The organism is Streptomyces aquilus, assembly GCF_003955715.1.
Classification (GTDB): domain Bacteria; phylum Actinomycetota; class Actinomycetes; order Streptomycetales; family Streptomycetaceae; genus Streptomyces; species Streptomyces aquilus.
In genome coordinates this window covers 9168075-9392473 of record NZ_CP034463.1, presented here as the reverse complement: position 1 = coordinate 9392473, position 224399 = coordinate 9168075, and the positions used below count along the sequence as shown (strand labels likewise).

208 protein-coding genes and 1 pseudogene (1 of these 209 only partly in view) are annotated in these 224399 nt (G+C 72.4%); 104 read left to right on the top strand and 105 right to left on the bottom strand.

Going from position 1 to position 224399, the window contains the following annotated elements:
• From EJC51_RS43025 to EJC51_RS42990, 8 genes are all read right to left on the bottom strand, one after another.
• On the bottom strand, window positions 1-167 hold the beginning of the coding sequence (locus EJC51_RS43025) for an inositol-3-phosphate synthase (protein WP_126276079.1). 985 nt of this gene lie to the left of the window's left edge; the window shows 167 of its 1152 coding nt (coding positions 1-167); the start codon lies at window positions 165-167; its stop codon lies off the left edge, out of view.
• 275 nt (window positions 168-442) lie between these two features.
• Window positions 443-1690, bottom strand: a complete 1248-nt coding sequence (locus EJC51_RS43020) for a Gfo/Idh/MocA family protein (RefSeq protein WP_126276078.1) — start codon at window positions 1688-1690, stop codon at window positions 443-445.
• 83 nt (window positions 1691-1773) lie between these two features.
• Window positions 1774-2820: a substrate-binding domain-containing protein gene (locus tag EJC51_RS43015; protein WP_126276077.1), complete on the bottom strand. Its 1047-nt coding sequence runs from the start codon at window positions 2818-2820 to the stop codon at window positions 1774-1776.
• 302 nt (window positions 2821-3122) lie between these two features.
• On the bottom strand, window positions 3123-4151 hold the full coding sequence (locus EJC51_RS43010) for an ABC transporter permease (RefSeq protein ID WP_126276076.1): 1029 nt from the start codon (window positions 4149-4151) through the stop codon (window positions 3123-3125).
• Entirely contained in the window at window positions 4148-5671 is a 1524-nt protein-coding gene (locus EJC51_RS43005) for a sugar ABC transporter ATP-binding protein (RefSeq protein WP_126276075.1), read from the bottom strand. The genes EJC51_RS43010 and EJC51_RS43005 overlap by 4 nt, the downstream gene beginning before the upstream one ends.
• Window positions 5672-5840: 169 nt before the next feature.
• Window positions 5841-7022, bottom strand: coding sequence for an ROK family transcriptional regulator (locus EJC51_RS43000; protein WP_126276074.1), 1182 nt, complete (start codon window positions 7020-7022; stop codon window positions 5841-5843).
• Between the two features lie 259 nt (window positions 7023-7281).
• Window positions 7282-7953 (bottom strand): DUF1707 SHOCT-like domain-containing protein, encoded by a 672-nt coding sequence (locus EJC51_RS42995; protein WP_126276073.1) that lies wholly within the window; start codon window positions 7951-7953, stop codon window positions 7282-7284.
• Between the two features lie 144 nt (window positions 7954-8097).
• Window positions 8098-8487 carry a VOC family protein gene (locus EJC51_RS42990; protein ID WP_126276072.1) on the bottom strand — a complete coding sequence of 130 codons (390 nt, stop codon included), beginning with the start codon at window positions 8485-8487 and terminating at the stop codon, window positions 8098-8100.
• Window positions 8488-8883: 396 nt separating this feature from the next.
• On the opposite strand from EJC51_RS42990, the gene EJC51_RS42985 reads away from it, so the two are divergent.
• Both EJC51_RS42985 and EJC51_RS42980 read left to right on the top strand, forming a co-directional pair.
• Entirely contained in the window at window positions 8884-9270 is a 387-nt protein-coding gene (locus EJC51_RS42985) for a YrdB family protein (RefSeq protein ID WP_126276071.1), read from the top strand.
• A 74-nt stretch (window positions 9271-9344) separates the two neighbouring features.
• Window positions 9345-10163: a hypothetical protein gene (locus EJC51_RS42980; RefSeq protein ID WP_126276070.1), complete on the top strand. Its 819-nt coding sequence runs from the start codon at window positions 9345-9347 to the stop codon at window positions 10161-10163.
• A 136-nt stretch (window positions 10164-10299) separates the two neighbouring features.
• On the opposite strand, the gene EJC51_RS42975 is transcribed toward EJC51_RS42980, so the two are convergent.
• Window positions 10300-10503 carry a cold-shock protein gene (locus tag EJC51_RS42975; protein ID WP_059190954.1) on the bottom strand — a complete coding sequence of 68 codons (204 nt, stop codon included), beginning with the start codon at window positions 10501-10503 and terminating at the stop codon, window positions 10300-10302.
• Between the two features lie 242 nt (window positions 10504-10745).
• Complete coding sequence (locus EJC51_RS42970; RefSeq protein ID WP_126276069.1) at window positions 10746-11369, bottom strand: histidine phosphatase family protein; 624 nt, start codon at window positions 11367-11369, stop codon at window positions 10746-10748.
• Between the two features lie 121 nt (window positions 11370-11490).
• Here EJC51_RS42970 and EJC51_RS42965 point away from each other — a divergent pair, with 121 nt between their 5' ends.
• Both EJC51_RS42965 and EJC51_RS42960 read left to right on the top strand, forming a co-directional pair.
• A complete protein-coding gene (locus tag EJC51_RS42965) occupies window positions 11491-11979 on the top strand; it encodes a P-loop nucleotide/nucleoside kinase family protein (RefSeq protein WP_126276068.1) in 489 nt (162 codons plus the stop codon).
• Between the two features lie 12 nt (window positions 11980-11991).
• Window positions 11992-12171 (top strand): hypothetical protein, encoded by a 180-nt coding sequence (locus tag EJC51_RS42960; RefSeq protein ID WP_126276067.1) that lies wholly within the window; start codon window positions 11992-11994, stop codon window positions 12169-12171.
• Window positions 12172-12219: 48 nt separating this feature from the next.
• On the opposite strand, the gene EJC51_RS42955 is transcribed toward EJC51_RS42960, so the two are convergent.
• A complete protein-coding gene (locus EJC51_RS42955) occupies window positions 12220-12894 on the bottom strand; it encodes a TetR/AcrR family transcriptional regulator (protein WP_126276066.1) in 675 nt (224 codons plus the stop codon).
• Between the two features lie 59 nt (window positions 12895-12953).
• On the opposite strand from EJC51_RS42955, the gene EJC51_RS42950 reads away from it, so the two are divergent.
• Entirely contained in the window at window positions 12954-13451 is a 498-nt protein-coding gene (locus EJC51_RS42950) for a quercetin 2,3-dioxygenase (protein WP_126276065.1), read from the top strand.
• A gap of 69 nt (window positions 13452-13520) precedes the next feature.
• Here the strand turns inward: EJC51_RS42950 and EJC51_RS42945 are convergent, their stop codons facing one another.
• Both EJC51_RS42945 and EJC51_RS42940 read right to left on the bottom strand, forming a co-directional pair.
• Window positions 13521-13934: a cytidine/deoxycytidylate deaminase family protein gene (locus EJC51_RS42945; RefSeq protein ID WP_126276064.1), complete on the bottom strand. Its 414-nt coding sequence runs from the start codon at window positions 13932-13934 to the stop codon at window positions 13521-13523.
• Window positions 13935-14017: 83 nt separating this feature from the next.
• On the bottom strand, window positions 14018-14398 hold the full coding sequence (locus tag EJC51_RS42940) for a winged helix-turn-helix transcriptional regulator (protein ID WP_126276063.1): 381 nt from the start codon (window positions 14396-14398) through the stop codon (window positions 14018-14020).
• Window positions 14399-14485: 87 nt separating this feature from the next.
• Between EJC51_RS42940 and EJC51_RS42935 the strand changes: the two genes are divergently transcribed.
• A complete protein-coding gene (locus EJC51_RS42935; RefSeq protein WP_126276062.1) occupies window positions 14486-15466 on the top strand; it encodes a zinc-dependent alcohol dehydrogenase family protein in 981 nt (326 codons plus the stop codon).
• 34 nt (window positions 15467-15500) lie between these two features.
• Here EJC51_RS42935 and EJC51_RS42930 read toward each other — a convergent pair whose 3' ends face one another.
• Entirely contained in the window at window positions 15501-17417 is a 1917-nt protein-coding gene (locus EJC51_RS42930) for an ABC transporter ATP-binding protein (protein WP_126276061.1), read from the bottom strand.
• A 312-nt stretch (window positions 17418-17729) separates the two neighbouring features.
• Between EJC51_RS42930 and EJC51_RS42925 the strand changes: the two genes are divergently transcribed.
• The 5 genes from EJC51_RS42925 to EJC51_RS42905 all read left to right on the top strand — a co-directional run bounded on the left by EJC51_RS42925 (window position 17730) and on the right by EJC51_RS42905 (window position 23233).
• Window positions 17730-18455 carry an SDR family NAD(P)-dependent oxidoreductase gene (locus tag EJC51_RS42925; protein ID WP_126276060.1) on the top strand — a complete coding sequence of 242 codons (726 nt, stop codon included), beginning with the start codon at window positions 17730-17732 and terminating at the stop codon, window positions 18453-18455.
• Between the two features lie 227 nt (window positions 18456-18682).
• Window positions 18683-19894, top strand: a complete 1212-nt coding sequence (locus EJC51_RS42920; RefSeq protein ID WP_126276059.1) for a GNAT family N-acetyltransferase — start codon at window positions 18683-18685, stop codon at window positions 19892-19894.
• A gap of 165 nt (window positions 19895-20059) precedes the next feature.
• Entirely contained in the window at window positions 20060-21205 is a 1146-nt protein-coding gene (locus EJC51_RS42915; protein WP_126276058.1) for an ABC transporter substrate-binding protein, read from the top strand.
• Between the two features lie 121 nt (window positions 21206-21326).
• A complete protein-coding gene (locus EJC51_RS42910) occupies window positions 21327-22589 on the top strand; it encodes a sensor histidine kinase (protein WP_244363118.1) in 1263 nt (420 codons plus the stop codon).
• Window positions 22586-23233 carry a response regulator transcription factor gene (locus tag EJC51_RS42905; RefSeq protein WP_126276057.1) on the top strand — a complete coding sequence of 216 codons (648 nt, stop codon included), beginning with the start codon at window positions 22586-22588 and terminating at the stop codon, window positions 23231-23233. The genes EJC51_RS42910 and EJC51_RS42905 overlap by 4 nt, the downstream gene beginning before the upstream one ends.
• A gap of 20 nt (window positions 23234-23253) precedes the next feature.
• Here the strand turns inward: EJC51_RS42905 and EJC51_RS42900 are convergent, their stop codons facing one another.
• Together EJC51_RS42900 and EJC51_RS42895 are read right to left on the bottom strand one after the other, a co-directional pair.
• Window positions 23254-23943, bottom strand: a complete 690-nt coding sequence (locus EJC51_RS42900; protein WP_126276056.1) for an NADPH-dependent F420 reductase — start codon at window positions 23941-23943, stop codon at window positions 23254-23256.
• A 115-nt stretch (window positions 23944-24058) separates the two neighbouring features.
• The gene (locus tag EJC51_RS42895; protein ID WP_126276055.1) at window positions 24059-24304 is read right to left on the bottom strand and encodes a DUF5133 domain-containing protein; all 246 of its coding nucleotides are present in this window, start codon (window positions 24302-24304) and stop codon (window positions 24059-24061) included.
• A 239-nt stretch (window positions 24305-24543) separates the two neighbouring features.
• Between EJC51_RS42895 and EJC51_RS42890 the strand changes: the two genes are divergently transcribed.
• Complete coding sequence (locus EJC51_RS42890) at window positions 24544-25524, top strand: tetratricopeptide repeat protein (RefSeq protein ID WP_126276054.1); 981 nt, start codon at window positions 24544-24546, stop codon at window positions 25522-25524.
• A 38-nt stretch (window positions 25525-25562) separates the two neighbouring features.
• Here the strand turns inward: EJC51_RS42890 and EJC51_RS42885 are convergent, their stop codons facing one another.
• The 3 genes from EJC51_RS42885 to EJC51_RS42875 form a co-directional block, all read right to left on the bottom strand.
• On the bottom strand, window positions 25563-26264 hold the full coding sequence (locus EJC51_RS42885) for a hypothetical protein (protein WP_126276053.1): 702 nt from the start codon (window positions 26262-26264) through the stop codon (window positions 25563-25565).
• 90 nt (window positions 26265-26354) lie between these two features.
• Window positions 26355-26990, bottom strand: coding sequence for a response regulator (locus tag EJC51_RS42880; RefSeq protein WP_126276052.1), 636 nt, complete (start codon window positions 26988-26990; stop codon window positions 26355-26357).
• Complete coding sequence (locus EJC51_RS42875) at window positions 26987-28324, bottom strand: sensor histidine kinase (RefSeq protein WP_126276051.1); 1338 nt, start codon at window positions 28322-28324, stop codon at window positions 26987-26989. Before EJC51_RS42875 ends, EJC51_RS42880 begins: the two co-directional genes overlap by 4 nt.
• 172 nt (window positions 28325-28496) lie before the next feature.
• On the opposite strand from EJC51_RS42875, the gene EJC51_RS42870 reads away from it, so the two are divergent.
• The 3 genes from EJC51_RS42870 to EJC51_RS42860 all read left to right on the top strand — a co-directional run bounded on the left by EJC51_RS42870 (window position 28497) and on the right by EJC51_RS42860 (window position 31840).
• Window positions 28497-29585, top strand: a complete 1089-nt coding sequence (locus tag EJC51_RS42870; protein WP_126276050.1) for an ABC transporter permease — start codon at window positions 28497-28499, stop codon at window positions 29583-29585.
• Entirely contained in the window at window positions 29582-30253 is a 672-nt protein-coding gene (locus tag EJC51_RS42865; RefSeq protein ID WP_126276049.1) for an ABC transporter ATP-binding protein, read from the top strand. Before EJC51_RS42870 ends, EJC51_RS42865 begins: the two co-directional genes overlap by 4 nt.
• 264 nt (window positions 30254-30517) lie before the next feature.
• Window positions 30518-31840, top strand: coding sequence for a lipase family protein (locus EJC51_RS42860; protein ID WP_126276048.1), 1323 nt, complete (start codon window positions 30518-30520; stop codon window positions 31838-31840).
• Between the two features lie 74 nt (window positions 31841-31914).
• Here EJC51_RS42860 and EJC51_RS42855 read toward each other — a convergent pair whose 3' ends face one another.
• Entirely contained in the window at window positions 31915-32844 is a 930-nt protein-coding gene (locus EJC51_RS42855) for an ornithine cyclodeaminase family protein (protein ID WP_126276047.1), read from the bottom strand.
• Entirely contained in the window at window positions 32841-33611 is a 771-nt protein-coding gene (locus EJC51_RS42850) for an IclR family transcriptional regulator (RefSeq protein ID WP_244363115.1), read from the bottom strand. Before EJC51_RS42850 ends, EJC51_RS42855 begins: the two co-directional genes overlap by 4 nt.
• Before the next feature lie 163 nt (window positions 33612-33774).
• On the opposite strand from EJC51_RS42850, the gene EJC51_RS42845 reads away from it, so the two are divergent.
• Genes EJC51_RS42845 through EJC51_RS42835 form a run of 3 tightly spaced genes read left to right on the top strand, consistent with a single transcriptional unit; the run spans window position 33775 to window position 36720 of the window.
• Complete coding sequence (locus tag EJC51_RS42845; RefSeq protein ID WP_425276826.1) at window positions 33775-35097, top strand: amidohydrolase family protein; 1323 nt, start codon at window positions 33775-33777, stop codon at window positions 35095-35097.
• Complete coding sequence (locus EJC51_RS42840; RefSeq protein ID WP_208870782.1) at window positions 35094-36224, top strand: dipeptidase; 1131 nt, start codon at window positions 35094-35096, stop codon at window positions 36222-36224. Before EJC51_RS42845 ends, EJC51_RS42840 begins: the two co-directional genes overlap by 4 nt.
• Window positions 36217-36720, top strand: coding sequence for a carboxymuconolactone decarboxylase family protein (locus tag EJC51_RS42835; RefSeq protein ID WP_126276044.1), 504 nt, complete (start codon window positions 36217-36219; stop codon window positions 36718-36720). The genes EJC51_RS42840 and EJC51_RS42835 overlap by 8 nt, the downstream gene beginning before the upstream one ends.
• Before the next feature lie 67 nt (window positions 36721-36787).
• Here the strand turns inward: EJC51_RS42835 and EJC51_RS42830 are convergent, their stop codons facing one another.
• The 5 genes from EJC51_RS42830 to EJC51_RS42810 form a co-directional block, all read right to left on the bottom strand.
• Entirely contained in the window at window positions 36788-38230 is a 1443-nt protein-coding gene (locus tag EJC51_RS42830) for a GH1 family beta-glucosidase (protein WP_126276043.1), read from the bottom strand.
• A 110-nt stretch (window positions 38231-38340) separates the two neighbouring features.
• On the bottom strand, window positions 38341-39360 hold the full coding sequence (locus tag EJC51_RS42825) for a LacI family DNA-binding transcriptional regulator (RefSeq protein ID WP_126276042.1): 1020 nt from the start codon (window positions 39358-39360) through the stop codon (window positions 38341-38343).
• Window positions 39361-39463: 103 nt separating this feature from the next.
• On the bottom strand, window positions 39464-40501 hold the full coding sequence (locus tag EJC51_RS42820; protein ID WP_126276041.1) for an alpha/beta fold hydrolase: 1038 nt from the start codon (window positions 40499-40501) through the stop codon (window positions 39464-39466).
• Window positions 40502-40631: 130 nt separating this feature from the next.
• Window positions 40632-41837: a 4-hydroxyphenylpyruvate dioxygenase gene (gene hppD, locus EJC51_RS42815; RefSeq protein ID WP_126276040.1), complete on the bottom strand. Its 1206-nt coding sequence runs from the start codon at window positions 41835-41837 to the stop codon at window positions 40632-40634.
• Between the two features lie 178 nt (window positions 41838-42015).
• The gene (locus EJC51_RS42810) at window positions 42016-42687 is read right to left on the bottom strand and encodes an IclR family transcriptional regulator (RefSeq protein ID WP_126276039.1); all 672 of its coding nucleotides are present in this window, start codon (window positions 42685-42687) and stop codon (window positions 42016-42018) included.
• Window positions 42688-42861: 174 nt separating this feature from the next.
• Here EJC51_RS42810 and EJC51_RS42805 point away from each other — a divergent pair, with 174 nt between their 5' ends.
• From EJC51_RS42805 to EJC51_RS42790, 4 genes are all read left to right on the top strand, one after another.
• Window positions 42862-44043, top strand: a complete 1182-nt coding sequence (locus EJC51_RS42805) for a homogentisate 1,2-dioxygenase (protein ID WP_126276038.1) — start codon at window positions 42862-42864, stop codon at window positions 44041-44043.
• Window positions 44040-44906 (top strand): hypothetical protein, encoded by an 867-nt coding sequence (locus EJC51_RS42800; protein WP_126276037.1) that lies wholly within the window; start codon window positions 44040-44042, stop codon window positions 44904-44906. The genes EJC51_RS42805 and EJC51_RS42800 overlap by 4 nt, the downstream gene beginning before the upstream one ends.
• A complete protein-coding gene (fahA, locus tag EJC51_RS42795) occupies window positions 44903-46099 on the top strand; it encodes a fumarylacetoacetase (protein ID WP_126276036.1) in 1197 nt (398 codons plus the stop codon). Before EJC51_RS42800 ends, fahA begins: the two co-directional genes overlap by 4 nt.
• A gap of 242 nt (window positions 46100-46341) precedes the next feature.
• Complete coding sequence (locus EJC51_RS42790; protein ID WP_126276035.1) at window positions 46342-47610, top strand: cytochrome P450; 1269 nt, start codon at window positions 46342-46344, stop codon at window positions 47608-47610.
• A gap of 39 nt (window positions 47611-47649) precedes the next feature.
• Here EJC51_RS42790 and EJC51_RS42785 read toward each other — a convergent pair whose 3' ends face one another.
• From EJC51_RS42785 to EJC51_RS42775, 3 genes are all read right to left on the bottom strand, one after another.
• Window positions 47650-48675, bottom strand: a complete 1026-nt coding sequence (locus EJC51_RS42785; RefSeq protein ID WP_126276034.1) for a YihY/virulence factor BrkB family protein — start codon at window positions 48673-48675, stop codon at window positions 47650-47652.
• A 78-nt stretch (window positions 48676-48753) separates the two neighbouring features.
• Window positions 48754-49413: a response regulator gene (locus EJC51_RS42780; protein WP_126276033.1), complete on the bottom strand. Its 660-nt coding sequence runs from the start codon at window positions 49411-49413 to the stop codon at window positions 48754-48756.
• Window positions 49410-50549: a sensor histidine kinase gene (locus tag EJC51_RS42775; RefSeq protein WP_126276032.1), complete on the bottom strand. Its 1140-nt coding sequence runs from the start codon at window positions 50547-50549 to the stop codon at window positions 49410-49412. The genes EJC51_RS42780 and EJC51_RS42775 overlap by 4 nt, the downstream gene beginning before the upstream one ends.
• 304 nt (window positions 50550-50853) lie before the next feature.
• Here EJC51_RS42775 and EJC51_RS42770 point away from each other — a divergent pair, with 304 nt between their 5' ends.
• The gene (locus EJC51_RS42770; protein ID WP_208870781.1) at window positions 50854-51498 is read left to right on the top strand and encodes a hypothetical protein; all 645 of its coding nucleotides are present in this window, start codon (window positions 50854-50856) and stop codon (window positions 51496-51498) included.
• Window positions 51499-51771: 273 nt separating this feature from the next.
• Here EJC51_RS42770 and EJC51_RS42765 read toward each other — a convergent pair whose 3' ends face one another.
• Window positions 51772-54711 (bottom strand): glycoside hydrolase family 18 protein, encoded by a 2940-nt coding sequence (locus EJC51_RS42765; protein WP_166682960.1) that lies wholly within the window; start codon window positions 54709-54711, stop codon window positions 51772-51774.
• Between the two features lie 254 nt (window positions 54712-54965).
• Window positions 54966-55430 (bottom strand): winged helix-turn-helix transcriptional regulator, encoded by a 465-nt coding sequence (locus EJC51_RS42760; RefSeq protein WP_126276030.1) that lies wholly within the window; start codon window positions 55428-55430, stop codon window positions 54966-54968.
• 93 nt (window positions 55431-55523) lie between these two features.
• Between EJC51_RS42760 and EJC51_RS42755 the strand changes: the two genes are divergently transcribed.
• Window positions 55524-56027, top strand: a complete 504-nt coding sequence (locus tag EJC51_RS42755) for a PaaI family thioesterase (RefSeq protein WP_126276029.1) — start codon at window positions 55524-55526, stop codon at window positions 56025-56027.
• Between the two features lie 99 nt (window positions 56028-56126).
• Window positions 56127-56594 carry a hypothetical protein gene (locus EJC51_RS42750; protein ID WP_126276028.1) on the top strand — a complete coding sequence of 156 codons (468 nt, stop codon included), beginning with the start codon at window positions 56127-56129 and terminating at the stop codon, window positions 56592-56594.
• On the opposite strand, the gene EJC51_RS42745 is transcribed toward EJC51_RS42750, so the two are convergent.
• Complete coding sequence (locus tag EJC51_RS42745; RefSeq protein ID WP_126276027.1) at window positions 56576-57787, bottom strand: MFS transporter; 1212 nt, start codon at window positions 57785-57787, stop codon at window positions 56576-56578. The two genes, EJC51_RS42750 and EJC51_RS42745, sit on opposite strands and share 19 nt — an antisense overlap.
• Before the next feature lie 352 nt (window positions 57788-58139).
• Between EJC51_RS42745 and EJC51_RS42740 the strand changes: the two genes are divergently transcribed.
• A complete protein-coding gene (locus tag EJC51_RS42740; RefSeq protein WP_126276026.1) occupies window positions 58140-58814 on the top strand; it encodes a hypothetical protein in 675 nt (224 codons plus the stop codon).
• A 30-nt stretch (window positions 58815-58844) separates the two neighbouring features.
• On the opposite strand, the gene EJC51_RS42735 is transcribed toward EJC51_RS42740, so the two are convergent.
• Window positions 58845-59582: a VOC family protein gene (locus EJC51_RS42735; RefSeq protein ID WP_126276025.1), complete on the bottom strand. Its 738-nt coding sequence runs from the start codon at window positions 59580-59582 to the stop codon at window positions 58845-58847.
• 341 nt (window positions 59583-59923) lie between these two features.
• Here EJC51_RS42735 and EJC51_RS42730 point away from each other — a divergent pair, with 341 nt between their 5' ends.
• From EJC51_RS42730 to EJC51_RS42720, 3 genes are read left to right on the top strand one after another with little or no spacing between them, the layout of a single operon-like run.
• Window positions 59924-61024, top strand: a complete 1101-nt coding sequence (locus EJC51_RS42730) for an LLM class flavin-dependent oxidoreductase (protein WP_126276024.1) — start codon at window positions 59924-59926, stop codon at window positions 61022-61024.
• A complete protein-coding gene (locus EJC51_RS42725) occupies window positions 61021-62421 on the top strand; it encodes an NtaA/DmoA family FMN-dependent monooxygenase (protein WP_126276023.1) in 1401 nt (466 codons plus the stop codon). Before EJC51_RS42730 ends, EJC51_RS42725 begins: the two co-directional genes overlap by 4 nt.
• A gap of 30 nt (window positions 62422-62451) precedes the next feature.
• On the top strand, window positions 62452-63276 hold the full coding sequence (locus tag EJC51_RS42720; RefSeq protein WP_126276022.1) for a DUF1684 domain-containing protein: 825 nt from the start codon (window positions 62452-62454) through the stop codon (window positions 63274-63276).
• A 34-nt stretch (window positions 63277-63310) separates the two neighbouring features.
• Here EJC51_RS42720 and EJC51_RS42715 read toward each other — a convergent pair whose 3' ends face one another.
• Window positions 63311-64093, bottom strand: a complete 783-nt coding sequence (locus tag EJC51_RS42715; protein ID WP_126276021.1) for a DUF899 family protein — start codon at window positions 64091-64093, stop codon at window positions 63311-63313.
• 138 nt (window positions 64094-64231) lie between these two features.
• Entirely contained in the window at window positions 64232-65119 is an 888-nt protein-coding gene (locus tag EJC51_RS42710) for an SDR family NAD(P)-dependent oxidoreductase (RefSeq protein WP_126276020.1), read from the bottom strand.
• A 71-nt stretch (window positions 65120-65190) separates the two neighbouring features.
• Here EJC51_RS42710 and EJC51_RS42705 point away from each other — a divergent pair, with 71 nt between their 5' ends.
• Entirely contained in the window at window positions 65191-66120 is a 930-nt protein-coding gene (locus EJC51_RS42705) for a LysR family transcriptional regulator (RefSeq protein WP_126276019.1), read from the top strand.
• Window positions 66121-66258: 138 nt separating this feature from the next.
• Window positions 66259-67107, top strand: a complete 849-nt coding sequence (locus EJC51_RS42700) for a YhjD/YihY/BrkB family envelope integrity protein (RefSeq protein WP_126276018.1) — start codon at window positions 66259-66261, stop codon at window positions 67105-67107.
• A gap of 10 nt (window positions 67108-67117) precedes the next feature.
• Here EJC51_RS42700 and EJC51_RS42695 read toward each other — a convergent pair whose 3' ends face one another.
• The gene (locus EJC51_RS42695; protein WP_126276017.1) at window positions 67118-67552 is read right to left on the bottom strand and encodes a VOC family protein; all 435 of its coding nucleotides are present in this window, start codon (window positions 67550-67552) and stop codon (window positions 67118-67120) included.
• A gap of 40 nt (window positions 67553-67592) precedes the next feature.
• Window positions 67593-68750, bottom strand: a complete 1158-nt coding sequence (locus EJC51_RS42690; protein ID WP_126276016.1) for an FUSC family protein — start codon at window positions 68748-68750, stop codon at window positions 67593-67595.
• 220 nt (window positions 68751-68970) lie between these two features.
• Here EJC51_RS42690 and EJC51_RS42685 point away from each other — a divergent pair, with 220 nt between their 5' ends.
• On the top strand, window positions 68971-69888 hold the full coding sequence (locus EJC51_RS42685) for a glycoside hydrolase family 16 protein (protein WP_126276015.1): 918 nt from the start codon (window positions 68971-68973) through the stop codon (window positions 69886-69888).
• On the opposite strand, the gene EJC51_RS42680 is transcribed toward EJC51_RS42685, so the two are convergent.
• Complete coding sequence (locus EJC51_RS42680) at window positions 69851-70858, bottom strand: helix-turn-helix transcriptional regulator (protein ID WP_126276014.1); 1008 nt, start codon at window positions 70856-70858, stop codon at window positions 69851-69853. The genes EJC51_RS42685 and EJC51_RS42680 overlap by 38 nt on opposite strands.
• Before the next feature lie 106 nt (window positions 70859-70964).
• Here EJC51_RS42680 and EJC51_RS42675 point away from each other — a divergent pair, with 106 nt between their 5' ends.
• Both EJC51_RS42675 and EJC51_RS42670 read left to right on the top strand, forming a co-directional pair.
• Window positions 70965-71387 (top strand): VOC family protein, encoded by a 423-nt coding sequence (locus EJC51_RS42675; protein ID WP_126276013.1) that lies wholly within the window; start codon window positions 70965-70967, stop codon window positions 71385-71387.
• 14 nt (window positions 71388-71401) lie between these two features.
• Window positions 71402-72499 (top strand): winged helix DNA-binding domain-containing protein, encoded by a 1098-nt coding sequence (locus EJC51_RS42670; protein WP_126276012.1) that lies wholly within the window; start codon window positions 71402-71404, stop codon window positions 72497-72499.
• A gap of 7 nt (window positions 72500-72506) precedes the next feature.
• On the opposite strand, the gene EJC51_RS42665 is transcribed toward EJC51_RS42670, so the two are convergent.
• Window positions 72507-72962 carry an Lrp/AsnC family transcriptional regulator gene (locus EJC51_RS42665; RefSeq protein WP_126276011.1) on the bottom strand — a complete coding sequence of 152 codons (456 nt, stop codon included), beginning with the start codon at window positions 72960-72962 and terminating at the stop codon, window positions 72507-72509.
• Window positions 72963-73041: 79 nt separating this feature from the next.
• Here EJC51_RS42665 and EJC51_RS42660 point away from each other — a divergent pair, with 79 nt between their 5' ends.
• On the top strand, window positions 73042-74094 hold the full coding sequence (locus tag EJC51_RS42660; protein ID WP_126276010.1) for a Glu/Leu/Phe/Val dehydrogenase dimerization domain-containing protein: 1053 nt from the start codon (window positions 73042-73044) through the stop codon (window positions 74092-74094).
• 13 nt (window positions 74095-74107) lie between these two features.
• Here the strand turns inward: EJC51_RS42660 and EJC51_RS42655 are convergent, their stop codons facing one another.
• Together EJC51_RS42655 and EJC51_RS42650 are read right to left on the bottom strand one after the other, a co-directional pair.
• A complete protein-coding gene (locus tag EJC51_RS42655) occupies window positions 74108-75361 on the bottom strand; it encodes a sulfite oxidase (protein WP_126276009.1) in 1254 nt (417 codons plus the stop codon).
• A 298-nt stretch (window positions 75362-75659) separates the two neighbouring features.
• Window positions 75660-76130: a DUF5709 domain-containing protein gene (locus EJC51_RS42650; RefSeq protein WP_126276008.1), complete on the bottom strand. Its 471-nt coding sequence runs from the start codon at window positions 76128-76130 to the stop codon at window positions 75660-75662.
• Between the two features lie 314 nt (window positions 76131-76444).
• Here EJC51_RS42650 and EJC51_RS42645 point away from each other — a divergent pair, with 314 nt between their 5' ends.
• The 12 genes from EJC51_RS42645 to EJC51_RS42590 all read left to right on the top strand — a co-directional run bounded on the left by EJC51_RS42645 (window position 76445) and on the right by EJC51_RS42590 (window position 94176).
• The gene (locus EJC51_RS42645; RefSeq protein WP_126277358.1) at window positions 76445-78466 is read left to right on the top strand and encodes a DUF1996 domain-containing protein; all 2022 of its coding nucleotides are present in this window, start codon (window positions 76445-76447) and stop codon (window positions 78464-78466) included.
• A gap of 68 nt (window positions 78467-78534) precedes the next feature.
• On the top strand, window positions 78535-79023 hold the full coding sequence (locus EJC51_RS42640; RefSeq protein ID WP_126276007.1) for a hypothetical protein: 489 nt from the start codon (window positions 78535-78537) through the stop codon (window positions 79021-79023).
• A 170-nt stretch (window positions 79024-79193) separates the two neighbouring features.
• Window positions 79194-80060, top strand: a complete 867-nt coding sequence (locus EJC51_RS42635) for a DUF4132 domain-containing protein (protein ID WP_126276006.1) — start codon at window positions 79194-79196, stop codon at window positions 80058-80060.
• Complete coding sequence (locus EJC51_RS42630; protein ID WP_208870780.1) at window positions 80057-84964, top strand: DNA-binding protein; 4908 nt, start codon at window positions 80057-80059, stop codon at window positions 84962-84964. Before EJC51_RS42635 ends, EJC51_RS42630 begins: the two co-directional genes overlap by 4 nt.
• A gap of 81 nt (window positions 84965-85045) precedes the next feature.
• Window positions 85046-86206 carry an ATP-binding protein gene (locus EJC51_RS42625; protein ID WP_126276005.1) on the top strand — a complete coding sequence of 387 codons (1161 nt, stop codon included), beginning with the start codon at window positions 85046-85048 and terminating at the stop codon, window positions 86204-86206.
• Entirely contained in the window at window positions 86203-89958 is a 3756-nt protein-coding gene (locus EJC51_RS42620) for a vWA domain-containing protein (RefSeq protein ID WP_126276004.1), read from the top strand. The genes EJC51_RS42625 and EJC51_RS42620 overlap by 4 nt, the downstream gene beginning before the upstream one ends.
• A complete protein-coding gene (locus EJC51_RS42615; protein WP_126276003.1) occupies window positions 89955-91808 on the top strand; it encodes a hypothetical protein in 1854 nt (617 codons plus the stop codon). Before EJC51_RS42620 ends, EJC51_RS42615 begins: the two co-directional genes overlap by 4 nt.
• A gap of 101 nt (window positions 91809-91909) precedes the next feature.
• On the top strand, window positions 91910-92086 hold the full coding sequence (locus tag EJC51_RS42610; protein ID WP_166682959.1) for a hypothetical protein: 177 nt from the start codon (window positions 91910-91912) through the stop codon (window positions 92084-92086).
• A complete protein-coding gene (locus EJC51_RS42605) occupies window positions 92083-92310 on the top strand; it encodes a DUF6480 family protein (protein ID WP_126276002.1) in 228 nt (75 codons plus the stop codon). The genes EJC51_RS42610 and EJC51_RS42605 overlap by 4 nt, the downstream gene beginning before the upstream one ends.
• A 143-nt stretch (window positions 92311-92453) precedes the next feature.
• Entirely contained in the window at window positions 92454-93179 is a 726-nt protein-coding gene (locus EJC51_RS42600) for a nucleotidyltransferase family protein (RefSeq protein WP_126276001.1), read from the top strand.
• Complete coding sequence (locus EJC51_RS42595; protein WP_126276000.1) at window positions 93176-93433, top strand: BON domain-containing protein; 258 nt, start codon at window positions 93176-93178, stop codon at window positions 93431-93433. The genes EJC51_RS42600 and EJC51_RS42595 overlap by 4 nt, the downstream gene beginning before the upstream one ends.
• Window positions 93430-94176, top strand: a complete 747-nt coding sequence (locus EJC51_RS42590) for a metallophosphoesterase family protein (protein WP_126275999.1) — start codon at window positions 93430-93432, stop codon at window positions 94174-94176. The genes EJC51_RS42595 and EJC51_RS42590 overlap by 4 nt, the downstream gene beginning before the upstream one ends.
• Window positions 94177-94182: 6 nt before the next feature.
• Here the strand turns inward: EJC51_RS42590 and EJC51_RS42585 are convergent, their stop codons facing one another.
• Window positions 94183-94911 (bottom strand): YoaK family protein, encoded by a 729-nt coding sequence (locus EJC51_RS42585; protein ID WP_126275998.1) that lies wholly within the window; start codon window positions 94909-94911, stop codon window positions 94183-94185.
• Window positions 94912-94989: 78 nt separating this feature from the next.
• On the bottom strand, window positions 94990-96693 hold the full coding sequence (locus tag EJC51_RS42580; RefSeq protein WP_126275997.1) for an NAD-dependent malic enzyme: 1704 nt from the start codon (window positions 96691-96693) through the stop codon (window positions 94990-94992).
• 155 nt (window positions 96694-96848) lie between these two features.
• Here EJC51_RS42580 and EJC51_RS42575 point away from each other — a divergent pair, with 155 nt between their 5' ends.
• The 3 genes from EJC51_RS42575 (at window position 96849) to EJC51_RS42565 (ending at window position 99052) form a co-directional block, all read left to right on the top strand.
• Entirely contained in the window at window positions 96849-97772 is a 924-nt protein-coding gene (locus EJC51_RS42575) for a LysR substrate-binding domain-containing protein (protein ID WP_126275996.1), read from the top strand.
• A 105-nt stretch (window positions 97773-97877) separates the two neighbouring features.
• Window positions 97878-98522: a dihydrofolate reductase family protein gene (locus EJC51_RS42570; protein WP_126275995.1), complete on the top strand. Its 645-nt coding sequence runs from the start codon at window positions 97878-97880 to the stop codon at window positions 98520-98522.
• An 11-nt stretch (window positions 98523-98533) separates the two neighbouring features.
• Window positions 98534-99052 (top strand): mycothiol transferase, encoded by a 519-nt coding sequence (locus EJC51_RS42565; protein ID WP_126275994.1) that lies wholly within the window; start codon window positions 98534-98536, stop codon window positions 99050-99052.
• A gap of 16 nt (window positions 99053-99068) precedes the next feature.
• Here EJC51_RS42565 and EJC51_RS42560 read toward each other — a convergent pair whose 3' ends face one another.
• Both EJC51_RS42560 and EJC51_RS42555 read right to left on the bottom strand, forming a co-directional pair.
• Window positions 99069-100667: a multicopper oxidase family protein gene (locus EJC51_RS42560; protein ID WP_126275993.1), complete on the bottom strand. Its 1599-nt coding sequence runs from the start codon at window positions 100665-100667 to the stop codon at window positions 99069-99071.
• 96 nt (window positions 100668-100763) lie between these two features.
• The gene (locus tag EJC51_RS42555; protein WP_126275992.1) at window positions 100764-101219 is read right to left on the bottom strand and encodes a DUF6153 family protein; all 456 of its coding nucleotides are present in this window, start codon (window positions 101217-101219) and stop codon (window positions 100764-100766) included.
• 267 nt (window positions 101220-101486) lie between these two features.
• Here EJC51_RS42555 and EJC51_RS42550 point away from each other — a divergent pair, with 267 nt between their 5' ends.
• The 6 genes from EJC51_RS42550 (at window position 101487) to EJC51_RS42525 (ending at window position 110089) form a co-directional block, all read left to right on the top strand.
• Window positions 101487-102554 carry a LacI family DNA-binding transcriptional regulator gene (locus EJC51_RS42550; RefSeq protein ID WP_165951086.1) on the top strand — a complete coding sequence of 356 codons (1068 nt, stop codon included), beginning with the start codon at window positions 101487-101489 and terminating at the stop codon, window positions 102552-102554.
• 336 nt (window positions 102555-102890) lie between these two features.
• Window positions 102891-104282 (top strand): ABC transporter substrate-binding protein, encoded by a 1392-nt coding sequence (locus tag EJC51_RS42545; RefSeq protein WP_126275991.1) that lies wholly within the window; start codon window positions 102891-102893, stop codon window positions 104280-104282.
• 1 nt (window position 104283) lies between these two features.
• Window positions 104284-105162, top strand: coding sequence for a carbohydrate ABC transporter permease (locus EJC51_RS42540; RefSeq protein WP_126275990.1), 879 nt, complete (start codon window positions 104284-104286; stop codon window positions 105160-105162).
• Window positions 105159-106088, top strand: a complete 930-nt coding sequence (locus EJC51_RS42535; protein WP_126275989.1) for a carbohydrate ABC transporter permease — start codon at window positions 105159-105161, stop codon at window positions 106086-106088. The genes EJC51_RS42540 and EJC51_RS42535 overlap by 4 nt, the downstream gene beginning before the upstream one ends.
• Before the next feature lie 30 nt (window positions 106089-106118).
• Window positions 106119-108245 (top strand): beta-galactosidase, encoded by a 2127-nt coding sequence (locus EJC51_RS42530; RefSeq protein WP_126275988.1) that lies wholly within the window; start codon window positions 106119-106121, stop codon window positions 108243-108245.
• Window positions 108246-108274: 29 nt separating this feature from the next.
• Window positions 108275-110089 (top strand): RICIN domain-containing protein, encoded by a 1815-nt coding sequence (locus tag EJC51_RS42525; protein ID WP_126275987.1) that lies wholly within the window; start codon window positions 108275-108277, stop codon window positions 110087-110089.
• Window positions 110090-110143: 54 nt separating this feature from the next.
• Here the strand turns inward: EJC51_RS42525 and EJC51_RS42520 are convergent, their stop codons facing one another.
• From EJC51_RS42520 to EJC51_RS42490, 7 genes are all read right to left on the bottom strand, one after another.
• Entirely contained in the window at window positions 110144-110584 is a 441-nt protein-coding gene (locus tag EJC51_RS42520) for an OsmC family protein (RefSeq protein ID WP_059191279.1), read from the bottom strand.
• Between the two features lie 41 nt (window positions 110585-110625).
• Window positions 110626-111354: a hypothetical protein gene (locus EJC51_RS42515; protein WP_126275986.1), complete on the bottom strand. Its 729-nt coding sequence runs from the start codon at window positions 111352-111354 to the stop codon at window positions 110626-110628.
• Between the two features lie 3 nt (window positions 111355-111357).
• Window positions 111358-111876 carry a SigE family RNA polymerase sigma factor gene (locus EJC51_RS42510; RefSeq protein WP_244363523.1) on the bottom strand — a complete coding sequence of 173 codons (519 nt, stop codon included), beginning with the start codon at window positions 111874-111876 and terminating at the stop codon, window positions 111358-111360.
• A 268-nt stretch (window positions 111877-112144) separates the two neighbouring features.
• Window positions 112145-114055 (bottom strand): SMI1/KNR4 family protein, encoded by a 1911-nt coding sequence (locus tag EJC51_RS42505; protein WP_126275984.1) that lies wholly within the window; start codon window positions 114053-114055, stop codon window positions 112145-112147.
• Window positions 114056-114129: 74 nt separating this feature from the next.
• Window positions 114130-115053, bottom strand: coding sequence for a peptidoglycan-binding domain-containing protein (locus tag EJC51_RS42500; RefSeq protein ID WP_126275983.1), 924 nt, complete (start codon window positions 115051-115053; stop codon window positions 114130-114132).
• 116 nt (window positions 115054-115169) lie between these two features.
• Window positions 115170-115820 carry a response regulator transcription factor gene (locus tag EJC51_RS42495; RefSeq protein ID WP_126275982.1) on the bottom strand — a complete coding sequence of 217 codons (651 nt, stop codon included), beginning with the start codon at window positions 115818-115820 and terminating at the stop codon, window positions 115170-115172.
• Window positions 115808-117067 (bottom strand): sensor histidine kinase, encoded by a 1260-nt coding sequence (locus EJC51_RS42490; protein ID WP_126275981.1) that lies wholly within the window; start codon window positions 117065-117067, stop codon window positions 115808-115810. The genes EJC51_RS42495 and EJC51_RS42490 overlap by 13 nt, the downstream gene beginning before the upstream one ends.
• Window positions 117068-117202: 135 nt before the next feature.
• Between EJC51_RS42490 and EJC51_RS42485 the strand changes: the two genes are divergently transcribed.
• From EJC51_RS42485 to EJC51_RS42470, 4 genes are all read left to right on the top strand, one after another.
• Window positions 117203-117700, top strand: a complete 498-nt coding sequence (locus EJC51_RS42485; RefSeq protein WP_126275980.1) for a hypothetical protein — start codon at window positions 117203-117205, stop codon at window positions 117698-117700.
• A 75-nt stretch (window positions 117701-117775) separates the two neighbouring features.
• Window positions 117776-118894, top strand: a complete 1119-nt coding sequence (locus tag EJC51_RS42480) for an ABC transporter substrate-binding protein (RefSeq protein WP_126275979.1) — start codon at window positions 117776-117778, stop codon at window positions 118892-118894.
• Window positions 118895-118914: 20 nt separating this feature from the next.
• Window positions 118915-119298, top strand: a complete 384-nt coding sequence (locus EJC51_RS42475) for a VOC family protein (protein WP_126275978.1) — start codon at window positions 118915-118917, stop codon at window positions 119296-119298.
• A gap of 219 nt (window positions 119299-119517) precedes the next feature.
• Window positions 119518-120450: an RNA polymerase sigma-70 factor gene (locus EJC51_RS42470; protein ID WP_126275977.1), complete on the top strand. Its 933-nt coding sequence runs from the start codon at window positions 119518-119520 to the stop codon at window positions 120448-120450.
• A gap of 150 nt (window positions 120451-120600) precedes the next feature.
• On the opposite strand, the gene EJC51_RS42460 is transcribed toward EJC51_RS42470, so the two are convergent.
• The 4 genes from EJC51_RS42460 to EJC51_RS42445 all read right to left on the bottom strand — a co-directional run bounded on the left by EJC51_RS42460 (window position 120601) and on the right by EJC51_RS42445 (window position 123578).
• Window positions 120601-121089 (bottom strand): NUDIX domain-containing protein, encoded by a 489-nt coding sequence (locus EJC51_RS42460; protein WP_208870779.1) that lies wholly within the window; start codon window positions 121087-121089, stop codon window positions 120601-120603.
• A gap of 55 nt (window positions 121090-121144) precedes the next feature.
• A complete protein-coding gene (locus EJC51_RS42455; protein ID WP_126275975.1) occupies window positions 121145-121879 on the bottom strand; it encodes an NADPH-dependent F420 reductase in 735 nt (244 codons plus the stop codon).
• 104 nt (window positions 121880-121983) lie between these two features.
• Window positions 121984-122580, bottom strand: a complete 597-nt coding sequence (locus tag EJC51_RS42450; protein ID WP_126275974.1) for a TetR/AcrR family transcriptional regulator — start codon at window positions 122578-122580, stop codon at window positions 121984-121986.
• Between the two features lie 128 nt (window positions 122581-122708).
• The gene (locus EJC51_RS42445) at window positions 122709-123578 is read right to left on the bottom strand and encodes an alpha/beta fold hydrolase (protein WP_126275973.1); all 870 of its coding nucleotides are present in this window, start codon (window positions 123576-123578) and stop codon (window positions 122709-122711) included.
• Window positions 123579-123822: 244 nt separating this feature from the next.
• On the opposite strand from EJC51_RS42445, the gene EJC51_RS42440 reads away from it, so the two are divergent.
• Together EJC51_RS42440 and EJC51_RS42435 are read left to right on the top strand one after the other, a co-directional pair.
• Window positions 123823-125322, top strand: a complete 1500-nt coding sequence (locus EJC51_RS42440; protein ID WP_126275972.1) for an MFS transporter — start codon at window positions 123823-123825, stop codon at window positions 125320-125322.
• A 147-nt stretch (window positions 125323-125469) separates the two neighbouring features.
• Window positions 125470-126039: a TetR/AcrR family transcriptional regulator gene (locus EJC51_RS42435; RefSeq protein ID WP_126275971.1), complete on the top strand. Its 570-nt coding sequence runs from the start codon at window positions 125470-125472 to the stop codon at window positions 126037-126039.
• A gap of 87 nt (window positions 126040-126126) precedes the next feature.
• Here EJC51_RS42435 and EJC51_RS42430 read toward each other — a convergent pair whose 3' ends face one another.
• From EJC51_RS42430 to EJC51_RS42415, 4 genes are all read right to left on the bottom strand, one after another.
• On the bottom strand, window positions 126127-126966 hold the full coding sequence (locus EJC51_RS42430) for an RNA polymerase subunit sigma-70 (RefSeq protein WP_244363112.1): 840 nt from the start codon (window positions 126964-126966) through the stop codon (window positions 126127-126129).
• Window positions 126967-127072: 106 nt separating this feature from the next.
• On the bottom strand, window positions 127073-127627 hold the full coding sequence (locus EJC51_RS42425; protein ID WP_126275969.1) for a dihydrofolate reductase family protein: 555 nt from the start codon (window positions 127625-127627) through the stop codon (window positions 127073-127075).
• Window positions 127628-127799: 172 nt separating this feature from the next.
• Window positions 127800-128453, bottom strand: coding sequence for a DUF6461 domain-containing protein (locus tag EJC51_RS42420; protein WP_126275968.1), 654 nt, complete (start codon window positions 128451-128453; stop codon window positions 127800-127802).
• A gap of 125 nt (window positions 128454-128578) precedes the next feature.
• A complete protein-coding gene (locus tag EJC51_RS42415; protein WP_126275967.1) occupies window positions 128579-128914 on the bottom strand; it encodes a hypothetical protein in 336 nt (111 codons plus the stop codon).
• A gap of 227 nt (window positions 128915-129141) precedes the next feature.
• On the opposite strand from EJC51_RS42415, the gene EJC51_RS42410 reads away from it, so the two are divergent.
• Window positions 129142-129966, top strand: a complete 825-nt coding sequence (locus tag EJC51_RS42410; RefSeq protein ID WP_126275966.1) for an NAD(P)H-binding protein — start codon at window positions 129142-129144, stop codon at window positions 129964-129966.
• Between the two features lie 30 nt (window positions 129967-129996).
• Here the strand turns inward: EJC51_RS42410 and EJC51_RS42405 are convergent.
• Window positions 129997-131677 (bottom strand): annotated as a pseudogene (locus EJC51_RS42405) (serine/threonine-protein kinase).
• A 136-nt stretch (window positions 131678-131813) separates the two neighbouring features.
• On the opposite strand from EJC51_RS42405, the gene EJC51_RS42400 reads away from it, so the two are divergent.
• Together EJC51_RS42400 and EJC51_RS42395 are read left to right on the top strand one after the other, a co-directional pair.
• The gene (locus EJC51_RS42400; protein WP_207924682.1) at window positions 131814-133055 is read left to right on the top strand and encodes a MalY/PatB family protein; all 1242 of its coding nucleotides are present in this window, start codon (window positions 131814-131816) and stop codon (window positions 133053-133055) included.
• A gap of 123 nt (window positions 133056-133178) precedes the next feature.
• Complete coding sequence (locus EJC51_RS42395; RefSeq protein WP_126275965.1) at window positions 133179-133901, top strand: hypothetical protein; 723 nt, start codon at window positions 133179-133181, stop codon at window positions 133899-133901.
• Between the two features lie 304 nt (window positions 133902-134205).
• On the opposite strand, the gene EJC51_RS42390 is transcribed toward EJC51_RS42395, so the two are convergent.
• From EJC51_RS42390 to EJC51_RS42380, 3 genes are read right to left on the bottom strand one after another with little or no spacing between them, the layout of a single operon-like run.
• A complete protein-coding gene (locus EJC51_RS42390; RefSeq protein ID WP_126275964.1) occupies window positions 134206-135222 on the bottom strand; it encodes a zinc-dependent alcohol dehydrogenase in 1017 nt (338 codons plus the stop codon).
• An 11-nt stretch (window positions 135223-135233) separates the two neighbouring features.
• A complete protein-coding gene (locus EJC51_RS42385; RefSeq protein WP_126275963.1) occupies window positions 135234-136094 on the bottom strand; it encodes a fumarylacetoacetate hydrolase family protein in 861 nt (286 codons plus the stop codon).
• 43 nt (window positions 136095-136137) lie between these two features.
• Window positions 136138-136995, bottom strand: a complete 858-nt coding sequence (locus EJC51_RS42380; protein ID WP_126275962.1) for an IclR family transcriptional regulator — start codon at window positions 136993-136995, stop codon at window positions 136138-136140.
• A gap of 49 nt (window positions 136996-137044) precedes the next feature.
• On the opposite strand from EJC51_RS42380, the gene EJC51_RS42375 reads away from it, so the two are divergent.
• Entirely contained in the window at window positions 137045-138757 is a 1713-nt protein-coding gene (locus EJC51_RS42375) for an IlvD/Edd family dehydratase (RefSeq protein WP_126275961.1), read from the top strand.
• A gap of 20 nt (window positions 138758-138777) precedes the next feature.
• Here the strand turns inward: EJC51_RS42375 and EJC51_RS42370 are convergent, their stop codons facing one another.
• From EJC51_RS42370 to EJC51_RS42350, 5 genes are all read right to left on the bottom strand, one after another.
• Window positions 138778-139686 carry a GlxA family transcriptional regulator gene (locus EJC51_RS42370; protein WP_126275960.1) on the bottom strand — a complete coding sequence of 303 codons (909 nt, stop codon included), beginning with the start codon at window positions 139684-139686 and terminating at the stop codon, window positions 138778-138780.
• A gap of 10 nt (window positions 139687-139696) precedes the next feature.
• Window positions 139697-140296: a cysteine hydrolase family protein gene (locus EJC51_RS42365; protein WP_126275959.1), complete on the bottom strand. Its 600-nt coding sequence runs from the start codon at window positions 140294-140296 to the stop codon at window positions 139697-139699.
• 99 nt (window positions 140297-140395) lie between these two features.
• Window positions 140396-140995, bottom strand: coding sequence for a dihydrofolate reductase family protein (locus EJC51_RS42360; protein ID WP_126275958.1), 600 nt, complete (start codon window positions 140993-140995; stop codon window positions 140396-140398).
• A 12-nt stretch (window positions 140996-141007) separates the two neighbouring features.
• Window positions 141008-141844, bottom strand: coding sequence for a metalloregulator ArsR/SmtB family transcription factor (locus EJC51_RS42355; RefSeq protein ID WP_126275957.1), 837 nt, complete (start codon window positions 141842-141844; stop codon window positions 141008-141010).
• A gap of 33 nt (window positions 141845-141877) precedes the next feature.
• On the bottom strand, window positions 141878-143149 hold the full coding sequence (locus EJC51_RS42350) for an MFS transporter (RefSeq protein WP_126277353.1): 1272 nt from the start codon (window positions 143147-143149) through the stop codon (window positions 141878-141880).
• Window positions 143150-143414: 265 nt separating this feature from the next.
• Between EJC51_RS42350 and EJC51_RS42345 the strand changes: the two genes are divergently transcribed.
• The gene (locus EJC51_RS42345; RefSeq protein ID WP_126275956.1) at window positions 143415-143813 is read left to right on the top strand and encodes an Imm32 family immunity protein; all 399 of its coding nucleotides are present in this window, start codon (window positions 143415-143417) and stop codon (window positions 143811-143813) included.
• A gap of 4 nt (window positions 143814-143817) precedes the next feature.
• Here the strand turns inward: EJC51_RS42345 and EJC51_RS42340 are convergent, their stop codons facing one another.
• Window positions 143818-144399, bottom strand: a complete 582-nt coding sequence (locus EJC51_RS42340; RefSeq protein WP_126275955.1) for a GlcG/HbpS family heme-binding protein — start codon at window positions 144397-144399, stop codon at window positions 143818-143820.
• Window positions 144400-144631: 232 nt separating this feature from the next.
• Between EJC51_RS42340 and EJC51_RS42335 the strand changes: the two genes are divergently transcribed.
• The 6 genes from EJC51_RS42335 (at window position 144632) to EJC51_RS42305 (ending at window position 150050) form a co-directional block, all read left to right on the top strand.
• On the top strand, window positions 144632-145828 hold the full coding sequence (locus EJC51_RS42335; RefSeq protein ID WP_126275954.1) for a sensor histidine kinase: 1197 nt from the start codon (window positions 144632-144634) through the stop codon (window positions 145826-145828).
• Window positions 145829-145946: 118 nt separating this feature from the next.
• Window positions 145947-146594, top strand: coding sequence for a response regulator (locus EJC51_RS42330; RefSeq protein WP_126275953.1), 648 nt, complete (start codon window positions 145947-145949; stop codon window positions 146592-146594).
• Window positions 146595-146711: 117 nt separating this feature from the next.
• A complete protein-coding gene (locus EJC51_RS42325; RefSeq protein WP_126277352.1) occupies window positions 146712-147341 on the top strand; it encodes a DUF6629 family protein in 630 nt (209 codons plus the stop codon).
• Window positions 147342-147521: 180 nt separating this feature from the next.
• A complete protein-coding gene (locus EJC51_RS48020) occupies window positions 147522-148151 on the top strand; it encodes a hypothetical protein (RefSeq protein ID WP_244363108.1) in 630 nt (209 codons plus the stop codon).
• A 69-nt stretch (window positions 148152-148220) separates the two neighbouring features.
• Window positions 148221-148940, top strand: coding sequence for a DUF1775 domain-containing protein (locus tag EJC51_RS42310; RefSeq protein ID WP_126275950.1), 720 nt, complete (start codon window positions 148221-148223; stop codon window positions 148938-148940).
• Between the two features lie 138 nt (window positions 148941-149078).
• Window positions 149079-150050 carry an NAD(P)-dependent alcohol dehydrogenase gene (locus tag EJC51_RS42305; protein ID WP_126275949.1) on the top strand — a complete coding sequence of 324 codons (972 nt, stop codon included), beginning with the start codon at window positions 149079-149081 and terminating at the stop codon, window positions 150048-150050.
• Window positions 150051-150055: 5 nt separating this feature from the next.
• Here EJC51_RS42305 and EJC51_RS42300 read toward each other — a convergent pair whose 3' ends face one another.
• Window positions 150056-150589, bottom strand: coding sequence for a MarR family winged helix-turn-helix transcriptional regulator (locus tag EJC51_RS42300; protein ID WP_244363105.1), 534 nt, complete (start codon window positions 150587-150589; stop codon window positions 150056-150058).
• A 40-nt stretch (window positions 150590-150629) separates the two neighbouring features.
• Between EJC51_RS42300 and EJC51_RS42295 the strand changes: the two genes are divergently transcribed.
• Both EJC51_RS42295 and EJC51_RS42290 read left to right on the top strand, forming a co-directional pair.
• Window positions 150630-151520: an EamA family transporter gene (locus EJC51_RS42295; protein ID WP_126275948.1), complete on the top strand. Its 891-nt coding sequence runs from the start codon at window positions 150630-150632 to the stop codon at window positions 151518-151520.
• Between the two features lie 19 nt (window positions 151521-151539).
• Window positions 151540-152352 (top strand): class I SAM-dependent methyltransferase, encoded by an 813-nt coding sequence (locus tag EJC51_RS42290; RefSeq protein WP_126275947.1) that lies wholly within the window; start codon window positions 151540-151542, stop codon window positions 152350-152352.
• 133 nt (window positions 152353-152485) lie between these two features.
• On the opposite strand, the gene EJC51_RS42285 is transcribed toward EJC51_RS42290, so the two are convergent.
• Both EJC51_RS42285 and EJC51_RS42280 read right to left on the bottom strand, forming a co-directional pair.
• Entirely contained in the window at window positions 152486-153658 is a 1173-nt protein-coding gene (locus EJC51_RS42285; RefSeq protein WP_126275946.1) for a serine hydrolase domain-containing protein, read from the bottom strand.
• A gap of 96 nt (window positions 153659-153754) precedes the next feature.
• Window positions 153755-154684, bottom strand: a complete 930-nt coding sequence (locus EJC51_RS42280) for a LysR family transcriptional regulator (protein ID WP_126275945.1) — start codon at window positions 154682-154684, stop codon at window positions 153755-153757.
• 116 nt (window positions 154685-154800) lie between these two features.
• Between EJC51_RS42280 and EJC51_RS42275 the strand changes: the two genes are divergently transcribed.
• On the top strand, window positions 154801-156102 hold the full coding sequence (locus EJC51_RS42275; protein WP_126275944.1) for an MFS transporter: 1302 nt from the start codon (window positions 154801-154803) through the stop codon (window positions 156100-156102).
• A gap of 10 nt (window positions 156103-156112) precedes the next feature.
• On the opposite strand, the gene EJC51_RS42270 is transcribed toward EJC51_RS42275, so the two are convergent.
• Window positions 156113-157342 carry a PP2C family protein-serine/threonine phosphatase gene (locus EJC51_RS42270; RefSeq protein ID WP_126275943.1) on the bottom strand — a complete coding sequence of 410 codons (1230 nt, stop codon included), beginning with the start codon at window positions 157340-157342 and terminating at the stop codon, window positions 156113-156115.
• Window positions 157343-157528: 186 nt separating this feature from the next.
• Here EJC51_RS42270 and EJC51_RS42265 point away from each other — a divergent pair, with 186 nt between their 5' ends.
• The 4 genes from EJC51_RS42265 (at window position 157529) to EJC51_RS42250 (ending at window position 165085) form a co-directional block, all read left to right on the top strand.
• Complete coding sequence (locus EJC51_RS42265; protein ID WP_126275942.1) at window positions 157529-158635, top strand: serine hydrolase domain-containing protein; 1107 nt, start codon at window positions 157529-157531, stop codon at window positions 158633-158635.
• Between the two features lie 172 nt (window positions 158636-158807).
• The gene (locus EJC51_RS42260; RefSeq protein WP_126275941.1) at window positions 158808-161288 is read left to right on the top strand and encodes a SpoIIE family protein phosphatase; all 2481 of its coding nucleotides are present in this window, start codon (window positions 158808-158810) and stop codon (window positions 161286-161288) included.
• A gap of 168 nt (window positions 161289-161456) precedes the next feature.
• On the top strand, window positions 161457-164132 hold the full coding sequence (locus EJC51_RS42255; RefSeq protein ID WP_126275940.1) for a SpoIIE family protein phosphatase: 2676 nt from the start codon (window positions 161457-161459) through the stop codon (window positions 164130-164132).
• 134 nt (window positions 164133-164266) lie between these two features.
• A complete protein-coding gene (locus EJC51_RS42250; protein WP_126275939.1) occupies window positions 164267-165085 on the top strand; it encodes a chitosanase in 819 nt (272 codons plus the stop codon).
• Between the two features lie 18 nt (window positions 165086-165103).
• Here the strand turns inward: EJC51_RS42250 and EJC51_RS42245 are convergent, their stop codons facing one another.
• Window positions 165104-166027, bottom strand: a complete 924-nt coding sequence (locus tag EJC51_RS42245; protein ID WP_126275938.1) for a CU044_5270 family protein — start codon at window positions 166025-166027, stop codon at window positions 165104-165106.
• Complete coding sequence (locus EJC51_RS42240; RefSeq protein ID WP_126275937.1) at window positions 166020-166676, bottom strand: RNA polymerase sigma factor; 657 nt, start codon at window positions 166674-166676, stop codon at window positions 166020-166022. The genes EJC51_RS42245 and EJC51_RS42240 overlap by 8 nt, the downstream gene beginning before the upstream one ends.
• A gap of 212 nt (window positions 166677-166888) precedes the next feature.
• On the opposite strand from EJC51_RS42240, the gene EJC51_RS42235 reads away from it, so the two are divergent.
• Window positions 166889-168253, top strand: a complete 1365-nt coding sequence (locus EJC51_RS42235) for an FAD-dependent oxidoreductase (protein ID WP_126275936.1) — start codon at window positions 166889-166891, stop codon at window positions 168251-168253.
• Window positions 168254-168314: 61 nt separating this feature from the next.
• Here EJC51_RS42235 and EJC51_RS42230 read toward each other — a convergent pair whose 3' ends face one another.
• Together EJC51_RS42230 and EJC51_RS42225 are read right to left on the bottom strand one after the other, a co-directional pair.
• A complete protein-coding gene (locus EJC51_RS42230) occupies window positions 168315-169316 on the bottom strand; it encodes a zinc-dependent alcohol dehydrogenase family protein (protein ID WP_126275935.1) in 1002 nt (333 codons plus the stop codon).
• 75 nt (window positions 169317-169391) lie between these two features.
• Window positions 169392-170024: a GNAT family N-acetyltransferase gene (locus EJC51_RS42225; RefSeq protein ID WP_126275934.1), complete on the bottom strand. Its 633-nt coding sequence runs from the start codon at window positions 170022-170024 to the stop codon at window positions 169392-169394.
• A 92-nt stretch (window positions 170025-170116) separates the two neighbouring features.
• Between EJC51_RS42225 and EJC51_RS42220 the strand changes: the two genes are divergently transcribed.
• Window positions 170117-171082, top strand: a complete 966-nt coding sequence (locus tag EJC51_RS42220; protein WP_126275933.1) for a DUF1152 domain-containing protein — start codon at window positions 170117-170119, stop codon at window positions 171080-171082.
• Window positions 171083-171178: 96 nt separating this feature from the next.
• The gene (locus EJC51_RS42215) at window positions 171179-171682 is read left to right on the top strand and encodes a lamin tail domain-containing protein (protein ID WP_126275932.1); all 504 of its coding nucleotides are present in this window, start codon (window positions 171179-171181) and stop codon (window positions 171680-171682) included.
• Window positions 171683-171700: 18 nt separating this feature from the next.
• Here the strand turns inward: EJC51_RS42215 and EJC51_RS42210 are convergent, their stop codons facing one another.
• A complete protein-coding gene (locus tag EJC51_RS42210; RefSeq protein WP_126275931.1) occupies window positions 171701-172702 on the bottom strand; it encodes a hypothetical protein in 1002 nt (333 codons plus the stop codon).
• A complete protein-coding gene (locus EJC51_RS42205; RefSeq protein ID WP_126277350.1) occupies window positions 172699-173061 on the bottom strand; it encodes a PadR family transcriptional regulator in 363 nt (120 codons plus the stop codon). The genes EJC51_RS42210 and EJC51_RS42205 overlap by 4 nt, the downstream gene beginning before the upstream one ends.
• A gap of 164 nt (window positions 173062-173225) precedes the next feature.
• Here EJC51_RS42205 and EJC51_RS42200 point away from each other — a divergent pair, with 164 nt between their 5' ends.
• Both EJC51_RS42200 and EJC51_RS42195 read left to right on the top strand, forming a co-directional pair.
• Complete coding sequence (locus EJC51_RS42200) at window positions 173226-175613, top strand: ATP-binding cassette domain-containing protein (RefSeq protein WP_126275930.1); 2388 nt, start codon at window positions 173226-173228, stop codon at window positions 175611-175613.
• A 72-nt stretch (window positions 175614-175685) separates the two neighbouring features.
• A complete protein-coding gene (locus tag EJC51_RS42195) occupies window positions 175686-176039 on the top strand; it encodes an ArsR/SmtB family transcription factor (protein ID WP_126275929.1) in 354 nt (117 codons plus the stop codon).
• 42 nt (window positions 176040-176081) lie between these two features.
• Here the strand turns inward: EJC51_RS42195 and EJC51_RS42190 are convergent, their stop codons facing one another.
• A complete protein-coding gene (locus tag EJC51_RS42190; RefSeq protein WP_126275928.1) occupies window positions 176082-176747 on the bottom strand; it encodes an SDR family NAD(P)-dependent oxidoreductase in 666 nt (221 codons plus the stop codon).
• Window positions 176748-177021: 274 nt separating this feature from the next.
• On the opposite strand from EJC51_RS42190, the gene EJC51_RS42185 reads away from it, so the two are divergent.
• Window positions 177022-178095 (top strand): hypothetical protein, encoded by a 1074-nt coding sequence (locus tag EJC51_RS42185; protein WP_244363102.1) that lies wholly within the window; start codon window positions 177022-177024, stop codon window positions 178093-178095.
• On the opposite strand, the gene EJC51_RS42180 is transcribed toward EJC51_RS42185, so the two are convergent.
• Both EJC51_RS42180 and EJC51_RS42175 read right to left on the bottom strand, forming a co-directional pair.
• Entirely contained in the window at window positions 178088-178774 is a 687-nt protein-coding gene (locus tag EJC51_RS42180) for a maleylpyruvate isomerase N-terminal domain-containing protein (protein ID WP_126275927.1), read from the bottom strand. The two genes, EJC51_RS42185 and EJC51_RS42180, sit on opposite strands and share 8 nt — an antisense overlap.
• Before the next feature lie 82 nt (window positions 178775-178856).
• Window positions 178857-179894: a hypothetical protein gene (locus EJC51_RS42175; protein WP_244363099.1), complete on the bottom strand. Its 1038-nt coding sequence runs from the start codon at window positions 179892-179894 to the stop codon at window positions 178857-178859.
• A gap of 274 nt (window positions 179895-180168) precedes the next feature.
• On the opposite strand from EJC51_RS42175, the gene EJC51_RS42170 reads away from it, so the two are divergent.
• The 3 genes from EJC51_RS42170 (at window position 180169) to tgmB (ending at window position 181829) form a co-directional block, all read left to right on the top strand.
• A complete protein-coding gene (locus EJC51_RS42170; protein WP_126275926.1) occupies window positions 180169-180453 on the top strand; it encodes a DUF1232 domain-containing protein in 285 nt (94 codons plus the stop codon).
• A gap of 190 nt (window positions 180454-180643) precedes the next feature.
• Complete coding sequence (tgmA, locus tag EJC51_RS42165) at window positions 180644-180835, top strand: putative ATP-grasp-modified RiPP (RefSeq protein WP_126275925.1); 192 nt, start codon at window positions 180644-180646, stop codon at window positions 180833-180835.
• A 16-nt stretch (window positions 180836-180851) separates the two neighbouring features.
• Window positions 180852-181829: an ATP-grasp ribosomal peptide maturase gene (gene tgmB / locus EJC51_RS42160; protein ID WP_126275924.1), complete on the top strand. Its 978-nt coding sequence runs from the start codon at window positions 180852-180854 to the stop codon at window positions 181827-181829.
• A 3-nt stretch (window positions 181830-181832) separates the two neighbouring features.
• Here tgmB and EJC51_RS42155 read toward each other — a convergent pair whose 3' ends face one another.
• Together EJC51_RS42155 and EJC51_RS42150 are read right to left on the bottom strand one after the other, a co-directional pair.
• Window positions 181833-182054 carry a hypothetical protein gene (locus EJC51_RS42155; RefSeq protein WP_126275923.1) on the bottom strand — a complete coding sequence of 74 codons (222 nt, stop codon included), beginning with the start codon at window positions 182052-182054 and terminating at the stop codon, window positions 181833-181835.
• Window positions 182055-182156: 102 nt separating this feature from the next.
• A complete protein-coding gene (locus EJC51_RS42150) occupies window positions 182157-182612 on the bottom strand; it encodes a DUF2269 family protein (protein WP_126275922.1) in 456 nt (151 codons plus the stop codon).
• 178 nt (window positions 182613-182790) lie between these two features.
• On the opposite strand from EJC51_RS42150, the gene EJC51_RS42145 reads away from it, so the two are divergent.
• Window positions 182791-183759 (top strand): GlxA family transcriptional regulator, encoded by a 969-nt coding sequence (locus EJC51_RS42145; protein WP_126275921.1) that lies wholly within the window; start codon window positions 182791-182793, stop codon window positions 183757-183759.
• Window positions 183760-183781: 22 nt separating this feature from the next.
• Here EJC51_RS42145 and EJC51_RS42140 read toward each other — a convergent pair whose 3' ends face one another.
• Window positions 183782-183970, bottom strand: coding sequence for a DUF5133 domain-containing protein (locus EJC51_RS42140; RefSeq protein WP_126275920.1), 189 nt, complete (start codon window positions 183968-183970; stop codon window positions 183782-183784).
• 237 nt (window positions 183971-184207) lie between these two features.
• On the opposite strand from EJC51_RS42140, the gene EJC51_RS42135 reads away from it, so the two are divergent.
• Window positions 184208-184555 carry a hypothetical protein gene (locus tag EJC51_RS42135; protein ID WP_126275919.1) on the top strand — a complete coding sequence of 116 codons (348 nt, stop codon included), beginning with the start codon at window positions 184208-184210 and terminating at the stop codon, window positions 184553-184555.
• Window positions 184556-184611: 56 nt separating this feature from the next.
• On the opposite strand, the gene EJC51_RS42130 is transcribed toward EJC51_RS42135, so the two are convergent.
• Together EJC51_RS42130 and EJC51_RS42125 are read right to left on the bottom strand one after the other, a co-directional pair.
• Window positions 184612-186384, bottom strand: a complete 1773-nt coding sequence (locus EJC51_RS42130; RefSeq protein WP_126275918.1) for an ABC transporter ATP-binding protein — start codon at window positions 186382-186384, stop codon at window positions 184612-184614.
• A gap of 146 nt (window positions 186385-186530) precedes the next feature.
• Entirely contained in the window at window positions 186531-187388 is an 858-nt protein-coding gene (locus EJC51_RS42125) for an aldo/keto reductase (protein WP_126275917.1), read from the bottom strand.
• 265 nt (window positions 187389-187653) lie between these two features.
• On the opposite strand from EJC51_RS42125, the gene EJC51_RS42120 reads away from it, so the two are divergent.
• The gene (locus tag EJC51_RS42120; RefSeq protein WP_126275916.1) at window positions 187654-188541 is read left to right on the top strand and encodes a Gfo/Idh/MocA family protein; all 888 of its coding nucleotides are present in this window, start codon (window positions 187654-187656) and stop codon (window positions 188539-188541) included.
• A gap of 504 nt (window positions 188542-189045) precedes the next feature.
• Here the strand turns inward: EJC51_RS42120 and EJC51_RS42115 are convergent.
• The 3 genes from EJC51_RS42115 to EJC51_RS42105 all read right to left on the bottom strand — a co-directional run bounded on the left by EJC51_RS42115 (window position 189046) and on the right by EJC51_RS42105 (window position 191356).
• Window positions 189046-190008 (bottom strand): phosphotransferase enzyme family protein, encoded by a 963-nt coding sequence (locus EJC51_RS42115; RefSeq protein WP_244363096.1) that lies wholly within the window; start codon window positions 190006-190008, stop codon window positions 189046-189048.
• Window positions 190009-190059: 51 nt separating this feature from the next.
• Window positions 190060-190386 carry a hypothetical protein gene (locus EJC51_RS42110; protein WP_126275915.1) on the bottom strand — a complete coding sequence of 109 codons (327 nt, stop codon included), beginning with the start codon at window positions 190384-190386 and terminating at the stop codon, window positions 190060-190062.
• Between the two features lie 70 nt (window positions 190387-190456).
• Window positions 190457-191356 (bottom strand): GNAT family N-acetyltransferase, encoded by a 900-nt coding sequence (locus EJC51_RS42105; protein WP_126275914.1) that lies wholly within the window; start codon window positions 191354-191356, stop codon window positions 190457-190459.
• Window positions 191357-191635: 279 nt separating this feature from the next.
• Here EJC51_RS42105 and EJC51_RS42100 point away from each other — a divergent pair, with 279 nt between their 5' ends.
• Together EJC51_RS42100 and EJC51_RS42095 are read left to right on the top strand one after the other, a co-directional pair.
• Window positions 191636-192184: a hypothetical protein gene (locus EJC51_RS42100; protein WP_126275913.1), complete on the top strand. Its 549-nt coding sequence runs from the start codon at window positions 191636-191638 to the stop codon at window positions 192182-192184.
• 344 nt (window positions 192185-192528) lie between these two features.
• Window positions 192529-193605: a PP2C family protein-serine/threonine phosphatase gene (locus tag EJC51_RS42095; RefSeq protein WP_244363094.1), complete on the top strand. Its 1077-nt coding sequence runs from the start codon at window positions 192529-192531 to the stop codon at window positions 193603-193605.
• On the opposite strand, the gene EJC51_RS42090 is transcribed toward EJC51_RS42095, so the two are convergent.
• Window positions 193592-195841: an MMPL family transporter gene (locus EJC51_RS42090; RefSeq protein WP_126275912.1), complete on the bottom strand. Its 2250-nt coding sequence runs from the start codon at window positions 195839-195841 to the stop codon at window positions 193592-193594. The two genes, EJC51_RS42095 and EJC51_RS42090, sit on opposite strands and share 14 nt — an antisense overlap.
• A 141-nt stretch (window positions 195842-195982) precedes the next feature.
• Between EJC51_RS42090 and EJC51_RS42085 the strand changes: the two genes are divergently transcribed.
• A complete protein-coding gene (locus tag EJC51_RS42085; protein ID WP_126275911.1) occupies window positions 195983-196189 on the top strand; it encodes a hypothetical protein in 207 nt (68 codons plus the stop codon).
• 37 nt (window positions 196190-196226) lie between these two features.
• Here EJC51_RS42085 and EJC51_RS42080 read toward each other — a convergent pair whose 3' ends face one another.
• Entirely contained in the window at window positions 196227-197357 is a 1131-nt protein-coding gene (locus tag EJC51_RS42080; RefSeq protein ID WP_126275910.1) for a sulfite oxidase, read from the bottom strand.
• 115 nt (window positions 197358-197472) lie between these two features.
• Here EJC51_RS42080 and sthA point away from each other — a divergent pair, with 115 nt between their 5' ends.
• From sthA to EJC51_RS42065, 3 genes are all read left to right on the top strand, one after another.
• Window positions 197473-198882: a Si-specific NAD(P)(+) transhydrogenase gene (gene sthA / locus EJC51_RS42075; RefSeq protein ID WP_126275909.1), complete on the top strand. Its 1410-nt coding sequence runs from the start codon at window positions 197473-197475 to the stop codon at window positions 198880-198882.
• A 290-nt stretch (window positions 198883-199172) separates the two neighbouring features.
• On the top strand, window positions 199173-200645 hold the full coding sequence (locus tag EJC51_RS42070; RefSeq protein WP_126275908.1) for an APC family permease: 1473 nt from the start codon (window positions 199173-199175) through the stop codon (window positions 200643-200645).
• 11 nt (window positions 200646-200656) lie between these two features.
• On the top strand, window positions 200657-201607 hold the full coding sequence (locus EJC51_RS42065) for a hypothetical protein (RefSeq protein WP_126275907.1): 951 nt from the start codon (window positions 200657-200659) through the stop codon (window positions 201605-201607).
• A 6-nt stretch (window positions 201608-201613) separates the two neighbouring features.
• Here the strand turns inward: EJC51_RS42065 and nicT are convergent, their stop codons facing one another.
• From nicT to EJC51_RS42040, 5 genes are all read right to left on the bottom strand, one after another.
• Window positions 201614-202753, bottom strand: a complete 1140-nt coding sequence (gene nicT, locus EJC51_RS42060) for a Nickel transporter NicT (RefSeq protein WP_208870778.1) — start codon at window positions 202751-202753, stop codon at window positions 201614-201616.
• 133 nt (window positions 202754-202886) lie between these two features.
• A complete protein-coding gene (gene prcB, locus EJC51_RS42055) occupies window positions 202887-203741 on the bottom strand; it encodes a proteasome subunit beta (protein WP_126275906.1) in 855 nt (284 codons plus the stop codon).
• A gap of 115 nt (window positions 203742-203856) precedes the next feature.
• Complete coding sequence (locus EJC51_RS42050) at window positions 203857-204792, bottom strand: lysylphosphatidylglycerol synthase domain-containing protein (RefSeq protein WP_208870777.1); 936 nt, start codon at window positions 204790-204792, stop codon at window positions 203857-203859.
• 265 nt (window positions 204793-205057) lie between these two features.
• On the bottom strand, window positions 205058-206530 hold the full coding sequence (locus tag EJC51_RS42045; protein WP_126275905.1) for a hypothetical protein: 1473 nt from the start codon (window positions 206528-206530) through the stop codon (window positions 205058-205060).
• Window positions 206531-206698: 168 nt separating this feature from the next.
• Window positions 206699-207094 carry a YybH family protein gene (locus tag EJC51_RS42040; RefSeq protein WP_126277343.1) on the bottom strand — a complete coding sequence of 132 codons (396 nt, stop codon included), beginning with the start codon at window positions 207092-207094 and terminating at the stop codon, window positions 206699-206701.
• Window positions 207095-207202: 108 nt separating this feature from the next.
• Here EJC51_RS42040 and EJC51_RS42035 point away from each other — a divergent pair, with 108 nt between their 5' ends.
• A complete protein-coding gene (locus EJC51_RS42035) occupies window positions 207203-207874 on the top strand; it encodes a nucleoside/nucleotide kinase family protein (protein ID WP_126275904.1) in 672 nt (223 codons plus the stop codon).
• Here EJC51_RS42035 and EJC51_RS42030 read toward each other — a convergent pair.
• Window positions 207859-208233, bottom strand: a complete 375-nt coding sequence (locus EJC51_RS42030; protein ID WP_387767095.1) for a winged helix-turn-helix transcriptional regulator — start codon at window positions 208231-208233, stop codon at window positions 207859-207861. The genes EJC51_RS42035 and EJC51_RS42030 overlap by 16 nt on opposite strands.
• Before the next feature lie 97 nt (window positions 208234-208330).
• On the opposite strand from EJC51_RS42030, the gene EJC51_RS42025 reads away from it, so the two are divergent.
• Window positions 208331-209176 carry an NAD(P)H-binding protein gene (locus EJC51_RS42025; protein WP_126275903.1) on the top strand — a complete coding sequence of 282 codons (846 nt, stop codon included), beginning with the start codon at window positions 208331-208333 and terminating at the stop codon, window positions 209174-209176.
• Between the two features lie 50 nt (window positions 209177-209226).
• Here the strand turns inward: EJC51_RS42025 and EJC51_RS42020 are convergent, their stop codons facing one another.
• From EJC51_RS42020 to EJC51_RS41995, 6 genes are all read right to left on the bottom strand, one after another.
• Window positions 209227-211056, bottom strand: a complete 1830-nt coding sequence (locus EJC51_RS42020; RefSeq protein WP_126275902.1) for a hypothetical protein — start codon at window positions 211054-211056, stop codon at window positions 209227-209229.
• Window positions 211057-211069: 13 nt separating this feature from the next.
• On the bottom strand, window positions 211070-212761 hold the full coding sequence (locus EJC51_RS42015) for a hypothetical protein (protein WP_126275901.1): 1692 nt from the start codon (window positions 212759-212761) through the stop codon (window positions 211070-211072).
• A gap of 2 nt (window positions 212762-212763) precedes the next feature.
• Entirely contained in the window at window positions 212764-213666 is a 903-nt protein-coding gene (locus EJC51_RS42010; protein ID WP_126275900.1) for a carbohydrate ABC transporter permease, read from the bottom strand.
• Complete coding sequence (locus EJC51_RS42005) at window positions 213663-214583, bottom strand: carbohydrate ABC transporter permease (protein ID WP_126275899.1); 921 nt, start codon at window positions 214581-214583, stop codon at window positions 213663-213665. The genes EJC51_RS42010 and EJC51_RS42005 overlap by 4 nt, the downstream gene beginning before the upstream one ends.
• A 124-nt stretch (window positions 214584-214707) precedes the next feature.
• Window positions 214708-216030: an extracellular solute-binding protein gene (locus tag EJC51_RS42000; RefSeq protein WP_126275898.1), complete on the bottom strand. Its 1323-nt coding sequence runs from the start codon at window positions 216028-216030 to the stop codon at window positions 214708-214710.
• A 276-nt stretch (window positions 216031-216306) separates the two neighbouring features.
• On the bottom strand, window positions 216307-217437 hold the full coding sequence (locus tag EJC51_RS41995; RefSeq protein ID WP_244363091.1) for an ROK family protein: 1131 nt from the start codon (window positions 217435-217437) through the stop codon (window positions 216307-216309).
• A 329-nt stretch (window positions 217438-217766) separates the two neighbouring features.
• Here EJC51_RS41995 and EJC51_RS41990 point away from each other — a divergent pair, with 329 nt between their 5' ends.
• From EJC51_RS41990 to EJC51_RS41970, 4 genes are all read left to right on the top strand, one after another.
• The gene (locus tag EJC51_RS41990; RefSeq protein WP_126275896.1) at window positions 217767-218675 is read left to right on the top strand and encodes a BadF/BadG/BcrA/BcrD ATPase family protein; all 909 of its coding nucleotides are present in this window, start codon (window positions 217767-217769) and stop codon (window positions 218673-218675) included.
• A gap of 180 nt (window positions 218676-218855) precedes the next feature.
• Window positions 218856-220790, top strand: a complete 1935-nt coding sequence (locus EJC51_RS41985) for a phosphatase PAP2 family protein (RefSeq protein ID WP_126275895.1) — start codon at window positions 218856-218858, stop codon at window positions 220788-220790.
• Between the two features lie 92 nt (window positions 220791-220882).
• On the top strand, window positions 220883-222910 hold the full coding sequence (locus EJC51_RS48955) for a phospholipid carrier-dependent glycosyltransferase (protein WP_425276825.1): 2028 nt from the start codon (window positions 220883-220885) through the stop codon (window positions 222908-222910).
• A gap of 124 nt (window positions 222911-223034) precedes the next feature.
• Entirely contained in the window at window positions 223035-223958 is a 924-nt protein-coding gene (locus EJC51_RS41970; protein WP_165951088.1) for a MurR/RpiR family transcriptional regulator, read from the top strand.
• Window positions 223959-224399 lie beyond the last annotated feature (441 nt).

Genomic DNA, 224399 nt, shown 5'->3' with positions numbered 1-224399 from the left:
TGCGTCTCGGTGACCATGCCGGTCGGCGCGTGCAGTCGGGCGGTGACCGCCGCGCATCCGGTGACGGCGGTGGTGGCGACCGATCCGCGGGCTCCGACGAACCAGACGCCGGTGCGCGCGGGACGCTCGCCGGTCCGGGGCTGCGATGCGTTCACGTCGTTGTTCACGAACTGCCTCCCTGCCATGTCGCTGTGCCGAGGTGATGTGGAGGACGGTGGGTGGGGGCTCGGAGGCCTCCCGCCCACCGCCGGCATAGGGGCGGGGGTCTGCCGTACGGCCTGTTGGCGCCGTCAGTGTCGAACCACTGTGTGGTTCCTGTGCACGAAAGGGACCGTAGCCCCGTTCGTCTGTGGCGGGAACCCCTTGTGCATGAAGAAGGCGAACTTCTTCCCGGGCGAGGACAAAGCGAGGTTGGGGGATGGCAACCCCGCTTCGGCGTCGGTCAGTTGTCGCCACCTGCGACGGCGGAGTCGAAGGAGGTCGTCGGGGCCTCGACGGCTTGGACGGGGGTGTACACGGAGTTCTTCTCCGCGCTCTCCTCCACCGCGGCGAGCACCCGCTGCACCTGGAGCCCGTCCGCGAAGGACGGCATCGGGTCCGTGCCGGACGCGATGGCCTCGACGAGGTCGCGGGCCTGGTGGACGAAACTGTGCTCGTAGCCGAGGCCGTGGCCCGGCGGCCACCAGCCCTCCAGATAGGGGTGATCCGGTTCGGTGACGACGATCCTGCGGAACCCCGCGGTCGCGGCGGGCTCCTGGTGGTCGTGGAAGGACAGTTCGTTGAGCCGCTCCAGGTCGAAGGCGAGCGAACCCAGCTCGCCGTTCACCTCCAGCCGCAGGGCGTTCTTGCGGCCCGACGCCATCCGGGTGGCCTCGAACACGGCGAGCGTCCCCGAGGAGAACCGGCCGGTGAAGACGGCCGCGTCATCCACGGTCACCGGCCCGCGCCGGGAGCCGGCGGAAGCGGTCAGGCCCGAGGAGGCACCGTCCAGACGCGGACGTTCCTTGATGAACGTCTCCACCTGGGCGGAGACCCCGACCAGCGGCTCCCCCGTCAGATACTGCGCGAGGTCGACGATGTGGGCGCCGAGGTCGCCGAGCGCCCCCGACCCGGCATGCTCGCGCTGAAGCCGCCACGTGAGCGGGAAGTCGGGGTCGACCAGCCAGTCCTGGAGGTAGCTGACCCGCAGGTGACGCAGCGCTCCGAGCCTGCCGTCGGCGATGAGGCGGCGGGCGAAGGAGAGGGCGGGCACGCGCCGGTAGTTGAAGCCCACCATCGCCAACTGCCCACGGGCCCGGGCCGCTTCGGCGGCCGCGACCATGGCCTCCGCCTCGGCGACCGAGTTGGCCAGCGGCTTCTCGCACAGGACGTGCTTGCCCGCCTCCAGTGCCGCGATGGCGATCTCCGCGTGGCTGTCGCCCGGTGTGCAGACGTCGACGAGCTGTACGTCGTCGCGGGCGATGAGGGCGCGCCAGTCGGTCTCCGCCGCGGCCCAGCCGTGCTGGTCGGCCGCCGCCCGCACGGCGTGCGCGTCGCGGCCGGCGATCGCGGCCAGGACCGGTCGCAGCGGCAGGTCGAACACGTGCCCAACGGTGCGCCAACCTTGTGAGTGGGCGGCGCCCATGAACGCGTAACCGACCATGCCCACGCCGAGCGTCGGCGGTCCGGTCCGGCTGTCCCTCTGTTCCATACGGAGTTCCATACGGATTTCCTCCTCGTCGGAGCGTCACTGACTCATCGCTGTGCTCGCGCTGGGCCCGCGGCCCGGCCCGGTCAGATGAAGCCGGTCGGCAGGTACTGGTCGACGTTGTCCTTGGTGACCACGGCCGAGTAGAGCGTCAGCGAGGACGGGATCTCGAACTCGGCGAGGCCGCCGACACCCTTGCTCTGGCCGAGGGCGCGGGCGAGGTCGATCGCGGAGGCGGCCATCGTCGGCGGGTACAGGACGGTTGCCTTGAGGACGCTGTTGCCGGCCTTGATGGCGTCCATCGCGGACTTGGCGCCCGCGCCGCCGACCATCAGGAAGTCGTCGCGGCCGGCCTGGTCGATGGCGCGCAGCGCGCCGACACCCTGGTCGTCGTCGTGGTTCCAGAGGGCGTCGAAGTTCGACTGGGCCTGGAGGAGTTGGGCCATCTTGGCCTGCCCGGACTCGACCGTGAAGTCGGCCGCCTGGCGGGCGACCTTCCTGATGTTCGGGTAGTTCTTCAGGGCGTCGTCGAAGCCCTTGGTGCGCTGCTGGGTCAGTTCGAGGTTGTCGAGGCCGGCGAGTTCGACGACCTTGGCGTTCTTCTTGCCCTTGAGCTGCTCGCCGATGTAGTGCCCGGCGTTGAGGCCCATGCCGTAGTTGTCGCCGCCGATCCAGCAGCGGTACGCCTGCGGGGAGGCGAAGACGCGGTCCAGGTTGATGACCGGGATGCCGGCCCGCATGGCCTGGAGACCGACCTGGGTGAGGGCCTTGCCGTCGGCCGGCAGGATCACCAGGACGTCGACCTTCTTGTTGATCAGCGTCTGGATCTGGCCGATCTGCGCGGCGGTGTCGTTGGACCCCTCGGTGATCTCCAGCGTCACGTCGGAGTACTTCTTCGCCCGGCTCTTGGCGTTGTCGTTGATGGCGTTGAGCCAGCCGTGGTCGGCCTGCGGGCCGGCGAAGCCGATGGTGACCGGCTTGCCGGGCTTGTCGTCGGCGACCGGGGCGTTGTCGGCGGCCGGTTCCTGGTCCTTGGTCTCGTTGCTGGTGCAGGCCGTCAGCAGCGCCCCGGCGGACACGGCTGCGGTGCCGAACAGCAGTGCTCTGCGGCTGGTGGCGGGGGTTCTTGCCATGGTGGATCGACCCTTCGACTGGGCGGTGTGCGTCAGGACGGGATGGCGGGGGCCGGACGGCGGTGTCAGGGGCCGCCGTCCGGCGGCGTACGGCACGGTCGGCGTCCAGGCGCCGACGTGCGGCGAGTGGCACGGGTGGCTTCAGGCGTCTCCGTGCGGTGAGCGGCACGGGCGGGGCTTCGGGTGTCTCCGTGCGGCGTCGGGCACGGCGGCGTCAGGCGTCTCCGTGCGGCGTACGGCATGGGCGGCGTACGGCATGGGCGGCGTCAAACGTCCCCGTGCGGCGTACGGCACGGTCGGCGTCAGGTGTCCCCGTGCGCTGAGCGGCGCTGGACCAGGACGGCGGCGACGATGATGGCGCCCTTCGCGATCTGCTGGACAGCGGTCTCGAGGTTGTTGAGGGCGAAGATGTTGGTGATCGTGGTGAAGATCAGCACGCCGAGGACGGAGCCGACGATCGTGCCGCGGCCGCCGCTGAGCAGCGTCCCGCCGATGATCGCCGCGGCGATGGCGTCCAGCTCGTAGAGGTTGCCGTTGGTGTTCTGACCCGAGCCGGCGAGCACGATCAGCATGAAGGCGGCGATGCCGCAGCACAGTCCGGACAGCAGGTACAGGTACAGCCGCTGGCGGCGGACGTCGATGCCGGCCAGGCGTGCCGCCTCCGCGTTGCCGCCGACCGCGACGGTGCGCCGGCCGAAGGTGGTGCGGTTGAGCAGCAGCCAGCCGATGACGGTGACCGCGGCGAAGATCAGGACGAGGGGCGGGATGCCGAGGACGTAGGAGTCCCGGCCGCCGAGATCGAGCACCGACTGGACGGTCACGACCTGGGTGCTGCCGTCCGTGATCTGCAGGGCCAGGCCCCGGGCGGAGGCGAGCATGGCCAGGGTCGCGATGAACGGGACCATCCTGCCGTAGGCGATGAGCAGGCCGTTCACCAGTCCGCAGCCCACACCGACGACCACGGCGGTGAAGAGGATGCCCGCGAAGCCGAAGTCCTGTGTGGCCACGGTCGTCGCCCACACCGAGGCGAGCGCGACCATCGCGCCGACCGACAGGTCGATGCCGCCGCTGGTGATGACGAAGGTCATGCCGACGGTGACGACGCCGATCACCGACGCCTGGGTGAGCACGAGTTGGAGATTGCTGGTCGCCAGGAACTCGTCCGGCGCGGTGATCCCGCCGACCGCGACGAGGACGGCGAGGACTCCGAGCAGGGACAGCGTGCGCACGTCCCACCGCAGTCCGGTCAGGCGTGAACTCCCCTTCTCCTCCGCGGATTTCGCGGCGGGGGTCGGCGCGTCCTTCGGCGCCGCGGTGGCCGGCTGCGTCATGACGTCGGGCTCCCTTCCATCACAAGATCGAGTACGCGGTGCTCGTCGAGCTCCCGGGCGTCCGCCGTGTGGACGACGCTGCCTTCGCGGAGCACGAGCACCCGGTCGGCGAGGCCCAGGACCTCGGGCACCTCGCTGGACACGAGGAGTACGGCCAGGCCCTCGTCGGCCAGCCGGCGGATCACGGCGTAGAGCTCGGCCCGGGCGCCGATGTCGACGCCCCTGGTCGGCTCGTCCAGCAGCAGGACCTTGCAGCCGCGCAGCAGCCAGCGGGCGAGCACCGCCTTCTGCTGGTTGCCGCCGGACAGGGTCCTGATCGCGGTGTCGGGGTTGTCCGGCCGCAGGGACAGTTCGCGGACCGCCTGGTGGGTCGCGGCGCGTTCGCCGCGCCGGTCGATCCAGCCCGCGCGGGCGAACCGGGACAGGGTGGAGACCGAGACGTTGCTGCTGACGGACTCCAGCATCAGCAGGGCCTGTGCCTTGCGTTCCTCGGGCGCGAGCCCGATGCCGGCGCGTACGGCGGCACGTACGCTCCCGGGTCGCAGGGGGCTGCCGTCGACGAGCACCCGGCCTGCGTCGGGTTTGCGGGCCCCGTAGATGGTCTCCAGGATCTCGCTGCGCCCCGACCCGACGAGTCCGGCAAGGCCGACGATCTCCCCGGGCCGCAACTCCAGGTCGACGGGCGCGAACTCCCCTCGCCGGGTGAGCCCTTCGACCCTCAGCACCGGTTCCCGCTGCGCGGCGAACCCGGCCGCGGGGCGTTCGGGGAAGACGTACTCGACGTTCCGCCCGGTCATCAGGGCCACGACCTCGTTCGTCGGGGTCGACTCGGCGGGCAGGCCGCCCGCGACCGACCGGCCCTCCTTGAGGACGGTGACCCGGTCGCCGATGCGGCGGATCTCCTCCAGGCGGTGCGAGATGTAGATGACGGCGACGCCTTCGGCGGTGAGATCGGCCACGATCCTGAAGAGGTTGTCGACCTCTTCGGGGTCGAGCGCCGCCGACGGCTCGTCCATGACGATCAACCGCACCTCGTGGGAGAGGGCGCGGGCCATGGAGACGATCTGCTGCTGGGCCGCGGACAACTCGCCGACGAGCCGGGCGGGTTCGATCTCCGAGTGCCCGAGACGTTGCAGCAGCTGCGCGGTCGCGGTGCGGGCGGCGGCGCCGCGCACGACGAATCCGGCGGAGGTGGGTTCGTGTCCGAGGAAGACGTTCTCGGCGACGGACAGGCCCTCGATCAGGTCGAGTTCCTGGTAGATGGTGGCGATTCCGAGGCGCATGGCGGCGATCGGTGACCCCAGGGTGACGGGCTCGCCCCGCCAGGTGATCTCACCGTCGTCGGGCTGGTGGGCTCCGGCGAGCACCTTGATCAGCGTGGACTTGCCGGCGCCGTTCTGGCCGAGGAGGCAGTGGACTTCACCGGCCTCGACTTCGAGGTCCACGCCGTCCAGGGCGCGGACACCCGGGAAGGACTTGGTGATGCCGGACATGGTGAGCAGGGGTGGTTGTGGTGCCATGAGGAATCCCCTCGGCGGATGCGGGCCGTGAGTGGGCAGGGCAGGGCAGGGCGTGGAGGAGCAGTGCAGGGCGGGCAGGCTTGATGGCCGTGTGGTGCCATCGGCAGGTTTGTGACGGCACGTGATCGACGTGCTGTCACATGTGTGGTGCTGCGCCCTCGGGAGCCGGTCAGGCCGGCGAGAAGACGTGGTCGCTGATGAGCCGGGCCGCGCCGATGGCTCCGGCCACCGGCCCCAACTCACCCAGTACGATCGGCAGGTTGCCCGTGGCCAGCGGCAGGGACTGCCGGTACACCTGGGTCCGGACACTGGCCAGCAACGTGTGACCCAGTCCGGTCACACCTCCGCCGATGACCACCAGACCGGGGTTGAAGAAACTGACGAGTCCGGCGACGACCTGTCCCAGACGTTTGCCGCCTTCCCGGATGAGTTCCAGCGCCACGGTGTCTCCCGCCGCGGCGGCGGCCGACACATCCGCGGCGGTCAGGCTTCCCGCGGTCTCCAGCCGGGTGGCGAGATACGCCGACCGGCCCTCGCGGGCGGCCTGTTCCGCGTCCTCGGCCAGCGCGGCCCCGCTGAAGTGGGCTTCCAGGCAGCCCCGGTTGCCGCAGGCGCAGGGCCGTCCGTCCGGGACGGCCTGGATGTGCCCGATGTCCCCGGCGCTGCCGGTGACACCCCGATGGACACCCCCGCCGACCACGATGCCGCAGCCGATACCGGTACCGATCTTCACGCACAGGAAATCACCCACGGAACGGGCGACACCCGCGTGCTGCTCCCCCATCGCCATCAGGTTCACGTCGTTGTCGACCATCACCGGACAGCCCAGCTCCTGACTGAGCGCCTCCCGCACCGGGAAACCGTCCCAGCCCGGCATGATCGGCGGCGCGACCGGCACACCCTCCGGGAAGCGGACCGGCCCCGGCACACCGATACCGGCACCGTCGAAACCCTCCGCCAGCCCGGTCGCCTTCAACTTCGCCGCCATGGACAGGACTTGCTCGAAGACCGCGACCGGGCCCTCACGGACGTCCATGGGCTGGTTGAGATGGCCGAGGATCTCCAGCTCCGCGTTGGTGACGGCGACATCGACCGAGGTCGCACCGATGTCGACACCGAGGAACCGCAGCCCCGGGTTGAGCCGGATGTTGTGCGACCGGCGGCCACCGCGGGACGGGGCCAGCCCGTCCGCGACCACCAGTCCGGTCTCCAGCAGCCGGTCCACCTCGACGGCCAGCTTCGAACGGGACAGGTCCACCAGGTCGCCCAGCTGGGCGCGGGAGTTGGCCCCGTTGTCACGCAGCAGACGCAGCAGCCGCGCCTGATGGGCGTTCTCAGGCCGAGCAGTCATCCGTCGCACGGTCCCTCCTCCCCTCAACCCACGGCCGGGAACCCGGCGCCGTCTCCACCGACCGCGCCACCGGGCTGTCGGAGAGGAACGTAACAACCATTTTCCAGACTGGGAAGTACTTGCGCAGGAGTAGAGGCAATCTTTTTCCACACTCAGGACAAAGTCTGGGATGCCGAGGGACGCGCAGGGCCGCCGCCCCCTGTGGAAGGGGACGGCGGCCCTCGTGTCACGTGTGGTTGAGGTGGCGGCGCCGGCGGAGTCAGTCCCCCGCCGGCCGGGAAGACGACCTGCGCAGCAGCCACTGCCGGAACCCTCGGCGCGGAGGCCGCACCACCACGCTGCCGTGGGCCTTCTGGCCGACCAGTTCCACGCGCAGCCTGACCGGTGTGCCGTCCGGCGCCGTCCGCGTGGGGCGGTGTTTGAGCGGGCAGTGGATCCGGGTCAGTTCGTCGGCGTCGATCTCGACGCCGGGCCCCGTGACGAGCGTCAGGGTCTTCCCCGTCATGGCGACGTCGATCTGCAGGGTGTCCTGAGTGATCACGGCCTCGGTGAAGTCGAGGGTGACGTCACACCAGCTCACCGCGAGCTCCAGCCGCCGCGGCAGCACCCAACGCCCGGTCCGCTTGACCGCCCCGCTGAACACGTGATCGATCCGGACGACGTCCTTGGGCACCACGCCCCCGGCCACGGCACCGCCCGCCGGGGTCGCCGCCACGGGCAGATCCGCGGTGAGCCCGGCCAGTTCGCTCAGCGTCCGCGCCGACAGGGCGGCTTCCAGCCGCTCGTCCAACTCGTCCGCCGTCAGCAGGCCGTCCCCCGCGGCGATCCGCAGTACGTCCACCACCCTGTCCCGGTCGGCATGAGAGGCACGCAGTTCGGGTGACGAACCGGGGCCGGAGCGCTTTCCGTTGGGCGACATCTCTCCCGACATGCTTCCGTCCTGCTCCTGTCCGACGTCTCCGCGCGGCGCGGGCAGCGACGATGCACGGCATACGGCACCCATCATGCCGGGGTCCGCGCGCGACGACAACGGCCTCCCGGGCGCCCGTTGACGGGGGGTGCTTGCGACCCGGCGTTACGGCGCCAGGGTACGAAGGACGCAGAACTCGTTGCCCTCCGGGTCCGCCATGACCACCCAGCTCCGGCCCGCACCCTGACCCACGTCCGTCCGGGTCGCGCCGAGGGCCAGCAGTCGGGCCACCTCGTCCTCGGTACCGCGGTCGATCGGACTGACGTCGAGATGCAGCCGGTTCTTCACGGACTTGCCTTCCGGCACCTGGACGAACAGGACGGTGGGCGGCATCTGGCGCGCCCGGACCTCCTCGACGGTCGGCACCCAGGATCCGATCTCGACCTTGCCCTCGCCCCGCTCGATCACCTTGAAGTCCAGGACCTCGCACCAGAAGGCCGCCTGCCGCTCCGGGTCGTGGCAGTCAACGGCCAGTTCGGTGAACCTACTTGTCATGACGCTCCCCGGTAGTACGGACGGAGACTCAGGGTATGGCCAAAGGATCACCGAGGGGTGAGCCCAGACGGCGTCTCTCTCCCCCGTATGCCTGCCGCGTGAACTCCGCTTCCCAAGCTGCCCGTTGCTCCCGGAGAACAGTGACGCCGACGCTCTGAGCGCACACAGGCAACGCCTCCCGATCGACATCCGGCCGAACTGCACCGCCGGTTGCCGGGGATGGTCGCGGTCGACCGGCTCACCGTCTCGGTGCCGGCCACCGCCTGCCAACCCCGTCGATGACGATCCCGACCCGATGACACCGTTCAGCGGTACCCGTACCCCCGGCTAGGCTGACGGCCGCGCCTGAGACAACAAGGCTCGGTCCGGTAGGACAAGGCGAAAGGCAGGACGCTGATGACCTCCGGTCCCGGACTGGGCTACCACCCCGCCGTGCTCGCGCTGCGGCTCTTGCTGGAGGTCACCGCGTTGGTGTGCTTCGGATACTGGGCCTGGCACGTCTCCCCGCAGGGGCTGCGGTACGTCACGGTGGTGGCCGTACCGGTGCTGGTCGCCGCGGCCTGGGGGGTCTTCGCGACCCCTGGCGACGAGTCCCGCTCCGGAAACACCGTCGTCACTACCCCGGGCCCCGTGCGGCTGCTCCTCGAACTCACCGTCTTCTTCGGCGGCGCGGCAGCCCTCTACGCGGCGGGGGCCCACACCCCCGCCCTGGCGCTCACGGTCGTTCTGGTGGCCTACCACGCCGCCTCCCTCGACCGGATCGCGTGGCTGATGCGGCAGTGACAGGGGCGGCTCGCCCGCGGCGTCCGCGCCCTTCGGGCCGGTCCGCCGACAGCGTCGGACACTACGCTGGACACGTGATCGAGGATGCGAACGTACGTCTCGCCGACCTGCTCGACCGTCGCTCGGAGGGGCACGAGCCCGCGCCGGAGGCGGTGCTCTCCGCGCTGTTCGAGGGCGGGGTGTTCGTCCCCGTCACCGAGACCGGATCGGTGGTGTTCCTCCCCTACGACGACCAGCCGCCCACCCTGCTCGGGTTCACCGATGCGGGCCTCGGCGCGCAGCTGCTGCCCACGGCTGCGGGAATGGTCCACTGCGACGCGACGCGACTGAGGGACATCCTGGAGAAGACCGGCGTCGCGGTGCTCGGGGTGCGCTCCGGGAACGGGCAGGCGATCTTTCCCGAGCAGGCGCTGCGGGACTGGGCGACCCACGGGCCCGGAGCGGAGATGGAGCTCAGCCGGTCCACCGACCCGGTGGCGGTCGCCCTGCGGGACGCACTGGCCCGGCGGATCCGTGAGTTTCCCGCCGTCCGCTCGGTGTGGGTGGCGCACGTCCGGTGGCGGGTCGGCGGCGAGGAACACCTGCTGCTGCACGTCGCCGTCGACGAGGAGCTGCCCTCGGCCGCTGCCGACCGCCTGATGCAGGTGCTGCTGGGCGAAGAGGTGCGGCTCGGCCAGGAGCACCCGAAGGTCGGCATGCTCGCCCTCCACACCACCACCCACGCCGACGCGATCGCCCACCTGGACCGCCTGGGCCTGGACACGGTCCGCCAGGACGCCGCGTCGGGCCAGGTCCGGGTGACATCCCGCGAGTACGACGACCCGTCGGCGCTCCCGGCGAGCGACTCGGCGCAGCAACCGCGGGCGAGGCGCCGCTGGTTCGGCCGCGCCTGACGGAACCGCCTGAGCCCTTCCGGTTCCTGCCCCGCGCCCGTTCGACACGAACGAAAAAGTGCGCCGCCACGCGAACTGGACTGCGTGGCGGCGCACCCGATCACTCTCGCGATCCCGTTGCCCGAGCGGGCCAGGGTCAGGCGGGGGTGATGTTCTCCGCCTGCGGGCCCTTCTGGCCCTGGGTGATGTCGAAGGTCACCGCCTGGCCCTCCTGGAGCTCACGGAAGCCGGAGGCGTTGATGTTGGAGTAGTGCGCGAAGACGTCCGGACCGCCGCCGTCCTGGGCGATGAAGCCGAACCCCTTCTCCGAGTTGAACCACTTCACGGTTCCGCTGGCCATGTTGATGCCTTTCCGTAGACGTACAGGAACCGCGCCGCGCGGCCCTGGAGGTGATCGTCCTGGTCCAGCACTGCACAGCAAAACGCCCACGCCAAAGCGCGGGCAGGTACTGCGAACCACGACAGCCGGGACTGACGCTACACGGCGAAGCGGATCATCTCCAGAGAGCAACAACTATGAAACCGGGCCAATGAACTTCGGCGGCATCACGGCGGGCCCGTACGGCAGTTGCCGCTTCGGCCTCAGCAAGGCGCCCGGAGCGGGGGCGGGAAGCCGGTCCAGCGCAGGTCTTCCGGGAGGTGACTCATGTCGTTGAGGACCAGGACACCAGCCGGCCGGTCCGGGGCATAACGGATGACGGTGAGCGCGGCATTGCCGGCGTTGATCCCCGTCCAACGCCAGGCCGGGGCGTCCATCGCGGCGCGCACCAGCCAGGCGATCAGAAACGCGTGGGTGACGACCAGCTCGTGCCGTGGCGCGTCTCCCTCAGCGACCGGACCGGTGAAGTCCGACACCGCCTGGCGGGCCAGCTCCGCGCCACTCACACGCTCCTCGGCCGTCACCCACGCGAAGCGCGCCACCATCGCGTCTGCGAACGCCGAGGGCAGCTCATCGCGCTGGGGGACGTACGGCACATAGTCGCCGGCCGCCCGGGACTCCCGCAGCGGCATCTCACCCAACTGCTCCCCCACCAGCCGAGCCGTCTGCGCCGCACGGGGCAACGGGCCATGGTGTACGGCGGTCAGCGGTACGCCGTGCAGGCGCTTGCCCAGCAGCTCCGCCTGCCGTCGGCCGGCCGAGGTCAGCTCGTTCTCGTCGGGTGTGGCCTCGCCATGGCGAGCGAGATACAGGTATCGATCTTGCATGCCGGGGTGGACGCCTCCCCACCAGGTCCCGGTTCCCGCCCGCACGGAATCCGTTTCCCACAGACGGCACGTTTGCGCGAGCATGCGGAACGACCTTGGCGCGCCGCTTCGGAGAGGCCTGATGGATACGAGCCCCGAGCCCCGGCTGATCCTGCTGTGCGGACTCCCCGGTTCCGGGAAGACGACGCTGGCCAAGAGGCTGGCCGAAGAGATCCCGGCGGTGCGTCTGTGCCCGGACGAGTGGTTGGCCGCCCTCGGTGTCGACCTGTTCGACGAACCCGCACGCGACCGCCTTGAGCGGCGCTTCTGGCACCACACCCAGGACCTGCTGAGGCTCGGGCAGACGGTGATCCTGGAGTTCGGCTTCTGGGGCCGCGCTGAGCGGGACGAGAAGCGTGTGGCGGCGCGCGCACTCGGCGTTCCCGTCGAGCTCCACTACCTCGCCGTACCGATGGACGAGCTGCACCGCCGCCTCGAAGCCCGCAACCGGAAGGAGGCGCCCGGGACCGTCCCGATCAGCCACGAGCTGCTGGAGAAGTACGTGAACGTCTTCCAAGCACCCGACGCCGACGAGCTCCGCCTCTTCGACGCCCCCACCGGAGCGAAGTAGCGGCCCGCGGCCGTGCTTGTCAGTGCCCTCCCCGGGGACGACCTGGAACGCGCCCCCCCTGAAAGACCGCGAACCCGGGGGCAGAGGAGCCACAACGACGTCTCGCTCTGGTACGTCCTCAGCGCCGCCGCCGACACCATCACCTCCTACGACCAAGGCGAGTTCGAGGCGATCCGGTGGCTGACCGACTAGCAGGTGCTCGCGAAGCTGGAGCAGCGGCTCGCCCCCCCACGCACCGCTTCACTCACAAGCGGCGTCCAGGCCGAGGCCGTGGTGCATCTGGTCGGCGATCCAGGCGGTGTACTCCTGCTCGCTCCAGCCGCACCCTCGCACCAGGGACCGGTAGTGGGAAGGATCGTTGAACACCCATACGACGTCCACGGCGCGCTCGTGATCGAGTCCGGGCGGTCCGGGTGCGAGCCCCTCGATGTGGTCGATCACCATCGTGGCTCCGGCGCGCCGGTTGCGCTGCATCGTCCCCCACAGGTCGGCCAACTCGGGACCTTCGTCGGCCGCCCGACGGACCACCTCGAAGACTTCCGCGGCGCGCCCGCCGATGACGCGGCAGACCCCGGCATAGGCCTCGAGCACCGCGCGCGGCGTCCGCCCCTCCCACACCGGCCGGAACCATGCGCGCTCGGCGACCGGCACGGGCTCGTCGTCGCCCGCCAGCGCCTGGTCCACCACCTCGCGAAGCAACGCGGCCTTGGAGCCGAAGGCGGCGAAGACGGTCGGGCGCGCCACCGTGGCCTCCGTGGCGATGTCGGCGAAGGAGGTGGCCGCGTAGCCACGGGCGACGAAGAGCCGACTCGCCGCCGTGACGATCGCCTGCCGGGTCTGCCGGGCGCGCTCCTCGCGCAGCGGCGAGTCGTACCGACGCCGCCCGCCACCGGCCACACCCCTATTGACGCCCATAAACCGACATACTACCGTCATATTCACTAGACGTTGGTCTATCCAACTGGGAGGCGGCCATGCCCTCCGTCAACCATCCCTACGTCCTCGCGAACGCCGAGGGCGAGGCCCTGTGGTTCCTCGGCAACCTCGTCACCGTCAAGGCCGCGGGAGCGCAGACCCGGGGCCGCCTCACCGTGGCGGAATTCCTCAACCCGGCCGGCTTCGCGCCGCCCCTGCACCGTCACCTGGAGGAGGACGAGATGTTCTACGTCCTGTCGGGCACCGCCCGCTTCCTGTGTGACGGGCAGGAACTCGCCGCCGCCCCGGGGGACTTCGTACTCCTGCCCAGGGGGCTGCCCCACACGTTCGTGGTCGGCTCCGGGGAACCCCTGCGCTGCCTGCAGATCACCACACCGTCCGGGTTCGAGGATTTCGCCGCGGAAGCGGGCGCCCCGGCGCACGAGCGCCGGCTCCCCGACCCGGCCCCGCTCGACCCCGCGGCCCTCGGCCACACCGCGGCCCGCCACCACATCGAGATCCTCGGCCCACCTCCGGGCACCCACCCGGACGCATAGCCTCGTCGAGCGCGTTCGCTGACGAACGCGGTGAAGGTCGTAGAACGACCTGGCAGGTGGATGCCGTGGCTACTCGGTGTCGAGCTGGTGGTCGGACCAGACGTAGGTTTCCGGCAGCAGGTCGGCGACCGGGACGGTTCGGACGTGGTCGCCGTTGCCGACGATCACCTCGAGGGTGGGGAAGTAGTCGAAGAGGACCTGGCGGCAGCGGCCGCACGGGGGAACCACTCCGCGGTCCCGGTCGCCCACGGCGACGATCGTGTCCAGGTCGTAGGCGCCCTGGGCAGCCGCCGTACCGATGACGACCAGTTCGGCGCAGGGTCCGCCGGTGAAGTGGTAGGCGTTGACCGCGGTGACGATCCGGCCGTCCGCGGCGCGGGCCGCGGCTGCCATGGTGTGGTTGTCGCCCCGGCAGCGCGTGCGGGCGATCCGCGCGGCGGCCTCGATGAGTTCGTGGTCGACGGCGTGGGTCTGCGTGGTCATCTTCACTGCCTTCGTCAGGTGTCAGGCGACGTTCGCGCAGGTGACGGCGGTGCGCAAGCCAATATCAGCGTGCGCTCGTACCGTCAGCCGGTTCGTCCCTCGGCCTCGGTGGTGGCTTCGGCCGTCTCCTGGAAGGCGGTGATGGCCTCGCCGTTGTCCCTCGCCCAGACCGTCAGGACCTCGATGGGCTCGACGAGGGTCCGGCCGAGGTCGGTGAGGCGGTACTCGACGTGCCGCGGTGCTTCGGCGTGCCGTTCGAGCAGGCCGTATCGCTGGAGTCGGCGCAGTGTCTGGGTGAGGACCTTGCGGGAGATGCCGCCGATGAGGTCGACGAGCTCGCCGTGTCTGCGGGGCCCGCCGCTGAGTCCGTAGATCACGAGCACGGCCCACTTGTCGGAGATGATCTCGACCGCCAGGCGCGTGGGGCAGTCGGCGAGGAAGGAGGGGCCGGCCACGTTCTGCATGGGAATCGAAGGTACCAGGAGGTAACCGACGGCTTCGTAACGTCGTCCGCGAGCAACGAAACCAGCGCCAGATGCGGAGGATCCACCATGCAACGAGTCGTCGTGTTCGACGAGTTCGGCGGTCCGGAGGTCATGCACATCGTCGAGGAGCCGGTCGTCGAGCCCGCCGCCGGCGAGGTGCGCGTCAGGATCGAGGCGTTCGCCGTCAACCCGCTCGACCAGATGATGCGCTCGGGCACCTCGCCCGCGACCGTCCCCCTGCCCCACGCCCGTCTCGGCGTCGAAGGAACCGGCGTCGTCGACGCGTTGGGCCCCGACACCGCCGGGCTGAAGATCGGCGATCCCGTCATCCTCGCGGCCCTCCCGGACGCGAGTACCCGGGGCAGTTACGCCGGCTACACCACGCTCCCCGCGAGCCAGGTCGTCCCCCGCCCGGCCGGGCTCGGCGTCACGGAGGCGGCGGCTGTGTGGGTCGCGTACTCCACCGCCTACGGCGCGCTCGTCGAGAAGGCGGGCGTACGGCCCGGCGACCACGTCCTCGTCACCGCCGCGTCCGGCGGTGTCGGCCGGGCGGCGATGCAGATCGCCCGCCAGATCGGCGCCGTCCCCCTCGCCCTCACCCGGCACACCGCACGCAAGGACGAACTCCTCGCCGCCGGTGCCGCCGCCGTCATCGCCACCGACCAGGAGGACGTCGCCGAAGCCGTCCACCGCCACACCGACGGGGCCGGCGCCGACATCGTCCTCGACGTGGTCATGGGCCCCGGCCAGCAGGAGCTCCTGAAGGCGGCCCGCCCCGGCGGAACGCTGGTCGCCGCGGGCTTCCTGGACCCTCGGCCCACCCCGTTCCCGACCGGCACACCGCTGAGGATCTTCAGTTACCGGAGCTTCGAGCACACCCTCGACGCCACCGTGGTGAAACGCATGGCGGCCTTCCTGGGCGCCGGTGTGCGACTCGGTGCGCTGCGGCCCGCCGTCGACAAGGTGTTCGCCCTCGACGACGTCGTGGCCGCACACCGCCATCTCGAGACGGGCCCGCGCTCCGGGAAGATCGTCGTCACGGTCTAGCGGACCGGAGACGGAGGGACGGAGGGAGTCGTCTTCAGGAGCCGGTGGTCGTGCGGGCGTGCGGTGGGGTCCTGCGGTCCTCGTCCGGCGGCGGGCCGGCCGGTCCGGGCAGTCCGCCGAGGCCGGCTCCGGGCATCGCGCGCTCGGGATCCGACTCCGCGCTCTCGCCGAGGAAACCGCCCGACTGGTGCTGCCACAGCTTGGCGTAGGCACCGTTCGTCGCGAGCAGTTCCTCGTGGGAGCCCTGCTCGACGACGGTCCCGCGGTCGAGCACGACGAGACGGTCCATGCCGGCGACGGTGCTCAGGCGATGGGCGACGACCAGCGCCGTACGTCCGTCCATCAACCGCCACAGCGCGTCCTGGACGAGGATCTCGCTCTCCGAGTCCAGTGCGCTGGTCGCCTCGTCGAGCAGCAGGATCGGGGCGTCGCGCAGGATGGCCCTGGCGAGGGCGACGCGCTGGCGCTGGCCGCCCGAGAGTTTCACTCCCCGCTCGCCCACCAAGGTGTCGAAGCCGTCGGGGAGTTGCTCGGCGAACTCGGTGACGTGCGCGGCAGCGGCCGCCGCGTGGATCTCCTCGGCGGTGGCGCCGGGCCGGGCGAAGGCGATGTTGTCGCGCAGGCTGCGGTGGAACATGGCGGGTTCCTGCGGGACGTACGCGATCAGTGAGCGCAGGTCGGTCTGGCGGAGCCGGCTGATGTCCTGACCGCCGATGACGATGCGTCCGTCGTTGATGTCCGACATCCGCAGCAGGAGCCGGGTGAGGGTGGTCTTGCCGCCGCCGGACCTGCCGACCAGACCGATCCGGGCGCCCGCGGGCACGTCCAGGTCCAGTCCCCGGAAGATCGGCTTCGCGCCGGCGTGGGCGAAGGTCACCGCCTCGAAGCGGATGCCGGTGCCGCACGGGGCGAGCGGCTCCGGTTCCGCCGGGTCGAGCACGGTCGGCGGGTCCAGCAGCAGTTCCGTGAACTGCGCGGCCTCGGTCATCGAGCTTTCCAGACGCCGGTAGATCTGGTTGAACTCGAACATGATCTGGGTCGCGTTGGAGTAGTACGTGAAGGCGACCACGATCTCCTCCACGCCCTGGCCCGGGCCGCCGAGGGCGATCGCGACCACCAGGCCCAGCACGTTGGTCAGCACGGACATCGGGGCGATCAGGGTGTCGACGCGCAGGTTGCCGTAGTCCCACGACCTCAGTGTCAGACGCCGGGAGTCGGCGACACGGCTGCGGTGTTCGTCGGCCTCCCGGCGCTCGGCGGCGAACGCCCGGATGGTCTCCATGTTCATCAGGCTGTCGGCGACATGGCCGGAGACCCGCGCGAGCGCCGCCTCACGGTCGTTGACGAGCCTCTGCCGCCGCCGGATCAGGGGCGTCGCGGCCACCACGGTCAGCGCGATCATCACGAACAGGCCGACGACGAGCATCGGTTCGTAGCTCCACAGCACCACGGCACCGAACACCAGCGGGACGAGACTGCCCACGATCCGGTACGTCACGGTGTCGACGAAGTCCTCGAAGCGCTTGCCGAAGCTCAGCACCCGCTTGGTCAGGGAGCCGGCGAAGTTGTCGTGGAAGAACGCCGCGTCCTTGGCGAGGAGTTCGTCCATGCCGCTTACGTACAGGTGCTCCATGCCGAGGGCGTCCACCCGGTTCAGGCAGTGCTGCCCGATCCGCCACACGATCTCGGCGAGCAGCAGCGCCGCGCCGAAGCCCAGTACGTACGGCAGCGCCGAGCCGAGGGTGAGACCGCCCTCGCCGGAGGCCTGACCTGCCAGCTTGGCGATCAGCAGAGGGGCGACGTAGCGGGTGCCGATGTTGCCGAGAGCCGGCAGCAGCAGCGCGGGCAGCGCCAGTCGTCGTAGTCGCATCAGTTCCCTGCCGTAGCGGCGCAGCGCCAGAAGGACGGCGCTCCTTCCCGGCGTCGGCCCCTGTGTGTCTGTTGTCCCCATCACGCTCCCGGTGTTTGGAAGTCGGCAGTGTCCCGTCAGGGGAGGCACTCAGTCCAGGCATTTATCCCGGACCGGCGAAAACCGGACACCGCGGTACCTGGGTGGTCGGGTGTGCCGGGGGCGGCGCTCGGTGCGGTGAGGGTCAGGCCGGTCGGCTCGCGGTCGTGCGGGGCCCGTGGTCTTCGTAGCCTGAGCGGACACGGAGCACGCCCGCTGAGCCTGAACGGAAGGAAACACCGCTATGCGAGGAGCAGTCGCCCATCGTCCCTGCGAGGCGCACGCCGACCGGCAGGGCACGGAGGTGGTGGGGTCGTGAGCCGGATTCTGGTGACCGGGTCCGGCGACGGCCTGGGACGCGCCGCGGCGGACGCGCTGTTGTCCGCGGGGCACGACGTGGTGGTGCACGCCCGGAACGAGAAGCGCCTCGCGGGCCTCGCCCCGCTGCTCGACCGCGGTGCGCACCTCGTCGTGGGCGACTTCACCGAACGTGACGCCGTACGGCGGATCGCGGCCGAGCTGAACGACGCGGAGCCGCTCGACGCCGTCATCCACAACGCGGGCGTCTGGAGCGGGCCCGCGGTCATGCCGGTCAACATCATCGCGCCGTACCTGCTCACGGCGTTGCTTCCCAGCCCCCGCCGCCTGGTGTACCTGAGCAGCAACTCGCACTTCGGCGGGCGGCCCTCGCTCGACGGGGTCGACTGGTCGGGGAGGAGGGCGGGGTCGTACTCCGACAGCAAGCTGTTCGTCACCGCGCTCGCCGCCGCGGTCGCCCGGCTGCGCCCGGACGTGGTGAGCAACGCCGTCGACCCCGGATGGGTGCCGACCAGGATGGGCGGGCCCAGCGCGCCGGACGACCTGGAACTCGGCCATCGAACCCAGGAGTGGCTCGCCGCCGGCGACGACCCCGAGGCCCTGACCACGGGCGGGTACTGGTACCACCGCGAACGCGTGCAGCCGCACGCGGCGGTCCACGACGAAGCGTTCCAGGACCGCCTCCTGGAGGCACTGGCCAAGGAGACGGGCGCCGCGCTGTGAACGGCTCCGGACCCCCGGTGTGTCAGGACCCCGCGCGGAAGATGGCGTTCGAGGAGTTCCAGGCCCGGCAGGCGGATCTTGATGATCAGTGACGCGCCGACGGGCCGGAACGGGCCGGATCCGCCGCGACCGGCCGTAATTCGCTTGATCCCGTCACGCGACGTCGCTGCACTGTGCGAGGCACCGCGCATCGTGGTGCCGTGCACTTCGAGGAGGCGGCGGCAGCAATGGAGATACGTTCCACGACCGACGAGGACCTGGAGGTCTTCGTCGACACGGTCCATGCCGCGTTCGGGCGCTTCCCCGAGACCCCGGTCGACGGCGGCGGGCTGTGGTGGTCGGCGCTCGAGACGGACCGCTGTCTGCTCGCCCTGACGGCGGACGGGCGGCCCGTGGGCACCGCCGCCTCGTACCCCTTCGAACTCACCCTGCCCGGTGCGACCTTGGCCTCGGCCCCGGGCGTCACGGCCGTCGGCGTGCTGCCCTCGCACCGGCGCCAGGGCGTGCTCAGCGCGATGATGCGCCATCAGCTCGCCGAGTTCCGGGACCGCGGGGAGTTCCTGTCGGTGCTACTGGCCTCCGAGGCCACGATCTACGGCAGGTTCGGCTACGGGCCGGCCACCTACACGGGGCGGCTGACGGTGCCGCGCCGGCAGGCCCAGCTCAGCGCTCCCCGGGCGGGCCGAGCAGCCGACACCGGCTCGGTCGAGGTGCTGCGGCGCGCCGAGTGCGGCGAGCTCCTGGAAGAGGTCTACGACCGGTATCGCCGCGCCCAGCCCGGCGCACTGTCGCGCCCGCACCGCTGGTGGGCCCTGCGCGCCGGACAGCCGCCGATCGCACCGGCACCCCGCTACATCGCCGTTCACCGCGACGCCGACGGCGTACCGGACGGATACGCCAGCTACTCGCTCGGCGAGCACGAGACTCTGAAGGTCGACGAGACCATCACCGCCGACAGCGCCGTCTTCACCGCCCTGGCCCGGTTCCTGCTCGGCCACGACCTGGTCGGCAAGGTGGTGTTCCAGCACGTCCCGCCCCAGCATCCGCTGCGCTGGCAGCTCGCGGACTTCCGCGCCGGCGAGGCGGGCGGCGACACGGACTGGTTGTGGGTGCGGCTGCTGGACGTCCCGCGTGCGCTGACCGCGCGCGGCTGGTTCACGGACGGCGAGCTCGTCCTCGACGTCGAGGACCCGTTCCTCGCGGAGCGGGGCCGCTGGCTGCTGACCGTCTCCGGGGGCAAGGCCGACTGCGTTCCGACGGACCGGGCGCCCGACCTCTCCCTGGACGTCCGCGATCTGGGCTCGATCTATCTCGGCGGCACCGCCCCGAGCACGCTCGTCCATGCCGGACACATCCGGGCCCACCATGCCGACGCGGCCCCGCTCGCCGACGCCCTGTTCCGCGGCGACCAACTCCCGCACTGCCTGCACTGGTTCTGAGCGGATCCGGTGCCCGCGTTCAACCGATCGGTTGAACGCGGCTTCCACCCCTCGGACTTCTCCTCTCTCCGAACGGACGACGCGGAACCCGGGCCGCCGACAGCAGACTGACCATGGCCCGTGGCGCCCGGGCTCCCACCCCCCGATCAGAGAGGTCCCCTTCGCATGTCCACTCTTCCCAGCAGAAGGCGTGTCCTGTCCGTCGGCGCCGGCGCCGCCCTCGGTGCGGGCGTGTTCGGCGCCTCGGCGGTCCCGGCGGCGGCCACTCCCACGGCGTCCCGGCAGCGGACCGGGCCCGAGGAGACCCGGACGCTGGACGAGTTGTACCAGGCCGCGCTGGCCGAGGGCGGGAAGCTGGTCATCTACGCGGGCGGCGACACCCCGACCCAACAGGACGGCACCAAGGCCGCGTTCAAGGCCCGCTTCCCCGACATCGACCTGACGCTCGTCGTCGACTACAGCAAGTACCACGACGTCCGGGTGGACAACCAGTTCGCCACCGACACCCTCGTACCCGACGTCGTACAGCTGCAGACGGTGCAGGACTTCGTCCGCTGGAAGGAGCAGGGCCGGCTGCTGCACTACAAGCCGTCCGGCTTCTCGAAGGTGTACGACGCCTTCAAGGACCCCCAGGGCGCGTGGGTGGCCGGCGGCGTGATCGCCTTCAGCTTCCTGTACGGCACCGCCGCGGTCGGCTCCGACGCCCCGCGCAGCCCGCTGGACCTGGTCGACCCGAAGTGGAAGGGCCAGATCGCCTCGTCGTACCCGCACGACGACGACGCCGTCCTCTACCTCTACAGCCTCTACGCCCGGCAGTACGGCTGGGAGTGGGTGGCCAGGCTCGCCGCCCAGGACGTGCGGTTCGCCCGCGGCAGCAACTCCCCCGGCGACGCGGTCCGCTTGGGGCAGAAGGCGATCGGCATCGGTACCTCGGGCTCGGCGCTGCCCTCCCCCTCGTCCCCCGTGCAGTCCGTGATCACGGACGGGCACCCCTTCATGGGCTGGGGCCAGCGCGTGGCCATCCTCAAGGAGGCCAGGAACACGACGGCGGCCAAGCTGTTCCTCAACTGGCTGCTGTCGACCGAGCGGCAGAAGGGCTCCTTCAACGGCTGGTCGGTGCGCACCGACATCGCTCCCCCGGCCGGGCTGAAGCCGATCTGGGAGTACCCCGAGGCCCATGTGGACGGCTTCCCCCGCTTCATGGCCGACCGCGCCGCGGTGGAGCGCTGGAAGCAGACCTTCGCCCTGTACTTCGGCGAGGTCAAGGGCGATCCCACCCCCGGCTGGCTCGGCCTTCACCCCGGGGCCTGACACGAGGCGGTGCCGCCCCAGCTCGGTGCAGGGGCGGCACCGCTCTTCACATCAGCCCTACAGGCAGCGGATAAACTCGGCCTCCCTGTCCCGGTGGATCATTCGTCCAGGGGGTAAGCCGTTGTCCGACCTGGACGCCGTGCCCGCTCGCATGTCGGGCCGCCTCACTCGTGTCGCCGCGCGGCAGCTGCCACACCTGGTGTTCTTCCTCGTCGTCGGGGTCGCGCTGATCCGACTGGTCCGGCTGAACATCCCGCTGTGCTGGGAGATCGTGACGATCAGCGGGCTGCTCGCGGTGACGTACGCGGTCGGCCTGGCGTCGTGGACGGTGCTGGGTCCGCGCGGCCGTGCGCTCTGGGTCGCCCTGCTCGTCGGGGAGTGGGCGACCCTCGTCTTTCTCGCCCCGCCGCCGTTCACGGGCTCCTACGTGTGGTGTGCCGTGCCGCTGGCCGTGGTCGCGCTGCGCACGCTCGGTCCCAGGTCCGTCGCGGTCGCCGTGCTGGCGATCACTGTCGTCCTGCTCGGCCAGCTCACCCGCGACGCCGGGGGATTCGACCCGGAGCTGGTACTCGTCCCGGTCGCCGCGGTCTGGGGCACGGTCGCCGTGCACCGGACGTTGCAGCGGACCCTTGCGGAGCGGCAGCGGCTGGTGGAGGAGCTGCGCGGCACACGGGACTCGCTGGCCGAGGAGAGGCACCGCACGGGTGTCCTGGAGGAACGCGCGCGCATCGCCCGGGACCTGCACGACACGCTCGCCCAGGAGCTGTCCGGCAGCCTGATGCTGCTGCGGGCGGCCGAGCGCGACTGGCACGAGCGACCCGACGTGGCGCACACCCGGGTGCGCGCGGTCGTCGAGGGGCTGGACGTCGGCCTCGTGGAGACCCGGCGGATCATCCGGGACCTCACCCCCGCCCCGGTCACGCAGGCCGGACTCGAGGACTCGCTGCGACTGCTGTGCGCCCGCGCCCAGTTGGAGGGAGCCGCGGCCGACGTGGAGTTCCGCACCGTGGGCAGCCGGCGTCCCGAGCTGGACGAGGAGACGGCGACCACCGTGTTCCGCGTGGCGCACAGCATGGTCGCGAACGCCCGTGAGCACGCCCATGCCAGTCGGCTGCTGGTGACACTGCGCCATCATCCGGACCGCGTCGAGCTGGACGTGCGGGACGACGGCGTCGGCTTCGCGCCGGCCGACACCGGTACGCCGTCCGGGTCCGGCCGCGGTCTCGGTCTCCCCTCGGCCCGCGCCCGGCTGCGGGAGCACGGGGGTGACCTCGCCGTCGAGAGCCGGCCCGGCCGCGGCACCCGGGTCCGCGCCACCGTGCCCACCCGCCACCGCCCGGCCGCCGTCACGGCCCAGCCGCTCACCTCGGCGGTCCCCCGATGACACCCGCCCCGCTGCGTCTGCTGATCGCCGACGACCACGCGGTCGTCCGCGCGGGGCTACGGGCCCTGCTGGAGGGCGCCGCGGACCTCGACGTCGTCGCGGAGGCGCACAGTGGGGAACAGGCGGTCCGGCTCGCGCTCGAACTGAGGCCGGACGTCGTCCTGATGGACCTCCGCTTCGCCCACGGCGACGGCGGCATGGACGGCGTGGAAGCGGTACGCCGACTGGCGTCGGCGGCGCCGGGGCTGCCGGTGGTGATGCTCACCAGCTATTCCGGACGCGCCGACGTCGTACGGGCGTTGGAGGCCGGGGCCCGCGGTTACGTCCTCAAGGCCGGTCCGCCCGACGAGCTCTTCCGTGCCGTGCGCAGCGCCGGTGCGGGCGGCATCGGGCTCGCGGCCGAGCTGGTCGGCCATCTGGTCGGCCAAGTCGTCAGCCCCGCGGCGGAACTGACGCGGCGTGAGACGGAGGTCGTCCGGCTGATGGCCGACGGGCACAGCAACCGCTCCATCGCGCTGTCCCTGCATCTGAGCGAGGCGACGATCAAGACCCACCTGATCCGGATCTACCGCAAGCTCGGCGTGGACAACAGAGCGGCCGCGGTGTCCGAAGCCATGCGTCGCGGGCTGCTGGAACTCACCTGAGGACCGGGACGTGGCCCGTGCTAACGGGCGCCCTGGATGTGGAAGTTGAAGTCGGCGTGGCCGAGCGTGCCCATCAGGCGCAGCCAGATCGGCAGCAGCATCTCGGTGCCGCGGGCGGTCTCGATGCCGCCGAGGTCGATGACACTGTGCTCGGGCCAGCCGAAGGACACCAGCAGCTCGGTGACCTGCTTCTTGGCGCCGGTGTCCGCGCCGGAGACGAACACGTTGTGTTCCCCGGCCACACGCGTGGGCTCGACCATGACCGCGCAGGTCATGGTGTTGAGGGTCTTGACGACCTTCGCCTCGGGGAAGGCGCGCTGGATCTGCTCGCCGAGGCTGTCGGTGTTGACGGGGTCGAGCGTGGGCGGCATACCGGCGGAGAAGTCCAGCGGGTTGGCGACGTCGATGACGACCTTGCCCGCCAGGTTCGCGCTGCCCGCCGCGTCCAGGGCCGTCAGGGCGGCGGTACCGGCGGTGGTGTTGACGATCGTCTCGCCGAGGGCGGCGGCCTCCGCGAACGGCTTCAGCAGCACGTCGGCGTGGTCGGCCTGCCAGACGGCGTACGGCGGGTTGCCCATGCCGTCGGGGTCGGTGCGGGCGAGGGTGGCCTGCGGGTCACGGGTTCCGATGACCACCTCATGGCCGAGTGACGCGAGCTTGGCGGCGATCGTACGGCCGACGATGCCGGTGCCGAGAACGGCGTAGCGCATGAGGTTCGGTCCTTCCGCGATGTGGCCGGACGGCGAAGATGCGGCCGGCTCCCGGGATGAACCTAGACCGAGTCGTCCGGTATTCCCACCCACCGGACGACTCGCCCCCGGGCGGTCAGGCCGCCAGTGTCCTGTCCTCGTGCGCGGCGCTCTCGGCGCGCGCGCCGTACCGCAGCAGCAGCGCGTCCGCCGCGGCCAGGGCCTCGTCGGCGGTGCGGGCGCCGGTCAGTACGCAGAGGGTGTACGTGGCGTCCTCCAGCGCGCGGCCGCACCGCCTGCCGCCCGACGCGTCGTACTCGATGCGGGCCTCGGCGAAACGCGCCAGCGCGGTCCGCAGTTCTCTCTCAGCCGGAAGGATCATCGCGAGTCCCCTCTTCACCTGTAGCCCTCTGACACCGCCGCCCGACACCCCGTGCCGCCCGGCAGACACCAAGTGCCCCGCGGTGAAGGATCTACGCCCTCAGGTACAGGTAACGCTCAGGTCACGAATCCGGCGGGCGGGCTTCCGCGCCCTTCTGGGGAGGGCCTGTTCGCCGCGTTCGTCGGCGGCGTCGACGTCCGATGTCCCACCCGTCCCTCGGGCCTGGATATTCTCTGCCGATGTCGAACAAGTCAGTGGCGGTGGGGGTCACGCTCGCCGGCGTGATGGCGCACTGCGGCGGAAGCCCGGCCGGTGCCGTGAGGTTCCTGGTCGGCGCGGTCGCCTCGGCGCCGGACGCCCCGGAGCCGTACGCGGCCCTCGCCGAGCTGTGGCGGGACCGGCGCTCGGAGCTCGAAGAGGATGTCCGGCGGGACTCCTCCCTGAGCGCCGTGGTGGCGCAGGCGTACTTCTTCTTCCTCGACGGGGAGATGGACGACGCGGTGATGGCGCTCGGCTCGGCCACCGGCGCGCGCCCCGACGTCGCGTGGGGCGCCGCCCCGTGGTTCGGCGATGCCCAGCTGCTCGGCGCCGTGCGTGCCGAGGCCATGGCGGAGGCGTGTCTGCGGACCTTGGACTACGGCCACGACCTCGACTCCGACGCCATGCGCGAGCGGTTCACCCCCTGGTTCCGAGCCATCGACGTCGTCTCGGCACGCAGTCCCGTACCGGAGTCCCTGGCCTCCATGGCCCGGCTGCCGCGGGCCTGCGGCCGCTACGACCTGGCCTTCGCCGTGTGCGACCGTGCCCTCGAACCCGCCATGTGGACCGAGGTCGCGCGAGCAGCCACCTGGCGGGTGATGGGCCGTTTGGACCAGGCCGCGACCGCCTTCGAACGGGCGCTGGCCCTGGAACCCGACAACTGGTCGGTCCATCTGGACCTCGCCGACGTACGTGCCGAGCAAGGCGACTTCGCCGGGGCCGCCGCCCAGGCCGAGCAGGGTCTGGCCCACGCGCCCGGCGAAGCCTCCCTGCGCGCCGCGGCTGCCGCCTACCGCACCCGCCGGTCCGGCTCGTCCGACGATCTCCGCGCGCTGATCGCACTCGCGCCGCAGGTCCCGAGCCCCGGCTACCGCGCCCTCCTGATCGACCACGCGTGCGCGGCGGAGGGACTGCCCCGCGAACTGGTGGCGGAGGCGCGGCGCGCAACGCGCCAGGCCTGAACACGGGGACGGGCGAAGATCCCGTCCGGCGTCCCGTCCTACGCCGGGATCATGACGGTGAGCCACTGCGCGTCGCGGGGGCGGTAGCCATGACGTTCCATCAGGCCCGCCACGATCGCCGGGACATGGCCGGCGCCGTACACGACGGCCACCCGGATCGGCTCGTCGCCGCGCTCGGCGTAGATCTCGCCGAGCGCGGCGAGCAGCCGTGCGTCGCGCCGGTCGCTCATGGCGTGTTCGATGGGATCGTCTGCCAGCCATTCCGCCCGCAGCGTGGTCGGCAGGTCGTCGACCGCCATGTCCTCGTCGAGGAAGGCGCGCGGACCGCGCAGCGCGAACACCAGGCCCATCACCGGAGCCGCGATCAGCAGGAGCAGATGCATCCACCGCGGCAGGGTCTTCAGGTCCGCGATCGCCTCCGCCGCGGTCACGTCCGGGTTGATCACCGGTACGGAGTCCGGGATCAGCGTCTCGTAGCGCTGCTCCTCCAGGCCGTTGCGCTTGCGGCGCGGGGCGAACCGGTAGGCGAGGGTGAGGGCGCTCACCCCGGCCGACCTCCCCCTGATGCCCTCCAGCACGATGAGGTCGCACTCTTTCAGCCTGCCGCGCACCTGGGAGTAGAAGGTCGGCGAGGCGACATGCAGCATCGGGAAGACCACGAACTCGAGCGGCTTGTCGCGCCGCCGCATGGTGATCACCGCGGATCTGACGGCATACCCGGTCACTTCGATGATCTGCATCGTCGCCCCCCGTGCCCCTCGGTCGTCCCCCTGACGCCCGTATTCAGGACACGTGCCCGCCCCGGGGCACGGTTCCCTCCGGCGGGTCGGTCAGCGGCGGATGAGGCCGAGGTGGGCGGCGGCCGCGACGGCGGCCGTACGGGAGTCGACGTCGAGCTTGGTGTAGACGCGGGCCAGGTGGGACTTGACCGTTCCCTCGGTGAGGTGCAGGCGCCGGCCGATGGCCTGGTTGGACAGCCCCTCGGCGACCAGCACCAGGACCTCCGTCTCCCGCCGGGTCAGCGTGGTGCCGGGCGTGCGCAGCCGGTTCATGAGCCGCTCCGCGACGGCGGGCGCCAGCGTGGTGCGTCCGGCGGCTGCGGTGCGCACGGCGGCGGCCAGGTCCTCGGGCGGGGCGTCCTTGAGGAGGTAGCCGGTCGCGCCGGCCTCGATGGCGGGCAGGGTGTCCGCGTCGGAGTCGTAGGTGGTGACGATCAGCACGCGTGGGGCGCCGGGCCGTGCGGTGATCCGTGCGGTGGCCTCGGCCCCGTTCATGCCCTTGCCGAACTGGAGGTCCATGAGTACGACGTCGATGTCGCCCGCGCCGGCCCGCTCGACGGCGTCTTCGGCGGTGGCCGCCTCGGCCGCCACCAGCAGGCCGGGTTCGGTCTCGAGTACGGCACGCAGTCCGGCGCGGACCACCGGGTGGTCGTCGGCGAGCAGCAGCCGGATGGGGGCGGCGGTCACGGGCAGGCCCCGGTTTCGGTTACCGCCCCAGACTCGGGCTCGGGCTGCCCCGCCCCAGACTCGGGCTCCGGCCGAGACTCAGGCGCGACCGCGCACTCGACTGCCAGCCCGGCCTCCGTCTCCGTCTCCGTCTCCGTCGCCCCGAGCCCGGTCCGCGGCAACCGAGCAGCCAGCAGCGTGCCCTGGCCGGGGTCCGACTCGACGGTCAGAGTCCCGCCCAGCGCGTGTGTGCGGGTACGCATCGCGGCCAGCCCGAAGCCGCCGCCCTCGGGGTCCGGCCCGGTCGGGCGGGCTGGGTCGAACCCGATGCCGTCGTCGATGACGGTGAGGGTGACCTGGTCACCGCGGTAGGCGAGGGTGATCTCGCTCGTCGTGGCGCGGGCGTGGCGGACGGTGTTCCCGAGGGCGGACTGGGCGATGCGCAGCAGGGCGACCTCGTGCTCGGTCGGCAGGGGGGCCGGGTCGCCGGTGAGGTGGAAGCGGGCGGTCAGCGGGTGGCGGGCATCGGTGGTGGCGCACAGCCGTTCCAGGGCGCCGGCCAGCGTGGTGCCGTCCAGGGCGGGTGGGGTGAGGGCGGCGACGAAGCGGCGGGCCTCGGCGAGGTCGTCCTGCGCGGCCTGCCGGGCCGCCACCACATGACGGGCCGCCAGTTCGGGCCGTCCGGGAAGGGCGCGCTCGGCGGCGTGCAGCAGCAACTGGATGCTGGACAGGCCCTGGGCGAGGGTGTCGTGGATCTCGCGCGCGAGGCGTTCGCGTTCGGCCAGGACACCGGCCGTGTGCTCGGCCCGGGCCAGCTCGGCACGGGTGGTGGTGAGCTCCTCGATCAGCCGTCTGCGCTGCTCGCTCTCCTGGTACAGGGCCTCGTACCCCCACACCACGGCCACCGCGACCGCGGCCCCGAGGCCGGGGCCGATGGCCATGGCCGGGCTGAAGGAACCCTGGTGCGCGGCGAAAGCGACGACCGCGGCGAGCGCCGTCGCGGTCACGGCGAGCAGCGCGGGTCGGCGCGGCAGCAGGTGGAGCTGGAGGAAGTACAGGGGGAACGCCACCCACACGGCATCGCCGGTCAGTACCAGCAGCACCAGCCACGCGCCGCCCACCGCGGCCAGCCACCAGCCGGCCGCCCGCCGGGACAGCCGCACCCGGGGCAGCATCGGCCCGGCCGCGTACAGCAGTGCGCACACCGCCGTCACGGCGACGATCAGGACGGCGTGCGGGCTGCTGTCGGCCACGGCACGGGTGGCGACCAGGGCGAGCAAACCGACGGTCAGCAGGTGCAGGCACCAGGTCAGGGCCCGGGTGGTCGGGGTGAGAGCGGGGGCGGCGGTGTTCACAGTCCTTCCAGACTAAGGAAGCCGGACCGCTGTCGGCCTCCATCGAAAGTTACAACCCGGGTGCCGCCTTGCGATCCGTGGACTGCTCTCCCCCGCCAGAGGTGCGCGCAGGGGGCTGTCGGCGACGGTGGAGGCCTTCCGCTTCCGCCACCGCAAAGGACAGGCCGTAACCGTGTTCGTCGCCTGGAGAGACCTGAGGTTCGCCAAGGGGCGGTTCGCCCTGATGGGAACCGTCGTCGTGCTCATCACCCTGCTGGTCGGGCTGTTGTCGGGGCTGACCGCCGGGCTGAGCCGGCAGAACATCTCCGCGATCACCGGCCTGCCCGCCGACCTGATCGCCTTCGGCGGGTCCGGGGGCGGGCGGGAGCTGTCGTACGCGGGCTCCAGTGTGACCGAGCAGCAGTGGCGGCGGTGGGCCGGGACGCCCGGTGTGACCAGCGCCGAACCGCTCGGCATCACCACCACCCGCGCCACCGCCGGTGACCGCAGCGCCGGTGTCGGCGTCTTCGGTGTCACCCCCGGCTCCCTGCTCGCCCCGGACAGCGACAGGATCGGGCCGCGCACCGCGGTGCTGTCCGTCCCGGCCGCCGACGCCCTCGGTGTGCGGCGGGGGGACGACGTCACGCTGGCGGGGCAGAAGGTGAAGGTGGCCGCCGTACGCGGCGACGCCTCCTTCAGCCACGTCCCGGTCATCTGGACCAGCCTCGACCTGTGGCGTGAAGCGGCGCCCCCGGCCGGCGCCGGCGGCGGTCCGACCGCGACCGTGATCGCGCTGACCACCGGCTCCGGCACCGATGTGCGGGCCACCGACCGGGCCGTCGGCACCACCACGGTCGGCAAGGACGACTCGCTGTCCGCGATCGGCTCCTACGCCTCGGAGAACGGCTCGCTCCAGCTGATGCGCGGCTTCCTGTTCGTCATCTCCACCCTGGTGGTCGGCGCCTTCTTCACCGTCTGGACCATCCAGCGCGGTGCCGACGTCGCCGTGCTCAAGGCCCTCGGCGCCTCCACCGCGCACCTGCTGAAGGACGCTCTCGGGCAGGCCGTCGTGCTCCTGGTGGGCGGCACGCTGGCCGGCACCGGCCTCGCCGCCGGGGTCGGTGCCCTCGTCGCCGGGTCGACGGTGCCGTTCGTCCTGACCCCCGCCACCGTTCTCGTACCGGCCGCGGTGACGGTCCTGCTCGGCGTGCTCGGGTCCGCCCTGTCCATCCGCCGGATCACCTCCGTCGACCCGCTGACCGCTCTGGGGAGCGCCCGATGAGCCTGCGTCTGACCGCCGTCACCCTCACCTACCCGGACGGCGAGGGCCGCCTCACCGCCCTCGACCGCGTCACCCTGGACGTCCCCAGGGCGAGCCTGACCGCCGTGGTCGGCCCTTCCGGGTCCGGCAAGTCCAGTCTGCTGGCCGTCGCCGCCACCCTCGTCACCCCCGACGCCGGGACCGTCACCATCGACGGAACCCCCACCACCGGCATGACCCGCGGCGAACTCACCGACCTGCGCCGGCACAAGGTCGGCATCGTGTTCCAGCAGCCCCACCTCCTGCCCTCCCTCACCGCCGCGGAACAGCTCCAGGTCATGGCCCACCTCGCCGGCCGCTCCCCCGGCAAGGCCCGGGACCGGGCGGAGCACCTGTTGGACGCGGTGGGCCTGGGCGGCCAGGCGCATCGCCGCCCCCACCAGCTCTCGGGCGGTCAGCGTCAGCGCGTCAACATCGCCCGTGCCCTGATGAACGACCCGACCGTCCTGCTGGTCGACGAGCCCACGAGCGCGCTCGACCACGAACGCGGCGCCGCCGTCGTCGACTTGCTCGCCCGCCTCACCCGGCGCCGGAACACATCCACCGTCGTGGTCACCCATGACCGCACCCACCTCGGCGTGGCCGACCGGATCGTCGAGGTCCGCGACGGACGCGTCACGCCCGTCTGAGCGGGTCCCCCGGTGCCTCCACCGAGGGTGCGGCGGCCTCCAGGAGAGAACGGCAGAGCGGCGACGGCATATTACTGAACCGTAACCTTCCTACCGCTACCCGCGGTAACCCTCACGGCGCTACCGTCCTGACACTTCGTCTAAGAGTGGCATCGGAGCAACGGTGGGACGACCGCCTCCGCATGCCCGCGTCCCATCCGACCGGTCCGTCAGGTCACCGAGCCGCACCTGAAGCTCGGCCTCCCTCTTCTCCGGAGGTCTCGCATGCCCGCTCCCGTACGTCTCGCCGCCGTGGCCGTCACGGCCGCCGCCTGCCTCGGCGCCTCGACCGTCCCGGCGCTGGCCGCCGACGGCGGCACCGTGGTCTCCCGCGGCGTCACCATCCCCGCGTTCTACAACCCGCCCGCGACGCTTCCGGCCGCGAACGGAGCGCTGGTCCGCAGCGAGCCGCTGCCGCTCGCGCTGAGCCTGCCCGGCCTCGACGGCCCGCTCCCCGGCAGAGCCACCCGCCTGATGTACAAGTCCACCGACTCCAACGGCCGGCCCGTGGCGGTGACGGGCGCGTACATCGAGCCCTCCGCCGCCTGGCCGGGCACCGGCCCTCGGCCGCTGGTCGCGCTGGCGCCCGGGACCATGGGACAGGGCGACCAGTGCGCCGCCTCCCTCGGTCTCGAACACCCCCTCCAGCTCAACGGGCAGACCATTTCCGTCGGTTACGAGGATCTGGCCGTCTACCGCCTGCTCGCCAAGGGCATCGCCGTCGTCGTCACCGACTACGCCGGCCTCGGCGCGACGGACCGGCTGCACACGTACGTCAACCGGGTGGACGAGGCCCACGCCGTCCTGGACGCCGTCCGCGCCGCCCGTTCGCTCCCCGGCCCCTCGCTCACCCCCGCCTCACGCGTGGCCCTGTTCGGCTACAGCCAGGGCGGCGGCGCCACCGCCGCGGCCGCCGAACTCCAGTCCGCCTACGCTCCCGACGTCCTGATCGCCGGCACCTACGCGGGGGCGCCGCCCGCCGACCTGACCCAGGTCACCAAGGCCATCGACGGCAGCGACCTCGCCGGCGCACTGGGCTGGTCCGTCAACGGCTTCCTCCAGTCCGACCCCGCTCTGCGACCGATCGCCGACGCCCATCTCAACGCGGCCGGCCGCGCGGCGCTCGACGACCTGTCCACCATGTGCGTGGGGGACGCGCTGTTCGCGTACAACTCGGCGCGGAGCACCGCCTGGACGACCGACGGCAGGTCCATCAGCGACGTCATCGCCGCGGAACCCGCCCTCCAGGCCTTCCTCGACGAGCAGCGCATCGGCACCACCCGCCCGAGCGGGCCCGTCCGGCTGGCAACCGGCACGAGCGACGATCTGGTGCCGCACGCGCAGGCCCGCGGCCTCGCCGTGGACTGGTGCCGGTTGGGCGGCAACGTCACCTACAAGCCGGTGATCCTGCCCGACGCGGGCCGCGGGCTGATCAACCATTTTGCTCCCCTGCTCACCGACCAGGGCGACGCCATCTCCTGGCTGACGGATCGCCTCAACGGCAAACCGGTCACGTCCGCCTGCGCCCTGCTGCCGTTCCAGCCCTGACCGCGTGCGGCCGCTCGGGGAAGGCTACGGCGGTGTGTGCCTCGGAGACAGGGCATGGTTTCGGACGGCAGCAGCTACCCGACCGCCCGTCCCGTCACCGCGCTGTGCACGACATACGCGGCCGCCACGTCCAGGACCGCGTGTCCGGTGGACTTGTACACGGTGAGTTCGTCCGGTGTGCGCCGGCCGGGAGCCGAGCCGTCGAGGACCGCGCCCAGGAGGGTGACGGTCCGGTCCGGCGGGAGTCCTTGCAGTTCGTGGGCGCCGGAGGGCGGTGACGTGGCGGCCGCTCCTGGCCACTCGGCGTAGAGCGTCGCGTCCTGGACGGTGGCGGCGTCCAACTCGTGGCCTTGGGAGCCACCGACCGAGCTCACATGGGTGCCAGGGGCCAGCCATGCACGTCGTAGGACTGGGGCGGTCGCTCCGGTGCAGCAGTAGACCGTGGCGGCCTGCCGTACGGCCTTCTCGATGCCGTCGGCCGCGCGGCCCGCGGGGTGCAGGGCCGCCGTCGCGCGAGCAGCCTCGGGGTCGCGGCCGACCACGGTGACGGGCTCGTCGGGCCGGAGCACGGCCAGCAGGCCGACCTGCGCGCGGGCCTGCACGCCGGTGCCGACGACCACGACGGGACCGGGGCGGGCCAGGGCCAGGGCGCTGTGGGTGGCGGACGCCGCGGTGCGCCAGGCGGTGATGGGCTCGGCGTCCAGGACGGCCAGGGGGCGGCCGTCCTCCGGGGCGAAGAGGGCGACGATGCCGCGGTGGGTGCTGCGGCCGGGGTGCCCGGGGTCGGCGAACACCGTCACCAGTTTCGCGGCGAGGCCCTGCCCGGGGACGTATCCCGGCATCGCGCCCAGCAGCCCGTGCGGGGTGAAGGCGGCGGACCGCGGCGGCGCCGAAGCCCGATCCTGCGCCACGGCGACCAGCGCGTCGGCGACGGCGGCCATGAGACGGTGCGGGTCGAGGGCGGCCAGCGTGGCGGCTTCGTCGAGCACGATCAGCTCGGTCATACGCCTACCTCCCCACCCACCCGGCACAACAGACCGGTCAGCGTGTCGACAGCCGAGGCGAGGGCGGCGCCCAGCGTCGGCAGGTGTTCCTCGTCGATCTCGGCGGCGGGCCCGACGAGGGTGATCGCGCAGACGGGCGCCCCGGGGACGGGTACGACCGCTCGGCTGACGGACGCCACGAACTGGTCGTTGCGCCCGTGTTCGACGGCGTGGCCCGCGGCCTCGGCGCGGGCGATGTCGGCCAGCAGGCCGGCGTCTCCGTCGAGGGCGTGCCCCTGTGCGCGGGCCGCGTCGAGATAGGGGCCGCGCGCCTCGGGGGCGAGCGCGGCGACCAGGGCGAGCGGCCCGGCGAAGCGGTGGGCGGGCAGCCGGTCACCGAGCAGGGTGCTGATCATGGCGAGCCGGTCGGGTCGGACGACGTCCACGACGCGTGAGCCGTCGCTCTCCAGGACCTGGAGGTTGGCCATCAGCCCGGTCTGCGCGGAGAGCTTCTCCAGCACCGGACGGGCCACCGAGGTCAGGGAGTTGTGGGCGGCCCGGGCCGAGAGCAGGAGCACGGCCGTGCCGGGCAGATAGCGGTCGTCGGCGCGCAGGACCCAGCCACGCCGGACCAGGTCCACGAGGATCCGGTAGGCGGTCGCCCGATGCAGCCCCACCTCGTCCGCGAGCTCGGTGAGCCGGGGCGGCCGGGGCGCCCGGCCGACGGCCTCGATCAAATCCAACGCTTTGTCGACGGCCGTACGCGGCGCGTGTGGCGCTTCAGGCACGTGTGGCGCTCGTGGCATCGAAACCCTTCCGACAGCTGCGTGCGGAGTCTCCCGGTGGGGCATGTCGCTCGCCGGGGTCCGGGGGTAGGGTACCGGTTGTTTCGTCGACCGAGAGCGTTGTTACCTACAGCGCAACACGTCGCCTACCGAGGGAGTGGTGAGCTTGACGAGCGACAGAGCCGGGGCGGCGACGCCGTTCGCACCGCCTGAGACGGGCGCGGTCGTCGTCTACCGGGGCGCCACCCTGTTCGACGGGACCGGCAGCCCGCCCCGGCCGGGCACGTCGATCGTGGTCGACGGCTCCGTGATCCGGGCCGTCGTGGACGACACCGACCCCGCGGCGGTCGTCGAAGGGGCCGAAGTCGTCGACCTGACGGGGCAGTTCGTCACTCCCGGGCTCGTCGACGCGCACCAGCACCTCGCCACTCCGCCCGACCGTCCGGCCGCCGAGGCCGTCCTGCGCCGTCTGGTGCACAGCGGGGTCACCTCCGTACGGGACATGGCCGACGACCTGCGGCAGATCGGCGACCTCGCCCGGGCGGCACGGGTCGGGGAGATCCCCGCACCCGACATCCACTACGCGGCGCTCATGGCCGGCCCCGGCTTCTTCGACGACCCCCGCACGCACCAGGTCAGCCAGGGCGCGGTGGCCGGTGAGGTCCCCTGGATGCAGGCCGTCACCGACGCGAGCGACCTGCCGCTGGCCGTCGCCCTGGCCCGCGGCACCTCCGCGGCCGCCATCAAGGTGTACGCCGACCTCGACGCCTCCCTCGTCGCCGCCATCACCGCCGAGGCGCACCGGCAGGGCGTCCCGGTGTGGGCGCACGCCGCCGTGTTCCCCGCGTCGCCGGGCGACGTCGTCGCGGCCGGTGTGGACAGCGTCTCGCATGTCACCCTGGTCGCCCACGAGGCGGCGACCGGGCCGCTGACGTCGTACAAGGACAAGCCGCCCGTCGACCACGCGAGCCTGGTCACCGGCGAGGACGAGCGACTGGAGAAGCTCTTCGCCCGGATGCGCGAGCAGGGCGTCGTGCTGGACGCGACCGCCGGGCTGTACACCTCCCACGAGTTCGCGACCGACGACCCGGAGGCGGCCGAACGCGCCGCCCGCAACACGGAGTTGGCGATCGCCCTGACGCGGCAGGCGCACCGCGCGGGAGTCGAGCTGGCCACCGGGACCGACTACGAGACGCCACCCGAGGAGCCGTTCCCCGCCTTGTACGAGGAACTCGCCTTTCTGGTACGGCGATGCGGCCTCCCGGCGGCGGACGTGCTGCGTTCGGCGACCCTCGTGGGCGCCCGCAGCGCCGGCGCCGGACACCTCACCGGCAGTGTGGAACCGGGCAAGCTCGCCGACCTCGCGGTCTTCGCGCGCGACCCGCTGGCCGACATCGACCACCTGCGCACCATCACCCTGACCGTGAAGCGGGGCCGGCGCTTCCCGCGCGCCGCCCACACCACCGACCGACCCGGGGAGAACCGTTGACCGGCACGCCGATGATCATCAACGCGCTCGGCCAGCTCGACAATCCCAACGCCCCGCAGTCGCTGGCCGCCGCGGGCGACCTCAACGCGAGCGGCGAGCAACTCACCGTCGACGCCCGCACGTTGGCCGAGGCGCATGCCTCCGGCCTGACCGCCGTCAACATCACCCTCGGCTATGTGATGGGCGACCTGCCGCCGTACGAGCACACCCTGCACGAGATCGACGTGTGGGACGGCGTCGTCGCCCGGCATCCCGAGGACCTGCTGAAGGTCACCAGCGTCGCCGACATCCACACCGCGCACCGCGACGGGCGGATCGGTGTCATCTACGGCTTCCAGAACGCGGAGGCCGTCGGGGACGACGCCGGCCGGGTCGCCGTCTTCGCCGAACGCGGCGTCCGTGTGGTGCAGTTGACGTACAACCAGGCCAACCAGCTCGGCGGCGGGTCGATGGCGCCCGCCGACACCCCGCTGACCGCCTTCGGGCGCGAGGTGGTCGACGCGCTCAACGACCGGCATCTGATGGTCGACCTCTCGCACAGCGGCGAGCGGACGTGTCTCGACGCCGCCAAGCACTCCTCCGTGCCGGTGTCGATCAACCACACGGGGTGCCGGGCGCTGACCGATCTGCCGCGCAACAAGACCGACGAGGAACTGCGCCTGGTGGCCTCCCGGGGCGGTTTCGTCGGCATCTACTTCATGCCGTTCCTCAACCCCGGCGGCCACGCGAGCGCGGCGGACGTGGTCGAGCACCTCGTGCACGCCGTGAACGTGTGCGGAGAGGACCACGTCGGCATCGGCACCGACGGACCGGTCACCGCCATCGACGACCTCGACGCCTACCGGGCGCGGCTCGCCGAGCATGTGGCGCGCCGCCAGGAGGCCGGGGTGTCGGCGGCCGGGGAGCGCGCGGACACCTTCCCCTTCGTGGTCGACCTGCGCGGCGTCGAGCAGTTCCGTGAGCTGATCCGGCTGCTGGAGCGGCGCGGCTGGTCCACGGCACGGGTCGAGAAGGTCATGGGACGCAACTTCGTCGCGTACGCGGAACGGGTGTGGCGGGACTCCGACGCCGGCCGCGGCACGCCCGACGCACAGACCGGCCTGCCCTGGGAGGCGCGCAGTGAGTGAGCACAGCAACGGATCCGCACCGCGCAGGATCTTCATCGACAAGCAGAGCCCGCAGGCCTTCCAGGCTCTGGTGAAGACCTCGGAGGCGGTGAGCGCGACGGCCGCCGAGGCGGGACTCGACCGGACGACCGTCGAGCTGATCAACCTGCGCGTGTCCCAGGTGAACGGCTGCGCCTACTGCCTCGACCTGCACACCCGGAAGGCCCTGCGCGCGGGTGAGTCGCCGCAGCGGCTGGGCGTGCTGGCGGCCTGGCGGGACGCCGACGTGTTCACCCCCGTGGAGCGTGCGGCACTGGAGCTCGCGGAGGCGACGACCCGCGCGAACGACTCCGCCGCCCAGGAGGCCGCCTACGGTCTCGCCCGTCACGTCCTCACCGAGGACCAGATCTCCGCCGTGATCTGGGTGGCCGTCACCATCGGCGCGTTCAACCGCGTCTCCATCATGAGCAAGCACCCGGTGACGGCACCGCGCCGGGCCGCCGCCACCGTGAACTGACGAGCCGTCGACCGCGCACGTCCGGCGGCTGCAGCCGGACGTGTCGACAGCGGACGCATCAACCACGTCAGAGCGTGAGCGAGGCGTCCACTGCTCCGCTGTGCTCCCGCACCACGTCCCGGTACCACAGCGCGCTGTCCTTGAGCGTGCGGCGCTGGGTCTCGTAGTCGACGTGGACGATGCCGAAGCGCTTGGAGTAGCCGTAGCCCCACTCGAAGTTGTCCATCAGCGACCACACGAAGTACCCCCGCAGGTCCACGCCGGCGGCAAGGGCCCGCTGGGCGGCGGCGAGGTGGCGGTGGATGTAGTCCACGCGCTCGGGGTCGTGCACGGCGTGACTGCCGTCGGGGCCGACGGTGACCTGGTCCTCGAAGGCCGCTCCGTTCTCGGTGATGACCAGCGGCTGCCCGGGGAACTGGGCGTGCAGGTCCAGGAGGAGTTCCTCCAGGCCATCGGGGTCGATGTTCCAGCCCATGGCGGTGTGCGGGCCGTCCGTCGCGTGGAACTCGACCTGGGGTGAGCCGGGCCAGGGCGAGCCGCCCACGTCCTTGTGGCCGTCGTTGTTCTGGCGAGGCGCTCCGCCGTCCCAGAGGCCGACCGTGGTGGTGGCGTAGTAGTTGACGCCGAGCAGGTCCAGGGGCTGGTGGATCCGGGCCAGATCGCCGTCCTCGACGAACGCCCAGTCGGTGATGCCCGCGGTGTCCTCGATGAGGTCCTGCGGGTAGCGGCCGCGCAGCAGGGGCTCGGTGAAGGCCCGGTTGGCGAGGGCGTCGATCCGTCGTACGGCCTCCTCCGCGCCCTCTCCCTTGCCGCGCAGCACATGGAAGTTGAGGGTGATGGAGTACTGCGGGTCGTTGGTGGTGACCGCCCTCAGCTGCTCGACCGCGAGGCCGTGGGCGAGGTTGAGGTGGTGCACCGCGGTCAGTGCCGCGGCGCCGTCGGTGCGGCCGGGGGCGTGCGCGCCGGAGCCGTAGCCGAGGTAGGCGGAGCACCAGGGTTCGTTGAGGGTCGTCCAGATCGCGACGCGGTCGCCGAGGGCTTCGCCGACGATGCGGGCGTAGTCGGCGAAGGCGTGGGCGGTGGCGCGGTTCGTCCAGCCGCCCTCGTCCTCCAGCGCCTGCGGCAGGTCCCAGTGGTAGAGCGTCGCGACCGGGGCGATGTCCCGGGCGAGCAGACCCTCGACCAGCCGGCTGTAGAAGTCCAGGCCCTTGGGGTTGGCCGGGCCGCGGCCCGTGGGCTGTATGCGCGGCCAGGCGATGGAGAAGCGGTAGGCGCGCAGGCCCAGCGACGCCATGAGGTCGAGGTCGGCTTCGAGGCGGTGGTAGTGGTCGGCGGCGATGTCACCGGTGTCGCCGTTCCAGGTCTTGCCCGGGGTGTGGGAGAAGGTGTCCCAGATCGAGGGACCGCGCCCGTCCTCGTCGGCGGCGCCCTCGATCTGGTAGGCGGCGGTCGCGGAGCCGAGGAGGAAGTGCGCGGGGAAGGACAGAGGCGGCTGCTGAGCTGTCGTCATGCGGGTTTCTCTCTGCTGGAGTCGGCCGGGAACCAACGCGATGTTAACGTTAACAAGCTGCCCAGGTCTGCACCCCGACGAACCTCACTTCCCGCCCCGCACCGTCGCGGTCAGGGGCGGGCCGTGCGGGGAGCCGCGGTGCTGTGCCGTACGACGAGGTCCGGGGCGATCCTGTGGCGTTCCGCGGGCTCCCCGCCCAGCATCCGCACCAGCACTTCGATGGCGTTGCGGCCGAGGTGGGCGAAGTCCTGCCGGACCGTGGTCAGGGCCGGGACCAGGTATCCGGCGCCCTTCATGTCGTCGAAGCCGACGACCGACACGTCCTGCGGCACCCGCACGCCCCGCTCGGCGAACGCGGCCAGGGCCCCCATCGCCATCTGGTCGTTCCCGGCGAAGACCGCGGTGGGCAGGGCGGCGCCGGCGGTACAGAGTTCGTGGGCGAGACGGAACCCGCTCTCCGCGCTGAAGTCGCCCTCCAGCAGCGCCCCTTCGGCTCCCGCGGCGGCGAGTTCCGACTGCCAGCCCTCGACGCGGGCCCGGGCGTCGAAGGTGCGCAGCGCGCCCGTGAGGTGGGCGATGTCGCCGTGTCCGAGGTCGAGGAGGTGACGGACGGCGAGACGGGCGCCGAGTTCCTGGTCGACCTCGACGAAGCTCAGATCGGGGCTGGGGACGTTGCCGGACATCACCACCGCGACCGGCACGCCGATGGCGAGGCGGGTGAGGGCCTCGACGGCGACCGGACGGTCGGCGACGACCGCGATCGCCTCGACCGACTGGTCGGTGAGCCGCTGAAGCGTCTCCACGAGGTCACCGGTGGTGCTCTCGCCCTGCCGGCTGGCCAGGCTCACCCAGTAGCCGGCCTCCTTGGCGGCCGTCTCCACGCCGAGGAGGATGCGCGGCAGTTCGAACAGGTCGGAGCCCACGATCACGACACCGATCGTCGAGGAACGGCGGCTCTTGAGGGCCCTGGCGACACTGTTGCGGCGGTATCCCAGCTTCTCGATCGCCGCCTCGACCCGGGTCCGGGTCTCCGGGCGGACCGACGGATGGCCGTTGATGACACGGGAGACGGTGATGTGCGAGACGCCGGCCTCCCGGGCCACGTCCATCATGCCTGGCGGCCGGTCCATGTCACTCGTCCTCTGCCCTCAACCTCAGCAGGCGGCCTCGCGCCCTGCGCCGATACTGTCACAGGCGCCGGACCTCCTCTCTTCGGCCTCGTCGGCCCCGGCCTCAACCAGGCAGAGCCGCCAGCCAGTCGGTGAGGATCCGATTGACCTCGGCGGGGCGTTCCTGCTGGATCCAGTGACCGCAGCCGTCGAGGACGTGGGACGAGATCAGCCCGGGAAGCGTGACGGGGTAGGCGTCGATCGCGCCGGCCAGCCAGGTCGTGGACGCGTCCAGGCTGCCGCCGATGAACAGGGACGGCTGGGTGATCGGGGCACCGTCGAAGGCGGCGAGATCCTCCCAGTCGCGGTCCATGTTCCGGTAACGGTTGAGCGCGCCGGTCAGGCCCGTGCGCTCGAACTCCCCGGCGTAGAAGTCGAGTTCCCGCTCCCCCAGCCACCCGGGCAGCGGGCCGCGCGGGAACCGGTCGCGCAGTGTCCCGCCCTTGCTGACGAAGTGCGGATCGGGAGCGCCGGGTGGGGGCATGGTGTCGGCGGACAGTGCCGCGTAGAAGCCCGCGAGCCAGCCCCGTACATCGGGTTCGATCTCGGCCTCGGCGCGACCTGGCTCCTGGAAGTAGGAGACGTAGAACTCCTCTCCCCCGCCGGACTCCCCTTCTCCGCCGAACTCCCCTTCCCCGCCGGGCTCTTCCGCTCCGCCCATCCGGGCGAAGAGGTCGCTGGGGCGGGGCCCGCCGCGCGGGGCGTACGGGACGCTGAGCAGCCCCACCGCCCGGAAGACGTCCGGCCTGAGCAGGGCGGAGTTCGCGGCGACGGCCGCGCCCCAGTCATGCCCGACGACCACCGCCGACTTCTCGCCCAGGGCGTGCACCACCGCGGCGTTGTCCTCCACCAGGTCGAGCATCCGGTACGCGTCCACGGCGGCGGGCTTGGCCGAGCGCCCGTAACCGCGGACGTCGACGGCGACCGCCCGGTACCCCGCCGCCGCGAGCGCGGGCAGCTGATGGCGCCAGGAGTACCAGGATTCCGGGAAGCCATGAACGAGCAGCACCAGCGGCCCGGTTCCCTGCTCCACCAGGTGGATGCGGCCTCCCGGCGCGTGCACCGATCGGTGGACGACTTCGGCGGCGTACTGCGTCGTCATACGGCTCCTCCCGAACTCCCGGGCTGTCGAACTCCCGGCTCCCGAACCTCCGTACCGCCGATCCTGCGCAACCCCCCGCCCCGACGACCACCCTGTTTGCCGGTTCGGCAAATCAGGCGGCTCGTCACTTCTAGAAGTTGCCGCGCTTCGCCTGCTCCCGCTCGATCGCCTCGAACAGCGCCTGGAAGTTGCCCTTGCCGAAGCCCAGCGAGCCGTGGCGCTCGATGAACTCGAAGAAGACGGTGGGCCGGTCACCGATCGGCTTGGTGAAGATCTGTAGCAGGTAGCCGTCCTCGTCGCGGTCGACGAGGATGCCGCGCGAGGCGAGTTCCTCGATCGGGACGCGGACGTTGCCGATGCGGGCGCGCAGCTCGGGGTCGGTGTAGTAGCTCTCCGGGGTGGCGAGGAACTCGATGCCCTTGGACCGCAGGACGTCGACGGTCCTGATGATGTCGTTGGTGGCGAGGGCGAGGTGCTGGGCGCCGGGGCTGCGGTAGAAGTCGAGGTACTCGTCGATCTGCGAACGCTTCTTGCCGACCGCCGGCTCGTTGAGCGGGAACTTCACGCGGTGGTTGCCGCTGGCGACGACCTTGCTCATCAGCGCCGAGTACTCGGTGGCGATGTCGTCGCCGATGAACTCGGCCATGTTGGTGAAGCCCATGACACGGTTGTAGAAGTCGACCCACTCGTCCATGTTGCCGAGCTCGACGTTGCCCACGACGTGGTCGAGGGCCTGGAAGACCCGCTTGGGCTCGCCCTCGGGCTTGACGTAGCCGGAGGTCCGGGCGACGTAGCCGGGCAGGTAGGGGCCGGTGTAGCGGGAGCGGTCCACCAGGGTGTGACGGGTCTCGCCGTAGGTGGCGATGGCGGCGATCCGGACCGTGCCGTGCTCGTCGGTGACGTCGTGCGGCTCCTCCAGGACGGTCGCGCCCTCCGCGCGGGCGTGCTTGATGCACCGGTCGACGTCCGGCACTTCGAGGGCGATGTCGATGACGCCGTCTCCGTGGCGGCGGTGGTGGTCGAGCAGCGGGCTGTCCGGGTCGACGCCGCCCTTGAGCACGAACCGGATCGCTCCGGAGCGGAGCACGAACGCGTGGTGGTCACGGTTGCCGGTCTCGGGGCCGGAGTAGGCGACCAGCTCCATGCCGAAGACCGTCTGGAAGTAGAGCGAGGCCTGCGTCGCGTTGCCGACGGACCAGACCACCGCGTCCCACCCGGTCACCGGGAACGGGTCACCCGCAGCGTCGTACTCGACGAGCCCGACGAGCTGCTTGAGCTGCTGCAGATCGAGTTCCGCGAGGCGCTCCTGGCTCGTGAGGGTCTGCTCGATGCTCATAGGTCATCCCTTTCGGTGTGCGTGTCACCAACGCGTGGCGGTAGAACACACCGGGACCCCTCGCCTGCACAAGAGTCGCCTCTCAGGCTGTTCAAGCTGCTCAGTTTGCCTCGTTCAGCGCGGCTTCCTATGGGCAATATGACCAGTCGAGAGGCAATGGTCGTGTCGTCGAACACCGTCAGGCCGTGCCGAGCGACGACAGCCGCGCGGCCGCCGTCTTCACCTCTGCGGCCACCGACTCGACGTCGAACTCGTGCATGGCCACCACTCCGACCGAGGCGCCCGCCGCGCCCGGCATCTCGAACCCCGCGGCGATCCCGGTGGCACCCTGCTGGAGCTGTCCCGAGGTGAGGCTGTAGCCCAGCTCCCGGGCCCGCACGATCTCCTCGGGCTCGTCCGGCAGCGGCGGCTGCGCCGCGAGGATGGCGACGCCGTTCGCCCCGCGCTCCAACGGATGCCGCACACCGATGCGGTAGCCCACCTGGACGGGGCCGTGCTGAACCGTCGGCTGCGCGCCCGCCACCGGGACGCACTCGCGCGCGCCGTGCGCCAGCGTCAGGAAGGCGGAGGCACCGGTGGCGTCGGCGAGTTCCTGGAGCACCGGTTGGGCCACCAGCACGAGCTGCTGCTGGAACCGCCCCGCCAGCGTGGCGGCGCCGGCCCCGAGCCGCACCCGCTTGCCCTGCCGCGAGACCAGCAGGTGCTCTTCCAGCGTCTGCACGATCCGGTACGCCACGGCCCGGTCGATCTCCAGCCGCGCCGCCAGGTCCGCCACCGTCAGGCCCTCGGCCGTCACAGAGATCAGGTCCAGCGCCCGAAGCCCACGGTCCAGCCCTTGCAGGGTGGCCATCAACACCTCCGAGAGAACGACACAGCCCCTTCGGGGGCCACGCCAAGCCAGGTCAAACGCATGGACGGCGTCCAGGTTCGGAGGCCGGACCTTGACTGACCTGTCACCCCGAACCTACCGTCGACGTGTCGCTACCATCGCACAAAAATGTGCGCTGAGCGCACAAGGAGATTCGTGCCGTACTACCACCAGGCGGGGGCGGTTCCGCCGAAACGCCACACCCAGCACCGGGACCCGGACGGGAACCTCTACTACGAGGAGCTGATGGGCGAGGAGGGCTTCTCCTCGGACTCCTCGCTGCTCTACCACCGGCACATCCCGTCGGCGGTGCGGGAGTACCGGGTGTGGGAGCTCGGCGACCAGAGCCTGGTCCCCAACCACCCCCTCGTCCCCCGCCATCTCTCCACGCACAAGCTCTTCGCGGACGGCGGGTCCGGCGTCGACGCGGTGACCGGCCGCAGGCTGCTGCTGGCCAACGAGGACGTACGGCTGGCGTACGTCGTGGCCGACACGGTCAGCCCGTACTACCGCAGCGCGATCGGCGACGAGTGTCTGTGCGTCGAGGACGGCCGCGCGCGCGTCGAGACGGTCTTCGGCGACCTGGAGGTCGGCGACGGCGACTATGTGATCGTCCCGCGGGCGACCACGTACCGGATCGTCCCGGACGGGACCGTGCGCGTCTACGCGATCGAGGCCACCTCGCACATCGGCCCCCCGCGGCGCTATCTGTCCCAGCACGGCCAGCTCCTGGAGCACGCGCCGTACTGCGAGCGGGACTTCCGCCTCCCGGTCGGGCCGCGGCTCGCCCAGGGCGAGAACGTCGAGGTGTACATCAAGCACCGCGGCCCTGGCGGGGTCGTGGGCACGGTCCACACACTGCCGAACCACCCCTTCGACGTCGTCGGCTGGGACGGCTGCCTGTACCCGTACGTGCTCAACATCCGTGACTTCGAGCCGATCACGGGCCGGGTCCACCAGCCGCCGCCGGCCCACCAGGTCTTCGCGGGCCACAACTTCGTGATCTGCAACTTCGTGCCGCGCAAGGTGGACTACCACCCGCTGGCCGTGCCGGTGCCGTACTACCACTCCAATGTCGACTCCGACGAGGTCATGTTCTACTGCGGCGGGGACTACGAGGCACGCAAGGGCTCCGGGATCGGACCGGGCTCGATCTCCCTGCACCCGGGCGGCCATCCGCACGGCCCCCAGCCGGGGGCCATGGAAAGGTCGATCGGAGCGGAGTTCTTCGACGAACTCGCCGTCATGGTCGACACGTTCCGTCCTCTCCAACTCGGTGAGGCCGCGCGCGCGACCGACGACGGGACGTACGCCTACTCCTGGGAGCAGAACCGATGAATCCGCGGATCCCGCCGGTGCTCGTCGGCCTGTTCGACGACGCGGCGGTCTTCCCGCCCGGCAGCCTGCCGATCGAGGAGGCCGTGCCCGCGCACGTGGCGCACCGTCGAGGCGCCCACGCGGGGCTGGTCGGCGCGTTCGTGCTCGCCGCCAAGGACATCGACCGGCTCGCCGAGCCGACCGCCGACCTGCCGCAGGGCTCGTTCGGCCTCTCGGTGACCGTCGGGCTGTCAGGTCTCCTGGACGCCCTCGCCGCGGCGCGCCGGATTCCGGCCGTGCGGCTGGTCGGTCTTGAGGTCGCCGTTCCGGACGGCGTCGCCGCCGACACGGTCGTACCCGCCTTGGCCGAGGCGATCGACGGCGACTCCGACCTCACCGTGTACGTCGAAGTGCCGCGCGACGACCGGCGTGAGGCGCTGCTCGCCGCGCTTGCCGGAACGCCGTATCTCGCCAAGTTCCGCACCGGAGGCGTCCGCGCCGAGCTCTACCCGGACGAGCGCGAACTCGCGGCGGCCGTCCTGGCGGCGACGCGGGCCGGGGTGGCGTTCAAGGCGACCGCCGGGCTGCACCACGCACTGCGCAACACCGATCCGGGGACCGGCTTCGAACAGCACGGCTTCCTCAACCTGCTGGTGGCCACCGACGCGGCCCTCAAGGGTGCCGAGGAGGCGGAGCTGGTCGCGCTGCTGGCCGACCGCGACGGGGACCGGGTCGCCCAGCGGGTGCGCGAACTGTCGCCCCAAGTCCGTGAAGCGTTCCGCTCGTTCGGCACGTGCTCCGTCGCCGAACCCGCCATCGAGTCGGCCGGTCTCGGCCTGCTGCCCGCCCCGACCGTCGCCGACCTGACCGAGGTGTCCGCATGACCAGCACCACCCAGCCGACCGTTCCGGCCGACTCCCTCTTCGGCCTGACCAACCTGCCCTACGGTGTCTACTCCACGCCCGGCCAGGAGCCACGCGTCGCGACCCGCTACGGCGATCACGTCATCGACCTGGCCGTCCTGCTGGGCGACGACGTCTTCGCCCGGCCGAGCCTCAACGCCTTCATGGCGCAGGGCCACGCCCGCTGGGTCGAGGTCCGTGCCGAGATCACCGAGCGTCTCCAGGGCCCGATCCCCGCCGGTGCCGTCCACGACCTGGGCGCCGTGGCCCTGCATCTGCCCTTCGAGGTCGCCGACTACGTCGACTTCTACGCCTCCGAGCACCACGCCTCGAACCTGGGCAGGCTGTTCCGGCCCGACAACCCGGACCCGCTGATGCCGAACTGGAAGCATCTGCCGGTGGGTTACCACGGCCGTGCGGCCTCGGTCGTCGTCTCGGGCACGGACGTCATCCGCCCCTCCGGGCAGCGCAAGGGCCCCCAGGACCCGGCACCGGTCTTCGGTCCCTCGACGCGCCTCGACATCGAGGCCGAGCTGGGTTTCGTCCTCGGGACCGGCAACGCCATGGGCGAGTCCATCGGCGCCGAGAACGCGGACCGGCACATCTTCGGGGTGGTGCTCTTCAACGACTGGTCCGCGCGCGACATCCAAGCCTGGGAGTACGTCCCGCTCGGCCCCAACCTGGGCAAGTCGTTCGCCTCCACCATCTCCCCGTGGGTGGTGCCGCTGCTCGCGCTGGACGCGGCCCGGGTCCCGACTCCGGTGCAGGAACCCGCCGTACTGCCGTATCTGCGCATGGAACAGCCGTGGGGTCTCGACGTGGACCTCGCCGTGGAGTGGAACGGCCAGGTCGTCTCCCGGCCGCCGTACGCCGCCATGTACTGGTCCCCCGCCCAGATGCTGGCCCACCAGACCGTCAACGGCGCCCCCTCCCGCACCGGTGACCTGTTCGCGTCCGGCACCGTCTCGGGCCCGGAGAAGGAGCAGCGCGGCGCCTTCATCGAACTGACCTGGGGCGGCAAGGAGCCGATCACGGTCAACGGGCAGAAGCGCACGTTCCTGGAGGACGGCGACGAGATCGTCCTGTCCGCCACGGCTCCGGGCGCCGACGGCACCCGGATCGGCTTCGGCGAGGCCCGCGGCCGGATCGTCAGCGCCAAGCCTCGGGAGGCATGACGAGCAGGACGGGGGCTTAGGCGGCCGGAGGCGGTTCACTGAACCTGGGCGATCACCAACTCCCGGGCGTCGTTGATGCATCAACCACGACGAACAGCGCCCGCACGGCCTCAGATCCTGGAAGCGCCGCCGCCCCTCCGCCAGCGTCCAGACGTAGTGACAGTTCACCAAGTCGACCAGTTCCCTAGTGATGCCGCGCACACCCCGCCTGAGCTGCGCCTCTGCCGTGTTAGCGTCCGGCCGTGATCCCTCCGGCACTGGATGTAACCGACACTCGTGACCCCCTCGGTCTGCTCGACCTGTTCGGCGCCCCGTTCGTCCAGGACCCGTATCCCTGGCTGGACCTCCTGCGGTCGGAGTCTCCCGTGCACCACGACCCCGGCACCGGGTTGTGGCTGGTCAGCCGCTACGCCGACGTGCGCCATGTGTTGATGCATCCGGACGTTTTCCTGCCGGACAACGCCCAGAACGCCGTTACCCCGCTGCCCGTCGCCGTGCTGCGCATTCTCGTCCGGGCCGGCTTCACGCTTCCTCCCGCGCTGGCCAACAACGGCTCCCCCAGCCATCCCGGACTGCGCCGCCTGGTCACCCGGTTCTTCAACGCCCATCGCGTCGCGACCGCTGTGCCGGTGATCGAGCGCATCGCCGACGAACTGCTCCAGCCGGTGGCCGCCACGCTCGACGCGACCGGCGAGGGCGACCTGTTCCCCTCGTTCGCCCAGACCCTCCCCTGCCGCGTGCTGATGGACCTCCTCGGCGTGCGCGGCATCGCCCCGGCCACCCTCATCCGCTGGAGCGACGCCTCGCTGGAGCTGTTCTGGGGCAGGCCCGCACTCGAACGGCAACGGGAGTTGGCCGGGCTCGTCGCGGACTTCCACCGGTGGCTCACCGAGACGGTGCGCGACGGTTCGGCACCCGCCGACTCGTTCATCGGCGCCCTGGCCCGCCATCGGCTGCCCGACGGCACGTTGCTGGACGTGGAGACCGCGGTCGGCATGTGCTTCTTCGTGTTCATCGCCGGCCAGTCCACGACCGGGCAGCTCATCGCCACCGTGCTGAGCCGGGCGCTGGCCGAGCCCGGCATGTGGCCCCGCGTGGCCGGGGAGGAGGGGCTGGCCGAGGCCTGGGTGGAAGAGGTCCTCAGACGTGAGCCGCCGGTGACCAGCTGGCGCAGGATCACCGCGCGGGCCACGGAGCTCTCCGGGGTACGACTGCCGGCGGGCGCCCCCCTGCTGCTGATGCTGATGGGCACCGGGTCCGACCCCGAGGTCTTCCCGGCCCCGGAACGGATGTGCCCGCACCGGGAGAACATCCGCCACCATCTGGCCTTCGGCGTCGGCCGCCACCGGTGCCCGGGGGCGTCCCTGGCGCGCACCGAGGCCGCCGTCGCGCTGCGCGCGGCGGCCCGCCGGCTGCCGCACATAGGGCAGGCCGCGGGGTCGTCGGAGAATCCCGTGCTGGGTCTGCTGTCCTTCCGCGCTCCGCTGCGGGTGGCAGTGGAGCAGCGGTAACGAGACACGTCCACCAAGTCGTGTGAACTCAGGCCCGCTTCAGAGCCCGTCCGCCAGCCGTCGGCGGTCCTCTTCGTCCCACGTCCTGGTGTCCCGCGGCTCGGTGTACGGCTCCGCGTCCGGTGGGAGTCCGCCGGCGACGGCGCGCTGCCGTGCCGTCTCCGCGTCGAACTCCAGGCCCAGCAGGACGGCCAGGTTGCTGATCCACAGCCAGATCAGGAACACGATGACGCCGGCCATGGTGCCGTACGTCTTGTTGTACGAGGCGAAGCCGGCGACGTACAACGCGAAGCCGGCGGACGCCACCAGCCAGATCAGCAGGGCCAGGACGCTGCCCGGGGTGATCCAGCGGAACCCCTTCACACGGGCGTTGGGCGTCGCCCAGTACAGGATCGCGATCATGATCGTGACCAGCAGGACGAGGACGGGCCATTTGGCGATCGCCCACACCGTCAGTGCCGTGTCCCCCAGTCCGAGTGCGGTCCCGGCCTGGCGGGCCAGGCCACCGGTGAAGACCACCATGAGCGCGCTGGCCACCGCCAGCACCATCAGGACGACGGTCACCCCGAGCCGCAGCGGCAGGACCTTCCACACCGGGCGCCCCTCCGGCATGTCGTAGACGGCGTTGGCGGCGCGGATGAAGGCGGCCACATAGCCGGATGCCGACCACACCGCCAGCACGAGGCCGACGATCGCCATGACCGAGCCGGTGCCGGCCCGGTCCTGCAACTGCTCGACGGCCCGGGTGATGATGTCGCGGGCCGAGCCCGGGGTGAGCTGCCTGAGGTTGTCCAGCACACTGTCGGTGGCCGACTTGCCCGCCACACCCAGCAGGGAGACGAGCACCAGCAGGGCCGGGAACAGCGACAGCACTCCGTAGTACGTCAAGGCCGCCGCGCGGTCGGCGAGTTCGTCGTCGCGGAACTCGCGCAGGCTGCCCTTCAGCGCCGCGCCCCACGCCCTGGCGGGCAGCTTCGCCGGTGTGTCCGGTTCCCGCTCCTCCACCTCGGGGGGCGGCCCGAACCGCTCCTCGTCCTCGCGCCCGCTCTTCCGCCGTCCGCTCATGGCCACCGGGTAACCACGACGCCGGGCGCCACACCGCGCCCGCCGGGTCGTATGCGCGCGGTGCCTCGGGGGTGTGGTTCACAGCAGGCCCAGGTCACGGGCGTGCAGTGCGGCCTGGGTGCGGTCGCGCAGGGCGAGGCGGGTGAGGATGCGGGAGATGTGGTTCTTGACGGTGCCCTCGCTGAGATACAGCTGGGCGGCGATCTCCCGGTTGGTCCGGCCGCGTGCCACCAGCCGCAGGATGTCGATCTCCCGTGGGCTGAGACCGGTGGCGACGGCGGACGGGCCGGCGGCGGGCGCGGGTGCGGGCAGGGCCGCGGCGAGCCGGCCGGCCACGGAGGCGTCGAGCTGGGTGATTCCCGCGTGCGCGAGGCGGATCGCGTGCGCGAGTTCCTCGGCCGGCAGGTCCTTGAGCAGATAGCCGCCGGCGCCGGCCCGCAGGGCCCGGACGACGTACTCCTCGTCGTCGAACGTCGTCAGCATCACGACCCGGCACTTCGGTGCCCGGTCGCGCAGCACGGCGACGGCCGCCACACCGTCCAGCTCGGGCATCCGTACGTCCATCAGCACGACGTCGGGCCGCAGCTCGACCGCCTTCGCCACCGCCTCCCGCCCGTTCACCGCCGTCCCCACGACCGTGATACCCGGCCGGATCGAGAGCAGTGCCGCGATGCCGTCGCGGATCAGCTGCTGGTCGTCCACCACCAGCACGCGGACCGTCGCCGGCTCCTGGCTCACCGCTCGTCCCCGCCCCGTGGCACGAGCACCGTGAGCCGTGTGCCGCGGCCCGGCGCGCTGTCGATGTCCACGCTGCCCGCCACCAGGTGCACCCGTTCCCGCATCCCGGTCAGGCCGAAGCCGGTCGTGGTCTCGGCCGGCGTGAAACCGCGGCCGTCGTCGGCCACCGTCAGCCGGGCCCCGTCCTCGGCGAGCCGCAGATCCACCGACACCTGGGACGCGCGCGCGTGGCGCAGCGCGTTGGTCAGCCCCTCCTGCGCGGCCCGGTGCAACGCGGTCAGCGCGGCCGTGCCGTAGCCGTCCTCCTCGCCCGTGACCGCCACGCTGACGCGCGGCCCCGCGCCGCCCTCCCGCGCCCATCCCGTGAGCGCGGTCGTCAGCGCCGGGCGGGCCGCCTCCTCGCGCAGCGCGCGCACCGACTGCCGCACGTCGCCCAGCGCCAGCTTCACCGACTGCCGGGCCTCGGTCATGGCCCGCCCGGCCGCGTGCGGGTCCAGCGCGGCGAACTCCGAGGCGATCTCCAACTGCACGGAGATCGCGGTGAGATGGTGGCCGAGACTGTCGTGGATGTCGCGGGCCAGCCGGTTGCGTTCGGTCGCGGCGGACAGCTCCGCGACGCGTGCCGCGTACTCCTGCACCTCGCGCCGGGCCCGTTGTTCGCCGACGGCGACGGCGGCCATCGAGATCGCCAGCACCAGGCCGACGGTGAGCATCAGCAGGTCGGAGACGTACTCCGTGTCGCGGTACCAGTCAGGGGTCGTCAGAAGGTGACCGGTGAGCGGTCCGGCCAGACACAGCGCGCCGAGCGCCAGCGCCGCCGTGCGGCCGAGCGCGAAGTAGGCGGTGAACGGCAGAAGCACGAACAGCGCCCGGGACAGCTCCGAGGCGTCCAGGACGACCACCGCACCCGTCAGCACGCACTGCGCGAGCAGCGGCGGCACCGGTGGCAGGCTCCTGCGGCGTCCGGCCGCCTCCACGGCGGCCAGGGCCGCGAGCGCGGCGACGAAGCCGGCCGTGCGCCAGGACAGCAGACCCGGGCCGTCGCCCAGATCCGCCGCCAGGTAGTAGAGACCGCCGAGGAGGACCGCGCCGTACAGCAGCGGTGACACCCACGGCACCGGCACGTACGCCGCCATGCACACCCCCCACCCCGATACCACCGCCCAGGCTAGGCCGGACGGGCGCGCACGGCGACAGCCCCGGCGGAACCGACCGCCGCGGGCGGCCGGACGGGGCCGATCGGCACCTGCCGAACGGCACCGCCCCGGCCGGCCGGACAGCGCCGAACGGCACCACGCCCGCCCCGAGCGTCGGTGACCGCCGGCCGCGGACCTCGCCGCCCGGCACCTGCCCCGACCCGCTCCCCGCTTCCTACGGTTTCTCCCTGACCCCCCATCCATCGACCCATCCATCGACGAAGACGAACCGGAGTCGGCCCTCATGTCCTCACCGTTCAGCCCCGCACCCGCCCCCGCCCGCCTGATCCGTCTCGGCGCCCTGTGCGGGACGCTCGCCGGTCTGCTCATCGCCCTGCCCGCGCTGGTCGAGGCGTTCACCGGCGAGAGCACCGCCACCAGCCTCCTCCTCGCGCTCGCCCCCGCCTTCGCGCTGCCCTTCCTCACCGCGCTCCACCAACGGCAGCGCACCGCCTCCGGCCGCTTCGGGGAGACCGCCTACGTCATCAACCTCATCGGCCTCGGCCTCTTCGGCGGGGCGGCGTTCGCCGCGAACGTCGTCCTGTTCCACCTCGACGACGACACCATCGACACGGAACTGACGGGCCCCACCCTCCCGACGCTCGCCGCCTGCGCGGCCGTCTTCGCCCTCGGCTGCGCCCTGTTCGGGGCGGCGACGATCCGCGCCCGCACCCTCCCGAGGGTTCCGGCCTGGGGATACGCCGTCGTACTGCCGTTGTTCGCCTTCGTGACCGCACTGCCCGACTCCGTACTCACCAGCGCCCTGCACATCGCGGTCGGCACCGTCCTGGTGTGGCTGTCGACGGCGTTGCGGCAGTCGCCGCCGACGGTCTCGCCGACCGAGGCGGGGCTCGAGGGTCACGGGGCAGATCAGCGGGCGACGCAATAGGCAGAAGGGCACGGGCAGCGGGGCCGTGTCGTACGGCTCGTCCTCAGCTGACGTCGCCCTCCGCCCGTTGGCGGTACACGCGGTCGTGTGCCTGGCAGAAGTACCAGAACCTCGTGCAGTCGTCGTCATCTCCCGGCTCGCCGTACAACCGGCAGGAACCGAGGGATGGGGCGCGGATCGCACCACAGCAGTCTTGGAGGGAGCACCCGGTCATGGGCCCAAGGGTGAAGCGCCGGAACCGGCGGGACGGTTCCGGCGCTTCGGGTTGTGGGGTCAGTTCAGGCCGGTCGACGCCTTGAGCAGCGTGGTCTGTGCGTCATCTCCTTCGAGGGAGTAGATCATCACTCCGGCCAGGCCCTTGTTCTTGATGTACTGCCGTTTGGCCGTCATCGACTTCGGGGTCTCGACGCCGAAGAACGTGCTCCCGTCGTACATCCAGGTGGACTTGGTGCGGCTGTCCCAGAAGATCGTCGAGTCGGTCAGCTTGTTCGCCGACTTGAGCTCCTTGTAGAAGGCGACGCCCGGCGCCTGCGAGTAGGGGTACGCGGCCGGGGAGCCGGTCGCCGACTGGTAGAGGCCGTGTGTGGCGCCGCTCGCCACCCCGCTCCAGCCTCGGGCGTAGAAGGGCACGCCGAGGGTGATCTTGCCGGCGGGGAAGCCCTTGCCGAGGTACGTCGTGACGGCGTCGTCCGCGGTCATGCCGGTGCCGTCCGCCGGGTCGGCCGTGGAACGGTACAGCGGGGCGTTGAAGTTGGTCGGTCCGGTGCCCTCCCAGGCGCCGTGCATGTCGTAGGTCATGAGGTTGCCGAGATCCAGATACGACGCGATCTTGCCGATCTCGATCTTGCTCATCTTCTTCGGGCCGGCCGGCAGCGCGGCGGTGAGCAGCTTGCCGGAGCCGAGCTGGGCGCGGAACTCGGCGAGCAGGGCGGTGAAGTTGGCCGTGTCCTGGTCGCTGTGGTGGTTGCCGGTGTGGCCGTCGGCGCTGGCCGGGAACTCCCAGTCGATGTCGATGCCGTCGAACACGCCCGCGGCGGCACCGTCGCCACCGGCGGGGTCGTCACCGAGCTTGGGCAGGTTGCCCTTGATGAACATGTCGACGCAGGACTTCACGAACTTCTTGCGGGAGGCGTCGGTGGCGGCGGCGTCGGAGAAGTACTTCGAGTACGTCCAGCCACCGATCGAGACCAGCACCTTGAGGTTCGGGTGCTTCGCCTTGAGCTTCTTGATCTGGTTGAAGTTGCCCTTCAGTGAGTTGCCCCACGAGTCGGCGACGCCGTCGACGCTCTCCTCGGCGGTGAAGCTCTTCTGGTAGTCCGCCCAGGCGTCGCCCGCTCCGTCGTTGGCGGTCCCGTTGCTCTCGTCGCTCGAACCGGCCTTGTTCGCCGCCATGCAGGTCAGGTTGACCGGGTCGATGTTCTGGAAGGCGTAGTTGAGCTTGGTGAGTTTGGCGGCGGTGCCGTTCTGGTCCAGCGTCTTGAGGGTGTAGTTGTTGGCGTAGATCGACCAGGAGTTGAAGTACGCCACCCGCTCGCCGGGTACGCCGCCTTCGGCGCCGGACTCGTTCCACTTGAGGTCCTCGACGGCGCTGTCGCCGGGCTGCGGGACATGCCAGGCGTCGACACCCTTGCTGGTGCTGTTGAACAGCAGGAAGTCGGAGACCTTGTCGACGTCGAGGTCGGAGAAGGCGCCGACGGAACCGGCGAAGGCGTCTCCGGAGCGGACGGTGCCGAGCGACTGCCAGCCGGAGGCGTCGGCCGCGGCGGCCGTACGGACCAGCTGCGTCGACATCGACGACGTGGAACTCCAGGAGCCGTCGCCGGTGTTCTTCCACGCGAGCACGTCGCCGGTCATGTACTGCACGACGACGGTGTCGGCGAGGCCGTCGCCGGTGATGTCGGTGAAGTAGACCTGTCCGACCGGGCCTTCGGCCGGGTGCGTGAAGCCGGTGATCTCGCGCCAGTCGCCGGGCTTCGGGATGCCGTTCGCGGTGTTCCGCCAGGCGGTGACGAAGTTGTTCCGGTCCACCAGGAGGAGGTCGTCGTCCTTGTCGCCGTCGAGGTCGGCGAACTGCGGTGTGCCGACGCCGAGGTCGTTCGCGACGATGACCGGGGCGGCCCACTTGATGTCGGTGCTGGTGGACTCGTTGCGCCACACGCGCATGGCGGCGACGCCGGTGCCCGACTCGGACGCGGACAGGAAGTTGATCAGCTCGTCCCGGCCGTCGCGGTCGAGGTCGCCGAAGTAGGCGTCCTTGGGGGTGGCGAGGGCGGCGGCCGGGGCGGTGTCGCCCATCGGGAACCAGATCCGCTCCCCATCGTCCCCGCATCCGCCGTTCACCCAGGTGTAGAGGCGACCGTCGGAGCCGCTCGTGGTGCGGTCGCCGTCACCGTCGCCGTCGAGATCCGTGAACCTTGTCTGCGCGCTGTCCGCGTTGTCGACGATCTGGCCGAGCGAGGCCCACTCGCCCGCCGCGCCGTCTCCGGCCGGTTCACGGCAGGTACCGGTGGCCGAGGTGCCTTTGCGCAGCCAGTCCGGAAGGGCCCCCTCGACCTTGTTGAGGACGCTCTCGACGGCGTCGGCAGCGCCCGTGCCACCGAAGTAGGCCTCGGCGGTTCGGGCGAACAGGACGGCCTTCCGCTTGAACTCCTGGAACATGGCGAGTGCCTGCGCCGTGCTGGACCAGGTGACGATGAACATCGTCAAGCCCAGGCCGATGGACTTCGACAGGGTGTTCTTCCACTCCTCCGTGTCCTTCAGCTTGCCGTCGGCCCACTGGCTGAGGAAGCCGTTCATGAACTCGCCCATGAACGCACCGAACCCGACACACGCGGAGACCGGCCCGCCCGCCCGCTTGCAGAGGGATGTCATCCAGAGACCGAACAGGGCGGCGGACGACACGATGAGCGCGGCCTGCAACCACGACATGTCGACCTCGGCTTCGGGCGCCTTGACGGTGATGGTCGCGACCGTGCCCTCGACCGTCCACTCGTGTTCGAAGTCGAGGTACTTCAGATCGGGCAGGACATCGTGCAGCCGGCCCTCGGTCTTCTCCTCCAGGACTTCGCTGAGACTCTTGCCCGACTCGTCGATCGCGGTGAGCTCCTGGCGGAGATCGTCAGCCAGCTCCGCGTCCTCGAAGTCGACACTGACGACCTGGTCGCCAACCGTCGTCTGGGCCTGCGCCGACGGCGGGTTGACCAAACCGAACAACAGGGCAACGGCGGTGACGGCCGCTATGAGGGTCAGAACTCGACCGACACGAACATGTCTGTGCTTGTGGGGGGTGGCAGACGCATGCGCTGCCCCTCGATGCAGTAAATACATCGCCAAATCCTAGCCAGGGATGATCCCTTCCGTAGATGAATCCTCAACAACTTTTCGGATACGGCGAGTTCATCGAGAGAGTTCCGGGGCCGGGCGGCCGACGCGGGACCGTCCTCACCGCGCCCGTAGCCGTGCAGGCGTCAGGTGCGCAGCCGCGCTCCCGGACCCGGGTTGACCGTCACGTCCCGGGGCGTCAGCGCGCCGTGCTCCCCGCACGTGACGACGGCGCGGACCGGGCAGCCGCAGTCCGTGTGCCGCATGTCGAGGACCGGTCCTGCCGGGTCCGGGGTGTGTGTCTCGCCCCACTGGCGCAGGGCGACGAGCACCGGCCACAGGTCCCAGCCCTTCCGGGTCAGCCGGTACTCGTTGCGGGAGCGACTGCCGGGTTCGCGGTAGGGGACGGTCGTGAGGATGCCGGCCTCGGTCAGCTTGCGCAGCCGGTCACTGAGGACCGCCTCCGACAGGCCGATGTGTCTGCGGAAGTCGTCGAAGCGGCGCACGCCGTTGGCCGCGTCGCGCACGATCAGCAGCGTCCACTTCTCCCCCACCACGTCGAGGGTGCGCTGCACGGAACAGTTCTCGGTGCTGAATGCGAGCCAGTCCACCGGGCCATGATAGCCAGCTGGCTTCGTCATTGACAGTCAGCTGCGGGCACGGCTAGCTTCGCCGTACAGAGTCAGCCGGGAGGGCGCAGACGCATGGGACGCACACGTACATACACCTGGGACGACCCCATGGTCACGGCCGGTGCCGTGGGCCGCTCGTCCGGCCTGGACTTCCTGCGTGACGTCCTGGACGCGAAGCTTCCGGCGCCGCCGATCTCCGCCACCCTCGACTTCACGCTCGACGAGGTGTCCGAGGGTCGCGCGGTCTTCTCGCTCACCCCGGGCGAGGAGCACTACAACCCGATCGGCAGTGTGCACGGCGGCGTCTACGCCACCCTGCTCGACTCGGCGCTGGGCTGCGCCGTGCAGTCCACGCTGCCCGCGGGCATGGGCTACACCTCGCTCGACCTGAGCGTGAAGTTCCTCAAGCGGGTGTCGGTGGACACCGGCCCGGTGCGGGCCATCGGCACGATCGTGCACCGCGGCCGGCAGACGGCTCTCGCCGAGGCCACGCTGGTCGACACCGAGGACCGGGTGCTGGCGCACGCGACCAGTTCCTGCATGCTCTTCCCGCTGCCGCCGACGGCAGCCCCCTGAGCCGACCGCGCACTGCTCTGTTCGAGTGGTGCGGGCGGGCCCACGGTCGTAGCGTCGAAACCGGGACATCCGTCGGCCAGCGGCAGCGGGGATTCGGCCATGCAGCTACGCGCACTCACCACGACGGTCGCGCTCTTCGCCGTGGCCACCCTCGCCACCGCCGCGGGCACCTCGCCCGCGGCCCGGCCCGCACCGGCGGCCGTGACGCAGACCGTCCAGCCGCGCACCGAGCCGCCGGTCCTCGTCGACTGCCTGTGGCACCCGCAGGTGCGTCCGACGGACTTCATGCTCGCCTGCGGGGACGGCAACAGCCGCCTCGCCTCCCTGCACTGGACCCGCTGGGACGCGGGTAGGGCGCGGGCCGAGGGGGTGAACTGGGTCAACGACTGCAAGCCGTACTGCGCGGCCGGGCACTTCCACGCCTACCCGGTGACCGTACGACTGGACCGTACGCGCCCCTGGAAGAAGCAGCCCCAGGTGTCGCACTACTCCCGGATCACGCTGACGTACCCGGCCGCCCGGCCGGAGCAGTTCGGCCCGACCGTGTCCTATCCGCTCTGGGACTGAGCGGCGGCGACCTGCTCGCGCCGGGCGCCCGTGATCACCTCGGAGCGGCTGCCGCCGCGGTCCATGAAGCCGCCCATGAACGCCAGGCCCAGCCCGGCCACGCCCAGCGCCGCGCCGACCAGCGACGGTGACGCCCAGCCCCAGCCCGCCGAGATCGCGAGGCCGCCGAGCCAGGCGCCGCCCGCGTTGGCCAGGTTGAAGGCGGAGTGGTTGGAGGCCGCCGCCATGGTCGGGGCGTCCTTCGCCTTGGCCATCAGGAGCATCTGGACGGGCGTGGTGATGAGGGCGCCCATCGCGCCGATCAACGTGATCGTGATGAGGGCGGGCACGGTGCTGTGGACGGTGAAGTAGAACGCCACCAGCGCCGAGGACATCAGCGCGAGTCCCGCGTACAGCGTCGGGCGCAGGGCGCGGTCCGTGAGGGGGCCCGCGACGAGCGTGCCGAGGGTCATGCCGACGCCGTAGAGCGCGAGGACCAGCGTGGTCGAGGAGTCGGACAGGCCCGTGAGATGGGTGAGCATGGGCACGAGGTAGCTGTAGACGGCGAAGAATCCACCGAATCCCACGACGGCCGTGGCCAGGCCGATCGCCACCTGCCGGTTGCCCATGGCCCGCAGCTCGTGCCGGACGCCGGTCTGCGGGCCGCGCGGCTGGTGCGGGACGAAGAGGGACAGCGCCACCAGGGCGAGGACGCCGATGACGGCCACCGCGACGTAGGCGGCCCGCCAGCCCAGCTGCTGCCCGAGCGCCGTACCAGCCGGGACGCCCACGATGTTGGCGACGGTCAGCCCGAGGAACATCTTGGAGACCGCGCGGGCGGCCCGGTCGGGGGTGACCAGCCGGGACGCCACCACCGCGCCCACACCGAACAGCGCCCCGTGGGGCAGTCCGGCGAGGAAGCGCGCGGCGAAGAGCAGGCCGAAGCCGGGGGCGAGCGCGGACGCGACGTTGCCGACGACGAACAGCCCGGACAGGAGCAGCAGCAGCCTCTTGTGCGGGATGCGTGCGCCGATGCCCGTCAGCACGGGGGCACCGACGACGACACCCAGCGCGTAGGCGGAGACGATGTTGCCCGCCTGCGGCACGGACACGCCGATTCCGTCAGCGATCTGGGGCAGCAGCCCCATCGTGGCGAATTCCGTCGTACCGATGCCGAAAGCGACAACAGCCAGGGCCAGGAGAGCCAGTGGCATGGCGCAGGAGAACCTTTCGAAGGTGGTGCAGAAGTACGAGGGGGCGGGTCCGAGCCGTGTCGAAGCGGCTTCCCTCACCCGTCATCGTCGCCCGGCGCCCCCCAGGGCATGGTGAGCCCACAACCAGTGCAGCAGCGCGGCGGAGCAGGTCATTCCAAGATCCCGGCCCGCTTTGCATGACTCATGTCACACCCGTGGCGGCGCGGCTCGGCTCATGCGCCCTCCCGTGCCTCCGTGCGCCCGCGCTCCCGGCCGGTTTTCGACCGCCGATCGAGCATTCGTTCGGCGCGCTGGGTATGTGGCCCGGGTCGGCGCAAGCAGGTGCGGGAGGCACGCGCAGGGGGCTGAGACTGTGGCACGCCCGTCATGGACGTCCGATCCGGTCGAGGAACAGCGTCGTCGGAAAAGGGATGTGGTGCGCCGGCTGCGCGCCCAGGGCCGTTACGGGCCGCGGTTCCGCGATGTGCTGCCCTCGTTCACCGTGCTCGCGGTCCTGGTGTGCGCGGCCGTGGCCGGACTCGCCGCCGGTTTCCGGGCCGTCGGTGTCGTGGTCCCGGTCGTCGGCGTGCTGCTCACGGCGGTCGTCCTCACGGTCGGGATCAGGCGACGGCGCCCCGGTGCTCGACGTCGGCGCGGCCACTACACGCCGCAGGAACTGCTCGAACTCGACATTCAGGGGCTGGCCCTGGCCGTGGCACGGATGCTGCGCCGGGACCACTGGAAGGTGCGTCTGTTACCCGCGCCCGACCGGCCGCGGCTGTGCGCCCGGCACCAGGACGGGCGACGGCTCGACGTGGCCTTCCGGCCGGTGGCGGAGCCGTTGCCGGACGAGGCCCTGCCGCACCCCCGAACGCACGGGGAGGACCCGGACGCGTTCCTCCACGTCGTCGTGCACCGGGGCACGTTCCGGGCCCGTGACGTGCGGTGGGCCCGGCGCGAGGGGCGGACCGTCCTGCTGGACGGCCCGGCCCTGGCCCGCTGGGCGGACGGGGTGTCCCTCGACAGGCTGCTCGCCGGGGAACCCTGACCTGGAGGGGGTTCGCGGGATGTCGATGTGTCAGGGGGCGAGGACGCAGAACTCGTGGCCCTCCGGGTCGGTCAGGCAGGTCCACGCGACGTCGCCCTGGCCGACGTCGAGGTCGGCCGCGCCCAGGGCCCGCAGCCGGTCCACCTCCGCCGCCTTGTCGTCACCGGGGTACGGCAGCAGGTCGAGGTGGAGGCGGTCCGGCACGGTCTTGGCGTCGGGTGTGCGCAGGAACTCGAGATACGGGCCGCCGCCCTGGGCGGACCGCAACGACGCGTGGTCGTCGGCCACCTCGTGCACGGTCCAGTCCGTCGCCTCGCCCCAGAACCGGGCCATGGCCCGCGGGTCCGTACAGTCGACGACCACCGCGGCGACGGGCCCGGTGTCCCGGTAGATCTCGCGCGGCTCCAGCACACAGAACTCGTTGCCCTCGGGATCGGCGAGGACCGTCCACGGCACCTCGCCCTGTCCCACGTCGACGCGGGTCGCCCCGATGGACTCCAGGCGCGCGATCAGCTCGGTCCGGTGGTCGGCGGAGGTGGTGGCGAGGTCGAGGTGCACACGGTTCTTCACCGCCGTCTTGGGCTCCGGTACGGGCACGACGTCGATGCCGAGGACGACCGGGTCCGGCCAGACGAGGCCGCCGGGCGGTCCGACGTAGGTGGTGGCGCCGCCGCGGTACGCGGTCCAGCCGAGCGCCTCCGCCCAGAACCGGCCGACCGCCAAGGCGTCGAGGGCCTTCACGTTCACCATCACGGGTCGCAGCGCCATGCCGGTGATCCTATGGCGAGGCCGCCGTTCCAGAGAGGGGGACGCCTGTCGGAGCCGGGCCGCCCTTGACATCCGGCAGGGCAGGCGACGTACGTTGAACTCGCGAAACTCCGACGGGTGGAGGCCCTCGATGCACGTTCCTGGCGCGGCACCGCACGGTGTCTGCTCGGGTGCGTGGCTGATCATCCGGCGGCATGTCGACTACTGCCGCACCTCCTCCGCGGTCTGTCCTTCCGTACACGTCTGACCCCTGCCGGCCCGCCTCGCCGGCCGTCTCGTCGTGGCCCCGCCCTTGTGCGCTGCTCGGCCGCGAGTTCACACGTTCTCGGAAGGAACTCCCCTTGTCCCGCCCTGCCCTGCACCTCGCCGTCGAGCTCGACGGCGACGGCGCTCATCCCGCGGCCTGGCGCCGCGCCGCCCACGCGCCCGACCAGCTGCTCACCCCGCGCCGCGTGGCCCAGGTCGCCGCCGTCGCGGAGAACGCCGGGTTCACCCTCATCACCCTCGACGACGGTGTGCTGCCGCCCGGGACCGCCCCGAACCCGGTGGGCCGGATGGGCGCGGTGGAGCGGGCCGCCTTCGTCGCCGCGTCCACGAGCAGCATCGGTGTCGCGCCCGTCGTACCGCTCACGTACGCCGAACCCTTCCATGTCTCCAGCCAGTTGGCGTCCCTGGACCATGTCTCCGCGGGCCGCGCCGGGTGGGTGGTGAGCGAGGAGGAGCAGCCGGAGGCGGCACGCGCCTGGGGCCGCCCGCTCGTCGACGGCGCCGACGCCCGCGCCCGGGAGTCACGGGACGGGCTGGAGGTCGCCCGGGCGCTGTGGGACTCGTGGGAGGACGACGCGGTCATCCGGTCCGTCGCCACCAGCCGCTACCTCGACCGCGAGCGGCTGCACTACATCGACTTCACCGGCGAGACGTACGCCGTGAAGGGCCCGGCGATCGTGCCGCGCCCGCCGCAGGGACAGGTCGTCGTCCTGGGCCGACCGGACCGCGTGCCCGCCGCACAGCTCGATGTCGGCCTCGTCGGCGGACCTGACCTGACGTCCGTCACCGCGGCCGCCGCTGCCGCCGGTACGGCCCGTGTCTTCGCCGAGGTCGAGGTCGCGCTCGACACCCCGGACGCCACCGCCGCCGCCCGCGTCGCCGACCTGGAGCGGCACGCCCCGTGGCCGGACCGGGGACGGCTGCGGCACATCGGCTCCGCCGGGCAACTGGTCGCACTGCTCGGGGAGTTGAGCCGTCACGTGGACGGTGTACGGCTGCATCCGCTGGTGCTGGACGAGGATCTGGCCGTCCTCTCCCGTCTCGTGCTGCCCGCCCTGTCCGAGCGGCGGCTCGTCGCCCGCCCCCTGCCGGGCACCTCCCTGCGCACGACCCTGGGGCTGGCGCGCCCCGCCAACCGCTTCGCCGCCGTATCCCTCCCGGAGGACGCCCGATGACCCGCACCGACCCCCTCGACGTCCCCCGGCCGCACGCCCAGCTGCACTTCGGGGTCTTCTTCCAGGGCGTCAACCACTGGACCATCTGGTCGGCCCCCGAGAGCGGCTCGCAGATCGACCCCGCCTCCTTCCGCAAGGTCGCCCAGACCGCCGAACGCGGCCTGTTCGACGCGTTCTTCCTCGGCGAGGGACTGCGGCTGCGCGAGGTCGACGGCAAGATCCACGACCTCGACGTGGCCGGACGGCCGGACGCCCTCACCCAACTCGCCGCGCTGGCCGCCGTGACCCGCCGGATCGGCCTGGTCTCCACCTCCAACTCCACCTTCAACGAACCCGCCGACCTCGCCCGCCGCCTCTCCGGCCTCGACCTGCTCTCCGAAGGCCGGGCCGGCTGGAACGTGGTCACCACCGACAACGCCTGGACCGGCGCCAACTTCCGCCGCGGCGGCTACCTCGACCACGCCGACCGCTACCGGCGCGCCGAGGAGTTCCTCACCGTGGCCCGCGCCCTCTGGGACGGCTGGGCGGACGGGGCCGTCGCCGGCGCGCAGACCGCGTCCGCGTGGGCCGCGCCCGGCGCCGTACGCCAAGTCCGCCACCGTGGCCCGCAGTTCGACGTCGACCTCGCCCCGACCCTGCCGCGCAGCGCCCAGGGCCACCCGGTGATCTTCCAGGCCGGCGACTCGGGCGAGGGACGTGACTTCGCCGCCCGCAACGCCGACGTGATCTTCTCCGCGCACGGCAACGACTTCGACGACGCGCTGGCCTTCGCCGACGACATCCGCACCCGGCTGCGCGCCGTGGGGCGGCCGGACGACGATCTGCGGATCCTGCCCGGCACCGAGATCATCATCGGTGCCACCGAGGAGGAGGCGCGGGAGAAGAAGCGCTGGATCCGGCTCCAACAGGTCACCCCCGCCACGGCGTTGGGCATCGCCACCCTGCTGTGGGGCATCGACCTGTCCGACCGCGACGCCGACGGGCCGCTGCCCGCGGAGGACCCGGTCGTCGCCGAGAACGACGGCTCCTTCGGCGCGCGGCGCGTCGCCGATCCGAGGGCGGTCGTGGCGGAGTGGCGGGCGAAGGCGGAGGCGCACGGCTGGTCGCTGCGCGAGACCGTCATCGCGCTCGGCCCGCAGCGCGGCCACGTCGGCACCCCGGCCGGACTGGCCGACAAGTTCGCCCACTTCGTACGGCACGGCGCGCTCGACGGCTTCAACGTGACGCCGTACCTCATCCCGGACGGCCTCGACGACATCGTCGACCTGCTCGTCCCGGAGCTGCAGGAACGCGGCGTCTACCGCACCGAGTACACCGGCACGACCCTGCGCGACCACCTCGGCCTGCGCGAGCCGCTCACCCACCGATCCGCCGCCGAACGGCGCCAGGCCGGCTGACCGAACGCCCCTGCCCCCGAAGGAGACCTCATGACCATCGAAGCGACCGCCACCGACCTCCAGGCCTTCACCGAGAGCTGGCTGGAGTGGTACCGCGCCCAGGAGGCCCGGCTCGCCGACCCGCACGGGTTCCTGGCGATCACCGGCCTGCACTGGCTCGACGAACGTCCCCAGCGCTTCCCCGACGCACCCGGCGCCTGGCACACCGGCCCCGAGGGCGTCGTCGTCACCCTCGACGAGGGCGAGGAACTGGTCGTCGACGGCACCCCGGTGCGCGGTGAGCACCGCTTCGGCGTGCTGCCCGAGCGCGGCGGCGTCAACGCGGTCTGGGGCGAGGCGGTCATCGAGGTCGCCAAGCGCGGCGGCCACGACATCGTCCGCCCCCGGCACCCGGACGCGGAGCTGCGTACGGCCTTCACCGGCACCCCCGCCTACGCCCCCGACCCGCGCTGGGTCGTGCGGGGCCGGTACCTCCCCTTCGACGAACCGCGTCCGACCACCGTGGGAGCCGCTGTCGAGGGGCTTGAGCACGTGTACGACGCCCCGGGCCGGATCGAGTTCGAGCTGGAGGGGCGTGAGCTGTCCCTGACCGCGTTCCCCGGGTATGCCGAGGGCACCCTGTCGGTGCTGTTCACCGACGCCACCTCCGGGGTCACCACCTACGCCGCCAACCGCTCCCTGACCGTCGGTCCGCCGGCGGCCGACGGCACGGTGACGCTGGACTTCAACCGCGCCGCCAACCTTCCGTGCGCCTACACCGACCTCGCCACCTGCCCGCTCCCGCCGGCCGAGAACCGGCTGCCGGTCGCGATCGAGGCGGGTCTGAAGATCCCCCGCGAGCGCGGCGGCGCCTGAGCGGACCGGCCCCGGTGCCGCCGGTGCCCGCCCGTCAGTGGCAGTGGCCCTGGCGGCCGAGGGTCTGCACCGGAGTCGCGCCGGGCCGGGTCCACTGGGCGACGGGGCGGCTGGTCGGGCCCCAGGTGGGGTTGCCGTCCGCGTCCGAGCGCCAGGACCAGCAGGCGTCGGCCCCCTCCGGCCAGCCCTCGGGCTTGTCCTCCCACCTCTCGCCGCGGCCGTAGGGAGTCATGTCGAGCAGGGCGAGGGAGATGTTGAGCGGCTCGTTGCCGCGGCCCGTCGTGGAGTAGGTGAGGAAGGCGCGGTCGCCGTCGCGCAGGAAGCAGGTGAGGTGTCCCATGTCGCCGCCGACCGGGGCAGGCGTGTCGCGCACCGAGAACCAGGGCTGGGTGTAGCCCATGAACTCGACATAGGGGGCCACCTCGTCCCAGGGTCCGGTGGTCAGGACGGCGAAGGAGACGCCCCTGGCGTTGAGGTAGACGGCGTCCTTGAGGTGCCAGGCCGCGGTGGTGCAGCCCTCGCACTGACCCTGGGGCGGCGCGCCGTCGTACCACATGTGCTTGTACACCACGAGCTCGTCGCGGCCCTCGAACAGGTCCAGGAACGGGACGGGGCCGTCGGCACCGACGACCTCGACCGTGCCGTCGAACTCCACCATCGGCAGCCTGCGCCGGTCCGCGGCGATGGCGTCGCCCGCACGGGTGTGGGCCTTCTCGCGGACCAGGAGTTCGTCGCGGGCCTTCTGCCAGGTGGCCAGGTCGGTGACGGGCGGCCGGCCGGGCCGCGCGGTGGTCGGGTCGTCCGGTGTGGTCGTCATGGTGCGTCCTCCGTGGTGTCTCGTGCCGGGCAGCGTCGTACGCCGTCCAGGGACGGTCACCGGAAGAGACTCCGGGCCCGACCGAAACTCATCGCCGGGGCGTCAGGCGGATCCGGGCCCGCGGAGGTCCTGGCGGTCTCAGGGTGTGACGATCCTGTCCTGTTCCACCAGCGGTGTGCCGTCGTGCCAGGGCAGGGCCCTGCCGAACCGGACGAGTTCGCCGTGAAGGGCGGGATCGACGCGCTCGGCGAAGATCAGGTCGAGTACCGCCACGGCGGCCTGTGACGGTGACTGGGCGTGGCTGTAGTCGCTGAACCAGGGGCGTGAGGTGGCGGTGTCGACCATGCCGGGGCAGACCGAGGCGACCAGCGTGCCGGTGGCGAGGTCGTGTTCGCGGCGTGCGGCGGCGACCGCGCGGACCGCGGCGACCTGCGCGACCTTCGAGGGCACGTTCAGCCAGACCGGCCAACCCTCCTCCGTCGCCGTCCCGTTGTGAATCGCCCGGCGCCAGGACTCGACCGTCTCCTCGACCTGGTCGAGGCTCGCGCTCTCGAAGAGGTGGTGCAGCCGTGGGTCGAGATGGCCGAGCGTGCCGAGGCTGCTGGCCACCACCAACAGACGGCCGCCGGGGCGCAGTGCGGGGCCGAAGGAGCGCAGGACGGCGTGGGTGGCGGTGTTGGAGACGTCGATGAACTCGTCGGCCCGCGCTGCCTGCGAGTCCTCGGGCAGCAGGCGGGCGACGGCGTTGGAGACGACGATGTCCACGCCGCCGTACCGGCTTTCGAGCTCCTTGGCGAGGGCGGCGACCGCGGCCGTGTCGGTGACGTCCAGGACGCGGCCCTCGACGCGGGCCCGGGTGCCGGGCAGTTGGGTCACTTCGCGGGCGGCGTCCTCGACGCGCTGCGGGTTGCGGCCGGTGAGCAGGACGAGGTCGTCGGGGTGCAGACGGGCCGCCAGGCCCTCGACGAGGGCGCGGCCGAGTCCTTGGTTGGCGCCCGTGACCAGGGCGATGCGTGAGGCACTCATGACGACCACGCTAGGAACGCCGCGTCCATGAGTCCAACGAAAGTTCGGCAAGCGTGGTATGCGTAATCGTCATGGACTTCACGGATGTGTCGCTGACCTCGCTGCGCGTCTTCCGTGCCGTCGCCGAGCAGGGGACGTTCACCGCCGCCGCCGACACGCTGGGATACACGCAGTCGGCGGTCTCCCGGCAGATCGCCTCGATCGAACGGGCGGCGGGCGCCGAGCTGTTGGAGCGGCGCCGCGACGGCGTACGGCTCACCGCCGCCGGACACGTCGTCATGCGCCGGGCGACGGTGGTGCTCGACGAGATCGACGCCACGGCACGAGAGCTGTCCGGTCTGCCGGAGCAGGCCGGCACGGTCCGCCTGGGATGGTTCCCCAGCGCCGGCGCCGTCCTGCTGCCCAGAGCCCTGGCCGCCCTGCGCCGCACCGACCCCGGCCTCACCGTGGTGGGCCGGGAAGGCAGCACTCCGGCGCTGGTGCGCGCCCTGCGGGCGGGCAGCCTCGACCTGGCCGTGCTCGGGTCGGCGCCGCCCTTCCGGCCGCCGGACGCCGAGTCCCCGCCGCTGGTGCTGCGGACGCTCACCGAACGGGCGCTGTGCCTCGCGGTGCCCGCCGCTCATCCGCTCGCCCGGGGTGAGTTCGTGGACGTCGCCGATCTGCGGGGGCAGCGCTGGATCACCGGGTCCGGCTCCGGGGAGGACCGCCTGCTGGGGGTGTGGCCGGGGCTGGACGAGCGGCCGGAGATCGCCCACACCGCCCGCGACTGGCTGGCCAAGCTCCAGCTCGTCGCCGCCGGCTGCGGGCTGACGACCGTACCGGCGCTCCTCGCCCCCGCGGCACCCCCGGGCGTCCGCGTCCTCCCGGTCCGCGGCGGGCCCCAGGAACAACGGCGGCTGCTCCTGGCACGCCTCCCCCACCCGCCGGCCGAGCCGGTCACCCGGGTAGCGGCGGCTCTTCGTGCGGTGGCCGTCGCCCTGGACGCCGACGCCGGCCGCTGAGCGCCGAGCGGGCCGATGCCTCCCTCCCCTCGGGGCACGGAGCGAGCGCCGCCCCGATCGGGCCAGCACCGCTCGACGCCCAGGCGGGTGACGCCTTGACTGGCCTGAACGGCGCGGCGGCACAGGTGGGGAGGCGGGATGGCGTGGACGGCGCGGCTGGAGCGCCTGCGTACCCACGCCGAGCAGCGGTTCCCGGTCATCGTCGAGCTGACGGGCCGGCTGCTGTCGGGGAACCTCCTGGACGCCGGGACGAGGCTCGCCGCGCAGGCGTTCCTGGCCGTGATCCCGCTGCTGTTCGCGATCGCCGCGTTCACCCCGCACAGCGTCCGCGACCAGTTGCGGGAGTCACTGCGCGCCATGTTCGGTCTGACCGGCCGGTCCGACCTGGAACTCGATCAGGTGCTGGGCAGCTCCGCCGACGACAGTCTGCGCGAGACGACCGGCGCCGTGGGCCTGGTGGTGGCGCTGGTCTCGGCCACCAGCTTCAGCCGGGCCATGGCCCGGGTCTGCGAGCGGGCCTGGCGGCTGCCGAAGTCGGCGACCAGGATCGCGGCCTGGCGCTGGCTGGTGTGGCTCCTCGTGCTGGTGCTCGTCGTGCTGCTCCAGGGGCCCATCCGCGACGGCTTCGGCGCCGGCGCGTGGCTGGGCGTGCCGCTCTTCTTCGTCCTGAGCACCGGACTGTGGCTGTGGACGCAGCGCCTGCTGCTGGCCGGCCGGGTCCCCTGGCTGCCGCTGCTGCCCGGAGCACTGCTCGCCTCGGCCGCCACCAGCGCCCTGGCCCTGACGGCCCGCCTCTACATGCCGGCCGCGCTCAACCGCACCCTGGCGGAGTACGGCTCCCTCGGCGTGGTCCTGACGCTGCTGTCCTGGCTGATCGTGGTGTGCGCGACGGTCACCTTCGCGGTGACGAGCGGTGCCGTGCTGGCGGAGGAGCCGCCGCTGAACCGTGTCCTGTGGCGAGGCGGCCCCCCACCTCGCCGTGGCTGAGAACGGATGCTCAGTCGAGGCAGAACTCGTTGCCCTCGACGTCCTGCATCACGATGCAGGACTCGTTGACGCCGTCGGCCTTCAGGAGCTGCACCCGCACCGCGCCTAGCGCGAGCAGTCGCGTGCACTCGGCCTCCAGTACGGCGAGGCGCTCCTCGCCCACCAGCCCGGTGCCGACCCGCACGTCGAGGTGCACCCGGTTCTTGACGACCTTGCCCTCGGGGACGCGCTGGAAGTACAGGCGCGGGCCGACGCCCGTGGGATCACTGGCCGCGAACCAGGCGTCCCGGTCCTCCGGGGGCTGGGCCTCGTTGTAGGCGTCCCAGGTGGCGAACCCCTCCGGGGGCGGCGGCGCCTCGTATCCCAGCACCTCGCACCAGAAACGGGCGACGCGCTCGGGCCGCGCGCAGTCGAAGGTGACCTGGAATTTCTTGATCGATGACATCGGCGCACCATAGCAAGCCCGTTGTTCAGCCCCCACGGCGTCACACCCTCTGCGCGCCCAGATGGTCGGCCAGCCGGTGCGCCTGTGCGAGCAGCGTCCCGTACGTGACCAGCGCGTCGGGGTCGTCGGGCGCGGCGGCCGGGAGCTGCCGGCGCAGGGCGTCGAGGGTGCGGCGCAGCTCGGCGGCGGCGTCGTCCAGCGCCCGTCCGGCGGTCTCGTCCCGGTCGTCGGCGGCGAACCGGTACGCGCCGTAGAGGTGCACGGCGCGCGCCGTCTCGCGGAGAAAGTCCGCGTAGGCGGTGGTGACGGTGTCGTCCGGCCGGGACGTGGCGCCCTCGGCCGCCTCGCGCACGGTGCGGGTCACGCCCACGGTGTGGACGGCGACGTAGTCCAGCAGGGCCAGTGCGTCGGCGTACGTCGTACCGTGCGCGGTCGCGTGGTGCCGGCGCGGCCGCCTGAGGTTGCCCCGGAGGCTCTCCTCGCTCCAGCCGATCGCCGACCTGGCCTGGTCGACGAGGCGTCCCAGCCGCAGGGCGCGCTGGTGCCGTACGCCGGCCTCGTGGGCGTCCCACTCGGCGGCGGTCAGCCCGTCGGCCACGTCGTCCAGGATGTCGCGGGCCTCGCGGGCCGCCTCCGCCAGCGCGGCGCGGGTGTCCCGCAGGTAGGTCGGGGGCCGGATCAGCGCGTTGACGGCCACCCCGACCAGCGCGCCGAAGACCGCCTCCGAGAGGCGTGCGGCCGCCCCGGCGAGCGTGACCTCGCCGCCGGTCAGGACGAACAGCGCCCCGGTCGCGCCGAAGATGCCCTGGCTCCCCAGGCGCCGCCACTGTCCCAGCAGCAGGACCAGCGGCAGGACGACGGCCATCGTGACCATGGCGTTCCCCGTCAGCATCGCCGCGGCGGTCGCCACCATGGTGCCCACCGCGATCGCCGCCAGCTGCTGGAGCCCGTGCGCGACCGACCGGTACACCGTCGACTCCACCAGCGCGATCGCCACCCACGGCGCCACGAACGCCATCGGGGCGGCCAGCCACCAACCCGCGACGGCCCACGCCACCCAGGCCGCCAGCGCCGCCTTCCCGGCCTGTGCCACCACGTCCCGCTCACGCCCGGGCTCCGCCCAGGCCCGTCGCACGGCCGTCACCGCGTTCCGGGCGCGCCACCCGACCGCCCGGCTCGTCCTGCCGATCCACTTCATGCCACATCAGGTGCCACATCCGGGACGAACCGCACCTGGGTCCGCGACGGCGGGGTCGCGCGCGGCGGGCGCGGCGGAGCGCGGTCGTCCGATTCCCGGGCCGCCCCGGGGATGGCTCCCCACCGGCTCGCGCGCGAGGATGCTTCTTCGGGCCGATGACGGATGACGACAGCCGACGAACGCCGATTTCGCAAGCCGGTGAGCATCGAGGGAGCCTCGGATGGGTTCACATGCGGCGCCGCACCACCACCGGAAGGCCTTTCTGGTCGCCTCCGCGGTCGTACTGACCGCGGCCGGCCTGCTCGGACTCCCCCGTGCGGACGGGGCACCCGCCGCGGCCGACGCCGCCGACGCCTGCCGCACTACGAGTGTGAACCTGCCCCGTGGTGACTGCGGGCCCTTCTGGCAGGTCCTCGCGGAGGACTTCAACGGCGATGTGGTGCCGCTGGGCGCGTTCAGCGACTGCGAGCACGACGTCGACACCTCCGCCGCATACTGCGGGGGCCTGAGCGGCTCGTACCGCGACAACTGGTGGGCCTATCCGACCGGTTGGCGCGACACCGCCAACGACCGGGGCCGGGACGTGGTCGGCGTCTATCACCCCGAGGACACCGTCAGCGTCGGTCCGGCGGCCGACGGCGACGGACGGATGACCATCCGGATGTGGCGGCCCGCCGACGGCGGCCCCGTGCACGCCGCCGCGGTGGTCCCGCGGGCCGTGATGGAGATGGCGTACGGCAAGTACAGCGCGCGGATCAAGGTGACGAAGGTCGCGCCCGGCTACAAGTCCGCCTGGCTGCACTACGGCGGCGGCTGCGAGATGGACCATCCCGAGGGTGAGTGGACCGGTTCGCTGACGGCGTTCCACCATCCGTGCGGGGGCGGCGAGCAGGGTTCCTTCCCGGGCAGTGACGACTGGACCGAGTGGCACACGGTCTCCACGGAGTGGACGCCGGGTCACGTCCGCTTCTTCGTCGACGGCCGGCAGATCGGGCAGGACACCCGCGAGGTGCCCGACCAGCCGCTGTCGTGGGTGCTGCAGAACGAGAGCGCGCTGGAGGGTCCGGGCGCGGCGCCGGGCAGCAGCGCCCAGCTCGACATCACGTGGGTCGCGGCGTACGCGTACGACTGGGGGTGATCCCACCGGCGGCGCGGCGGTAGCGGACGGCCAACTCCGCGAAGGCCGCGGCCAGTTCCGGTGGGCCGACCACGTCGATGGCGGCGTCGAAGTGGCCGACGGCGGTGGCCAGTCCGGTCCATGACCAGGAGCCGAGGGTGAGCCGGCAGTGGTGGGGGCCGAGTTCCTCGACGGTTCCGTCCTGGGCGAAGGGCGCGACATCGGCGGCCGGGAGGTGCAGGACGACGGTGCCCCGGCAGGGCCAGTCGGTGGTGGTGCCGTCGTTGCCGCGGAACCGGCTGGTGACGAAGCCGGCGACGTCGCCGCCGGGGAGGGCGCGAGGGGTGAAGCGGGGGCCGGTGGGGGTGCGGGGGCGGATGCGGTCGACGCGGAAGGTGCGCCAGTCCTCGCGGTCGAGGTCCCAGGCGACGAGGTACCAGCGATCCCGCCAGGTCACCAGGTGGTGGGGCTGCACACGGCGGCGCTCGGCGGTCGGGGTGCCGTGCGCCGGGGTGTGGTCGAGGCGCAGTTCCTCGCGGGCGTGGACGGCGCGGCTCAGCTCCCGCAGCACCTGGGCGTCGACCCGCGCGGCGTCGGGGGCCTCGGGCGGCGGGACGGCGGTGACGCGCACCTGGTCGATGCGGTGCCGCAGACGGGGCGGCATGACCTGACGGAGGGTGGCCAGGGCGCGCTCGGCGTCCTCGGCGACGCCGGTGCCGGTGGCCGCGGTCCGCAGCGCGACGGCCAGGGCGACGGCCTGGTCGTCGTCGAACAGCAGGGGCGGCAGCTGGGTACCGGCCGCGAGGCGATAGCCGCCGCCCGGGCCTTTGACGGTCGTGATCAGGTAGCCGAGGTCGCGCAGGCGGTCGATGTCGCGGCGCACGGTGCGCGCGGTGATGTCGAGACGCCCGGCGAGCTCCTCGCCGGACCAGTCACGGTGGGTCTGGAGCAGGGAGAGCAGCGCGAGCAGCCGGGAGGACGTTTTCCGCATGGGATCCATGGTCGCCGAGGTAGCGGACACAACCTGTCCGCTACCTCCGTCAGGGTGGCGTACGAGCCGGTCACCGGGCCGGGTCCATCGAGGCGAGGAGCAGACCATGTCCGTCACGACCACCACCCATCTCAACTTCCGCGGCGCCGCGCGGGAGGCGCTGGACTTCTACCGGTCCGTGTTCGGCGGCCGGACCGTCGCGGTCACGTACAAGGACGCCGGCGCCGTACGGGACGAGAGCGAGGCGGACTGGGTGATGTGGGGCGAGGTGACCGGGGACGACGGCTTCCACGTCATGGCCTACGACGTGCCCGGCCACCTGCCCTGGAACCAGGGCGAGAACGCGTTCTTCGTCTCCGTGCGCGGTACCGACGCCGAGGAGATCAGCACCCTGTGGGGCAGGCTCAGCGTCGGCTCGACCGTCGTACGTCCGCTGGAGCCCGCGCCGTGGGCGCCGCTGTACGGCATGCTCACCGACCGCTTCGGCGTCACCTGGGTGCTCGACGTGGCCGCCCCCTACCACGCCTGAGTCCCGGGAACGCCATGACCGTCCTCGACGACCGCGCCCTCAACCGGGCCACCCTCGCCCGCCAGCACTTGCTCACCCGCGCCGACGTCGCCGTGCCCGAGGCGGTGGCCCACCTGTGCGGACTACAGGCGCAGGAGCCCCAGGAGCCGTTCATCGGGCTGTGGTGCCGCCTCGCCGGCTTCGCGCCGGGGCGGCTGGACGAGGCGATGACCGGCCGCGCGGTGGTGCGCACGCATCTGATGCGCCGTACCGTCCACCTCGTCACCGCGGGCGACGCGCTCGCCTGGCGGGCCCGCCACGACGCGATGCTGCGCGGGCGGGTCCTGGGCACCTACCGGCGGGAGTTGGCCGGCCTCGACCTGGACGAGGTCGCCGCCGCCGGGCGGGCGGTCATGGCCGACCAGCGGCCCCGCACCATGCGCGAGCTCGTCCAGGCCCTGGAGGACCGCTGGCCCGGGCCGCCGCGCCGGGTCCTGGGCGAGTTGGTCGTCGCGGCCCTCGTGCCCATGGTCCAGCTGCCGCCGCGCGGCCTGTGGCGGCAGTCCGCCGGCGTGCGCAACCTGCCGCTGGCCTCCTGGCTCGGACGGGACATCGATCCGCTGCCCGCCGCCGGGGAGGGCGACCCCGTCGGGCGGCAGCTGGTCCGCCGTTACCTCGCCGCGTACGGGCCCGCCGCCGGCGCGGATCTGCGGGCCTGGTGCGGTCTGTCCGGACTTCCCGCCGCGGTCAGGGCCGTACGCGATGAGCTCGTCGTCTTCCGGGACGCGCGCGGCCGGGAGCTGTTCGACCTGCCCGACGCGCCCCGCCCCCACCCCGACACCCCGGCGCCCGTCCGTTTCCTCCCGGCCTTCGACAACGCCCTCCTCGGCTACCACGACCGGAGCCGCATCGTCGACGCCGCCCATGTCGGGGTGTCCGTCGCGGGCCACCGCACGGTCCTGGTCGACGGACGGGTCGCGGCGACGTGGGCCGTGCGCGACGACCGTCTCCGCATCAGCCCCCTGCGCCGCCTGACCGCCGCGGAGGAGGACGCCGTGCGCGCGGAGGCCCGCGAGTTGGCCGCCTTCCTGGACGAGCGGATCGAGCACATCCACCTCGACACGGTCGCCTGACGCCGGCTCACGGCAGCGGATCGAGCACCGGGTTCGTGAGGTGCTGGTAGATGATCGAGGTGCGAAAGGCCACGATCTCGCGCCGGTTGGTGAACTGGTCCAGCAGGAAGGCGTGCAGGTGGTCGATGTCCTGGGCCGTGACGTGGACGAGGAAGTCGTCGCTGCCCGCCATCGTGTAGACGGAGACGACTTCCGGGAGCCGGGTCACCGACTCCTCGAAGGCCGCGACGACGTCCCGGCGCAGCGGCCGGATCTGCGTCGCGACCATCGCCTGCACCGAGCGGTTGAGCGCGCGCAGGGAGACCTGGGCCCGGTATCCCTCGATGATGCCGCGCTGCCGCAGCAGCCTGGTGCGTTCGAGGCAGGTGGACGGCGCGATGCCGAGCTTCTCGGCGAGGGCGCGGTTGGAGAGCCGACCGTCCTTCTGGAGATGGTGCACGATCGCCGAATCAACTTCGTCCATGGTCGCCTCCATGAGCAGGATTCCGAATTTCCTTCGGCCGAACGCCAGTTGGGCCGTTCACAACCCTAGCTTCGACCGTATGAGCCAAGCACTGGAACACGAAGAGGTCGTCGTCCGCCGCGGCCGGCGGTCCGGGCTGCCGATCATCGTCGCCGTCCATTCCCGCGCGCTCGGACCGGCGGTCGGCGGCTGCCGGATGCGCCGCTACGACAGCTGGCGGGACGGACTCACCGACGCGCTGCGGCTGTCGGAGGCCATGACCTACAAGGCGGCCGTGGCCGGCCTGGACTTCGGCGGCGGCAAGAGCGTGATCGCCCTGGACCGGGACACCGACCTCACCGCGGAGCTGCGCGAGGCCGCCCTGGAGGACCTCGGCGAACTGATCGCCCCGTGGCAGGGGTCGTACCGCACCGGCCCCGACATCGGCACCGGCCCGCAGGACATGGTGGTGCTGAAGCGGTTCACGCCGTACGCGTACTGCGCGCCCGAGGAGCACGGCGGTACCGGCGACTCCGGCGGCCCCACCGCCTCCGGGGTCCTGGCCGCGCTGCGCGCCGGGGCCCGGCATGTCTTCGGTGACGCCTCCTGCGCCGGCCGCACCGTGGTCGTCAGCGGGTTCGGTTCGGTCGGTGGCCGGGTCGCGGCCGGGCTGGCCGCCGAGGGAGCGCGGGTCCTGGTGTCGGACGTCGAGGAGTCGCGCAGGCAGGCGGCGTTGGCCGCCGGGTTCGGCTGGGTCGAGCCGGACGAGGCACTGTCCGTACCGGCCGACATCCTCGTCCCGGCCGCGGTCGGCGGCGTCCTCAGCGAGGAGAGCGTGCCGCGACTGGCGGCGCCCCTCGTCGTCGGCCCGGCGAACAACCAGCTCACCGAGGACTCCGTCGCCGACACCCTCGCGCGACACGGAGTCGTCTGGGTCCCGGACTACGTCGCCGGTGCGGGCGGCATCGTCTACACGCTCAGCCGGGAATCGGACCACGACAGCGACGAGGCCGCCCGCAAGCGGGTGGACGGAATCGGAGACACCGTCAGCCACGTGCTGGAACTGGCCCGTTCGACCGGTGTCACCCCGCTGCGGGCGGCCCGGCAGCTCGCCGAGGCCCGGCTGACCGCCGCCGCCTCTCGGGACGCCTGAGCGCCGCACCGCTTCACACGACGGTCACCGGATGCCGGACCACGGCGTCGAACAGATAGCCCTGGGTGTTCGCCACGGTCGTGTCCGGCTGGGTGCGGCCGGCGCGGTCCGTGGCACGGGCGAGCAGGCTGTACGGTCCCGGCGCCGGCGGCCGCCAGTCGGTGGACCAGCGGACCCAGCCGTCGCGGCGGCCGGCGTCGTGCAGCCGGGCCCGCCGCCAGCGCGCCCCGCCGTCCGTGCTGACGTCCACGCGGACGATGCCGCCGCCCCCGGACCAGGACCGGCCCGTCAGCCGGTGCTCCCGGCCCGCGTCGAGGCTCGCGCCCCAGGCGAGTTCCCAGGCGCTCTTCACGGTCTGGCGGGTCAGCGGGGCGCTGCCGCCCGGCGGGTAGGAGTCGCCGAAGAGCCGGTAGAAGTCGGTGTTCCAGGGCGAGTACAGGGGCTGGGCCGACACCTCGATGTCGCCGACCCACTTGACCGACGCGATCCCGACCCAGGACGGGACCAGGACGCGTACCGGGTGGCCGTGGTCGTACGGCAGCGGCTCACCGTTCATCTCGTACGCCAGCAGTACGTCGTCCAGCGCCTTCGACAGCGGCAGCGGGCGGCGGACCCGGCCGAGGTCGGTCCCGTCGGCGGTCACGTACGGGGCGTCCAGGCCCCGGGGCATCACATCCACGGCGGCGCGGTCGAGCCCCGCGCGACGCAGGACGTCGGCGAGCCGCACCCCTCGCCAGCGCGCGGTGCCGATCGCTCCCAGGGTCCAGGCGGTGCCGCTGACGGTCTGGCCCTGCTGGGAGCTGAAGTAGCTGCGCCCGTTGCCCGCGCACTCCACGAACGCCGTACGGGTGACGGCGGGGAACCGCTTCAGGTCGTCGAGGGAGAACTCCACGGCGCGGCCGTGCACCAGTCCGTCGCCGTGCACGGTCAGGGTCCAGTCGGCGGCGTCGAGGACCGGGGTGGAGGTGTGGTTGCGGACGAAGAAGTGGTCCACCGGTGTGTGATAGCCGGTGCCCGCGAGCGAGGCGAACCTGGTCTCCGCGTTGGTGCCGCGCACGGTGAACCACTCGTCGGGCAGCGGTTTGACGATCCCCGGTGAAGTGGCCGCCGCCGCAGGGGTGTTGAACCCCGCGGGGACGGCCAGGGCGCCACCGGCCGCCGCCAGCAGCCGAAGCATGTCCCGCCGCGAGACCCCGTCCGCGCGGGCCTCACCGGCCAGCCACTGCCGGAGTCTGCGACGGTCGTAGGCGGTTTCGGGTGTGCGCATGGAGGTCTGCCCTTTCGGAGGAACGGCCAGGAGTGAAGCGGGGGTTGGAACCGCGGGCACGCGGGCACGCGGGTGCGCGCGTGCGCGGGTTTGTCCGGACGTCGCCGAGCGGCGCATGTCAACGCGGGGAACCGCACCGACCGGGCACTGTGGCCCGGTCGTCGCGCTGCTACACGTGGAAGATCAACAACAGCCGTGCGAGGAGAGCACGCGGTACCGCTGAACGGCGGGGCGGCGTCGGCTGAGGATCATGCGGGCCATCGTACGAGGAAACCCCGACCCCTGACAGGGGCAGCCGTCACTCGTCCACACGGTCCTCCCGTACGACGTGCACCGCCGCCTCCTCGGCGCCCGCCGCGCCGCCGTCGATGCCCGCGTCCTCGGCGACCAGCTCCTTGGTGGTGTCCTCGTGGGCTCCCTCGTCCGGCGCCACCAGCCGGCCGGCGCGGTCGGCGCCGACCTCCGGGTCGCGCGGTTCGCCCGCTGCCCCGGGGGTGTCCCCGATCCCGTCCCCGGCCGGTTCCGTCACGTCGGCGACCTCCTGGCGCAGCCGCTCGTCCAGGGACTCGCCTTCCCGCTGCTCCGCCGCCGTGGTGCCGGTCCTGGTCACGCCCAGCGGCTTCTCCGGCGGCGAGTACCCCTCGTCCAGCATGTCGTCGTAGGTCCGCTCGTCGACCGCGTCCTGGAGATCCAGCGGAGCGGCGTCCTCCTGGTCCTCGTTGCTGCCCGTGGGCTGGTACACCTCGTCGCCCATGTCCTCGTCACTCATGATCGCCTCCCGGACGTGCTGGGTGGGTCCTTCTGTCTGCGGGGAGTACCGAGTACCCAGGGCGTGACACCTGTCGTCAGACGTGAGTTTTCGGGGCCGGACGAGGGGTCTGACCTCCTGCGGAGCCGCACGGCGCATATGAGGGTGCTGTGAATTTCCGAGGCGGTTGAACACCGGCCGCGCCGCATCCGTATGGGGCCGGGGGATTTCCATGCCGGACGGACCACCACCGACGCAGGAGTACTTCCGTGGGACGCAGTAAGCGCAGACGCCCGACAGGTGCACGGCGGGCCACCTTTGCCGCCGTGGCTCTCATGCTGGGAGGCGGTGGCCTGGTGGCCGCGAACGTGTACGCCTCCGCGACCGAGGACACCTCCTCTCCGACGACCCTGTCGGCGGACGGTGGTTGGGGAGCGGGCACGATCGACTGCCCTGACGTGGGTGACAAGTTGACCAGCGTGCCCGACGGCGCGCGGGCGGACGTCGACAAGGAACTCGCCCAACTGGACCAGCAGACGGCCCAGGCCTACCAGCAGTTGCAGGATCCGGCGGTGCAGAACCGTGAGGCCGCCGTGAGCCAGGTCGTGCAGCCGCTCTCGGAGAACCGGGCGGCGACGATCCAGCGCATCGCCGCCGCGCTCGAACGGACCGGTGAACGTCCCGAGGGCCTCGACCAGTTGGCCGCGTGCACGCTCCGCGAGTCCGACGACCAGGCCGGCGGACAGGGCCAGGAGGGGCAGGGGGACCAGAACGGCCAGGACCAGAACGGTCAGGACCAGGGCGGCCAGGACGGTCAGGACCAGGGTGGTCAACAGCAGGGCAACGGCGGTCAGTCCGGCAACGGTCCCGTCGCCGCCGACTACGCCGACATCACCACCGCGCCGCCCGCCGCACCGGCCCCCAACCCCGGCGCCGACGCCTCCAAGGGCAGCTTCGTCACCAGCTGCGGCGTGAACGCCAACGGCCTGTTCAACTCGGACAACGTGATCGTGGCCCCCGGCGTGTCCAACGGCGCCCACCACTTCCACGACTACGTCGGCAACCAGGCCAACAACGCCTTCGCCGACGACAACGAACTGGCCAGCGGCGACACCAGCTGCGTCGACCAGGGCGACAAGTCCTCGTACTACTGGCCCGTCATACGGCTTCAGAACGGCGCCCAGGAGCAGGACGCGGGCAGCCCCGGCGGCGGTATCGAGGGCAACGCGGGTGAGATCGTCACGCCCAAGGAGGTCACCCTCACCTTCGTCGGCAGCCCGAACAGCAAGGTCACGGCCATGCCCCGGCTGCTGCGCATCATCACCGGCGACGCCAAGGCGTTCGTCAACGGCACCGCCAACGCCAACGCGTCCTGGAGCTGCACCGGCTTCGAGGACCGCCAGCTGAAGGACAAGTACCCGCTGTGCCCGCAGGGCAGTGACGTGGTCCGCACCTTCAAGTTCCAGAGCTGCTGGGACGGCCGCAACATCGACAGCGCCAACCACCGCACCCACGTGGCGTTCGCGCAGGCCGACGGCGCCTGCCAGGCCGGCTTCAAGGCGATCCCGCAGCTCGTCCAGCGCATCGTCTACGACATCGACGCCCCGAGCCTCCAGGACGGCGGCCGCACCACGCCGCTCTTCGCGGTGGACGCCTTCCCCGAGCAACTGCACAAGCCCGTCACCGACCACGGCGACTTCATCAACATCTTCGACGAGAGTCTGATGAACGAGATGGTCGGCTGCATCAACGACGGCAAGCAGTGCGGCGCGGGCACCGGCGGGAGCGGGGGCGAGGAACCCGGGAACGGCGGCGACAACGGGGGCAACGACAACGGAGGTAACGACAACGGCGGGGGCGACAACGGCGGGGGCGGCAACGGAGGCGCCGACAACGGCGGGGGCGACAACGGAGGCAACGGCTCGGACGGCGGTGCCACCCAGGAGCCCGGTTCCGGTGGCGACAACACGACGGCCCCCGCGCCTGGTTCCGATGCCGGTTCCGATTCTGGTGGCAACGGCGGCACCGACGACGAGCCCCAGCAGCAGCCGACGCCGACCGCCGAGGAGAGCACCGCACCGACCGCCGACGAGCCGAGGACGTACACCTCGCCCTCGGCCACGCAGCGGCCCGACACGCAGTCCCCGGCAGCCGACGACGACACGGCAGGTGCCTCCGAGAGCAGCCCCTCGACCGGTGCCGTGGCGCAGCCTCCGCTCGGGGCTCAGACCGAGCCGCAGGGCGGCGGAGGCAGCCTCGCCGAGACCGGCACCCAGCTGTGGCCGGCCGCGGCGGGCGCGGTACTCCTGATCTCCGGGTTCGTTCTGCTACGACGCACCAGGCGCCGTTACATGTGACCCTGGGAGCCGATCCCGCGCCGATATGGAAGTGCGGGCGGACCTCGGGACATGTCAGGGTCACTGCCGTGACCCTGATGAACGTCCTCGTCGACTTCGCCCGCACCGGCCGGATCGGTCCCCTGGAGTGCGGAATGCCCCTGACCGAGGCCGAGGAACTCCTCGGTCCGGGGCGCCCGCACCCCGCCATCCGCATGAAGGGGCCGGACATCGACGGCTACCCGTACGCCTGGGGCGGGTTGAAACTGACCGTCACCCGGCGGACGGTCAGCGGCCTCGCGATCGAACTCTGGGGCTCGACCGCGCATCTGCCCACCCTGGTGCTGCCCGACTCGGAGTCGTACGAGGCCACCATGGACCGCGAGCAATTCGTGACGGCGCTGGACACCGCGGGCTGCGCGCACTACGTCAACGACCGTCTCACGTTCGGCAGTCAGTCCAGCATCCTCACCCGCCCCGCCGACGTGTGCGCGGTTTTCGGCCTCCCGGGCCGGGACGATCACGTGCCGCACCGCGACCGCCACTACCTCCATGTGATGCACAGACACACGGACTGACGGCGCTCCCGTCCGCCTCCGCGCTCCACCCCCGAGGCCTTGTCCCCAGCCTTCGGGACCGATTGTCAGTGATCGCCGCTAACGTTCCTCGCATCGTCGCACTGGCGCCGGGATGTCCCCGGTTGAACTGTGCTTTCTTCTTGCTGTTCTGATGCGGAAGGCGGGGACTCGTGGGTTGGCTCTCGGCGGGTGACGGGTATGAAGTCGCCCTGGTGGACGGGCGGGTGGCGGCGCGTGCCACCTCGGGCCGGGCGGCGGGGCGGCAGTTGAAGTCGCTGCCGCGCGCGCTGCGGGACCACCCGGAGGTGGACCGGCTGCGGCGGTTCGCCGAATGGCTGGATCGGCACGCCGCGGCCTGTGTCGCGCAGGTCGACTCCTGGATGGTGTCGTCGCTGCCCGTGCCCACCGGTCTGCTGGCCCGGGTGTGGCCGGACGAGGCCTGGCAGTCGGCGCTGCGTGACATAGCGGTGGTGGGCGACGACCCGGACGAGGTCGGGTTCCTGCGGGGTGCCACCGAGGACGGCGAACTGCGGGTGGTGAACCTGGACGGCGAGACGGTACGGCTGTCGCCGCGCACGGTCACGCTGCCGCACCCGGTGCTGCTGCCGGACCTGGAGGACATCCGGGAGTTCGCGGCGGAGCTGGGCATCGTGCAGCGTGTCGAGCAGATCCACCGGGCGACCTGGCAGCGGCCCGCCGACCTCGATCCGAAGGCCACCGAGATACGCGAGTTCACCGGCGGCTCCTTCCGCTCCCGCTTCGCCCTCGCCGCGCGCGCGAGTTCGCTCGGCTACCGGGTCTCCGGGGGCTACGCCACGTCCCGGGTGCGGGACGGCGGGCGGACCGTCGAGGCCGCGGTGTGGATCGGGGAGCCGTACTGGGAGGACACGGTGGAGACCGGCGCCCTGACCTGGCAGGACCAGGACGGGCGGGCGCTGCCGCTGCGGGAGGTCGGGCCGGTGGCCTGGTCGGAGGGGATGCGGATGGCCGCGGCGCTGTACGCCGGGCGCGTGATCGAGGAGGGCAAGAGCGCATGAGCGGGGGGACGCAGGTGTCGTACGAGGAACTGCTGGCGGCCGGCGCGGTGTTGCCGCCCGACGTCGAGGGGGCGGGCGAGCGCGCGGTGCCGCTGACGGCGCGCAGCTACCGCCACCCCGGTCTGGACGACCGTGTGGTGGTGCGGCTGGTCGCCGGTGAGCTGGGCGCGGCCGAGGACCTGGCCGCCGGGTTCCTCGGCATGGAGCAGGACGCGGAGCCGGCCGTCGTGGGCCTGGGGCTGCGTCAGTCGCTGGGCTTCCCGGAGTGGGTGCTGGTGCACCACCCCGAGGACGGCCACCACGCCCTGGGGGTCGTGCCGGACCTGGAGCGGGCGGCCCGGCAGGCGAAGTCCCGGCCGAAGGCCGCGCTGGACGCCTATCTGGAACTCGGCGGGCGGCTGGCGGCGGCGGTGCCGCACTTCCTGCCGACGTTCTACGAGCAGGCCGGCCGGGTGTTCCTCGCAGAGGAGAACGCCACCTATGCCGCCCAGTTGTTCACCCGCGCCCGCAAGGCCGAGGCGGAGCACGGGCTGACGGTGGAGGAGGAGCGCCTGGACGCGGTGTTCCTGGAGTTCGCGCTGGCCGGTGCGCTGCCGGTCAAGGTGCTGTCCGCGTACGGCAAGGAGCTGGCCGCGCGGGTGTCGGCGCAGGAGGCGCTGCGCCGCTTCACTCGGCTGTGTCTGCGCCGTACCGCGGGCGGTCTGCCGCCGTCCGCGCAGATGGCCACCGACCTGCGCAGGCTGGCGCGCGCCGCCGGGCAGGACACCGACCGTGCCGAGCAGGACTATCTGGCCGAGCTGCTGGAACTTCCGGCGACGCTGCGGGCCGCGGCCGGCTGGTGGAAGGGCCACCGGGCGGCCCTGGTGGCGCTGGCCGAGCGTGAACGGCGGGTGCGGGGCGCCCTGTTGGACATGCTGCCCGCCGGTTCCGACGACGACCTGCCCGCGATGTGGCTGGAGGTGCTGGAGGCCTCGGGTGCCGTGGCCGGGCTGTGGGACGGCTCCCTGCCCGCCGAGGAACGGCCGAGTGACGGCACGGCGGGCTGGCTGGAGCGCTTCCTGACGTTCCGGGAGCGGGCCCGGTCCTGGCGCGGCTCCACCCGGATGCCGGAGCTGTACCCGCTGGTGGAGCGGGCGGCGGACCGGCTGCGTACCGAACTCGCCGCGTCCGGGCGGGCGGTGAAGGTGCAGCAGGACATCGACCTGATCGACCTGCTGCTGTCGCTCGACGTGCCGGTGGCCGCGCCGGGCAAGGACGAGCACCTGCCCCTGCAGAGCTGGGCCATGGGCGAAGGGCAGCGGGACCTGGTGCTGCTGGGCGCCGACTCCCGGTTCCGGGACGCCTTCCTGCGGGGCGCGGACCAGTTCCACAACCACGACCAGGCGCACCGCGCGATCCGTCTGCTGGCCGACTCCCCCGGCGGCCGGCCCTGGCTGGCGGAGTGGGTGAGTTCGGTCGTACGGCGCTTCAGCGCGGTCGGTCTGCCCGGCCTGCCGAACGCGCTGACCAGGCTGGGCTGGCTGCCCGCCGAGGCGCTGGCCCTCGCGGAGGACGACGTCCGCGCGGCGGTCGGCACCGACCTCGCACCGGTGCTGGCCCGCACCCTGCGCGCCGGGATCTTCGACGAACTCGGCTGGCCCGCCTGGGAGGAGGCGACCGCCGCCCTCGTGCCCAGGGACCGGGTGGAGGACATCGTCGTCGCCGACGCGTGGCCCCACCTCGTGGTCGCGGGCCAGGCCCAGGCCCGGGTCATCGGCGTCGACGGCACCCTGCTCACCCACGACCTGCGGCTGCCGGCGAACGACGTGTCGGGCGACCCGGGCTTCCACCACGTGGACGGTGAACTCCTCGTCTACTGGAACTCCCGCAAGGACGGCCTGCGCGGCTACTGGCACTCCCGTGCCGATCGCGTCGAGTCCCTCAAGGGCGCGCACCGCACCCGGGGCACCGAGATGGACTGGTACCGGGGCGACTTCCCGATCACGCTGCCCCTGCCGGACGGCGGCCGGATCACCGGCCGCGGCGTCCTGCACGCCGGGGACACCACCTTGCCCGACGAACGGCCGCTGCTCTTCGACGGCTCCTCCCACTGGGTGTGGCACGCGGACTCCGAGGACCGCGAGGCGCACGGCTGGTACGAGTACGACCCGGCCACCCATGAGCGCGGGCGCATGAGCAAGCCCGCGTTCCTGGCCGACGCCCTGCGCGACGCGCCCGCGGGCAGCGAGTACGCGGGCGGACGACTGCGGCCTTCCCTCACCGCCGACGCCACTCCGGCCTGCATGCCGGTCGACGGACTGACGGGCCTGCGGCTGGTGAAGCTGCCCGACGGCTCACATCGCGCCGAGGACCTCGCCGGACGTACCGTCACCGTGCCCGCGCAGGCGGGCCGTCCGACCGCGCTCGTGACGTTCCCCGGCGCCGAGCGGCCCAGTGCCGTCGTGCGCAACAACTGGCAGCTCGAGGTGGTCGACGCCGACGGGGTCGTCACCGCCTGGGGCAAGACCGACCGCACCCCCGGGGTCTTCGGCGAGGGCACGTTGCTGCTGCCGCCCGTGCAGTACTGGGACTGTCTGACGCCGCGCGACCCAGAGGGCTCGACGGCGCTGCGGGGCGTCGACCGGGACGCGGCGGCAGCGCTGCTGGCCGCCGCGGCGAGCGAGAGCGACGAGGCGCTGCCCGACGCGATCCGTGCCCTGCTGCCCGTCACCCACGAGGCGCTCGTGAAGGGCATCGCCGGTGTCGCCCGCTATGCCGCGGCGCAGCAGGCCGTGCTGGACGCGGCGGCGATCCGGCTCACCCGTGCCCTCGAAGGCGGCCTGGAGGACGAGGGGCCGGCCGGCCCGCCGGACCGTCTGCTGACGGACGCGATGAACGGCCTCGGGGTGTCCCGCCGGTACTGGTGGAACCGCGACGACGAGGCCGACACCGTCTTCCGTGCCCTGCGCGTCCTGGCCCGGGCCACCGGGCTCGCCGACACCGCCCTCCCCGACCGTCCCGACGTACGGCTGCACCTCGACGGCCACGCCCTGCCGAGCGGCGACCCGGACCTGGAGACCCTCCTCGACCGGGCCACCGCCCTCGCCTACCGGGCGGCCTCCGGCACCACCACCGAGGAGCACCGCGAGGTACTGCGCACGCTGCTGGGCGAGTTGGACCGGCTCGGGCTGGTACCGGCCGCGTCCGCGCACTGGCGCAAGGTGGGGCTGCACCTGGAGGCGGCCCCGCTGCGCACCCCGGGCGGCGACTGGCGCGAGGGGTCGTGGAACGGCGTGCTCCCGCTGACCGACGGTGCCTTCGTCGCCGTGACGGGACGCCGGGCGCTCGACGACGACGGTTGCACCTTCACGGGCTACTTCCACGACCCGGCCGGACGGTTCGAGACACCGCGGCCCTACCAGGCGGTGTCGTCCGAGCCGCTGGGCGAGGAGGCGGCCACGGGTCGCGTGGGCGTCTTCCTCGCGGAGCTGGCGCAGCGCGGTCCGGCGCCCTGGTTCCCGGAGGCCGCCGAGGAGTTCGCGCGACTGACCGGCGTGACCGACACCATGGCCCGGCTGATCGTGGCCGGTCTGCCGGGGATCGACGTCTACGAGCGGAGCTTCCTGAGCGCCGAGGCCCGCACCCTCATCGGGGTGAAGGTCGCCCCGGCCGCGGTGGCCAAGGACGAACTGAGCGACGTCGACGGTGCCGTACGGGCCGCCGTCGTGGGCGCGTTGCTGCCCGCCGACCCCGCCCGTCTGTGGAGCGACGGGCCGGACGTGGCCGCTGCCGCCGCCGTGTGGAACGCCAAGGTCGGCAGGCGGGTCGCCGTCCCCGAGGCGTTGCTCAGCGACGCGGTCCGCGCCTTCCGGTACTCGACCTGGCCGGTACGGGAAGCGCTGCCCGCGCTGCTCGACCCGGCCCGTTCCCCGCAGCTGAGCCGGGACCTGGAATGGGCGGTCAGCGGCGACCGGGTCCGGCCCGTCGGGGACGACACGGACGGCTTCACGGCGGGGACCCTGACCGGCTCGGTCGGCCTCGTCGCCTGGCTCGCCCACCGGCTGCCCGCCGGCGACCCGGTCCGCGCCGCCCTGCCACCGGCCCTGACCGCGGTGCGGGAACGGCTGGCCCACCCCGGACTCATGCTCGACCTGGGGCGCTACATCAGCCTCCCGGACTTCCGGAAGACCGCTGGCGCCCCCACCGAGATCGGCCAGGGCTTCGAGCGGTACGGCGCCGTCGTCCTCTCCACCCACGACGACCAGCCCGCCCCGGGCCTGCGGGTCGCCCTGCTCGACGAGACCGGGCAGGACCCCTACCTGCCCGCGGTCCGCGTCGACAACCAGCGGCCCTACGCCGCCGAAGCGGCTCTGCGCCTCGTCCGCGACCAGCGGTTCGCGGCCCTGCTCGCCGACCCCGGCGAGCCGATCGCGGGCGACCGGGACAAGGACGGCACCTGGTGGCCGCAGGACCCGAGCCGCTCGGTTCCCGACCTGGTGACGGAGGCCGCCAAGGAGTACGGCCTGGGCGAGGACGCCGCCACGCTCTATCTGATGCTGCTCGCGATGCCCGACCCGACCGACCGCATGACGGCCCGGTGGACGGGCTGGAAGCCGGCCCGGCTCAAGGCCGCCCGCGCCGAACTCGCCGCCGGCGACCTCGTGGTCGAGGCCACCCGGACCCGGGCCGGACGCTCGCTGTTCCTGCCCGGTGGCTGGGTCGAGCAGTCCGCGCCGCGCGTTCCGCTGGAGCGCTGGAAGCTGCCGCTGTTCGGCGAAGTCACCGACGAGCATGTGCCGTTCGGCGTGATCGTGCCGCTCGAACCGGCCGCGGACCTCTACCGCCGGGCGTGGCAGCGCGTCCAGGACGGTGACGCTCCCCGGTTCGAGGAGCTGAAGAAGGCGCGGCGGGGGCGCCGCCGCTGACGCGCCCCAGCAGCACGGGGCGCCGCTCACCGGCGGCGCCCCCCTCACCCCAGCAGACCTACCTCCCGAGCAAGGACCTCCATGACCCTCACCGACACGGCGACGGCCCTTCCGCCCCGGCAGACCCTGCCCGCCGAAGAACGCTTCGCCACCGAACTCGCCTTCCTCGCCGCCCACGACGACGGCCCCCGTCCGCCCGGCTGGCTGCTGACGCCCCGCGCGGTGATCACCTTCGTGTGCGGCAGCGGGGGCGAGGCCCTCAAGCTCCCCGAGTCCCACCCGGGGTTGCCGGACGAACTGGTCGTCGCGCCCAAGTTCGTCGGCGAACGCGCCCTGGTGGAGCGGTGCGTGGTCACCCTCGCCGGAGAGCGCGGACTGCTCCTGGTCGGCGAGCCCGGCACCGCCAAGTCGATGCTGTCCGAGCTGCTGTCGGCCGCCGTCAGCGGCACCAGCGCGCTGACCGTGCAGGGCACCGCGGGCACCACCGAGGACGCCCTGCGCTACGGCTGGAACTACGCCCTGCTCCTCGCCCAGGGCCCCACCCCGCAGGCGCTCGTGGACTCTCCCGTGCTCGCCGCGATGCGCGCCGGGCGGGTGGCCCGGGTCGAGGAGATCACCCGCTGTCTGCCCGAGGTCCAGGACGCGCTGGTGTCGATCCTGTCCGACCGGCGGATGAGCGTGCCCGAGCTGTCCGGCACCGAGGACGCCCAGGTCGCCGCCGCTCCCGGGTTCACCGTCATCGCCACCGCCAACCTCCGCGACCGCGGGGTGTCGGAGATGTCCGCCGCCCTCAAGCGCCGCTTCAACTTCGAGACCGTGCACCCGATCGCCGACGTCGAGGCCGAGACCGCCCTGGTCAAGCGGCAGGCCACGGCGGCCGTCGAACGGGCGGGCGCCGCGTTCGGCGTCGACGACGCGGTGCTCGACGTCCTCGTCACCGTCTTCCGCGACCTGCGGGCCGGCCGCTCGGCCGAGGGCTGGGACGTGGAACGCCCCGGCACGGTGATGTCCACCGCCGAGGCCGTGCAGGTCGCCGCCTCCCTGGGGGTGGCCGCCGCCTATCTGCCCGGCGGTGACTCCCTCGATCTGGTCCCCGGCCATCTGCTGGGCGTGGTCCGCAAGGACGACCCCGCCGACCACGCGCGACTCCTCGGCTACTGGGACGGCCCCGTGCGCCGCCGCGCCGAGGACGGCTCGGCGACCTGGCGTCGCCTCTGGGACCTGCGGGAGAACCTTCGGTGACACTCGTTCAGGAACCGAGGGCGGCCCTCACCGCCCTCGCCGACTCGACCGTCCCGTACCTGCTGGGGGTACGGCACCACAGCCCGGCGCTCGCCGCCGCGGTGCCCGCCCTGCTGGACGCCTCCGGCGCCGAGGTCGTGTGCGTGGAGCTGCCCGCCGACTTCCAGCCGTGGCTGACCCACCTCGGTGCGCCGGGCACCGTCGCCCCGGTCGCGCTGGCCGGGGCCGGTGAGGGCGGGCGGCTCGGCTTCTATCCGTTCGCCGACTTCTCGCCCGAACTCGCCGCGATCCGCTGGGCCCGGGAGCGCGGGGTGGAGGTCGTGTGCTGCGATCTGCCCATGTCCGACCCGCGGTGGGCCGAGGCACCGGCCGGGGACCCGCGCACCCCGGCCGACCGGACGCCCACGGCGTTCGCGGCGGCGCTCACCGCGGCCGGTACGGGCCGCGACGGCGACGACATGTGGGACCGCAGCGTGGAGGTCCTCGCGCCGGGCTGCACCCCCGAGGCCGTCCGCCGCGCCGCCCTGTCCGTCGGCTGGGCCCTGCGCCGCGACGCCGAGTCCACGGGCGGGGTACCCGCGGTGGACCTGGCACGCGAGGCGTACATGCGCGAGACGATCACCCGCGCCGCGACCGACGGACGCCGGGTCGCGGCCGTCGTCGGCGCCTTCCACGCACCGGCGTTGACCGAAGGTGCCGCTACAGCAGACGAGCCGGCCTCCGGCGAGGAACTCCCCGCCGTCGTCACCTCCCTCGTCCCGTACGCCTTCGACCTGTTGGACTCCCGCTCCGGATACCCGGCCGGCATCCGCGACCCGCGCTGGCAGCAGGCGGTGTTCCTGGCCGCCGGCGATCCCGAGCGGCTGTACGAGGCCGCCGCCCGTGCGATCACCGACGTGTGCCGTGACTTGCGCGCGGACGGGCATGTCGCCGGTACCGGTGAGGCCCGGGAGACCCTGCGGGTGGCGGGTGACCTGGCCCGGCTGCGCGGACTCGCCGCGCCCGGGCGCGGCGAGGTGCTGGAGGCGCTGACGACCGTGCTGGGACAGGGCGAGCCCCTGGGCCGCGGCCGAGCGCTCGCCAAGGCGCTGGAGACGGTACTGGTCGGCACCGACCGGGGCCGGGTCGCCCCGGGTACGCCCCGCTCCGGGCTCGGCCCGTCCGTCGAGGCCGAACTCGCCGCACTGCGCCTTCCCGGCCCCGACGACCCCGCCCCGCGCGAGCTGCGGCTCGACCCGCTGCGCTCGGCCCTGGACGGCCGCCGCGAGATCCTCCTCCAGCGGCTCGCCGTCTGCGGCGCCGGGTACGGCGAACCGGTCCAGGTGTCCGGCACGGGCGACGCGTCCGCGCTGACCACCCGGTGGCGGCTGTCGTGGACCCCGGCCGTGCCCGTCCGGCTGGACCTGGCCGGCATCCGCGGCGTCACCGCGGCGCGCGCCGCCGAGGGCACCCTGCGCGAGAACTTCCGCAGGGAGTCGGCGGAGGGCGGCCCCACCAGCGCCCTCGTGCTCACGGGACTGCGCGACGCCGCCCGGTGCGACCTGCCCGCGCTGGTCGCGGAGCGCCTGGCGGACGCCGCCGAGGTCCTCCCCACCTGTGCCGCCCTCCCCGAACTCCTCGCCGCCCTCGACCTGTTGGAGGCACTGCGGCGCGGTCACCTGCCCGGCACCACACCCGAGGGCCGGCGGACGGCGGCCGAACTCGCCGCCGAACTGCTGGAGTCGGCGGTACGGTCCCTGCCGGGGCTGGCGGGCAGCGACGACCCCGAGGAGACGGGCGCCCTCGTCGCCCTCGCCTCCCGGGCCGGCGAACACCGCCTCGGGCTGCGCATGGACGACGCCCTGAGCGACCTCGCGCGCACCGGTTCCCCGCTCGTCCAGGGAGCGTCGCTCGCCGCCCGCGTCCTGCTCGACCTCGACGACGCGGACACGCTCGGCTCCCGCGCCGCTGGCTGGATCGACACCGCCACCGGGCCGGATCAGCGGCATGCGCTCAGCCGCCGGCTCACCGGCCTGCTCGGCGGAGCCGCTCCGCTGCTGCAATCGGCGCCGACCGCGCTGGACCCCCTGCTCGACCGGATCGACGCACTCACCGACCAGGGCTTTCTCGACCGACTGCCCGCCCTGCGCGGCGGGTTCGACACCCTCAGCCCGGCCGGCCGGGACCGGCTCCTCGACACGGTCACCGAGCGCCTGGGCGACCGTATCGACCTCTCGCTCGGCGCCTCGCCCCACCTGCTCGCGCTGTGGACGGCCGCCGACGCGGCGGGCCGGGCGGCGGTCGAGTCCCTGCGCCCACCGCTGGGCACGAGCCTGCCCACGGCACGGGACACACCGGCCGCGCCACCGTCCCCCACGGACGCTTCCGAACCGCCGATGCCGTCCTCCTGCACAGGCACTTCCGACGCACCGACGTCGTCCTCCCCCACCAGCACTCCCGCCGCACCGACGTCGTCCTCTCCCACCGGCACTCCCGCCGCACCGACGTCGTCCTCCCCCACCGGCACTCCCGACGCACCGACGTCGTCCTCCCCCACCAGCACTCCCGCCGCACCGACGACGTCGCCCTCCCCCACACACGCTCCCGCCACCCAGTCGGCGCCGCCCTCCCGCCCACAGCCCGACGCGCCCCTCCACCTCACCCCCACCGACCGCTGGCGCCTCCTCCTCGGCCGCGAGAGCGAGAGACTCCCGCAGCACGCCCGCCGTTACGCCCACGCGCTCGACGAGCTGTACGGCACCGGCCGTGGCGAGGGCTCCGCCGACCTGGGCCGTGCGGGCGGGCAGGGTGGCGGCCAGGACGCGTCCTTCCCGACCGCCCGCGAGTGGGCCGAGGAACTCGACGCGCTGTTCGGCGCCGACGTCCGCGAGGAGGTCCTCGCCCGGGCCGCCGACCAGGGCCGCGCGGACGTCCTCACCGAGCTCGACCCGAAGGCCGTCCGCCCTTCGGTCGACCTGCTGACGTCCGTGCTGAACCTGGCCGGCGGGATGCCGGAGCAGCAACTGGCCCGGCTGCGCCCGCTGGTGCGCCGCCTCGTCGACGAACTGGCCAAGGAGCTGGCCACCAAGCTGCGCCCGGCACTCACCGGCCTGGCCACCCCCCGTCCGACGCGCCGTCCGGGCGGCCGCATCGACCTGCCGCGCACCCTGCGGGCGAACCTCGCCCACACCCGCAGGACGGAGGACGGCCGCACCCTGGTCGTCCCGGAGCGGCCGGTGTTCAGCACCCGCTCCCGCAGGGAGGCGGACTGGCGGCTGGTTTTGGTGGTCGACGTCTCCGGGTCGATGGAGGCGTCGGTCGTCTGGTCGGCGCTGACCGCGGCCGTCCTCGGCGGAGTGCCCACGCTCAGCACGCACTTCCTCGCCTTCTCCACGGAGGTGATCGATCTGACGGACCGCGTCGACGACCCGCTGTCGCTGCTGCTGGAGGTCCGGGTCGGCGGCGGCACGCACATCGCCGCCGGTCTGGCGCACGCCCGGTCCCTGGTGACCGTCCCCAGCCGGACCCTCGTGGTGGTGGTGAGCGACTTCGAGGAGGGGTATCCGCTCGGCGGACTCCTCGGCGAGGTACGCGCCCTCGCGAGCTCCGGGGTGCATCTGATGGGCTGCGCCGCCCTGGACGACACCGGCACCCCGCGCTACTCGGTCCCCGTGGCCCAGCAGCTGGTCGCGGCCGGGATGCCAGTCGCCGCCCTCAGTCCCCTGGCCCTCGCCCGCTGGGTGGGGGACCGTCTCCGCGGAGAGGCCCGATGAACGCCGAACTTCCTCCCGTGGCGCCCGAGGTGGTCGCCGCCGCCGTGGAGCAGCTGACGTCCCGGCTGCGCAAGAAGCTGGACGCCACGATCGAGACGTACGCGACGCTGCCCGTCACCGTCGACGGCGACGTACGGCGGGTGCGGTGCGGTGAGGACGCCGAGGTCACGCTCACGCCCGGGCCGTCCGGCGTGGTCACGGACGCCGGTCAGGCGGAGTGCAGCTGTCTGCTCGCGCCCCGGTGCCTGCATCGCACGGCGGTGCTGGGCGCCGCCCCCGTGGCCGACGCGGACACGGTCGTCGAGACGCCGGTTCCCTCCTCCCAGGACAGGCCCGATGACGCGCCGGAGCCGGCGGGTTCGGGGCACGACGTGGACACCGGGCCGACCCCCGCGCAGGTGTCCGCCGCGGCCGGGCTGTGGGGAGCGGCGGCCGCGCTGCTGGCGGCCGGGGTGCCGGGCGCGGGTGCCGTACCGCAGGCGGAGCTGCTGCGGGCGGCGCACACCGCCCGGCTGGCCGGGTTGCACCGGCCGGAGGCGGCGGCCCTGCGGGTGGTACGTGCCGTACGCGCCGCCCGCGCCCGGCATGACGGTCATCGGCTGGCCGACCTGGTGGCGGCGTTGCGTGAACTGCTCCTCACCAGCGGGCTGTTGGCCGCTTCCGATCCGGACCCGGCCCTGGTCGGCACCGCGCGGCGCGGCTACCGTCCGGGTGGTGGTCTGCGGGTCCACGGGGTGTGCCGGGAGCCGGTGATCTCGGCCACCGGCTACGGCGGGGTCGTCACGCATGTCCTCTCCGACGACGGGCGTTGGTTCTCGGTGGCCGACGTCAAGCCCGGCGGACCCGCCCGGGCGCGAGGTGCCGCGACGGCCACCGTGGCGCTCGGCTCCGGCAGCGTCGATCACGCCCAGCTGTCCCGGGGCGGGCTGCTGATCTCGGGCGCGACGCTGTCGCCGGACGGTCGCCTCGGCGCCGGGAAGGGCGTGCGGGCCACCCCGGTGCCGGGCCTGTCCTGGACGTCGGGCCCGCTCGCCGACCTGTTCTCCCGCCCCTTGGCCGAGGCCGCGGTGGCACGGCTCGCGGTCGGCGCGGTGAGCGATCCGGAGCGGTCGGGGCCGGGCGCCGAGGAGCTGATCGGCTGTGACGTCATCGTCGTAGGAGCGAACGAGGACCACCTGTTCGTAAGGGAGTTGGCGCCCGACGGGGCGGACGGGGAGGGCCTGCTGTTCCGGCTGGTGCCCGCCAACGGCCACCCCGGCCTGGCGCACGTGGCCAACTTCCGCAGGCTGGCGGCGTGTCCGGGGCTGCGGCTGCGTGTGGTGGGGCGCCTCGATCCCGACCGGGCCGCGACGCTCCGTCCGCTGGCGGTCGGACCGCTGCCGGACGGCGCGGCGACCCTGCGGCTGCCGGCGGAGTGGGCGGGCCACGCCGATCTGGGCTACGACCGCCTCGAAGGCGCGCATTTCCCGCCCGCCGAAGAACTGCCGGCGGTGACCGGGGTGTCCGCGCTCCCGCCGGACCCGGTGGCCGAGGCGCCGCTGTGGCGGCTGCGGCGCCTGGTCGAGGTGGCGGTGTCCGGGGGTCGGCGCGCCGCTGCCGAGCCCGCTCGTGACGGCGACCGGGCCGCTGGGGCCACGGCCCTGCGGCGCAGCGGCTTCCGGACGGCCGCGGACCTGGCGGAGGCGCTGGCCGCGGAGGCCGACCGCCGCGGCCGCGATGTGTTCGGGCGGACCCAGCAGGCCGATCCGGACGGGTACGCGCGGGCGTGGCTGGCCGCGGCCGTCTGTCTGTCCGGTACGGAACGGGCCCTGGTCGAGGCGACCTGGCGGCCGCAGGCCGTCCTGGCGTGATCACCGGCCGCCGCTGTCCCCTGCGACGCCGCCGGTCGTGTCACCGGCCGTCGACAGGGGTACCCGGCGGGTCGATCGCCACCCCGTCAGGAGTGATCACGATGACGTATCCGACCCCGTCACAGGCCGAGGGGGAACGGGAAGAGCCTGACACGCGGGACACGGCCGACGAACCGACGCCCGAGCGTACGACGCCTTCGCAGGCGGAGGGCGAACGCGACGACGGGGCCGGCCGCGTCGCCGGCCCGACCGACAGCCCACAGGAGCGTGAGCCATGACCAGCCCCGACCCCGAGCCCAGGCGGACGACGGGACTCGAACCCGGGGGCGGGGTACCGCCCGGCGAGACGCCTCCCGGCGAGTCCGGCACCTCCGGCATCTCCCACCCCGAGCCACCCGAGTTGCGGAAGGCCTGGGGCCCCGTGCCGCTCGTCCTGATCATGCTGCTGGTGGCGCTGTTCGCGATCGGGCTGATCGGCATGGCCGTGGCCCTGATCGCCTAGCGGACGCGAGCGGTGCCCCGGCTCGCGTGCCGCGACGGGCACCCCGCCGTCCGAGCCGGCAGAGCGACGCGTCCGTGTCGCGGACCGTACGCCGGGTACTCGGGGCGCTCTGGCGAAGAAAGGTCAGTGCAGAAGGGGCAGTGATGACGCAGCACCGCGACGAGACGGCCGGTCGGCGTAGCGACGTGGCCGAACTGCACCTCGCCTCGGAGGAACCGGAACCGCTCCTCCGCGGCGGCGCGCTCGCGCACGACTCCCTCACCGACGACGCCGACCCGGAGGTACTCCCGGTCGACCGCAACCAGGCCATCCTGCGGGCCGCGAAACGGACCGGGGCGCTGCTGAAGCAGACGGGCCATCCCTTCGCCCTCGCCGGCAGCGTGGCCGTGTACGCGCACGGCGGCGCCCAGAACCTCCAGCACGACGTCGACTTCTGCATCCGCCCCGAGGACGCCGAAGCCGTCGCGGAGGCCCTGCGGGCGGCCGGTCTGCCGGTGCGCAGGCCGCCCGAGGACTGGCTGCTGAAGGCCACCTGTCTCGGACAGCAGGTCGACCTGATCTTCGAGCTGGCCCACCAGCCCGTCACCACGGAACTGCTGGGGCGGGCCCAGAACCTGTCGGTGGACTCCGTGCACATGCCGGTCCTGGCGCCGACCGACCTCATGCGCAGCCTCATGGCCGCCTTCTCCGAGCACCACTGCGACTTCGGTGCGGTGCTGCCGATCGCCCGCACCCTGCGCGAGAAGATCGACTGGGCCGACGTGCGCCGCACCTGCGCGGGCTCCCCGATGCCCGACGCCTTCCTCTACTTCCTGGAACGGCTGGACGTCATCCCACCCCAGCAGCCGCGCCAAGAGGCGTCCCGATGACCGGCCCCGCCGGGAACATCGAGTACCGCATCGCCCACCTCCGCGAGCGGCTCGCCGCCGGGGAACTGGGCGAGCTGGGCGTACGCGTGGAGGTGCGCGGCCAGACGGTCGTGATCACCGGCACGGTCCCGTCGGCCGAGTGCCGGGACATCCTGCTGCGCACCGCCCGCCAGGAGCTGGCCGAACTCGCCGTGCACAGCGATGTCGTCGTCGCCGAGAACACCTCACCCGACCATGCGGAGGAGCTGCCGTGATCCGCGTCGCCGCCGTCGGTGACATCCACATGGGTGCCGAGAGCCAGGGGCTGCTGCGGCCCGCGTTCGACACGCTGCCGGACTGCGCCGACCTGCTGCTGCTCGCCGGGGACCTCACCCGGCACGGCACGCCCGAGGAGGCGCGTGTCGTGGCACGGGAGGTACAGGGGCTGGCGGTGCCGGTGGTGGCCGTACTCGGCAACCACGACCACCATGACGACCAGCCCGAGAAGGTCACCGGCCTTCTCCAGGACGCCGGTGTGACCGTCCTGGAGGGACAGTCCACCGTCCTGGACTGCGCGGGTACGCGCGTCGGCGTGGCCGGGACCAAGGGGTTCGGCGGCGGATTCGTGGGGCGCAGCGCGGGCGAGTTCGGGGAACCGCTGATGAAGGAGTTCGTCCGCTACTCCCGGCGCTGCGCCGACGGCCTGCGCGAGGCGCTCGAAGAGCTGCGGGAGCGGGACTGCGAGGCGCGGATCGCGCTCACCCACTTCTCCCCGGTGGCCGACACCCTGGCCGGTGAGCCCCTGGAGATCTACCCCTTCCTCGGCAGCTACCTGCTGGCCGAGGCGATCGACACCGGCGGCGCCGACCTCGCGGTCCACGGTCACGCCCACAGGGGCACCGAGCACGGGATGACGGCCGGTGGCGTACGGGTCCGCAACGTCGCCCAGCCGGTGATCCGCCGTGCGTTCAACGTGTACCAGCTGCACACCGCGGACGAGGGAGCGGCAAGGGTGTAAGGGCCCTCACTGCCCTGCCGACCGTCGCACGACCCCGTGCCGCGCAGACACCGACACCGACACCGACAGTGCGACCAGAGCCACCCCCACCGCCTCCGCGACAAGCGTCCCCTGCGTGCCGACCAGACGGACGCCGAGCGCTCCGAGTCCGGCCCCGGCCAGCAGCGTGAGGACGCTCAAGGTGCGCCGGAGGTCGGCGGGCGCCGTGCGTTCCGCCGCGCGGCTGCCGATGAGGCCGGTCAGGGTGCCGGTCATGACCGTGGTCGTCAGCTCCGGTACACCCACGCGTCGGACGGCCGCGTTCTGCAGGCCCAGTGCCACGGCGCAGACGAGCACCTGCGAGGAGCGGTCACCGTCCGCCGTCGCGGCGAGGGCGAGAAGGACGGACTCCGCCGCCGCGCACAGGGCAAGCAGCGTACGGGAGGTGACGCGGTGCGGTGGCACCGCGCGGATCAGCAGCGCGCCGACGACGAAGCCGCCGAGGGCGGTCAGGGGCGCCGTCGCCGCGTGCCCCGGCGCACCGCTCAGTGCCAGGCCGACGAGGACGACGTTGCCGGTCATGTTGGCCACGAACACATGGCCGAGGCCGAGCAGGCTCACGGCGTCGATCACCCCGCTGAGGAGGGTGAGCACGAGCAGCGGTATCGGAAGCCAGTCGTGCCGGGGGTCGGCGACGAGCGCGCTGCGCAGCAGGGGCGTGGGGCGGTCGGTCTCCGGCCGGGTACGGGAGTTCATGTCGTCGTCCGTTTCCGAGCGTCGGAACCGCCCTTCAGACCGTGGTCACCGGGTGGTTCCGAGCCTCGCCATCGCCTCTCAGACCGCGGTCACCGGGCGGTACACCGGCTCCCACATGGCCTCCCGGACCCGTTCCTCGATCGTGGCGTCGATCGTCGTACGCGCGACTCCGTCCTCGGCCGCCGCGCGGGCCACGGCGACGGCCACGGCGGTGGAGGTGCGGCGCAGTTCGTTCGTGAGCGGCAGGATGGACGCCCCGGGTGCGGTGGGGTCGACCTGGGCCGCGACGGCGTGTGCCGCGGCGGCGAGCATGCCGTCGGTGACGCGGGTGGCGCGGGCGACGACGGCGCCCAGGCCGAGTCCGGGGAAGACCAGCGCGTTGTTGGCCTGGCCGATGAGGTGCGTGACCCCGTCCCGGGTGACCGGCTCGAAGGGGCTGCCGGTGGCGACCAGGGCGCGGCCGTCGGTCCAGTCGAGCAGCTCGGCGGGGACGGCCTCGGCGAGCCGGGTCGGGTTGGACATCGGCAGGATGATCGGGCGGTCGGCGTGCGCGGCCATGGCACGGACGACCGCCTCGGTGAAGGCGCCGCCCTGGCCCGAGGTGCCGATCAGGACGGTGGGGCGGACCCTGCGGACCACCTCCTCCAGCGGGATGCCGCCGAGCTTGTCGTCCCGCCGCCAGTCGGCGACCTCGTCGGCGGGGCGGGCGTAGGGCTGCTGGAAGTCGCGCAGGCCGTCCTGGTCCTGGGTGAGCAGCCCGTACCGGTCGACGGCCCAGAAGCGGCGGGTGGCGTCCTCGTGGCCGAGCCCGTCCGCGGCCAGGGCGTCCCGGAGCTGGTCGGCGACGCCGATCCCGGCGGTGCCCGCGCCGAAGACGACGACCCGGTGCTCGCGCAGCGGCAGCCCGCTGGCCCGGACGCCGGACAGGACGGCGGCGAGGTTGACCGCGCCGGTGCCCTGGATGTCGTCGTTGAAGACGAACCGGTCGTGGCGGTAACGGTCGAGGATGCGGCGGGCGTTGGCCGGTCCGAAGTCCTCGAAGTGCAGCAGCGCGTCGGGGAAGAGCCGGCTCACGGTGGTGACGTAGGCGTCGATGAAGGCGTCGTAGGTCCCGGTGTCCACGCGGGGGTGGCGGTTGCCCAGGTAGAGCGGGTCGTCGAGGAGTTGCTCGCGGTTGGTGCCGACGTCGAGGACGACGGCCAGGGTGCGGGCGGGGTCGATGCCGGCGGCGGCCGTGTAGACGGCGAGCTTGCCGACCGAGATGTCGATGCCGCCCACGCCCCAGTCGCCGATGCCGAGGATGGCCTCGCCGTCCGTGGCCACGACCAGGTCGACGTCGGCGGCCGTCAGCTCGGAGGCACGCAGTGCGGGTTCGATGTCCTCGGGGGCGTCGACGGAGAGGTAGATGCCGCGCGGGCGCCGGTACTCGTTGCTGTACCGCTCGATGGCGGTGCCGACGGTCGGGGTGTAGACGATGGGCAGCATCTCGGAGAGGTGGTCGCTGACCAGCCGGTAGAAGAGGACCTCGTTCCGGTCGTGCAGGGCGGTCAGGTACACGTTCTTGGCCAGGTCGCTGGGTTGCGCGGTGTACTGCCCGTAGGCGCGGTCGGCCTGCTGGTCCAGGGTGAGCACGCGGGGCGGGATGAGACCGTCGAGGCCGAGGGCGCGCCGTTCGGGCGCGGTGAAGGCCGTACCGCGGTTGAGCCGGGGGTCGGCGAGGACGGCCCGGCCGCGGGCCGATGTCTCGAAGCCTCGGGTCTGCGGGTTCCACCGGGTGTTCATCGTCGTTCTCCCTGAAGGGGCGGGTAGGGCTGAAGGGGCAGTGGGGCTGAAGGGGCGGGTCGGGGCTCACGGTCGGGTTCCATCGTCGTCTTGCCGTATTCAATGCGTCCAATGCCTGGATACGTCCGAATGCATGCACCCCTAGCATGGGTTCCATGGACGTGCAGGTACTCCGGTCGTTCCGGGCCGTGGCCGAGGGTGCGACCGTGACGCAGGCCGCGGCGGAGGCGCATCTGACCCAGCCGGCCCTGTCCCGGGCCCTCCGGCGGCTGGAGCGCGAGGTCGGTGCCGAGCTGTTCCAGCAGGTGGGCCGGGTGCTGCGGCTGACACCCGCCGGGCAGGTGTTCAAGGAGCACGTGGACGACGTGCTGGACCGGCTGGACCATGGGCTGCGGGCGGTGCGGGAGACGGTGTCCCCGGAGTCGGGCCTGATCCCACTGGCGTTCCTGCACTCGCTGGGGACCTGGCTGCTGCCGTCGCTGATCACCGGCTACCGGGAGCGGTTCCCGCTCGCCCGCTTCGAGCTGCGGCAGGGCAGCGAGGCCGTCCTCCTCCGGACGCTGCTGGACGGCACGGCCGACCTGCTGCTCACCGCCGAGGATCCCGGCCATGCGCTGGTGACCTGGCGGCGCCTGCTGGTGGAGCCGCTGTGGCTGGCCGTGCCGCCGGGCCACCGGCTGGCCCAGCGCCGCCGGGCGCGGCTGGCCGAGGTCGCCGATGAGCCGTTCATCATGCTCCGGCACGAGCAGGGCCTGCGGGCCGTCACCGAGGCGCTGTGCCGACGGTCCGGCTTCACTCCGCGCGCCGGCTTCGAGGGCGACGAGGTGGCCACGCTGCGCGGCCTGGTCGCGGCGGGCCTCGGCGTCTCGCTCCTCCCGCGCCCGCACTCGGCCACCCCGGCCGGCCGCCGCGCCCCCCGCTACCTCCAGGTCACCGACGTGGAGACCACCCGCGACATCGGCATCGCCTGGCTGACGTCCCGCGCCCTGCCGGCCAACTCCCGGCGCTTCATCGACCACGCCCTGGACCACGCGGCGGCGGTCGCGGAGCAGGAGCACGTGTCCGCGCAGGAGCAGTGAACGAACGCCCGCACCGGGCCCTTTTCCGACGGATCTCGGGATCGGCGATGAGTTTCGGCGGCGGGCAGGGTCTCACCACCGATATCGGCGTCTCAGGAGGAACACATGGCACAGCTACTGCGCGTACAGAACTTCATGGTCTCGAGTGACGGCGTCGCCGCCGGCGAGAACCAGAGCCTGGAGAACCCGTTCGGCCTCGACGGAGCCGAGCGGCTGTTCTCCTGGGCCGGTGCGACGGCGAGCTGGCCCAACCGCACCGACCCCGGTGGCAGCCGGGGTCTGGACGACTACTTCGCCCGGGACTTCAGGAACAACATCGGCGCCGAGATCATGGGCCGCAACAAGTTCGGCCCGCAGCGCGGCCCCTGGCAGGACCACCAGTGGCGCGGCTGGTGGGGCGAGGAACCGCCGTTCCGCACCCCGGTGTTCGTGCTGACCCACCACCCGCGCCCGTCGATCACCCTCTCCGACACCACGTTCCACTTCGTGGACGCCGACCCCGCCACCGCGCTGGAGCTGGCGCGGGAAGCGGCGCAGGGCAAGGACGTCCGGCTCGGCGGCGGGGTCACCACCGTCCGCGAGTTCCTCGACGCCGACCTCGTCGACACCCTCCATGTGGCGGTCGCGCCGGTGAAGCTCGGGACCGGGCTGCGGCTGTGGGACTCCCCGGACGAACTCCTGGACCGCTTCCATCTGGACGTCGTGCCCAGCCCGAGCGGCGTGACCCACCACCTGCTCTGGCGCAAGTGACGGGACAGCCGATGCCCCCACACGTTCAGGACAGCGAAGTCAGCGCCCTCCTCAGGGTGTTGGACTCCCAGCGACGCCATGTGCTCGGCATCCTCGACGGCCTGGAGGGGGCCGAGGAGGAGGCGCTGCGACGGCCCGTGCTGCCCTCGGGATGGCACTGCCTGGGGATGGTCCGGCATCTCGCGCTGGACGTCGAGCGCTTCTGGTTCCGGGCCGTCGTCGCCGGGGACGAGGAGGTGATCCGCGCTCTGCCGAGCGGCGACGAGGCCTGGCGGGTGGCCCCCGGGGTACCGGCGGCCGCCGTGCTCGACGGCTACCGGCGGGAGGCGGAGCTCGCCGACGAGGTCATCGCCGCCATCCCGGCCGACGCCGCCTTGGCCTGGTGGCCGCACGACCTGTTCGGCGAGCCGCACCTCCACACCCTGCGGGACGTCCTGCTGCACGTCATCACCGAGACCGCGTGCCACGCCGGACATCTCGACGCGGCCCGCGAACTCATCGACGGCCGCCGCTGGTTGGTCCTGACCTAGGGCGGCCGTACGGCGTTCAGCCCCGGTAGGCGACCAGTGCCATCATGCCGACCTCCGCGTGGTAGGCGTTGTGGCAGTGCAGCATCCACTGGCCGGGGTTGTCGGCGTCGAAGACCACGGAGAGCTTCCGCTTCGGCAGCACGACGGCGGTGTCCTTGCGCGGGCCGCCGCCGTCGAGCTGGTAGGTGTGCCCGTGCAGATGCATCGGGTGCCACATGCTCGTGGTGTTCACGAAGTCGAGCCGGACGCGCTGCCCTTCCTCGACCGTGAGCGGGTGCGCGGCCGGGTCGTCCATGTCGAACGGCCTGCCGTTGACGGTCCAGTCGTACATGGCCATGCCGCCGCGCAACTCGACGCGCAGCACCCGGTCCTCCTTCCTGGACGCCAGCCGGACGTCGTCGGCCGCGCGCAACCGGGACGCCGTCAGAATCCGGCCGTCCAGTTCCTTCGGGCGCACGGTCGCCCTCGGCGCGGCGCCCGGTCCCGTACGGACCAGGGCCATGCCGGTGGCGTCCTTGCCCTCGGCCAGTGCGACGAGCGGGAAGACCCCGTCGCCGAGGGTGACCAGCACGTCGTACCGCTCCCCCATCCCGATCAGGAGGGCGTCGGCCTGCTGGTGCTCGACGGGAAAGCCGTCGGTGTGCGTGACGGTCATCCGGTGGCCGCCGAGCGCCACCCGGTACGCGGTGTCGCCGCCCGCGTTGATCAGGCGCAGCCGGACCCGTTGCCCGGGCCTGCCGCGATAGACGTCCGGGTCGGCGGGAACCCGCCCGTTGACCAGGTGGTACGGGTACCTGACGTCCCCGGCGTCGCCGCCGAGCAGCGCGCTCTCGGCGCCCATCAGCATGAACCTCGTCGACATGCCGCCGGACGGCGACGAAGAGGCTTCCGCGGCCTCTCCCATGTCCATGCCGTCCATGCCGCTCATGTCATGGCCGCCGGAGCCGGAGCCGTCGCCCATGTCCATCCCGCCCATGCCGTGGCGGAGTTCGGCGAGGACCTCGTCGGGGGTGCCGGTGACGCCGTCGACCCAGTCGTCGAGGACGACGACCCATTCGTCGTCGTACGACAGCGGCTCCCGGGGGTCCTCGACGATCAGCGGCGCGTACAGGCCGCGGTCGAGCTGGACGCCGACATGGGGGTGGACGAAGTACGTGCCGGGTGCGTCGGCGATGAAGCGGTAGGTGAGGTTGGCGCCCGCGCGGACGGTTCGCTGGGTCACCGGGGGGACGCCGTCCATGTCGTTGCGCAGGGCGATGCCGTGCCAGTGCAGGGAGGTCGCGGTCCGGTCGGGCAGCTGGTTGGAGAGTTCGGCGGCCAGGGTGTCGCCGGCGGTGAGGCGGATCTCCTGGCCCGGGGCGCGGCCGCTGAACGCCCAGCTCCTGGCCGTGATCCCGGCGCCGAGGTCGAGCACGGCGGGGGCGGCGGTCAGGGTCACCTGGTGCGTCCTGCCGGTGCCCTTGCGCCGCTTCTCGGCCGCGGCGACCGCCGGGCCGGAGGGGTCGACCAGGGCGGCGGGGGCCGTACCGGAGTCGCTCGTACAGGCGGCGAGCGTGCCGGCGCCCGCGGCGCCGAGTCCGGCGAGCAGGACGGAGCGGCGGTGGATGCTGTTCATGGGTGGGTCCTCGATCTCGGGTGCGCAGAGGGAAGTGGGCGTGCCGGAGGGCTTCTCGGCCTGACGCGCAGGCGCGAGGAAGCCGCTGGGCACGGCCTAGATGCGCAGCTGGGAGAGGACGGACAGGTCCGGGGGTGCCCGCTCGACCGTCCCGGCGGCCTCGGGGCCCGTGGCGACGGCTTCGGGCGCGGAAGGACTCCACAGCACCGGTGTCCGCACGGGCGCCCGGAGCTTGACCACTTCGACGCCGGCGGCCGAACAGTGCTGCATGGCCGTCTCGGAGCACCCCGCCCGATCGACTTCGCCGGCCGACGGTACGACGGCGGCGGCGACCTGGCCGGCGACGGCCGTGTTGTCGTCGGTCGGCATGGTCGTCCCGGGCGTCATGACGTGCCGGGCGGATGCGGAGGCCGGGCCGGTCGACGGGGCGGACAGCTCGTGATGGACCAGCACGGCGAGTGCCGCGAGCACGGCGACGACGGCGGCGCACACCACACGGCCCACGCCCTGCCGGGCACGGTTCCGTGGGGTGGAGGCTCCCCGCACTGTCATCGCCGCTCTTCGGGTTCTCGGTGGACCGACCGCCGCCAATATACCCGGCGGGGGTAAGAGTGGGGGCCGGATCGCCATGGACGAGGGCCCGCCGGAGGGAGCCTCATCCGTCCCGAACCCTTGACGAGTCCCGTATGACTGCGTAGACATGTCCGCGTAGACATGACTGCGCAGTCATTGGAAGGATGCCTGTCGGCAGTCGGACCTCGCTCAACCGGTCGAGGAATTCGATCAAGGGGTCGAAACAACGGTCGACGGGAGACGCACATGGCGCCAGGGACGAAGCGCGGCGGGACCTCCGCGGCGCCGAGCGGCGTGGACGTGGCCCGGCTGGCCGGGGTCTCCCAGAAGACGGTCTCCAGGGTCTTCAACGACGAGCCGTACGTCTCCGCCGACGTGCGCAGACGCGTCCTCGACGCCGCCGAGCAGCTCGGTTACCGGCGCAACAACGCCGCCCGGGCGCTGGCTTCGGGCCGCACCCGTTCCATCGGGGTGGTCACGCTGGGCACCGCCCTGTACGGGCCCGCCTCGCTGCTCATGGGCGTCGAGCGGGCCGTACGGGACACGGGGTACGCGCTCCGGGTGGTCAACACGATGGAAGGCGATCCGGCGGGCGTCGCCGGCGCGGTCGGCTCACTCCTCGACCAGGGCGTGGACGGCATCGTCATCTCCGAACCGATCGAGGAGGAGGGCGCCGCGGGAGAGACACCCCTGCGCGTCGACGTTCCCGTCCTCGTGCTGGGCGCGCCCTCACCGGTGACCGCGCCCCTGGTGCTGACCGCGGGCGGCGGCGCCGGCCCGATGGCCCGGGCAGCCACCGAACACCTCCTGGAACTCGGCCACATGACGGTCCATCACCTCGCCGGTCCGCAGCGGTGGTACGCCGCCCGCGACCGCCTGGAGGGGTGGCGGGCCGCACTGACCGCGCACGGGCGGACCGTACCCCCGGTCATCGAGGGCGACTGGTCGGCCGCGTCGGGATACGCGGCGGGCCGGGAGGTGGCCCGGGACTCCGGTGTCACCGCCGTGTTCGCCGCCAACGACGACATGGCGATCGGTCTGGTCCGGGCGCTGGCCGAGGCGGGGCGGCGGGTGCCGCAGGACGTCTCTGTCGTCGGCTTCGACGACGTTCCCGTCGCCGCCTATGTGACGCCTCCCCTGACCACGGTGCGCCAGCTCTTCGACACCGTGGCCCAGGAAGGGCTCAAGCGTCTGGTGCACGCCATCGAGAACCCGGACGCGACACCGCTGCCGGCCGCCGATCCACCGGTCGACCTCATCGTCCGGGCGTCGAGCGGGCCGCTCGCGAAGGGAGGCCGGGACACCGGACACTGACCGCCTGCTGACCTCCGGCACCTCCGCCCGGGCGCCGTACCCGCACCGTCGGGACCCCGCCCCGGACCACGCCGAGGCGCACCCGCACACGACGGGCCGCGCCCCCAGGTCTTCCCCGGCCTTCGGCGCCCCGCCCCGCCCGGCCGCGACCGCGCCTTCCACGGAACGCGACGTACGCGCCGGCCTCCCCTGACTCCGTACGCACCGCCCGGCCGTGTCCCGGCCTCCGCGCCCCGGCCCACCCGTGCGCGCGCCTCTCGACGCGCCGCACCCCACCATGCCCCCGCACGCCCTCGCCAGGCGTGCCGCCATCTTCGCCTCCGGCGGGAGTTCACCATGCCCTACTTCGCCTCCGCGTCCAGCCCTTCGCCGATGAGCCGTCGGCTGTTCCTCTCCACCACGGGCGCCCTGTCGCTCGGCGCCGCCCTCACCGCCTGCGGCGGCGGCGACTCCGGCGGTTCCCCGGCCGCCGCCGAGCCGGTCGCCCAGGCCGACATCGACAAGGCCATGACGACGCCGACCGAGCTGACGTTCTGGACGTGGGTCCCGAACATCGCGAAGGAAGTCGCCCTCTTCGAGAAGAAGTACCCGGCCGTCAAGGTCAAGGTCGTCAACGCCGGCCAAGGCACGCCGGAGTACACGAAGTTGCGGACGGCCCTCAAGGCCGGCAGCGGCGCCCCGGACCTGGTGCAGATCGAGTACCAGGCCATCCCCACCTTCACGATCACCGGCAGCCTGCTGGATCTGCGCCCGTACGGCGCCTCCGCGCTCAAGTCGACGTTCGTGGACTGGACTTGGAGTCAGGTCAGCGGGCCGGACGGCGAGATCTGGGCGATACCGCAGGACACCGGCCCGATGGGCATGCTGTACCGCAAGGACATCTTCGACCGGCACGGCATCGAAGTGCCCGGCACCTGGGACGAGTTCGCGGCAGCCGCGCGCAAGCTGCACAAGGCGGACCCGGACGCCTACCTCACCAACCTCGCAGCCAACCAGGTCGCCGCCTGGCACGGCCTGCTCTGGCAGGCGGGCGCCAAGCCCTACGCCACCTCCGGCAAGAGCGAGATCACCATCAGCGTCGACGACGCCGTCTCCCGCAAGCTGGGCGCCTACTGGGGCGGCCTCGCGAAGGAAGGCGTCATCGGTGTGGAACCCGACTTCACCGACTCCTGGTACGCCGCCCTCAACAAGGGCAAGTACGCCACCTGGATCACCGCCGCCTGGGGGCCGGTGTTCCTGTCCGGTTCCGCCAAGGCCACGTCCGGCAAGTGGCGGGCGGCCCCGCTGCCCCAGTGGGACGCGGCCAAGCCGAGCTCCGGCAACTGGGGCGGCTCCACCACCGCGGTCATCCGCTCCACCAAGAACCCCGTCGCCGCCGCCGTGTTCGCCCAGTTCCTCAACAGCGACCCGGCCAGCGCGAAGATGTTCGCCACCGAGCAGTTCTTCTTCCCCGCCACCAAGGCCCTGCTCACGGACGCCGCGTTCGTCGCGGACGCGCCACCCTTCTACGGCGGCCAGAAGGTCAACCAGGTCTTCGCCGACATCAGCTCCACCGTCAACTCCTCTTTCCAGTGGCCCCCGTTCCTCGACCAGGCGGCGACCGACTGGACGGAGACCGTCGGCAAGTCCCTCGCCGACCGCACCGACACCATCCGCGCGCTCGGCAGCTGGCAGTCGCGCATGACGACGTACGCCAAGAACCAGGGCTTCACCGTCAAGGGGAGCTGAGATGACCGCCGCACGCCGCCGCCGGGCGGCCGGACCCCTGTTCGTCGCCCCGTTCCTGGCCCTGTTCCTGCTGCTCTTCCTCGCCCCGCTCGGCTACGCCGCCTACCTCAGCCTGTTCCAGGACCGGCTCATCGGCGGCAACGTCTTCGTCGGCCTCGACAACTACACCCAGGCCCTGCGCGATCCCCAACTCCTGCACGGAGTGGGCCGGGTGGCCCTCTTCTTCGTCATCCAGGTGCCCCTGATGCTGCTCCTGGCGCTGCTGTTCGCGCTCGCCCTGGACAGCGGCCTGCTGCGGCTCGCACGGGTGATCCGGCTGGGCATCTTCGTCCCGTACGCCGTGCCCAGCGTGGTCGCCGCGCTCATGTGGGGCTATCTGTACGGGCCGGACTTCGGTCCGTTCGCCCAGCTGAGCCGGGATCTGGGGCTGCCCGCCCCGGACTTCCTCAGCGACGGCCGGCTGCTCGGCAGCCTGGCGAACATCGTGACCTGGGAGTTCGTCGGCTACAACATGATCATCCTGTACGCGGCGCTGCGCACCATCCCCCAGGAGCTGTACGAGGCGGCCGCGATGGACGGAGCGGGCGCCTGGCGGATCGCCTGGTCGGTCAAACTCCCCGCGCTGCGGCCCGCGTTGCTGCTCACCCTGCTGTTCTCCGTCATCGGCAGCTTCCAGCTGTTCAACGAACCCAACCTGCTGATGAAGATCGCCCCGGACGTCATCAGCTCCTCCTACACCGCCAACCTCTACGCCTACTCCCTCGCCTTCACCGGTCAGCAGGTCAACTACGCGGCCACGGTCTCCTTCCTCCTGGGCCTCGTCATCGTGATCGCCTCCTACGCCGTCCTGCTCACCGCGAACCGCAGGAGGACCCCGTGACGACCACGACCCCCACGGCCACCGCCGTCCCCAAGACCACCGCACCCGAGACCACCCCGCGCAGGGCACGGCGCCGCGCCCGCCGCAGCACCCCGCTGACCATCGCCATGCTGGCCGCGCTCGCCTACTTCCTGCTCCCCCTGTTCTGGCTGCTCATCGCCTCGACCAAGAGCACCCAGGACCTCTTCAACAGCTTCGGCCTGTGGTTCTCCCACGCCCCGCAGCTGCTGACCAACATCAGGGAGACGCTCACCCAGGACGACGGCGTCTTCGTGCACTGGCTGCTCAACACAGTGCTGTACGCCGTCGTCAGCGCGGTCGGCGCGGCCCTGCTCGCGGCGGCGGGCGGGTACGGGTTCGCCAAGTTCCGCTTCCGCGGCGACCGGCTCGCCTTCAACCTCGTCCTCGGCGCCGTCATGGTCCCGACCACGGCCCTGGCGATCCCGACCTACCTGCTGTTCGCCAAGGCCGGTCTGGTCAACACCCCGTGGGCGATCATCCTGCCGTCCCTGGTCAACCCGTTCGGCCTGTATCTGATGCGGATCTACGCCGCCGACGCCGTCCCGGACAGCCTCCTGGAGGCCGCCCGCATCGACGGCGCAGGCGAGGCCCGCATCTTCTTCCGGATCGCCCTGCGACTGCTGGGCCCCGGCCTGGTGACGGTACTGCTGTTCACGCTCGTGGCGACCTGGAACAACTACTTCCTGCCGCTGATCATGCTCAACGACCCCGATCTGTACCCGATCACGGTCGGCCTGGCCTCCTGGGCCGCGCAGGCCCAGAACGGCGGGGCCGGTGCCAGCAGCGACATGCTCGCCCTCGTCGTGACCGGCTCACTGCTGTCCATCGTGCCGCTCGTCGTGGCCTTCCTGATGCTCCAGCGCTACTGGCAGAGCGGCCTGGCCGCCGGCGGCGTCAAGCAGTAACCCTCTCCCCATCCTTCGGAGGTCCCCTTCATGGCGGCTCTGCCTGCCCGCGTCCTGTTCGGCGCCGCGTACTACCACGAGTACCAGCCCTACGACCGCCCCGCCGAGCGTCTCAAGACCGACCTGGACCTGATGGCCGACGCCCATGTCACCGTGATCCGGGTCGGGGAGTCGGTGTGGTCGACCTGGGAGCCGGACAACGGCCGCTTCGACCTCGACTGGCTCCAGCCGGTGCTGGACGGCGCCCACGAGCGCGGCATCTCCGTCGTCCTCGGCACCCCGACCTACGCGGTGCCACCGTGGCTGGCCCGCCAGTACCCGGAGATCACCGGCGAGGGGCGGACCGGCGAGCGGTTCGGCTGGGGCGGGCGCCAGGAGGTCGACTTCACCCACCCGGCGTTCCGCTTCCACGCCGAACGTGTCATCCGCAAGATCGCCGCCCGGTACGCCGGCCACCCCGCGGTCATCGGCTTCCAGGTCGACAACGAGCCCGGCCTGCACCTCTTCCACAACCACGGCGTCTTCCAGCGCTTCGTCGACCATCTGCGGGACAGGTACGGCGACGTCGAGACCCTCAACCGGGAATGGGGCCTGGTCTACTGGTCGCACCGGCTGTCCACGTGGGCGGACCTGTGGACGCCGGACGGCAACCAGCAGCCCCAGTACGACGTCGCCTGGCGGGAGTTCCAGGCGCGGCAGGTCACCGAGTTCATCGGCTGGCAGGCCGACCTCGTCCGCGAGTACGCCGCCGAGGACCAGTTCGTCACCACCTGCATCTCCTACACCCGCCCCGGCGTGGAGGACGACGAGCTCACCGACCGGCTCGACATCGCCTCCGGCAACCCCTACTACGACATGCAGGATGGCCTGCTGCTGCCCGACCCCACTCCCGACGGCCACGAGCAGCTCTGGAAGACCACCGGCGTGTGGGCGCTGTACCGGACCGCCGACTGGATGTTCTCCTCCCGCCAGGAGCCGTTCCTGGTCACCGAGACCAACGCCGGTTCCATCGGTTTCCCCTGGGACAACCGCCCCGCCTACGACGGGCAGTGGCGCCAGGCGGCCTGGGCGCTGGTCGCCCGCGGTGCCCGCATGATCGAGTACTGGCACTGGCACACGCTGCACTTCGGCGCCGAGACCTACTGGGGCGGCATCCTCCCCCACACCGGCCGGCCGGGGCGGACGTACGCCGAACTCGCCCGCCTGGGTGCCGAGTTCGAGACCGCCGGTCCACTCGTCGCCGGGCTGGAGCCGGACGCGGACATCACGATGGTGTACTCGGCACCGAGCAAATGGCTGATGCAGAAGTACCCGCCGCTGGCCCGGCCGGACGGCAGCCCTGACCCGGCCGCCTACCACCGCTTCTTCGACCCCTTCTACCGCGGCGCGTTCGACGCCGGCCGCCAGGTCCGCATCGTCCACGCCCGCCAACTGCACGACCCACGCGGCGAACGGGAGGGCCTCGCCCCCGAGGAGGCCGTACACCGCCATCCCGTCCTCGTCGTCCCGGCCCTGTACCTCGCCGCCGACTCGACCCTCGACTGGCTGGCCGCCTACGCGCACGCCGGCGGCCATCTCGTCCTGGGCCCGCGCACCGGTTACGCCGACCACGAGGCCCGCGCCCGCGCCGAACGCGCGCCGGGGCGGCTCGCCGAGCACGCGGGCGTGTCCTACGACGAGTTCAGCGACCTCGCGCACGACATCCCGGTGCGTCCGGCACCCGGCAGCCCGCTGCACCTGCCCGCCGACGCCACGGCGACCCGCTGGGCGGACGGCCTCACCGTCGACGACGCCGACGTGCTGGCCGCCTACGACCATCCGCACTTCGGGCGCTGGCCCGCGGCCGCCACCCGGCGCCACGGCGCGGGCCGCATCACCTGCGTGGGCACCGTCCCCGGCCGCGCCTTCGCGCGGGAGCTGGCCGCCTGGCTGGCACCGGCCGCGCCCGGAGCCTGGCGGGACCTCCCGGCGTCCGTCACCGCGACCACCGGCACGGCCGCCGACGGCCGGCGCGTCCACGTCGTCCACAACTGGAACTGGCAACCGGCCGCCGTCCAGGCGCCCGTGCCCCTCACCGACGTCCTGACCGGGGCCGCCGTCCCCGCCGGGACCGCACTGGACCTGGGCCCGTGGGACGTACGCGTCCTGGTCGCCTGACCCCACCGCACCGCTGTCGAGGAGAAGACATGCTCAGCAGAAGACCGGCCCGGGCCCTCGGGACCGCCCTGGCCGCATCGGCCATGCTGGCGCTGCCCATGGCCAGTGCCCACGCGTACAACCCGACGGGCGGCGTCCTCTACCAGCTCGGTGACGAGCCCTGCCTCAAAGGGCGCGGCAACTGCGCCGTCTACCCCAAGTCGGCGCAGCTGCCCGGCGGACGGCTGGTCGCCTCGTTCGAGAAGTCGACGGTCGTGCCGACGACGGGCTCCGCGGACGGTCAGACGCTGCCCGTCCACAAGAGCGACGACGACGGCGCCTCGTGGCAGCCGCTGTCCGAGGTGAAGGCTCCGGCGTACCTCTCCAAGGACCCCAAGTACGCGCGGTACACGAGCAATTGGACCAACCCCTACCTCTACGTCCTCCCGCAGGACATCGGGGACCTGCGGCACGGCACGCTGCTTCTCGCGAGCGTGGTGTCGGGCGACGACGCCTACTACGAGGAGCACAAGGCCGCCGACCCGTCCTGGGTCCCGTCCAACGACGGCGACCGCAGCGACCTGGCGATCGCGCTGTACTCCAGCAGCGACGAGGGCGTGACCTGGCGTGTCGTCAACGTCATCGCGACCGGCGGCTGGCAGGGCGGCAGCGCGGGCGCGGTCGGGCGGAACGTCGCGGCGGCGAACACCGCCCGGCAGGTGGACCCGCTCTGGGAGCCGTATCTCATGGTCCACCAGGGCCGGTTGGTCTGCTACTACTCCGACGAGAACGACTACACCGGCTTCGACCCGGTCACCGGCGTCCCCACCCCGGACCCCGCCAACGCCACCGCCTCCGACGCGCACGGGCAGATCCTCGTCCACAGGACCTGGGACGGCCGCAGCGCCCGCTGGAACGGCCCTGTCGTCGACGTCCCCGGCCTGACGCAGGACATGGGCGGCGGCAAGACGGAGATCGGCGGCGGCCGACCGGGGATGACGAACGTCGTGCGGACGACGGACGGCAAGTGGCTGCTGACGTACGAGTACTGGGGCGGCGGCACCAACGTCCGGTACCGGCTGGCCGACGATCCGCTGAAGTTCTACGCCGCCTCCACCACCGACGGTGCCATCACCTCGCTGCCCGTCGACCCCGGCAGCCGTCCGCTCGCCACCGGCGGCAGCCCCGTGATCGTCCGGCTCCCCGGTGGACGCCTGGTCTACAACGCGGCCGGCAGCGGCGACGTCTGGGTCAACGACAGCGGGCGCGCCGACGGCGTGTGGAAGGAGTACCAGACGACCTCGCGGGCCGGGTACAGCCGCAACCTCCAGTACGTCCGCGGCACCGGCCGCGTCGCGGTCCTCAACAACCAGGGCACGTCGACGATCGCCTTCGCCGAGGTGGACCTGGGCCGTTCGGCCGGCGCCTACTACCAGTTGGTCAACCGCGGGACCGGCCAGGTCGTCGGCACCGGGAACAGGACCAACGACGCCAACCTGGGCAACGGCGACGTGCCCGACGTACGCCTGGAGAAGCCAGGCTCCGCCGGAAACCCGGACACCCAGTACTGGCATGTGGTGACCGAGCCGAACGGCGGCGTCAGTCTGCTGAACAAGTCGGGCGGCCGGGCGGCGGCGATCTGGACGGGCGACGCGACCGCCGGGCAGCGCATCGGCCAGTGGGTCGACGACAGCGCCACCGGCAGCTGGAACCTCGTCAAGGTGGCCGACGGTTTCTACCGGCTCCAGTCCGTCAAGAACCCCAGCCTCTACCTGACCGGCGTGTCCGCGGACGCACCGCTCACCTTGCAGAACGCCGCGACGGACGGCTCGCAGGACTGGAGGCTCGCCCTTGGCCGCGGCTGAGCTGCCACTTCGGCCCGAGTGCGGTCCCCCGCACTCGGGCCGTGCGAGGCCGGGTCAGGCCTCCTCGACCGTCGCCGTGACCGGCGTGCCGATCTCCACCGTGCGGCTGACCGTGCACAGCCGGTCGTGGGAGGTCTTGACCGCCCTCGGCAGGATCGCCCGGGCCCGATCGGCGCCCTCCCCGTCGGGGAAGGCGACCGAGAAGGTGACCGTGAGGTCGGTCATCCGGTTGCCGAGGTCGTCGCTGACCTTGTTGCCGGTGACGGTCACGGAGAACCCGGAGGGTTCCGCGTGGCGGCTGGTCGCGATGTCGACGTCCACGGCCGTACAGCCGCCGATCGCGGCGAGCAGCAGCTCGACCGGGGTGAACTCGGTGTCGCCGTCGGCACCCGAGCCGGTGCCGAAGCTGATGGTGCCGCCGCGGGTGTTGGTCGCGGTGAAGTGGCCGGTGCTGGTTCGCTCGACGGTGACGGTGCGCACGGGGTTGTCGGTCATGCCGTCGACCTTACGGGCACGGCGCACGTGCGCGGCGCTCGTCATTGCCGCATTTCCGCCAGTTCCGCGCCGTCGGCTCCGTAGACCCGGAAGACGGGGCCCTGCGTCGGCCGGACCAGCCGCTTTCGCTCGTCGTCGCTGACCGGTGCGCTGATGGCGTACGAGCTGACGAAGGAGGGCCGGCCGGGCAGCCGGACAATGGGAAGCAGGGTGGTCCGGCCGTGCTGCGTCATGGTGATCCGGGTGGCGGGCGTCTTCCCCGTGTAGGCGAACACGGAGACCACCCCTTGCGGGAACGGGTACCAGTCGAGGGTCATGGGCACGCCCGGCTGCGCCACGTCCAACGGCCCCACACACGTCGGCCTGGGGTCCAGCGGGTGCTTCGGGCAGTACTCCCGCTCCTTCAGCAGGTACCACATGCCGAGTCCGACATCGATCCGCTCCCCGGGGCGCACCACGCGCACCGGCGAGGGGGCGTCGCCGGTCTCGGCCGAGACGGACGAGAAGGGGATCGGCGAGCGGGCAATGCTGACGGTGTGCGAGGACGGGGCGTCCTGGCCGAGGGCCAGCTTGCCGGCCACCGGGATGAGCAGCAGGGCCGCCACGGAGACGGCCGCGAGCCTGCGGCGCCGTCTGATGGCCGCCGCCCGGCGCACGATCCCCTCCCCCGGGAACGCCGGTGGCACGCACTCCGCCACGGCCTCGTCCAGCATCCGCCTCAGGTCGGGCTTCGGCGGCTCCGGTGGGAGGTCGGTCTTCATGTCGGACACGCCCTACTCCCCGTGTGTCATGGTGGCGGCGTACTCGGACAGCGCCGAGCTGGAGCGCAGCTTCTTCAGCGCCCGGCTGGCCTGGCTCTTCACCGTGCCGACCGAGCAGCCGAGGAGGTGGGCCGTCTGTTGTTCGCTCAGGCACTCCCAGTAGCGCAGCACGACGATGGCGCGCTGCCGGGGCGGCAGGGTGGCGAGGGCGGCGAAGAGCTCCGAGCGGGTGTCGTAGCTGTCGGGCCGGCCGGCGTCCCCCATGGGGCTGCGCTGTTCGGGCAGGTGGGGGGTGAGGAGTTGCACGACCCGTCGTTTGCGCTGCCGGGTGGTGTTGTTGTTGATCAGGGCGCGTCGGACGTACTGGTCGGGTGCGTCCAGGGTGCGTATGTGGGACCAGCGCAGATAGATCTTCGCCAGCGTGACCTGGACGAGGTCCTCCGCCTCGTGATGGTCTCCGTTGGTCAACAGATAGGCGGTGCGCAGCAGTCGTGGCCATCGGACGGCCGCGTAGGTCTCGAAGTCCGGCAGCTCGTCCCGCGGAAGCTCCGCCTCACCCCCTCCTCCCGCGTCGTCCCCCTGTTCCTGGTCCACGTCCCGCACCGCCTCTCTTCGATCGGCGGTGGGCGTACAAGTCCTGGTCGTCGTACGCACTCTGATGTCCCCCGATTCCATGCCACTGCCGCGCGCTGGTCAGGCGCGCACGAGCTCCTCCCTGTAACACCGCTCACGAAGCCATCAGGTTGCACGCGCGACGAATTTCGGGCCCGCGTGTGCGACGGGCCACTCGGGGTGCCGGTCAGGGCCGCCCCACCACACTGACGGTCACATATCCCTCGCCGGGGCCCGGCGGGCGGCGCCAGGAGTGGGTGCGGAGGGTGTGCAGTCGTCCCTGGGTGAGGGCGAACCTCGGGAGGCGGACGCCGAATTCGGCGGCCAGGGCCTCCAACGCGCGCCGCTCGCCCAGGCGTTGGTCACGGGGCTCGTCCGCCGGGAAGAGCCGGTGCGGGTCCAGGGCGTCCGGCACGGTTCCGCGGCTGTCGGTGGTGTCGCGGCGGACGGTGAAGGCGTACGTCTCCTCGCCGTTCTCGGCGACCGACAGATGGAAGGCGCCGGGGCGCTGTCCGTCGAACGGCTCGCTCCACACCGTCACCACCCGGGTGCCCCGCGAGGCGGCGACTCCCGGGGAGACGAACCACCGCTCGTCGAAGGAGGCGACGGGGCTCGCCTGGAGGGCGAAGCTCCAGCCCTGGCCCGCCCGGCCCACGGAGGCGATGGCCTCGTCCGCCCACGGCGCGCCGCCCTGGCCGCCGCGCGGCCGCATACGGGACTCCCACACCATCGCCGGCTCCTCCAGGGCGGCGCTCTCGCCGGCGCCGACGCGGCCCGGAAGGTCGGCCGGCTCCACCCCCTCGACGAGGAGGAAGCGGTACGACCCGAGCAGGTTGCCGGGATGTACCTCCGTCAGCCATGCCAGGCCCGGCGGATCCAGGTCGGGCGTGGGTGCCGGGGTGTCGCCGCTGTGGCCGGCGCGCGGCGTGGCCAGCAGTTCCCGGCCGCGCTCCGCCGTGATCACGGGGCCGAGGAGGTGGTCGGCGCACAGGCCCACGGGGGCGAGGTGGTCCGGGCCGAGGGGCTGCCACCGGGGCAGTGCGGCGCGGAGTGTGCGCCAGGCCGCGTCCGTCTCGCCCCAACGGGCCTGCTCCCGCGCCTGATCGACCGCGTCACCGAAGGGGCCCTCGGGTGTGTAGCGGTACGTGCCGGCCCACACCTGCCGCACGGCCTCCTCCACCGCGGCCCGCTCCGCGTCGGAGAGGGTCCCCAGCCGTGCCGTCAGTGTCCGGTCCTCGCGGTTCATCCGCACGTTCTCGGCCGCCAGCACCGGGACCACCTCCGCCGCGTACCGCGGGTCGGTCACCAGTTCCTGGAAGGACACCAGGTAGGTCTCGCCCAGGAGTCGGCGGATCTGGTCGCGCAGTGCGCCCGCCCGGGGTCGGCCGTGCGAGCCCGCCTCCGCCAACGCCGTCGCGGCCTGCTCGAACCGGCCCGCCAGGGCGTGCTGGCGGGCCGCGTCGACCGAGTCGTCCAGCGCCTGCGTCGTCGCGTTGACGAACTCCGTGCCGGCCCGCCGGGAGCGGTCCACCTGGAGGCTGTGGAACTCCCGGTACATGTCCTCCATCCACGCCCGGAACGACGGGTACCGCTCGGGCGGACTGGCACGCCAGGACGCGTACGAGTACACGGCCCACTCGCCCTCGTCGTCCACGTCCCCCGGGTCCAGCAGGACGTACACCATGTCCGACTCGACGTCGAGTTGCAGCGCCCGGTCCCACATCCCGGCGAGCAGTTCGTCCTCCGGTGTGAGGTCCTCCGTCTCGAAGGGGAAGTACTCGGACAGGCCCGCCTCGTCCTGATGCCGTCGCACCTGGCCGGTGCCGGCGAGGAGCCACACGAAACCGCCCGCGTGCCGCCAGCCGTCCGTCACCGCCAGGAACGTCCGGTACGACGGCGGCAGTCGGTGTCCGAGTCGCTCCTCCAGGTCCGCTATCCGCTCCTCGGGCGCGCCGGGGAACCCCAGCCATCGCGCCCGCAAGGCCTCCTCGTCCGCCACGTCCCGCTCGTCGGCCGGTGCGTCCGACTCCTGTGTGTCCGCCCACTCCTGGCTCCACCGCTCCAGGAACGGCCGCCAGTCCTCGATCTTGTCCGCCATGAGATCGATGCTGCCAGCCCCCACTGACAACCGGCCTCGCCGACGTCGCTCGCAGGCTCAGAACGTCCCGTGGCTCACGGCTCCGAGGTCTCGGATTCCAGGTCCGCCCGGGTCTCGGGGCCGTACACGCCCGGCTCGTCGTCGCGGACCACGCGGGTGAACTGGTAGCCGCGCACGGCGCTCTCCACCTGGCTGTCGTAGGTGCCGTCGGCGTCGCCGCTGTAGAAGCCGACCTGGCTCAGCCGGAGTTGGAGTTCCGTCACCTCCGGCCCTTTGTCGCCGGGGCGGAGAACGGGGGCCTGCCCGCCGGAGGAACTCGGCGCGGGACCGCCGCCGGTGGCGGTGGGGGCGGCGCCGGACGCCGTCCGTGTCGGGGCGGTGGAGCCGGTCGGGGTGGCCGGGGCCGAGGTGTCGGAGGCTTCCGCCGAGACCGTGGCGGAGGGGGAGGGTTGCGTCGGGGACGCCTGCGGGGAGCTGGACGGGGACAAGGAGCCGGTGGCCGAGGGCTGTTCGGCCGGGAGGCCCGCGCGGACGCCGCCGGACAGGGAGTCGTCGCGCTCGGGGCTGTCGTACCAGAAGAGCCCGCCGACGAGGCATCCCGTCAGGACGACGGCTCCGGTGGCTCCCAGTCCGGCGGCCGTCAGGGTGCGTCGCCGTCGGCGCCGCGGTGCGGGGTCGGAGGGTTCGACGTCCGGGGCTCGGTCTGGTGCTCGGTCCGGCTCGATCGTGGTCGTCGGCGAGGGCAACTCCCCCGCAACACCAGTCAGTTCATCCGCCGGATCACTCTCGGCACCCTCCGAGGCGGGCGACGCGTCGTCGCCGACCTCCACGAACGGCCGTATGCGTACCGGATCGAAGTCCTCCGCGGCCGCGGCCTCCGCCGTACGCACCGCGCGGTGAGCATCCGAGGCACGGCGGGCGCAGCCGCACGCCGGGGTTCCGTCCGCGGCCCGGACCGTTCCGCACTCGGGGCAGACGGGGCCCGCCTGTTCGCTCACTCGTGCTCCCTCTCCGTACGAGAGCCAGAGTCTAGACAGAAAAGACACACACAACGTGCACAACAGTTCGATGATCGGAAGCCCGGCGTCCGCCCGGCCGGGCCCCCGATCGCGCCCTATGCGGTCGCAACGCCCAGGAAGCGCAGCACCGCCAGGACGCGACGGTGGTCGGCGTCGGCCCTGGGCAGGTCGAGCTTGGTGAAGATGCTGTTGATGTGCTTGGCGACCGCGCTCTCGCTCACCACCAGCTCGGCGGCGATGCCGGAGTTGGACCGGCCGCCCGCCATCAGCTCCAGAACCTCCCGCTCGCGCGGTGTCAGCCGGTCGAGCGGATCGCTGTGCCGGCGCACCAGCAGCTGCGCGACGACCTGCGGGTCGAGCGCGGTGCCGCCGGCCGCCACCCGGCGTACCGCCTCGGTGAACTCCTCGACGTCGGCGACCCGTTGCTTGAGCAGATAGCCGACGCCCGAGGTGTGGGCGGCGAGCAGATCGGCGGCGTACCGCTCCTCCACGTACTGCGACAGCAGGAGCACGGCGGTGCGTGGGTACTGACGGCGGATCACCAGCGCGGCGCGTACTCCCTCGTCGGTGAAGCCGGGCGGCATGCGTACGTCGACCACGGCGATGTCGGGCCGGTGCTCCTCGACGGCCGCCAACAGCCCTTCCGCGTCGGCGACTTGCGCGCACATCTCGAAGCCGGCCGCCTCCAGCACCTTGACCACGCCGATGCGCAGCAAGAGGGAATCCTCGGCGATCACGGCGCGCACGGCAGCTCCACGGTGATGACGGTCGGGCCCCCGGCGGGGCTGCGGCAGGAGAACGTGCCGTCGACGGACGCGACGCGCTTGGCGAGCCCGGCGAGTCCGGTGCCGCCGCCGGCCGCCGCGAGCTCCGCGCCGCCCGTGCCGTCGTCCGCGACGATCACCAGCAGTGTCTCCCCGATCCGCTCCACGGTCACGTCCGCCCGGGTCGCCTGGGCGTGTTTGACCACGTTCGTCAGGGCTTCGGAGACCACGAAGTACGCGACGGCCTCGACCGTGGGCGAGGGGCGCCGCGGCAGGTCCACCGCCACGCGCACCGGGATCGGGAGGCGGGCGGCGACCCCGGACAGCGCGGCGTCGAGGCCGCGGTCCTCGAGGACGGCCGGATGCAGGCCGCGCACCAGGTCGTTCAGCTCGGCGATCGCCTCCTTCGCCTCGCGGTGCGCCTCGTCGATCACCTTGCGGGCGTCCTCCGGCAGGTCGCCGAGGGTGGCCCTGGCCAGGCCCAGGTTGACGGCGAGTGCGACGAGGCGCTGCTGTGCGCCGTCGTGCAGGTCGCGCTCGATGCGTCGCCGCTCGGCGTCGGCGGCGTCGAGCACGCCGGCCCGGCTCTCGGCGAGGTCGGCGACCCGGCGGGCCAGCTTCTCGGTACGGCTGGGGCCGAGCAGGACCTCGGCCGCCCGGGTCTCCAGCCGCACCAGAGCGTCGGTCAGCCGGGGCCCGAGGAAGAGCACGGCGAGGCCGCCGGCGGTGATGTACGCGGCCTGCGCGGTGTATCCGAGGTCGGTGACCCGCCACTGCGAGGGCAGCGCCCAGATCCACACGTAGACAGTGGACGCCACGACAGCGGCGGCCCAGACCGCGAGGACGACGAGGTCCAGGACGGCGAGCAGCGGACCCGCCACGGCGTGGTAACAGACCTGCCGCCACCAGGCCCGGCCGGTCAGCCGGCGCACCACCGACTTCGCGTTGGCGGACGGGCGCGGGAGGTCCTTGCCGACGAGCGCCCGGTAGCGCCGCCGCTGCCCGGTGGTCAGCAGGGGCGTCACCACGAGCGTGAGCAGCACGGGCAGCGGAGTCACGGCCGCCGCGGCGGGCGCGCGCACCGTCGCCGCCATCGCGCCGAGCAGCCAGAGCCACAGGGGCACCACGGCGAGGTGGAGCGGCAGGCCCGCGGCGACGAGCGCGGTCCGGTGTCCCGCCCCGCGGAACGGCCGGCCCGGCATCTGCCGCAGCCACGTGGTGAGTTGCATGCGCCGAACGGTAAAGCCGCAGGCCATCCCCGTGCCATGCAGCTCCCGCCCGGTTCGGGGGTGCACTTTTCTGCACCCCAGGTCGGAACCCTGCGTGACTGACGGCGCCCTGGTGTGCGGCGGAGGGTGGAGCACATGACGGGAACAGCCGACGAGGAGCGGGGGAAGACGATGCGTCAACTGGTGTTGTGCGATGACGAATTGGCCAGTGCCGAGGTCATCCCGCTCCACGCGGAGAGGGAGGAGCCGGCACCGGCGCGGGGCGTGCGGCGGGCCGAGTGGCTGCTGGTCGCCTGCGGGCTCGCCCTGCTGCCGTGGCTGTACGTGCTGGCCACCGGCCTGCCGGCCACCGCGACCGCGGTGCACTGGCCGGTCGCCTGGGTCGGGCTCGACGCGCTGGAGGCGCTCGGCCTGATCGCCACCGGCCTCCTCGCCGCCCGCGCCGACCGGCGGCACGCCCTGACAGCCGCCGCGACCGCGACGCTGCTGGTGGTGGACGCCTGGTTCGACACCACGACCGCGGCCCCGGGCGGCGACTTCGCCACCGCGGTCGCCCTGGCGCTCGGCGTCGAGCTGCCGCTCGCCGCGCTGTGCGGCCGGCTGGCGCTGCGGGCGCTCAGCCGGCCCGCGTGACGCCGACCGCCACCGCTGTCGTAGATCATCGTGGAGTCACATCCGAACGAAGTGCCTCCAGGGGGAACCTCCGCCATGAGTACGACGCCATCGCCATCGCCGTCCGCGGCGCGGCCGACCGACCCGGCCGCCGTGCGGATCGGTGTTCTCGCCCCGCTCACCCGGCCCGGCTGGGTCGAGGCGGGCCAACACCTGCTCGCCGGGATCGAGTTGGGCACGCGCGAGGTCAACGCGACCGGCGGGATCGCCGGCCGGCCGCTCGAACTCGTGGTGCGGGACACCGCGGCCGACCCGGAGAAGGCCGCGGCGGCCGTGGACGAGCTGGCGGGCCAGGGGGTGGCCGCTCTGGTCGGCGAGTACCACAGCGTCGTCGCCCGTGCCGCGGCCACCCGGGCCGACGCCCTCGGGCTGCCGTACCTCTGCTCGTCGGCCGTGCTCGACGCGCTCACCGAGCAGCCGACGGAGTGGGTGGCGCGCCTGTCGCCGCCGCAGTCGCGCGGCTGGCGGGTCTACGCGGACCACCTCCTCGACACGGGCCACCGTCGGGTCGCCGTGGCGACCCAGCCGAGTGTCTACTGGGCGACCGGAACCCGTGTCCTGCGGGACCACTTCGCCGCGCACGGCGGCACGGTCGTCGAACTCGACATGACCGAGCTCGCCCCCACCGCCGTGTGCGACGCCCTCCTCGACCAGCGTGCGACGGCCCTTCTCCTGCTGGTCGGCCACCCGGAACCGGCCGTGCCGATCGTCCGGGCGGTACGCCGCGACCCGCGCCTCGCCGGGGTCCTGCTCGGAGCTCCGGCCGGACAGCCCGAGTTCGCCGCATGGGCGACGGCGCTGGGCGCCGACGGCACCGCGATCCCGTTCCTGCGCTACCTGCCCGAGCGACTCAGCCCGCTCGGGACACGCGCCGAGGCCGACCTGCGCGCACGACTGGCCGATGCGCCGTCCTTCGTCGCCTTCGAGGGCTACGACACGATCGTCGTCCTCGCCGAAGCGCTGCGCGCCGGCGGCACGGACCGGGCGGCCCTCGCCGCGTCCTGGCCACACGTCGAGGTCGAGGGCACCCGCGGCCGCATCAGCTTCTCCCGCACCCCGGGCATCGGCGTCCGGCAGTGGACCTGGGCGCCGATCCAGGTCGTGGACCGTGATCCGGCGGAACCCGACCGCTTCCGGGTGCTTCGCACGGGCTGAGACCGGGAAGGCTCGCGATCATGGTTTCGGTGGTGCAGAACGTCGCGATCGACTGTGCGGACGCCTATGAGCTGGCCCGGTTCTGGAGCGGGGTGACCGGCCGTCCGCTGCATCCCGAGGACGGCCCGGGCAGCCGGGAGACCCAGGTGCGGCTGGCGGAGGGCCTGGTGCTGTACTTCAACCAGGTGCCCGAGCCCAAGACGGTCAAGAACCGTGTCCATCTGTGCCTGCGTCCCGAGACCTCGCGCGATCAGGAGGTGGACCGGCTGCTGGGCCTCGGTGCCACGTTCGTCGCCGATCGCCGCGATCCCGACGGTTCCGGCTGGGCGGTCCTCGCCGATCCGGAGGGCAACGAGTTCTGCGTCCTGCGCAGCGACTCCGACCGGGCCGCCATGAACTCCTGAGGCACGCGCCCTGCGTTTGCCGCACCATGTGTCACAGAGAGCGCCGCTGTCCGGTCTCTTCTTCTGCGGAGCGGCATCTGCCAGGACATCCGGAGGGGAAGCCGTGACAAGGGTCGTGACGAGCGGCGGCGACAGGTGCCGCATCGCGGTGCCCGCCGGCAGCCGCAGCCGCTCCAGGAGGGCCCGCGCGGTCCACGGACATGAAGCAAGGGAGCAGTCGTGACGTCCAGTGACAGCGGCGCCGCGCCACCGAGCCGTGCGACGAGCGACCTCGATGACGCCGTCTCGGTGTTCCAGCGGCACAGGGGACGTCTCTTCGGCATCGCCTACCGCGTGCTCGGCAGCGTGACCGAGGCCGAGGACGTGGTCCAGGAGGCGTGGCTGCGCTGGCAGAAGACCGACCGTTCCGTGGTGGACAACCCGATGGCCTTCCTGTCGACGACCGCGACCCGGCTGGCCATCAACGTGGCGCAGTCGGCGCGCGTGCGCCGCGAGTCCTACATCGGAACGTGGCTGCCCGAACCCGTCGACACGAGCGCCGACCCGGAGGTGGGCGCGGAGCGCGCGGAGGCGGTGGAGCTGGCCCTGCTGCTGGTGCTGGAGCGGCTGAATCCCAGCGAGCGCGCCGCCTACGTCCTGCGCGAGGCGTTCGACTACGGCTATCCCGAGATCGCCGAGATGCTGGGTCTGAGCCCCGCCAACGTACGGAAGATCGTGAGCCGGGCCCGTCGGCATCTGCTGGACGAGGCGCGGGAGCCGGTGGACACCGCCGAGCACCGGCGCCTCCTGGACGCCTTCGTCGCGGCGGCCCGCACCGGCGACGTGGCCTCGCTGGAGGTTCTGCTCACGCCGGACGCCGTCAGCCTGTCCGACGGCAACGGCATCCGGGGCTGCGCCCGCGTCCCCGTGCTGAGCGCGGCCCGCGTGGCCCGGCTGTCGAGCCGCCGGCTGCTGTGGCACGACGCCGAGACGGAGGCGGTCACCGCCAACGGCCTGCCCGGCGCCCTGGTCAGCCGCGAGGGCCGGCCGGTCGCCCTCCTCACGGTGGTGGCCTCGAAGGACGGCATCCACCAAGTGCTGTGGGTGTTCAACCCCGACAAGATCGCCGCGTTCCTCGACTCCCGCTCCCGCGGCACCGCGGCCCTCGGCTGAGCCCCGCCCGGGAGGCCCGGCCTCCAACTCCAGTGGGTGCTCGACCAGGACCTTGACGTCCTGGGGCCGGTCCTGGACTTCGTACGACTGCTCTTCGACGACGCCCCCGCAGACGACTGGACGAGCCGGGCCCGGCGTCCTTCCTGCACCTCATGTCCTTTCGGCACGGTCGGCGACATAGCGGTCCAGGATCTCGTGACTGTCAGGGGTGAACGTCCGCTCCTGGAGGATCCGCGGCAGGTCGGACTCGTTCAGCCAGGCATGCCAGGCGACCTCCCGTGAGTCCGGTATGACAGCCCGCGGGATGACGGCGTCACACACCCCGAGCCAGTGCGGGCTCAACCCGCTGCGGTTGAGGAACTTGAACCGGAAGCGCACCGCCGCCGACACCCCCAGCTCCTCCTCCACCTCACGGGCGGCCGCCTGCTCGTAGGACTCCCCGACCCCCACGGCTCCACCGATGCCGACCTCGTGATACCCCGGGAATCGGGGCACCTGCTCGGCGCGCCGATGGACGAGGAGGTGACCCTGCCGGTCGTGGCACACGACCACGGCGACCCGGTGCAGCCAGCCCTCCCGGACGGCGTCCTTCCGGCTCACCGGCCCCAGTACCCGGTCCCGCGCATCGACACGTTCCACGACTTCGTCCACGTCGCACACGATCGCAGAGCCCACTGACAACGGCCCGGCACGCTCACCGGTGGGCGGCTCGGTTCATCTCGACGACGTCCTCCAGGCTGGGATCGGCGCCGAGGGCGGCGAAGCGCTCCCCCATGCTGTCCCGGACCGCCGTGTCCTTGTCGCGATCGGCGGCGGCCAGGGCGGCCGGCAGTTCGTCGAGGGTCAGCTCGGTGCAGTAGGCGGGGCCCATCGGCTGCTGGCGCCAGGAGTCGACCAGGGCGCCGGCGTCGTAGGGGTCGAATCCGGTGTCGTCGACCAGACGCATGGCCACCCGCTTCGCCTCCTCGGAATCGCCAGCGACCGGTATGGCGATGCGGCCCGGGGTGCCCGCCGGGAGGCCCTTCGTCCGCTGGGTTCCGGCCAGGGCGGCGTTCCACGCCTTGACCACGGGACGACCGAGGAGCTCGGAGGTGTACACGCTCTCTACGGCGCCGTCCTCCACCGCCTCGATCCGGCCGCTGAGGTGCGGGTAGTAGTTGGAGGTGTCGATGACCACCGTCTCGGCGGGGACGGAGGCGAACAGATCGGCCAGTTGTCCGGCCACCCCGAAGGGGATGGCCAGGACGACGGCGTCCCTGTCCTTGACGGCGTCCTCGAGTGCCACGGCGCGGGCACCGGTCTCCAGCACGTCGGGCGCGACGGTCTCCGACCCGCGGGCGTCGGCCACCTGCACGTCATGACCGGCCGCGCTGAGCTTGCGGGCGAGGTTGCCGCCGATCGCCCCGGCACCGATAACAGAAATTTTCATGATTTGTCCTTCCAAGAGACGCACCACCCCCAGGGCGGCACGATGTGATCACTGGGGAACCGCGGAACACAGAACAAAGGCGCAGCACAACGCCCGGCAGGGGCTTACGCCTCGGTGTTCCGCGCGCGGTAGCCGACGACGATGAGGGCGCGAACGCGCTCCAGCGACTCCTCCTCCGCGGCACCGGCACCCTTGAGCCAGGCGACGGAGATGGCCGCGAGGAACAGGTCGTACCCCCGCACCGAAGCCCGTACATATCCCGTCCGCTGGGCGGCCCGCACATACTCCTCGGTGGCGGAGATGACGGTGTCGCAGGGCAGCGTGAGCGGGTTGTCCGGATCCTGCGCCCTGGCCGCGGCCATGAGCGGCTCGGGCAGTCCGCTGAACGCGCTGAAGTACTCCTCCAGCGCGCGCAACCACTGCTCCAGCGCCTTGTCGGCGTCGCCGAGGCGCGCGATCTCCTCCTGCCGCTCCACCAGTTCTTCGGAGCGCGTCTGGAGGACGGCGGCCAGCAGCGCTTCCCGGGTGGGGAAGTGCCGGTACAGGGTGCCGGGCCCGACGCCCGCTTCCTTGGCGACCGCCTCCAGGGACGTACCGACCCCGTACTTCAGGAAGTGACGCTGCGCCGCCTCCAGGAGCGCGGCACGGTTGCGCTGGACATCCGCACGAGGCTTACGCCCCTGCTGTCCACCCGCACTCATACGCCCTCCCGGTGATGCGATCCGACGACTCCGATAAAACGGAGGCTACCTCCGTACTGAGCCCACCGTAAAACGGAGGCAGCATCCGGTCAAGTCGGAGGGGTACGGGTGGGACCCTGGCCCGGCGGTCAGGCGACCGTGTTCAGCAGGTCGGCCAGTACGTCGGGGCGTTCCAGGGCGATGAAGTGGCCGGCCTTGGGGACCTGGGTGAAGTCGGCGGCCGGCAGCAGTCGCCTGTCGGCTTCCCGGTCCGAGGGGCGGGACCAGTCCTTCTCGCCGTAGACAAGGTGGACGGGCGCCTTGACCTCGGGGTAACGCGAGCGGGCCGCGATGAGGCTGGGCAGGGCCTGGTACACGGCGCGGGCGACGGTCGGGTAGCCGGGGCGCTTGCCCACCTGGAGCAGTTCCTCGACGTAGTCCTCGCGCAGCGCGCTCTTGTCGCCGAGGCCGCCCTGAAGGATCGCACGGAGGGCGGGTCTGGGCTCGACCCCTGCGATCACCGGGCCCACGCCGGGCGCGAGGACGCCGCTGACCACCACGCGGGCCAGGAGGCTGGAGCGGGCGATGCCGCCACGGAAGTCGTACGTGTTCACCGCGACCACGCGCCGGACCCGCTCGGGCAGGTCGGCCGCGGTGGTCAGGGCGAGCACCGCCCCCATGGACTCCCCCACCAACGTCACGTCGCTCAGGTCGAGTTCGGTCAGCAGCCGCTCGACGCCCGCACGCATCGCAGGCTCGTCGTACGACGCCCCGGGCACGATCTCGGAGTAGCCCATGCCCGGCAGGTCGAGGGCGTGGACGGTGTAGTGATCCGCGATCAGCGGGATGAGATGGCGGAAGTGCTCGGCCTGGGTGCGCACGGTGTGCAGCAGGACCAGAGGAGCGCCGGTGCCCGCCTTGAGGTAGCGCAGCTCCCCCTCGCGGCCGCCGCGAGAGCGGATCGTGTGGCTGGTGGTCCCCGGGATGTGAATCGTGGGACGTGACTCTTTGCTGGGCATCTCGCCGACTCCTTGCGCGTGAGGGATCGACCAAGGCGGTCATGACTCCCACCGGAGCATGAGAAACCGATCGGTCTCCAACAGAGTAAACCGATCGGTTTCCCACCGCAAGCACCACGGGCGCCCGCGAACCTCCCTCTCGGAATCCTTCACTTGCGCCCAGGAAACCGATCTGTTTACCTGAGTGGAAACAGATCGGTTTCCGGCCGTCGGTCGGACCCACGCCCAGCAACTAAGGGGAAAAGTGAGTACCACCTTCCACCGCGGAGCACCCGCCTCCCGAACAACCGACTCGGGCCGCCGCGGCTCACATGCCGTGCGCTGGTGGGTGCTCGTCGTGCTGGGCGTGGCGCAGTTGATGGTCACGCTCGACGCGACGGTCGTGAACATCGCGCTGCCCGAGGCACAGCACGACCTCGGCTTCAGTGACGGCAGCCGGCAGTGGGTGATCACGGGGTACGCCCTGGCGTTCGGCAGCCTGCTGCTGCTCGGGGGCCGGCTCGGTGACCTGTTCGGGCGTCGTACGACCTTCGTGACCGGCCTGATCGGTTTCGCGGCCGCGTCCGTCGTCGGCGGCGCGGCCGGCAGCTTCGAGATACTCGTCGCGGCCCGCGTCGCCCAGGGCCTGTTCGCCGCGCTGCTCGCGCCCGCGGCGCTCTCCCTGCTCAGCGTGACCTTCACCGACCCGGCCGAACGGCCGAAGGCCTTCGGCATCTTCAGCGCACTGTCCGGTGCGGGCGCCGCGGTGGGGCTCCTGCTCGGCGGCATGCTCACCGAATGGGCGTCGTGGCGCTGGGTGATGTACGTGAACGTCGTCTTCGCGGGCCTCGCGCTGGTCGGCGCGCTGCTGTTGCTGGCCAAGCCCGCACTCACCGAGCGACCCAAGATCGACATTCCCGGCACGGTCGTCGTGAGCGCCGCACTGTTCGGCATCGTCTACGGGTTCGCGCACGTCGAGTCCACCAGTTGGACCGACCCGGTCGCCCTCGGCTCCATGATCAGCGGCGTGCTGCTGCTCGCCGTGTTCGCCTGGCTGGAGCTCCGGGTCGCGCATCCGCTGCTGCCGCTGCGCGTCGTACTGGACCGGACCCGGGGCGGTTCGTTCCTGGCCGTGTTCGTGCTGGGCATGGGGATGTTCTCGATCTTCCTGTTCCTGACCTACTACCTGGAGGCCAGCATCGGCTACTCGCCGATCGAGGCCGGTCTGTCCTTCCTGCCGATGGTCGGGGGCATCGTCGCCTCGTCGACCACGGTGCCCTCGCTGCTGCTGCCCAGGGTCGGCCCGAAGGTCGTGGTCACCGCCGGCTTCCTGGTCTCCGCGTCCGGCATGGCCCTGCTGACCCGGCTCACGCTGGACAGCGCCTACGTCGCCGACATCATGCCGGGCATGATCCTGCTGGGCCTCGGCATCGGCGCGGTCATGACCACCGCGTTCCAGGGCGCGACCGCGGGTGTGCACCACGAGGACGCCGGCGTCGCCTCCGCGCTGATCAACACCAGCCAGCAGGTGGGCGGTTCGATCAGCACGGCACTGCTGACCACGGTCGCCTCGTCGGCCGCGACCGACTACCTCTCCTCGCACAAGCCGAGCGCGCTGACGGCGGCACAGGCCGACGTAGAGGGCTACACGGCCACCCTGGCCTGGGGCGCCGGGATCTTCGTGGTCGGCGCGGTGCTCATGGCGTTCCTGATGCCGAACACGGCCCTGGCGCCCTCGGAGGGCGAGCCCGTGATCGCCCACTGAGCCGGAGACCGCGATGGGGGTGCCGACGCCCGGACGCATCCCCATCGCGGCACAGCCTGCCCGGCGCCTCCCTCGCCCTCACCTCACCCTCACCCACCGTAAAACCGATCGGTTTCCAATGGACCGGAATCGAGTTAGCCTCGCCATATGACCACCGAAGCAATGCCAGGCTCCCGAGAGCGCCTGCTGGCGGCAGCGGCCACCCTCACCTACCGAGAGGGCGTCAACATCGGCGTCGACGCGCTGTGCAAGGCGGCGGGGGTGTCCAAGCGCTCCATGTACAAGCTGTTCGAGAGCAAGGACGAACTGCTGACGGCGAGCCTGGAGGAGCGCGCCTCCGCCTATATGACGGCACTCCTTCCCGCGACGGACGACGTCCGTCCGCCCCGCGAGCGGATCCTGCACGTCTTCGGACAGGCGGAGGCACTGGCGGACGCACCCGACTTCCACGGCTGCCGGTACCTCGTCGTACAGATCGAACTCAAGGACCCGGACCATCCCGCGAGCCAGGTGGCCCGTCGGGTCAAGGAGAACCTGACGGCCTTCTTCCGCACCGAGGCCGAACAGGGCGGGGCCAGCGACCCCGACCTGCTGTCCCGGCAGCTGATCCTGGTCTTCGACGGGGCCAGCGCCCGCGCGGGAATCAAGGCCGACACTCGGGGCGGGCTCGTCATCCCCACCGTGACGGCCCTGCTCGACACGGCAGGCGTGCGCTGACGCAGCGCGCTTGCGGGGAGCCCGCTCACGCCCGGCGCCAAGCGCACGGTTGCCCAGATGCTCATCCAGCCGGCCGCCCCGACGTCCTCACACGGCCTCGGGGAAGCCGAACCGCCTGACGAGCCCCGGATCCCCGAACGCGTTGATTCTCGCGATGCCCGTCGTGGTGACGGTGAGCACCACGATGCCGTAGGCCCGACCATTGAGGTAGCCGACCGCCGCGGGCTGGCCGTTCGCGCTGGTCGGCAGCAACCGCCAGGTTCCCGGCGAGCCCAGGACCTGCTGGACGAGATAGGGCACGCACGTGGCACGGCCGGCGAACCATGTGCGCCACGGCGTCGCCTCGATCTTGGCATCGACGCGCAGCAGCCGTTCAAGGGCCGCGCCATCGGCCTCCTCGATGGCCGCGATGTAATGACCGAGTACGGTGCTCAGCCTGCCCGGCTCGACTGTTTGCTCGACGTCGGGAGGCTCCTGCGCCAGCCGCGCACGCGCGCGCTGCAACGTGCTCTTCACCGCGGCCGTGCTGGTGCCCATCGCCTGTGCCACGTCCGACGCCGGCCACTCCAGCACGTCCCGCAAGACGAACACCGCCCGCTGGCGGCCCGGCAACTTCTGGAGCGTGGCGATCAGCGCGATCCGCAGGCTGTCGCGCGCCGCTACGATCGCCGCCGGGTCGAGCAGGGAGTCGGGAATGGGTTGAACCCACGGTGCTTCCGCGGCCGTAGGCGGGGCCATCGGGTCGTCGGCGGGTCCGCCGAGGCCCGAGGGCAGGAAACGCCTACTACTGTGCGACAACGCGGAGAGGCACGCGTTCGTGGCGATCTGGTGGAGCCAAGTGCGCACCGATGACCTGCCCTGGAACGCCTCATACGAACGCCAGGCACGCATGTAGGTCTCCTGGACCACGTCCTCGGCGTCGTCCACCGATCCAAGCATGCGATAACCGATCCAAGCATGCGATAGCAGTGTGCCAGCAGCTCGCGCCGGTAGGGTTCCGTGTCCGTCGCGAAATCTCCCATCCCGATCGACACTACGGGGCGTAGGTGAGCGTGACGACTCCTGTCGCACTGGGCGCTGCGGACACGAACCGCAGCGAGCGGGGCAACGCCCTGTCGAAGAGCCGCTTGCCCTCGCCGACGACAAGGGGATGGACGCCGAGGTTCAGCTCGTCGATCAGGTTGTGCTCCAGCAGAGTTCGCATCAGCGTGAAGCTGCCGTACATCACGATGTTGCCGCCGGGCTCCTGCTTGAGTTTCGCGACCGTCTCCGCCGCTTCACCGGCAAGGACGCCGGCGTTCCAGGGCAACGGGCCGCGCAGCGTCCTCGTCACGACGAGCTTGGGAATGGCGTTCATCGCCTCGGCGTACGGCCCGGTGTTGCGCGACCAGGCCTTCTCGATGATCTCAAACGTCGCCCGCCCCAGCAGAAAGGTGTCGCTGGCCAGGAGAGCGTCGGTGGCCCTCTGGCGCGAGGCGTCGTCGAAGTAGTCCAGTGCCCAGCCGCCGCGTTCCATCTCGCTGAATCCGCCCGGATCCTGGACCACGCCGTCCAGCGTGATGAATGCCCCCGCGATGAGCTTGCGCATGATGGTCTCCGTCCCTGGGTCGGAGGTTCCGGCCCTCGCATAGGAAGACTCGGGTGAGCTCCGAGAGGAATCGGTCGGCGGGTCGGCACCGGCCAGGATTCGCCGCGCACGCCGCCACGGCCCGCGACCCGCGACCCGCGACCCGCGCCGCGTGCCTCGTGCGTACAGGCGCCTACCTCACAGTCCGCTCGTCGGTGAATGCGGCTGCCGGCAACTCTGCCTCGGTCTCCTCCCAGGGGATCCAGAGGTCCAACTCGACTTCAAGGAACCGCAGGAACGCCACGTCCCCCGGCTCGTCCCCGTTGGGGACGAAGCCGAGGGGTGCTTCGGCTGGGACGCCGTTCGTGAGATGGGGTAGACCGGGCTCGAAGGAGGTCACCAGCTCTCCATGGAGGGCGTAGCCGATGCGGCTGAAGCCCTTGGCGTTGCGATGGATGCTGAACGCCCGCCCCCGCTGGGACAAGGCGGCGAGATGAGTCCCCGTGCGGCACTGGAATTCCTCCAGCGCATACGCCCAGCCCGCCACCGAGCCCGCTCGCACGATGGTGTCGGGCGGGTCGGGCAGGAAGCCTCCGTCCGTCAGACGGGCGACCTCCGCTTCGTCTTCCCAGTCCAGGAAGTCGAGGTCACTGATGTGGTCGTCCGCGTCCCTGGTCAGCAACTCGTATGCCGCGAAGCGGGTCAGCGGGACGATGCAATGTTCCTCGGCGCGGATGCCGCGCAGCAACTCATGCGGCGAGAGACCCTCGCTGAGGGCAAGCGTGAAGCCGACGTCGTAGGCATCGGCTGTCCAGCGCAGGCCGTTCCGTTCATGTTCCCCGACCATCAAGTCGTCCTCCCGGCCTTCACGGCCCTGCACAGCGCCGCTTCCTGTTCTGCGGGGTAAGGGGCGTGCCCCCGCCACTGACAGTGAGGGTCCAGCTCAGAGCCGTCTCCGCCCCCTCGCGGCTCTCAGGGTGAGGCCACGAAACCGGCGGACAGGTCGAGATGGAAGGGGGTGCCTGGAGACGTCGGGGTCCAGCCCTCACGCAAGGCGTGCCGGATGGCTCGGGCTGCGTCGGACGGCAGTATCGGCTTGCCTTCGTGTCCGAGCCAGTTGCTCAGGTGCGGCTGGTCGGTGGTCACCACGAGCGTCGTTCCCGGGCCCGGGCTGTCCGCGTGCTCGACCGCGAAGGTGCACGGAGTCCAGGCCATGCCCTGGAAATAGGTCGGCCGACGGCGCAGGCGCCAGCGATACGTCGTGCCGTCGACCACGATGCGCCGTGCGCCCTTGCGTCCCAGTGCCATGACTCCCCCTCTTACCCCTGCGGGGGCGATGCTAGCGACTTCGGCCCCGCGCTCTCCCGGAATATGCGTGCCGACTACCGGCACCGTTCAACATCCCTGCACGGCACGGTCGTAGGTAGGGAGACGTAGGTCAGTTGGTTCCCTGCGCCGATGCCTCAGTCGTTCGGCCCTCCTAGGGTCTGAACAGCCAGGGATCATCAATCCGAGGACCCACCAGGAGGAAACCCGTGATCGTCGTCACCGGTGCCACCGGCAACGTCGGCCGTGCACTCGTCGAGCGGCTCGTGGCCGAAGGACGGTCCGTGCGGGCCGTCAGCCGCGATCCGGAGCGGGCCGCGCTTCCCCCGGCCGCGGAAGTGAACCGCCTTGAGTCGGACGGGTTGTTCGACGGAGCGTCGAAGCTCTTCCTGCATGTGCAGGCCACCGGCGACCACACGGACACCGTCCTCGACAGGGCTCGCACCGGCGGTGTACGGCACGTGGTCATGCTCTCCTCGGGGATCATCCAGGAGGGCGCCGACGAGGCCCACCCGATCCACAGGATGCACGCGCGCGTCGAGCGCCTCGTCCGGGACAGCGGCATGGAGTGGACCTTCCTGCGGCCCAACGCGTTCTCCACCAACGCCTTCCAGTGGGCCCCGCAGATCCGCCAGGGCGACTCCGTGCACGCCCCCTTCGCCGGCGCGGTGTCCGCGCCGATCCACGAGGACGACATCGCGGCCGTAGCCGAGCGGTGTCTTCTCGATGCGGGCCACGAGGGTGCCGTCCACCGGCTCACCGGGCCCGCGGCGACGACGAACGCGGAGCAGGTCGCCGCCATCGGGCAGGCCCTCGGCCGGAAGTTGACCTACGTCGAGACTCCCGTGGCCGAGGCGGAAGCCACTCTCTTCCCGGACTTGCCGCGGCCGATGGTGCGAGCCCTGCTCAAGTCCTTTGCGGCGACGGTCGATTCCGCCCCCGAGATCACCTTCGAGGTCGAGAGCATCACCGGTCGCCCGGCCCGGACCTTCGCGGAATGGGCCGAGGACCACCGGGCCGACTTCGCAGCCTGACCATGCCGGAGCATGCCCGAGCGCGCCTCGTCATTTCTCGGCCGGGTACACGTCCGTCACCCTTCCCTGCGGGGTCGCCGCAAGGTAGCCGGACCCGTAGTCGCCGCTGAGATAGACGGCCAGTCCCTTCGGAGTGTCGAAGAGGTCGTTCTGCGCCTTGACCACCACGTATCGAAGGTTCGGATCCGAGACGTTCAGCTTTTTGTCCGCCTCCTTCAGAAGCGCGGGAACCTTGTCCCAGGCGATGCCGTCGAGCGTGAAGGGCTGATCGCCGGTGAACAAGGTGCCCTTGATGATTCCCTCCTCCACGCCCTTTCCCGGGCGGTACGTGTAGCTGTCGTACTTGGTCTTGCTGCCCTTCACCATCACCTTGGCCGACACGTACTCGTCGTAGACGGTGAAGTCCCCGAACATGTCCCGCCCTGTCTCGTCCTCCAACGCCTTGATGGCGGTGCGGATGTTGGCCGGGGTGAGCATCGCCCCAGTCGCGAGGGGCTCTTCGGAGGGCTTCGGAGTCGACGACGCGGACGGAGACACGGACGCGGAGGTGGGCGTGGGCGTGGACGTGGACGTGGACGTCGAGGGGCCGGTGCCCGAGTTGTCGCCCTTGTTGTCGTCCAAGGGCAGGAGCCACCACAGCAGGCCCACGGCGCCGGCGAGGGACACACCTGACACGGCCCGCAGGACCGTCGTACCCGTGCCGCGTCTGCGGGTCGTCGTCGACACCGGTGCCGTGGGCGGTTGGGGTGATATCTGGACCGGTGGTCCGGGGAGGACCGGCGGCGGTCCGAAGCCGGTTGACGGGGGTGGCGCTTGCGGCGGGGTGAGGGGGTACGACGTGGGTGCGTCGCCGGGGGGCGTCGGCAGCGACTCGATCTCCGCCAGTCGCCGGTCCAGTTCGGCCGCGGACGGGCGTGCCGCCGGGTCCCGTACCAGCACGTTCATCAGGACCTCGCCGAGAGCACCGGCCCGCACCGGGGGTGGCACGTCCTCGTGGAGGACCGCGGCGAGGGTGGCCAGGGTGGTGCCTCGGCGCAGCGGATGATGGGCCTCCACCGCGGTGTACAGCATCATCGCCAGCGACCACAGGTCGGACGCGGCGCCGCCTTCCTGGCCGGTGATGCGCTCCGGGGCCATGAAGTCGGCCGGTGCCGATGATGGAGCCGGTGGCGGTGAGCGTGGTCGACTCGCGGATCGCCGCGATGCCGAAGTCGGTCAGGACCGGGCGGCCGTCCGGTCGTAGCAGCACGTTGGCGGGTTTCACGTCCCGGTGCTGGATGCCGGCGTCGTGCGCGGCGGTGAGCGCGGCCAGCACGCCGCGGCCGATCCGGGCCGCCTCGGCCGGTGGCATCGGGCCCTGGGCGAGGCGGTCGGCCAGGGAACCGCCGCTCACCAGCTCCATGACCAGCCAGGGGTACGTGCCTTCGCCGCCGTCGACGATGTGGTGGATCGTCACGACGTTCGGGTGGTCGATGCGGGCCAGCGCCCTGGCCTCGCGCAGCACCCGCTCGCGCAGCATCCGCGCGCCCTCGGGGTCGTACTCGGCGAGGTCGCGGTCCGGCGGACGGACCTCCTTGACCGCCACCAGCCTGTGCAGCACCAGGTCCCTGGCGCGCCAGACCGTGCCCATCCCACCGCCACCCAGACGGGCCTCCAGCTCGAAGCGCCCGTCGACGACGCGTCGTTCGGCGCGTCTGTCTGCCTCACTCATGGGCCGGAGCCTAGCGGTCCGCACCGACCGCCTCCCGCCACCCCTGGCTGCGACGATGCTTGACTTCCCTCGGCCCGGCTGGCTCGGTGGTGCGTGGTGCACAGCAGCCCCGTCCATCCCACCCCAGGAGCGCGGAATGACCGGACCCATGGATCAGGATCCCGACGGCGCGGAGGCCCGGCGGACGGACCCTCTCGCGCGACTCACCCTGGAGCAGCTGCGGCAGCGGAGCAGCATGAAGTGGCGCACGCACCCCCGGGACGTCCTTCCGCTGTGGGTCGCCGAGATGGACGTGCCGCTCGCTCCGGCTGTCGTCGAGGCCCTGCGGGCGGCGATCGAGCTGGGGGACACCGGGTATCCGTACGGGACCGCGTACGCCGAGGCGCTCGCCGCGTTCGCCGCCGAGCGGTGGCAGTGGGACGGGGTGCGGGTGGAGCGGACCGCGATCGTGCCGGACGTGATGCTGGGCATCGTCGAGGTGCTGCGGCTGCTCACCGATCCCGGTGACTCGGTCGTGGTGTGTTCGCCGGTGTACCCGCCGTTCTACGCGTTCGTCTCGCACGACGCCCGCGTCGTCGTCGAGGCGCGCCTCGGTGCCGATCTGCGGATCGACCTGGAGGCCTTGGAGGACGCCTTCGTGCGGGCTCGAGGCGACGGGCGGCGTGCGGTCTTCTTGCTGAGCAATCCGCACAACCCCACCGGTGTCGTCCACACCCGCGAGGAACTGGAGGCGGTCGCCGCGCTTGCCCGCCGGCACGGGGTGCGGGTCGTCGCCGACGAGATCCACGCCCCGCTGGTGTTGCCGGGTGCCGTCTTCACCCCGTTCCTCAGTGTGCCCGGCGCCGAGAACGCGTTCGCGCTGGCCTCCGCGTCCAAGGCGTGGAACCTCGCCGGCATCAAGGCGGCCCTGGCGCTCGCGGGGCCCGAGGCCGCCGACGAACTCCGGCTGCTGCCCGAGGAGGTCAGCCACGGGCCCAGCCACCTCGGTGTCATCGCGCACACCGCCGCCTTCCGCAAGGGTGGCGACTGGCTCGACGACCTGCTGCTCGGCCTCGACGCCAACCGCGATCTCCTCGGCCGCCTCGCCGCCGACCACCTCCCCGGCGTGCGATGTCACCGCCCCGAGGGCACCTACCTGGCGTGGCTGGACTGCACCCGGCTGGGACTGCACACGGAGGCGGGCGGTGACGGGCCCGGTGTGGTCAGCGACCTGGCGGGGCCCGCGAAGTTCTTCCTCGACCGGGCGCGGGTCGCGCTCAGTTCGGGGCATGTCTTCGGCTCCGGCGGCGAGGGCCACGTACGCCTCAACTTCGCGACACCGCCCGCCGTCCTGCGCGAGGCGGTGACCAGGATGGGGCGCGCGCTGCGGGACCTGTAGCCGTCGTCCGGCGGAGCCCCCGGCCCACCGGCGCCGGTGCTTGTCACGAAAGGGGCGCCGATCCCGGTGCCGAGGACGACCTCCGGCTGAACCGCCCTCGCTGCGGATGGGATGATTTTCCTCATGGTGGAGGGATCGGGTGCGCGGTCGCGCGGCGCGGGGGACGACGACGCGGGGGCGTGGGCGGAGCGGTTGGGCTGGGCCCACGGCCTGATCGCGGGCGATCCGGTCGAGCGGTCGGCCGCGCTGCTGCACCTGTCCGAGGCGCGCGGGCGGGCCGACGACGCTCGCGACCGCGCCAACGAGATGTGGCGGCTGACGCATTCCCTGGGAGCGGAGGAGCAGTACCGGGAACCGGCTCTCCTCGGGGCGTTTGACGCGTATCACCGCACCCAGTGGCACGTTTTCCCGGACGCCCTGTGGAATCGGCCCCGGCGCACCGCCATCGCCGACTGGCCGGGGCTGCCGTACGCGCTGCTCTTCCTGGAGTGGGAGGCGAGGTTCCCGCGGGAGTGGACACAGCACGCCAAGGCATGGGGCACGAAGCAGGGGCTGATCCGGGATGTCGCCACGATCGCGCGGGACGAGACGGTCAGGAGCCGGCTCGTCGACCTGACCGAGATCGTCGTCCGGCGCCCGTATCGCTGCAAGGACCGCGAGTACGTACGGGTCGCACGCGCCGTCGACGGCGACGACCTGCGCGACCGGCTCCACGCCGCCTGCGACTCGGACGAGCCCTGGGCGCGCTGCCATGCCGGGTTCGTGCTCTGGCTCCTGGACCGGCCCGGCGTCCCCGCCACCCGGCACGTCTGGCGTTCCTGGCTGGCGACGAGTCCGGCGGCGTGACGGTCTTGGGAGTGGTGTGGTGACGGCACGTTCCCTGGGCCGGTAGGCGTGCCGCTACTGGTCAACCTGTTGATCGGCGTCCCGCCGATCGCGAGTGATGACGAGGAACAAGACATGGGGCCCGCTTCGCGTATCACGCGGAGCGGGCCCCATCATCGAGCGCCGGGCAGGCCTTGCACCTGCATTTCCCCGCAGGAAGCGGGGCGTCTTTCCTTGGACCACCAACGCAGCGCCGGTTGTTCGCGGTTGCGGTGACCGGCTCAAGATCAAGCTTACCGTATGGTCGGGGGTGCTTCCGACCGCGTCAGTTCCGGCGTGGATCGACGAGGATCTTGGGGCCGAGGCCCGCGTCCGGAGGGCGCTTTCCGGCGAGTACGGCACCGACCTCCGTCAGGCCGACCGTCGCGGCGACGAGGGGACGCGGGTCGACGCTGCCCTCCGCATACGCCTGAACGGTCGCTTCCAGACCGGGAGATGCGGACAGTACGCCCACCGCGGTGACGTCCTTCAGGGCCAGCGTCCGGGTGTCGACGCGGCTGGGTTCGCCGGCGATGCCGACGTACACCACACGTCCGGCGGGCTCGACCAACTCGACCGCGAGGCCGGGGAGATGGACGGCGTTGGTGGCGTCGACGACCGCGTCGTACGGCACGTCGGGCAGGGAGTCCGCGCGCCGGACGTGCTCGAAGCCGAGGTCGCGGGCGAACGCGAGGGATCGGTCCGTCGCTCCCATGAGGTGGACCTCCGCCCCGGCGGCCCGCACGAACATCGCGGTGAGCAGGCCGATCGTGCCGGGCCCGAGGATCAGCACCCGGTCGCCGGCGCCGGACGCGGTGGCCCGGGCGGCGCGCAGGGCGGTGCCGCCGGGTTCGACCAGGGCGCCGAGTACGGCGTCCACGGAGTCGGGCAGGGCGTGCAACGACGCGGCGGGGACGGCCAGTTGTTCGGCCAGGGCGCCGGGGCGGTCGCCGCGTATGCCGACCTCCTGCCGCTGGTCGCACACGTGGTGCCGGCCGCGTCGGCAGCGGCGGCACGCTCCGCAGCCGAGCATGGTGTCACCCATGACGCGTCGGCCGAGCCACGCGGGGTCCACACCGTCGCCGACCGCCGCCACGCGTCCGGCCCACTCGTGTCCGAGCCGCATCGGGTAGGCGGCGTGGCCCTGGTGGAGGTAGGTCATCGCGCCGGTGTAGAACTCGACGTCGGTGCCGCAGACGCCGACGCGTTCGACGTCGACGACGGCTTCGCCGGGTCCCGGCAGCGGGGCCGGGACCTCCTGGACGGCGTACTCCCCCGGCGCGGTGAGGACGAAGGCGCGCATGGACGGGCGCGTCACCGCGGGGCGAGGACGCGCTGGCGCTGGGTGCCGAGGTGCTTGATGCCGAGTTCCATGACATCGCCGGGCTGGAGGTAGACGGGCGGGGTGAGGCCCATGCCGACGCCGGGCGGGGTGCCGGTGTTGATGAGGTCGCCGGGTTCCAGGACCAGGAACTGGCTGAGGTAGTGCACGATGAAGTACGGATCGAAGATCATCGTCTTGGTGCTGCCGGTCTGGCGGCGCACTCCGTTGACGTCCAGCCACATGTCGAGGGCGAGGACGTCGTCGATCTCGTCGGCGGTGGCGAGCCAGGGTCCGGCGGGGTTGAAGGTCTCGGCGGACTTGCCCTTGGCCCACTGGCCGCCGCGTTCCAGCTGGAAGCCGCGTTCGCTGACGTCGTTGACGACGACGTATCCGGCGATGGCGGCGCGGGCGTCGTCAACGGAGTCCAGGTAACTGGTCCGGCGGCCGATGACGATGCCGAGTTCGACCTCCCAGTCGGTCCTGGTCGACCCGCGCGGGATGCGGACGTCGTCGTTCGGGCCGATCAGGGTGTTGGGCGACTTGGTGAACAGGATCGGCTCGTCGGGGACCGCCATGCCGCTCTCGGCCGCGTGGTCACGGTAGTTGAGGCCGATGCACAGGATCTGGTGCGGGCGGGCGATCGGAGCGCCGACGCGTTCCCCGGCGAAGCGGGACACCTGCCCGGCGGCCACGCGCTCGGCGACGACGGGCCGGACGCGGTCGATGCCGCCCGAGCCGAAGAACGCCTCGTCGAAGTCGGTGACGGTGTCGGACAGATCGACGTAGGTGTCGTCGTCGATACGGGCGACGGGCTTCTCGGCGCCGGGCGCGCCTATGCGCATGAGGTACACGGGGTCGGTCTCCAGGGATACGGGGATACGGGGATGCAGGGGGTCAGGGGGTGCGGGGGCGGACCGGGCGATGGGGTGCGCTCAGGGGGCCGAGCGCGGCGCGGATCTCGTCGACGGCGTCGACCAGGCTCCGCAAGGGAGTCCGGTAGGTGAGCGCGCTGACGCTCACCGCTCCGGAGGGGGAGGTCGGCGAGGTGGCGTGGACGGGTAGGGCGAGGCAGTTGACGCCGGTCTCGTTCTCCTGGTCGTCGACGGCGTAGCCGCGCTGCCGGGTGGTTTCCAGTGCGCGGTGCAACTCCTCGGCCGTGCACAGGGTTTGCGGGGTGCGGCGCTCCAACGGCGTGCCGCCGATCCACCGTCGTACGGCGTCGAGCGTGTCCAACTCGTGGGCGAGCAGGACCTTTCCGACGCCGGTGGCGTGGGCGGGGTTGCGGCCGCCCACGGTGGAGGTGAGGCGGACGGCGCCGGTCGGGGGGTCGACCTTGGCGCGGTAGACGACCTCGCGGCCGTCGAGCACCGCGTAGTGGGCGGTCTCGCCGAAGCGCACGGCGAGGGTCTGGAGCAGCGGCCGGAGGCGGACGTGCTCCGGGCGGGCCTCGTGGTGGGCGAAGGCCATGCGCAGGAACTCGTCGCCGAGCAGATAGCGGCCCCGGGCGTCCTGGTCGGCGAGACCGGCCCGGCGCAGGGCGCCCAGCGCCCGGTGCACGGTCGGCTTCGGGCTGCCGATCACCCGGGTCAGCTCCTCCAGCCCCACCCCGTCGGGATAGCGGGCCAGTTGCTTGAGCACGGCGAGCACGCGGTCGGAGCCGACCAGGCGGCCCGCACCCGAACGCGATTCGGCCGACCCTGAGTCGTCCTGGTCGGGGTCTGTCGAGCCGTCGTACGTCTGCGTATGCTCCATGGCGTTCCACAGATTAGACCTGTGTGTCGATTGTTGGAAGGAGCTCCGGGTGACGCTCCGCAGCGCCCAGTGGTACGCCGGACAGGACCGCAACGCCTACATCCACCGGGCCTGGATGCGCCGCGGTGTCCCGGACGACGCGTTCAGCGGACGTCCGCAGATCGCGATCGCCAACACCGCCTCGGACCTGACCCCTTGCAACGCCCATCTCGACGAGGTCGCGTCGTCCGTCCGCGACGGGGTGTACGAGGCGGGCGGCATCCCGCTGGACCTGCCGGTGGTGTCGCTCGGCGAGACCAACGTGCGCCCCACGGCCATGCTGTGGCGGAACATGGCGGCGATGGCCACCGAGGAGATGCTCCGCGCCAACCCCATCGACGGGGTGGTGCTGTTGGGCGGCTGCGACAAGACGATCCCGTCGCTGCTCATGGCCGCCGCGTCGGTGGACCTGCCCGCGGTCGTCGTGCCGGGCGGACCGATGCTGACCGGGACCTTCCGCGGCACGCCGCTGGGCTGCGGCACGGACGTGTGGCGGCTGTCGGAGGAGGTGCGGGCCGGGACGCTCACCCAGGAGCAGTTCACCCGCTCCGAGTCGGCGATGATCCGCAGCCGGGGACATTGCAACACCATGGGCACCGCCTCCACGATGGCGCTGTTGGCCGAGGCCCTGGGCACCGTGCTGCCGGGCGTCGCCGGGACACCCGCGCCCGACAGCCGGCTGCTCCAGGCCGCGCACCGTACGGGCCGGTTGGCGGTGGACATGGTCGCCGCCGACCGGCGCCCGGCGACCTTCCTGACCCGGGCCAACTTCCACAACGCGATCGTGGCGCTGGCCGCGATCGGCGGCTCCACCAACGCGGTCGTCCATCTGCTGGCCATCGCCGGACGGTTGGGCGTCGAGCTGAGCCTCGACGACTTCGACCGCATCGGCTCGCACGTGCCGGTGCTGGTGGACCTCCAGCCGGCGGGCCGTTTCCTCATGGAGGACCTCCACCGCGCCGGAGGACTGCTCGCGGTGCTGCGCGAGGTCCGCGACCTGCTCGACCCCGCGGCGCTGACCGTCACCGGCCACCCGCTGGTGGACCATCTCGACGACGCCCCGATCTGGGACACGGAGGTCATCCGCCCCCGCGCCGAACCCCTGGTCGCCGAGGGCGGCATCGCCGTGCTGCGCGGCAACCTCGCCCCGCACGGGGCACTGGTGAAACCCGCGGCCGCCTCCCCCCACCTGCTGCGCCACCGGGGCCGGGCGGTCGTCTTCGACAGCATCGAGGACTTCCACGCCCGTATCGACGACCCCGACCTGGACGTGGACGCCGACTCCGTCCTCGTCCTGCGCGGCTGCGGCCCCAAGGGCTACCCGGGCATGCCCGAGGTGTCGAACATGCCGCTGCCGAAGAAGCTCCTGGAACAGGGCGTACGGGACATGGTCCGGGTCTGCGACGGCCGGATGAGCGGCACGGCGTACGGCACGGTCGTGCTCCACGTGGCGCCGGAGGCGGCGGCCGGCGGACCGCTGGCCCTCGTCCGGACCGGGGACGTCGTCGTCCTCGACGTCGCGGCCCGCCGCATCGACGTCGACGTACCGGCCGACGAACTCGCCCGCAGAACCCCGGACAAGGCCACCGTCGCCGGCTTCGCCAGTCCCCGGCGCGGCTGGGAGCGGCTCTACGTCGACCACGTCCTCCAGGCCGACACGGGAGCCGACCTGGACTTCCTGGTGGGGTCCAGCGGGTCGGAGGTGACCCGGGAGTCGCACTAGCGCGGGGGCCCCGGGAGTTCCTACGCCGCGCGGGCGCGCAGTCGGCGCAGCATGCGGGCGTCCTCGAAGCCGACCGAGCGGGCGGCCGCCTCCAGGGTGGCGCCGTGGCCGATGAGGTGCTGGGCGCGTTCGAGGCGGAGGGTCTGCTGGTAGCGCAGTGGGGTCAGGCCGGTGGCGCGGGTGAACAGGCGGGTGAGGGTACGTTCGCTCACGCCGACCGCGGAGGCGAGGGCGGGCAGCGGCAGCGGGTGGTCGAAGCGGGCGTCGATCAGGTCCTGGACGTGGTGGACGGTGTCGTCGAGGTGGGACCGGTGCCGGAACATCGCGCTGGACTGGGCGTCGTGGCCGTTGCGGCGGGCGTAGACGACCATGTCGCGGGCGACCTTGGCGGCGACGGCGGGCCCGTGCCGGGCGGCGACCAGGTGCAGGGCCAGGTCGATGCCGCTGGCGATGCCGGCCGAGGTGATGACACGGTCGTCGGCGGTGAACAGGACGTCGCGGACGACGGTCGCGCCCGGGTGGCGCCGGGCCAGTTCGTCCTGCACGTCGTGGTGCGTGGTGCAGTGGCGGCCCTGGAGCAGGCCGGCCCGGCCGAGCGCCTCGGCTCCGGCGCACACGCTGGCCACCGTGCCGCCGCGGTCGTGGTGGTCGCGCAGGGCCCGCAGGGCCGGGGCGCCGATCTCGGGCGAGTCGGCCAGGGTGACCGCCTGCCAGCCGGGCACCACGACGAGGTCCTCGGGCCGCAGCTCGGGCCAGTCGAGTCCGGCCACCAGTGGCACCCCCTGCGCGGTGGGGACCTCGGTCCGCTCGGCGACGTAGGTGAGGGTGTAGGGGTGCCCGAAGACGGCGGCGGTGGAGAAGACCTGCGCGGGTCCCGCCAGGTCCAGCAGATGGACTCCGGGCACCAGGAAGAAGACGACGTGGCTCACGATCCGGTCATCATGCCCGAGGCTGGGCCGCGGCCTCCAGCCCGGCGACGGTGGCGATGGTGGCGAAGCGTCCGGCGAGGGCGTACTCGGTACGTCGTACGACCTCCTCGGCGGGCAGGGTGCGGGGGTCGGCGAGCAGTTCGGCGTTGCTCAGATCGGCGGGGGCGTCGCGGTGCGGGATGGGGTTGGTGGCCGTCGCGTCGACGACGAAGGTGACGCCGTAGCCGAGGTCGCTCGCGACCCGCGCGGTGGTCTCCACGCACTGCTCGGTGCGGATGCCGCAGACGGTGAGTTCGCGGATGCCGTGCTCGGTCAGCAACTGCTGGAGGTTGGTGGTGGTGAACGCGTTGTGCGAGGTCTTGTGGATCAGCGGCTCACCGTCCGCCCGCTCCAGCTCCTCCATCAGGCGGACGTGGCCGAGGGCGGGGTCGAAGACGTCGGCGCTGCCCGGCTCCGAGTGCAGCACCCACACCACCAGCTCCCCCGCCTCGCGGGCCAGCCGGACGAGACGGTTCACCTTGTCGGCGATCTTCGGGTCGGAGATCGTCTCCCACAGCGGGCGGACGCGGAAGGACTCCTGGACATCGATGACGATGAGGGCTCGGGTCATGTCCCCAGCCTGGTCCGCCGGGCGGGGCCGCCGACAGGCAGGATCGGGTCCCGGGGCGGACCGATCCGGTCACGCGTCATGGCCTGGCGGCCGGGGGCGTCAGCGGACGCGGTCGTAGGTCAGGGCCATCTCGCCCGACTCGCCGATCTCCCGGTGGGTGAGCGTCCACTTCGAGGCCGGCAGACCGTCGTCGAACAGCCGCTCCCCGCCCCCGGCGATCTCGGGGCAGATGATCAGGTACAGCCGGTCGACCAGATCCGCCGCGAGGGCCGCCTTGATGACACTCGCGCTGGTGTTGATGAGGATGTCGCCCTCGCCGTCGGCCTTGAGGCCGGCGAGGACCTCCGCGGTCGGGGCGTTCACCACGCGGGCGCGGCTCCACGGCGCCTCGGTGAGGGTCGTGGACAGGACCACCTTCTCGGTGTCGACCAGCCACTTCGCATAGCCGCGGTCGCGCGGGTCGGCGTTGTCGTCCTCGGCGACCGAGGGCCAGAACCCGAGGAACCCCTCGGCGTTGCCCCGGCCGAGCACGACCGTCGTGGCGTTCTCCCAGATGCGGGTGAGGTGGTTGCGGGCGACGTCCGTGACGGCGTACGGGACGATCGCGCCGAGGTCTCCGGGGCCGCCGGGGCCGTTGTAGCGCCCGTCGAGGGTGAGGTTGATGTTCGCAGTGACCTTGCGTCCGGTCGAGTCGCTCATGATCGCGCTTCCTTATCCCTTGGCTCGTGTATGCGTGGTGCCCTTGGTGGTGGTGCGCGCTGTGCCGACGGAGGCGGCGAGGTTGTCGAGCACCTGCTCCCAACCGGTTCCGATCCCGGCGATGTGAGGGGCCGCTTCGACGGTCGTGTCGGTGATGCGCAGGTCGAGCCGGAGTCGCGTCCCGTCCGGGACCTCGGCGAGGCTCAGGTCGTAGTGGCCGGTGAAGGAGACCGCGTCCGCGGGGTCCAGCACCGAGAGGTCGAACACGAGGTGCTCGGGTTCCGCCGCGGTGTGGACCCGTCCCTCGGAGCGGTAGCGCCCTTCGGCATCCCGGTACTCGAGGACGGCTCGTCCACCCGGCCTTGCCTCCAGGACGCACTCGCTGACCGTCAGCGACGGCGGCGCCCACCAGGAGGCGAGCAGGTCCGCGTCGGTCCAGTGCCGCCAGACGAGGTCACGGGGTGCGGGGAGGGCGCGCTCGAACGAGAACGTACGTCCGTCCGCCCACCGCTCCCGGTCCGCGGCCGCGGCCTCCGCCTCGATGGCGGCGCGGTAGCGGGCGATGACGTCCCGCTCGCCCGCGTGCGCCTCCGCTGTCTCGACCAGCTCCCGCAGCCGCCGCTCCAGGGCTGCCAGGGGTGCGGTCTCGACCGCGTAGACCCGGCGCTGCCCCAGCGGGAAGACCGTCACGAGGCCGGCCCGGGCGAGGGTCTGCAGGTGCTTGGTGGTCTGTGGCTGCCGTAGCCCGGTCAGCTCCGCCAGTTCACCGACGGACCGGGGCCGCTCGACGAGGAGTTCGACGATGCGCCACCGCGCTCCGTCCCCCAGTGCTGATGCGATCCGCTCCATGCCCTGAAGTATTCACCACAACGAATATTCTCGTCAAGGAATTTCTCGGGCCGCCTGGGCCGCCTGGTCTGCCTGCGCTGCCTGTGCTGCCTGCGCTGCCGCCTGGGCTGGCCGGGTCGTCCGGGCCGCCCGGGCCGCGATCGCCATGACCGCGACGGCAACCGCGACGATCCCGGCGCCGACGAACAGCGGAGCCCGGTAGCCGAGGCCCGCCGAGAGGGCCAGGCCGCCGAGCCAGGCGCCGAGGGCGTTGCCGACGTTGGAGGCGGACACGTTGGCGCTGGCGGCGAGGGGCGCCCCGTGGGCGTGGTCGGTGACCCGGGTGATCATGCCGGGGACGGCGGCGAAGCCGGTCAGCCCCATCAGGAAGACCAGGACGACCGAGGCGGGGGCGCTCGCGGCCAGCAGGCCGAACGCGGCGAGGGTGACGGTGAGGCCCAGGAGGGCGAGGATCAGGGCGCGGTCACGGTCGCTGTCGGCGGCCCGCCCGCCGACCACGTTCCCGACGACCAGGCCGACGCCGTACACCATCAACAGCCAGGCGACGGCCGACGCGGAGAAGCCGCCGACCTCGGTGAACGTGTAGGCGATGTAGCTGAACGCGCCGAACATGCCGCCGTAGCCGAGCGCGGTGGCGGTGAGGGTGAGCCAGACCTGCGCGGAGCGGAAGGCGTGGAGTTGGGAGCGCGGGTGGGTGGGCGGGGCGGGGTCCGCGCCGTCGCGTGGCGCCGGTGACGTCCGGCCCGCCCCGCCCCCTCCCGCCGGCGTGGGCACCAGGGCGACGATCCCCGCCAGCGCCAGGACGCCGATCGCGGTGACCGCCCAGAACGCCGAACGCCAGCCCCAGCGTTCACCGACCAGCGCGCCGAACGGCACGCCCAGCACGTTCGCCAGGGTCAGCCCGGCGAACATGACCGCCACCGCACGGGACTTCCGCTCAGGCGCGACCAGGCTGCGGGCGACCAGCGATCCGATGCCGAAGAACGAGCCGTGGCACAGGGCCGCGACGATCCGTCCGAGCATCATCGCCGGATAGTTCGGCGCGACGGCTGACAGCAGGTTGCCGATCACGAACAACGCCATCAGGCCGACCAGGACCTGCTTGCGGGGCAGGCGGGCCGTCGCCGCCGTGAGGGCGATCGCGCCGGCCGCGACACTGAGCGCGTATCCGGAGACGAGCCGGCCAGCCGCCGCCTCGGACACCGCGAAACTCGACGCGACCTGCGGCAACAGCCCGGCGATGAGGAACTCGGTGAGCCCGATACCGAAGCCGCCGAGAGCCAGCGCGACCAGCCCCGGCGGCAGCCGTCCCCGTTCACCCTTGCGCCGTGGGCGCTGGGTGTACGTGCTGCGGACTGTCCCCGTCCCATCCCTGAATCGGCTCATGATCCACCGTCACCCGACGCGGCGGACCGGTCCATGGACAAAGGCCCGCGTCCCTTGGACGAACGGCCGCGGTTCTCCGGGAGTTGGGACATTCGGCTGGTCACAGCGGTCCGGCCGGGGCAGGCTGTGACGCGGATCGGGCGACGGAGGTCGCATCCGGCGACCACATGAGGAGTACGGCGAGATGGAACCCAGGGTTCGTCACCACCCCGCGTCCGGCGAAGTGGACCTCAGCGCCCCGGCCGCCGAACTGCACCGTCTGGCGCGGGCCGTGGCCGAGGGTGCGGGCGTGCTGTGGACCACGACCGGGCCTGACGGCGACGACGGCACCCTGGCCGGCGTCGAGATCCGCGACACGCCGGGCCCCGGAGTCCGCGTCACCGTCGACCCCGCCCGGCGTGTCCTCCTGATCGACGGGGACGGCGACGCCCGAGCCCTCTTGGCGGCCAACCTGCGGAACATGGCCGACGCGGACGACGGCGGCCATCTCCACGTCGACCATTTCCCCGACCACCCCTACCTGGCGGAGGGTTCCCTCCCGCTGGTGGTCAACAGCCCGCACGGGGGCATGCCAGGGCGCTGAGCCGTCAGCGGCCCGTAACCGCCTCCGCGCCCGCCTGCGCGTACTTCTCGTCCAGGGCGCCGGACGGAGCGCCCGCGACGCCGATGGCCGCGATCGGGGCGTTCTGGGCGGTGACGGGGACGCCGCCGGCCAGGAACAGGGTGCCGGGGATGTCCTTCAGGTTCGGGGCCTGCTTCAGACGCTCGGCGAGTTCGGAGGTGGGGGCGTTCCAGGAGACGGCGGTGTACGCCTTGCGCTCGGCCGACTCGTACGACTGCGGGCCGGCGCCGTCGCCGCGCAGGGTGACGACGGTGTTGCCGTTGCGGTCGACGACGGCGACCGTGACCCGCTGGTGCTCCTTCTCGGCGGCGTCGAGCGCGGCCTGGGCGGCGCGGGTGGCGGCGTCGATCGTCAGGTGGGTGGACGTGGTGGTGGCCTTGGCCGGGGCGGAGACCGCGGCGGCAGCGGCGGGCGCCTTGGCCGGTGCGGAGGCGTTGGCGGAGACCGCGCCGATACCGGCCAGGGCGACAGCGCCGAGCACGGCACCGCCGACGGCGAGGCGGGCACGGCGGGAGACCTTCTTGTGCTGGGGCTGCACGGCGTTCATGGGTCGTCGACTCCTTCGGTGGGAGAGCGGCTCGGTCGCCGCCCCGTTTCCTGCTCTCCACCCTCGGCCCGGAACCGGGCCCGGACGGTCGACGTTCCGGCTCGCCCGGGATCGCGGGACGGATGACACGGGGGTCATCCGATCGGTTGACCTGCGGGGCCCGCGGCTCCGGTGACAATGGAGGTGTTTGCCCAGTTCAGCGCCCACGGCCGGGAAAGGAGGCGGGCCCCTGATGCCGGACCGCCCGGACGCACCGAGCGCCGTCGACACCCGGTGGCTCGGCCTCGTCCTGCACGCCGCGTTCTTCCTGCTGCTCGGCGGCGCCCTCGCCCGCTTCCTGCTGCGCCATCCCGGCGAGCCGCGCACGCCGTGGATCATCGCGCTGTGCGTGGTGCTCGTCGTCCTGCATCTGGTGGGGCCGAAGGCGGGCAGCCCGGGACCACGGCACTCCGCGTGGCTGGCGCTCGTCGTCGTGGTGTGGATGGTGCTGGTCGTGCTCGCGCCCAGCTTCGCCTGGTGCGCGGTGCCCCTCTTCTACACCGGCCTGCGCACGCTGCCGCAGCGTGCGGCGCTCGTCCTGGTGGCGGTGCTGACCGTGTTCGTGGTGGCCGCGCAGGTGCAGCTCGGCGGGCGCTTCGACCCGAACCTGGTGCTCGCGCCGCCCGCCGTCGCCGCGCTCGCCACCGCCGTCTTCCTCCAGATGGAGCGGCAGACCGACCGGCAGCGCGCCCTCATCGACGACCTCATCCGCACCCGCCGCGAACTCGCCGCCTCGGAACGCCGCGAGGGCACCCTCGCCGAGCGGGAGCGGCTCGCCATGGAGATCCACGACACGCTCGCCCAGGGCCTGTCCAGCCAGCGGATGCTGCTCCAGGCGGCGGACCGGGTGTGGGACGCCGCACCGGACAAGGCCCGCGCCCATGTCCGCACCGCCGCCTCCGTCGCCGAGCACAACCTCGCCGAGGCCCGCCGGTTCGTGCACGACCTCGCGCCCGCCGACCTCGCCCGCGGCGGCGGCCTCGACGCGGCGCTGCGTGCGCTGGCCGCCCGGGAGTCCGGTGGGCAGTTGACCGTACGGGTCCATGTCGACGCCGAGGACGAGCGGCTCACCCGGCTGCCGGACCGCGTCCAGTCCGCCCTGCTGCGCATCGCCCAGGGCGCCCTGGCCAACGTCCGCGAGCATGCCGGCGCGCGCGGTGCCGCGCTCACGCTCACCCTGCTCGACGACGAGGTCGTCCTGGACGTCTCCGACGACGGCCACGGCTTCGACCCCGCCGCGCCGCCCGACTCCGCCGAGGGCGGGCGCGGCCACGGTCTGCCCGCGATGCGGGCCCGCCTGCGGGCACTCGGCGGCACCCTGACCGTCGAGTCCCGAACCGGCGAGGGCACGGTCCTGTCCGCGGCGGTTCCGTTGGAGGCGCACCGATGAGCCCTGACGCCCCACTCCGCGCACCGATGAGCCCTGGCGCCCCACTCCACGCATCGACGAGCCCTGACGCCCCACTCCGCGCAGCAATGAGCCCTGATCTCCGCTGGGAGGCGGCGCCTTGACGACCCCCGACCACCCCCACCGCGTGCGCATCCTGGTCTGCGACGACCACGCCGTCGTACGCGCCGGACTGCTCGCGCTGCTCGACAGCGCCCCGGACATCGAGGTCGTCGGCGAAGCCGGCACCGGTGAGGAGGCGCTGGCGCTGGCCGCGAAGCTCACGCCGGACGTGGTGCTGATGGACCTCCAGCTGGGCGAGGGCATCGACGGCGTGGAGACCACCCGCCGCCTCACCTCCGCGCCGGGCGCCCGCCCGCACGTCCTGGTGCTGACGACGTACGACACCGACGCCGACATCACCCGCGCCATCGAGGCGGGCGCCACCGGTTATCTCCTCAAGGCCGAGCGCCCCGACGAGCTGTTCGCGGCGATCCACGCCGCCGCCGAGGGCCGCACCGCGCTGTCGGCGCCGGTCGCCGGCCGCGTGATGGCCAACCTCCGCAAGCCCCGCCCCACCCTCACCGACCGCGAACGCGACATCCTCGCCCAGCTGGCCCGCGGCATCGGCAACCGGGACATCGCCCGCGCCCTGTTCATCAGCGAGGCCACGGTGAAGACCCACCTCCGCCGGATCTACGACAAGCTCGGCGTCGACACGCGGGCAGGAGCGGTCGCGGTCGCCAAGGAGAGGCGGCTCCTTCCGTGAGGAGGATCCGCGACGTTTCCAGCCACGCTCCCGCGGACGTGATCGTGTCGCCCCCGCCACCGGCCCGCGCGGACGTAACGTGGTGGCTGCCGATGCCGTAAACCCATGGATGGCGTGATGTGTTGGAGTGCGACGGCCGACCTGGTGGCCGGTACGGCGGTCGCGGGTGTCGGTGTCGCCTGTGTGGCGCGGGTGCGTGATCCGCGTGATCTCCCGCTGGCCGGGCTGCCGTTGCTGCTGGGGGCGCATCAGATCGTCGAGGCGCTGGTGTGGAACGCCGGTGGCGGCAGCGGCGCCGCGACGGTGGTGTGGGCCGTGATCGCGTTGCCGGTACTGGCCGCGGGAGTGCCCTTGGCCGTCTGGTGCGCGGCTCGGCCACGGGCCCGGCGCCGGCTGGCCCTTCCCCTGGTGATCGGCGCGGCGACCGCGGCGGCGCTCGCCCATGCCTTGGTCTCCGGTCGGGTCACGGCCGAGATCCGCGGCCACACGATGGGCTATTCGATCGGCCTGTCGCACACTCCCCTGCTCATCGCCGGGTATCTGCTGGCGACCGTGGGCTCCTTGCTGCTCTCCGGTGACCGGCGGCTGTGCGTGCTGGGGGTGCTGGTCGCCGTGGGTGCGGCGGTCTGCTCGGCGTTGTGGCGGCTGGAGTTCGTCTCGACGTGGTGTGCGCTGGCCGCCCTGTGCTCGGTGGTGCTGCTGGGCTGGGTCCGCGCACGGTCGCGCGGCGCGGTGCCCGCGGCCTGAGACCACCGCTCCGCACGGCCCCGCGGAGCATTCGCCGCCGCACAACCCCACGGCACAGTCACCGCCGCCCGACCCCACCCATCCACACACCCACCCGGCACAGTCACCCCGCCCTCACGCCACCGATCTTTCCGCAGCCGCCTGCGCGCCCCGCCCCGCATGGGACAGGATGAGCAGGTCATGCACCCCCACGTCAGCCACCGTCCAGCGCCTCTGCCCGTGTTGCGGGCCGCGGTGTTCGCCGTCGTCGGTGCCGTGCTCGGGGTGAGCGCCCATCATCTGTTCGGCGCGGAGTCCGTGCCGTGGGCGCAGGCGTCGGCCGTGGCCGGCGGGCTCTTCGGGCTGGGCCTGATCGGCGTACGGCGGCCACGCCATGTGGGCACGGTCGTCGTGTTCAGCGTGGCGGGGCAGTCGGGGCTGCACCTGTGGCTGACGCTCACCACGCACACTCCGCACGCCCAGGGTCACGTCCACCACGCCGGCCCCGCGATGGGTCATGAGCGGCTGCACGACTCCGTCGCCATGACGGTCGCCCACGCGCTGGTCGCCGTGCTCGTCGCGGTGTTGCTGCACCGCGCGGACGCCGCCTGCTGGACGCTGGTCCGCGGTGTGGGCGCGGTGCTGGGCTCCGTGCGAGCCCATGTCGCCGCCGCCCGGGCGCTGTTCACCCGGCCGCGGGTGGCCGGGCTGCTCGACGTGCCGGTTCCGGTGCGGGCCGAGCGGGCGCGGCCGACGCCCACGGCGAGCGTCCTCGCGCACGCGGTGGTGCGGCGGGGGCCGCCGTCGGGTCGGGCAGTTCTCGTCAACTGACCCGATCGGGGCACGCGTTCGGCTTCGCCGTGCGGCGGCCCCGACAACCCCCCATGCCTGGAGACACCCATGTCCCGCATCATCCGCCGGCTCACCGTCGCGGCCGCCACCGCGGCAACCGCCGTACTGTTCACCGCCGTTCCGGCCGCCGCCCATGTCGAGGTCGAGTCGGACGACGCGCAGGCCCTCGCCGAGAACGCCGAACTCGCCTTCACCGCCGAGTCGGAGTCCGCCACCGCCGGGATCGCGCAGATCCGGGTGGTCCTGCCCAAGGGCATCGCCCCGTCCGACGTGACGTACGGGAAGGGGCCCGAGGGCTGGAAGTTCACCGCGACGGACGACGGCTACACCGTGAAGGGCGCGGCGCTGAAGGTGGGCGCCGACGCCGAGTACTCCGTCGTCGTACGGCAGTTGCCCGACGTAAAGGAGCTGGCGTTCAAGACACTCCAGACGTACGGCGACGGCAAGGTCGACCGCTGGATCGAGCTGGACGAGTCCGGCGACGACGGGCACGGGCACGGCGAGGGCAACCCGGCCCCGGTGCTGAAGCTGAAGGCGGCCGCGCCGGGGGCGGCGCCGGTCGGACCCTCCCCCAGTGCGTCCGCGAGCGCGTCGGCGACCCCGACCGCGGAGGCGTCCGGCACCTCGCCGACCCCGCAGGCGGCCGACACCGAGAAGGACGAGGACGACGGCGGTCTGTCCGCGGGGGTGTGGGTCGCGATCGCGGTGGTGCTCGTCGTGGCCGTGGCCGTGGTGGTCGTACGACGCAGGGGCGGCGCCCGACAGTAGGCGGTCGCAAGCGCCTCCGCCTCTGCCTCAAATGCCCCCGCATCCCGGCGAGTTCGGGTTGCGGGGGCTGGCCATGCGTGCGGTTCGAGGGGGACGATCCGGGAGGACACCGTTGAAGCGGCGCGGAGGAGTGCCCCGATGAAGGCCATCGTCCAGTACGCGTACGGCTCCACCGAAACCCTGGAACTGCGGGACGTCGAGCGTCCCGTGCCCGGCGACGACGAAGTGCTGGTGGAGGTGCGAGCCGCGGGCGTCGACCCGAGCGTGTGGCATCTCATGACCGGGCGGCCCTACATCGCCCGGCTCAGTCCCGAGCTCGGCCTGCGCCGGCCCGCTCACGTCGTGCGCGGCTGGGACGCGGCGGGGCGGGTGGCGGCGGTCGGGGCGAAGGTGACCGGGTTCAAGCCGGGGGACGAGGTGTTCGGGCAGTGCGACGGCTCCTTCGCCGAGTACGCGCGCGCCAGACCCGACCAGCTCGCCGCGATGCCCGCGGGTTTCTCCTTCCCGCAGGCCGCCGCCCTGCCCGTCTCCGGCGTGACCGCGCTCCAGGCCCTCGACATGGCCCGCCCGCGGCCCGGCGACAAGGTGCTCGTGATCGGCGCCTCGGGCGGCGTCGGGACGTACGCCGTGCAACTCGCCGCCCATTACGGGGCCCGGGTCACCGGCGTGTGCGGGCCCGGCGCGGCCGATCTGGTCAGGTCGCTCGGGGCGGCCGACGTCATCGACTACACCCGGGAGGAGGTCACCGACCGGCCCGTCCGCCACGACCTCGTCATCGACACCGCCGGGAACCGTTCCCTGACCCGGTTGCGCCGGGTCCTCGCGCCGCGGGGCACGGTCGTCTTCGTCGGCGGCGAGGACGGCGGGCCCGTGCTGGGCGGCCTGGACCGCTGGGTGCGCGGACTGGTGCTGTCGCTCTTCGTGGGGCAGCGCCTGCGCCCGCTGTTCGCCCGCACCCGGCAGCCGGACCTGCTTCGCCTCAAGGACCTCGCGGAGACGGGCGCGATCGCCCCGGTGATCGACCGCACCTATCCGCTGGACGAGGCCGTGGCCGCCGTACGCCATCTGGAGAGCGGGCATCCGCGGGGCAAGCTCGTCGTCACCGTCTGAGCGCGTCAGCTCCCCGTCGGGGGTTCCAGGCGGCCGAGCCAGGTGGTGAGCAGCTCTTCGAGGGTCTCGGCCTCGGCGGGCGTCAGCAGGTCCAGCAGCCGGCGTTCGTTGCGGATGTGGTCGGTGAAGGCCCGGTCGATCAGTTCGCGGCCGGGCCGGGTGAGGGCGACGATCCGGCCGCGCTGGTCGTCGGAGGAGCGGCGGCGGGTGACGAGTCCGGCCCGCTCCAGACGGTCGATGCGCTTCGTCATCGCGCCGGTGGTCACCATGGTGTGCGCGGCGAGCTCGCCGGGTGCCCGCTCATAGGGCTCACCGGCGCGGCGCAGGGCGCACAGGACGTCGAACTCCCCCTCGCCGAGGCCGTGACGGCCGTAGACGAGCACGAGTTCCTCGGTGAGCCGGCCGGCGAGGCGGTGCAGCCTGCCGATCACTCCCTGCGGGCCGACGTCGAGGTCGGGTCGCTCGCGGCGCCAGTCGGCCTGGATACGGGCCACACGGTCCGGCGTTCGCCGGTCTTCCCCAGACATGGACTCGGACATGGACCTCATATTAGCTTCCCGGGAAGCTATATTGGCTTCCATGGAAGCAAATTCCCGATGGGTGGCGCTGACGGCGGTGGCACCGGTGGCCTGGGGCACCAACTACTACGTCACCCACGAGTTCCTCCCGACGGACCGCCCGCTGTACGGGGCCGCGCTGCGGGCGCTGCCCGCCGGCCTCGTGCTGCTCGCCCTCGCCCGGCGGCGGCCGCACGGGGTGTGGTGGTGGCGCTCGGCGGTGCTCGGGCTGCTCAACGTGAGCGTGTTCTTCGTCCTCGTCTACGCCGCCTCGCAGCTGCTTCCGACGAGCGTGGCCTCGACCGTGATGGCGGCGTCCCCGCTGACGATGATGCTCATCGCCTGGTCCTTGGTCGCCGAGCGGCCCGGCGCCGCGCATCTCACCGGCGCCGCGATCGGGCTCGCCGGGGTCTGTCTGATGCTGTTCACCGGCGCGGAGGGGGTGAGCGTGCCGGGGGTGCTGGCCTCGGGCGGGGCCATGCTGGTGTCGGCGTTCGGCCACATCCTCACCAAGCGGTGGAACGCCGGTGGCGCGGTGCTCGCCTCGACCGCCTGGCAGCTCACCGCCGGAGCACTGTTCCTGCTGCCGGTCGCGGCGGCCGTGGAGGGCCCGCCGCCCGCCCTGTCCGCGTCGGCGCTCCTCGCGTTCGCCTATGTCTCCGTCGTCGCCACGGCTCTGGCCTTCACGGTGTGGTTCGCCGGACTGCGGCACCTGCCGTCGGGGACGGTCGGCCTCATAGGGCTGCTCAATCCCGTGACCGGTGTGCTGCTGGGCACGGTGGTGGCGGGCGAGGCGCTGACCGTGCGGCAGCTGTGCGGGCTGGGGCTGGTGCTGCTCGGGGTCGCGCTCGGCCGCCCGGGACGCCCGAGACCGGCACCCCGGGCCGTGCCCGCGACCTGCAACGCCCCCTGAGACAGGGCAAGGTGGAGGGGTGAGTGAACGGCACTTCGACGTGTGGGCCGCCGGTGACGCCTACGAGCGGTACATGGGCCGGTGGAGCCGGCGCGTGGCCGACGCGTTCGTCCGGTGGCTGGGCTGTCCGCCCCAGGGCCGGTGGCTGGACATCGGCTGCGGTTCGGGAGCGCTGACCTCGACCGTGGCCGTACGGTGCCGGCCCCGGGCGCTGCTGGGTGTGGAGCGGTCCGCCGGGTTCGCGGCGACGGCACGCGCCGCCGCTCCCCCGCCCGCCCGTGTCGTCGTCGCGGACGCCCAGGCGCTGCCGGTGCGGGACGCGGTCTTCGACGCGGCCGTCAGCGGGCTGGTGCTCAACTTCCTTCCCGATCCCGGCGTCGCGCTGGGGGAGGCGGCGCGGGTGGTACGGCCGGGTGGTGTGGTGGCCGCCTATGTGTGGGACTACGGCGAGGGCATGGGGTTCCTGCGCCACTTCTGGGCCGCCGCGACCGCGGTCGACCCGTCCGCCGCGGACCATGACGAGGGCCGCCGCTTCCCGCTCTGCCGGCCGTCCGCGCTGCGTCCGCTGTGGACCGGGGCGGGGCTGACCGAGGTGACGGTGGCGCCGGTCGAGATCCCCACCCTGTTCACGGACTTCGACGACCTGTGGACCCCGTTCCTGTCCGGCCAGGGCCCGGCACCCGGCTACGTGGCCGCCCTCGCCCCCGACGTCCGGGAGCGGCTGCGGCGGACGCTGCACGAGCGGGTGCCTGCGCGGGCGGACGGGACGATCGCCCTCACGGCCCGCGCCTGGGCCGTACGGGGACGCAAGCCGGGAGCCGGCGCAGCGTGACCGTGGCGCCGCGCGGTTCGCCCGGCGCGGCACGTCGACCAGCCCCCGATCACCGGCGTTCGGCTGGTGGGCCGGTACGACGGTGCCGACGAGGGACCACCCCTGCGTCGGCTGTTCCTCGTCCCAGACCTCGCTAGGCGTGCGGGCCGCGCACCAGGGCGCAGACCAGGTTCTCCTCGATCTTGCGCATGCGCTCCACCTGGTCGGCGTCCATGGCCTTGTTGATCTGGGTGGTGGCGGAGAACGTCACCGAGCGGCGCCCGTCCGGGGTGGCGGCGACGAACTGCGTGTAGCCGAGGGTGTTGCCGGTGTGGCCGAACACGGCACCGCACCGGGTGTCGTACCGGAAGAGCGCCAGCCCCGCCCGGTTGTGTCCCGGCCCCGCGGGCTCGGACGCGCCCTCGACCCACCGTCGCTGCGCGTGGATCTCGCGCCCGCCGAAGAGCGCCCCGCCGACGTAGCCGTGGATGAAGCGGGTCATGTCGGCCGGTGTGGAGACGATGCCTCCGGAGGCCCACACCCCGGACATGCCCAGCACCTCGCTGACGTCCTCCGGAGCGGCCCCCGGCTCGACGGCGTAGCCGTGCAGATAGGGCTTCGGCATGCGGTAGCCCTGCGGAAGGCTCGTGCGGTGGAGGCCGAGCGGGGTGTCGACAAGGTCGCGCAGGAGGCGTTCGTACGGTCTTCCGGTCGCCGCCTCCGCCATCAGCGCGACCGCGATGTTGTCGGAGTTGGAGTACTGGTAGCGGCTGCCCGGCGGGAAGCGCAGCGGCTGGTCGGCCACGTAGTCGAGCAGGCGGCGGGAGTCGAAGTGGTGGCGTGGGTCGGCGAGGATCTCGGCCCGGAACGCGGTGCTCTCGGAGAAGTCCGGCAGCCCACTGGTGTGCTGGAGCAGCTGGCGCAGTGTCACCGCGCCCCACGCCTGGGGCAGTCGGGGCAGCCGGTCGCGCAGGGTGTCGTCGAGGTCCAGGGCGCCACGGTCGGCCAGGGCCAGGGCGACGGCACCGCTGAAGGCCTTGGCCGTGCTGGCGATGCGCATGTGGTCGTCCGGGTGGGGTGGGCGGCCGGTGCGGACATCGGCGGTGCCCGCGGTGAGGACGCGGGTCTTCGGGCCGTAGTCCAGGACGGCGATGACGCCGGGCGGGCCGCCCTCGCTGCGGACGAACCGGTCGAGCTGTTCCTGGAGTCGGTGGTCGTCGCCGCGCGCCGGTGTCGCGGACGCGGGGCTGAAGGCCGTGACCGGGGTCAGTACGGCCACGCAGAGGGCGGCCACGGAGGCGGCGCGCAGGCTGGAACGCAGAGGCATCGAGGGCTCCCGGGGGGGTGGGCTGGACTGCGGTCCAGCCTCTCCGCCCCCGGCCGTGACCTGCTTCCTGTGCTGCTGCATCCGGCCCAGTGAGGTTCACCGCGCCCAGTGCGGCGTCCAGACCTGCCTCGTGCCGTGCCCCTGCCGGGCGGCGTCGAGGTGGGCGCGCAGGGCGGTGAGGGCCGGGTGGGGGTTGTCGGCGCGCCAGATCAGGGAGTGCGGGTAGACCGGCATCGGGTCGTGCAGGGCGATGCGCCGCAGGTCGTGGTCGGCGGGCCAGCCGAGGCGGGTCTGCGCGCCGACCAAGGTGGCCAGGGAGGACGAGTCGGCGATGGTGTCCAGGAGCGGGTCGGTGCCGAAGTCGGGTCCGGTGGCCTCGATGGTGAGGCCGAACGCGGCGGCGAAGTCGTCGTAGTAGGCGGCCCACTCGGTGCCGTCGACGAGGCCGGGCATCCAGATCCGGTGGCCCACGAGCCGGTCAGGGGTCACGGAGCGGGCCGCGGCGAGCGCGTGCCGGGGGCCGGTCAGCAGCTGGACGGGCTCGTCGTGGACGCGGGCGGTGGCGATGCCGTCGGGGAGCCTGCGGGCGGGGAGGGTGACGGCACGGAAGGACGCGTCGATCGTGCCGGAGCGGACCGCGGCGAAGGCCTCCTTGGCGTCGAAGAGGGTCACCACGTCCAGTTCGACGTCCGGATGGGCGCGATGGAAGCCGCGCAGGACGTCCGCCGGGGCCAGCCGGCGCCCGATGACGTCCACGCGCAGCGCGCGGCGGCCGGGCCGCACGGAGGCGACGGCCCGTTCCTCGGCGTCGAGGAGGGCCCGGGCGTGGGGCAGGAACGCCTGGCCGTCGATGGTGAGCCGCACTCCCCTGGCCGTGCGGGTGAACAGCCGTACGGCCAGGTCCTTCTCGAGCGCGGCGACGCGTTTGGAGACCGCCTGCTGGGTGATCGACAGGGTCGCGGCGGCGTCCTGGAAGCGTCCCGCGTCCGCGGCCGTCACGAACGTGCGCACACCGTCGAGGTCCATGGCCGCCATCGTAGAGCCACAACTTTTGGTTGTGTCCGGGCAGCGTGGCGGTTGTTTGATCCGCGCGGGCCCGGCCCGGTTGGATGTGCGGGGTCGGCGAGAGGCGGGTGCGGTTCATGGGGGCGAGACGTTCGCTCGGGCGGTCCTTCGGGTGGCTGTGGGCGGCGTACGGGGTCAGCGCGCTCGGCACCTGGCTCGCCTTCGACGCGTTCGCGCTGGTCGCGATCCTCGTCCTGCACACCGGGCCGGCCCAGGTGTCGGCGCTGTCGGCGGCCGGGCTCGCGGTCGGGGCGGTGGTGGCGGTGCCACTGGGGCCGTGGGTGGAGTTCCGCCGGAAACGGCCGGTGATGATCGGGATGGACCTGGTCCGGTGCGCCGCGCTGATGACGATCCCGGTCGCGTTCGCCCTCGACCGGCTGACGTTCGGACAACTCCTGGTTGTGTCGGTGGTCGTCTCCGCGGCCGACATCACCTTCACCGCCGCGTCCGGCGCGTGCCTCAAGGCGCTGGTGCCGCGGGAGGATCTGCTCGTCGCCAACGGGCGGTTCGAGGCGACGACCTGGAGCACCACCATGGTGGGCCCGCCGCTCGGCGGCGCCGTGATCGCCGTGTTCGGGCCGGTGACGACCATCGCCGCCAACGCGGTCAGCTTCCTGCTCTCGGCCGGCGGAATCCGCGCCATGGGCGGCACCGAGCCCCGGCCCGCACGCCCCTCGGTCCACGCGAAGCTCCGGACCGGTGACCTCCTCCACGGCTGGCGCTTCCTCCTCACCCACGCGACGCTGCGCCCCCTGTTCCTCAACAACGCCCTCGTGAACGGTCTGATCATGGCGGCCCAGCCGCCCCTCGCCGTCCTCATGCTCGGCCGTCTCCACTTCGCGCCCTGGCAGTACGGGCTCGCCTTCGCCGTGCCGTGCCTGGGCGGGCTGATCGGGTCGCGGCTGTCCCGGCGCCTGGTCACCCGGTTCGGGCAGCGCAGGGTCCTGCTCGTCGCCGGGACGCTGCGGGCGTGCTGGGGACTGGGGCTGGCCTTCGTCGGGCCCGGAGCGGCGGGGCTGCTGCTCGTCATGGCCGTGGAGTTCGGGCTGATCATCTGCGCGGCCGTGTTCACGCCCGTCCTGTCGACCTACCGGCTGGAGCGCACCCCGACCGACCGCCTCGCCCGCACGCTGTCCGCCTGGTCCATCACGGTCAAGCTGTCCATCGCCGCGCTCACCGCGCTGTGGGGCCTGCTCGCCGCCGCCACGGGCCCGCGCGTCGCCATCGCCACCGCCGGGCTGCTGCTCCTCGCGACACCGTTCCTGCTGCCGCGGCGAGCGCTGCGCGTGGGCGAGGCCGACGGGGAGGAAGGGGATGACGGAGATGATGGGGACGACGGGGACGACCGTTCGGACCCGTCACTCACGGCCGCGCGCTGACCGGGTCGCCTCACAGCCGTACGACGATCAACGCTGTGTCGTCCGTCGCGCCTTCCGGCGGCAGCAGTTCCTGGAGGACCGCGTCCGCCATCGCCGCCGGATCAGCCCTGCGGTTGCGGGCGAGGGAGTCCGCCAGGCGTGCCAGGCCCGCGTCGATGTCCTCGCGGCGGCGTTCCACCAGCCCGTCGGTGTACAGGACCAGGGTGTCGCCCTCGCGGAAGCCGGCCGTCGCCTCGGGGCGTGAGACGGGGTCGGGGCTGGCGTCCAGCGGCGGGTCCGTGGCCGCGTCGAGGAACTCCACCCGGCCGTCGGCGTGGACGAGTGCCGGCGGGAGGTGGCCGGCGCTGCTGTAGGTGACGGTCCGGACGTCGAAGTCGACGAACGTGGTGACCACCGTCGCGGACTCGGCGCCGGGGACGACGTTCGCGTACCGGCCCAGGACGTCGAGGGCCTGCGCCGGCCCCTCGGCCACCCGGGACGCGGCGCTCAGCGCGCTGCGCAGCTGGCCCATCACACAGGCCGCCGCCAGTCCGTGCCCGACGACGTCGCCGACCGCCACACAGATGCGGTCGCCGCCGATCCGTTCCACCAGGTCGTACCAGTCGCCGCAGACGTTCAGCGCGCCGACGGCGGGCCGGTAGCGTACGGCGGCCCGGTGGTCGCGGACCTGCCGCGGCGCCGGGAGCATCGCCTCCTGGAGGGCCAGGGCGACCTCGCGCTCGCGGGCGTGGGCCTTTCTCAGCCGTTCGTTGACCTGCTGCAACTCCCGGGCGCGAAGGTACAGTTCGGCCTCCAGCGCGCGGGCCCGGGTGTCGACGGGGCCGCCGCGGTCGCGGATGAACTCGGTGACCTCCTCCACCCGGTGCACCAACAGGGCGACCTTCCCGTCCGGCCCGAACACGGGGGCGTTGACGGGGCTCCAGTAGCGCTCCTCCCAGCACCCCGGCTGCTCCAGGGACTGGACGTCGTAGCGCTGGACGGCCATGGTGTCGCGCTCGCCGGTGGCCAGGACGCGCTGGAGGGAGGCGGCGAGGTTGCGCATGCCGGAGGCGGCCGGGTCGCCCGGGTTGTCGGGGAAGACGTCGAAGAGGTAGTGGCCGACGAGCTGCTGTCTGCTGCGTCCGGACATGCGGACGAACTCCTCGTTGGCGTCCACGTACACCAGCTCGGGGGTCAGGACCGCCACCATCCCGGGCAGGGCCTGGAACACCGCTGCGTAGTCGATCCCAGCGTCCGCCATGGCTCTGCCGCCTCACTGCCGATATCGCCTCACTTCCCACGATATGGGCCCCGGGGTCCGCCCGGTGGGTCTGCCGCTGAAACGGGGCCCGGCACGCCGCCCCTGGCAGGGCGCGGACGCTGCACCCCGCCCAAAGCCCGGAAATTCGGTTGCTGCCCGCCCCTCGCCGGGGGCTAGATTCCGCGCATGGCAGACATCCGGGGCTCGTACGACGACCTGTTCATGGCGGTGCCCAACGCGCTGGCCGCCTTTCTGGACGAGGGCGACACCGGCGGATCGGCGGCGGTGTTCGTCGACGGCAAGCCCGTGGTGGACGTGTGGGGCGGGTACGCGGACGCCGGGCGGAGCAGGCCCTGGGAGCGGGACACCGTCACGAACGTCTTCTCGGTGACCAAGACGATGACGGCTCTGGCCGCGATCATCCTGGTGGACCGCCTCGAACTCGACCTGGACGCGCCGGTCGCCCGCTACTGGCCCGAGTTCGCCGCGGCGGGCAAGGACAAGGTGCTCGTACGGCATCTGCTGTCGCACACCGCGGGCCTGCCCGACTACGACGGGCCCGTCGCCGAGATCTACGACTGGCCCGCCGTGACGGCCCGGCTCGCGGCGCTGGCCCCGCAGTGGGAGCCGGGGACCGCGGCCGGCTACCACTCCCTCACGCAGGGCTTCCTGGTGGGCGAGGTGGTGCGCCGGATCACCGGCCGCACCCTGGGCACGTTCTTCGCCGAGGAGGTGGCGGGGCCGATCGGAGCCGACTTCCGCATCGGCGTGGGCCCCGAGGACGACCACCGCGTGGCGCTCGCCGTCCCGCCGCCCGGGCACGACGAGGACTACACCGCGAGCGCCCCGAACGCGGCGCCCCGGCCGGCCGCCGCGACCGCGCTCCGGGTCCGGGACGCCAACAGCATGGCCTGGCGCCGGGCCGAGATCCCCGCGGCCAACGGCTACGGCAATGCCCGCTCCGTCGCCCTGGTGCAGTCCGTGATGGCCTGCGCGGGTGGGATCGGCCCGGTCCGGCTGCTGTCCCCGGGCGGGTGCGGGGTGGCGTGGGAGGAGCAGTTCGCCGGTGAGGACCGCACCCTCGGCATGCCGATGCGCTGGGGCCTGGGGTACGGCCTGTTCGGCACGGCGTACGGCTGGGGCGGGTGGGGCGGCTCGGTCGTCATGGTCGATCCCTCGGCCCGCATGGCGGTCGCGTACGTGACCAGCCAGATGCGCGAGCCGGCGAACGACCAGCGGGGCCTGGAGATCGTCTCGGCGGCCTACGAGGGCCTCCAGGGCCTGTCCACCTGACATCGGAGACACCGGAGCCCCCGTCCGGTGTTCCCGACCAGGTACGCCGGACACACTCCGGCCGGGCAGGTCGGGCGCGCCCCCTCCCCGTCCGTCCGGGTGCGCCGCAGGTGTCTCGTGGCGCATTCTTGCTGTGTCGCCCGCGTGGCGGCACAGCGACGAGGCAGGGCTGATGACTGGGAGCGGCGAGGACGCGCACCGGGCGCCGGGACGGCTGGCCGCACTGCTGATCGACGCCTCGACGGAGGCGATCGGCGCGGCCGGGGGTCACGCCGGCGGTGTCTACCTGCGCTCGCACACCCCGGGGGTGCTGCGGCTGGCGGTCCTCGCCGGACTGCCGGGGCCGCTGTTCAAGCCCTGGTGGCGGCTGCACGCCGACCGGCCTTTCCCCGTGGCCGACGCCTACCGGCTCGGGGTGCACGTGGTGCTGCCGAACGCCACGGAGACGATGCGCCGCTATCCGCAGTTCGCGGCGGGCCTGCCCTTCCAGTTCGGGTCGCTGTACGTGCCCGTGGTCGGGGCGTCGGAGACGTACGGCGTGCTGACGGTGCTGCGGCCCGCGGTCCCGGACGCCGCCGAGGTGCTGCCCGCGCGCGAGCGGCTGACACGGGTGGCCGAGGAGCTGGCCGCACGTCTGGACGACCACCGGGAGGCGGTCGCCTGGGAAGGCGAGCCCCTGTGCGTACGGCCACCGACCGCGCACCCGTCCGAGGGGCGGCTGGGGCGGTTCGCCTGGGACCCGGCGAGCGGCGTCGTCACCGCCGACGCGCCGCTGCACGCGCTGCTCGGCGTGGCGCCGACCGAGTTCGACGGCACGGTCCAGGCGCTCGCGGAGGCACTGTCCCCGGCCGACACGGAACGGGTGCTGGCGGCGCTCCAGGAGACCGCGGCGAGCCGGCCCCCACCGTCGCTGCCGCTGTATGTGCGGGCCCCGGACGGCGGCCTGCGGCTCATGGAGTTCTGGACCCCGGACCCCGGTCCGTCCGACTCGGACACCCGGCCCGTGCGGGGGTTCGTGCTCGATCCGGGCCCCTCGGTGGCGGGAGACGCGGCCGCCGACCTGCTGCCGGAGGGCGTGTTCTGTCTGGACCGGCTGGGGCTGGTCGCCTACGCCAACCCGCGCGCGGCCCAGCTGCTGCAACGGCCGCGCGATCTGCTCCTCGGGCGCTCGCTGTGGGAGAGCGTGCCCTGGCTGAACCAGCCCGACGTCGAGGACCATCTGCGCGGCGCCCTGCTGTCGCCGGACCCGGTGCATCTGCATGTGCGACGGCCGCCCGGCCCGGCGAACGACTCGTACGAGGGCGACTGGCTGGCACTGTCGGTGTATCCGGGCCCGGACGTGCTGACCTGCACGGTCCAGCCCACGAGCCGGATGCCGGACGCGGCGGAGGCCGCGGACGGCGCCGATACGGCCGGCGCGTCCTCACTGGCCCCGCTGTACCGGCCGATCGTCCTCGCCATCGCCCTGACGGAGGCCGTCACCGCCCGTCAGGTCTCGGCCGTGGTGATGCGGGAGCTGCTGCCGGCGTTCGGCGGCCGGCGGTTCGCGCTGTACCTCCTTCAGGACCGGCATCTGTTCCTGGCCTGGGAGTCCGGTTTCCCGCCGGGGTTCCTCGCCCCGTTCGACGGCGTGGGCCTCGACGCGCGGCTGCCCGGCGTCGAGACGCTCACCACCGGCCGGCCGCTCTTCTTCGACTCGATGGAACAGCTCTCCGCCGCCTACCCGGGCATCGCGCTGGACGCGACGGAGGGCGCCCGTGCCTTCCTGCCGCTGATCGCCTCGGGGCGCCCGGTCGGCTCCTGCATCCTGGGCTTCGACCGGCAGCGCAGCTTCAGCGGCGAGGAGCGTTCGGTGCTGACCGCGCTCGCCGGGCTGATCGCCCACGCCATGGAGAAGGCCCAGCGCTACGAGAGCGAGGCCTCGCTGGCCCGCGGGCTCCAGCAGGCGCTGCTGCCCCGGCGGCTGACGGACCATCCGCTGGTGGAGACCGCCGGACGCTATCTGCCGGGGACCCAGGGCATGGAGGTCGGCGGCGACTGGTACGACGTCGTCGAGTCGGGGGACGGCCTGGCCCTGGTCATCGGGGACGTGCAGGGACACGGTGTGCAGGCCGCCGCCACGATGGGGCAACTGCGCAGCGCGGTGCGGGCGTTCGCGCTCGGCGACCGGCCGCCCGACGAGGTCATGAGCGGCACGAACCATCTCCTCATCGACCTCGATCCCGGTCAGTTCGCGAGCTGCTGCTACATCCGGCTCGACCCGGCCACCGGAATCGCCCGCGCCGCCCGGGCCGGCCATCCCCCGCCCCTGCTGCGCAACCCCGACGGCAGCACCCGCGTCCTCGACCTGCCCGGCGGTGTCGTCCTCGGCGTCGATCCCGGGGCCCGTTACCCGGTCACCGAGTTGCAGGTGGAGCCCGGCGCCGTCCTCGCGCTCTACACCGACGGTCTCGTCGAGCGGCCCGGCATCGACATCGACGACGGCATCAGCGCCCTGCGGGTGGCCCTGACCCGGGCCGGCAACCCCTCGACCCGCCTCGCGGACCTCGCCGACCGCCTCACCACGGCGGCCCGGCACACGGTCGAACGGCCGGACGACATCGCCCTGCTGCTGGCGACCCGGCGCCCGGAGCGAAGGCGGCGCCAGCGATGACCCGTCACGGCCGCCCCGAGACCGTGGCCGCGGCAGCCGGAACCACGCCGCTACCGGCGAGCCCCCGCACCCGGCCCACCGGACCTGCGGTGCGGAAGTGTCGTGCAGGTCGCGTCACAGACTGTGACGCCCCTCGCCTCCTGGGGCCGTGCAGTGTAGACATGGCACATGGGCCGACTCTCGCAGCGTGACGCAGGCCCGTCGCGGCGCGCGCGGGCGGAGGTGCGGTCGGCGCTGGGCGGACGCAGCGTCGCCGGACAGGTGTTCGTCCTCCAGGTCGTGATCGTGCTGCTGCTGGTGGTGGCCGCCGTGGTGGCCCTGGTGCTCCAGGTGCGGCACGACAGCACGACCGAGGCCCGCAACCGGTCGGTCGCCGTCGCCGAGGCCTTCGCCAACGCGCCGGGCACCCGCGAGGCGCTGGACGACCCCGATCCGACCGCGGTGCTCCAGCCCCGGGCCGAGGCCGCGCGCAAGGCGACCGGCGTCGACTTCATCGTCGTACTCAACACCGACGGCATCCGCTACACGCACCCCAAGCCGGACCGGATCGGGAAGAAGTTCGTCGGCAATCTCGCGCCCGCGCTGGCCGGGCAGGTGGTGACCGAGCAGATCAACGGGACCATCGGGCCGCTGGTGCAGGCGGTCGTGCCGATCAAGGACCCGGACGGGAAGGTCGTCGGCGCGGTGTCGGCCGGTATCACCACGGCGCACGTGGGCGGCACCGCGGACGAGCAGCTGCCGTTGCTGATCGCCATGGCGGCCGTCGGGCTCGCGGTGGCCACGGCGGGCACGGCCCTGGTCAGCCGGCGGTTGCAGCGCCAGACGCACGGCCTGGGGCCGCACGAGATGACCCGCATGTACGAACACCACGACGCGGTGCTGCACGCCGTGCGCGAGGGCGTGCTCATAGCGGACGGCGAGGGCCGGCTCCTGCTCGCCAACGACGAGGCACAGCGGCTGCTGCATCTGCCGGCGGACGCCGAGGGCCGGCAGGTCGTCGACCTGGGGCTGCCGCCGGACACGGCGGATCTGCTGGCCTCCGGGCGGGTGGCGACGGACGAGGTGCACCTGGTCGGCGACCGGCTGCTGGCGATCAACCAGCGGGCCACGGAGCTGGAGGGCGGCCCGGCGGGCACCGTGGCGACCCTGCGCGACTCCACGGAGCTGCGCGCCCTGTCGGGCCGGGCGGAGGCGGCGCGGGAGCGGCTGAACATGCTCTACGACGCCGGGGTGGGCATCGGCACCAGCCTGGACGTCACCCGTACCGCCGAGGAGCTGGCGGAGCTGGTCGTGCCCCGGTTCGCGGACTTCGCCACCGTGGACCTGTTCGACGCGGTGCTCGGCGGCGGGCAGCCGGAGGCCGGGACCGAGCTGCGGCGTACGGCGTTCAGCGGCATCCGCAAGGACGCGCCGCTGTACCCGGTGGGCGAGCGGATGCGGCTGGTCGCGTCCGCTCCGCAGGCCCGTGCCCTGCGCTCCGGTCAGGCGGTCCTCGAATCCCGGCTGGCGGAGTCGCCGGGCTGGCGGGCCCAGGATCTGGAACGCACCTCGCAGGTCCTGGAGTTCGGCATCCACTCGCTGATCGCCGTGCCGCTGCGGGCGGGCGCGCTGGTCCTGGGCGTGGTCAACTTCTGGCGTTCGCAGAAGGCGGAGCCCTTCGACACCGACGAAGTGGCCCTGGCGGAGGAGCTGGTGGCACGGGCGGCGGTCTCCATCGACAACTCCCGCCGCTACACGCGCGAGCACACCATGGCGGTCACGCTCCAGCGCAGCCTGCTGCCCCGCAGCCTGCCCGAGCAGAACGCCCTGGACATCGCCTACCGCTACCTGCCCGCGCAGGCGGGCGTGGGCGGCGACTGGTTCGACGTCCTGCCCCTGTCCGGCGCCCGGGTCGCGCTGGTCGTCGGTGACGTCGTCGGCCACGGGCTGCACGCGGCGGCGACGATGGGCCGGCTGCGCACCGCGGTCCACAACTTCTCCTCGCTCGACCTGCCGCCCGACGAACTGCTGGCGCTGCTGGACGAATTGGTCGGCCGCATCGACCAGGACGAGACCCAGGAGGGCGACAGCGCCCCGGTGACCGGCGCGACCTGTCTGTACGCCGTCTACGACCCCGTCTCCCGGCGCTGCACCCTGGCCCGCGCCGGCCATCCGCCGCCCGCGCTGATCCACCCCGACGGCAGCGTGGAGTTCCCCGACGTGCCCGCCGGTCCCCCGCTGGGCCTGGGCGGCCTGCCGTTCGAGACCATCGACCTCGAACTCGCCGAGGGAAGCAGGCTGGTGCTGTACACGGACGGGCTGGTCGAGGACCGGGAGCGCGACATCGACGTGGGTCTGGAGCTGCTGGCCGCCGCGCTGGAGCGGGCCGGGGAGACGCCCGAGGAGACCTGCCAGGTGGTGCTGGACTCCAAGCTGACGGCCCGCCCCAGCGACGACATCGCCCTGATCGTGGCCCGCACCCGCGCCCTCGACCCCGCGAAGGTGGCCGAGTGGCAGGTGCCGTCCGACCCGGCGGCGGTCGGTCGGGTACGGGCCGACGTCACCCGGCAGCTGACTCAATGGGGCCTGGCGGACCTGGAGTTCACCACCGAGCTGATCCTGAGCGAGCTGGTGACCAACGCGATCCGTTACGGCGGTGAGCCCATCCGGGTCCGGATGCTGTACGACCGCAGCCTGATCTGCGAGGTCTTCGACAGCAGCAGCACCTCGCCCCATCTGCGCTACGCGGCGATGACGGACGAGGGCGGCCGCGGCCTGTTCCTGGTCGCCCAGCTGGCCGACCGCTGGGGCACCCGCTACACGCCCGGGGGCAAGGTCATCTGGGCGGAGCAGCCGCTGCCGTAATCCGGCCCCTCTCGTTCGTTGGTACGAACCTTCTACCGAAAGGCTGTTCTTCGCGCGCGGTGTCTGATAGGAAACCTTCCTATCAGTGTCACGTACGGCCAACTCTCCACCCCCCACCTCCCTTTGGAGCTGCCGTGAAGCACCCCGCGCGCACCTCGCGCCGCACCCTCCTCGCCCTGATCGGCGCGTCCGTGGCGTCGGTCCCGCTCCTCAACTCCCACGGTGCCGCCGCCCTTTCCGCGGCGGTCGGTCTCGACGACCCGGCGAAGAAGGAGATCGCCATGAAACTCGTGTCGAGCGCGGAGAACTCCTCGCTCGACTGGAAGGCCCAGTACAAGTACATCGAGGACATCGGCGACGGCCGCGGCTACACCGCGGGCATCATCGGGTTCTGCTCGGGCACCGGCGACATGCTCGACCTCGTCGAGCTCTACACCGACCGCAAGCCCGGCAACGTCCTCGCCCGCTATCTGCCGGCGCTCCGCCGGGTCAACGGCAGCGACTCGCACTCCGGTCTGGACCCGAACTTCCCGGCGGACTGGCGCCGGGCCGCACAGGACGCGGAGTTCCGGCGGGCCCAGGACGACGAGCGCGACCGCGTGTACTTCAACCCCGCGGTCCGGCAGGGCAAGACCGACGGGCTGCGGGTGCTCGGCCAGTTCGCGTACTACGACGCCATCGTCATGCACGGCGACGGCGACGACCCGACCAGCTTCCGCAACATCCGGGCGCGGGCCCTCAACCGGGCCCGGCCCCCGGCCCAGGGCGGCGACGAGGTCACCTACCTCAACGCCTTCCTGGACGCCCGGGTGTGGGCCATGAAGCAGGAGGAGGCCCACAGCGACACCAGCCGCGTCGACACGGCCCAGCGGGTGTTCCTGCGCAAGGGCAACCTCGACCTGAACCCGCCGCTGGACTGGAAGGTGTACGGCGACAGTTACCACATCGGCTGACCGGGAGCCGGCAGTCGCCTACGGGCGTTGTCCGATGCGGTCGACAACGCCCGTCTCCTGCCGGGCCCGCTCCTCGTCGTACGGGTCGCGATACTTCATCCGGCCGTCGACCAGGTACCCGGTGCTGCCCTTCAGACTCAGCCCCACGAAGCCGTAGCCCTGGGCCTCGAAGACGAACGCGAAGTCGAACTTCGGGTGGGCGACGGCGACACCCCTGCGGCCCAGTGCGTCCACGACGCGCCGGTCGATCCGGATGCCCGGAATCCGCGCCACGGCCTCGAAGGTGGCGGCCTCCAGTCCGGGCGGCATGGCCCGGGGTACCACGAAGAGCTGGACGGCGTTCATGAACGCGTGCTCGTCCGCGGCCCCGCCCATCCGCAGCCGGTCAAGGAGCTCAGCCGGGTCCGTCGGCCACTTCGCCAGGGCGGTGTACGCGGTCGGCGGCCACCTGACCTCGTCCTCGCCCAGCGGAGGGTCGATGTGGACCTTGCCGTACTCCTGGCGCCTGGAGGGCCTGGAGCCGTCCACCGAGGTCCAGCTCTCGTCCGTCCAGGTGCGCACCTTCCCGCCCTTGTCGTAGGTCCGGACGGTGCGCGTCCTGGTGTAGAAGTACTGGTCGCCGCGCGGGACCGGCAGGCCCGTTGCGTCGGCCCGTGACCGGTCCGCGGCCCGGTGCAGCACTTCAGCCGCACTGAGGGTGGCCATCCGCGGACTGTCGGGGTCCCGCTCGCTCCGGGTGGCGACGACCACCCCGCCCGCGACGGCCGCAGCGGCCGTCCCGGCGACGGCGACCCGGAACATCAGACGCCGCGACAGCAGCGCGCCCGGGCGGCCCTCCTGGACGACGGCGCGACGCAGGCGGGCCCGGGCGGCGGAGCGGGCCTCGTCGGTGGGCGGTGGCACGTCGGCCGCCAGTTCGCGTACGGCGGTGAGGTCATCCACGGTCGGTCTCCTCGGTGTCGTCGTGCGGGGCTGTGGGATCGGAACCGCCCAGCGCCGCACGCAGTCCGGCCCGCGCCCGGTGCAGTCGTGAACGCACCGTGCCCACCGGTACGCCGAGCGCCTCCGCGGCCTCCGCGTAGTCGAGGTCGCCCCAGGCGATCACCAGCAGTACGTCCCGGTAGCGGGCGGGCAACGTGGCGAGGGCGCCCGCCAGTTCGGCCCGGGTGCGCTCGGCGCCCACCCGGGCCGTCACGCGGTCCGCCAGGGTCTCGCCGCCGTCGCCGTCCGCGGTCCCCGTCGCGGCGGCACGCGCGAGCGCCCTGAGCCGGCGCGCCTCGGCACGCCGGTGCTGGCCGACGAGGTTGGTGACGATCCCGTACAGCCACGGGCGGGCGTGCGGTCGCGTCAGGTCGTAGCGGCGGCGCTGCTGGAACGCGACGACGAAGGTCTCGGCCATGAGGTCGTCGGCGGTCTCGGTGCCGAGCCGCCGGGACACGTACCGGTGGATGTCGTCGGCGTACCGGTGGAAGAGGAGCTCGAACGCGTCGGGTTCCTCCCAGGACCGTTCGACGACCGAGGCGTCGGAGAGCACGTCGTCGGAGGCGACGGCAGGGCACTCCTCGACATACGCATCGCCTGTCGGTTTCATGCGGTCCCCTCGTGGTCACGGGCATGGTCGACTGCTGTTGGCCGATGCCCGTGATCGGGTTCCCGCGCCGCATGAGAGAGTGCTCGCACGGCCCGTCCGGCCCATAAAGCAGCTTTATGAGCTCATAGATCGGACCCGCGTACCAGCTTAGGCTTGCCTTAGTTTAGGCTTCCCGTCGAGATCGCTTGTCGCCTCTCGAAGGGAACCTGATCATGCCCCGCCCCCTGCGGGTAGCCATCGTCGGCGCCGGCCCGGCCGGCATCTACGCCGCCGACGCTCTGCTCAAGTCCGACGTGGCCGCCGAGCCCGGTGTGTCCATCGACCTCTTCGAGCGGATGCCCGCCCCGTTCGGGCTGATCCGGTACGGCGTCGCCCCCGACCACCCCCGCATCAAGGGCATCGTCAAGGCCCTCCACCAGGTCCTCGACAAGCCGCAGGTCCGCCTCTTCGGCAACGTGGACTACGGCACGGACCTCCACCTGGACGACCTGCGCGCCTTCTACGACGCGGTGATCTTCTCGACCGGCGCCATGGCGGACCGCGAGCTGAAGATCCCGGGTGTCGAGCTCGACGGCTCCTACGGCGCCGCCGACTTCGCCTCCTGGTACGACGGCCACCCGGACGTCCCGCGCACCTGGCCGCTGGAGGCGGAGAAGGTCGCCGTCCTGGGCGTGGGCAACGTGGCCCTCGACATCTCCCGCATCCTCGCGAAGACGGCGGACGAGCTGCTGCCGACGGAGATCCCGCCGAACGTCTACGAGGGCCTGAAGGCGAACAAGGCCGTCGAAATACACGTGTTCGGCCGCCGTGGCCCGGCGCAGGCGAAGTTCTCCCCGATGGAGCTGCGCGAGCTGGACCACTCGCCCAACATCGAGGTCATCGTCAACCCCGAGGACATCGACTACGACGAGGGCTCGATCGCCGAGCGCCGGGGCAACAAGCAGGTCGACATGGTCGCCAAGACCCTGGAGAACTGGGCGATCCGCGACGTCGGCGACCGCCCGCACAAGCTCTTCCTGCACTTCTTCGAGTCCCCGACCGAGATCCTCGGCGAGGACGGCAAGGTCGTCGGCCTGCGCACCGAGCGCACCGAGCTGGACGGCACCGGCAACGTCAAGGGCACCGGCCAGTTCACCGACTGGGACGTCGACGCGGTCTACCGCGCGGTCGGTTACCTCTCCGACAAGCTGCCCAAGCTGCCCTGGGACATCGACTCGGGCACCGTCCCGGACGAGGGCGGCCGGGTCCTCCAGGAGAACGGCGAGCACTTCCCGTCGACGTACGTGACCGGCTGGATCCGGCGTGGCCCGGTGGGTCTCATCGGCCACACCAAGGGCGACGCCAACGAGACGGTCGCCAACCTCCTGGACGACTTCGCCAACGAGCGTCTCCAGACGCCGGCTTCACCCGCCCCCGAGGCCGTGGAGGAGTTCCTCGCCGAGCGCGAGATCCGCTTCACCACCTGGGAGGGCTGGTACCAGCTGGACGCCGCCGAGAAGGCGCTGGGCGAGCCGCAGGGCCGCGAGCGCGTGAAGATCGTCGAGCGCGAGGACATGCTCAAGGCCAGCGGCGCCTGAGCGAGTTGCCGTGGGCGAGGCGAAGGGGCCGGGAGGTGCGCTCCCCGGCCCCTTCGCGCGTTCAGCGGTGGTCGACGGTGACGACGATCTTCCCGATCTGTGAGCCCGCCTCCATGTAGCGGTGCGCCTCGGCGATGTCCTCCAGGGCGAAGGTCCGGTCGACGACCGGCGCGAAGACTCCCGTGCGCAGCCCGGACGCGACGAACGCCTCGGCGCGGCGCAGCCGTTCGGGATCGCGGGTCGTCTCGTGGAGGGTGTACGTCCGCATGTTCAGGGCGGGCATGCCCAGGTCGAAGCCCGGGTACGGGGTCGGCTGCCCGCTGAGCGCCCCGTACAGCAGCAGCGTGCCGCCAGGAGCGACCGCCCGGGCCAGGCCGACCACCCCGGGGCCGGCCACGGCGTCGAAGACGAACTCGGCGCCACGCCCGGCCGTGCGGTCGAGGACGCGTTCGGTGACGTCCTCCTCCTCGGTCACGATCACGTCGGCCGCGCCCGCCTTCCGCAGCGCCGCCGCCTTGGCGCGGGTGCGCGTCGTGGCGACGGGGACGGCGCCGACGCTGCGGGCGACCTGGATCGCGGCCAGGCCGACGCTGCTGGAGGCGGCCGTCAGGACGACCGTGTCCCCGGCCCGCATCCCGCCGACCTCCACCAGTGCCCCGTACGCCGTCACGTACGGCATCCACACGGCGGCCCCCGCCACCGCGTCGAGCCCTTCGGGGCGGCTCAGGACCGCCCGGGCGGGGACGATCGCGCGCTCGGCGTAGACGCCGTACTCGTTCATCGAGAACGCGGGCACCACGCTGACCGGTTGCCCGGCCGCGAAGCCCGTCACGCCGGGGCCGAGGGCCTCGACGACGCCGGCGGCCTCGGTGCCGAGGCGGGCGGGGAACTCCTTGACGGGCTCGATGTAGTGGCCGCCGCGGAACAGCACCTCGGCCCGGTTGAGGCCGATCGCGTCCACCCGGATGAGCAGTTCGCCCGGGCCGGGCTCGCCGACCGGAACCTCTTCGAGCCGGAGCACCTCGGGCCCGCCGACCTCGTGGAACCGCACCGTCCTGACCATGGCTCTTCCCCCTTCGACCGGGCATACAAGTTCGACGCGCGTCGAACTTCGATGGCCATCGTAATAGAGGGACGTCTACAGCTGGTCGAGATCCCCGGTCGTACGCCCCAGGCAGGCGACCGACTCCATGTCCGGTACCGGGATCTCCCGGAAGCCCAGCCGGTCGTAGAAGGCGCGGGCCGGGACGTTGGCCGTCGCCATGACCAGGTGGACCGCCGGAATCCCGCGGTCCCGCAGGGCCGTCAGGAGCGTGCGCATCAGCTCCCTGCCGTGTCCGCGGCCCTGCCACTCGGGGAGCAGGTCGATGTGCAAGTGGGCCGGGTATGCGGCGAGTTCGGGGACGATCATCCGCTCGGGGTCGTGCAGGAGCCGGATCATCAGCTCGTCCGGGGTGCCGGGGGCGGCGCTGCCCTCCGGGTACCGGTCGGCGACGAGCGGGAGCCACTTGGTGCGGAACTCCGCGGCGAAGCGGGGGGTGTCGGCGACGCCGAGGATGTAGCCGACGGCCTGTCCCCGACCGTCGTCGAGCACGAAGGCGAGGTCCGGCTCCAGTTCGGCGTACGGCTGCGCGAAGATCGCCGGGAGGATGGCGGGGTCGGCGTAAACCGGCCTGGCGTCCAGGCCGTTGTGGGCGGTGCGGATGCAGATGTCGTCGAGGGCGGCCCGGTCGCCGGGGCGGTACCGGCGGATCACTGCTGGCGAAGTCATCGCAGCATCCTGACCTGTTGGGAGCGCTCCCACAAGCCTTCCGGCCCCAACACGCCCGCCGGGGGCGGAAGATCGCCTGTTAGCGTCCTGCGATGTTCTCCCTCCACGAGCCTGCCCTCTTCACCCGGCTGCGCGACGCGCGGCGGGTTCTCGTCGCGGGCGCGGGCGGCGGTTTCGACGTCTACGCCGGTCTGCCGCTGGCGCTCGCCCTCCAGGCCGCCGGGAAGGAGGTGCACCTGGCCAACCTGTCGTTCGCGGACCTCTACGGCCTGGACCTGGACGCGTGGCTCGACCAGGACGTCGCGGCCGTTCGCCCCGACACCGCCGCCCGCGGCGACTACTTCCCCGAGCGCACCCTCGCCCGCTGGCTGGAGCGGCGGGGCCTGCCCGCGACGGTGTACGCCTTCCCGCTCATCGGGGTGGCCCCGCTGCGGGCCGCCTATCGCACGCTCCTCGACCACCTGGGCCCGGTGGACGCGATCGTGCTGGTGGACGGCGGCACCGACATCCTGCTGCGCGGCGACGAGCACGGGCTCGGCACCCCGGAGGAGGACATGGCGAGCCTGGCGGCGGTGGCCGGACTGGACGACGTACCCGAACGACTGGTCGCCTGCCTGGGGTTCGGGGTGGACGCGCATCACGGCGTGAACCACTCCCTGGTCCTGGAGAACCTGGCCGCGCTGGACCGCGAGGGCGGTTACCTGGGCGCCTTCTCGCTGCCGCGCGAGAGCCGCGAGGGCGCCCTGTACCTGGACGCTGTGGCGCACGCCCAGGAGTGCACGCCGGACCATCCGAGCATCGTCAACGGCTCCGTCGCGGCGGCCGTGCGCGGCGACTTCGGAGATGTGCGCTTCACCGAACGCACCCGGGGCAGCGAGCTGTTCATCAACCCGCTGATGTCCCTGTACTTCTGCGTGGACGCGCCCGCCCTGGCCCGCCGCAACCTCTACCTCGACCGGCTGGAGGACACCGCGCTGATGCGCCAGGTCCACTCCGTCATCGCGGAGTTCCGCGACGCACTGCCCCGACAGCGGCCGCCGCGTGCCTACCCGCACTGACGTGGTCACAGTTCGGGGAATCGGCCGTGACCGCGCAAGAAGGTTGTATACGCTCCAGGTTCTTCTTCACCGAACCATCACAAGGGGGGCTTTCTCATGCGGATACGTCTGGCCGCCACCACGGCCGCTGCCGCCACCGCCGCCGGGACGCTCATAGCGCTCACCGCCGTGCCCGCGCAGGCCACCGAGTACACGTCCGCGCTGAAGATCCGCGGCGTCCAGTACGACGCGCCCGGCCGTGACTCCAACAACTGCGCCACCGGGAACACCGACGAGGAGTACGTGACGATCAAGAACTACTCGTCGACCAAGACCGTGAACCTCAAGGGGTACTGGGTCGAGGACGCGGCCGGGAACCACTTCGAGTTCACCGCGAACCACTACCTCCAGCCCGGTGACTACGTGAAGCTGCGCGGCGGCCACGGCACCGACTCGGACGCGAAGAACGTCGTGTACCGCGACAACTGCAACTTCCTGTGGAACAACGACAAGGACACGATCTACCTGTTCAAGCCGGCCGGCAGCCGGGCCGACGTCCACTCCTACACCAAGAGCGGGTCCGACCCGGACGGCAACGGTTACATCAAGTTCCACAGCTGAGCGCGCGGCGCGGCCCCGTCAGCGGGGGGCGAGGTCGCGCCTGGCCACCGCACCCAGCACCAGGACCAGCAGGGTCAGCGCGGCCGCCTGGGCGTACGCGCCGGCGAGGTAGACGGCGGGCAGCGGAAGGCCGCTCCACAGGAGCAGCGACGCCGCCCGGACCGCGAGGACCAGCAGGCCGAGCACCGCCAGGGCCAGCGCCCCGCTGCCGGCGCCCGGTTCCGCGCGGCGGGTGCGCAGCAGCAGCCAGCCGAGGGCGGCGAGGACGAAGCAGGTGGCGGGCGCCCAGGCGATGTCGGCCAGGGTGGGCAGCAGGGCGACGGAGCCGCCGGTGACGACACAGCAGGCCAGAAAGGCGAGGCCGGGAGTGCCGACGGGCAGTGCGGCGGATGGGGCGTCGCGGTGGTACGCGGCGCACACGGCGAGGGCGGGCAGCCAGGCGAACAGCGCGTTGGCCGTGGCGAAATAGGGCGCGGACATCGGCCACTCGGTCACCAGCGGCTCGATGAGCGGCCACAGCGAGGGCAGCGCGGCCAGCAGCACGGCGGCCCGGGCGAGCCGCCGGCGGTCGTGGACGAGGGCGAAGAACCCGACCGTCCACAGCAGCGGCAGCACCCATCCGGCGATCGCGACGACGGTCGGCAGCGGGCCGCTGCCGGTGAAGCCGGTCAGGAACAGGTCCCATTCCCGGGGGCCGCGGGTGGCCGACCAGGTGACCCGCAGGACCTCGTCGGAGACGATGACCGCCGCCTGGAGCAGTACGGCGTACAGCGCGAAGTTCCGGACGGCCGAGCCGAACACGGCGTAGCGCCGGGGCGCCCCGGTGGTGGCCAGCCTGCTGCGTACGGCGAGGGCGGCGATGCTGGCGACCTCGCCGAGGGTGGGCCTGCTCTGGTCCTGGGTCTCCTGGTCGACGTCCCAGAGATAGACCTCGACCATCTCCTCCTCGCGGGCCTCGCGGTAGTAGGCGGGCAGGAGCCGCAGCACGGTGCGGTAGCGCGCTTCGAGCAGGGTCGTCATGCGAGGCCTCCCGCGAGTCCGGGTCCGGTGACGGGCGGGGTGCCGCCGGCCTTGCGGCCCTCGGCGATGCGCTGCTTGGCGGCGCTGGCGCCCGCGGCCATCCGCTCCGCCTCGGCGTCGAGGGCCCGCATCCCCTCGTCGGTGAGGCGGTAGTAGCGCCGGAGCCGGCCCTGCTGCACCTCCTCACGGTCCAGGACGATCAGTCCGTCCGCGGTGAGCCGGTCGAGTACGCCGTACAGCGTGCCGACGCGCAGCTGGACCGTGCCGTCGGACAGTTCCTCGACCTCGCGCAGGATGCCGTACCCGTGTCGCGGCTCGTCGGCCAGGGCGGTCAGGACGAAGAACGCCGCCTGTGTCATGTTCCTCGGTGCCATGAAACTGAATATATCGGCTGCCGATATATTCTGCGAGTCGTACACGCCGGGAATTTCCGGGCGGTCAGGAATGGAGAAGCGCGGGTCACGGGTCCGGACCTAGCCTGAGAGCCACGCCGCCTCGGCCCGACGGAGGAGAGACGACCACCATGGCCAGGAAGACGGACCCGCAGCCCGCCGCGCCGCACGTTGCCGACAGCCACGATCTGATCCGCGTGCACGGGGCGCGCGAGAACAATCTGAAGGACGTCAGCATCGAGATCCCCAAGCGCCGGCTGACGGTGTTCACCGGGGTGTCCGGCTCCGGCAAGAGCTCGCTCGTCTTCGACACCATCGCCGCGGAGTCGCAGCGGCTGATCAACGAGACGTACAGCGCCTTCGTGCAGGGGTTCATGCCGACGCTGGCCCGTCCCGAGGTGGACGTCCTCGACGGTCTGACGACCGCGATCAGCGTGGACCAGAGCCGGATGGGCGCCGACCCGCGCTCGACCGTCGGCACCGCCACGGACGCCAACGCGATGCTGCGCATCCTGTTCAGCCGGCTCGGCAAGCCGCACATCGGCCCGCCGAGCGCGTACTCGTTCAATGTCGCCTCGGTCTCTGCGCAGGGCGGCCTCACCGTGGACCGGGGCAGCGAGAAGACCAAGACCGAGAAGGTCACCTTCAACCGCACCGGCGGCATGTGCACCCGCTGCGAGGGCCGCGGCACGGTCACCGACATCGACCTCGCCCAGCTCTTCGACGACTCCAAGTCGCTCAACGAGGACCCGTTCACCATCCCCACCTACACCGGGGACGGCTGGGTGGTGCGGGTCATCAGGGAGTCCGGCTTCTTCGACCCGGACAAACCGATCCGCAAGTACACCAAGAAGGAGCGGCACGACTTCCTGTACCGCGAGCCGGTCAAGGTCAAGATCAACGGCGTCAACCTCACCTACGAGGGCCTGATCCCGAAGCTCCAGAAGTCGATGCTGTCCAAGGACCCCGAGGCGATGCAGCCGCACATCCGGGCGTTCGTGGAGCGCGCCGTCACGTTCGCCGTGTGTCCCGAGTGCGACGGCACCCGCCTGACCGAGGGCGCCCGCTCCTCGAAGATCGAGGGAATCAGCATCGCCGACGCCTGTGCGATGGAGATCCGGGACCTGGCCGACTGGGCCCGCGCCCTCGACGAGCCCTCCGTGGCCCCGCTCCTCACCGCGCTCCAGCACACCCTCGACTCGTTCGTCGAGATCGGCCTCGGCTATCTCGCCCTCGACCGGCCGGCCGGCACACTGTCGGGCGGTGAGGCGCAGCGCGTGAAGATGATCCGCCACCTCGGCTCCTCGCTCACCGACGTCACCTACGTCTTCGACGAGCCGACGGCGGGGCTGCACCCGCACGACATCCAGCGGATGAACGACCTGCTGCTGCGCCTGCGCGACAAGGGCAACACCGTGCTCGTCGTGGAGCACAAGCCCGAGATGATCGCGATCGCCGACCATGTGGTGGACCTCGGTCCCGGCGCCGGCGTCGCGGGCGGCGCCGTCTGCTACGAGGGCACCCTGGAAGGGCTGCGGGCCTCCGGCACCATCACCGGCCGGCATCTCGACGACCGGGCCACCGTCAAGGAGAACGTGCGCAAGCCCACCGGCGCGCTGGAGATCCGGGGCGCGACCGCGAACAACCTCCAGGGCGTCGACGTCGACATCCCGCTCGGCGTCCTCACCGTCATCACCGGCGTCGCCGGGTCCGGCAAGAGCTCGCTGGTGCACGGCTCGGTCCCGCTCGACGCGGGCGTCGTGTCGGTGGACCAGAGCCCGATCAAGGGCTCGCGACGCAGCAACCCGGCCACCTACACCGGTTTGCTCGACCCGATCCGCAAGGCCTTCGCCAAGGTCAACGGCGTCAAGCCGGCCCTGTTCAGCGCCAACTCCGAGGGCGCATGCCCCACCTGCAACGGCGCCGGCGTCGTCTACACCGACCTCGGGATGATGGCCGGTGTCTCCACCACCTGCGAGGACTGCGACGGCAAGCGGTTCGACGCCTCGGTCCTGGAGTACCGGCTCGGTGGCCGGGACATCAGCGAGGTGCTGGGGATGTCGGTGACGGACGCGGAGGAGTTCTTCGGCTCCGGCGAGGCGCACACCCCGGCCGCGCACAGGATCCTGGAGCGGCTCGTCGACGTCGGCCTCGGCTATCTCACCATCGGCCAGCCGCTGACCACGCTGTCCGGCGGTGAGCGGCAGCGCCTGAAGCTGGCCACGCACATGGGCGACAAGGGTGGCGTCTACGTCCTCGACGAGCCGACGACCGGTCTGCACCTGGCCGACGTCGAGCAACTGCTGGGTCTGCTCGACCGGTTGGTGGACTCCGGCAAGTCCGTCATCGTCGTCGAGCACCACCAGGCCGTCATGGCCCACGCCGACTGGATCATAGACCTCGGCCCGGGGGCGGGCCACGACGGCGGCCGGATCGTCTTCGAGGGCACCCCGGCCGACCTGGTCGCCGCCCGCTCCACGCTCACCGGCGAGCACCTCGCGGACTACGTGGGCGCCTGACCCGGAGCCCCGCCGGCCCTCCGGGGCGACCGCCTTACCATGACCGGACCGCAGTCGCCCCGAGGGAGTCCCATGGCCCGCCCCCGCACCGCCCCACGGACGGTGGAGCACCCCGCCGTGGGGGACGTGTCGCTCCAGCAGGTGCTGGAGGCCCTGGTGGACCCGGTACGACGGGCCGTGGTCTCCCAACTCGCAGGTGCAGGCACGGAGATGAGCTGCGGCACCTTCGACGTGGCGGTGTCCCGGTCCACGCTGACCCACCACTTCAACGTGCTGCGCGAGGCCGGGCTGATCCGGCAGTACTACGTCGGCACCACCAAGATGAACGCCCTGCGCACCGACGAGATGCAGGAGCGCTTCCCCGGTCTGCTGACGGCGCTGGTGGAGGCCTCGGCCCGGGAGGACCGGCACCCCGCCGGCCGCTGAGGCCGGGCTTCAGGAGTCCAGGTCGGCCGCTGAGGCCGGGCTTCAGGAGTCCAGGTCGTCGGCGAAGTGCCGGAACCCGTGCCGGTCCCGGTGCAGTTCCCACAGGGTGTCCGCCAGGGCGGCCGGGTCCTTGCGGGGGTGTCCTGGGATGATCGCGCCGGGGATGACCAGCTGGGCGACATGGATGCCCTCGGGCGCGAGGGTGTCGTGCAGCAGATGCCCGTACGCGCTCTCCGCGGCGAACGCGATCGACGTACCCGCGCGGTCCGGGTGCGGGACGACGGCGGTGCCGCCGTTGACGAACAGGATGGTGCCGCGGCCGAGTTCGCGCATGCCGGGCAGGACCCGCTGGACCGCGGCGACCGGGCCGTAGACCGAGAACTCGACCGGGCCGGCGAGGTCGGCATGGGTGGTCTCCAGGACGTGGCGCATGAAGCCGGGCTGCGGGACCGGGCTGTACTGGAGGACCTCGATCGGGCCCAGCGCCGCCCGCGCCTCGTCGAGGGCGGCCGCCAGGGCCTTCGGGTCGCGTACGTCGGCGGTGAAGGCACGGGCGGTGACGCCCTGGCCGGTCAGGCCGGCCGCGAGGGCCGCGACGCGCTCGGGGGTGCGGGCGACGAGGGCGACGTCGAAGCCCTCGCCGCCGAACCGCCGGGCCACGGCCGCGCCGAGTCCGGGGCCGGCTCCGATGATGGCGATGGTGGTCATGACCCCATCCTTCCCCCGCCGGGGCCGGCACGCGCCACGGCGAACAGGACCCGCCCCGATGCGGATGGTGGGCGGGCCCTGTTCGTGCCGGTCATTGTGGTGGTCGCGTGGGCCGAGCGACACGGGTGAACGACGCCCACCCGAAGCGCGCCCCGCACACCCCGAGTGATCCGGACCACCGGGGGCTCGTCTCGTCTGTCGACCCCGCCCGACCTCGTGCCGCCTGCGGTGACGATACTGGGAGGTACCCGTGCCCCCGCCCACAGATGGACTCATGCCGATCTCCGCCACCACCGCCTCGTCCACCACGACCTCCGCCACCGTGTGGCAGCTGCGCGGCCGTCATGCCGACTCCGCCGCGGTGGACGTGCTCCGCGCCTCGCACCTGCGGCAGCTGAAGGACGACGGGGTCGTCGACGACTTCCAGGAACTTCCGGAGGAACGGGTCTTCGAGGCCCGCTGGCGGGTCGAGGACGAGGTGACCGTGCGGGCCCGGCTGACCCTCACCGACGAGGAGTGGGTGCTGGTGGCGGAGGCGGAGCGTGCCTGGAACATGTCCTGGCCCTCCCCCGTCGGCATGTTCTGGGCGCTCGGTCCGGAGGCGCAGTGGGACCACGACACGGTCGCCGGTGTGCGCTTCCGGGAGGTCAACCGGCTCACCGAGGACGACAAGGAGATGCGGCGCCTGCTGAAGAGCTGCGCGCGCGAGTCGTGGGCGGTCCATGTGGTCGTGCACGAAGCCATGACCCCTGACGAGCGCGGCCTGCGCCCGCTGTCCGGGCTGCTGCCGCCGGGACTTGAGCACCGCGTGGTGGAGCACCGCGCCGCGCCGCACCAACTGCGGGCCGTCAACTGGGCGTTGAAGGACCTCGACGTGCAGGTGCCGCGCGGCGGCGCCGTCGTCCTGCCGCCGCTGCCGTCCGGTCACGACGCCGACGAGTTCTCCGTACGCAGCGTCTTCCTCGACGGGACGCCGCCCACGGAGCTGGTCGACGTCCTGACCCGGTTCGCCGCGCTCCCCAGGCCGTTGCCCGGCGACGCCGTGGAAGCGGTCACCGACCTGCGGGAGAAGTGGGGGCTGCTGACCCTGGAGGAGGAGCTCGCCCGGCAGCGCGAGCTCGTCGCCATGTACGCGGAGGCGCTCGACGCCATGACCAAGTCCCGGGATCTGTACCGGGAGGCCGCCGAACGCGCCAACGAGGCGCTGGCCGCCTACCGCGAGGGCCGCGCCGCCGAACCGACGGCGCCGCCCGCCGAGCAGCAGCCCGCATCCCCGCTGCACCAGCTCACCCGGACCTTCGAACGCCTCAAGCGCCGGCCCCCGAAGGACGGCGACGGCGTCAGCTGAACAGCGGGATGTGTTCGGCGTCGGCTCCCAGCAGGCGGCGGTCGGCATCCGTGAGGGGCGCGCGGCCGGTGGCGGCGCGGGCGTAGTGCTCGTCGCTCCACGCCACCGGGACGGGACGGCCCAGCAGCCCGTCCAGGGTGGCGCGCACCGCGGCCAGGCCCACGGACGACGGCCCCGGCACGCCGGGCAGGTCCACGACGAGGTCGAGGTGGTGGATCGTGGCCTCGACGGCCAGGGTCGTCATGAGGTCCCCGGCGGTGAGCACATGGCCCTGCGTGGCGACGAGGCGGTCCCGGGCTGTCGCCGCGGCGGCCGTGACCGTGGCCGCCGCGGTCTCCAGATACAGCTCCCGCAGCTGACGGAAGTCCAGGAACATGCTGGCGCCCACCCGGCTCCAGCGCCGCCCGTTGGCCGCGCCGACGGGATCGGGCCGCCAGTCCTGCCAGTAGGTGACGGCGTCACGGTCGGCGGGTCCGGCGGCCGGCGTGTGCAGGGCGACCAGGGCCCGCTGACAGTCGGAGACACAGTGCAGGATCAGGTCGCGCACCGCCCAGCCCGTGCAGCCGGTCGGCCGCCAGGACTCCTCGTCCTCCAACGGCCGCACCACCGCCGCGAAGGCGGTGTAGGCGGCACGCAGCACCTCGGACGGCGCCGTGGGGTCCGCGGACACGTCGGTCATGACGCCAGCGTAGGCGCCCCGTCGCCACGTCCGGCCCTCGGCCGGTGGCGTCAGGGCGTCAGGGCGTCAGGGCGACGGAGTGTCAGTCCGTCGTGCGCTGGGCCTCGGCGAGCAGGCGTTCCGTCGTGTTCAGGTGGGGCGGTGGGGAGGCCAGCCGTACGACCAGGGCGGTCAGCGCGGCGAGGGCCGCGCACACGGCGGCCAGTCCGGCGGCCCAGGCCGGGGCGAGGGTGAGGTCGAGGGCGCGGGACAGCCGGCCCGAGTCGAAGCGGGCCGCGTACAGCTGGGTCGCGGCCAGGGCGGCCGGCACCAGGACCGCGAGGGTGAGCGGCGGCGCCGTCGGGCGCAGCGTCACCAGCAGGGCGAGGAGCAGGCACACGCCGGACAGGCCGAGGACGAAGCCGTAGCGGCGCAGGGAGACACCGTCCTGGTGGGCCGGGAAGTACGCGGCGGCGCAGCCGAACAGCGCCAGTGCGGCCAGCCGGCCGGGCCAGGCGGGCGGGGTGGCGCTGCGGAAGCGCACGCGTGCCGCGCGCGGCACCGGGGTTCCCTCCCGAGGCGCCGCGGGCGGTGTCGCGGCGGTCTCCTCCGGCTGCCGCGGCGGGTGGGTGCCGCCGCGTTCGTCGGCCAGGCGGCCGATCAGCTCCACGAGGTCCTCGACGGGTCGGCCGGTGGCGGCCGCCCGCACCGCCTCCTGTCCGCAGTGGGGTTCCAGCGGTGCCTGCCGGAGGAGGGCCATCAGCCGGGTCACCTCCTCGACCGGGCGGGACTCGGCCGCGGCACGGATCGCCTCGTCGGCTCCGGACGCGTCTCGCGGCGGCCGGGTCAGCAGGACCACCAGCCGGGTGACGTCGTCCACGGAGCGGTTCAGCCCGACCGCGCGGAGCGCGTCGGCGGTGGCCCGGGCGTACCGGGGTGACTGTTCGAGCAGTGTGATGAGCTGGGCCACCTCGTCCAGGGGGCGATCGGCCACGGCGGCACGGACCAGTCCGTCGACCGGATCGCCGTACGCCGGGACGCTCCCGTCCCCTCGGTCGCCGGTCGGCGCGAAGGGGCTGATCGGCTCCGTGACGGATATGGCGGGTTCGTTCGACTGAGGTGTTGACGGACTACTGGTCATGCGCGGCTCTCCAAGCGGATGAGATGCGGCCGCTGCTGCGCCCCCGACGCGCGACACGCAACGTTACGGTGACCATTACTAGGGGCCCGCGCCCGACCGTGCCACTCGGATGGGCCACGGGTATGACGGACTCCCGGCGGCCCACACCCCTGCACTCCCACTGGTGTTCGATGGCACCGGTTCGAGCCTTGTCGGCCATACCCGGGGCGGGAACGGGAATCCGTGAAGAGATGCACACACCCTGATACGGCACGTCCCGATTCGAGGAGGGCCTGTGGACACCCGCACCGTGATCGTCGTCGCCGCGGTGATCGCGGCGGTCCTGCTGGCCGCGGCCGTGGTCGTCTTCGCACGACTCCTGCGCACCCGGCGGGACTTGAGGCGGGCCGGGCTGCCGACCGGTCCGCGGTGGGTCTTCTGGGGCGCCCTCGCCTACTTCCTGCTGCCGGCCGACCTGTTGGTCGACCCTGTGTATCTGGACGACATCGGTGTTCTGCTGCTCGCTCTGCGCAGCATGCGCGCGTACGCGGAGCGTGACCAATTCACCGATACGGCCTGATCACACGCCTCGACGTCCCCATCTGTCTCCCCCGTCCCCGCATCCCCCGCCGCCTCTGGTTACACACAGTAAGGAAACCAATCACCCGTTCGATTCGTATAAGTCCTAGGAGGCCGACGGCAGTCGGCGACCCGGGCGACGGTGCGAGTGACCGCCGCCGGCTCGGCGCAGCATCCACGAGGGAGAGACGATGCAACCGTTCGCGCTCAACTACGCCCGCCCGGCAGCACAGTCGGAGGACACCACTCCGTATGTGTACGACTCCGGACGGCAGTTGAACGTGCTCTCGGACGGGCGGATAGCCGCCCACGACCTGGCGTTGCTGAGAGAGCTCGGAACGACGACGTCAACTGCCGGTTCGAAGACCCACTTCGACGACTGAACACGGGTCGGCGTACATGACCGTGTTGATCCTGACCTGTGAGGCCGACGTGACGGCCGACATGGTGGTCGTCCACCTCAACGCGTCCGGGGTGCCGGTGGTGCGGCTCGACCCGGCCGACCTGACGGGGAGCGCGGCGCTGTCCGGGGAGTACGTGCACGGCTCCTTCCGCGGCCATCTGTCGTCCGGGGGGCGGCTGGTGAGCATCAACGGACTGCGGTCCGTGTGGGTGCGCCGGCCGGGCACGGCCGCCACCCGGGCCGCCGAGCCGTCCGAGTGGCTGACGGAGGAGTCGTCGCAGGCGCTCTACGGCATGCTCCGCAGCTCGCAGGCGCGGTGGATGAACCACCCGGACGCGGCCCGTCGGGCCCGTCACAAGCCCTGGCAGCTGCGGCTGGCCCAGCGCTCCGGGCTGCCCGTGCCGGCCACGCTGATCACGACCTTTCCGCAGGCCGCCCGGGAGTTCGCCGAGCGGTACCCGGATCTGGTGGTCAAGCCGGTGTCGGGGGCCCATCCGCAGGACCCGCCGCGGGCGGTGCCGACCAGCAGGGTGGCGCCGGACGCGGACTTCGGGGCCGTGGCGTACGGTCCGACGCTGCTTCAGCGCCGGATAGCCAAGCGGGCGGACATCCGGCTCACGGTGGTGGGTGAGCGGATGCTGGCCGCGCGCAAGTCCACGGCGGCGGATCCGGACGAGGTCGACGTCCGCTTCGCCTCCGCCACCCATCCGTGGCAGGCCGCCGAGGTGCCGCCGCGGGTCGCCGACGCGGTGCGCGCCTATCTGCGGGGTGCCGAACTGGCCTACGGCGCCTTCGACTTCGCGGAGGACGCGGACGGGACGTGGTGGTTCCTGGAGTGCAACCAGTCGGGGCAGTTCGGCTTCGTGGAGGTGGAGACGGGTCAGCCGATCGCGCGCACCATCGCCGAGTGGCTGGCCCGTCCGGTGCCGGGTGAGGGGGCACAGGTCAACGGCGCGAACACCGCGCTCACCTGAGGGTCACAGCTGTCCGGGGCCGGGCATGAGCGCGTTGCGCTGCCAGCCCGGGGGCGGCGGAGGCGGCGGGGGCAGCTCGCCGAGCTGGGAACGGCCGATGGACTGGAGGGGCTGCATGGCGAACTCCAGTTCCCTGCTGACTCGCTCGGCCTCCCTGCGAACCTGAGTGGGTATGTCGCCGCGCTCCGCGATGAGTCGGTCATAGATGGGGGAATCCTGGAACACCCGTCAACGTGCCTTTCGTGTCACGGCCCACAGGTATGGGCACGGCTGTCGAGTCTAGGCGTCCCTGCACCCTGCGGGGTGAATTCCTCCGTTCGGCTTGACTCACGCTCCCGTCGTGGAGCCGGGCCGGACGATCATGAGCACGGTGACGGTGGCCCACAGCAGGTTGAAGACACCGGTGAACATGGCGAGTTGGGCGGTGCCGGACCGGTCGACGGGCTGCCCCGCGTCGAGTTGTTCGAGGAGTTCCGACTGCCGGGGCAGCACGAAGGCCACCAGGACGCCCGCCGCCGCGGCGGTCAGCGCCATGGACGTGATCAGCCAGCCGCTGCCCAGCACCCCCATCGCGGCGGCCGTGGCGAAGCCGAGGAGCGGGACGGCCAGTCCCAGGCCCGCGTAGACGCGGCAGATGCGGTGCAGCAGGGCGACGGTGCCCGTGCCCGCCCCGTCGTCGCCCGAGCGGCGGGCCGCGGGCGGGAACATGCTGGCCGCGACGGTGACGGGGCCGACGGCGACGATGGCCGCGAGGACATGGAGGGACAGCAGGAGCTTGGTCATCGAGTGAGGTCCAGGGTCGGTCGTGGGTGGTCGGCGGCCCACGTTAGGGATCTTCGCGACCGTCGCACAGAGGCCGGAACGACAGGAGCCAACGGATTCCCGCCAACCGCCCTGACATCAGCCTTTCCCTCTGTACCCCGGTACAGAGGCTGGCGGGAACCCGCTTATCGTGGCCTTCATGCACACCGTGGCGATCCTGGTCCTCGACCAGGTGGTGCCGTTCGACATGGCGGCGCCGATGCAGGTCTTCGACTGGACGCGGCTGCCCGACGGCCGCGGGCCCTACCGGGTCCGGCTGTGCGCCGAGTCCCCTGAGGTGCGGGCCGACGGCGGCTTCTCGCTCCGCGTCGAACACGGCCTCGAGACGCTGGCGGACGCGGACACGGTCATCGTGCCCGGCTGCTCCCCCGAGGCCGGTCCCACCCCCGCCCCCGTCCTCGACGCGCTGCGGCAGGCCGCGGCGGCGGGCACCCGGATCGCCTCGGTGTGCGCGGGCGCGTTCGTGCTGGCGGAGGCCGGGCTGCTGGACGGGCTGCGCGCCACCACGCACTGGGTGGCCGCGGGCGAACTGGCCCGCCGTTTCCCCCGGGTCCGGGTGGAGCCGGACGTCCTCTACGTCGACAACGGCAAGATCCTCACCTCGGCGGGTGCCGCCGCCGGCCTCGACCTGTGTCTGCACATGATCCGGCGCGACTTCGGGTCGGCCGTCGCCGCCGATGCCGCGCGGATGTCGGTCATGCCCCTCGAACGGGAGGGCGGCCAGGCCCAGTTCATCGTGCTGGACCATCCGCCGGTGCCGCGCGGCTCGACCCTCGAACCGGTTCTGGAGTGGATCGAGGACAACCTGGCCCGCGAGATCACCCTGGGCGCGATGGCGGCCCGGTCGGGGATGAGCGAGCGCACCTTCAGCCGCCGCTTCCGCGAGCAGACCGGCACCACTCCGTTGCAGTGGCTGCTGCGGGCGCGGGTGCGGCGCGCCCAGTACCTGCTGGAGAACAGCGACCACCCGATCGAACGCATCGCGCGGCAGGCCGGGTTCGGTTCCCCGACCGCGTTCCGCGAGCGGTTCCGGCGCGTCGCCGGAACCACTCCGCAGGCCTACCGCGCCGCGTTCCACGGGAGTTCACGCACTCCGGTGACCCACTGAAAGCGGCTCGGACAGAAGCGGCTCAGAGCAGGGCGTCCGCCTTGGCGACGGCGTCGGGTACGGCGTTGGCGCCCATCAGGACGCACAGGGTGTAGCTCACGTCCTCCAACTCCCGCGCGACCATGGCGTCGCCGCGCTCGGCGTGGGCGATCTGAAGCGACGCGTACTGCGTGAGCAGCTTCCTGACGACCTTCGGGTCCGGCACCAACACGACAAAAGCCCCTCTCACGACGGATCGGTCCACGGGCCTGGTTCCGGCATGCTCACATCTCCCGCACCGCGGCCCGCATTTGACGGAATCCTGGCGCTCCGTGCCCGAGTGCCGCTCGAATCCGGCCTGCGGGAGACCCACAGGAGTGACGTTCCGGCGAGCGTGGAACCGACCCGCTTCCCCACGGGCCGTCGGCAGTTGAACAGGGGGCATCCCCTCGCACGAACGGTGTACGCCATGAACTGCCTCCCCCGTCTGCTCTGCGCGATCTACGTCGCCACGAGCGCCGGACTCGCCTGGACCTCGGTCCTGCAGTACCGTCACGGCCCCATGTGGGCCGTGTATCTCCTCGCCGCCGCGAGCCTCGTCCCGGTCATCGCCGTCGTCCGCGAGGCCGAGTGGCACGAGCAGCGGACGGCGGCCGTCCCGGCCGGGTACACGGTCGGCCTCGACATCGCCGAGGCCGCCGACGACGTCGTACAGGCCGAGCTCGACGCCGCGTGCTGCGAGCGCTGGTGGACGAGTTGCGGCACGGACCACGACACCCGCTGCGCACGCCGCGTCCCGCGCAGCAGCGCCGCCTGACGGACCTCCGTCGCGCGCGTGCCCTCCGGGCGCCGGTACCGCCCGGAGGGCACCGCTCAGGCCACCTGCCCGCTGTGCAGCGCCGTGTACGCACCGCCCCGGCGCAGGAGTTCCTCGTGCGTGCCGATCTCCTGGATGCGGCCGTCGCCCAGCACGACGATCCGGTCCGCGCCGCGCACGGTGGACAGCCGGTGGGCCACCACGAAGGTGGTACGGCCGTGCAGGAGCCGGGCGAGGGCCTCCTGGACCAGGGCCTCCGAGCGGGTGTCCAGCGCCGAGGTGGCCTCGTCGAGGACGAGGACCCGGGGGTCCCGGATGAGGGCGCGGGCGATCGCGAGGCGCTGGCGCTGGCCGCCGGACAGCCGGGCCCCGCGCTCACCGACGACCGTGTCCAGGCCCTGCGGCAGCCGGTCGACGAACTCCAGCGCGTTGGCGTCCCGCAGGGCCGCCCGCACGGTCTCCTCGTCGGCCTCGTCCTCCATGCCGTAGGCGACGTTCTCCCGGATCGTGCCGTCGAACAGGATCGACTCCTGCGGCACCACCGACACGAACCGCCGGTAGGTGCGCAGGTCGAGGTCGTTCATGTCGGTGCCGTCGAGCAGCAGCCGGCCCGAGGTGGGGCGGATGAAGCCGATGACGAGGTTGAGGACGGTGGACTTGCCCGCGCCGGAGGCACCGACCAGGGCGATGGTCTCGCCGGGCCGCACGGTGAGGGTGAAGTCGTGCACGGCGGGCCGCTCCCCGTCCCCGTACACATGGCCGACCCCCTCGAAGGCGACGGCCCCGCGGACCTCGCCGACCTCGGACTTGCCCGCGTTGTCCTCCAGTTCGGGCGCCTGGAGCACCTCGCCCACCGAACGCACCGACTCCAGGCCCTTGGTGATGACCGGGGCGAGCCCCGCCAGCGTCGTCGTGGAGTTGGTGAGGGTGGTGAGGAACGCGCTGAGCATCACCACGTCACCGGCGGTGACGCCCCAGACGCCGTAGTACGACACCAGCGCGGCGCCCGCGAGGACGAGCACGCCGACGACGTTGAGCACCACCCAGGCCAGCGAGCCGAAGCGGCCGTTGACGAGGTCGAGGCGGTTGCCGGAAGTCAGCAGGCGGTGCAGGGTGCCGTCGATGCGGCGCAGCGCCTTGCGCTCCAGGCCGTGGGCGCGGGTGACGGGGATCAGCCGGGTCATCTCGGTGACGCGGGACGACAGGGTCTCGACCTCGTGGCGGAAGTGCTCGTTGTGGGTGCGCAGCCGGGCCCTGAGGCGGGCCACGACGAGCGCGGCGGCCGGGACGACGACCAGGAACACCGGCAGGAACTCCGGGGTGCGGATGCCGATGATGACGAGCCCGCCGATGAGCACGGTGCCCGCGCCGAGGCCGGTCTCGGCGGTCTGCTGCACCATCTGCTCGACGGTCTCGACGTCCCGGACGACCTTGGCCTGCAACACACCGGCGCTGACCCGGGAGTGGTAGCCGATGGACAGCTGCTGCATGCGGGTGCACAGCGCGGAGCGCAGCGAGGTGCCCATGCGGCGCACGCTGCCGTACAGCAGGCGGACGTACAGCACGTGCAACGGGTAGTTGACGAGCAGGATCAGCAGGATGATCCCGGTGCTCAGCCAGAGGTCGCCGATCGGACCGTGCTGGACGACCGTGTCGATGATGGACGCGGTGATCAGCGGCAGCAGCCAGATGGGGCTGTGCTTGACCGTGAAGACGCCGACCGCCACGGCGAGGCGGTGACGGTCGGCACGGAACAGGTAGGCGAGGGTGCGGATGGGGTGCTCGCCCCGGTAGCGGTGGTCGAGCGGTCTCTCCAACGGCGAGGCCATTGGTGGTGGTCCTTCCCAGGGGTTCGGCTGGTCGGGCGGGCGCCGCGTCAGGGCACTCCGTCGGTGCACTCATCACGGCACTCCATCGGGGCACTCCATCGGGCCCGCCCGACTGGGCAAGCGCTTTCTGCCCGTGCGCCCTGGCGCTACACCTGGTCGAGCGTGGCAATCTCCGTGGCGCTCAGGGTGAGGTCGGCCGCGGCGAAGGAGTCGAGGATGGTCTCGGGCCGGCTGGCCCCCGGGATCGGTACGACGACCGGCGACTTGGCGAGCATCCAGGCCAGGCACACCCGCTGCGGGCTCACTCCGTGCGCCTCGGCGATCCGGGCGAACGGCGCGTACGCGGAGCCCAGTTCACCCGCCCGGGAGATACCGCCGAGCGGGCTCCAGGGCAGGAACGCGATGCCGAGCTCGTCGCACAGCTCCAGCTCCGGCTCGCTGGAGCGGAAGGCCGGGGAGAACTGGTTCTGCACGGAGACGAGCCGTCCGCCGAGGATGTCGTTCGCCTGCCGGATCTGCTCCGGGTTCGCGTTGGAGATCCCCGCCATCCGGATCTTGCCCTCGTCCAGCAGGTCCCGCACCGCACCGACCGAGTCGGCGTACGGGACCCGCGGGTCGGGGCGGTGGAACTGGTAGAGCCCGATGGCCTCCACGCCGAGCCGGCGCAGCGACGCCTCGCAGGCCGCCTTCAGATGCTCCGGACGGCCGTCGAGGGTCCAACTGCCGTCGCCGGGCCGCAGATGACCGCCCTTGGTGGCGACGAGGACGTCCCCGCCCCGGTCGTGGGAGGCGAGGGCCTTCGCGATCAGGGTCTCGTTGTGGCCGACCTCGTCGGCGCGCAGGTGATAGGCGTCCGCGGTGTCGATGAGCGTCACGCCGGCATCGAGGGCGGCGTGCAGGGTGGCGAGGGAACGCGCCTCGTCCGGGCGTCCCTCGATGGACATGGGCATTCCGCCCAGGCCGATGGCGCTGACCTCGACGTCACCGATGCGTCGCGTGTGCATGGGGTGTGACCTCTCTGCGGCTGCCGTACGGGTGCGGATGTCCGGTGGATCGACAGGCAGACGTCCGGCCGGACCCGCGTCTCAGCCTGAACCGGTCCGGGCCCGCAGGTCCAATAGAAGAAAGAGAACGCATTCAGCACTGCGAGGACTGAATTGCGCGGCACGTCGACCGGTGTGCGCCCCGTCTTCCCGATCCGCTTGCGCGGGCTTCGGGTACGTGTGGCACGCTCGCCCTCGACCAGCAACGACGGTGAGAGGCGGCGGCATGCGCATCGGACTGCTCGGCACCGGCCCATGGGCCGAGGGGGCGCACGCGCCCGCCCTGAGCGAGCACACGGAACTGGACTTCGCCGGGGTGTGGGGCCGCCGTCCGGACGCCGCGAAGGAGTTGGCGGGCCGGTTCGGCACCCGGGCCTACGACGACGTCGACGCGCTCTTCGCCGACGTGGACGCCGTCGCGGTGGCGTTGCCGCCCGGGGTGCAGTCCGAGTTGGCGGTACGGGCCGCGCGGGCGGGCTGCCATCTGCTGCTGGACAAGCCCCTCGCGCCGACGGTCGAGCAGGGCCGGGCCGTGGTGGACGCGGTACGGGAGGCTGGGGTCGCCTCGGTCGTGTTCTTCACGACGCGCTTCCAGGCCGTGACCGAGGCGTGGATCACCGAACAGGCGGCGGTGGAGGGCTGGTTCACCGCGCGCGCCGAGTGGCTGGGCGCGGTGTTCACCACCGACAGCCCCTTCGGGGCGTCACCGTGGCGGCGCGAGAAGGGCGCGCTGTGGGACGTGGGCCCGCACGCGCTGTCGGTGCTGCTGCCGGTCCTCGGCGACGTACGACGGGTCGCGGCGGCCGCGCACGGTCCCGCGGACACCGTGCACCTCGTCCTCGAACACACCGGTGGCGCGTCGAGCACGCTCACCCTGAGCCTGACCGCGCCGCCCGCGGCGGCGGGCGCGGCCGTCGAACTGCGCGGCGAGGCGGGGGCCGCGCTGCTGCCGCGCAGCCCGGAGGGCGCGGTGCCCGCCCTGATCCGCGCGGCGGACGCTCTCCTCGCCGCGGCCCGCACCGGCCGCCCGCACCCGTGCGACGCCGCGTTCGCACTGCGAGTCACCGAGATCCTGGCCACGGCCGAGGGCCTGCTGAGCGAGGAACGCCCCTGACGCGCGCGGCGGTTGGGGGCGGGACGCGGCTGGGGCTCATGGCGCGGCGGTTGGGGTCGGGAAGCGGCTGGGGCTCATAGCGCGACCGTTGGGGCCGGGACGCGGCTGGGGCTCATGGCGCGGCAGGCGGCCGTCCCGCGGCTGAGGCTCAAGTGGCGGCTGACGGTCGGGCGAGGGCTGAGGCTTCGCGGCGCGTGAGGCAGCCATTCCGCGGATGACGCCCGGGGAGCGGCAGGCAAGCCCACCCGCACCTGACGCATCGCGACGCGTGAGGCAGCCATGCCGCAGATGACGCTCAGCTGGCGGCGGGCGGGCCGCGGCTGAGGTCCGACTCGCGGCTCACAGTCAGCCCGCGGAGACGCTCCAGGCGCGGCCGTACGGCCGATCCCGCGGACGGAACTCCGGTGACGGCTGACAACCCGGCCGCGGCTGAGGGTCACTTCGCGGCTCGCAGTCAGCCCTCAGATGACGCTCACGTCACGGCAGCCACGCCACGGCTGAGGCTCAGGTCGCCACGGTCGTCGCGAGGTGGGCCACCGCGGCCGGGTCCGGCAGGGTCGCCAAGGTGTCGATGACCCTGGTGCTCGCGAACTCGCGTTGTTCCGCGGTCACTTTGGGGTCGATCGCGCACTCGGCCTGGACGTACACGAAGTTCAGGTCCGTGGCGAAGAGCATCGAGAAGGAGTCGAGGCCCGTGATCCGGGCGGGGCCTCCGGCGTCCGCGTAGGCGTGGGTGAGGCGCCGGGCGGCCTCGGCGGAGAAGTCGTTCCCGCCCGCCCATACGTAGAGCGCGCGGGCGAGTTCGCGTTCCGCCGAGATGACGCCTGCGTTGTCCCAGTCGATGAGGGTGGGGCCGTCCGGGCCGACCAGGACGTTCGGGGGCTGCACGTCGAGGTGGGAGGTCACCAGACCGTCGGGGCCGGACGGCGTGACGTGCCGCGCCAGCTCCGGTACTCGGGTGTCGAGCAACCGGGCCAAGTCCTCCGACCACTCCGTCCCGGCCTGACGTACTTCCTTCAACAGGCATGCCCAGTCGGCCTCTTGAGGACACTCCTCGTACCAGGCGTCCGGCATCTCCGTGGCCCCTTCCCCGGCCCGGTGCAGGAGGGCCAGCGTCCGCCCGCACCAGCTGAGCGTCGCCGGGTCGGTGGGATCGGCCGGGCTGCCGCCGACCCAGTCGTAGACCTTGACGCAGGAACCATCGAGTCGCGTGACGTGGGAGCCGTCACGGTTGGGCAGCAGCCGGGGCGCGGAGATCCCCAGCTCCTCCGCTGCGTCCCGCAGTGCGGCTTCGCGCCGCACCTGTCCCTCGTCGCAGCCGAAGAGCAGTTCCTTCACCGCCCAGGTGGTGCCGCGCCCCGACACCTTCCAGATCTGTCCCAGCGCCCCGCGGGCGACGGGGGTCATGGTCCACGGTCCGCCGCCGAGTCCGTAGTGGTCGGCGACGGCATCGGCTGCTCGCTGCACAGGGGTCCTCTCCACGTTCACGACGACCACCCAGGATCCCAGGTACGGCGGCTAGTCGTCGAACGGATTGTCGCTCCACCGAAACCAGGCCCGGTCCCCCTCGATGTGCAGCAGGAACTCGGGGACCGGGCCGTCCGGCGAGACCAGCGACACCCGCCGCCGGATCTCGTCGTAGACCCGCTCCCACTCCACCCAGTGCCCGTCGTCGTCCCGTTCGGCCAGGGCGAGTTCCCGCGCGAACAGTTCTCGTACGGCGTCGTAGCCGGGCCCTGCCGTGAAGTGGCCCGACAGCCAGGGGAAGTCGGCTTCGTCGATGAGGATCTCCCCCACCGGATCGTCGCCGCCGCGCACCTGCCAGACCTGGCCGTCGAACCCCACTGCGCCTCCGTCACCCGGTGCCGATGTTTCCGTTCACCTTGTCATCCGGCACTGACAGAGGCCGTCGTGTCTACCGCGCGTCCGCCGGGAGATGGAAGTTGACCCGCTCCCGGGTCACGGGATAGCCGGCCTTGGCGAAGTGCGCGGCCATGGGGAAGTTGCCCTGGTCGGTCGCCGCGACGATGTACTCGGCGCTCTGCTCGACGAGATAGTGGGTGCACTCCGTCAGCAGGTCGTAGGCGTAGCCGTGGCCGCGCTGTTCCGGGACGACGCCGATGAAGGCGACGATCGGGGCCTGGTGGTTGCGGGCGGGGATGTGGATGCCGGCCAGCTCGCCGTCCGGTGTGCGGGCGACCTGCCACCACTCGCGCGGGGAGGGACACCAGCGGAAGAAGTCCAGTTCCTCCTGGGCCGCTCGGTCGAGGCCTCCTTCCTCGGCGGCCTTCGCGCTGTGCGCGTCGAGGGTGACGGAGTGGATGCGGCGCAGGGCGTCGAAGAAGACGGCGTCGTCGGGCTCGGGGCCGTAGATGAGGCGGCCGGTCCGCTCGGGCAGGCCGCAGTCGGGGGTCCAGCGGTAGTGGAAGCGCTCTACGAGGAGTTCGTACCCGGCGGCGCGCGCGGCGTCGAAGCGGGCCTCGACGGCGGGGCGCAGGGCCGGGTCCTCGCGCCAGCCGGGCGGCAGGCTGAAGTCGATGTCGACGCGCCAGGGCGCCGTGCGCAGCAGTTCCGCCGCCGCCTCGGTCTCCCCCTCGGCCAGGTCGAGGCGGTCGACGCAGAGCGGCTCGGTGTCGTCGGGGCCACCCCACCAGGCGGCGCGGGCGACGATCCGGCCGTCGCGCAGGGCGATCCGCTGCCAGTCGGGGCGGTGCCGGGTCAGCGGGTGCGCGGCGCGCACGCCGAGGGGGTCGGGAAGCGTGTCGAATTCGTGGGCGGTGCTCTCGTCGAGCGCGCGGATGACCAGACCGGTCATGGGTTCCTCCGGGATACAGGCTGCGTGCAGCGCTCCCGGGAACTCAGACGTGCACGCCCGGGGCAACGGGAAGGGAGCGCTGGATGTCGGTGGACTGCATGGCACTCGCCTCCTTCCGTCGGGTCCTGGGGCGTGACGAGGACACGCTAGAAGATCCAACGGGCAACACGCCAGCGGTTTTTCCGTGCCGCTCGCCGTTCGCCGGGATCGCGGCTCGTGTTCAAGGGCGAGAGGGGCACTCGGTGACGGTCGGAGAAATCCAGGCCCGGGAGGGACACCATGAACGTGCCGACAGGGAATTCCGTCGACGGCCCGGCGCGGCACAGGAGGCTGGGCGTCTACCTCAACGATCATCTGGCCGGCGCCACGAGCGGTACGGCGCTCGTCCGCCGCATGGCCCAGGAGCATCACGCGTCGGCGTACGGCAACGACCTGGACAAACTGGCGACGGAGATCGCCCAGGACCGCCGGGCGTTGGCCGCACTGCTCAGGGACCTCGACATTCCCGTGCGGCGCTACAAACGGGGCCTCGCCTGGCTGGCGGAACGGATCGCGCGGGTGAAGCCCAACGGCCGGCTGCTGCGCCGCTCCGGCCTCGCCGTGCTGGTCGAGCTGGAGGCCCTGCGGCTGGGTGCGCAGGGCAAGGCGTCGCTCTGGCGCGCGCTGCTGCCGGTGTCGGCGCTGGAGCCACGCCTGGACGCCGACCGGCTCGAACAGCTGCTGCGCAGGGCGGAGCAGCAGATCCGGACCCTGGACTCCCTGCACGCCAGGGCCGTCGTCCAGGTGTTCCGGCTCCATCCCCGGACCACGGAGCGCCCGGCGTCCTGACGCCCACCGGAGCCGGATCACGCGCCGGCCACCCCTGCCGCCGGACCACAAGGGCCCGCGTGCGCGCCACATGCCCCGCCGCCCGACCACAAGGGCCCGCGTGCGCGCCACACATCCCTGCCGCCCGACCGCGAGGGCCTGCGTACGCGCCACACGCCCCTGCCGCCCGGCCACAAGGGCCTGCATGCGCGCCACACGCCCCCGCCGCCCGACCACAAGGACCGGCTTACGCGGCCACACGCCCCCGCCGCCCGACCACCAGGACCGGCTTACGCGGCCACACGCCCCCGCCGCCCCTCCCGCCTCGGCGTGCGTCCCACCCCCGTACGGAGGACCGTGGAGGCGTGGGTAAGGAGCGGGAGGTGGAGCAGGAGGGCTGGTTGCGCGGGGCGCCGCCGCCCAGGTGGGTGCGGGTGTTGCCTGTCGCGCTGCTGGCGGGGGTGTGCGGGGCGACCCTGGCGAGCCCCGAGCCGCTGGACATCGGCTTTCTGCTGGGCGCGATCCCCCCGTTGGCCGTGCTGTCGTACGGGCCCGCGGCGACGGCGGTCCTCGGTGGCCTCGTCGTCGCCGTGCTGGTCGCGCCGGCGTTCCGGCTCGACGACCCCGGAAACGCCGACCTGCTCACCGTGGGCTTCGTCGCGGCACTGAGCGTGGTCGTGTCCTACGTCCGCAGCCACCGTGACGCCCAGCTGGTCACCGAGCGGGCGGTGGCCGAGGCGGCGCAGCGGGCGGTCGTACCGCCGTTGCCCGCGCGGGTGGGGTCCGTGGGGTGTGCGGGGCTGTACCGGGCGGCTCAGCGCGGCACGCTCGTCGGCGGCGACTTCTTCGACGTACGCCGGGGGCCGCACGGCGTGCGGGTGGTCATGGGAGACGTCCAGGGGCACGGGCTGGCGGCCGTCGCCACCGTCGCCTCGCTGCTGGGTGCGTTCCGGGAGGCGGTGCTGGACGAGCCGGACCCGGAGTCGGTGGCGGCGCGCCTCGATCGCCGGCTGGTGGTGGACTCGGCGGACGTGCCGCACGCCGAGCTGTTCGCGACCGCCGCACTGCTGGACTTCGCCGCCGACGCCCGGTCCGTACGGATCGTGGTGTGCGGGCATCCGGCACCCGTGCTGTTGCGCGAGGGACGGGCCGTCGAGCTGGAGGTGGCGGCGGGCGTGCCGTTGGGGCTGGGGCTGGGCGACGCCGGGTCTCCGGCCGGGCTCACCCTGCCGCTGCTGAGCGGTGACCGGCTCTTCCTGGCGTCCGACGGGGTCACCGAGGCCAGGAACGCGGGCGGGGCGTTCTATCCGCTCACCGAGCGGCTCACCGGCTTCCTGGATCTGGAGCCGGCGGTCCTGGTGGAGCGCGTGTGGCGGGATCTGACCGGCCACTGCGGGACCGCTGTCGACGACGTGACGATGCTCGTCCTCAGCCCTGCATGACCCTGGGCCGCTCCTCGGCCGGCTCCTGCTCCCCCTCGGCGTCGATGTGCGGCAGCATCCGGTCCAGCCACCGGGGTGTCCACCAGGCGTGCGGGCCGAGCAGTGTCATCACGGCCGGCACCATCAGCAGCCGCACCACGGTCGCGTCGATCAACACGCTCACCGCGAGGCCCAACCCGAGCATCTTGACCACGATGTTGTCGCTGACGATGAACGCGGCGAACACGCTCACCATGATCAGCGCCGCGCAGGTGATGACCCGCGCGGTGATCTCCAGCGCGTGCGCGACCGACGCCTTGGCGTCCCCCGTGCGCAGCCAGGCCTCGTGGACGCGGGACAGCAGGAAGATCTCGTAGTCCATGCTCAGCCCGAAGATGATCGCGAACATCATCATGGGCACATAGCTCTCGATGGGCACCTTGCCCGAGACGCCGAGCGCGGGCCCGCCCCAGCCCCACTGGAAGACGGCGACGACGACACCGTAGGAGGCCGCGATCGACAGGACGTTGAGGACGGCGGCCTTGAGGGCGACGAGCAGGCCGCGGAACACGGCGAGGATGATGAGGAAGGCCAGGGCGACCACCACGCCGATGATCAGCGGGAGCCGGCTCGCGACGATGTCGCGGAAGTCGACCTGGGCCGCCGTGGTGCCGGTGACGTATCCCTGGGCGTCGGTGCCGGAGACCGCGGCGGGCAGGGTGTCGTCGATGAGACGGTTCGTCAGGTCCGTGGTGGCGGCGCTCTGCGGTGACTCCTTCGAGTAGACCGTGCCGATGAGGACGTCGCCGTCCTTGGTGGGGGTGAGCGGGGTGACGAAGGACGCCCCGGAGACCCCGTCGAGGGTCTTCCCGGCCTGGGTGGCGAGGGCGGAGCGCTGCGAGGACGGTACGGAGGTCTGGTCGACGACGATGGTCAGCGGGCCGTTGGATCCGGGGCCGAACGCGTCCGTCATCAGGTCGTAGGCGCGCCGGTCGGTGAAGGAGGTCGGGTCGGCGCCGTCGCCGATGTGGCCGAGCTGGATCGAGAACACCGGGATGGCGAGGACGGCCACCGTCACCACGCCCGCGGCCAGATAGCGCAGCGGATGGTGTTCGACGCGCTGGGCGTAGCGGTGCCAGGTGCCCTGCGGGGTCTCCCCGGCGGCGGCGTCGGTCTCGGCGACGGGACGGCGCACCCGGTAGCGGTCGATGCGGGTGCCGATCAGCCCGAGCAGGGCGGGCACCAGTGTGAGCGCGCCGAGCACCGCGGAGACGACCGTCACGGCGGCGGCCAGGCCCAGTTTGCTGATGAAGGTCACGCCGGACGCGGACAGGCCCGCCAGGGCGACGATGACCGTGCAGCCGGAGACGAGCACCGCGCGGCCGCTGGTGGCGTTGGCGCGGCCCGCGGAGGTCACCGGGTCGGCGCCGTCCATGAGGTTCTGCCGGTGCCGGGTGATCTGGAACAGGGCGTAGTCGATGCCGACCCCGAGTCCGATCATCGTGGCCAGGGTCGGCGAGACGGTGGCGAAGGTGAACGCGGCGGCGAGCAGCCCCAGACAGGCCAGCCCGCCGATCGCGCTGAGCAGCGCCGTCACCAGGGGCAGTCCGGCGGCGATCACGCTGCCGAAGCCGATGAGCAGGACGACGATCGCGACCGCGAAGCCGATCAGTTCGCTCACCCGGTCGTCGGCGGCGGGCCGCGCCAGTTCGCCGAGCGGTCCGCCGTACTCGACGTCGGCGCCGGCGGCCCGCAGCGGGTGCACCGCGCTGTCCACGCCGTGGAGGTAGTCGTCGCCGAGGGTGGAGGGCTGGACGGCGAAGCGGACGGTGACGTACGCCGTCTTCGCGTCCTTCGACAGCGGTCCGACCGGCGAGGTGGAGACGGTCAGGGGGTTCTGGACGGCCAGGACGTGCGGCAGCTTCTGCAGATCACCGACCGTCGTGGACATCTGGGAGTCCAGCGAGGTCAGCGGCTTCTGCGCGTCGTGCACGACGATCTGGCTGCTGTAGCCGCCCGCGGCCGGGTCGTGCTTCTTCAGGACGTCCAGACCTTGCTGCGACTGCACGTCCGGAAGGGAGAAGTTGTCCTCGTACTCGCCGCCGACGGACCGGTTGAGGACCTGGAGGGCGACGATCGCGACGAGCCAGGCGACGAGGACGATCACGAAATGGCGGGCGCACCACTGTCCCAGCCGCCGCAGTCCCCCGGTGGCGGCGGGCCCCCCGTCCCCTGGCGTGCTGCGGGTGGGTGCCATGGCGTTCGCCTTTGCTCGCTACCCCCATTAGACGCCCGCGCGATCCCGTCGGCACCCGGGGCTGGGTCTCTCCGGATGCAGACGGCGCTCCCCGGGTGAATGGTGATATCGGACCCGACGACGACCCGAGGAGCACACATCATGCCGACGTCACAGCCCGAAGCGGCCGGGCCCTCCGAGGACCGCGCCACCCCCGACGACCTGCTGCACACCCGGACCGGTACCGAGGTGTCCGCCGAGGACGTGGTGCTCGCCGCCGGTCGCGACCTGACCCCGCGCAACCTGGAGTGGGCGAGGCGCAAGCTGGAGTCCGAGGGGCCGGCCGCGCTGGAGAAGCTGCTGCCGTAGCCGTACGACCTTCCGGGCCCGGCCCGCGTCGGGCCCTTCAGCCGTGCGCGTCCTCGTCGAGGCAGCGGACCGGCACCCGCTGGACGAGGTTGACGGCGAAGCCGCCGCGGTTCCACGGCTGGGCCAGTGGCTGGGTGTGGCCGTCCGCGTCGGTGGCCCGCGCGGTCAGCGTGTGCTCGCCCGGTGTCGCCGTCCAGGTGGAGCGCCAGTGGCGCCAGGCCCAGCGGTGTCCTGCGGCCGGCTCCAGTTCGGCCTCCTGCCAGGTCCGGCCGGCGTCCGCGCTCACCTCGACGCGGGTCACGGGCGCCCGCCCCGACCAGGCGCGTCCTTCCAGCGGCAGCGGACCGGGCCGGACCACGCGGGTCCGGGACATGAAGTCCGGGAACCCCGGCGGCACCAGCAGGGCGCGCGGCACGATCCGGGTGACGGGTTCGCCCGCGTCGCCGGGGTGCTGGCGCAGCCGGTAGGCGACGGACTGCTGGAATCCCTCGAACGCGGTGTCGGTGACGGTGACCTCGCGCAGCCACTTCACGTGCGCCATGCCGTACCAGCCGGGCACGACCAGGCGCAGTGGGCGGCCGTGCTGCGGTGGCAGCGGGGCGCCGTTCATCGCGTACGCCACCAGCACCTCCGGCTCGGTGCCGGTGGCCGTACCGATCGGCAGGGCGCGTTGGTAGTCCTGCTCGACGCCGCGCTCCACGCCGTGGTCCGCACCGGTGAACACCACGTCCACGGCGCCCGGTTCGACGCCGGCCTCTTCCAGGAGCAGCCGCAGCGGCACTCCGGTCCAGTCGGCGGTGCCGACGGCTTCGACCAGCCAGGGCTGGCTGACCGGGCGGGGCGTCAGCAGGGCCCGGCCGTTGCCCGCGCACTCCAGCGTCACCCGGGTGGTGACCCGCGGGAACGCCCGCAGGTCGGCGGGGGTGAGGCGGAGCGGGCGGCGGACCAGGCCGCCGACGGTGAGCTGCCACTCCGTGTCGTCGGGGACGTACGGGATGTCGTAGTGCGTCAGTACGTAGTGCAGGCCCGGCGGGGTGATGTCGTAGCGGAGGGCTTCCAGCGGGAGTCCGTGGTTGCGGGTCGCGAGGGCGAGTTCGTCCCGGCCGATGCCCTCGTCGGGGGCGGCCAGCCGGGCGGGGGCGCTCACGTCGTCGAGTCGATGGCCCATGACGGCATTGTCGCGCCGCGCGGCGGACTCGGCACCCCGCCGCTCAACTGATCATCAGCGCCAGGGAGTTGTCCGCTCTTCCGGAGCGGGCCGTTGAACTGTCACACTCCTGAGGGTGCCCGACTTCGACTTTGACCTGCTCGTCATCGGATCCGGCCCGGGTGGCCAGAAGGCCGCCATCGCCGCGGCCAAACTGGGCCGCCGGGTGGCCGTCGTCGACCGCCCCGACATGGTCGGCGGGGTCTCCATCCACACCGGCACCATTCCCTCCAAGACCCTGCGCGAGGCGGTGCTGTACCTCACCGGTCTCACCCAGCGCGATCTGTACGGGCAGAGCTACCGGCTGAAGGAGGACATCACCGTCGCCGATCTGACCGCCCGCACCCAGCACGTGGTCAGCCGCGAGGTGGACGTCATCCGCAGCCAGCTCTCCCGCAACCATGTCTCCCTCTACGCCGGAACCGGCCGTTTCGTCGACGCCCACACCGTCGCCCTGCGCGAGGTGACCGGTCACGAACGTCTGCTGAGCGCCGAGCACATCGTCATCGCCACCGGCACCCGGCCGGCCCGGCCGGACAGTGTCGAGTTCGACGGGCGCACCATCATGGACTCCGACAACGTCCTCGCCCTGGAGCACGTGCCGCGCTCGATGGTCATCGTCGGTGCGGGCGTCATCGGCATGGAGTACGCGTCGATGTTCGCCGCGCTCGGCAGCAAGGTCACCGTGGTGGAGAAGCGCGCCGGGATGCTCGACCTGTGCGACGTCGAGGTGATCGAGTCGCTCAAGTACCACCTGCGGGACCTCGCCGTGACCTTCCGGTTCGGGGAGACGGTGGCCGCGGTGGAGCGGCATCCGCGCGGCACGCTGACGATCCTGGAGAGCGGCAAGAAGATCCCCGCCGACGCCGTGATGTACTCGGCGGGCCGGCAGGGCCTCACCGACGACCTCGACCTGGACAAGGCCGGTCTGTCGGCGGACCGGCGCGGCCGGATCACGGTCGACGAGTTCTACCGCACCGAGGTGCCGCACATCTACGCCGTCGGCGATGTCATCGGCTTCCCGGCGCTGGCCGCGACGTCGATGGAGCAGGGCCGCTCGGCCGCGTACCACGCCTTCGGGGAGCCGGTCGGGCGGATGCACCACCTCCAGCCCATCGGCATCTACACCATTCCCGAGATCAGCTTCGTGGGCCGGACGGAGGACCAACTCACCGAGGACAGCGTGCCGTTCGAGGTCGGTATCTCCCGTTATCGGGAGCTGGCCCGCGGGCAGATCATCGGCGACTCGCACGGCATGCTGAAGCTGCTGGTGTCCCCCGCGGACCGCACCCTGCTCGGCGTGCACTGCTTCGGGACGGGCGCCACCGAGCTCATCCACATCGGCCAGTCCGTGATGGGCTGCGGCGGCACGGTCGACTATCTCGTCGACGCGGTGTTCAACTACCCGACGCTCGCGGAGTCCTACAAGGTCGCCGCCCTGGACGCCACCAACAAGCTCCGCCAGATCGACCGCATCGGCGACTGACCGCAGCCTCCGGCTCCGCCCCGGGCAACGCTCCTGACCTGCGGCGGAGTTGGAAGCGGGAGATTCCCCTCCGGCCAATCTTGAAAGGCCGACGGGTAGGGCTATCATCACTCGCACACACGGTGTGACCGTCTGCCGACGCAGTGCTGAACGGTGTCTGCCGCCCCCCTTTGTGCCGCCCCTTGCCCGAGGCCATCCCTCGCCGTGGGAGGCGGGTTCCACCCCCCACCCCCCTACGCCGTCGGGGTCCTGGTCGCCCCCGCGTCGTGCACGACGGAAAGCAGCAAGTCATGAGCAACAACAGGGGCAGAGGGCTGCAAGCAGGCGCCCTCGGAACCTTCGACACGGTGGTGATGGCCGTCGCGGGCAGCGCCCCGGCGTACTCGATCGCCGCCACCACCGCCGTCCTCGTCGGTGCGGTGGGCCTCGCCAGCCCGGCCGCCCTCCTGTACTGCGCGGTCCCCATGCTGGGCATCGCCCTGGCGTTCAGCCGGCTCAGCCGTATCGACGTGAACGCGGGCGCCAGTTACTCGTGGGTGGGCCGAACTCTCCACCCGTTCCTGGGCTTTCTCAGCGGCTGGGCGCTGGTGGTGTCGGCGACCCTCTTCATGGTGGCCGGCTCGCTGCCCGCGGGATCGATGACGCTGGCCCTGTTCGACGAGGGACTCGCCGACAACACCGCGCTGTCGACGCTGGTCGGCGCGGGCTGGTTCGTGGTGATGCTGCTGGTGGTGCTCGGCGGCGCCCGGCTCACCGTCCGCGCCCAGTTGCTCATGTCCGGCATCGAACTCGCGATACTCGCCCTGTTCGCGGTGCTGGCCCTCTTCCACTCGGACAACGCCCGCGCCTTCGACTGGTCCTGGTTCGGCTTCGGCCAGTTCGACGGGGTCTCCGGCTTCGCGTCCGGGGCGCTCATCGCCGCCTTCTACTACTGGGGTTGGGATGTCACCAGCAACCTCTCCGAGGAGACCCGCAACAGCCGTCGTACGACCGGACTCGCGGGCCTGATCGGAGTGGGCGTCGTCTTCCTGCTGTTCGAGGCGTTCACCATCGCCGTGAACGTGGTGCTGTCGTCGCGGCAGATCGAGGAGAACGACGCCAATGTGCTGGCCGTGCTGGGCGAGGAGATCTGGCCGGGCTGGGGCGGCAAGCTGCTGATCGTCGCGGTGATGCTGTCGACCATCGCCACACTGGAGACCACCCTCATCCAGGTCACGCGCTCGCTGTTCGCGATGGGCCGCGACCGTACGATGCCGTCCGCGCTCGGCAAGGTGCACCGCAGCTGGAACACGCCGTCGGTGGCCATCGGCGTGGTCGGCGTGGTGGCGCTGGTGATGCTGATCGCCTCCAACCTGCTGGGCACGGTGGGCGACATCCTCTCCGACGCGATCTCGGCGATCGGCCTCCAGATCGCCGTGTACTACGGGCTCGCGGGCCTCGCGGCGGTCGTCGCCTACCGCAAGACGCTGCTGAGATCGGCCGCCCACTTCCTGCTCGGCGGCCTGTGGCCGCTGCTGGGCGCCGTGTTCATGTTCTGGGTCTTCGTGGAGTCGCTGAGCGAGCTGAGCGCCGCCGCGATCACCATCGGCATCGGCGGTCTCGCCGTCGGACTGCTGCCGATGCTCTGGTACTGGCGACAGGGCAGCGACTACTACCGGCCCGCCGCACTCGACGCCACGCGCACCGTCGAGACGGACTACGTCCCCGACCGCCTCGTGGTCGCGCAGTCCCGTGCCCACGAGGGTCTCCCCACCGACTTCTGAGGGAGCCGGTAATGGCGCGAGACCGCTTCACCCTCGACTTCGACCCCGACTGCGGCGACAGGGCCCTCACCGACGCCCGCCACGACATCGTCATCGGCCGCTGGCAGGGACTGCGAGAGCTGCTGCGCGCGACCGGCCCGGACTGGCTCAGCCGCGGCCACCGCGTCCGGCTGCTCGCGCAGGCCTGCGCGAGCAGTTCGACGTCCGAGTCCTGGCTGGCCGCCGAACCGCACAGCGCCGACGCGCTGGTGCTGCGGGCGGCGACGGAGACGGCCCGGGCGTTCAACCTGGCGATCGCCGCGGGCCGTGGCGTGCCGATCGACCAGCAGCGCATCGACACCGCCGTGCTCGCCTGCCTCCAGGCCGCCGACGCCTACCTCGACGATCCGACGCCGTGGATCTCCCTGATCTCCGTCGCCCGGCTCTATCCGTCCGGGGTGCGCAGACAGGAACTGGCGCGCTGGTGGGACGAGTTGCACCGCCGCGACCCGTACAGCGTGGAGGGCCACCTCCAGATACTCCACTACTACTCGTCCCGCTGGCACGGCACGCACGGCCTGATGTACGACTTCGCCCGCGACGCCGCCGGGGTGGCACCGCCGGGATGTGCGCTGCCGGTCCTCGTCCAGTACGCCCGCGTGGAGGAGTACCGCTACGCGCTGGACGCGGCCCAGGGGCGCCGGTCCGCGGTCGGCCTCGCCGAGCACTGGACCCACGACGGCGCCGTCAGCGACGTACGCCGCACCTGGCAGCGCTGGTTCGCCGACCGCCCGCGGGGCGTCGCCCCCGGCGAACTGCGCGACCTCAACTACCTGACCCACGCTGCCTGTTACGCGGGCCTGACGGACATCGCGGGCCCGCTGCTGCGCGTCCAGGGCGCCCTCGCCACACGTACCCCGTGGTCGTACACGGGAGATCCGGAGAAACAGATCCTCAAGTGGCGCAAGGAACTTCGGCCGTGAGCGGGGTCAGTCGGCCAGGTCCGCCGTCCACTTCTCCTCGATCCGGCCGGCCTTCCACACCACCAGCGCGACGATCCAGGTCAGCACGAACAGGCCTACGACGGCGAAGCCGAGGGTGTTGAGGTCGAGGCCGGCGATCCAGGTCCAGAACGGGCCGTGCAGGTCGAGCTTCTCGGCGAGCAGGCCGAGGAGTTCGACCGTGCCGATGAGCAGGGCGACGGCGACGGACAGGCCGGTGATGGTGAGGTTGTAGTAGACCTTGCGGACCGGCTGGGAGAAGGCCCAGCCGTAGGCGAAGTTCATGAACGTGCCGTCGATCGTGTCCAGCAGGGACATGCCGGCCGCGAACAGCACGGGCAGGCACAGGATCGCGTACCAGGGCAGTCCGGAAGCGGCGCCCGAGCCGGCCAGCACGAGCAGGGCGACCTCGGTGGCGGTGTCGAAACCGAGGCCGAAGAGGAGGCCGAGCGGGTACATCTGCCACGGCTTGGTGACCGACCCCATCACACGGCCCAGGAGCCGGTTCATGAAGCCCCGGTTGTTCAGGTGCTCCTCCAGAGCGGCCTCGTCGAAGTCTCCCGAGCGCATCCGGCGGAACACCTTCCAGATCCCGGCCAGGATCACGAGGTTGATGCCGGCGATGACGTACAGGAAGGTCCCGGAGACCGTCGTACCGATCAGGCCCGTGACGTCGTGCAGCGAGGAGTCGTCGTCGCGGACCGGGCCCGCGAGGGCCTTCACGCCCAGCGAGAGCAGGAAGGTCAGGCCGAAGACGACGCTGGAGTGGCCCAGCGAGAACCAGAAGCCGACCGACAGCGGCCGCTTCCCCTCCCCCATCAGCTTGCGGGTGGTGTTGTCGATCGCGGCGATGTGGTCGGCGTCGAACGCGTGCCGCATGCCGAGCGTGTACGCGGTGACGCCGATGCCGATGCCGAAGGACTTCGTGCCGACGCTGTAGTGCTCGGGCGCCACGAGGACGACCAGGGTGAACCAGCCGATGACGTGCAGGGCGAGGATGAACGCGGCCATCCCCCCGACCCTGATCCACTCCTCACGCGTCATGGAGCCGCGGACGCGCTGCCATGCCCCGGTGTTTCCGGTGGCCGAGGCGGGGAGGGGCGGAGCGGAGTCAGGGGCGACCGGCATCGGGAGGATCTTTCGTTCGGTGAAGCGGCCGCGACAAGCAGCCTTGTGCCATCCTCCGGTAACTGCAACTCATGTGCAGTAAAGGCCGTGGCAGATCTTCCCCACGGGAGGGGAAAGAGCGTGGTGGCAGGGGTCAGGGTGTCGCGTTGGGGCCGTCCGGGCGGGACCGGCGCTGCTCCACCATCTCCCGGCTGAGCTCCTCCGTCTCCGGCTCCGCCAGCCGCTCGAAGCCGTCCTCGGTGATGACCGACACGATCGGGAAGATGCGGCGGCCGATGTCGGGGCCGCCGGTCGCGGAGTCGTCGTCGGCCGCGTCGTACAGCGCCTGGAGGGCGGCGAGCGCGGCATCGCGCCGGGACATGCCCCGCCGGAACAGCTTCTTCAGCGCGCCCCGGGCGTACGGCGAACCGGACCCCTCGGCGTGGAAGTCCTGCTTCTCGTACAGGCCCCCGGCGACGTCGAAGCTGAAGATGCGGCCCCGTTCACCCTCGGGCGCCGCGTCGTCGTACCCGGTGAGCAGCGGTACGACCGCGAGGCCCTGCATGGCCTGGCCGAGGTTCTGCCGGATCATGCCCGCCAGCCGCCGGGCCTTGGCGTTGAGGGTCATGGGGATGCCCTCGATCTTCTCGAAGTGCGTCAGCTCGACCTGGTACAGCTTCACCATGTCGAGGGCGAGACCGACAGTGCCCGCGAAGGCGACGGCCGTGTGGTCGTCGGCGGGGTGCACCTTCTCCAGGTCGCGCTGGGCGATGAGGTTGCCCATCGTGGCCCTGCGGTCGCCCGCGATGAGCACGCCGTCGCGGTAGGCGAGGGCCAGCACGGTGGTGCCGTGCGGGAAGCGGTCGGGGGCGGCACGGACGTGGTCCGGGAACGGCTTGCGGGTGGGCAGCAGGTCCGGGCGGTGGGCGGTCAGGAACTCGGTGAAGGACGAGGTCCCTGGAGTGAAGAACTCCTCCCCCAGCCGCCCGCCTTGCTCACTCGCCGTCATCGTGTTCCCCCCTGGTGGTCTCCGGGCCGACAAACGAGTCCTACCTGAAGTGCCGTGGGCGGAAACACGGGTTGGGCTCGGACCGGTCGGGCCGAAAGGGTTGTGCCGGTGGGGTTCAGAGGGCTTTGCGGCGTACCAGTACGGCCAGGACCACCAGCCCCGGGATCAGCGGCAGCCACACCGTCAGCAGGCGGTAGCCGAGGACCGCGGAGGCGGCGGCCGCGCCCGGGGCGCCGCTCGCCGTGAGGGCGAAGGCGAGGGCGGCGTCGAGCGAACCGAGGCCGCCGGGCGTGGGCAACAGCGCGGCGGCGCTGCTGGCGGCGATGTAAAGGAGGGCCACTCGGGCCGGGGCCAGGGAGAGGGCGACGGCCTGGGAGACGGCGATCAGGACGAGGGCGTGCAGGGCGGCGAAGGCCAGCTGGCCGCCCCAAAGCGCCGCCGCCCGGGGCGGGTTGGCGTGTACGGCCCTGATGTCCGCGAGGACGGTCGCGAGCGCGCGCCGGCACCGGGACCAGGCCAGCAGGAGGGCCACGCACACGACGGCGGCGCACAGGGCGGCGAGGACCGCGAGGTGCGGCAGCGGCATCCGCAGCATGCCGGGGCAGGCCGCCACGAGGGTGACGGTCAGGACCACCCGGACGACCGCGGCGGCGGCCCCCTTCACGGCGAGGGCGCTCACGGCGCGCCCCGCGGTCAGACCGCAGCGCATCAGGAAACGGAGGTTCACCGCACCGGCGCCGAGCCCGGCGGGCAGCAGGTGGTTGGCGGCGCCGGCGGCGAACTGCGCGGCCACCAGGCGCCCTTGGGGCAACCGCGGTACGACCGCGCCCTGTTGGGCCAGCGCGGCACACACCCAGGTCGCGGCGGCGGCGACCGCGCCCACCAGCAGCCAGCCCTGGTCGGCGACGGCGAGCCGCACGGCCCCGCGTTCCAGCATCGGCCAGTGCCGCCGGGCCAGACAGGCGATGCCGACCAGGACGGCGAGGGTGACGACGGTCTGCCCGTAGACGCGTCTTCGAGAAGGGCTGACGACGACCGGACCGGACGTCACCGCACACCACCGACGGAACCCGGAGACGCCGACCGCACGAGCCCCGCACCGGCCCCGACCGGCACGGACGTCACTCGCCACCGCCCTCCGGACCGGACCGGCACGGACACCATCCGCCACCAACCTCCGGCCGTGACCGGCACGGACGCCATCCGCCACCACCCGCCGGCCCCGACCGGCACGGGCATCACTCGCCACCGCTCGCCAGCCGTGACCGGCACGGACGCCATCCGCCACCACTCACCGGCCCCGACCGGCACGGGCGTCATTTGCCATCACCGGCCGGGCCCGGCGGTGCCAGTCGTACCAGTACCCCGTCCGTCTGGTACGGCGTCCAGTGGCGGGCGTACCGGGCCGTGGCGCCGTCCGGTGCGGTGAGGTAGGCGACCGGGATGTGGCGGGCCGTGTCGCGGATCTCGGCCGCGGTGGAGTTGGCGTTGTGGCCGCCGGTCGCCGCGGAGGAGCAGCCCGTGTAGTAGGCGACGGGGATGGCCTCGTGCCCGGTGAGCAGACACGGCGGGCTGACGCCGAGGCGGTGCAGTTCGGCCGCGGTGCGCTCCCATCCCTGCCGGGAGGCGGTGGAGTTGGAGACCGTGCGGTGCAGGACGCTCAGCTGGACGGCCAGATGCAGGGTGAGGCCGAGGGCCAGCACGGTCGCGGCCACGGGACGCCAGGTGCCGTTCGGCCTGGTGGCCAGGTGGAACAGCGCGTCGGCGACCGGCAGGGCGAGCAGCGCGTAGGCGGGCAGCAGGAAGCGCGGTGCGGCGTACCCGATCATGAAAAGGTACGGGACGGCCGCCGTGACGGCACAGGCGAGCGGTACCAGGGTGCGCTCGGTGCGGCCCGCGCGGACGGCGATGACGAGCCCGAGCACCGCGATCACCGGAAGGACGTACCACCACGCGGTGACCAGCGGATTCGGCATCGATCCGGTGCACGGCCGGCACAGCGCGCGCCCCGCCAGGCTGCGCAGCTGGTCGTCGACGGCCATGTTCCAGCCGAGGCCGCCCTGGATGCGGGAGGCCTCGTGCAGCCGCTCGCCCAGGCCGCCGAAGGAGACGTACGCCTCGATGATCCACTGCACCGCGCCGAGGGCGAGCCCCGTGACGAGCGCGGCGAGCGGCCGCCACCGCCGGGCCGCGACCGCGAACACGACCAGGGGCACCGTCACCCACACCGCGTCCGTGGGCCGCATCCACGCCATGAGGGCGGCGCCGGCCAGGACACCCCACACGCGGCCCTTCAGGAAGCTGCCCACGGCGATGAGCGCGCCGATGGCGACCCAGTAGTTGGGCATGGCCTGCGGGCCGTAGAAGAGCGTCACCCACAGGGAGGCGAACAGCGCCCCCGCGCCCGCCAGGACGCGGAACCGGAACAGTCCGTGCCACACCCGCAGGCCGAGGTAGAGGCCGAGTCCGGAGAGCACGGCGAGGTACACGCGCAGCAGTTCCGTGGACGTCGACCAGGAGGCGATCGGCGCCACCAGCAGGGAGACGCCGCGGGCGCGCGGGGCACTGAAGAAGGCGGGCGGCGCGCCGGAGCCGACCTGGCTGACGTACACCGCCTCGTCCCAGCCGAGGCCCATTCCCGGCCGTACGAGCAGCAGTTGCGCGAGGACGAAGACCCCGGCGACGGCCGCGAGCAGCGCGTCGCCCCGCCAGAGCCGGAACGTGACGGGCACGGTCACCCTGTCACTCCGTCGTCCTTCGGCGAGCAGGGCATTCATGCCGTGCGCCATCGTCCACCCCTTACCCCGTCGATGCCACGGAGGCGTTCGGCCCTGGTCAGGAGCCGTAAAAAGAACAGAAACAGGGACAAATTAACCCGCAGCCGCGCCGTGCGCAGCGCGATGTTCGTCCACCTGTATGACGATCGGTCATATGGTTGGGGTTCCGGATGGGGCGGGTCAGTCGTGGGGGAACGAGTGATGCTCGTGCGCGACGAGCCAGCGCCCGTTCTCCTTGCGCAGACCGAAGGTCAGCCGCAGCCGCAGGGTGGGGCGTTCGGCGAGTTCCTCGGGGGTCGCGCAGCGCAGCAGGGCGTGGGCCCAGGCGACGTCGGGGCCGGCGGTGACGTCGAGGGTGTCGATGTCGAAGCAGGCGCCCTGCGCCTGCCAGGCGAAGAACGGCGGCCAGGCGGCGCGGTAGGCCGCGAGACCGTGGATGCCGTGGTGGGGCGCCGGTACGTCGTACATGACGAGGTCCTCGGCATGGTCGGCGACGACGCCGTCGAGGTCGCCCCGGTGGACGGCGTCGGCCCACTTCGTGATCAGCGCGCGGATCTGCGCGGCGTCGTCGGTCACGGCGGTCTCGTCGGTCTCCTCGGACACGGTGGCGGCTCCCTCCTACGTCCCCCTCTCCCTGCGTCCCGGGCCATGGTCGGCGCATGACCGGGTGGCACACTCTCCAGTGTGCCGCTGACATTCGACGACCTGCTCGTTCGCGCCCGCTCCCTCGCGCGGGGCGACCGGCGCGCGATCCTCGGCATCGCGGGCAGCCCCGGCGCGGGCAAGACGACGCTCGCCGAGACGCTGGTGCGCGAGCTGAACGCCGGCGGCGAGCCGTGGGTGGCGCATGTCCCCATGGACGGTTTCCATCTGGCCGACGTCGAACTGGACCGGCTGGGGCTGCGGGACCGCAAGGGCGCCCCTCCCACCTTCGACGCGGCGGGCTACGCGGCGCTGCTGCGGCGGTTGCGCGCCGAGGAGGACGGCGACGACGTCGTGTACGCGCCCGGCTTCGAGCGGGTGCTGGAGCAGCCGGTCGCCGGGGCGGTACCGGTGCCGCCGTCCGCCCGGCTGGTGGTGACCGAGGGGAACTATCTGCTGCTGGGCACGGGCGCGTGGCCGCGGGTGCGGGAGCAGCTGGACGAGGTGTGGTTCTGCGAGCTGGAGGAGGGCGAGCGGATCCGGCGCCTGGTGGCCCGGCACGAGGAGTTCGGCAAGGGGCACGAGGAGGCCGTGGCCTGGGTGCTGCGCACGGACCAGCGCAACGCCGAGCTGGTCGCGACGACCCGGGACCGGGCGGACCTGATCGTGCCGGTCGCCACCCTCGACACACCGGGGCGTCAGGCGGTGTCGTAGGCCTGTCTGGCCTCCTCCACCTCGCCGAGGTGCTCGGTCGACCACTCGGCCAGGTGCGCGAAGAGCGGGGCGAGGCTGCGGCCCAGCTCGCTGATCTCGTACTCGACGCGCGGCGGCACTTCCGGGTGGTACGTCCGCACGACCAGCCCGTCCCGTTCCAGCTGGCGCAGCCGCTGGGTCAGCACCTTCGGCGTGATCCTGGTGATGCGCCGCTCCAGCTCGACGAAGCGCTGCCGGCCGTGGGCGTGCAGGCTCCACAGGATCGGCGTGGTCCAGCGACTGAACACGATGTCCACGACCGGGCCTATGGGGCAGGCGAGTTCAGGTTCCGTGGCGGTGTCCGCGACCCGCATCCGCATCCCTCCGAGGTAGTCACTTTCCTCTAGGTACCTACTATATCCACGGTGTTAGCGTCCCTTCACCGGCGACAAGGCCGGTTTCACAAGGGAGTTGCTCATGATCGTGGTGACGGGGGCGACGGGGAACGTCGGCCGGGAGCTCGTCCGGAATCTGGCCGCATCCGGTGCCCGGGTGACGGCGACGTCCCGGCGGATCGCCGAGGGGGAGGTGCCGGACGGAGTCCGGGTGCGGCGGGCGGAGTTGACGGACCCCGAGAGTCTCAGGGCCGTGTTCGACGGCGCGGAGGCGCTGTTCCTGCACGACGGCGGTCCCGTCGCGCATCTGCTCGACGTGCCGCATCTGCTGGACGTGGCCAAGGCCGGCGGGGTACGGCGGATCGTGCTGCTGTCCTCGCTGGGCGTGCTGACCAGGCCGGAGTCGGCCTCGCACGGCGGCACCGGCCGTGCCATCGAGGAGGCCGTACGGCAGTCGGGCCTGGACTGGACGCTGCTGCGACCGGGCGGTTTCCACTCCAACGCGTTCCAGTGGGCGGAGTCCGTACGCGAACAGCGCACCGTCGCCGCGCCGTTCGGCGACACCGGGCTGCCCACGGTCGACCCGGCCGACATCGCGGCCGTGGCCGCGGTGGCCCTGCGCGAGGACGGACACGCGGGCCAGGCCTACGAGTTGACCGGCCCCGCGATCGTGACGCCCCGTCAGCAGGCGGCGGCCCTCGGGGAGGCGGTGGGCGAGCCGGTCCGGTTCGTCGAGCTGGGCCGGGACGAGGCCCGGGCGCGGCTGCTGCGGTTCATGCCCGAGCCGGTGGCCGACACCACCCTCGACGTCCTCGGCGCACCCACGGCGGTCGAGCAGCGGGTCAGCCCCGACGTCGAGCGCGTCACGGGCCGGGCGCCGGGGTCGTTCGCGGAGTGGGCGCGCCGGAACGCGGCCGCGTTCCGCTGAGGCCGCTCCGGAGGATCACCGCAGGAGGAGACTCGCGGTGATCCTCCGGATCACGCGTGCAGCGTCAACTCCGGTTCCCCGTGGGCGTCTCCGGCCGGCTCGCCGATGACGGCCGTGAAGGCCTCGGTGCGGACGGTCAGGCCGGAGGGGCCCTGCTCGAACGTCGGCAGGAACTGCCGGCCGGGTCCGTAGCGCACCGCGAAGACGTGCAGGTCCTCGGGCGCGTCCGGCACCGGCCCGGCCTCCAGGGCCGTCGACGAGACCAGATGCCGCCAGCCCTCGTCCGGGTTGCCGTAGCCCCGGGGGTCGGCGGCGAGCGCGAACGCCGCCTGCTCCTGGGTCTGGTGCGAACGGGCGTCGAAGTGGTCGACACCCTCCGACTCGGGGTGCGTCAACCGCAGTTCACCGGCGGCGACGACCTCGGCGTCGGAGGTACGGCGCACCCGGTCGCCGTCGTCCGCGGCGTACGGCAGCCCGGCGAGCAGATAGGGCGTGCCGGGGAGGCGTTCCACCGCGACCGTCGTCCACAGGCTCGTGCCGTCGGTGACGTACAGGGACCGCACATGGCGCAGGACGTGGTCGCGGCCGACGGCGGGCTTGGTGACGAGCTTGGCCGTGAGGCCGTCGGTGCGCAGGTCGCGGACGCGGACCTCGCCCATCGGCCGGCACAGCAGGAAGCCGTCGACGACCGGGCCGAAGCCGTGCTGGCGGTTGACGGCGGCGGGGAGGTAGTAGGTCCCGGCGGCCTCGACCAGCGCCGGGGTCATGCGGTCGTCGAAGGCCACCGAGACCGTCCCGGCGCGCAGTTGGTGCCGGGCGGGGGCGGTCGACGGCTCCCGGTGCCAGCGGGTGGTGTCCTGGATCTGCCAGACCAGCATCCACGCGAAGTGGCCGTCGACGCCTCCGTCGCCCTTGACCGCGTGCCGGGCCCAGCGGCTGTCGCCCCGGTAGCGGCCGAGGTCGGAGCCGATGCGGGCGCCGAAGTAGCGCAGTCCCAGGACCGATTCGAAGGCGGAGTGCTGCTCGCTGTAGCGCGGGCCGCCGTTGTCGAAGCCGCCGTTCGTCAGGCGGGCGTCGATGTAGCGGGCGAGCGCCTCGCCGTCCTCGGCGAACATCTCCGCGCCGCTGACCCGGTGGGCCTGGGCGAGGAAGGACAGGGAGATCGGGCCGTAGTTGTTGTCGTACGCCCCGCCGTGCTCGGGCGGCAGCAGCGCGCCCCGGTCGGCGACCCGGTGGTCGCGGATCTTCTCGACGTACAGCTCGATCGCGCGGGCGCGGACCGGCTCGCCTTCCTCCGGCGGGAGATGGCGGGCGAGCATCAGGCCGCCGACGACACAGCCGATCGCCTGGTTGCCGGCCTCCTGCGGGTTGAAGAAGGTCGCCTCGGTGAGCCAGCGCCAGTATCCGTGGGCCACGTCGAGGAGTTCGGCGCGCTGGGCGTCGTCGACCAGACCGTCGGCGGTGTCCAGGAGGTTCACCGCCTGGAGCAGCGCCCACACCGTGCTCGGCCAGTCGCCGATGGGGTGGGCGCCGGCGGCGAGGGTGTAACGGGCGTACGGCAGACCGGAGTTGCGGACCCTGAGGTTCGGGTAGCCGGGGTTGTCGTCGACGTAGACGCGCTCGCGCAGATGGAAGGCGAGGCTGCGGCGGACCGCCTCCGGCAGTCGGTCGTCCTTGGTGCGCTGCCAGGCGAAGGCGAGCAGTGAGGTGATGCCGAGGGAGGTGTCGCCGATGTCGTCGTCGCAGTCGGGGTGTTCGAGGTTGCCCTCGGGGGTGAGGCGGGCGAGGGCCTGCTCGGTGACGTCGGCGAGGACGGCGTCGTACGCCTCGGGGGTGTCCGGCAGGTCGTGCAGCGGGCCGAGCTGGCGTGGGAGGTGCAAGGAGATCAGCCCTTCATGCCTGAGAGGTGGCGCGCAGTGTGAGGGTCAGTGTCTGCGGGCCGTGCCCACCGAGGTAGACGCGGTTCCCGGTCGTGGCGTCGGTGCCGCCGGCCACGGTGTAGTCCTGTCCCGGGTCGTAGCGCAGTACGTCGCTCCGGTCCGGGCCGGCGAGCGGTTCGCCCGTCTCGACGGCGGCCTCGACCCGGATCTCGTCGTCGCCGACGCGGTAGGTCAGGGGCTCGGTCGTCATGCACCAGCGTCCGTCGCCCAGCGGTACGGCGCCCTGCGGCTCGCCGCCCGGCCGGAAGGTCAGTTCGAGGGCCCAGGGCACCGTGGGGCCGCTGATGTCGATCCGCAGGTCGGCTCCGTCGTCCCGCAGGTCGACGTCGACCCGGGTGGTGTGGGAGACCTCGTCCTGAGGGCGGTCGGGAAAGGCCATCGCCGCGGAGAAGCGGCCCTCGTCCACCAGCCGGTAGGCGCCGTCGTCGCGCCTGCGGTCCTTCGGGAGCGGCTGGTAGTAGGCGGAGGTGAGGGTCTGGGTGAGCCGGTACCGGTGGTCGCCGAGCCGTTCCATGTGGGCGGCGCGGAACGGGCCCAGGTCGAAGAACACCCGCGAGAGGCGGACCGCGTCGAGGACGGCGGCACCGGCGAACAGGCGCAGGAAGGTGGGGTTGCAGGCCAGGCCCGAGCGGATGCGCCGGTGCTCGGGCACGTCGGAGCCGCCGTACACCACGGTGTGCGCGGCGGCGGAGGCGTGTGCGGCGAGACGTGCGGTGGCGAGGTAGCGGTCGCGCGGGAGCCGCTCCGCGTCCGGAGCCGGCAGGGTGCGGCACAGATCCGGGGTGAGGAGGGTCTGGGCGAGCAGGTCGGGGTCGTGGATGCCGTCGGCGGCCGCCAGGCGGGCCGCGCGGGCGAAGTCGCCCCGGCCGGTGCGGATCGCGAGCAGCCGGTAGTGCGGCAGGTAGGGCCACAGCGCGAACGGCATCCGCTGGTCCTGGCGGCGCGAGTGGACGGTCTCCACCGTGCCGTCCGGCCTGATCAGGTCCAGGGTCGCGGTGAGGTTGCGTTCGACGACGTCCACCAGGTCGGTACGCCCGAGCACCTCGGCCAGCAACAGCAGCGCCGGGTTGGTCACGATGGACGCGTAGACGGCGCTGCGTTCCGAGTACAGGCCGTCCGCGTCGATGTCGACGCCCTCGGCGAGCCACTCCTCGGCACGGGCGAGCAGCCGGTCGTCGGGAAACGACCGGTGCAGCCGGGCCAGCGCCGCCGACAGCTCCCAGCGGTGGTTCGGGGTGTGCACCCCGCCGGTCAGGAGAGCGCCGGTGGCGGCGCCGGCGATCTCGGCGAGCGCCGCCGTGACGTCGGCCAGTTCGGGCCCCGCGCCCGCGGCGAGGACGTGCGCGTCGCACACGTCGTTGACGGTGAACGCGGAGTCCGGCGGCGACTGCACGTTGTCGCCGCCCGCGAAGAGGCCGGAGGCCGTCTGCACGGACCGCAGGGCACGCAGGTGGGTCAGCGCGGCGGCGACGGCCCGCTCGCTGCCGTGCAGGGCCGACTCCGGCGAGCGGTACGCCGCGACCAGCGTCTTCACCCGCCGGGCGAGGGCGCGGTGCGGCTCGACGAACTCCGCCGACGGGTCGGCCGACCCGTCGGCGGCGAGCGCCGCCGCGCGGACGAACTCGTGGTCGAGCGGGGAGGGCAAGATCAGTCCTTCAGTCCGGCGTTGATGTCGGCACCCATGACGTACTTCTGGAAGACCAGGAAGATCGCGATCAGCGGGATCATGGAGATGACCGACGCGCCCAGCAGGACCGACCAGTTGATGTTCTGCGCGCCGACGATGCTCTGGATGCCGATCTGGACGGTGAACTTGTTCGGGTCGTTCAGCATCAGCAGCGGCCAGATGTAGTCGTTCCAGCGCCACTGGAAGGACAGGATGGCGAGGGTCAGCATGATCGGCCGGGACAGCGGCACCATGATCCGCAGGAAGATCGACAGCTCCTTGGCGCCGTCGATGCGGGCCGCCTCCACGAGTTCGTCGGGGACCGTCAGGAAGAACTGGCGGAACATGAAGCATCCGGTCGCGGTGAGCACGGCCGGGAGGATGATGCCGGCGAACGAGTTGTAGAGGCCGAGGTTGCGGACCACCAGGAACTCGGGGGCGAGCATGACCTCGCCCGGCAGCATCGTGGTGGCCAGGATGCAGATGAAGAACGCCTTGAGCCATCTGTTGTCGTACTTGGCCAGCGCGTAGCCGGTGCAGCAGCTGACACCCACGGTGAGGATCGTCGTGATCACGCACACGAGGGCCGTGTTGATGAAGTACTGGGAGAAGTTGGCGCTGTCCCACGCCGCCTTGAATCCCGACAGGGTGGGGTTGTGCGGGACCAGCGTCAGCGGATAGGAGAACAGGTCGCTGGCCGGCTTGAAGGAGCTGAGGACGAACCACAGCACCGGAAAGCCGTACAGGAACGCCATGAACCACAGCAGTGCCGTCGCGGACACCGCCTGCCGGAGCCCGCCGGTGGCCACCTTGCGGGGCCGCTTCTTGGAGATGCTCCCCTTGGAGCCGACGTCTGCCGGGCGCGGGATGTCTGTGGTTGTCATCGGTTCTCCACCCGCCGGTTGACGATCAGCTGGATGATCGCGACGGCCATCAGGATGAGCATGAGCACGAACGACGCGGCGCTCGCGTAGCCGATCTGGCCCCGTTTGAAGCCGGTCTCGTAGATGTACTGGACGAGCAGGTTGTTCGACGTGCCGGGTCCGCCGTTGTTGAGGGCGACGAACACCGGGTACTCCTTCATCGCGTTGATCGTGTTGAGCAGGATGACGATGAACGAGGTCGGGGCGATGCTCGGCAGGGTGATGCTGAAGAACTGACGCCAGGGGCCGGCGCCGTCGAGCGAGGCGGCCTCGTAGTACGACACCGGTACGTTCTTGATGGCCGCGATGAACAACAGCATGGTGAAGCCCGTCCAGGCCCAGGCCGCCGCCATCACCACCACGAGCAGCGAGAGGTCCGCGTTCGACTGCCACGGCACGGCGTCTCCGCCGAACTTCTCGATGACGTAGTTGACCAGTCCGAAGTTCTCACCGAACATCCACCGCCACAGGACACCCACGACGATGGGCGACAGCAGCCACGGGATGAAGAAGACGACCCGGGCGACCGACCCGCCCTTGGCGTGCTTGCTCACCACCAGGTTGGCGGCGAGCAGCGAGACCACGAAGTTCAGCGGGACGAACAGGACGGTGTACAGCAGCGTCCGGGTCAGCGCGTCGTAGAACGTGGAGTCCCCGAACAGGTTGTGGTAGTTGTCCAGCCCGATCCACTGGAACGCCCCCACGCCCGTGTAGTTCGTGAACGAGTAGAGGAGCCCGATCACCGCCGGCCAGACGAAGAACAGCGAGAAGAGCACGACGTTGGCCGCGATGAGGACGAGCGGCGCAAGGGTGTACTTGCTGCGTCTCCTGGGCGGACTCGGCGAGCTCACCGACACGACCGAGGCGCGTTTTGTCATCTTCCTGTCTCCGTGCTGGTGGAAGGGATTGCTGCGGGCTCAGGCCCTGAGCCCGGCGTCAGGCGGGCGTCGGGACCGGGCGGCGGGGTCAGGACGCCGCCGCCCGGGCGCTGGTGGCCTGCGCTCAGCCGCCGACCTGCTGGTTGTAGCCGTCCACGATGTTCTGCAGGGCCTTGTCGGCCGACTGCTGGCCGTTGATCGCCTTGCCGAGCTCCGTCTTGGTCGGGTCCTCGGTGAGGCTCTTGCCCTTCAGCACCCACTCCGTCTGAGCGTTGTTGAAGTAGCCGGAGATCGGGTCGTAGAGCGGGATCTCCTCGTTGTAGAGCTTGAACGCCGCCTGCGCCGCCTCGGACTTGAAGGGGTACTGCGGGTTCAGACCGCTCTCGACCGGCAGGAAGCCGGACGTCTCGCACAGCACCTTGTAGTGGGCCGGCTCGTACAGCCAGGTCAGGAACTTCGTCGCGGCCTTGGCGGCGTCGCCGTTGTTGTTGAAGCCGACCACCATGCCGCCGCTGTTGACGTCACTGGCCTGCACCGGCTGCGCCGGGGTCGGGACGCTCGCCCACTCGAACTTCTTGATGCTGTCCGCGAAGGAGGCGACCTGCCAGACGCCGGACCAGTAGGCGACCACGTCACCGCTCTGGAACATGGCGGACGGGTCGGCGCCGGAGGTCCACACCGACTTCGGCATGGTCTTGTCGTCGTTCCAGCCGACGAAGGTGTTCACGGCCTTCTTGGTCGCCTCGTCCACCGAGAACTTGCCGGAGTCGTCGGCGTGGACGTACTTGCCGCCCAGCTCGTACACCATGGCGCGCAGTCGCGACGGCGACTGGTCGAAGGTCAGGGAGTACTTGGCGTCGGTCTTCTCGCGGACCTTGTTGGCCGCCTTGATGAACTCGTCCCAGGTCCAGGTCTTGTCGGGCGAGGTCGGGAAGTCGACGCCGGCCTTCTCGAACAGCGACTTGTTGATGAACATGCCGGACGCGGTGACGTCCGAGGGGATGGACAGCACCTTCCCGGACGAGTCCTTCGCCAGGAAGTTCTGGTTGATCTTGTTGCTCTTGTTGTCGGCGATGGACTTGAGGTCGAGCAGCTTGCTCGACCAGATCGGGTCCAGGGCCGGGACGGCGGCGACGTCGGGCAGGGAGTTCGCCTGCGCAGCGTTGTGCAGCTTCGTGGTGTAGCCGTCGTAGGGAATGTTGACGAGCTTGACGGCGACGCCGGTCTCCTTCTTGTACTGCGCCACCATCTTCTTCCAGCCCGCGTCCTGTCCCGGAACCGTGGAGATCCAGAACGTCAGCGACTTGGAGGTGCCGCCCGAGCCGGAGCCGCCCCCACAGGCGGTCAGCAGCAGGGCACCTGCCGAGGCCACGGCAGCGAGGGGAACCAGGCGGCGCACACCGCCGCGGCCGAGTCGGCGAGAGCGCCGCACACCCACAGTGGTCATCTTCGATCCCATTTCGTGGTTAGGGGACGGAGCACGGCGCCGACGGAGGCGGCACGGGTGCATTGTGCAAGAAAGGGGTGCTTTCCCAGGGCGCGGCCTCGCCCGGCCGCGTCGCCTTGACGGGTGGGATCCCCGGCCATGAGGGCCGTCGTCGCACGAGCTCACCCCCGTGCGGCTGCCGTACGTCACGTACGGCCGGGACGCTCACCCTGAGCCGGTGTTCCCGACCGGCTTAGAAAGCGCTTGTCCGGACATTGGCAGACCGATGCGAAACCGTCAATCCTTCGTCCGCACGGTGTGGGTCACGGTTTGGACTCCCCGCGCCACCGCGAGCCGTGCGGCCCCCACGACGGTGCCCAGCTCGCCGAGCGTGCTGCTGACGACCTCGGTGGGCCAGCTCAGCCGGTGCAGCTCGGCGCGCACCCCGGGCAGGAGCTGCGGATCGGAGCCGGTGCTGCCGCCGAGGACGATCAGTCCCGGGTCGAGCACTGCGGTCACGGCGGCGGCCAGCCGGCCCACGTCCACGGCGTGCCGGTCGACGACCGCGCGGGCCGCGGGCCGCCCCTCGCCGGCCAGCGCGAAGAGCTGTTCCGCGGTGTGCGGGCAGGGCCCCTCGCCGTCCCGCCAGGCCTCCGCGGCCCGGCGCAGCAGGGAGCGGGCGCCGATGTACTCCTCCAGCGCCTCGTGGCGGGGCTGGCGGTCGTCGTCCCAGGGGTAGGGCAGCCGGGCGAGCTCTCCGGCGGCCCCGTTGGCGCCCGAGAGCACCCGGCCGCCGACGACGATGCCGAGACCGATACCGACGCCGATCCGCAGGTAGCCGAAGGTGTGCCGGCCCTGGGCGGCACCCTCGTGCAGCTCGGCGAGGGCGGCGCAGTTCACGTTGTTCTCGAGGTGCACCGGCACCCCCCGGGGCAGCGTGACGGCCACGGCGTCGAAGACGGGCCCGGCCTTGGCGGTGGCCGGCCGCATGCCCGCGCCGTCCTGCTGCGCGGTGACGTCACCGACGGCGACGACGATGGAGCGGATGGGCGCGTCCGCGGGCAGCGTGAAGAGCGCCTCGCGGACGACGTCGGCGGCGTCGGCCCGGGAGCCGGTGGCCTCGGCGAGCAGGGAGCCGTCCAGGGCGCAGCCACGAACCCGGGTGAGGGCCGGCCCCAGGTCGATGGCGAGTACGGCACCGGCGGCGGGTCCGAGCCGGTAGACGGCGGCGTTGCGGCCCGTGCCGCTGGACGCGGTGCCGGAGTGGGCGGCGAGCCCGACGCTCTCCAGCTCCGCGACGGCGGAGGACACCGTCGGCTTCGACAGCCGCGCCAGGCTCGCCAGCTGCGGCCGGGTCGCACTGCCCGCCTCGGCCAGCACGGTGAAGACAGCGTTCGCGCTCTCGGTCAGACGGGGGGCGATCGCCACGTCGTGTTCCACATATCCCCCACAGGTCACGGGCCGCGCTCCCGGTTCGATCGCGTTCGATCGACTCGGCGGGAGGCGGCGACGGTATGGCTCGGGCAGCACGCGTTCCCGCCCCCGCGACGGCCCGGACGGGCCTACCCAGGGGTCGAGCGTGTGAAGCCTCTTGACGCACTGTACTTCGTTAGTTAACTTCCTAACGAACGTCACGGTACTCGCCTGCCGTGGTCCGTCAGAAGCCCGTCCCGGGGCTTCCCTAGCTCCTGAACTGCCCTTCCTCCAGGCACGGTTCGCCCGCCGTCGCAGCACCACGCAACGACGAAAGAGGATCCGTGCAGGAAGCCCCGTTTTCCGGCCCTCTCGTGCTCGGCATCGACGTGGGCGGCACCAAGACGCACTTGCGTGCGCTCGCGGGCGACACCCCGGTGGCCGACCATGTCCGTTTCAGTGTGGGCTGGCGGCCGCACGACCCCGTGGCCGCCGCCGGCTGGCTGGCCGCGCTGATCGCCGAAGCCCTGCCGCCGGGCGTCCGCCCCTCCGCCCTCGCCGTGGGCGGGCACGCCTGCGAGACCCCTCGCCAGTGCGCCCAGATCCGCACCGCACTGCAACTCCACTTCGACGTCCCCGCGCTGGTCGTGGGCGACGCCGAACTCCTCGCGCCCGCGGCGGGCCTGGACAAGGGCGTCGGCCTGGTCGCCGGGACCGGTTCGGTCGCGGTGGGCAGGACCGCCGACGGCACGCTCGTCCAGGTCGGCGGCTGGGGCGCGGCCCTCGGCGACGAGGGCGGCTCGGCCGGTCTGGTCCGCGAGGCCGCCCGCGCCGTATGGGCCGCCCACGACCGCGGGGAGGAGCCCGACGCACTCGCCGCCGGGCTCGTCGCCGCTTTCGAGGTGCCCGAAGTACCGGCACTCGGCGCGGCGCTCGAACGCGCCCAGGACGTCTCCGCCGAGTGGGGCCGGCGCGCCCCGGCCGTGTTCGCCGCCGCCGAAGCGGGTTCGCACCTCGCCCGCACGGTGATCGCCGAAGGCGGCCGCGCACTCGCCGCCCTGGTCGCACGCCTCGCCGCCCGCGGCGTCGCGGTCGACGACGTGGTGGTGGCGGGCGGCACGATCCTCGCCCAGCCCCTTTTGTACGACGCCTTCACCACGGCCCTCGCCGACAGCGTCCCGACAGCGCGGCCCCAGCCGCTGCGGGTGCCGCCGGTCGAGGGGGCGGTGGCGCTGGCGCGTTCACTTCTGTGACACCCGTCGGACGCCGGGCCCACCCCCGTCCGACACAACTCGCCCGTAGATCTTCGCTCGTACGCCGCAGAAAGCGCATACGGCCCGTCCGTCCTCCCGCGCCGCACGGCGGTCCTTCGCACGACTCCCCCGGCCGCACGGCCGAGGAACTCAAGAGCAGAACTCAAGAGAGGCAGCCGCATGCCGTCCACCGCCGGGCCCCGCTCGCACACGCCGGCCACTGAACTCGCCCCGAGCAGAAGGGGGTTCCTCCGCACCTCCCTGGGCGTCTCGGCCGGTGTGCTGGCCGCGCCCACCTTCGCCTCCTGGCTGGGCGCCGCCGACGCCAAGGCCGCTACGGCCCCACTCGCGTTCGTCGACGACTACAAGACCAACCTCCCGACGAACCTCACGCCCGAGACCAACGCGGTGGTCCGTGCGCTCGGCGGCTTCGCGCAGATATGGAAGACGGGCGGCGCCTGGAACACCGGCACACCTCTCCGGCCCGAGATCCTGCGCGCCAACATGCGCTACTGCGCCCGCATCACCGGCGCGCGCACGGACGCACAGGCGAAGGAGGCGTTCCTCTACGACCGCCAGCACCAGAGCTACGCGATGATCGCGGGCCTGGGGCCGCTGGCCGACCTGTACAAGGCGGGCGCCAAGGCCGTCACGTCGATCACCAGCGCCCCGGACGGCACACCGCCCGCCAAGATCGACGACGCGGTCCCCGCGGACGCCCCGGCCGGCTCGGCGCTCGGCGCCGGCTCGCACGACTCCACGCTCGGCAAGGTCGCCGAACTGGTCGACACACTGCGCGGCAACTGGGCCTCGGGCAACCCGTCCAAGTACGCCTACCAGTACCCGCGTCCCTGGCGCATGAACGAGGACAGCGAGGTCGTCGACACCGGGGCGAAGGACGCGCTCGGCTTCCCCGTGTACGACTCCGAGGTGGTCGTCGCACCCCAGCTGCTGCGCCAGCGCAACACCTCCCCGACCGACGACGGCGGCTTCCCCAGCGGCCACACCAACGCCTTCCACCTGGCGGGTCTGGCCTACGCGTACGCCGTACCGGAGCGTTTCCAGGAGCTGGTGACGCGGGCCTTCGAGCTCAGCCACACCCGGATCATGGCGGGCATGCACTCCACGGTCGACGTCATGGGCGGCCGCATCATGGCCACCGCCCTCGCCGCGGCCACGCTGGCCGACCCGGCGAACGCCGACCTCAAGGCCGCCGCCCGCGCCCAGGCCCTCGCCTACTTCCAGGCGAAGACCGGCACCACGGCGGACACCCTCTTCGCCTACGCCCACCCGGAGACCGGCGACGCCTACGCCGACCGCGACGCCAACGCCCGCCTGGTCACACCCAAGTTGACGTACGTCCTCACCCGGCACGGCCGCAGCGAGCCGCTGTCCGTGCCCAAGGGCGCCGAGGTGCTGCTGGAGACCCGGCTGCCCTACCTGGACGCCGACCAGCGGCGCGAGGTGCTGCGCTCGACCGCGCTGCCCTCGGGGTACGTCCTGCTGGACGGCTTCGAGCAGTGGGGCCGCCTCAACCTGTTCGCCGCGGCGGACGGCTACGGCTCCTTCGACACGGACGTCACCGTCACGCTCGACGCGTCGGCCGGCGGCTTCCAGGCTGCCGACAGCTGGCGCAACGACATCGACGGCTGCGGCGGCCTGACCAAGCGGGGCACCGGCACGCTCACCCTGACCGGCCACAACCGCTACACGGGCGGCACCGTCATGAAGGAGGGCGTCCTGGCCGCGGCCTCCGCGCACGCCCTCGGCCACGGCGGCGTCCGCGTCTCGGGCGGCACGCTGACGGTGGCGACGGCCAAGTCGGTCCAGATCCACGGCGGTTACGCCCAGGAGTCCGCCACGCTCGACGTCACCCTGCGCTCGGGCCGCGGTCCCGCGCTGGAGGTCACGCGGCGCGCGGTGCTCGGCGCGGGCAGCGTGCTGTCGCTGCACCTGGACGCCGAGAAGCCGCCGACCGCCGGCAGCGTGGTCCGCGTGCTGAGCGCGGCGGGACTGCGCGGCCGGTTCGACCGCGTGGAGCTGAACTCCGAGACGCTGCGGGCCGTACCCGTCTACACGGCGGAAGGTCTGTCGGTACGACTCCTGAAGCGGTGACGTCCCGCGGGGCGGGAGCTGATGCAGAGTAGGCGCATGAGGCGTCCTCGCATCGCTCCCGCTCCCGTGCGGCCCCGGTCATCGCGGGGCGGATGATGGCGCGCGAACTGCACACGGTCCTGGACCGGGAGCCCCTCCCCACCGTCCCCGCGCGCCCACCGCGACGGCGGCCCTGGCTCGTGCCGCTCCTGGTGTGCGTGCTGCTCGCCCAGATGGCCGTCGCGATGGTGACGACGGCGGTGCAGCAGACGCCGACCATCGACGAGCCCGTGTACGTGGCCACGGCCACCGACTATCTCCACGAGCACCGCGTCCGCTACAACCCCGAGCACCCGCCGTTGGGAAAGCTGGTCGTCGCGGCCGGCCTGGCGATCGCCGACCCGCACTACGATCCGTCCTTCGCCGGCGACCAGGGGCAGGTAGGGCGGCATCTGCTGTACGAGTCCGGCAACGATCCCTGGCGGGTGATGTTCTGGGCCCGGTTGCCGGTGATCGCGCTGACGCTGGCGTTCGGGCTGGTCGCGTTCGCGTTCGCGCGTGACCTCATGGGCCCGGCGGGCGGGGTGGTGGCGCTCGCCCTGTACGCCTTCTCCCCCGACCTCATCGCCCATGGCTCCCTCGCGACCCTCGACGTTCCGGCGGCCGGGTTCCTGCTGACGTCGGTGTGGCTGCTGTGGCGGGCCCGACGCCGCCCCCGGCTGTACGTGCCGCTCGCCGGGGTGGCGGCGGGGGCCGCGCTGGCCACGAAGATGAGCACGCTGGCGGCGGTTCCGGTGCTGCTGGCGCTCGCGGCGTGGTCGGTATGGCACGCGGACGCCGACGCCGACGCTGGGGAACGCAGCGCGGGGGGCGTGGCACCGGCTGCGGAGGGTGCGGCGGGGGGCGCGGGCGGCTCGGCGGCGGACGGGGAGGGTGCGGCGGCGGTGGCGGGTCGCGCGACGGGGGGCGCGGAGGGAGTGGCGGCGGTCGCGGGCGGCTCGGCGGCGGACGGGGACGGCATCACCGCGGGCGCGGGTGGCATCGCGCCGGGCGCAAGCGGCGTCGCGCCGATCGCGGATGGCAACAGGCAAGTCGCAGGCGGCATCGCACCGGCCGCCGATCGCAACACGCAAGTCGCAAGCGGCATCGCACCGGCCGCCGATGGCATCACCCCGCTCGCGGGTCGCATCGCGCCGGGCGTGCGGAGTCGGCACCGGACGCTGCTGCGGGCCTTGGGCGGCGCCGGCGTCGTCGTGCTGGGCGCCCTGGTCGTCGTATGGGCGTCGTATCTCGTGGTCGATCCGCGGCTGCGGTGGACGTCGCAGCAGCCGGTGCCGGCCGTGCACGGGCTGCGCGCGGTGCTCGTCGATCTGCTGCCGTTCCCGGAGGCCTACCGGGACGGGATGCGGGTGCAGTTCGGGTTCGAGGACTATCCCTGGCAGGGCTTCCTGTTCGGGCGGCTCTACACCGGGTCCCTCTGGTACTACCTGCCGGCCGCGCTGCTGGTGAAGACGCCCCTCGGCATGCTCGCCCTGTGGGCCGCCGGTGCCGTCGCGGTCGTGGCGGTACGGCGGTTGCGGCCCGCGGCGCCCTATCTGCTGGTGCCCACCGCCGTGCTGCTCGGCGCGGCCATGACCGGCTCACGGGACTTCGGCACCCGGTACGCGATCTTCGTGCCGATGTTCCTGGCGGTGGCGGCGGCCGGGGTGCTCGCGGTGCGGTGGCGGTGGGCGGCGGCGGTGGCCGGGGTGCTGGTGCTGTTCGTGGCGGGCAGTTCGCTGCGGACGTATCCCTTCTATCTGCCGTACTCCAACGAGGCGTTCGGGGGTCCGGACCAGACGCATCTGCGGCTGCACGACTCCAACGTGGACTGGGGCCAGGATCTGGGGCGGCTCGCCGACCGGCTGCGGGAGCGGTACCGGGGCGAGCGGATCTGGCTCGTGTACAAGGGCGCCGGAGTGCCGTCCTACTACGGCATCGAGGCGGCCGATCCGCGCAAGGTGCCGGCGGCCGAGGTGCGCGGACTGCTGGTCGTGTCGGACTCGGCGGCCGCGAAGGCCACGGGCCGGCTGGCCGAACTGATCGACAGCGCCCGTTCGATCGACCATATTGGTCATTCGATCACGGTCTATCGACGATGACGCCCGTCCCTCGTGAGCCACTTGAGCAAGCGTCCGCCGGGCTCCGGGGGCCGGTCCACAACCCCTGGTCACGGCGGTGCGTGAGCTATGTTGAGGCACTGTGGAAGACAAAGGAGACGCACCCGTGCCGTCGCTGCAACAGGCACGTGCGCAGGCATCCGCGATCACTTCGGGGAAGTCGGTTCCGGAAGCGGAGGCCGCACCGACTTCCCAGCTCAGGACTCTCTTCGACCGGCCGCGGCTGTCTCCGGGGCAGCGCCGGATCGCGCAGTATCTGATCGAGCACATCACCGAGGCGGCGTTCCTTTCGATCACCGATCTCGCGGAGCGCGTCGGCGTCAGCCAGCCCTCGGTGACACGGTTCGCGGCGGCGGTGGGGTTCAGCGGCTACCCGGCGCTGCGCGAGAAGTTGCAGTCGATCGCGCTGGGCACGCTGGCCGGCGGGCCCGCGGCGGCCGAGGAGAACCGCGGCAACGAACTCCAGGCCGCGGTCGACGCCGAGATCGAGAACCTGGAGAACCTGCGCCGCGACTTCGCCGACCCCGACCAGGTCATCCACATCGGCCGCGAGCTGTCGGCGTCGACACCGCTGACCGTCCTCGGGGTGCGCATCTCGGTGTCGCTGGCGGAGTACTTCGCCTACGCGGCCCGGCGCGTCCATCCCGACGTGCGGCTGGTGACGCTGGGCGGGAGCGTCGCCTACGACGCGCTGCTCCAGTCCCGTGAGGCGGGCGGCACCTGGGTGCTGGCGTTCTCGATGCCCCGGCACGCGCAGGAGACGCTCACGGCGGTGCGGGTCGCGCGCAGCGCGGGTCTGAAGGTCGCGCTCATCACCGACCTGGCGCTCGGGCCGGTCGCCGACGAGGCGGACGTCGTCTTCGCCACCGGCACCGGCTCCCGCCTGGTCTTCGACTCCTACGCCGCCCCCGGCGTGATGGCCGCCGCGCTGCTCCAGGCCATGACCGACGCCGACCCCGAGCGCACCCAGGCGCGGCTCGAGGAGTACGAGCAGATCTCCGAGCAGCACCAGTTCTTCCTGCGGGACTGACCCCGCACTCTCCGGCCCCTTCGGCCACTCCCGACGAACGAACTCACAAAGGGATCAACCGGCCCATATCACGCATGAATGTTTTCATACGTCTTGCAAAGAGGACGGCATATATAAATACTGCTCACGGATCGCGACCGGGCCGCTCCCGGGAGGCGTTCCGCACCCCCGTCCCCACAGCCGCCACACCCCGCATTTCCTGCCCGTAGAAAGCCGACCGTCCGCCCATGCGCACCCAGCACCGCCCTCCGCGTGGGCACCGTCTGCCGGCCCGGGCTCCAGCACGGACATCCGAAGCCCGCCGTCTCCTACCCGCGTCGGCGCCCCGGATGCCCGGTCGGGCATCGCCTGCGCGAGCGCCCGTGGCGGCGGCCCCGGTCATCCCCTAGGCCGGGGCCGCCCAAAAACCGTCGGACCACCCCACACGACGCCGCACACCCG

What these genes read in the sequence shown, in the direction of transcription:
- EJC51_RS42080 (WP_126275910.1), bottom strand. Translation starts at nt 197,357, where the DNA reads ATGGGCCATCGACTCGACGACGTGAGCGCCCCCGCCCGGCTGGCCGCC.
- EJC51_RS42000 (WP_126275898.1), bottom strand. Translation starts at nt 216,030, where the DNA reads ATGACCACTGTGGGTGTGCGGCGCTCTCGCCGACTCGGCCGCGGCGGT.
- EJC51_RS43020 (WP_126276078.1), bottom strand. Translation starts at nt 1,690, where the DNA reads ATGGAACAGAGGGACAGCCGGACCGGACCGCCGACGCTCGGCGTGGGC.
- EJC51_RS48955 (WP_425276825.1), top strand. Translation starts at nt 220,883, where the DNA reads ATGATGGCGCGCGAACTGCACACGGTCCTGGACCGGGAGCCCCTCCCC.
- EJC51_RS42310 (WP_126275950.1), top strand. Translation starts at nt 148,221, where the DNA reads ATGTCCCGCATCATCCGCCGGCTCACCGTCGCGGCCGCCACCGCGGCA.
- EJC51_RS42655 (WP_126276009.1), bottom strand. Translation starts at nt 75,361, where the DNA reads ATGCGCACACCCGAAACCGCCTACGACCGTCGCAGACTCCGGCAGTGG.
- EJC51_RS42005 (WP_126275899.1), bottom strand. Translation starts at nt 214,583, where the DNA reads ATGACAAAACGCGCCTCGGTCGTGTCGGTGAGCTCGCCGAGTCCGCCC.
- EJC51_RS42325 (WP_126277352.1), top strand. Translation starts at nt 146,712, where the DNA reads ATGTGTTGGAGTGCGACGGCCGACCTGGTGGCCGGTACGGCGGTCGCG.
- EJC51_RS42010 (WP_126275900.1), bottom strand. Translation starts at nt 213,666, where the DNA reads ATGACAACCACAGACATCCCGCGCCCGGCAGACGTCGGCTCCAAGGGG.
- EJC51_RS42265 (WP_126275942.1), top strand. Translation starts at nt 157,529, where the DNA reads ATGGCAGACATCCGGGGCTCGTACGACGACCTGTTCATGGCGGTGCCC.
- EJC51_RS42975 (WP_059190954.1), bottom strand. Translation starts at nt 10,503, where the DNA reads ATGGCCAGCGGAACCGTGAAGTGGTTCAACTCGGAGAAGGGGTTCGGC.
- EJC51_RS42070 (WP_126275908.1), top strand. Translation starts at nt 199,173, where the DNA reads ATGAGCAACAACAGGGGCAGAGGGCTGCAAGCAGGCGCCCTCGGAACC.
- EJC51_RS42530 (WP_126275988.1), top strand. Translation starts at nt 106,119, where the DNA reads ATGGCGGCTCTGCCTGCCCGCGTCCTGTTCGGCGCCGCGTACTACCAC.
- EJC51_RS42885 (WP_126276053.1), bottom strand. Translation starts at nt 26,264, where the DNA reads ATGCAGATCATCGAAGTGACCGGGTATGCCGTCAGATCCGCGGTGATC.
- tgmA (WP_126275925.1), top strand. Translation starts at nt 180,644, where the DNA reads ATGCAACCGTTCGCGCTCAACTACGCCCGCCCGGCAGCACAGTCGGAG.
- EJC51_RS42725 (WP_126276023.1), top strand. Translation starts at nt 61,021, where the DNA reads ATGACCCGCACCGACCCCCTCGACGTCCCCCGGCCGCACGCCCAGCTG.
- EJC51_RS42480 (WP_126275979.1), top strand. Translation starts at nt 117,776, where the DNA reads ATGAGTACGACGCCATCGCCATCGCCGTCCGCGGCGCGGCCGACCGAC.
- EJC51_RS42340 (WP_126275955.1), bottom strand. Translation starts at nt 144,399, where the DNA reads ATGAACGCCGTGCAGCCCCAGCACAAGAAGGTCTCCCGCCGTGCCCGC.
- EJC51_RS42120 (WP_126275916.1), top strand. Translation starts at nt 187,654, where the DNA reads ATGCGCATCGGACTGCTCGGCACCGGCCCATGGGCCGAGGGGGCGCAC.
- EJC51_RS42105 (WP_126275914.1), bottom strand. Translation starts at nt 191,356, where the DNA reads ATGACCGGTCTGGTCATCCGCGCGCTCGACGAGAGCACCGCCCACGAA.
- EJC51_RS42855 (WP_126276047.1), bottom strand. Translation starts at nt 32,844, where the DNA reads ATGACCGAGCTGATCGTGCTCGACGAAGCCGCCACGCTGGCCGCCCTC.
- EJC51_RS42745 (WP_126276027.1), bottom strand. Translation starts at nt 57,787, where the DNA reads ATGCCACTGGCTCTCCTGGCCCTGGCTGTTGTCGCTTTCGGCATCGGT.
- EJC51_RS42990 (WP_126276072.1), bottom strand. Translation starts at nt 8,487, where the DNA reads ATGACAAGTAGGTTCACCGAACTGGCCGTTGACTGCCACGACCCGGAG.
- EJC51_RS42605 (WP_126276002.1), top strand. Translation starts at nt 92,083, where the DNA reads ATGACCAGCCCCGACCCCGAGCCCAGGCGGACGACGGGACTCGAACCC.
- EJC51_RS42540 (WP_126275990.1), top strand. Translation starts at nt 104,284, where the DNA reads ATGACCGCCGCACGCCGCCGCCGGGCGGCCGGACCCCTGTTCGTCGCC.
- nicT (WP_208870778.1), bottom strand. Translation starts at nt 202,753, where the DNA reads ATGCCGGTCGCCCCTGACTCCGCTCCGCCCCTCCCCGCCTCGGCCACC.
- EJC51_RS43010 (WP_126276076.1), bottom strand. Translation starts at nt 4,151, where the DNA reads ATGACGCAGCCGGCCACCGCGGCGCCGAAGGACGCGCCGACCCCCGCC.
- EJC51_RS42940 (WP_126276063.1), bottom strand. Translation starts at nt 14,398, where the DNA reads ATGCAGAACGTGGCCGGCCCCTCCTTCCTCGCCGACTGCCCCACGCGC.
- EJC51_RS42650 (WP_126276008.1), bottom strand. Translation starts at nt 76,130, where the DNA reads ATGAGTGACGAGGACATGGGCGACGAGGTGTACCAGCCCACGGGCAGC.
- EJC51_RS42425 (WP_126275969.1), bottom strand. Translation starts at nt 127,627, where the DNA reads ATGCGCAAGCTCATCGCGGGGGCATTCATCACGCTGGACGGCGTGGTC.
- EJC51_RS42705 (WP_126276019.1), top strand. Translation starts at nt 65,191, where the DNA reads ATGGACTTCACGGATGTGTCGCTGACCTCGCTGCGCGTCTTCCGTGCC.
- EJC51_RS42585 (WP_126275998.1), bottom strand. Translation starts at nt 94,911, where the DNA reads ATGAACTCCCGTACCCGGCCGGAGACCGACCGCCCCACGCCCCTGCTG.
- EJC51_RS42735 (WP_126276025.1), bottom strand. Translation starts at nt 59,582, where the DNA reads ATGGCGCTGCGACCCGTGATGGTGAACGTGAAGGCCCTCGACGCCTTG.
- EJC51_RS42205 (WP_126277350.1), bottom strand. Translation starts at nt 173,061, where the DNA reads ATGACACAGGCGGCGTTCTTCGTCCTGACCGCCCTGGCCGACGAGCCG.
- EJC51_RS42435 (WP_126275971.1), top strand. Translation starts at nt 125,470, where the DNA reads ATGACCACCGAAGCAATGCCAGGCTCCCGAGAGCGCCTGCTGGCGGCA.
- EJC51_RS42905 (WP_126276057.1), top strand. Translation starts at nt 22,586, where the DNA reads ATGACACCCGCCCCGCTGCGTCTGCTGATCGCCGACGACCACGCGGTC.
- EJC51_RS42135 (WP_126275919.1), top strand. Translation starts at nt 184,208, where the DNA reads ATGAACTGCCTCCCCCGTCTGCTCTGCGCGATCTACGTCGCCACGAGC.
- EJC51_RS42240 (WP_126275937.1), bottom strand. Translation starts at nt 166,676, where the DNA reads ATGAAACCGACAGGCGATGCGTATGTCGAGGAGTGCCCTGCCGTCGCC.
- EJC51_RS42390 (WP_126275964.1), bottom strand. Translation starts at nt 135,222, where the DNA reads ATGCGCGCCTTCGTCCTCACCGCGCCGGGGGAGTACGCCGTCCAGGAG.
- EJC51_RS42685 (WP_126276015.1), top strand. Translation starts at nt 68,971, where the DNA reads ATGGGTTCACATGCGGCGCCGCACCACCACCGGAAGGCCTTTCTGGTC.
- EJC51_RS42695 (WP_126276017.1), bottom strand. Translation starts at nt 67,552, where the DNA reads ATGTCATCGATCAAGAAATTCCAGGTCACCTTCGACTGCGCGCGGCCC.
- EJC51_RS42475 (WP_126275978.1), top strand. Translation starts at nt 118,915, where the DNA reads ATGGTTTCGGTGGTGCAGAACGTCGCGATCGACTGTGCGGACGCCTAT.
- EJC51_RS42800 (WP_126276037.1), top strand. Translation starts at nt 44,040, where the DNA reads ATGAATCCGCGGATCCCGCCGGTGCTCGTCGGCCTGTTCGACGACGCG.
- EJC51_RS42285 (WP_126275946.1), bottom strand. Translation starts at nt 153,658, where the DNA reads ATGCCTCTGCGTTCCAGCCTGCGCGCCGCCTCCGTGGCCGCCCTCTGC.
- EJC51_RS42030 (WP_387767095.1), bottom strand. Translation starts at nt 208,233, where the DNA reads ATGCGGATGCGGGTCGCGGACACCGCCACGGAACCTGAACTCGCCTGC.
- EJC51_RS42625 (WP_126276005.1), top strand. Translation starts at nt 85,046, where the DNA reads ATGACCCTCACCGACACGGCGACGGCCCTTCCGCCCCGGCAGACCCTG.
- EJC51_RS42935 (WP_126276062.1), top strand. Translation starts at nt 14,486, where the DNA reads ATGCAACGAGTCGTCGTGTTCGACGAGTTCGGCGGTCCGGAGGTCATG.
- EJC51_RS42900 (WP_126276056.1), bottom strand. Translation starts at nt 23,943, where the DNA reads ATGCGCTACGCCGTTCTCGGCACCGGCATCGTCGGCCGTACGATCGCC.
- EJC51_RS42785 (WP_126276034.1), bottom strand. Translation starts at nt 48,675, where the DNA reads ATGAGCGGACGGCGGAAGAGCGGGCGCGAGGACGAGGAGCGGTTCGGG.
- EJC51_RS42235 (WP_126275936.1), top strand. Translation starts at nt 166,889, where the DNA reads ATGCCCCGCCCCCTGCGGGTAGCCATCGTCGGCGCCGGCCCGGCCGGC.
- EJC51_RS42830 (WP_126276043.1), bottom strand. Translation starts at nt 38,230, where the DNA reads ATGACGACAGCTCAGCAGCCGCCTCTGTCCTTCCCCGCGCACTTCCTC.
- EJC51_RS42995 (WP_126276073.1), bottom strand. Translation starts at nt 7,953, where the DNA reads ATGTCGGGAGAGATGTCGCCCAACGGAAAGCGCTCCGGCCCCGGTTCG.
- EJC51_RS42660 (WP_126276010.1), top strand. Translation starts at nt 73,042, where the DNA reads ATGAGCCAAGCACTGGAACACGAAGAGGTCGTCGTCCGCCGCGGCCGG.
- EJC51_RS42085 (WP_126275911.1), top strand. Translation starts at nt 195,983, where the DNA reads ATGCCGACGTCACAGCCCGAAGCGGCCGGGCCCTCCGAGGACCGCGCC.
- EJC51_RS42770 (WP_208870781.1), top strand. Translation starts at nt 50,854, where the DNA reads ATGTCCTCACCGTTCAGCCCCGCACCCGCCCCCGCCCGCCTGATCCGT.
- EJC51_RS42560 (WP_126275993.1), bottom strand. Translation starts at nt 100,667, where the DNA reads ATGAACAGCATCCACCGCCGCTCCGTCCTGCTCGCCGGACTCGGCGCC.
- EJC51_RS42225 (WP_126275934.1), bottom strand. Translation starts at nt 170,024, where the DNA reads ATGACTTCGCCAGCAGTGATCCGCCGGTACCGCCCCGGCGACCGGGCC.
- EJC51_RS42150 (WP_126275922.1), bottom strand. Translation starts at nt 182,612, where the DNA reads ATGACCAAGCTCCTGCTGTCCCTCCATGTCCTCGCGGCCATCGTCGCC.
- EJC51_RS42965 (WP_126276068.1), top strand. Translation starts at nt 11,491, where the DNA reads ATGGATACGAGCCCCGAGCCCCGGCTGATCCTGCTGTGCGGACTCCCC.
- EJC51_RS42260 (WP_126275941.1), top strand. Translation starts at nt 158,808, where the DNA reads ATGACTGGGAGCGGCGAGGACGCGCACCGGGCGCCGGGACGGCTGGCC.
- EJC51_RS42215 (WP_126275932.1), top strand. Translation starts at nt 171,179, where the DNA reads ATGCGGATACGTCTGGCCGCCACCACGGCCGCTGCCGCCACCGCCGCC.
- EJC51_RS42915 (WP_126276058.1), top strand. Translation starts at nt 20,060, where the DNA reads ATGTCCACTCTTCCCAGCAGAAGGCGTGTCCTGTCCGTCGGCGCCGGC.
- EJC51_RS48020 (WP_244363108.1), top strand. Translation starts at nt 147,522, where the DNA reads ATGCACCCCCACGTCAGCCACCGTCCAGCGCCTCTGCCCGTGTTGCGG.
- EJC51_RS42100 (WP_126275913.1), top strand. Translation starts at nt 191,636, where the DNA reads ATGAACGTGCCGACAGGGAATTCCGTCGACGGCCCGGCGCGGCACAGG.
- EJC51_RS42865 (WP_126276049.1), top strand. Translation starts at nt 29,582, where the DNA reads ATGAGCCTGCGTCTGACCGCCGTCACCCTCACCTACCCGGACGGCGAG.
- EJC51_RS42755 (WP_126276029.1), top strand. Translation starts at nt 55,524, where the DNA reads ATGGGACGCACACGTACATACACCTGGGACGACCCCATGGTCACGGCC.
- EJC51_RS42400 (WP_207924682.1), top strand. Translation starts at nt 131,814, where the DNA reads ATGACCGGACCCATGGATCAGGATCCCGACGGCGCGGAGGCCCGGCGG.
- EJC51_RS42820 (WP_126276041.1), bottom strand. Translation starts at nt 40,501, where the DNA reads ATGACGACGCAGTACGCCGCCGAAGTCGTCCACCGATCGGTGCACGCG.
- EJC51_RS42665 (WP_126276011.1), bottom strand. Translation starts at nt 72,962, where the DNA reads ATGGACGAAGTTGATTCGGCGATCGTGCACCATCTCCAGAAGGACGGT.
- EJC51_RS42275 (WP_126275944.1), top strand. Translation starts at nt 154,801, where the DNA reads ATGGGGGCGAGACGTTCGCTCGGGCGGTCCTTCGGGTGGCTGTGGGCG.
- EJC51_RS42420 (WP_126275968.1), bottom strand. Translation starts at nt 128,453, where the DNA reads ATGGTCGGGGAACATGAACGGAACGGCCTGCGCTGGACAGCCGATGCC.
- EJC51_RS42180 (WP_126275927.1), bottom strand. Translation starts at nt 178,774, where the DNA reads ATGACCGACGTGTCCGCGGACCCCACGGCGCCGTCCGAGGTGCTGCGT.
- EJC51_RS42090 (WP_126275912.1), bottom strand. Translation starts at nt 195,841, where the DNA reads ATGGCACCCACCCGCAGCACGCCAGGGGACGGGGGGCCCGCCGCCACC.
- EJC51_RS42355 (WP_126275957.1), bottom strand. Translation starts at nt 141,844, where the DNA reads ATGGAGCGGATCGCATCAGCACTGGGGGACGGAGCGCGGTGGCGCATC.
- EJC51_RS42775 (WP_126276032.1), bottom strand. Translation starts at nt 50,549, where the DNA reads ATGGCGGCGTACGTGCCGGTGCCGTGGGTGTCACCGCTGCTGTACGGC.
- EJC51_RS42415 (WP_126275967.1), bottom strand. Translation starts at nt 128,914, where the DNA reads ATGGCACTGGGACGCAAGGGCGCACGGCGCATCGTGGTCGACGGCACG.
- EJC51_RS42210 (WP_126275931.1), bottom strand. Translation starts at nt 172,702, where the DNA reads ATGACGACCCTGCTCGAAGCGCGCTACCGCACCGTGCTGCGGCTCCTG.
- EJC51_RS42550 (WP_165951086.1), top strand. Translation starts at nt 101,487, where the DNA reads ATGGCGCCAGGGACGAAGCGCGGCGGGACCTCCGCGGCGCCGAGCGGC.
- EJC51_RS42600 (WP_126276001.1), top strand. Translation starts at nt 92,454, where the DNA reads ATGACGCAGCACCGCGACGAGACGGCCGGTCGGCGTAGCGACGTGGCC.
- EJC51_RS42185 (WP_244363102.1), top strand. Translation starts at nt 177,022, where the DNA reads ATGCCGATCTCCGCCACCACCGCCTCGTCCACCACGACCTCCGCCACC.
- EJC51_RS42595 (WP_126276000.1), top strand. Translation starts at nt 93,176, where the DNA reads ATGACCGGCCCCGCCGGGAACATCGAGTACCGCATCGCCCACCTCCGC.
- EJC51_RS42750 (WP_126276028.1), top strand. Translation starts at nt 56,127, where the DNA reads ATGCAGCTACGCGCACTCACCACGACGGTCGCGCTCTTCGCCGTGGCC.
- EJC51_RS42195 (WP_126275929.1), top strand. Translation starts at nt 175,686, where the DNA reads ATGGCCCGCCCCCGCACCGCCCCACGGACGGTGGAGCACCCCGCCGTG.
- EJC51_RS42125 (WP_126275917.1), bottom strand. Translation starts at nt 187,388, where the DNA reads ATGCACACGCGACGCATCGGTGACGTCGAGGTCAGCGCCATCGGCCTG.
- hppD (WP_126276040.1), bottom strand. Translation starts at nt 41,837, where the DNA reads ATGAGCATCGAGCAGACCCTCACGAGCCAGGAGCGCCTCGCGGAACTC.
- EJC51_RS42860 (WP_126276048.1), top strand. Translation starts at nt 30,518, where the DNA reads ATGCCCGCTCCCGTACGTCTCGCCGCCGTGGCCGTCACGGCCGCCGCC.
- EJC51_RS42300 (WP_244363105.1), bottom strand. Translation starts at nt 150,589, where the DNA reads ATGTCCGAGTCCATGTCTGGGGAAGACCGGCGAACGCCGGACCGTGTG.
- EJC51_RS42575 (WP_126275996.1), top strand. Translation starts at nt 96,849, where the DNA reads ATGGACGTGCAGGTACTCCGGTCGTTCCGGGCCGTGGCCGAGGGTGCG.
- EJC51_RS42565 (WP_126275994.1), top strand. Translation starts at nt 98,534, where the DNA reads ATGCCCCCACACGTTCAGGACAGCGAAGTCAGCGCCCTCCTCAGGGTG.
- EJC51_RS42545 (WP_126275991.1), top strand. Translation starts at nt 102,891, where the DNA reads ATGCCCTACTTCGCCTCCGCGTCCAGCCCTTCGCCGATGAGCCGTCGG.
- prcB (WP_126275906.1), bottom strand. Translation starts at nt 203,741, where the DNA reads ATGACGGCGAGTGAGCAAGGCGGGCGGCTGGGGGAGGAGTTCTTCACT.
- EJC51_RS42715 (WP_126276021.1), bottom strand. Translation starts at nt 64,093, where the DNA reads ATGACGACCACACCGGACGACCCGACCACCGCGCGGCCCGGCCGGCCG.
- EJC51_RS42950 (WP_126276065.1), top strand. Translation starts at nt 12,954, where the DNA reads ATGCCCTCCGTCAACCATCCCTACGTCCTCGCGAACGCCGAGGGCGAG.
- EJC51_RS42455 (WP_126275975.1), bottom strand. Translation starts at nt 121,879, where the DNA reads ATGAAAATTTCTGTTATCGGTGCCGGGGCGATCGGCGGCAACCTCGCC.
- EJC51_RS42555 (WP_126275992.1), bottom strand. Translation starts at nt 101,219, where the DNA reads ATGACAGTGCGGGGAGCCTCCACCCCACGGAACCGTGCCCGGCAGGGC.
- EJC51_RS42065 (WP_126275907.1), top strand. Translation starts at nt 200,657, where the DNA reads ATGGCGCGAGACCGCTTCACCCTCGACTTCGACCCCGACTGCGGCGAC.
- EJC51_RS42570 (WP_126275995.1), top strand. Translation starts at nt 97,878, where the DNA reads ATGGCACAGCTACTGCGCGTACAGAACTTCATGGTCTCGAGTGACGGC.
- EJC51_RS42520 (WP_059191279.1), bottom strand. Translation starts at nt 110,584, where the DNA reads ATGACCGACAACCCCGTGCGCACCGTCACCGTCGAGCGAACCAGCACC.
- EJC51_RS42615 (WP_126276003.1), top strand. Translation starts at nt 89,955, where the DNA reads ATGAACGCCGAACTTCCTCCCGTGGCGCCCGAGGTGGTCGCCGCCGCC.
- EJC51_RS42945 (WP_126276064.1), bottom strand. Translation starts at nt 13,934, where the DNA reads ATGACCACGCAGACCCACGCCGTCGACCACGAACTCATCGAGGCCGCC.
- EJC51_RS42825 (WP_126276042.1), bottom strand. Translation starts at nt 39,360, where the DNA reads ATGGACCGGCCGCCAGGCATGATGGACGTGGCCCGGGAGGCCGGCGTC.
- EJC51_RS42675 (WP_126276013.1), top strand. Translation starts at nt 70,965, where the DNA reads ATGTCCGTCACGACCACCACCCATCTCAACTTCCGCGGCGCCGCGCGG.
- tgmB (WP_126275924.1), top strand. Translation starts at nt 180,852, where the DNA reads ATGACCGTGTTGATCCTGACCTGTGAGGCCGACGTGACGGCCGACATG.
- EJC51_RS42955 (WP_126276066.1), bottom strand. Translation starts at nt 12,894, where the DNA reads ATGGGCGTCAATAGGGGTGTGGCCGGTGGCGGGCGGCGTCGGTACGAC.
- EJC51_RS42690 (WP_126276016.1), bottom strand. Translation starts at nt 68,750, where the DNA reads ATGAAGTGGATCGGCAGGACGAGCCGGGCGGTCGGGTGGCGCGCCCGG.
- EJC51_RS42680 (WP_126276014.1), bottom strand. Translation starts at nt 70,858, where the DNA reads ATGCGGAAAACGTCCTCCCGGCTGCTCGCGCTGCTCTCCCTGCTCCAG.
- EJC51_RS42305 (WP_126275949.1), top strand. Translation starts at nt 149,079, where the DNA reads ATGAAGGCCATCGTCCAGTACGCGTACGGCTCCACCGAAACCCTGGAA.
- EJC51_RS42175 (WP_244363099.1), bottom strand. Translation starts at nt 179,894, where the DNA reads ATGACCAGTAGTCCGTCAACACCTCAGTCGAACGAACCCGCCATATCC.
- EJC51_RS42445 (WP_126275973.1), bottom strand. Translation starts at nt 123,578, where the DNA reads ATGCCCAGCAAAGAGTCACGTCCCACGATTCACATCCCGGGGACCACC.
- EJC51_RS42970 (WP_126276069.1), bottom strand. Translation starts at nt 11,369, where the DNA reads ATGCAAGATCGATACCTGTATCTCGCTCGCCATGGCGAGGCCACACCC.
- EJC51_RS42130 (WP_126275918.1), bottom strand. Translation starts at nt 186,384, where the DNA reads ATGGCCTCGCCGTTGGAGAGACCGCTCGACCACCGCTACCGGGGCGAG.
- EJC51_RS42230 (WP_126275935.1), bottom strand. Translation starts at nt 169,316, where the DNA reads ATGGTCAGGACGGTGCGGTTCCACGAGGTCGGCGGGCCCGAGGTGCTC.
- EJC51_RS42930 (WP_126276061.1), bottom strand. Translation starts at nt 17,417, where the DNA reads ATGGGGACAACAGACACACAGGGGCCGACGCCGGGAAGGAGCGCCGTC.
- EJC51_RS42890 (WP_126276054.1), top strand. Translation starts at nt 24,544, where the DNA reads ATGTCGAACAAGTCAGTGGCGGTGGGGGTCACGCTCGCCGGCGTGATG.
- EJC51_RS42630 (WP_208870780.1), top strand. Translation starts at nt 80,057, where the DNA reads ATGAGCGGGGGGACGCAGGTGTCGTACGAGGAACTGCTGGCGGCCGGC.
- EJC51_RS42045 (WP_126275905.1), bottom strand. Translation starts at nt 206,530, where the DNA reads ATGGCGCACGGCATGAATGCCCTGCTCGCCGAAGGACGACGGAGTGAC.
- EJC51_RS42380 (WP_126275962.1), bottom strand. Translation starts at nt 136,995, where the DNA reads ATGGAGCATACGCAGACGTACGACGGCTCGACAGACCCCGACCAGGAC.
- EJC51_RS42145 (WP_126275921.1), top strand. Translation starts at nt 182,791, where the DNA reads ATGCACACCGTGGCGATCCTGGTCCTCGACCAGGTGGTGCCGTTCGAC.
- EJC51_RS42255 (WP_126275940.1), top strand. Translation starts at nt 161,457, where the DNA reads ATGGGCCGACTCTCGCAGCGTGACGCAGGCCCGTCGCGGCGCGCGCGG.
- EJC51_RS42270 (WP_126275943.1), bottom strand. Translation starts at nt 157,342, where the DNA reads ATGGCGGACGCTGGGATCGACTACGCAGCGGTGTTCCAGGCCCTGCCC.
- EJC51_RS42450 (WP_126275974.1), bottom strand. Translation starts at nt 122,580, where the DNA reads ATGAGTGCGGGTGGACAGCAGGGGCGTAAGCCTCGTGCGGATGTCCAG.
- EJC51_RS42025 (WP_126275903.1), top strand. Translation starts at nt 208,331, where the DNA reads ATGATCGTGGTGACGGGGGCGACGGGGAACGTCGGCCGGGAGCTCGTC.
- EJC51_RS42920 (WP_126276059.1), top strand. Translation starts at nt 18,683, where the DNA reads ATGGAGATACGTTCCACGACCGACGAGGACCTGGAGGTCTTCGTCGAC.
- EJC51_RS42670 (WP_126276012.1), top strand. Translation starts at nt 71,402, where the DNA reads ATGACCGTCCTCGACGACCGCGCCCTCAACCGGGCCACCCTCGCCCGC.
- EJC51_RS41985 (WP_126275895.1), top strand. Translation starts at nt 218,856, where the DNA reads ATGCCGTCCACCGCCGGGCCCCGCTCGCACACGCCGGCCACTGAACTC.
- EJC51_RS42485 (WP_126275980.1), top strand. Translation starts at nt 117,203, where the DNA reads ATGACGGGAACAGCCGACGAGGAGCGGGGGAAGACGATGCGTCAACTG.
- EJC51_RS42895 (WP_126276055.1), bottom strand. Translation starts at nt 24,304, where the DNA reads ATGATCCTTCCGGCTGAGAGAGAACTGCGGACCGCGCTGGCGCGTTTC.
- EJC51_RS42365 (WP_126275959.1), bottom strand. Translation starts at nt 140,296, where the DNA reads ATGACCCGAGCCCTCATCGTCATCGATGTCCAGGAGTCCTTCCGCGTC.
- EJC51_RS42505 (WP_126275984.1), bottom strand. Translation starts at nt 114,055, where the DNA reads ATGGCGGACAAGATCGAGGACTGGCGGCCGTTCCTGGAGCGGTGGAGC.
- EJC51_RS42610 (WP_166682959.1), top strand. Translation starts at nt 91,910, where the DNA reads ATGACGTATCCGACCCCGTCACAGGCCGAGGGGGAACGGGAAGAGCCT.
- EJC51_RS43000 (WP_126276074.1), bottom strand. Translation starts at nt 7,022, where the DNA reads ATGACTGCTCGGCCTGAGAACGCCCATCAGGCGCGGCTGCTGCGTCTG.
- EJC51_RS42580 (WP_126275997.1), bottom strand. Translation starts at nt 96,693, where the DNA reads ATGAACACCCGGTGGAACCCGCAGACCCGAGGCTTCGAGACATCGGCC.
- EJC51_RS42720 (WP_126276022.1), top strand. Translation starts at nt 62,452, where the DNA reads ATGACCATCGAAGCGACCGCCACCGACCTCCAGGCCTTCACCGAGAGC.
- EJC51_RS42525 (WP_126275987.1), top strand. Translation starts at nt 108,275, where the DNA reads ATGCTCAGCAGAAGACCGGCCCGGGCCCTCGGGACCGCCCTGGCCGCA.
- EJC51_RS42700 (WP_126276018.1), top strand. Translation starts at nt 66,259, where the DNA reads ATGGCGTGGACGGCGCGGCTGGAGCGCCTGCGTACCCACGCCGAGCAG.
- EJC51_RS42490 (WP_126275981.1), bottom strand. Translation starts at nt 117,067, where the DNA reads ATGCAACTCACCACGTGGCTGCGGCAGATGCCGGGCCGGCCGTTCCGC.
- EJC51_RS42395 (WP_126275965.1), top strand. Translation starts at nt 133,179, where the DNA reads ATGGTGGAGGGATCGGGTGCGCGGTCGCGCGGCGCGGGGGACGACGAC.
- fahA (WP_126276036.1), top strand. Translation starts at nt 44,903, where the DNA reads ATGACCAGCACCACCCAGCCGACCGTTCCGGCCGACTCCCTCTTCGGC.
- EJC51_RS42220 (WP_126275933.1), top strand. Translation starts at nt 170,117, where the DNA reads ATGTTCTCCCTCCACGAGCCTGCCCTCTTCACCCGGCTGCGCGACGCG.
- EJC51_RS42345 (WP_126275956.1), top strand. Translation starts at nt 143,415, where the DNA reads ATGGAACCCAGGGTTCGTCACCACCCCGCGTCCGGCGAAGTGGACCTC.
- EJC51_RS42360 (WP_126275958.1), bottom strand. Translation starts at nt 140,995, where the DNA reads ATGAGCGACTCGACCGGACGCAAGGTCACTGCGAACATCAACCTCACC.
- EJC51_RS42645 (WP_126277358.1), top strand. Translation starts at nt 76,445, where the DNA reads ATGCTGGGAGGCGGTGGCCTGGTGGCCGCGAACGTGTACGCCTCCGCG.
- EJC51_RS43005 (WP_126276075.1), bottom strand. Translation starts at nt 5,671, where the DNA reads ATGGCACCACAACCACCCCTGCTCACCATGTCCGGCATCACCAAGTCC.
- EJC51_RS42190 (WP_126275928.1), bottom strand. Translation starts at nt 176,747, where the DNA reads ATGACCACCATCGCCATCATCGGAGCCGGCCCCGGACTCGGCGCGGCC.
- EJC51_RS42335 (WP_126275954.1), top strand. Translation starts at nt 144,632, where the DNA reads ATGCCGGACCGCCCGGACGCACCGAGCGCCGTCGACACCCGGTGGCTC.
- EJC51_RS42985 (WP_126276071.1), top strand. Translation starts at nt 8,884, where the DNA reads ATGACCTCCGGTCCCGGACTGGGCTACCACCCCGCCGTGCTCGCGCTG.
- EJC51_RS42810 (WP_126276039.1), bottom strand. Translation starts at nt 42,687, where the DNA reads ATGGCCACCCTGCAAGGGCTGGACCGTGGGCTTCGGGCGCTGGACCTG.
- EJC51_RS42280 (WP_126275945.1), bottom strand. Translation starts at nt 154,684, where the DNA reads ATGGACCTCGACGGTGTGCGCACGTTCGTGACGGCCGCGGACGCGGGA.
- EJC51_RS43015 (WP_126276077.1), bottom strand. Translation starts at nt 2,820, where the DNA reads ATGGCAAGAACCCCCGCCACCAGCCGCAGAGCACTGCTGTTCGGCACC.
- EJC51_RS42710 (WP_126276020.1), bottom strand. Translation starts at nt 65,119, where the DNA reads ATGAGTGCCTCACGCATCGCCCTGGTCACGGGCGCCAACCAAGGACTC.
- EJC51_RS42295 (WP_126275948.1), top strand. Translation starts at nt 150,630, where the DNA reads ATGGAAGCAAATTCCCGATGGGTGGCGCTGACGGCGGTGGCACCGGTG.
- EJC51_RS42200 (WP_126275930.1), top strand. Translation starts at nt 173,226, where the DNA reads ATGGCCAGGAAGACGGACCCGCAGCCCGCCGCGCCGCACGTTGCCGAC.